This window comes from Paraburkholderia sp. BL18I3N2 (assembly GCF_003001875.1).
Taxonomy (GTDB): domain Bacteria; phylum Pseudomonadota; class Gammaproteobacteria; order Burkholderiales; family Burkholderiaceae; genus Paraburkholderia; species Paraburkholderia phytofirmans.
On the sequence record NZ_PVNC01000014.1, the window covers coordinates 1 to 193,037 of the forward strand.

At 63.3% G+C, this 193,037-nt stretch carries 169 protein-coding genes, 6 tRNA genes and 3 pseudogenes; 55 read left to right on the forward strand and 123 right to left on the reverse strand.

The window, feature by feature from the left end; translation table 11 throughout:
- Window positions 1-533, forward strand: a 533-nt coding sequence (locus tag B0G75_RS28105) for an NAD-dependent epimerase/dehydratase family protein (protein WP_146142543.1), incomplete at its 5' end; no start/stop codon positions are given.
- A 49-nt stretch (window positions 534-582) separates the two neighbouring features.
- Here the strand turns inward: B0G75_RS28105 and B0G75_RS41490 are convergent.
- The 3 genes and pseudogenes from B0G75_RS41490 to B0G75_RS28120 form a co-directional block, all read right to left on the reverse strand.
- Window positions 583-690, reverse strand: a pseudogene (locus B0G75_RS41490) (NADP-dependent oxidoreductase); the annotation flags it as partial.
- Window positions 691-702: 12 nt separating this feature from the next.
- Window positions 703-984 carry a DUF6723 family protein gene (locus B0G75_RS41495; RefSeq protein WP_106313352.1) on the reverse strand — a complete coding sequence of 94 codons (282 nt, stop codon included), beginning with the start codon at window positions 982-984 and terminating at the stop codon, window positions 703-705.
- 445 nt (window positions 985-1,429) lie between these two features.
- Window positions 1,430-1,675 carry a hypothetical protein gene (locus B0G75_RS28120; RefSeq protein WP_106313472.1) on the reverse strand — a complete coding sequence of 82 codons (246 nt, stop codon included), beginning with the start codon at window positions 1,673-1,675 and terminating at the stop codon, window positions 1,430-1,432.
- 414 nt (window positions 1,676-2,089) lie between these two features.
- On the opposite strand from B0G75_RS28120, the gene B0G75_RS28130 reads away from it, so the two are divergent.
- On the forward strand, window positions 2,090-2,620 hold the full coding sequence (locus B0G75_RS28130; protein ID WP_106313473.1) for a CinA family protein: 531 nt from the start codon (window positions 2,090-2,092) through the stop codon (window positions 2,618-2,620).
- 248 nt (window positions 2,621-2,868) lie between these two features.
- Here B0G75_RS28130 and B0G75_RS28135 read toward each other — a convergent pair whose 3' ends face one another.
- Window positions 2,869-3,411, reverse strand: a complete 543-nt coding sequence (locus B0G75_RS28135) for a DUF4142 domain-containing protein (protein ID WP_106313354.1) — start codon at window positions 3,409-3,411, stop codon at window positions 2,869-2,871.
- Window positions 3,412-3,441: 30 nt separating this feature from the next.
- Here B0G75_RS28135 and B0G75_RS40285 point away from each other — a divergent pair, with 30 nt between their 5' ends.
- On the forward strand, window positions 3,442-3,639 hold the full coding sequence (locus B0G75_RS40285) for a hypothetical protein (RefSeq protein WP_146142544.1): 198 nt from the start codon (window positions 3,442-3,444) through the stop codon (window positions 3,637-3,639).
- A 114-nt stretch (window positions 3,640-3,753) separates the two neighbouring features.
- Here B0G75_RS40285 and B0G75_RS28140 read toward each other — a convergent pair whose 3' ends face one another.
- The 5 genes and pseudogenes from B0G75_RS28140 to guaB form a co-directional block, all read right to left on the reverse strand.
- Complete coding sequence (locus B0G75_RS28140; RefSeq protein ID WP_146142545.1) at window positions 3,754-4,323, reverse strand: ferritin-like domain-containing protein; 570 nt, start codon at window positions 4,321-4,323, stop codon at window positions 3,754-3,756.
- 75 nt (window positions 4,324-4,398) lie between these two features.
- Window positions 4,399-4,497, reverse strand: a pseudogene (locus tag B0G75_RS42060) (cbb3-type cytochrome c oxidase subunit I); the annotation flags it as partial.
- A 461-nt stretch (window positions 4,498-4,958) separates the two neighbouring features.
- Entirely contained in the window at window positions 4,959-6,542 is a 1,584-nt protein-coding gene (gene guaA, locus B0G75_RS28150; protein ID WP_106313356.1) for a glutamine-hydrolyzing GMP synthase, read from the reverse strand.
- A gap of 203 nt (window positions 6,543-6,745) precedes the next feature.
- Entirely contained in the window at window positions 6,746-7,483 is a 738-nt protein-coding gene (locus B0G75_RS28160) for a hypothetical protein (RefSeq protein ID WP_106313358.1), read from the reverse strand.
- A gap of 6 nt (window positions 7,484-7,489) precedes the next feature.
- On the reverse strand, window positions 7,490-8,950 hold the full coding sequence (guaB, locus tag B0G75_RS28165) for an IMP dehydrogenase (RefSeq protein WP_012433424.1): 1,461 nt from the start codon (window positions 8,948-8,950) through the stop codon (window positions 7,490-7,492).
- Between the two features lie 272 nt (window positions 8,951-9,222).
- On the opposite strand from guaB, the gene B0G75_RS28170 reads away from it, so the two are divergent.
- Window positions 9,223-10,200, forward strand: a complete 978-nt coding sequence (locus tag B0G75_RS28170) for a DMT family transporter (protein WP_106313359.1) — start codon at window positions 9,223-9,225, stop codon at window positions 10,198-10,200.
- Between the two features lie 43 nt (window positions 10,201-10,243).
- On the opposite strand, the gene B0G75_RS28175 is transcribed toward B0G75_RS28170, so the two are convergent.
- Window positions 10,244-10,576: an RnfH family protein gene (locus B0G75_RS28175; RefSeq protein WP_106313360.1), complete on the reverse strand. Its 333-nt coding sequence runs from the start codon at window positions 10,574-10,576 to the stop codon at window positions 10,244-10,246.
- Complete coding sequence (locus B0G75_RS28180) at window positions 10,573-11,010, reverse strand: type II toxin-antitoxin system RatA family toxin (protein ID WP_106313361.1); 438 nt, start codon at window positions 11,008-11,010, stop codon at window positions 10,573-10,575. Before B0G75_RS28180 ends, B0G75_RS28175 begins: the two co-directional genes overlap by 4 nt.
- Window positions 11,011-11,110: 100 nt before the next feature.
- On the opposite strand from B0G75_RS28180, the gene smpB reads away from it, so the two are divergent.
- Window positions 11,111-11,557, forward strand: coding sequence for an SsrA-binding protein SmpB (smpB, locus tag B0G75_RS28190; RefSeq protein ID WP_012433428.1), 447 nt, complete (start codon window positions 11,111-11,113; stop codon window positions 11,555-11,557).
- A 385-nt stretch (window positions 11,558-11,942) separates the two neighbouring features.
- Here smpB and B0G75_RS28195 read toward each other — a convergent pair whose 3' ends face one another.
- From B0G75_RS28195 to ppsA, 3 genes are all read right to left on the reverse strand, one after another.
- Window positions 11,943-12,875 (reverse strand): SPFH domain-containing protein, encoded by a 933-nt coding sequence (locus tag B0G75_RS28195; RefSeq protein ID WP_106279656.1) that lies wholly within the window; start codon window positions 12,873-12,875, stop codon window positions 11,943-11,945.
- Window positions 12,876-12,936: 61 nt separating this feature from the next.
- Window positions 12,937-13,392, reverse strand: a complete 456-nt coding sequence (locus B0G75_RS28200) for an NfeD family protein (protein WP_106313362.1) — start codon at window positions 13,390-13,392, stop codon at window positions 12,937-12,939.
- Window positions 13,393-13,558: 166 nt separating this feature from the next.
- A complete protein-coding gene (gene ppsA, locus B0G75_RS28205; protein WP_106313363.1) occupies window positions 13,559-15,964 on the reverse strand; it encodes a phosphoenolpyruvate synthase in 2,406 nt (801 codons plus the stop codon).
- A gap of 513 nt (window positions 15,965-16,477) precedes the next feature.
- Here ppsA and B0G75_RS28210 point away from each other — a divergent pair.
- Complete coding sequence (locus B0G75_RS28210; RefSeq protein WP_012433432.1) at window positions 16,478-17,293, forward strand: pyruvate, water dikinase regulatory protein; 816 nt, start codon at window positions 16,478-16,480, stop codon at window positions 17,291-17,293.
- A 155-nt stretch (window positions 17,294-17,448) separates the two neighbouring features.
- On the opposite strand, the gene B0G75_RS28215 is transcribed toward B0G75_RS28210, so the two are convergent.
- The 16 genes from B0G75_RS28215 to rpsB form a co-directional block, all read right to left on the reverse strand.
- Window positions 17,449-18,234 carry an RNA methyltransferase gene (locus B0G75_RS28215; RefSeq protein WP_106313364.1) on the reverse strand — a complete coding sequence of 262 codons (786 nt, stop codon included), beginning with the start codon at window positions 18,232-18,234 and terminating at the stop codon, window positions 17,449-17,451.
- A 74-nt stretch (window positions 18,235-18,308) separates the two neighbouring features.
- On the reverse strand, window positions 18,309-19,055 hold the full coding sequence (gene rnhB / locus B0G75_RS28220) for a ribonuclease HII (protein ID WP_106313365.1): 747 nt from the start codon (window positions 19,053-19,055) through the stop codon (window positions 18,309-18,311).
- Window positions 19,052-20,221 (reverse strand): lipid-A-disaccharide synthase, encoded by a 1,170-nt coding sequence (lpxB, locus tag B0G75_RS28225; RefSeq protein ID WP_106313366.1) that lies wholly within the window; start codon window positions 20,219-20,221, stop codon window positions 19,052-19,054. Before lpxB ends, rnhB begins: the two co-directional genes overlap by 4 nt.
- A 3-nt stretch (window positions 20,222-20,224) precedes the next feature.
- Window positions 20,225-21,013, reverse strand: coding sequence for an acyl-ACP--UDP-N-acetylglucosamine O-acyltransferase (gene lpxA, locus B0G75_RS28230; protein ID WP_012433436.1), 789 nt, complete (start codon window positions 21,011-21,013; stop codon window positions 20,225-20,227).
- A gap of 118 nt (window positions 21,014-21,131) precedes the next feature.
- Window positions 21,132-21,596: a 3-hydroxyacyl-ACP dehydratase FabZ gene (gene fabZ, locus B0G75_RS28235; RefSeq protein WP_012433437.1), complete on the reverse strand. Its 465-nt coding sequence runs from the start codon at window positions 21,594-21,596 to the stop codon at window positions 21,132-21,134.
- A gap of 228 nt (window positions 21,597-21,824) precedes the next feature.
- On the reverse strand, window positions 21,825-22,925 hold the full coding sequence (gene lpxD, locus B0G75_RS28240) for a UDP-3-O-(3-hydroxymyristoyl)glucosamine N-acyltransferase (protein WP_106313367.1): 1,101 nt from the start codon (window positions 22,923-22,925) through the stop codon (window positions 21,825-21,827).
- A gap of 87 nt (window positions 22,926-23,012) precedes the next feature.
- Window positions 23,013-23,540 carry an OmpH family outer membrane protein gene (locus B0G75_RS28245; RefSeq protein ID WP_181309371.1) on the reverse strand — a complete coding sequence of 176 codons (528 nt, stop codon included), beginning with the start codon at window positions 23,538-23,540 and terminating at the stop codon, window positions 23,013-23,015.
- A gap of 55 nt (window positions 23,541-23,595) precedes the next feature.
- Window positions 23,596-25,899, reverse strand: a complete 2,304-nt coding sequence (gene bamA, locus B0G75_RS28250) for an outer membrane protein assembly factor BamA (RefSeq protein WP_106313369.1) — start codon at window positions 25,897-25,899, stop codon at window positions 23,596-23,598.
- 67 nt (window positions 25,900-25,966) lie between these two features.
- Window positions 25,967-27,352 carry an RIP metalloprotease RseP gene (gene rseP / locus B0G75_RS28255; RefSeq protein ID WP_106313474.1) on the reverse strand — a complete coding sequence of 462 codons (1,386 nt, stop codon included), beginning with the start codon at window positions 27,350-27,352 and terminating at the stop codon, window positions 25,967-25,969.
- A gap of 7 nt (window positions 27,353-27,359) precedes the next feature.
- Window positions 27,360-28,565, reverse strand: coding sequence for a 1-deoxy-D-xylulose-5-phosphate reductoisomerase (locus B0G75_RS28260; protein ID WP_106313370.1), 1,206 nt, complete (start codon window positions 28,563-28,565; stop codon window positions 27,360-27,362).
- A gap of 10 nt (window positions 28,566-28,575) precedes the next feature.
- Window positions 28,576-29,397: a CDP-archaeol synthase gene (locus B0G75_RS28265; RefSeq protein ID WP_106313371.1), complete on the reverse strand. Its 822-nt coding sequence runs from the start codon at window positions 29,395-29,397 to the stop codon at window positions 28,576-28,578.
- Window positions 29,391-30,173 carry a polyprenyl diphosphate synthase gene (gene uppS / locus B0G75_RS28270; protein WP_106279635.1) on the reverse strand — a complete coding sequence of 261 codons (783 nt, stop codon included), beginning with the start codon at window positions 30,171-30,173 and terminating at the stop codon, window positions 29,391-29,393. The genes B0G75_RS28265 and uppS overlap by 7 nt, the downstream gene beginning before the upstream one ends.
- Window positions 30,174-30,237: 64 nt before the next feature.
- The gene (gene frr, locus B0G75_RS28275) at window positions 30,238-30,798 is read right to left on the reverse strand and encodes a ribosome recycling factor (protein WP_012433445.1); all 561 of its coding nucleotides are present in this window, start codon (window positions 30,796-30,798) and stop codon (window positions 30,238-30,240) included.
- 100 nt (window positions 30,799-30,898) lie between these two features.
- A complete protein-coding gene (gene pyrH / locus B0G75_RS28280) occupies window positions 30,899-31,612 on the reverse strand; it encodes a UMP kinase (protein ID WP_012433446.1) in 714 nt (237 codons plus the stop codon).
- Window positions 31,613-31,831: 219 nt separating this feature from the next.
- Window positions 31,832-32,713, reverse strand: coding sequence for a translation elongation factor Ts (tsf, locus tag B0G75_RS28285; RefSeq protein ID WP_106313372.1), 882 nt, complete (start codon window positions 32,711-32,713; stop codon window positions 31,832-31,834).
- A gap of 204 nt (window positions 32,714-32,917) precedes the next feature.
- Window positions 32,918-33,670, reverse strand: coding sequence for a 30S ribosomal protein S2 (rpsB, locus tag B0G75_RS28290; protein WP_012433448.1), 753 nt, complete (start codon window positions 33,668-33,670; stop codon window positions 32,918-32,920).
- 470 nt (window positions 33,671-34,140) lie between these two features.
- Between rpsB and map the strand changes: the two genes are divergently transcribed.
- The 3 genes from map to B0G75_RS28305 are packed head-to-tail and all read left to right on the forward strand — an operon-like array spanning window position 34,141 to window position 39,693.
- A complete protein-coding gene (map, locus tag B0G75_RS28295) occupies window positions 34,141-34,950 on the forward strand; it encodes a type I methionyl aminopeptidase (RefSeq protein ID WP_106313373.1) in 810 nt (269 codons plus the stop codon).
- A 30-nt stretch (window positions 34,951-34,980) separates the two neighbouring features.
- Complete coding sequence (locus B0G75_RS28300; RefSeq protein WP_106313374.1) at window positions 34,981-37,560, forward strand: [protein-PII] uridylyltransferase; 2,580 nt, start codon at window positions 34,981-34,983, stop codon at window positions 37,558-37,560.
- Between the two features lie 6 nt (window positions 37,561-37,566).
- Window positions 37,567-39,693 carry a pseudouridine synthase gene (locus B0G75_RS28305; RefSeq protein ID WP_106313375.1) on the forward strand — a complete coding sequence of 709 codons (2,127 nt, stop codon included), beginning with the start codon at window positions 37,567-37,569 and terminating at the stop codon, window positions 39,691-39,693.
- Window positions 39,694-39,818: 125 nt separating this feature from the next.
- On the opposite strand, the gene def is transcribed toward B0G75_RS28305, so the two are convergent.
- From def to B0G75_RS28330, 5 genes are all read right to left on the reverse strand, one after another.
- Complete coding sequence (gene def, locus B0G75_RS28310; protein WP_012433453.1) at window positions 39,819-40,352, reverse strand: peptide deformylase; 534 nt, start codon at window positions 40,350-40,352, stop codon at window positions 39,819-39,821.
- A complete protein-coding gene (gene ligA, locus B0G75_RS28315; protein ID WP_106313376.1) occupies window positions 40,349-42,415 on the reverse strand; it encodes an NAD-dependent DNA ligase LigA in 2,067 nt (688 codons plus the stop codon). The genes def and ligA overlap by 4 nt, the downstream gene beginning before the upstream one ends.
- Window positions 42,416-42,605: 190 nt before the next feature.
- Window positions 42,606-43,886 carry a cell division protein ZipA C-terminal FtsZ-binding domain-containing protein gene (locus B0G75_RS28320; RefSeq protein ID WP_106313377.1) on the reverse strand — a complete coding sequence of 427 codons (1,281 nt, stop codon included), beginning with the start codon at window positions 43,884-43,886 and terminating at the stop codon, window positions 42,606-42,608.
- A gap of 116 nt (window positions 43,887-44,002) precedes the next feature.
- Window positions 44,003-47,521: a chromosome segregation protein SMC gene (smc, locus tag B0G75_RS28325; protein ID WP_106313475.1), complete on the reverse strand. Its 3,519-nt coding sequence runs from the start codon at window positions 47,519-47,521 to the stop codon at window positions 44,003-44,005.
- A gap of 148 nt (window positions 47,522-47,669) precedes the next feature.
- A complete protein-coding gene (locus B0G75_RS28330) occupies window positions 47,670-48,665 on the reverse strand; it encodes a DMT family transporter (protein WP_106313378.1) in 996 nt (331 codons plus the stop codon).
- 751 nt (window positions 48,666-49,416) lie between these two features.
- On the opposite strand from B0G75_RS28330, the gene dapC reads away from it, so the two are divergent.
- The 6 genes from dapC (at window position 49,417) to cls (ending at window position 56,024) form a co-directional block, all read left to right on the forward strand.
- Entirely contained in the window at window positions 49,417-50,634 is a 1,218-nt protein-coding gene (gene dapC / locus B0G75_RS28340) for a succinyldiaminopimelate transaminase (protein WP_106313380.1), read from the forward strand.
- 70 nt (window positions 50,635-50,704) lie between these two features.
- On the forward strand, window positions 50,705-51,532 hold the full coding sequence (dapD, locus tag B0G75_RS28345; protein ID WP_012433460.1) for a 2,3,4,5-tetrahydropyridine-2,6-dicarboxylate N-succinyltransferase: 828 nt from the start codon (window positions 50,705-50,707) through the stop codon (window positions 51,530-51,532).
- Window positions 51,532-51,897: an ArsC family reductase gene (locus tag B0G75_RS28350; protein WP_106313381.1), complete on the forward strand. Its 366-nt coding sequence runs from the start codon at window positions 51,532-51,534 to the stop codon at window positions 51,895-51,897. Before dapD ends, B0G75_RS28350 begins: the two co-directional genes overlap by 1 nt.
- 244 nt (window positions 51,898-52,141) lie before the next feature.
- The gene (dapE, locus tag B0G75_RS28355) at window positions 52,142-53,281 is read left to right on the forward strand and encodes a succinyl-diaminopimelate desuccinylase (protein WP_106313382.1); all 1,140 of its coding nucleotides are present in this window, start codon (window positions 52,142-52,144) and stop codon (window positions 53,279-53,281) included.
- 16 nt (window positions 53,282-53,297) lie between these two features.
- Entirely contained in the window at window positions 53,298-54,182 is an 885-nt protein-coding gene (gene prmB, locus B0G75_RS28360; RefSeq protein ID WP_106313383.1) for a 50S ribosomal protein L3 N(5)-glutamine methyltransferase, read from the forward strand.
- 390 nt (window positions 54,183-54,572) lie between these two features.
- Window positions 54,573-56,024, forward strand: a complete 1,452-nt coding sequence (gene cls, locus B0G75_RS28370) for a cardiolipin synthase (protein WP_106313385.1) — start codon at window positions 54,573-54,575, stop codon at window positions 56,022-56,024.
- An 11-nt stretch (window positions 56,025-56,035) separates the two neighbouring features.
- On the opposite strand, the gene B0G75_RS28375 is transcribed toward cls, so the two are convergent.
- Entirely contained in the window at window positions 56,036-56,515 is a 480-nt protein-coding gene (locus B0G75_RS28375; RefSeq protein ID WP_106313386.1) for a glutathione peroxidase, read from the reverse strand.
- A 134-nt stretch (window positions 56,516-56,649) separates the two neighbouring features.
- Between B0G75_RS28375 and B0G75_RS28380 the strand changes: the two genes are divergently transcribed.
- Both B0G75_RS28380 and B0G75_RS28385 read left to right on the forward strand, forming a co-directional pair.
- Window positions 56,650-58,602 (forward strand): ATP-binding cassette domain-containing protein, encoded by a 1,953-nt coding sequence (locus B0G75_RS28380; protein ID WP_106313387.1) that lies wholly within the window; start codon window positions 56,650-56,652, stop codon window positions 58,600-58,602.
- 310 nt (window positions 58,603-58,912) lie between these two features.
- A complete protein-coding gene (locus B0G75_RS28385; RefSeq protein WP_258194739.1) occupies window positions 58,913-59,962 on the forward strand; it encodes a CaiB/BaiF CoA-transferase family protein in 1,050 nt (349 codons plus the stop codon).
- A 231-nt stretch (window positions 59,963-60,193) separates the two neighbouring features.
- Here the strand turns inward: B0G75_RS28385 and B0G75_RS28390 are convergent, their stop codons facing one another.
- The 3 genes from B0G75_RS28390 to alr form a co-directional block, all read right to left on the reverse strand.
- Complete coding sequence (locus tag B0G75_RS28390) at window positions 60,194-60,472, reverse strand: DUF2866 domain-containing protein (protein ID WP_106313388.1); 279 nt, start codon at window positions 60,470-60,472, stop codon at window positions 60,194-60,196.
- Between the two features lie 143 nt (window positions 60,473-60,615).
- Complete coding sequence (gene radA / locus B0G75_RS28395; RefSeq protein WP_106313389.1) at window positions 60,616-61,992, reverse strand: DNA repair protein RadA; 1,377 nt, start codon at window positions 61,990-61,992, stop codon at window positions 60,616-60,618.
- A gap of 88 nt (window positions 61,993-62,080) precedes the next feature.
- On the reverse strand, window positions 62,081-63,151 hold the full coding sequence (gene alr, locus B0G75_RS28400; RefSeq protein WP_106313390.1) for an alanine racemase: 1,071 nt from the start codon (window positions 63,149-63,151) through the stop codon (window positions 62,081-62,083).
- Window positions 63,152-63,372: 221 nt separating this feature from the next.
- Between alr and lplT (B0G75_RS28405) the strand changes: the two genes are divergently transcribed.
- Together lplT (B0G75_RS28405) and thiD are read left to right on the forward strand one after the other, a co-directional pair.
- On the forward strand, window positions 63,373-64,680 hold the full coding sequence (gene lplT / locus B0G75_RS28405) for a lysophospholipid transporter LplT (RefSeq protein WP_106313391.1): 1,308 nt from the start codon (window positions 63,373-63,375) through the stop codon (window positions 64,678-64,680).
- A 59-nt stretch (window positions 64,681-64,739) separates the two neighbouring features.
- Window positions 64,740-65,546, forward strand: coding sequence for a bifunctional hydroxymethylpyrimidine kinase/phosphomethylpyrimidine kinase (gene thiD / locus B0G75_RS28410; RefSeq protein WP_106313392.1), 807 nt, complete (start codon window positions 64,740-64,742; stop codon window positions 65,544-65,546).
- Window positions 65,547-65,799: 253 nt separating this feature from the next.
- Here thiD and B0G75_RS28415 read toward each other — a convergent pair whose 3' ends face one another.
- From B0G75_RS28415 to tsaB, 4 genes are read right to left on the reverse strand one after another with little or no spacing between them, the layout of a single operon-like run.
- Window positions 65,800-66,813, reverse strand: coding sequence for a DUF1853 family protein (locus tag B0G75_RS28415; protein ID WP_106313477.1), 1,014 nt, complete (start codon window positions 66,811-66,813; stop codon window positions 65,800-65,802).
- Window positions 66,810-68,060: a uracil-DNA glycosylase family protein gene (locus B0G75_RS28420; protein WP_106313393.1), complete on the reverse strand. Its 1,251-nt coding sequence runs from the start codon at window positions 68,058-68,060 to the stop codon at window positions 66,810-66,812. The genes B0G75_RS28415 and B0G75_RS28420 overlap by 4 nt, the downstream gene beginning before the upstream one ends.
- Window positions 68,047-68,541, reverse strand: coding sequence for a ribosomal protein S18-alanine N-acetyltransferase (gene rimI, locus B0G75_RS28425; protein ID WP_012433475.1), 495 nt, complete (start codon window positions 68,539-68,541; stop codon window positions 68,047-68,049). Before rimI ends, B0G75_RS28420 begins: the two co-directional genes overlap by 14 nt.
- Window positions 68,538-69,350, reverse strand: a complete 813-nt coding sequence (tsaB, locus tag B0G75_RS28430; RefSeq protein WP_106313394.1) for a tRNA (adenosine(37)-N6)-threonylcarbamoyltransferase complex dimerization subunit type 1 TsaB — start codon at window positions 69,348-69,350, stop codon at window positions 68,538-68,540. The genes rimI and tsaB overlap by 4 nt, the downstream gene beginning before the upstream one ends.
- A gap of 598 nt (window positions 69,351-69,948) precedes the next feature.
- Between tsaB and B0G75_RS28435 the strand changes: the two genes are divergently transcribed.
- The 3 genes from B0G75_RS28435 to aceA all read left to right on the forward strand — a co-directional run bounded on the left by B0G75_RS28435 (window position 69,949) and on the right by aceA (window position 74,143).
- Window positions 69,949-70,218: an acyl-CoA-binding protein gene (locus B0G75_RS28435; protein WP_012433477.1), complete on the forward strand. Its 270-nt coding sequence runs from the start codon at window positions 69,949-69,951 to the stop codon at window positions 70,216-70,218.
- A gap of 527 nt (window positions 70,219-70,745) precedes the next feature.
- The gene (locus tag B0G75_RS28440; protein WP_106313395.1) at window positions 70,746-72,377 is read left to right on the forward strand and encodes a DEAD/DEAH box helicase; all 1,632 of its coding nucleotides are present in this window, start codon (window positions 70,746-70,748) and stop codon (window positions 72,375-72,377) included.
- Window positions 72,378-72,838: 461 nt separating this feature from the next.
- Window positions 72,839-74,143, forward strand: a complete 1,305-nt coding sequence (aceA, locus tag B0G75_RS28450) for an isocitrate lyase (protein ID WP_106313397.1) — start codon at window positions 72,839-72,841, stop codon at window positions 74,141-74,143.
- Window positions 74,144-74,392: 249 nt separating this feature from the next.
- Here the strand turns inward: aceA and B0G75_RS28455 are convergent, their stop codons facing one another.
- Both B0G75_RS28455 and B0G75_RS28460 read right to left on the reverse strand, forming a co-directional pair.
- A complete protein-coding gene (locus B0G75_RS28455; protein WP_012433480.1) occupies window positions 74,393-74,827 on the reverse strand; it encodes a universal stress protein in 435 nt (144 codons plus the stop codon).
- A 182-nt stretch (window positions 74,828-75,009) separates the two neighbouring features.
- A complete protein-coding gene (locus B0G75_RS28460) occupies window positions 75,010-75,912 on the reverse strand; it encodes a LysR family transcriptional regulator (RefSeq protein WP_106279585.1) in 903 nt (300 codons plus the stop codon).
- Window positions 75,913-76,063: 151 nt separating this feature from the next.
- On the opposite strand from B0G75_RS28460, the gene B0G75_RS28465 reads away from it, so the two are divergent.
- Both B0G75_RS28465 and aceB read left to right on the forward strand, forming a co-directional pair.
- A complete protein-coding gene (locus tag B0G75_RS28465; protein WP_106313398.1) occupies window positions 76,064-76,879 on the forward strand; it encodes a haloacid dehalogenase type II in 816 nt (271 codons plus the stop codon).
- 83 nt (window positions 76,880-76,962) lie between these two features.
- Entirely contained in the window at window positions 76,963-78,573 is a 1,611-nt protein-coding gene (aceB, locus tag B0G75_RS28470; RefSeq protein ID WP_106313399.1) for a malate synthase A, read from the forward strand.
- Window positions 78,574-78,794: 221 nt separating this feature from the next.
- Here the strand turns inward: aceB and B0G75_RS28475 are convergent, their stop codons facing one another.
- Window positions 78,795-79,196: a gamma-glutamylcyclotransferase gene (locus tag B0G75_RS28475; RefSeq protein WP_106313400.1), complete on the reverse strand. Its 402-nt coding sequence runs from the start codon at window positions 79,194-79,196 to the stop codon at window positions 78,795-78,797.
- An 83-nt stretch (window positions 79,197-79,279) separates the two neighbouring features.
- A complete protein-coding gene (rraA, locus tag B0G75_RS28480) occupies window positions 79,280-79,774 on the reverse strand; it encodes a ribonuclease E activity regulator RraA (protein WP_106313401.1) in 495 nt (164 codons plus the stop codon).
- A 169-nt stretch (window positions 79,775-79,943) separates the two neighbouring features.
- Here rraA and B0G75_RS28485 point away from each other — a divergent pair, with 169 nt between their 5' ends.
- Window positions 79,944-80,843 (forward strand): helix-turn-helix domain-containing protein, encoded by a 900-nt coding sequence (locus B0G75_RS28485; protein WP_106313402.1) that lies wholly within the window; start codon window positions 79,944-79,946, stop codon window positions 80,841-80,843.
- Window positions 80,844-81,019: 176 nt separating this feature from the next.
- On the opposite strand, the gene B0G75_RS28490 is transcribed toward B0G75_RS28485, so the two are convergent.
- The 7 genes from B0G75_RS28490 to gltX form a co-directional block, all read right to left on the reverse strand.
- Window positions 81,020-81,484, reverse strand: coding sequence for a GNAT family N-acetyltransferase (locus B0G75_RS28490; protein ID WP_012433487.1), 465 nt, complete (start codon window positions 81,482-81,484; stop codon window positions 81,020-81,022).
- 142 nt (window positions 81,485-81,626) lie between these two features.
- Window positions 81,627-81,703, reverse strand: a tRNA-Asp gene (locus B0G75_RS28495).
- Window positions 81,704-81,797: 94 nt separating this feature from the next.
- Window positions 81,798-81,873, reverse strand: a tRNA-Glu gene (locus B0G75_RS28500).
- A 61-nt stretch (window positions 81,874-81,934) separates the two neighbouring features.
- Window positions 81,935-82,011 (reverse strand) — tRNA-Asp (locus tag B0G75_RS28505).
- 97 nt (window positions 82,012-82,108) lie between these two features.
- Window positions 82,109-82,184, reverse strand: a tRNA-Glu gene (locus B0G75_RS28510).
- Window positions 82,185-82,339: 155 nt separating this feature from the next.
- Window positions 82,340-82,415, reverse strand: a tRNA-Ala gene (locus B0G75_RS28515).
- Between the two features lie 122 nt (window positions 82,416-82,537).
- A complete protein-coding gene (gene gltX, locus B0G75_RS28520; RefSeq protein WP_012433488.1) occupies window positions 82,538-83,947 on the reverse strand; it encodes a glutamate--tRNA ligase in 1,410 nt (469 codons plus the stop codon).
- Between the two features lie 406 nt (window positions 83,948-84,353).
- Here gltX and B0G75_RS28525 point away from each other — a divergent pair, with 406 nt between their 5' ends.
- Window positions 84,354-85,310, forward strand: a complete 957-nt coding sequence (locus B0G75_RS28525; protein ID WP_106313478.1) for a patatin-like phospholipase family protein — start codon at window positions 84,354-84,356, stop codon at window positions 85,308-85,310.
- Window positions 85,311-85,427: 117 nt separating this feature from the next.
- Here B0G75_RS28525 and B0G75_RS28530 read toward each other — a convergent pair whose 3' ends face one another.
- The 5 genes from B0G75_RS28530 to B0G75_RS28550 form a co-directional block, all read right to left on the reverse strand.
- Window positions 85,428-86,093 (reverse strand): C40 family peptidase, encoded by a 666-nt coding sequence (locus tag B0G75_RS28530; protein ID WP_106313403.1) that lies wholly within the window; start codon window positions 86,091-86,093, stop codon window positions 85,428-85,430.
- Between the two features lie 136 nt (window positions 86,094-86,229).
- Window positions 86,230-87,864: an ABC transporter ATP-binding protein gene (locus B0G75_RS28535; protein WP_106313404.1), complete on the reverse strand. Its 1,635-nt coding sequence runs from the start codon at window positions 87,862-87,864 to the stop codon at window positions 86,230-86,232.
- A complete protein-coding gene (locus B0G75_RS28540) occupies window positions 87,861-88,967 on the reverse strand; it encodes an ABC transporter permease (protein WP_106313405.1) in 1,107 nt (368 codons plus the stop codon). Before B0G75_RS28540 ends, B0G75_RS28535 begins: the two co-directional genes overlap by 4 nt.
- The gene (locus B0G75_RS28545; protein ID WP_106313406.1) at window positions 88,967-90,004 is read right to left on the reverse strand and encodes a microcin C ABC transporter permease YejB; all 1,038 of its coding nucleotides are present in this window, start codon (window positions 90,002-90,004) and stop codon (window positions 88,967-88,969) included. Before B0G75_RS28545 ends, B0G75_RS28540 begins: the two co-directional genes overlap by 1 nt.
- A 49-nt stretch (window positions 90,005-90,053) precedes the next feature.
- Window positions 90,054-92,015: an extracellular solute-binding protein gene (locus B0G75_RS28550; RefSeq protein ID WP_374956925.1), complete on the reverse strand. Its 1,962-nt coding sequence runs from the start codon at window positions 92,013-92,015 to the stop codon at window positions 90,054-90,056.
- 126 nt (window positions 92,016-92,141) lie between these two features.
- Here B0G75_RS28550 and fabI point away from each other — a divergent pair, with 126 nt between their 5' ends.
- Complete coding sequence (gene fabI, locus B0G75_RS28555; protein WP_106313408.1) at window positions 92,142-92,933, forward strand: enoyl-ACP reductase FabI; 792 nt, start codon at window positions 92,142-92,144, stop codon at window positions 92,931-92,933.
- Between the two features lie 141 nt (window positions 92,934-93,074).
- On the opposite strand, the gene B0G75_RS28560 is transcribed toward fabI, so the two are convergent.
- The gene (locus B0G75_RS28560; protein ID WP_012433496.1) at window positions 93,075-93,422 is read right to left on the reverse strand and encodes a hypothetical protein; all 348 of its coding nucleotides are present in this window, start codon (window positions 93,420-93,422) and stop codon (window positions 93,075-93,077) included.
- A gap of 185 nt (window positions 93,423-93,607) precedes the next feature.
- On the opposite strand from B0G75_RS28560, the pseudogene B0G75_RS41505 reads away from it, so the two are divergent.
- Window positions 93,608-94,117, forward strand: a pseudogene (locus tag B0G75_RS41505) (porin); the annotation flags it as partial.
- A 241-nt stretch (window positions 94,118-94,358) separates the two neighbouring features.
- Entirely contained in the window at window positions 94,359-95,270 is a 912-nt protein-coding gene (locus B0G75_RS28570) for an amidohydrolase (protein ID WP_106313409.1), read from the forward strand.
- A 145-nt stretch (window positions 95,271-95,415) separates the two neighbouring features.
- Here B0G75_RS28570 and B0G75_RS28575 read toward each other — a convergent pair.
- From B0G75_RS28575 to cysS, 6 genes are all read right to left on the reverse strand, one after another.
- Window positions 95,416-95,509 (reverse strand) — tRNA-Ser (locus B0G75_RS28575).
- A gap of 182 nt (window positions 95,510-95,691) precedes the next feature.
- Window positions 95,692-96,942: an aspartate kinase gene (locus tag B0G75_RS28580; RefSeq protein WP_012433498.1), complete on the reverse strand. Its 1,251-nt coding sequence runs from the start codon at window positions 96,940-96,942 to the stop codon at window positions 95,692-95,694.
- Window positions 96,943-97,327: 385 nt separating this feature from the next.
- Complete coding sequence (gene tilS / locus B0G75_RS28585) at window positions 97,328-98,764, reverse strand: tRNA lysidine(34) synthetase TilS (RefSeq protein ID WP_106313410.1); 1,437 nt, start codon at window positions 98,762-98,764, stop codon at window positions 97,328-97,330.
- A 48-nt stretch (window positions 98,765-98,812) separates the two neighbouring features.
- Window positions 98,813-99,784, reverse strand: coding sequence for an acetyl-CoA carboxylase carboxyltransferase subunit alpha (locus B0G75_RS28590; protein ID WP_106313411.1), 972 nt, complete (start codon window positions 99,782-99,784; stop codon window positions 98,813-98,815).
- A 123-nt stretch (window positions 99,785-99,907) separates the two neighbouring features.
- Window positions 99,908-100,957: a DNA-3-methyladenine glycosylase gene (locus tag B0G75_RS28595; RefSeq protein WP_106313412.1), complete on the reverse strand. Its 1,050-nt coding sequence runs from the start codon at window positions 100,955-100,957 to the stop codon at window positions 99,908-99,910.
- A gap of 47 nt (window positions 100,958-101,004) precedes the next feature.
- Window positions 101,005-102,402: a cysteine--tRNA ligase gene (gene cysS, locus B0G75_RS28600; RefSeq protein WP_106313413.1), complete on the reverse strand. Its 1,398-nt coding sequence runs from the start codon at window positions 102,400-102,402 to the stop codon at window positions 101,005-101,007.
- Between the two features lie 239 nt (window positions 102,403-102,641).
- Here cysS and B0G75_RS28605 point away from each other — a divergent pair, with 239 nt between their 5' ends.
- The 4 genes from B0G75_RS28605 (at window position 102,642) to B0G75_RS28620 (ending at window position 105,528) form a co-directional block, all read left to right on the forward strand.
- Entirely contained in the window at window positions 102,642-103,406 is a 765-nt protein-coding gene (locus B0G75_RS28605; RefSeq protein ID WP_106313414.1) for a tetratricopeptide repeat protein, read from the forward strand.
- A 48-nt stretch (window positions 103,407-103,454) separates the two neighbouring features.
- Window positions 103,455-104,036 (forward strand): peptidylprolyl isomerase, encoded by a 582-nt coding sequence (locus B0G75_RS28610; protein ID WP_012433503.1) that lies wholly within the window; start codon window positions 103,455-103,457, stop codon window positions 104,034-104,036.
- Between the two features lie 151 nt (window positions 104,037-104,187).
- Window positions 104,188-104,682, forward strand: coding sequence for a peptidylprolyl isomerase (locus B0G75_RS28615; protein WP_012433504.1), 495 nt, complete (start codon window positions 104,188-104,190; stop codon window positions 104,680-104,682).
- Window positions 104,683-104,730: 48 nt separating this feature from the next.
- Window positions 104,731-105,528 (forward strand): UDP-2,3-diacylglucosamine diphosphatase, encoded by a 798-nt coding sequence (locus tag B0G75_RS28620; RefSeq protein WP_106313415.1) that lies wholly within the window; start codon window positions 104,731-104,733, stop codon window positions 105,526-105,528.
- 170 nt (window positions 105,529-105,698) lie between these two features.
- On the opposite strand, the gene cysE is transcribed toward B0G75_RS28620, so the two are convergent.
- Together cysE and B0G75_RS28630 are read right to left on the reverse strand one after the other, a co-directional pair.
- A complete protein-coding gene (gene cysE, locus B0G75_RS28625) occupies window positions 105,699-106,535 on the reverse strand; it encodes a serine O-acetyltransferase (RefSeq protein WP_106313416.1) in 837 nt (278 codons plus the stop codon).
- 208 nt (window positions 106,536-106,743) lie between these two features.
- Window positions 106,744-107,577 carry an RNA methyltransferase gene (locus B0G75_RS28630; RefSeq protein ID WP_106313479.1) on the reverse strand — a complete coding sequence of 278 codons (834 nt, stop codon included), beginning with the start codon at window positions 107,575-107,577 and terminating at the stop codon, window positions 106,744-106,746.
- 398 nt (window positions 107,578-107,975) lie between these two features.
- Between B0G75_RS28630 and B0G75_RS28635 the strand changes: the two genes are divergently transcribed.
- The 4 genes from B0G75_RS28635 to B0G75_RS28650 all read left to right on the forward strand — a co-directional run bounded on the left by B0G75_RS28635 (window position 107,976) and on the right by B0G75_RS28650 (window position 114,475).
- A complete protein-coding gene (locus B0G75_RS28635; RefSeq protein ID WP_106313417.1) occupies window positions 107,976-108,779 on the forward strand; it encodes an inositol monophosphatase family protein in 804 nt (267 codons plus the stop codon).
- 200 nt (window positions 108,780-108,979) lie between these two features.
- On the forward strand, window positions 108,980-110,278 hold the full coding sequence (lplT, locus tag B0G75_RS28640; RefSeq protein WP_106313418.1) for a lysophospholipid transporter LplT: 1,299 nt from the start codon (window positions 108,980-108,982) through the stop codon (window positions 110,276-110,278).
- A gap of 167 nt (window positions 110,279-110,445) precedes the next feature.
- Window positions 110,446-113,130 carry a DNA mismatch repair protein MutS gene (mutS, locus tag B0G75_RS28645; RefSeq protein WP_106313419.1) on the forward strand — a complete coding sequence of 895 codons (2,685 nt, stop codon included), beginning with the start codon at window positions 110,446-110,448 and terminating at the stop codon, window positions 113,128-113,130.
- Complete coding sequence (locus B0G75_RS28650; protein ID WP_106313420.1) at window positions 113,117-114,475, forward strand: hypothetical protein; 1,359 nt, start codon at window positions 113,117-113,119, stop codon at window positions 114,473-114,475. The genes mutS and B0G75_RS28650 overlap by 14 nt, the downstream gene beginning before the upstream one ends.
- Here B0G75_RS28650 and B0G75_RS28655 read toward each other — a convergent pair.
- Complete coding sequence (locus tag B0G75_RS28655; RefSeq protein WP_012433513.1) at window positions 114,455-114,997, reverse strand: peptidylprolyl isomerase; 543 nt, start codon at window positions 114,995-114,997, stop codon at window positions 114,455-114,457. The genes B0G75_RS28650 and B0G75_RS28655 overlap by 21 nt on opposite strands.
- A gap of 32 nt (window positions 114,998-115,029) precedes the next feature.
- Between B0G75_RS28655 and B0G75_RS28660 the strand changes: the two genes are divergently transcribed.
- Together B0G75_RS28660 and B0G75_RS41510 are read left to right on the forward strand one after the other, a co-directional pair.
- Window positions 115,030-116,280: a cupin domain-containing protein gene (locus tag B0G75_RS28660; protein ID WP_106313421.1), complete on the forward strand. Its 1,251-nt coding sequence runs from the start codon at window positions 115,030-115,032 to the stop codon at window positions 116,278-116,280.
- Window positions 116,281-116,512: 232 nt separating this feature from the next.
- On the forward strand, window positions 116,513-116,788 hold the full coding sequence (locus B0G75_RS41510; protein ID WP_091792954.1) for a hypothetical protein: 276 nt from the start codon (window positions 116,513-116,515) through the stop codon (window positions 116,786-116,788).
- 144 nt (window positions 116,789-116,932) lie between these two features.
- Here B0G75_RS41510 and B0G75_RS28675 read toward each other — a convergent pair whose 3' ends face one another.
- The 3 genes from B0G75_RS28675 to B0G75_RS28685 form a co-directional block, all read right to left on the reverse strand.
- Window positions 116,933-119,203: an ATP-dependent DNA helicase gene (locus B0G75_RS28675; protein WP_106313480.1), complete on the reverse strand. Its 2,271-nt coding sequence runs from the start codon at window positions 119,201-119,203 to the stop codon at window positions 116,933-116,935.
- 64 nt (window positions 119,204-119,267) lie between these two features.
- Complete coding sequence (locus B0G75_RS28680; protein WP_007181361.1) at window positions 119,268-119,486, reverse strand: DUF465 domain-containing protein; 219 nt, start codon at window positions 119,484-119,486, stop codon at window positions 119,268-119,270.
- A gap of 126 nt (window positions 119,487-119,612) precedes the next feature.
- The gene (locus B0G75_RS28685; protein WP_258194744.1) at window positions 119,613-120,560 is read right to left on the reverse strand and encodes a hypothetical protein; all 948 of its coding nucleotides are present in this window, start codon (window positions 120,558-120,560) and stop codon (window positions 119,613-119,615) included.
- A gap of 339 nt (window positions 120,561-120,899) precedes the next feature.
- On the opposite strand from B0G75_RS28685, the gene B0G75_RS28690 reads away from it, so the two are divergent.
- A complete protein-coding gene (locus tag B0G75_RS28690; RefSeq protein ID WP_106313423.1) occupies window positions 120,900-123,248 on the forward strand; it encodes a Tex family protein in 2,349 nt (782 codons plus the stop codon).
- A 197-nt stretch (window positions 123,249-123,445) separates the two neighbouring features.
- Here B0G75_RS28690 and B0G75_RS28695 read toward each other — a convergent pair whose 3' ends face one another.
- The 17 genes from B0G75_RS28695 to ndk all read right to left on the reverse strand — a co-directional run bounded on the left by B0G75_RS28695 (window position 123,446) and on the right by ndk (window position 142,968).
- Window positions 123,446-125,332, reverse strand: a complete 1,887-nt coding sequence (locus B0G75_RS28695; RefSeq protein WP_012433518.1) for a potassium transporter Kup — start codon at window positions 125,330-125,332, stop codon at window positions 123,446-123,448.
- Between the two features lie 292 nt (window positions 125,333-125,624).
- Window positions 125,625-126,215 (reverse strand): phosphoribosyltransferase, encoded by a 591-nt coding sequence (locus B0G75_RS28700; protein ID WP_012433519.1) that lies wholly within the window; start codon window positions 126,213-126,215, stop codon window positions 125,625-125,627.
- Window positions 126,216-126,218: 3 nt separating this feature from the next.
- A complete protein-coding gene (locus tag B0G75_RS28705; RefSeq protein WP_106313424.1) occupies window positions 126,219-127,565 on the reverse strand; it encodes an adenylosuccinate synthase in 1,347 nt (448 codons plus the stop codon).
- Between the two features lie 204 nt (window positions 127,566-127,769).
- Entirely contained in the window at window positions 127,770-128,921 is a 1,152-nt protein-coding gene (locus B0G75_RS28710) for an ATP phosphoribosyltransferase regulatory subunit (protein ID WP_106313425.1), read from the reverse strand.
- A gap of 268 nt (window positions 128,922-129,189) precedes the next feature.
- Window positions 129,190-129,381 (reverse strand): DUF2065 domain-containing protein, encoded by a 192-nt coding sequence (locus B0G75_RS28715; RefSeq protein WP_106313426.1) that lies wholly within the window; start codon window positions 129,379-129,381, stop codon window positions 129,190-129,192.
- 44 nt (window positions 129,382-129,425) lie between these two features.
- Entirely contained in the window at window positions 129,426-130,328 is a 903-nt protein-coding gene (hflC, locus tag B0G75_RS28720; RefSeq protein ID WP_106313427.1) for a protease modulator HflC, read from the reverse strand.
- A 12-nt stretch (window positions 130,329-130,340) separates the two neighbouring features.
- On the reverse strand, window positions 130,341-131,741 hold the full coding sequence (hflK, locus tag B0G75_RS28725) for an FtsH protease activity modulator HflK (RefSeq protein WP_106313428.1): 1,401 nt from the start codon (window positions 131,739-131,741) through the stop codon (window positions 130,341-130,343).
- A gap of 49 nt (window positions 131,742-131,790) precedes the next feature.
- The gene (gene hflX / locus B0G75_RS28730) at window positions 131,791-133,005 is read right to left on the reverse strand and encodes a GTPase HflX (RefSeq protein ID WP_181309372.1); all 1,215 of its coding nucleotides are present in this window, start codon (window positions 133,003-133,005) and stop codon (window positions 131,791-131,793) included.
- Window positions 133,006-133,035: 30 nt separating this feature from the next.
- Entirely contained in the window at window positions 133,036-133,272 is a 237-nt protein-coding gene (gene hfq / locus B0G75_RS28735) for an RNA chaperone Hfq (RefSeq protein ID WP_006051315.1), read from the reverse strand.
- A 153-nt stretch (window positions 133,273-133,425) separates the two neighbouring features.
- Window positions 133,426-134,763 (reverse strand): ribosome biogenesis GTPase Der, encoded by a 1,338-nt coding sequence (gene der / locus B0G75_RS28740; RefSeq protein ID WP_106313429.1) that lies wholly within the window; start codon window positions 134,761-134,763, stop codon window positions 133,426-133,428.
- A gap of 455 nt (window positions 134,764-135,218) precedes the next feature.
- On the reverse strand, window positions 135,219-136,364 hold the full coding sequence (gene bamB / locus B0G75_RS28745) for an outer membrane protein assembly factor BamB (RefSeq protein ID WP_106313430.1): 1,146 nt from the start codon (window positions 136,362-136,364) through the stop codon (window positions 135,219-135,221).
- Between the two features lie 86 nt (window positions 136,365-136,450).
- Window positions 136,451-137,080 (reverse strand): tetratricopeptide repeat protein, encoded by a 630-nt coding sequence (locus B0G75_RS28750; protein WP_106313431.1) that lies wholly within the window; start codon window positions 137,078-137,080, stop codon window positions 136,451-136,453.
- A 78-nt stretch (window positions 137,081-137,158) separates the two neighbouring features.
- Window positions 137,159-138,499: a histidine--tRNA ligase gene (gene hisS, locus B0G75_RS28755; RefSeq protein ID WP_106313432.1), complete on the reverse strand. Its 1,341-nt coding sequence runs from the start codon at window positions 138,497-138,499 to the stop codon at window positions 137,159-137,161.
- 21 nt (window positions 138,500-138,520) lie between these two features.
- Window positions 138,521-139,837 carry a flavodoxin-dependent (E)-4-hydroxy-3-methylbut-2-enyl-diphosphate synthase gene (gene ispG / locus B0G75_RS28760; RefSeq protein WP_106313433.1) on the reverse strand — a complete coding sequence of 439 codons (1,317 nt, stop codon included), beginning with the start codon at window positions 139,835-139,837 and terminating at the stop codon, window positions 138,521-138,523.
- Window positions 139,838-139,923: 86 nt separating this feature from the next.
- Entirely contained in the window at window positions 139,924-141,012 is a 1,089-nt protein-coding gene (locus B0G75_RS28765; protein WP_106313434.1) for a RodZ domain-containing protein, read from the reverse strand.
- A gap of 217 nt (window positions 141,013-141,229) precedes the next feature.
- Window positions 141,230-142,381 (reverse strand): 23S rRNA (adenine(2503)-C(2))-methyltransferase RlmN, encoded by a 1,152-nt coding sequence (rlmN, locus tag B0G75_RS28770; protein ID WP_106313481.1) that lies wholly within the window; start codon window positions 142,379-142,381, stop codon window positions 141,230-141,232.
- A 161-nt stretch (window positions 142,382-142,542) separates the two neighbouring features.
- Window positions 142,543-142,968: a nucleoside-diphosphate kinase gene (ndk, locus tag B0G75_RS28775; protein ID WP_012433533.1), complete on the reverse strand. Its 426-nt coding sequence runs from the start codon at window positions 142,966-142,968 to the stop codon at window positions 142,543-142,545.
- Between the two features lie 305 nt (window positions 142,969-143,273).
- Here ndk and B0G75_RS28780 point away from each other — a divergent pair, with 305 nt between their 5' ends.
- Window positions 143,274-143,972: a Bax inhibitor-1/YccA family protein gene (locus B0G75_RS28780; protein WP_012433534.1), complete on the forward strand. Its 699-nt coding sequence runs from the start codon at window positions 143,274-143,276 to the stop codon at window positions 143,970-143,972.
- Window positions 143,973-144,101: 129 nt separating this feature from the next.
- Here the strand turns inward: B0G75_RS28780 and B0G75_RS28785 are convergent, their stop codons facing one another.
- From B0G75_RS28785 to B0G75_RS28830, 10 genes are all read right to left on the reverse strand, one after another.
- The gene (locus B0G75_RS28785; protein ID WP_106313435.1) at window positions 144,102-144,875 is read right to left on the reverse strand and encodes an MBL fold metallo-hydrolase; all 774 of its coding nucleotides are present in this window, start codon (window positions 144,873-144,875) and stop codon (window positions 144,102-144,104) included.
- Between the two features lie 7 nt (window positions 144,876-144,882).
- Entirely contained in the window at window positions 144,883-146,022 is a 1,140-nt protein-coding gene (gene bamC / locus B0G75_RS28790; protein ID WP_106313436.1) for an outer membrane protein assembly factor BamC, read from the reverse strand.
- Window positions 146,023-146,154: 132 nt separating this feature from the next.
- On the reverse strand, window positions 146,155-147,081 hold the full coding sequence (dapA, locus tag B0G75_RS28795; RefSeq protein ID WP_106313437.1) for a 4-hydroxy-tetrahydrodipicolinate synthase: 927 nt from the start codon (window positions 147,079-147,081) through the stop codon (window positions 146,155-146,157).
- Window positions 147,082-147,124: 43 nt separating this feature from the next.
- Complete coding sequence (locus tag B0G75_RS28800; RefSeq protein ID WP_106313438.1) at window positions 147,125-147,727, reverse strand: bifunctional 2-polyprenyl-6-hydroxyphenol methylase/3-demethylubiquinol 3-O-methyltransferase UbiG; 603 nt, start codon at window positions 147,725-147,727, stop codon at window positions 147,125-147,127.
- Between the two features lie 26 nt (window positions 147,728-147,753).
- Window positions 147,754-148,956 (reverse strand): tryptophan--tRNA ligase, encoded by a 1,203-nt coding sequence (locus B0G75_RS28805; RefSeq protein ID WP_012433539.1) that lies wholly within the window; start codon window positions 148,954-148,956, stop codon window positions 147,754-147,756.
- A 6-nt stretch (window positions 148,957-148,962) separates the two neighbouring features.
- The gene (locus B0G75_RS28810; RefSeq protein WP_012433540.1) at window positions 148,963-149,625 is read right to left on the reverse strand and encodes a site-2 protease family protein; all 663 of its coding nucleotides are present in this window, start codon (window positions 149,623-149,625) and stop codon (window positions 148,963-148,965) included.
- 47 nt (window positions 149,626-149,672) lie between these two features.
- Complete coding sequence (locus B0G75_RS28815) at window positions 149,673-150,308, reverse strand: L-threonylcarbamoyladenylate synthase (RefSeq protein WP_012433541.1); 636 nt, start codon at window positions 150,306-150,308, stop codon at window positions 149,673-149,675.
- Window positions 150,309-150,438: 130 nt separating this feature from the next.
- A complete protein-coding gene (locus tag B0G75_RS28820) occupies window positions 150,439-151,269 on the reverse strand; it encodes a 3',5'-nucleoside bisphosphate phosphatase (RefSeq protein WP_106313439.1) in 831 nt (276 codons plus the stop codon).
- Between the two features lie 119 nt (window positions 151,270-151,388).
- A complete protein-coding gene (locus B0G75_RS28825) occupies window positions 151,389-152,273 on the reverse strand; it encodes an alpha/beta fold hydrolase (RefSeq protein WP_106313482.1) in 885 nt (294 codons plus the stop codon).
- An 83-nt stretch (window positions 152,274-152,356) separates the two neighbouring features.
- The gene (locus tag B0G75_RS28830; protein WP_374956926.1) at window positions 152,357-153,256 is read right to left on the reverse strand and encodes a ferritin-like domain-containing protein; all 900 of its coding nucleotides are present in this window, start codon (window positions 153,254-153,256) and stop codon (window positions 152,357-152,359) included.
- Between the two features lie 732 nt (window positions 153,257-153,988).
- On the opposite strand from B0G75_RS28830, the gene B0G75_RS28840 reads away from it, so the two are divergent.
- The 3 genes from B0G75_RS28840 to B0G75_RS28850 all read left to right on the forward strand — a co-directional run bounded on the left by B0G75_RS28840 (window position 153,989) and on the right by B0G75_RS28850 (window position 156,115).
- On the forward strand, window positions 153,989-154,513 hold the full coding sequence (locus B0G75_RS28840) for a gamma carbonic anhydrase family protein (protein ID WP_106313442.1): 525 nt from the start codon (window positions 153,989-153,991) through the stop codon (window positions 154,511-154,513).
- A 64-nt stretch (window positions 154,514-154,577) separates the two neighbouring features.
- Window positions 154,578-155,528, forward strand: a complete 951-nt coding sequence (gene hslO / locus B0G75_RS28845) for an Hsp33 family molecular chaperone HslO (protein ID WP_106313443.1) — start codon at window positions 154,578-154,580, stop codon at window positions 155,526-155,528.
- 197 nt (window positions 155,529-155,725) lie between these two features.
- The gene (locus B0G75_RS28850) at window positions 155,726-156,115 is read left to right on the forward strand and encodes a hypothetical protein (RefSeq protein WP_106313444.1); all 390 of its coding nucleotides are present in this window, start codon (window positions 155,726-155,728) and stop codon (window positions 156,113-156,115) included.
- Window positions 156,116-156,229: 114 nt separating this feature from the next.
- Here the strand turns inward: B0G75_RS28850 and ftsB are convergent, their stop codons facing one another.
- The 10 genes from ftsB to B0G75_RS28905 form a co-directional block, all read right to left on the reverse strand.
- The gene (gene ftsB / locus B0G75_RS28855; RefSeq protein WP_106313445.1) at window positions 156,230-156,667 is read right to left on the reverse strand and encodes a cell division protein FtsB; all 438 of its coding nucleotides are present in this window, start codon (window positions 156,665-156,667) and stop codon (window positions 156,230-156,232) included.
- A 107-nt stretch (window positions 156,668-156,774) separates the two neighbouring features.
- Window positions 156,775-158,058, reverse strand: coding sequence for a phosphopyruvate hydratase (eno, locus tag B0G75_RS28860; RefSeq protein ID WP_106313446.1), 1,284 nt, complete (start codon window positions 158,056-158,058; stop codon window positions 156,775-156,777).
- A 216-nt stretch (window positions 158,059-158,274) separates the two neighbouring features.
- Window positions 158,275-159,129, reverse strand: coding sequence for a 3-deoxy-8-phosphooctulonate synthase (gene kdsA / locus B0G75_RS28865; protein ID WP_106313447.1), 855 nt, complete (start codon window positions 159,127-159,129; stop codon window positions 158,275-158,277).
- Window positions 159,126-160,799, reverse strand: coding sequence for a CTP synthase (locus B0G75_RS28870; RefSeq protein WP_106313448.1), 1,674 nt, complete (start codon window positions 160,797-160,799; stop codon window positions 159,126-159,128). Before B0G75_RS28870 ends, kdsA begins: the two co-directional genes overlap by 4 nt.
- Window positions 160,800-161,043: 244 nt before the next feature.
- Window positions 161,044-161,847, reverse strand: a complete 804-nt coding sequence (locus B0G75_RS28875) for an alpha/beta fold hydrolase (protein ID WP_106313449.1) — start codon at window positions 161,845-161,847, stop codon at window positions 161,044-161,046.
- A gap of 117 nt (window positions 161,848-161,964) precedes the next feature.
- Complete coding sequence (locus tag B0G75_RS28880; protein ID WP_106313450.1) at window positions 161,965-164,745, reverse strand: DNA internalization-related competence protein ComEC/Rec2; 2,781 nt, start codon at window positions 164,743-164,745, stop codon at window positions 161,965-161,967.
- A gap of 111 nt (window positions 164,746-164,856) precedes the next feature.
- On the reverse strand, window positions 164,857-165,645 hold the full coding sequence (locus B0G75_RS28885; protein WP_106313451.1) for a TatD family hydrolase: 789 nt from the start codon (window positions 165,643-165,645) through the stop codon (window positions 164,857-164,859).
- A gap of 47 nt (window positions 165,646-165,692) precedes the next feature.
- Window positions 165,693-166,436 carry a lipoprotein-releasing ABC transporter ATP-binding protein LolD gene (gene lolD / locus B0G75_RS28890; protein ID WP_012433555.1) on the reverse strand — a complete coding sequence of 248 codons (744 nt, stop codon included), beginning with the start codon at window positions 166,434-166,436 and terminating at the stop codon, window positions 165,693-165,695.
- Entirely contained in the window at window positions 166,429-167,682 is a 1,254-nt protein-coding gene (locus B0G75_RS28895) for a lipoprotein-releasing ABC transporter permease subunit (protein WP_106313452.1), read from the reverse strand. The genes lolD and B0G75_RS28895 overlap by 8 nt, the downstream gene beginning before the upstream one ends.
- Before the next feature lie 376 nt (window positions 167,683-168,058).
- The gene (locus tag B0G75_RS28905) at window positions 168,059-168,304 is read right to left on the reverse strand and encodes a hypothetical protein (protein ID WP_106313454.1); all 246 of its coding nucleotides are present in this window, start codon (window positions 168,302-168,304) and stop codon (window positions 168,059-168,061) included.
- 220 nt (window positions 168,305-168,524) lie between these two features.
- Between B0G75_RS28905 and B0G75_RS28910 the strand changes: the two genes are divergently transcribed.
- The 8 genes from B0G75_RS28910 to B0G75_RS28945 all read left to right on the forward strand — a co-directional run bounded on the left by B0G75_RS28910 (window position 168,525) and on the right by B0G75_RS28945 (window position 178,286).
- Window positions 168,525-168,755: a hypothetical protein gene (locus B0G75_RS28910; protein ID WP_106313455.1), complete on the forward strand. Its 231-nt coding sequence runs from the start codon at window positions 168,525-168,527 to the stop codon at window positions 168,753-168,755.
- 12 nt (window positions 168,756-168,767) lie between these two features.
- Entirely contained in the window at window positions 168,768-169,175 is a 408-nt protein-coding gene (locus tag B0G75_RS28915; protein WP_106313456.1) for a GtrA family protein, read from the forward strand.
- Between the two features lie 19 nt (window positions 169,176-169,194).
- On the forward strand, window positions 169,195-170,811 hold the full coding sequence (locus tag B0G75_RS28920; RefSeq protein WP_106313457.1) for a hypothetical protein: 1,617 nt from the start codon (window positions 169,195-169,197) through the stop codon (window positions 170,809-170,811).
- 370 nt (window positions 170,812-171,181) lie between these two features.
- Complete coding sequence (locus B0G75_RS28925) at window positions 171,182-172,348, forward strand: regulator (protein ID WP_106313458.1); 1,167 nt, start codon at window positions 171,182-171,184, stop codon at window positions 172,346-172,348.
- A gap of 63 nt (window positions 172,349-172,411) precedes the next feature.
- Window positions 172,412-174,118, forward strand: coding sequence for a single-stranded-DNA-specific exonuclease RecJ (recJ, locus tag B0G75_RS28930; RefSeq protein WP_106313459.1), 1,707 nt, complete (start codon window positions 172,412-172,414; stop codon window positions 174,116-174,118).
- 259 nt (window positions 174,119-174,377) lie between these two features.
- Window positions 174,378-175,482 (forward strand): peptide chain release factor 2 gene (gene prfB / locus B0G75_RS28935; RefSeq protein WP_106313460.1). Its coding sequence is split into 2 segments (ribosomal slippage): window positions 174,378-174,458 and window positions 174,460-175,482, totalling 1,104 coding nucleotides; the frame shifts between segments, so codons are not numbered across the junction.
- Between the two features lie 170 nt (window positions 175,483-175,652).
- Entirely contained in the window at window positions 175,653-177,209 is a 1,557-nt protein-coding gene (lysS, locus tag B0G75_RS28940; protein WP_374956927.1) for a lysine--tRNA ligase, read from the forward strand.
- 327 nt (window positions 177,210-177,536) lie between these two features.
- Window positions 177,537-178,286, forward strand: a complete 750-nt coding sequence (locus tag B0G75_RS28945) for a glycine zipper 2TM domain-containing protein (RefSeq protein ID WP_106313462.1) — start codon at window positions 177,537-177,539, stop codon at window positions 178,284-178,286.
- Window positions 178,287-178,409: 123 nt separating this feature from the next.
- On the opposite strand, the gene iscX is transcribed toward B0G75_RS28945, so the two are convergent.
- The 10 genes from iscX to B0G75_RS28995 form a co-directional block, all read right to left on the reverse strand.
- Window positions 178,410-178,607 (reverse strand): Fe-S cluster assembly protein IscX, encoded by a 198-nt coding sequence (iscX, locus tag B0G75_RS28950; RefSeq protein ID WP_007181290.1) that lies wholly within the window; start codon window positions 178,605-178,607, stop codon window positions 178,410-178,412.
- Between the two features lie 15 nt (window positions 178,608-178,622).
- Window positions 178,623-178,964: an ISC system 2Fe-2S type ferredoxin gene (fdx, locus tag B0G75_RS28955; RefSeq protein ID WP_012433562.1), complete on the reverse strand. Its 342-nt coding sequence runs from the start codon at window positions 178,962-178,964 to the stop codon at window positions 178,623-178,625.
- A gap of 152 nt (window positions 178,965-179,116) precedes the next feature.
- Entirely contained in the window at window positions 179,117-180,988 is a 1,872-nt protein-coding gene (hscA, locus tag B0G75_RS28960; protein WP_106313463.1) for a Fe-S protein assembly chaperone HscA, read from the reverse strand.
- A 109-nt stretch (window positions 180,989-181,097) separates the two neighbouring features.
- Window positions 181,098-181,625, reverse strand: a complete 528-nt coding sequence (gene hscB / locus B0G75_RS28965; protein ID WP_106313464.1) for a Fe-S protein assembly co-chaperone HscB — start codon at window positions 181,623-181,625, stop codon at window positions 181,098-181,100.
- A gap of 164 nt (window positions 181,626-181,789) precedes the next feature.
- Window positions 181,790-182,113 (reverse strand): iron-sulfur cluster assembly protein IscA, encoded by a 324-nt coding sequence (gene iscA / locus B0G75_RS28970; protein WP_012433565.1) that lies wholly within the window; start codon window positions 182,111-182,113, stop codon window positions 181,790-181,792.
- A 157-nt stretch (window positions 182,114-182,270) separates the two neighbouring features.
- A complete protein-coding gene (iscU, locus tag B0G75_RS28975) occupies window positions 182,271-182,684 on the reverse strand; it encodes a Fe-S cluster assembly scaffold IscU (protein ID WP_007181285.1) in 414 nt (137 codons plus the stop codon).
- Window positions 182,685-182,755: 71 nt separating this feature from the next.
- Window positions 182,756-183,979 carry an IscS subfamily cysteine desulfurase gene (locus B0G75_RS28980; protein WP_106313465.1) on the reverse strand — a complete coding sequence of 408 codons (1,224 nt, stop codon included), beginning with the start codon at window positions 183,977-183,979 and terminating at the stop codon, window positions 182,756-182,758.
- A 75-nt stretch (window positions 183,980-184,054) separates the two neighbouring features.
- Entirely contained in the window at window positions 184,055-184,585 is a 531-nt protein-coding gene (iscR, locus tag B0G75_RS28985) for a Fe-S cluster assembly transcriptional regulator IscR (RefSeq protein ID WP_012433568.1), read from the reverse strand.
- Between the two features lie 134 nt (window positions 184,586-184,719).
- Entirely contained in the window at window positions 184,720-185,217 is a 498-nt protein-coding gene (locus tag B0G75_RS28990; RefSeq protein WP_106313466.1) for a low molecular weight protein-tyrosine-phosphatase, read from the reverse strand.
- A gap of 148 nt (window positions 185,218-185,365) precedes the next feature.
- Entirely contained in the window at window positions 185,366-185,605 is a 240-nt protein-coding gene (locus B0G75_RS28995) for a hypothetical protein (protein ID WP_106313467.1), read from the reverse strand.
- Window positions 185,606-185,871: 266 nt separating this feature from the next.
- Here B0G75_RS28995 and B0G75_RS29000 point away from each other — a divergent pair, with 266 nt between their 5' ends.
- Entirely contained in the window at window positions 185,872-186,435 is a 564-nt protein-coding gene (locus tag B0G75_RS29000) for a hypothetical protein (protein ID WP_106313468.1), read from the forward strand.
- A 225-nt stretch (window positions 186,436-186,660) separates the two neighbouring features.
- On the opposite strand, the gene B0G75_RS29005 is transcribed toward B0G75_RS29000, so the two are convergent.
- Window positions 186,661-188,076: a lactate utilization protein B gene (locus B0G75_RS29005; protein WP_106313469.1), complete on the reverse strand. Its 1,416-nt coding sequence runs from the start codon at window positions 188,074-188,076 to the stop codon at window positions 186,661-186,663.
- Window positions 188,077-188,176: 100 nt separating this feature from the next.
- Entirely contained in the window at window positions 188,177-188,899 is a 723-nt protein-coding gene (locus tag B0G75_RS29010; RefSeq protein WP_106313470.1) for a (Fe-S)-binding protein, read from the reverse strand.
- 178 nt (window positions 188,900-189,077) lie between these two features.
- Here B0G75_RS29010 and B0G75_RS29015 point away from each other — a divergent pair, with 178 nt between their 5' ends.
- Complete coding sequence (locus B0G75_RS29015; protein ID WP_012433574.1) at window positions 189,078-189,884, forward strand: IclR family transcriptional regulator; 807 nt, start codon at window positions 189,078-189,080, stop codon at window positions 189,882-189,884.
- 104 nt (window positions 189,885-189,988) lie between these two features.
- Here the strand turns inward: B0G75_RS29015 and pbpG are convergent, their stop codons facing one another.
- Window positions 189,989-191,176: a D-alanyl-D-alanine endopeptidase gene (gene pbpG, locus B0G75_RS29020; protein WP_106313471.1), complete on the reverse strand. Its 1,188-nt coding sequence runs from the start codon at window positions 191,174-191,176 to the stop codon at window positions 189,989-189,991.
- Window positions 191,177-191,953: 777 nt separating this feature from the next.
- Here pbpG and B0G75_RS29025 point away from each other — a divergent pair.
- Window positions 191,954-192,526 (forward strand): phasin family protein, encoded by a 573-nt coding sequence (locus B0G75_RS29025; RefSeq protein WP_012433576.1) that lies wholly within the window; start codon window positions 191,954-191,956, stop codon window positions 192,524-192,526.
- Between the two features lie 355 nt (window positions 192,527-192,881).
- Here the strand turns inward: B0G75_RS29025 and B0G75_RS40300 are convergent.
- Window positions 192,882-193,037 (reverse strand): hypothetical protein (locus B0G75_RS40300; protein WP_133254501.1); only part of this gene is annotated, 156 nt, incomplete at its 5' end.

Here is a 193,037-nt window from a genome sequence, read left to right on the forward strand (position 1 = left end):
GTGCGGAGACGCTGTTCATGGACTACCGGCGACAGCATGGCCTGTCGGTCCGCATTGCGCGCATTTTCAACACGTACGGACCACGCATGCATCCGTCCGACGGCCGCGTGGTCTCCAATTTCATGATGCAAGCCTTGCGCGGCGAACCGATCACGCTATACGGCGATGGCTCGCAGACGCGCTCTTTCTGTTACGTGGACGACATGATCGACGCGTTTATCCGCTTGATGAACACGGAAGAGGATCTGGACGCCCCCGTGAATCTCGGTAACCCGCATGAAGTCAGCATGCGCGAGATCGCGCAGCGCATTGTGGCGATCACCGCTTCGAATTCGCCGCTCGAAATGCGGCCTCTTCCCGCCGACGACCCGTCGCATCGACAGCCCGATATCACGCGTGCCCGCGAGTTGCTTGGCTGGCAGCCGCGCACGTCGCTGGACGACGGACTCGCTGCGACCGCACGCTATTTCCGTGCGCGTATTGAAGCGGGCGCCGCGCGCTCGCCCGACACATTAGTAAGCGCCACGCCTTAGCGTCGGACCACTGAGCGCAAGAGCCGCATCGACGAGCGCAAGGTAGAGCGGCGCCGCGCGAACGCACGAAATCGATCCCGTCGCCCGACGCGGTGACGAACACTCCCGCGCCCATATGCTTTGCAAACTGCACGGCTAAATGTCCGACGCCGCCCGCGGTCACCCTATCCTACTCAGGACACACGAGGTCAAGTGCCACCATTTGCTCACCCTTCAATCGCGCGGCCTCGCGCGCTTCCGACGCTGTCTCGAATGGGCCTATGGTCGGCGCGCCGTCGAATGGAAACAGAACTTTGTTATCCGTGGTTCTAACTACCTTGAGGTCGCCGATAAACGCCCCACTGCCGGTACGCCGGTAGGTTGCGTAGATCCGATAATCTGCTTCGTGCACGCTTCCGGCGTTAGGTGACCGTCGTGCCGCTCTTGAGAAGACCATCTTTGGCCGGCTCATGTAAGCCCTCTCTTTTTCCTGATTTAATGCATTAGGTATTCCGCTCCCCCTCTACTGCATCTTCGCGATGTGGTGGACACAAGCGGACACATAAGAGAAGAAGCAAGCGGTGACGTCCACCGCTTAAAACCACACACGGCTTAGGAGGCCGGTTGTCACGACGGAACCCGCATATGCAGGGGAGCCGTTGAGGCAGTGACGGTCCACGGATTGAAGCCGGGAGGCACGCCCACACATGCTGTCCAGCTTAGCCAGGGAACTACTCGATACTGCGTGCTACACCTGTACGTAATAGCCCTTTAACGGACAGCAGCCGACCCACAGTGCTTCTCCACATTGTTGTCCGGAGAAGGATCGTCTTCCCACGGGTGATAGGCTCGCGTGCGAATGCGCGCTTCGAAATCTGTGTCCATGTTTGCGATTCCTTTTCGAGGTGCGTTAATACCTATTCGGGCAGGCGGCGGGCGGAAGGAGCCGGCGGCGGCTCCACGTCCGGATCGACATGGTCGTGTTCGGGAATGTACGGGCCTTGTTCCGGATGTTCCGGCTTCGGTGGCACCATCGTCTCATCCATACTGCCGTGAGGTTTCTGCTTTACCGATCCGTCGGATTCGACGGACACGTCACCACTCCCGGAAGACTGCCGACGTTGATCGGCACGCTCGACGGGATCCGATGGCTCCTTATTCATATTCATCTCCATACTGTGATGCATTGATCGTGATTCAAACAGGCGGCCCTGCGGTCAAGCGGGCGGTTTCAGCTCGACCTTGATCCAACGAGGCTGTCTTTCGTCGAATGCCTTGAAAGTTTCGATTGCGTTCGCCATCGATTCACGCTGCGTGAGATTTTTCGAGGGATCGATTTTGCCGGTACGTACCATTTCGACCAGTCGTGGGACGCACTTGCGGCGCTTGCAATTCCCCATACGTATCGCCAGTTCCGTCTGGTCTGCGAACGTTGTGTCGAACGTCGATGCGCATGCGCTGTGCCCGGCAGGCGCAGAATCAAAAACAGAATCAAAAGAACCGCTTTAGCTCCGCTTCGAAACGTGGCCCGCAGATTGCGCTAAACCGCGTGTGAAGACGAATGCTCCGGGGGCATGATGAAAATTCCAGAATCAGCGGTATGGTTCCTGTCGTCGCGTGGCCTCAAACTCGCCACTGCGGAATCGTGCACGGCAGGTCAAATTGCCTCGTATCTCGCAAGCGTGCCCAGGAGCGGCTCATGTCTGGATGTGGGGTTCATTAGCTATTCCCCATCGGGCAAGGTCGGATTCCTCGGTGTGAAAGCGACTACGATCCGTGACTACGGGCTGACCAGCGAGGAAGTTGCAAAAGAAATGGCAGAAGGTGCGCTTGGTCAGGAAGGTTGCTGCGCAAACGTCGCGGTATCGAACACAGGGGTGGCCGACGAGGTTCCTGAAGGCGATCCGCCTGCGGGCACGCAATGTTTTGCGTGGTCGTTCCGCACGCGCGACGAAGCTATCGTGACCTTTTCAGAAACCCGCCGCTTTAAAGGGGAGCGCAACGATGTTCGCTCAGCCGCCGCACTCTATGCATTGTCGCGCATCGAACATTACTTCAACCTGGTTCCGCTCGCGAGCCGAAGTCGGACTCCAGGGCGATCGTGTTGATAAGCAGCCATTTGCCGGAGGCATTCGCGCTTGTCGCTGGCGATAAGCGGGACTTACTCCGTAATGCACTCTAACCTTTATCCGGAACACCGCCGCCACTTTTCCATTAGTGACGCTCGGCATGGACGCATTGCTGATCTTGATCGGATCGCGCTGTTTGCGCGGCAGCGCGCGATCGATCCGATACACACATCGTGGGGCGCGCGTTGCTCGCGCCCCTCCGGATGGCTCACTGCAGAAGCGTGCAATTACTCGGTTACGCCTTTCTTCGCGGCGAGGTCCTGCGCCATTTTGTAATGCTCCTTGACGGTCGGAAATGCTTTTTGAGCAGCTGCCTTGAGGTCCGCGTTCTGCCCTTGTTCAGCTTCCTTCTCGAACGCCGCAATCGCCGCCTTGTGCCCCTCGAGACCTATCTTCTGGATGTACGCCTGATCGAAAGCTTTGCCTTTCAGGGGCTTTAGCGAGTCCAGCACGGCGGTATCGGAATTGTCCTTGGGAACTTCAACACCATGCGGCGCCGCCATCTTCAACTGAACAGTCAGTTTGGCATGGTCCATCATCATGTGATGAGCAAACGATTTCACGTCTTTATCGCTCGAGGCGCTGGTCGCAAGCTTTGCGGCATCGATCTCCGTTGATGAAGACATTGTCGCGGCCTGCACAAAATCCTTGTCCGCCTGCGGCAGCTGATTCGCGGCGGTGGTCGATGCGGCCTGTGTCTGGGCGAATGCGGCAGGACCGGCGAGACAGAGAAGACTGGATGCGAGTGTGACAACAAAAGCTTTTTTCATGGAATCCTCTTGATGTGGCCGGGATAACGGATGACTCGATATCGTCGCAGCAAGCGTCATACCCTGAACAAGGGCGCCTGGATCACTGGAATCTTTGCAACGGATTTCGGCAAGAATACACGTCTGCGCCTGTTGTTCATCTGGCAGATGCAAAGCCGGGTTCCCTCTGCACGTCCACAAGTCTTGCAACTTGTACGCGTGCTTTTTAAAGCTTCTGCCGAGCGATAATGAGCGCCGCCTTGAGGCAGCCGCGGGTCGCTCTGCGGCAAATGCCATCAACACGTTGCCGACAGACCGCGGAGCACGGGCGCGCTCCGCAGTCCGAAGTTGCTCTACGCTCGCTCAAGCCTGTTCAGCCTTCGCGTGGCCAGCCTTCGATTTACTGCCGCTCTTCTGAGTATTTTCATCTTCGCCATCCTGCTGTGAGGCCTTCGCGTTACCCGCCCTTTCGGCGAACTCACTCAACTTGACATCAGTTGCCTTTTCTTCCTTGAGCGTCGCCTCGAGCAATTTCACGCCCTCGGCGAAACCGAGTTGCTTACCGATAGCGCAAAGACTGCCATATGCAGCGATTTCGTAGTGCTCGACCTTCTGCGCCGCGGCCACGAGCCCAGCGTCGAGGACCGGCCCTTTTTCGATTTCGTCGATCAGTTCCTGACCTTCTTCGATCAGTCCTTCCATTGCCACACACTTCATTCGCTTCAATCGGATGTTGCACGTTTCGACAACCTGATCGATCCGTTCAACCTGCCCTTGTGTTTCTTCAAGGTGAAGCTTGAATGCTTCGCTCAGCTGCGGATCGGAAGCGGCGCGTGACAGCTTCGCCAGAGCCTTGGTCAACTGCTTTTCCGCGCTATAGATATCGGAAAGCATGTGGATAAACAGATCGTCGATGGTCTTGCGCTGTGCCATGATGGACTCCTCAAACGGTGAGTGGAGTCTGCAGTCGCGCAACGGGTGTGCCCGCTGGCCGCAAGGTAAGTCCCTACGCGATGGCATGCCGTGCAGGCCGAGCAGATGCATCGGGAAAAACGTCACGTTGAAGCCGATGAAGAACAGCCAGAATTGCCAGCGCGCGAGCCGCTCCCGGGAGGCTAATAGCCATTTCGAATCCAGGTTCGTCTGGCTTGCGCGGCTTTCCTGCGGAAAGTGACGGATGGTACCGGCCGATAACCAGGGTCTCCCGGCGACCGTTCACCCGCTAGTCGTACCGGAAGCTCACCGCGCCTGACGGCGTCACTGCCGCATAGAGCCCTCGCTGATCGGCAACTTTGTAGATTTTCTTGGCCGGTTTCAGCGCTCGCAACTGCATGTCTGTGAGCATAGGGACTTCTCGAACGCATACCGTCAACCGATACCGTCAGACTGATTTGACGGTATCGGACACGGCCATCCGGGGGGAAATCTCCCTACCGTCAGCGATACCGACATTTCCTTAAGGTACTGCCCGGATCACTGCGGATGGCACCGGACAATAACCTCATGTTTTTTTAAACGGAAAAACATGGAAAACCGGACCTCCCGGAACGACTTGGGAGCAGTCTGAATTACTCCCACTCGATCGTCGCCGGCGGCTTCCCCGAGATGTCGTACACCACCCGGTTAATCCCGCGCACTTCATTGATGATCCGGTTCGACACATGCCCCAGCAGTTCATGCGGCAGATGCGCCCAATGCGCGGTCATGAAGTCCAACGTCTGCACGGCACGCAGCGCAACGACGTACTCGTAAGTCCGCCCGTCGCCCATCACCCCGACGCTCTTCACCGGCAGAAACACCGCGAACGCCTGGCTCGTCAGGTCGTACCAGGACTTGCCGGTTTCCTTATCGATGAAAGTGCGCAGCGTCTCGATGAAAATCGCGTCCGCGCGGCGCAGCAGGTCCGCGAAATCGCGCTTCACTTCGCCGAGAATCCGCACGCCCAGACCCGGGCCCGGGAACGGGTGGCGGTACACCATGGCCGGCGGCAAGCCGAGCTTGACGCCGAGTTCGCGCACTTCGTCCTTGAACAGTTCGCGCAGCGGTTCGAGCAACTTTAGATTCAGTGTCTCAGGCAGGCCGCCCACGTTGTGGTGGCTCTTGATAGTCTGCGCGCCCTTCTTGCCCTTGCCGGCCGATTCGATCACGTCCGGATAGATCGTGCCCTGAGCCAGCCACTTTGCATCGGTCAGCCGTCCGGCTTCAGCCTGGAAGACTTCAACGAATTCCGCGCCGATGATTTTGCGCTTCGCTTCCGGATCGGTCACACCGGCCAGCTTGCGCAGGAACACGTCGCTCGCGTCCACATGAATCACCTTCACGCCCAGGTGATCGGCGAAGGTCGCCATGACCTGCTCGGCTTCATTCAAACGCAACAGACCGTGATCGACGAACACGCAGGTCAACTGATCGCCGATCGCGCGATGCAACAGCGCCGCGGCCACCGACGAATCCACGCCGCCCGACAGCCCCAGAATCACGTGCTCGTTACCGACCTGCTCGCGAATTTTCGCGACGGCTTCGTCGATATAGTTGCCCATTTCCCAGTCGGCCCGCGCGCCGCAAATCTGCAGCACGAAGCGTTCGAGCATGGCGCGGCCCTGCACCGTGTGCGTGACTTCCGGGTGCCATTGCAGGCCGTAAAAACGCCGCTTTTCGTCGGCCATGGCCGCAATCGGACACGATTCCGTCGACGCCATCAGCGCGAAGCCCGGCGGCATTTCCAGCACCTTGTCGCCATGGCTCATCCACACCTTCAGCATGCCGTGACCTTCCGGCGTGGTGAAGTCGCTAATGCCTTCGAGCAGGCTCGTGTGATTGCGCGCGCGCACTTCGGCATAACCGAACTCACGCAGATGGCCGATATCGACCTTGCCGCCGAGCTGCTCGGCCATGGCCTGCATGCCGTAGCAAATACCGAGCACCGGCACGCCGAGTTCGAACACGGCTTGCGGCACGCGCGGCGTATCGGTTTCGGTGACCGAGCTCGGGCCGCCGGAGAGGATCACGCCCTTCGGCGCGAAGTCGCGAATGAACGACGCATCGACGTCGTACGGATGAATTTCCGAATACACGTTGGCTTCGCGAACGCGACGTGCAATCAGTTGGGTGACTTGCGAACCGAAGTCGAGGATCAGGATCTTGTCATGCATGGCAGCGGACGGAGTCAAAAGTGAGCGGATACGGAATGCCGCGCGCGATGCGCGGCGTTGAATTCAAAGCGGTCCACGTGGGGACGATCGAGCATGAAACGTAACGATGCAGCGGGTTGGCGCGGGCCGCGCCGCAGGCGTTTGCCCACGGCGCACGCAAACGGAATCCGGGTGCTTCAGCGGACGGTGTGGCGCGCGGCGCATCAACCATGAAACGGCGGCCGGGGCGCGCCGGGCGCGTCGGCCGCGCCGTTGCGGGCTTCATCCCGCGCGGCGGCGGCTTCTGCCCGCGCTGCGCGTTCGGACGGCGTCAGACTGGCTTCGTCGACCACCGGATGAAGCGGCGCCCCTGCCACAGGACTCACGGAACTGACAGGTCGCGTAACCGGCACGACGGGCTCGACGACCGGCTCAGCGTGATAAACAGGAAAACCCGCTGTGACACGGCCTGGCTCGCGCCGGTTGGCCGCGTCTTTCGCGGCGTCTTTGGCAGCCTGCTTTTCGGCGCGCTCGGCAGCGGCGGCTTCAGCGAGCCGCCCTCTTTCACGACGCCGCACGGCTCCCGCCAAACGCACGCCGCCCAGACCGATTACCAGCAGCACCACGCCCGTCAGCACCGCGACGATCTGCCCGAACCCGGTCAGCGCCGGCGTATGCAGACCGAGCAGCCAGATCAGCATCAGCACGCCGGTCAGCCAGTTCACGTGGCCGACCACCTTGGCGACGGTGGTGGTAAGCGCGCCGTCGATCGACGCGTGGAAGGCCAGCCATGCCAGCCCGATCAGCGCCACGCCAAACCCCTGGCCGACCAGAGCCGGCTGGGTTTGCACCAGAAGCAGCGCGTTGTACAACGAAGTCCACGGCGTCAGCAGAAACAGCAGGCCGAACGCAAGCAACAGCAAGGCATCGAGGATGAGTACAGCGCGCAGCAATGGCTTCATTGGCGTTTAGTCCACGTGGTAGTTGGGCGCTTCCTTGGTGATTTGCACGTCGTGCACGTGCGACTCGCGCAAGCCCGCGCCCGTGATCTGCACGAACTCGGCCTTGTCGTTCATCTCGGCGATGGTGCGGCAGCCGCAATACCCCATGCTGGCGCGCACGCCGCCGATCAGCTGGAACAGGATCGCATTGACCGAGCCCTTGTAGGCGACGCGGCCTTCGATACCTTCCGGCACCAGCTTGTCGATGTTCGCGGAGTTGTCCTGGAAGTAGCGGTCCGCCGCGCCGTCCTTCATCGCGCCGACCGAGCCCATGCCACGGTAAGACTTGTACTGGCGGCCCTGATACAGGAACACGTCGCCCGGCGCTTCTTCGGTGCCGGCGAACATGCTGCCCATCATCACGGCATTGGCGCCCGCTGCCAGCGCCTTGCTGACGTCGCCCGAGAAGCGCACGCCGCCGTCGGCGATGACCGGCACGCCCGTGCCCTTCAGCGCTTCGGACACGTTGGAGATCGCGGTGACTTGCGGCACGCCCACGCCGGCGACGATCCGCGTCGTGCAGATCGAGCCCGGGCCGATACCGACCTTCACGCCGTCCGCGCCGTATTCGACGAGCGCCTTGGCGGCCGCCGCGGTGGCGATGTTGCCGCCGATCACCTCGACGTGCGGGAAGTTCTGCTTGACCCACTTGACGCGTTCGAGCACGCCCTGGCTGTGGCCGTGCGCGGTATCCACGACGATCACGTCGACGCCCGCCTGCACCAGCAGTTCGACGCGCTCTTCATTGTCCGCGCCCACACCGACCGCCGCGCCCGCGCGCAGCTTGCCGTGTTCGTCTTTACAGGCGTCCGGGTGTTCGGTCTGCTTGGTAATGTCCTTGACGGTCATCAAGCCGCGCAGTTCGAATGCGTCGTTGATGACCAGCACGCGTTCAAGCCGGTGGCTGTGCATCAGCGCCTTGGCTTCGGCGAGCGGCGTGCCTTCCTTGACGGTGACGAGACGCTCGCGCGGCGTCATGATGTTGCGCACCGGCTCGTCCAGACGCTCTTCGAAGCGCAGGTCGCGGTTCGTGACGATACCGATCAGTTGGGCGCCTTCGACGACCGGGAAGCCCGAAATGCCATGCTGCTGCGACAGTGCGATCACGTCGCGCACTTTCATTTGCGGTGGCACCGTGATCGGATCACGCACGACGCCCGACTCGAAGCGCTTGACCTTGGCCACTTCACGCGCCTGTTCGGCCGCGGTGAGATTCTTGTGGATGATGCCCACGCCACCCATTTGCGCCATCGCGATGGCGAGGCGTGCTTCGGTGACCGTGTCCATGGCGGCGGACACGAGCGGCATATTCAGGGAAATGTTGCGGGTCAGCCGGGTCTTGAGGCTGGTGTCGCGCGGCAGAACATCGGAGAAAGCCGGGACGAGGAGCACGTCATCGAACGTGAGTGCTGTTTGGATCAGACGCATGGCAAATCCTATAGGCGCAAAAGCGAATTATACGCGATACCTCCCTGGTTTTCACTGCACTAACAGCAGCTTAGCGAATTTCGGGCGGTTTTTTTCGTGGCATCGGGCCCCTGGATTTCGCTTGGCTGTTCGCCTCGGGTTCGATCGGGTTTCGTTTGCGCGTTCGGGCGCAACCGGGCGCCGGCGGACTCGAATTGCAGAATCGAACAAGACGCCCGGCCCGCCAACCGGCTATTCTGCCGACCATTCCAGGTTTTTTGCAGGGGCAGTCGATGCAGCGCGGTGTGGCATATGGAGTAATGGCCGGGGCCTTATGGGGCATGGTTTTTCTGGTGCCGCGCGTGCTGCCGGACTTTTCGCCGCTGCTTCTGAGCGCGGGCCGCTACACGATGTACGGTATCGTCTCGCTGGCCGCCGCGCTGCCCATGGCGCGCTCGCTCGTCAAACGGCTGACCCGCGAGGATCTCGGCGCGCTGGTGAAGCTGGCTTTGGCCGGCAACCTCCTCTACTACCTGCTGCTGACGGCCGCCGTGCACCTGATCGGCATCGCGCCGGCGTCGCTGATCGTCGGCGTGCTGCCCGTCACGGTGACGCTGCTGGGCCGGCGCGATCACGGCGCGGTGCCGCTCGCCCGCCTCGCCTGGCCGCTCGCGATGGTGATGGCGGGCATCGCCTGTATCAACATCGATGTCTTTACAGTGGCGGGCAGTACGCCGGTCAGCGTCGTCACCAAGCTGGTCGGGCTCGCCTGCGCGGTGGGCGCCTTGGGATGCTGGACGTGGTTCGCGGTCGAAAACGCCCGCTATCTGCAGCGCCAGACGCATTTCAGCGGCAATGAGTGGTCAGTCTTGTGGGGCGTGGTGACGGGCGCGCTCGGCGCTGCGCTGTGGCTCGTGATCGCCGTGCTGCCGGCGGGCGGCCCGCAAGGCGAACTGGCCGACGGGCGCTGGCACACCTTCTGGATGCTTAATCTGGGGCTCGCGATCGGTGCATCGTGGCTCGGCAACGGGCTGTGGAATGCCGCATCGAAACGGCTGCCGCTGACGCTCTCCGGCCAGATGATCGTGTTCGAAACGCTTTTCGCGCTGCTTTACGCGTTCATTTACGACCAGCGACTGCCGCGCCCGCTCGAGCTGGCGGCGATTCTGCTGCTGGTGGCCGGCGTGTGCTGGTCGGTGCGCCAGCATGCGGACGACGATACGTCTGCGGCCGCACGGATCAAGGACAAGCCGCAGGTGTCGGCGCCTTGAGGCGCAGGGCGCCCGCACCGTTTTCTGCCCGCGCAAAATCCGCTTAGCGCGAATCCTTATTCTGCCAGCGACGCCCTTCGATCGAGCCCGCCTTGCGGGTCTTCTCGACGCGCCGCTGACGCGACACCTTGGGATCGACCAGCAGCGGCCGGTAAATCTCGACCCGGTCATGGTCGGCCAGCACCGCGTCGAGCGGCTTCAGCTTGCCGAATACGCCCACTTTCTGCGTGGCCAGATCGATCTGCGGAAACCGCCGCAAGATGCCGCTGGCGTCCAGCGCCTGCTGCAACGTGGCGCCTGCGGGCAATTCCAGCGCGATCAGCGCCTGCTCGCCGGCCGACGCATAACAGACTTCGATCGACAGGCGCGCGCTCATGCCTTACCGTAGCGCTGGTCGGCGCGCTTCACGAACGATTCGACGAAGGTATTGGCAATGTGGTTGAACACCGGGCCAATGAGCTTTTCGAGAATGATGTTGGTGAATTCGTAGTGCAGCGCGAATTCGATCTTGCAGGCATCGGCGCGCAATGGCGTAAAACGCCAGAAGCCCGTGAACTTGCGAAACGGGCCGTCCGCGAACTCCATATCGATGCGCGTGGGCCGCTCCATGCTGTTATGCGTGGCGAAGTGCTGCTTGATGCCCTTGAAGTTGATATCGATCTTCGCCTCCATGCCGGTTTCGTCCTGGCGGCGGATTTCGACTCCCCCGCACCACGGCAGGAAGTTGGGGTAATCGGCGACGTCGGTAACGAGGTCGAACATCTGTTCCGCCGAATGGCGGATCAACACGGTTTTCTGGACATCTGCCATAAATTGAACAGCGCGTGGCAAGGGTGGACGAGCGCAGCGGGCTTTCCTTGCCCCGCTTTGCTAAAATCGTGATTTTAAACGAGTTGGGCACTTTCCATTCATGAGCATTATCGACAACAGAAAAGCCTTCTACGACTACTCGGTCGAAGAACGCTATGAAGCAGGGCTCGTGCTCGAAGGATGGGAGGTCAAGGCGCTGCGCGCCGGGCGCGGCCAGATCAAGGAAGGGTACGTCGTTATCAAGAATAACGAACTGTTCCTGATCGGCACGCACATCAGCCCGCTGCCCGAAGCCTCGACCCATATCAATCCCGATCCGGTGCGCACGCGCAAGCTGCTGTTGCACAGCGAAGAGATCAGCAAACTGATCGGCAAGGTCGAGCAGCGCGGCTACACGCTCGTGCCGCTGAATTTTCACTACAAGGGCGGCCGCGTCAAATGCGAGATTGGTCTCGCCAAGGGTAAGAAGCAGCACGACAAGCGCGAGACCGAGAAGAAGCGCGACTGGGAACGTGAAAAGGCGCGGTTGATGCGCTCGCCGACTTGATGGGCGGCCTGGTTTGATCGACGGTTGATGGCGGGCGGTGTGCTGTTATGCCGCGTCTCGTCTGCCAATCATTCGCTGCGATCGGCTCGCGTGTGGCAAGGACGCGCGCTTCACAAGCGCTGAAAGGTAAATGGCCCGCATAGTCCGCGGGCCATTTTCTTTTTGCAAGCCGGCAAAAGCGGCGGGCAAGCATCGTGGCGGGCTGTCCGCCTGCGGAGAACCTGACTATATGCCTTGCCGCGACGACCGCCTCGTGCCGATCGTGCCAACGCTTTCGTTCGGTGCTTTCGGTGCTTTCGATACGGTCAACGCACTCACGCGCTCACCGCAAACGGCACGGTCAGTACGCTGCGCGCGGCCCGTCCATTTCGCGCAGCCGGCCCGTTCAACGCACCTCAGTCACGCCCTTCCCCTTATTCACAATCGTCAGCGCCGACGCGATCATCGAACTCATGTCCGCGAGATTGCCCGGCACGATCAACGTGGTGCCCTGCTTCGCCAGATTGCCGAACGCGTTCACGTATTGTTCGGCCACCTTGAGGTTCACCGCTTCCATCCCGCCGTTCGATTGAATCGCCGCCGCGATCTTCTGAATCGCCTGCGAGTTGGCCTCGGCCACGGCCAGAATCGCCGACGCCTGGCCTTGCGCCTGATTGATCGCCGCCTGCCGCTCGCCTTCGGACTTCTGGATCGCCGCCTCACGGCCGCCGGACGCGATGTTGATCTGCTCCTGCTTGCGCCCTTCCGAAGCGGCGATCAGCGCGCGCTTCTCGCGCTCGGCGGTGATCTGCGCCTGCATCGCGTGGAGAATTTCCTTGGGCGGCGTCAGGTCCTTGATCTCGTAGCGCAGCACCTTCACACCCCAGTTCGTCGCGGCTTGATCGAGCGACGACACGATGCTGTGGTTGATGAAGTCGCGTTCTTCAAAGGTCTTGTCGAGCTCGAGCTTGCCGATCACCGAGCGCAGCGTGGTTTGCGACAACTGCGTGATCGCGAACACGAAGTTGCTCGACCCGTACGACGCCTTCATGGGATCGGTGACCTGAAAGTACAGCACGCCGTCCACCTGCAACTGCGTGTTGTCGCGCGTGATACAGACCTGACTCGGCACTTCGAGCGGAATTTCCTTGAGGATGTGCTTATAGGCAATCCGGTCGACGAACGGAAACGCGAAGCTCAAACCGGGTGTCAACGTGCGGTGATAGCGGCCGAGCCGCTCCAGAACCCACGCATGCTGCTGCGGCACGATCTTGATGGTCTGCGCCGCCAGTACGATCACGATGATCAGAAGCACCGCCCCGACGATGGTCGAATCCATTACTGCCCTCCGGTCCGTAGTTCGAATAGTTGTGTGTGACGCACGTGTGCCGCGTTGGTGCTCAGGCCGTGGTGGCCCGGGTGTTTGAACGACGCGCCGCCACCACGACGAGGCAACTGCCACGCAACTCCGTAATTTCGTAGAGCTGTGCGTCTTCCGGCTCGCCCGCGGCCAGTTCGACGTCCCATGCCGCACCGCGATAATCCGCGCGTGCTCGTCGCTCGTGCCACGCCGGCACGGCAAGCGTTTGACCGATATCGAGATTGACGTCCGGGTTGCGCGACGCCTCCTTGCGCGTTCTGCGGCCGAACCGCGAACGCCTGAGCAGCAGCACCGCCGCGAGCGCCACCACGGCCGCGACCGCGAATTGCAAGTCGGCTGGGGCGCCCGCGAGATGCGCGAGCGCGGCCGCTACGCAGCCCAACGCGATCATCAGCAGATAGAACGTGCCGCTGAGCAACTCCAGCACGACCAGCACACCCGCCCCGATCCACCAGAACAATCCACCTGGCGCCACGTCGACCTCCACAAAGCAAAACACCCCGGATCTACCGGGGTGTTTATAGCACGAAGCAAGCGCGTTTAACGGGCGACACGGCAAGGTTTCACGCGCATTCGACGCGCGCTTGACCTACCGCATCGCACGTTATGCATGCCGCTTAGGAAGCGGCATGCCATTCGCCTTACTGCTTCGCCGACTTCGCCAGTTGCTGCCACGTCTCGACGATCGTGTCAGGGTTCAGCGAGATCGACTTGATGCCTTCATCGGTCAGCCATTGCGCGAAGTCCGGATGATCCGACGGGCCCTGGCCGCAAATACCGACGTACTTGTCCAGTCGCAGACACGTGTCGATCGCGCGCTTCAACAGGAACTTGATCGCCGGATCGCGTTCGTCGAAATCCACCGCCAGCAGTTCCATGCCGGAGTCGCGGTCGAGGCCGAGCGTGAGCTGCGTCAGATCGTTCGAGCCGATGGAGAAACCGTCGAAGAATTGCAGGAACTCTTCAGCGAGAATCGCGTTCGACGGCACTTCGCACATCATGATCAGACGCAGGCCATTCTCGCCGCGCTTCAGGCCGTACTTGGCCAGCAGCCCGACCACGCGTTCCGCCTGCTTCAGCGTACGCACGAACGGCACCATGATCTCGACGTTGTCGAGGCCCATCTCTTCGCGCACCTTCTTCAGCGCGATGCATTCCATCTGGAACGCTTCGGCGAAATCGTCGGCGATGTAGCGCGACGCGCCACGGAAACCCAGCATCGGGTTTTCTTCGTCCGGCTCGTAGCGCGAACCGCCGATCAGCTTCTTGTACTCGTTCGACTTGAAGTCCGACAGACGCACGATCACGGGCTTCGGATAGAACGCCGCCGCGATCGTAGCGATACCTTCGGTCAGCTTGTCGACGTAGAACGCGCGCGGCGAGGCGTGCCCGCGAGCAACGCTTTCCACGGCCTTCTTCAGGTCCTGATCGATGTTCGGGTACTCGAGAATCGCCTTCGGGTGAACGCCGATGTTGTTGTTGATGATGAATTCGAGCCGCGCGAGACCCACGCCTGCGTTCGGCAGTTGCGAGAAGTCGAAGGCCAGTTGCGGATTGCCCACGTTCATCATGATCTTCACCGGAATCGGCGGCAGTTCGCCGCGCTGCACTTCGGTGATTTCGGTTTCGAGCAGGCCGTCGTAGATCCTGCCTTCGTCGCCTTCCGCGCACGATACCGTGACCAGCGCGCCTTCCTTCAGCACGTCGGTCGCGTCGCCGCAGCCGACCACCGCCGGCACGCCCAGCTCACGCGCGATGATCGCCGCGTGGCAGGTACGGCCGCCGCGATTCGTGACGATTGCCGACGCGCGCTTCATGACCGGTTCCCAGTTCGGGTCGGTCATGTCGGCGACCAGTACGTCGCCCGGCTGCACACGGTCCATTTCCGACGGATCGTGAATCACGCGCACCGGACCCGCGCCGATCTTCTGACCGATCGCGCGGCCGGTGGCCAGCACGTTCGATTGGCCCTTCAGCTTGAAACGCTGTTCGGCCTTGCCCGCAGCCTGGCTCTTCACCGTTTCCGGACGCGCCTGCAGAATGAAGATCTTGCCGTCGCGGCCGTCCTTGCCCCACTCGATGTCCATCGGACGCTCGTAGTGCTTTTCGATGATGACGGCGTATTTGGCCAGTTCGACCACGTCTTCGTCCGTGATCGAGAAGCGGTTGCGCTGCTCGTGCGCCACGTCGACGGTCTTCACGCGGCCTTCTTCGCCCGCCTTGGTGAATTCCATCTTGATCAGCTTCGAGCCGATCGAGCGGCGGATGATCGGGTACTTGCCCTGCGCGAGCGTGGTCTTGTAGACGTAGAACTCGTCCGGATTCACCGCGCCTTGCACCACGGTTTCGCCGAGACCATAGCTCGAGGTGATGAAGACAGCGTCCTTGAAGCCCGACTCGGTGTCCAGCGTGAACATCACGCCGGCCGCGCCGACGTCCGAGCGCACCATGCGCTGCACACCCGCCGACAACGCGACTTCAGCGTGCGTGAAGCCCTTGTGGACGCGATAGGAGATAGCGCGGTCGTTGTACAGCGACGCGAACACGTGCTTCATGCGATCGAGCACGTCTTCCACGCCGACCACGTTGAGGTAGCTTTCCTGCTGACCCGCGAACGATGCGTCCGGCAAGTCTTCCGCCGTTGCCGACGAACGCACGGCGAACGACAGCTCTTCAGGCGAGCTGTTTTGCAGGGTGTCGAAGCCCGCGCGAATATCCGCCTCGAGCTGCGGCTGGAACGGCGCGTCGACGATCCATTGACGGATCTCCTTGCCCGCTTCGGCGAGCGACTTCACGTCGTCGACGTCGAGCGTTTCGAGACGTTTGGCGATGCGTTCGGTCAGGTTGTTGTGATGCAGGAAGTCGCGGAAAGCCAGCGCCGTGGTGGCGAAACCGGTCGGCACGCGCACGCCGGCTTCGGCGAGCTGACTGATCATCTCGCCAAGCGACGCGTTCTTGCCACCGACGATTTCCACGTCGGTCATCCGCAACTGCTCAAACGGAACTACATACGCCTTATCCTTTGCGACGGTAACTGCGTTAGTCATACAAGCCCCTAAGTGTGAAAGAAATTCACGGCTGTGCAAGTGGGCTCGAACGCGAGACGCCCATTGGGAGCGTGACCTCGCGTCTTGCACAACCTGTTGGAGAAGCAATCGCTCCAAGCGCGACGAAGAAGGCCGATGGACGAATTTACCGATCGATCCCCCACGTTCCCGGCAACTTAACGACTAAAATACCGGCAAAAAGCGAGGCGTTGAACGACCGTTCGCGGTGAGTTAGACGCCAATCGCCTGCAATTGCTTATCCAACAGGTTGCCGCTATTCTACCGTGCCGACTTTGAAAATGTGACAGTCGGACGAGAATTGCGCCTCGAATCGCGCCCCGGACCGGCCAGCGGGCTTTTGCGAGGCCCCGCCGCCATCCGGGCGCAGTTGCGGTGCCCACGGCGCGCTGGTCGGACGCCGCTGCAGTTTCCGGTCAGCCACCGGGCAGCGTCGTCCAAACAGCGATGTTTCATTCGAGCGCTTTTGTTCGCTCACGTTCCCCAGCCCCACTGATGCCGCCCACCGTATTCATCGTCTCCGACGGTACCGGGATCACTGCCGAAACTTTCGCGCATTCGATCCTCTCCCAGTTCGACCAGAAGTTCCGCCTGGTTCGCGTGCCCTTTGTCGACTCGACCGAGAAGGCGTACGCCACGCTCGAAAAGATCAACGAAGCGATCGTGCAGGACGGCCGCCGTCCGATCGTCTTCACCACGCTGGTGGACAGCGCGTCGAATCAGATCGTCAAAGGCTCGAATGCGCTCGTGCTGGACATGTTTCAGACCTTCGTCGAGCCGCTCGAGCAGGAACTGGAACTGAAGTCTAGCCACGCGATGGGCCGCGGCCACCAGAACGCCGACACCGAGGAGTACAAGAACCGGATCGAGGCGATCAACTTCTCGCTCGCTCACGACGACGGCCAATCGAACCGCAACCTGGCCGACGCCGACGTGATTCTGGTCGGCGTGTCGCGCAGCGGCAAGACGCCGACGAGCCTCTACCTGGCTATGCAATACGGGGTGAAAGCGGCCAACTATCCGCTGATTCCGGAAGATTTCGAACGCGGCAAATTGCCCACGCCGTTGCTGGCGCATCGGCAGAAGATGTTCGGTTTGTCGATCGATCCGCAGCGGCTTTCGGAGATTCGCAACGAGCGCCGGCCCGGCAGCAAGTACGCCGCGCCGGAGAATTGCCGTTATGAGATCAACGAAGCCGAAGCGATGATGCGGCGTGAAGGGATCAAGTGGTTGTCGTCGACGCACAAGTCGATCGAAGAGATCGCGACGACGATCCTGCAGGAAATCAAGCTGGATAGGCCTTCTTATTGAGCCTGTGCGCATGGCTCGCGCAAGCCCGGCTGCCTTGGACACGGGCACGCGCGAGGACATGCGTGTGGTCGAGTCGCGGCCTAAGCGAGATCTGAGCCCCGCGGTCTGAAACAGGCTCGAACGCAGACGAAGCCGGAGCGAGCACGTCTCCTGCGTCAACTACGGCCGCGCTGCTGCCGGCACTGCTCGAATACGCATACGGCCGCCGCGGCCGCCACATTCAGCGACTCCATGCCGCCCGGCTGGGGGATCGTCACCCGCAACGAAACCTTGTCGCGCCAGATCTGTGAGACGCCCGCGCCTTCGTTGCCGAACACCCACGCAAGCGGTCCGCTCAGGTCGCAATCGTAGATCGCCTCGGCGCCGTGCGAGTCCGTGATCACGATCGGCACCGCGAGGCGCTCGATCAACGCCTGCGCCTCCACGTCCTCGTGAATCTGCAGCAGGAAGTGCGCGCCCATGCCCGAACGCAAGACCTTCGACGACCACGCGTACGCCGTACCCGGCGCGCAGAACACCTGCTGAATGCCGGCGGCGGCCGCGCTGCGCAGAATCGAACCGACGTTGCCCGCGTCCTGTACGCCGTCGAGCACGAGGCAGGTTTGCGCGACCGTGTTGGGCAACGGCGTATCGAGCTTTTCAACCAGCAGCAGAATGCCCACACCGTGCACGACATTCGACAACTGCCCGAACAACGCATCCGGCAGCGTCACGACACGATGCTCCTCGATGCGCGCAACGATCGCCTGCGCTTCGTCGTGGCGCAGCGCGCCGTCGGTGACGATGCACATTTCCGGCTGCCCGGCGACGTCGAGATAGGCGCTCGCGAGATGAAACCCTTCGAGCAGCGCGTGGCCGCTTTTACGCTGTTGGTGCGTCGAGCCGGCCAATGCCTTCAGGCGCTTGTAGAGCGGATTGTCCCGCGAGGTGATGGCTTTCACAGGCAGCGAAGAAGACAGTGAGGATGAGGAAAAGGTGGGTCACACGCGGCGCTTATGAGGCGCTCGTGCGAAGCTCAGGCGGCGCTGCCGCGTTCGCCGAAGGCGTCGTCGTCGAACATCACTTCGGATACGACGATCACTTCACCCGCCGGCAGCGGCACGCCCGTGCCCAGGCGCAGATGCGCCTCACGCACCGGCGCGAACGAACGCCGATGATGCTCGCAAGGTCCGTGTTCGCGCAGCGCCTTCAGATGCTGCGGCGTGCCGTAACCGGCATGCGCGTTGAAGCCGTAGACGGGATACGTCTGATGCAATTCGAGCAGCATCCGGTCGCGCGTGACCTTGGCGAGAATCGACGCCGCCGAAATGCTTTTGACGAGCGCGTCGCCGCCGATCACCGCTTCGCTGCGCACGCTCAGCGTCGGACAGCGATTGCCGTCGATCTTGACGAGCGTCGGCACGACGGACAGGCCTTCGACGGCACGCTTCATGGCCAGCATGGCGGCGTGCAGAATATTCAGAGAATCGATTTCTTCGACGGTTGCCGAAGCGATGCAGTAAGCGAGCGCCCTGTCGACGATCTTGTCGTACAGTTCGTCGCGCTTTTTCGCGGTCAACACTTTGGAATCGTCGAGGCCGCGAATCATCGGTTTGGACGGGTCGAAAATCACCGCTGCGGCCACGACCGGGCCGGCCAACGGGCCGCGCCCTGCTTCGTCGACGCCGCAGACGATGTCGTCCGGCGTCTCGAAGTTCAGGCCGACCTGTTGCGCCGACGCTCCTGCGACGGTTTTACGGCGCGGCGCGCGTGACAGGGTCACGGCCGCCCCTTCCGCTTTTCGATGACGCTCGCCACGACTTCCGCCGCACGCTGCGCGGTGTTCTGCTTCAGCACGTGATGCATCTCCGTAAAGATTTCCGTCAGCGTGCGCCGGTTGGTCTCGTCGCGCAACTGTTTCAGCGTGGCTTCGGCCAACGCCTGCGGGGTGGCGAAGTGCTGCAGGATCTCCGGCACCACGAAGCGCCCTGCCAGAATATTCGGCAGCCCGACATACGGCAGATAGCCCTGGCGGCGCATGATCTGGCCGGTCAGCCAGGGCACCTTGTACGAGATCACCATCGGTTTTTTCAGCAGCGCGGCTTCGAGCGTCACGGTGCCGCTCTTCACGAGGATCGCGTCGGCCGCGGTCATGGCGAGTTGCGCCTGACCGTCGGTAATCGTCAACGCGAGGCCGGGGTGCGAATCGACCAGCGGCCGCAGCATTTCGCGCAGCGCCGGCGTGGCCGCCGGCATCACGAAGCGCAGATTCGGCTCCTGGTGCTGCATCATTTCCATCGCGGCGAAGAACGTGGGGCCGATCAGATCGATCTCCGAGCGCCGGCTGCCCGGCAGCACCGCGATGATCGGACCGTCTTGTGCGAGACCGAGTGCCCGGCGCGCGCCGAGCGTGTCCGGCACGAGCGGAATTTCGTCAGCGAGCGGATGGCCCACGTACGATGCCGCGACGCCCGCTTTTTCCAGCAGCGCCGTTTCGAACGGAAACACGCACAGCATGTGGTCGACCGCCTTGGCGATCTTCTTGATGCGGCCGCCGCGCCACGCCCAGATGGACGGGCACACGAAGTGAACGGTTGGAATCCCGGCCTCGCGCAACGGATGCTCCAGCCCGAAATTGAAATCGGGCGCGTCCACGCCGACGAACACCGACGGCGGCTCTGCCAGCAACTGCCGCTTCAGTTCGTTGCGAATGCCGAGAATGCCGGGAATATGCTTCAGCGCCTCGACATAGCCGCGCACCGAGAGCTTTTCCATCGGAAAGTGGGCGTCGAAGCCCGTCGCGATCATGCGTGGGCCGCCGATCCCGTAGTACCGGGTGCCGGCGGGCAGACGGCTCGTGAGGCCGTCGAGCAGCGAGGCCGCCAGCAGGTCGCCGGACGGCTCGCCGGCCACCATCGCGACGCGCAAGGGACTGGGTTGCAATGCCATCGCTTAGCGGATGATGCCGCGTTGCGACGCTTCGACGAACGCGAGCAGCGTCTGCACCGGCGCATCGCCATCGCCGCCCGCGGTCGCGAGTTCGCGCAACTGCACCTTCGCTTCTTCAAGCGACAGGCCGTTCTTGTACAGCACGCGATACGCCGCGCGCAGCGCCGAAATCGCGTCCGGCGAGAAACCGCGGCGGCGCAAACCTTCCACATTGATACCGTGCGGCTCGGCCTTGTTACCGGCGGCAATCACGAACGGCGGAATGTCCTGCACCAGCGCCGAAGCGCCGCCCAGCATGGAATGCGCGCCGATGCGCACGAACTGATGCACGCCCGACATGCCGCCGACGATCGCGTGGTCGCCGATCGTCACGTGACCGGCCATCTGCGCGTTGCTCGACAGAATGACGTTGCTGCCGACGTGGCAATCGTGCCCGATGTGCACGTACGCCATGATCCAGTTGTCGTCGCCGAGCGTGGTGACGCCCGCGTCCTGCATCGTGCCGGTGTGGATCGTGGTGAATTCGCGGATCGTGTTGCGGTTGCCGATCACGAGCCGGGTCGGCTCGTCCTTGTACTTCATGTCCTGCGGACGGCCGCCGACCGATGCGTAGTGGCCGATCCGGTTGTCTTCGCCGAGCGTGGTGTGACCTTCGATCACGCTGTGCGAACCGACCGTGGTCCGTGCGCCAATCGTCACATGTGCGCCAATGACGGCATACGGTCCGACTTCGACGGATTCGTCGAGTTGTGCGCCCGGTTCGACGATCGCAGTGGGATGAATCCTGCTCATGCGTCCTCGCTTCTGATTCTGTTGCGTTGTCTGGATGGGCATCTGGCGGGAGGCCGGCGCACGCATGACGCCGCCGACCGCCCGGACGCTGGCTTAAGCGCCTCGCGCTTAAGTGCGTTTAAGCGTCCTTGTCCGTGTGCCGCACCGCGCACATCAGGTCGGCTTCCGCCGCGACCACGCCATCCACTTCGGCGCGCGCCTTGAACTTCCAGATGCCGCGCATGTGACGTTCGAACGTGCAGTTCAGGATCAGCTGATCGCCCGGTTCCACCACGCGCTTGAAGCGCGCGTTGTCGATGCCGACGAACAGATACAGCGTGTTCGACGGATCGCTCGGCTCTTCCGAAAACGTCAGCAGGGCCGCCGTTTGCGCGAGTGCTTCGAGAATCAGCACGCCCGGCATCACCGGACGCGTCGGAAAGTGACCCTGGAAATACGGTTCGTTGATCGACACGTTCTTCAACGCTTTGATGCACTTGTGCGGCTCGAGTTCGAGCACCCGGTCGACCAGCAGGATCGGGTAACGATGTGGCAACAGCGTGAGAATCTTATGAATGTCGAGATTGATTTTTTCGGTGCTCATGGTGTTTCTGCTCACGCATTGACTGCGCGGTGATGACTGCGGATGCTGGTGCAGGTGGATTGGTAAAGCGTGCTGCCGGCGCTCGCCGTGACCCGGCGGCCGCGCCACCCGGTCACGGCAACCGACTTTGCTTCCTGATGCTTGCCCGCCATTTTACGCGGTGCCGGCAGGTTGCCCGGCGAAATGCTGAGTCTGCTGAGTCAATTGCCCTGCGAGTTACCCTGATGTTCAGCCTTTGCCGCCCGCGGAATGGCTTGCCGGGCCGTCCTGCTTCTCAGCCGCGGCGTTTTCAAGCGCCTTGATACGATCGCGGAGTTTGTCGATATTGCGCAGCAACGCCGCGCTCTTGTTCCAGTCTGCATGGTTCACGGCCGGGAAGGCACTGGTGTACATACCAGGCTTGAGCAGCGACTTCGAGACGCCCGACTTGGCCGTAACGATCACATAGTCGGCCAGCGTGACGTGCCCGGCGATCCCGACCGCGCCGCCGATCATGCAATGACGGCCAATGGTCGTGCTGCCCGCGATGCCCGCGCAACCGGCAATCACCGTATAAGCGCCGACTTTGCAGTTGTGGCCGATCTGCACGAGGTTGTCGATCTTCACGCACTCTTCGATGATCGTGTCCGCCATGGCGCCACGGTCGATGGTGGTGTTCGCGCCGATTTCGACGTCTGCCGCGATCGACACACCGCCGACCTGCGGAATCTTCACCCAGCTGCCGGTACGCGCCTCACCTTCGCCGACGAAATCCGGCGCGAAGCCGAAACCGTCCGAGCCGATCACCGCGCCGGCGTGCACGATGACGCGCTCGGCGAGCTTGCAACCGTGGTACACCGCGACATTGGGATAAAGATGCGAACCCGCGCCGACGCGCGTGCCACGGCCGATCACGACATTGGCGTCGAGCCGCACGTTGTCGCCGATCACCGCGCCCGCTTCCACCGTGACGTGCGGGCCGATCACCGCGCTCGCGGCGATCTGCGCCGACGGGTCGATGGTCGCGCTCGGATGCACGCCGGACGCCGCCTTGGGCGCAGCGAAGTCGATGAAGGTTTGCGCGACGCGCGCGAAGTAAGCGTACGGATTCGGCGTGACGATGAAGTTACGATTCTCGCGGGAAGCGAGCCTGGCGAGGTCGTCGGCATTGATCAACACCGCGCCCGCACGGGTCGTTTCGACCTGAGCCAGGTACTTCGGATTGGCGAGGAACGCCAGCTGGTCCGGACCTGCCTGGTCGAGCGGCGCGAGACTTCCGACGCGCTGCGAACCGTCTCCGACTACTTCACCGCCGAACCGCTGGACGATGTCCTCGAGCGTAAATGCCATGCCTATCCTGTCTCCTGTGTCGATGGTTACTGCGTTCAGTCCACCGCGCCTGATCGACTATCGGGCCCTTCGGCCCGGCGCCCGCATTCAGTTACCCGATGCCGCCAAAGCCTTGAGCACCTGATCGGTAATATCGATGCGCGGGCTCACGTACACCGCTTCCTGGACGATCAGATCGTAGTGCTGCGCCTCGGCGATCTGCTTGATCACCTTGTTGGCGCGGTCGAGCACCGCCGCCAGTTCTTCGTTGCGGCGCTGATTCAGATCCTCACGAAACTCGCGTTGCTTGCGCTGGAAGTCCGTGTCCAGTTGCGACAGATCGCGCTGCTTCTGCGCGCGGTCGGCGGGCGACATGGACGCACCGTTCTTGTCGAGCGAATCGGACATCGACTTCAGCTTCTGCGCCATGTCGGCAAGGTCCTTGTCACGCTTGGCGAACTCGGCCTCGAGCTTGACCTGCGCGGCCTTCGCGGCAGCGGATTCGCGCAGGATGCGGTCGGAATTCACCGCCGCAATCCTCGCCTCCTGCCCTTGCGCGACCCCGACACCCAAGGTCATTGCCAGCGCCAGCGCGCACGCCACACGTTTCGAAAACATACCGGTTAGCAAAGTCATCCTCTCGATACTGTAGTTTGGCCAGGCCGGCCGCCGGGCGCCTTCCGCCGCCCGATCAGAACGCCGTCCCGATCTGGAACTGGAATTTCTGGTACTGGTCGCCGGTGTGCTTCGTGAGCGGGAAGCCCAGGCTGAGCTTGAGCGGGCCGATCGGCGAGATCCACGCCAGACCGACACCGTAGCCGTAACGCAGGCCGTTGGCGCCGATACTGTTGCCTTCCGTACCCCACACGTTACCGGCGTCGAGGAACGTGAAGACACGCAACGTGCGGTCGTAGCCCGTGCCCGGCAGCGGGAACGTCAATTCCACGTTACCCACCAGCAGCTTCGAGCCGCCGATCGGATCGTTCGTCTTGGCGTCGCGCGGACCCAGCGAGCTCGGCTCGTAGCCCCGCACCGAACCAATACCGCCCGCGTAGTAGTTCTTGAAAATCGGATAAGGCTTGCCGCCGAGACCGTTACCGTAACCGCCCTGGAAGTTGAAGCCCAGCACGAACCCACGCGCAAACGAGTAATAGTACTGCGCGTTGATGTCGGCCTTGTAGTACTGCGTGCCGCCGATCGGCGTACCGTATTCGGCGTTCGCCTGCGTGAAGTAGCCACGGCTCGGCACCAGCGCGCTGTCACGCGCGTCGCGCGACCAGCCCACCGTGATCGGCACGTTGTTCGACACGCGGCCGAATTCATGCACGTAGTCGATGTAGCTCTGCGGCGTGTTTGAGTCGATATCCAGCTGGTTCTGCTCGAGGCCGGCACCGAAGTACACCGTGTCCACTTCCGAAAACGGAATACCGAATTTCAGATCGCCACCGATCGTAACGATCTTGAAGCTCGAATCCGTTGAGTAGTACAGCGGCTGGTAAGTACGGTAGTAGACGTCGGTAATACGCTTGATGCCGTCGACCGTGAAGTACGGGTCGACCTGCGTGACCGTCAACGTACGGTACGTCTTGGCGGTATTCACGTTCACCGAGAGACTGGTGCCGGAGCCGAACACGTTGTCTTGCGACACGCCGGCCGAGAGCACCACCTTGTCCGTCGACGAGAAGCCCGCACCCAGCGTGATCGCGCCGGTCGGTTTTTCGGCCACCTTGACGTCCACATCGACCTGGTCCGGCGTGCCTTCCACGGGCACCGTGGTCACGTCGACATCAGTAAAGTAACCGAGACGGTTGATCCGGTCTTTCGACAGCGCGAGGCGGTTCGAATCGAACCACGAGCTTTCGAGCTGGCGCATTTCGCGGCGCACCACTTCGTCACGCGTACGCGTGTTGCCGACCACGTTGATGCGGCGCACGTAGACGCGGCGGCTCGGGTCCACCTGCAGCGTCAGGTCGACCTTATGGTTGGCCTGATCGATCTGCGGCTGCGCGTTGACCGTGGCGAACGCATAGCCGTATTCGCCGAGCTTGTCGACGATAGCCTTGGTGGTGGCCTGCAGCTTTTCAGCCGAGAAGCGGTCGCCCGGTTTGATCTTGATGAGCTTGGCCAGCTCCGGCTCGCGGTCGAGCAGATTGCCCGCCAGCTTGATATTCGAAATCGTGTACGGCTCGCCTTCGTGCAGCGTGACCGTCAGATACATGTCCTTCTTGTCCGGCGTGATCGACACCTGGGTCGACTCGATGTTGAACTCGAGATAGCCGCGATTCAGGTAGTAAGAGCGAACGTTCTCGAGGTCGCCGGTGAGCTTGTCTTTCGCGTACAGGTCGTTCTTCGTGTACCACGAGAACCAGTTCGGCGTGGACAACTGCATTTCGTCGCGCAGCGTACCCGTGCTGAACGCCTTGTTGCCGATGAAGTTGATCTGGCGGATTTTCGCGCTCGGACCTTCGGCCACCGCGAACAGCACCGACACGCGATTGCGGTCGATCGGCGTGATCGTGGTGGTGACTTCAGCGGCGTAGTAGCCGCGCGTAAGGTACTGACGCTTCAGTTCCTGCTCGGCCTTGTCGACCAGCGCCTTGTCGTAATAACGGCCTTGCGACAAACCCACGGCGCGCAGCGCCTTGGTCAGGTTTTCCTTGTCGAACTCATGAATGCCGGCGAAGTCGATCGTGCCAATGGCCGGACGTTCCAGCACCTGCACGATGACGACGTTGCCTTCGGTCGCGATCTTGACGTCGTTGAAGAAGCCCGTGGCATACAGGGCGCGAATGGCCTCCGATGCCTTGTCGTCGCTGAAGGTGTCGCCTTGCTTGATGGGCAGATAGGCGAACACGGTACCAGGTTCGACGCGTTGCAATCCCTCGATCCGGATGTCTTGCACCACGAAGGGCGTCGTTGCGTGAGCAACCAGCCCATGCGCGGCGAATGCCGCGGCTATAACCGTCTTTGGAACAAAGCGATGAGGTTTAAACAACGTGCTTCCCCAGTGTGTATAGCTGCATCAGGTCGGGCGGTCGCCATCGTGAACGCCGCCGAACACTTTAAAAATGGATTAAACGAGCCAGATCGTTGAACAGCGCGATCGCCGACAATGCGACGATGCAGGCGAGACCCGCCCTCTGAAAAACGAGTTGCCAGCGATCGGAGACAACTTTACCGGTCACAGCTTCAACCAAATAATATAACAGATGACCCCCGTCCAATACCGGAATTGGTAACAGGTTCAGTACACCAAGGCTAATACTGACAAGGGCCAGGAACGACAGGAATGCAGAAGGACCTAGACGTGCGCTCTTTCCTGCGTAATCGGCGATCGTGACCGGGCCGGAAAGATTTTTCAGCGATGCCTCGCCCACGATCATCCTGCCGAACATGCGCACCGAGTAAACCGCGAGATTCCACGTGCGGCGCGCACCCAACTGGAGGCTTTCAATCGGTCCGTAACGCACGTCGATCGACGGCACCTGCGTGGCCAGTTCCGCGCCGATGCGGCCGATCTGCTGCCCGGTCGTTTCATCGCGCTGTGCCTGCGGCACGATGTTCACGTCTTCGAGCTTGCCCGCCGCCTTACCGCCGCGCTCGACCTGCAGCGTCACCGCTTTGCCGGCGTGCGATTTTACATAAGCGATGAAGGCCGTGGCGTTATCGGTGGGGACACCGTCGACGGCACGCAAACGATCGCCCGCGGCGAGACCCGCCTTTTGCGCCGCGCTACCCGGCTGCACACCCGCGACCGTCAGCTTGCCACCACCCGGCTCGAAACCGAGATGCGACATGAAGTCGTCGTCGACATCTTTTTCGGTGAGGCCGCGCAGATCGAGTTGGAAATCCGAGGTACCGTGTGCATCTTTTGCACTCAGCACGACGCGCTTGTGATCGAATGCCGCACCGAGCAGCTTCCAGCGCAGGTCCGACCACGAACGCACCGGCTCGGATTCGCCGGCGTTCTCGGCACGCACGGCAACGATCGTTTCACCGCCGTCGAAACCGGCAACAGCCGCGGGCGTATTCGGCGCGGGCGCCGCGACCACCGCCGCCGGCTCCGTCACGCCGGTGGCGAAGACGAGTGCAAACAGCACGATGGCCAGCAGGAAGTTCGCGACCGGACCGGCCGCGACAATCGCAAAACGGCGCCACACGGACTGCCGGTTGAACGCGTGCGGCAATGCTTCGGCGGGAATAGGTTCGGCGCCCGTTTCGCGCTCGTCGAGCATCTTCACGTAGCCGCCGAGCGGCAGCGCGGCAATGGTCCATTCGGTGCCCGTCTTCGGACTCACCCACTGAAACAGCGGCTTGCCGAAGCCGATCGAAAAGCGCAGCACCTTGACGCCGCACAGGCGTGCCACGCTGTAGTGCCCATATTCGTGGACGACCACGAGTACGCCAATCGCGACCGCGAAGGCGAGCAGTTCGATCAGCAGGTTCATGAGCGCCTCACTGGACGGCGCGTTCCGTGCGACGGGCGCCGTCGGGCAGACGCGCGATGAATTCGGCAGCGGCGCGACGCGCGGCAGCATCGGCTTCGATCACGTCTTCGAGCGCGTGCGCGCTGCGGTTCGGCAACGCGTTGAGCACCGCGTCGACCACCTGGGCAATCGCCATGAAACCGATCTGGCGCGCGAGGAACGCCTCAACCGCGATCTCGTTCGCGGCGTTCAGTGCCGCGCTTGCCAGGCCACCCTCGGCCAGCGCCTTCACTGCCAGGGCGAGACACGGAAAGCGTGTGTAATCCGGCTTTTCAAACGAGAGGGACGCTACCTGCAGCAGATCGAGTTGCGCCACGCCCGAATCGACGCGATCCGGAAACGCCAGCGCATGCGCGATCGGCGTGCGCATATCGGGATTGCCGAGTTGGGCGAGCACCGAGCCGTCGGCGTAGGACACCATCGAATGGATCACGCTTTGCGGGTGAATCAGCACCTCGATGCGCTCGCCCGGCAGACCGAACAGCCAGTGCGCCTCGATCACTTCGAGGCCCTTGTTCATCATGGTGGCCGAGTCGACCGAAATCTTGCGGCCCATGACCCAGTTCGGATGCTTACAGGCTTCGTCCGGCGTGACGTCGACGAGCGTGGCCGGTTCGCGCGTGCGGAACGGGCCGCCCGACGCCGTCAGAATGATCTTGGAGACGCCGCCGTGCAGCGCGGCTTCGCGCGGCAGGCATTGAAAAATCGCGTTGTGTTCGCTGTCGACCGGCAGCAGCACGGCGCCGTTGTCGCGCACCGCGTCCATGAAGATCGCGCCGGACATGACCAGCGCTTCCTTGTTGGCGAGCAGGATGCGCTTGCCGGCGCGCGCGGCGGCAAGGCTCGGCGCAAGGCCGGCCGCACCGACGATCGCCGCTACCACCGTATCGCAGCCGTCGCTCTTCGACACGTCGACGAGCGCCTGCGGTCCATACGTGATCTCGGTCTTGCAACCCGCCTCGCGCAGTTTCGCGGCGACGCTCGCGGCCGTGTCGGCGTCGCCGACCACCGCGACTTCAGGCTGAAAGCGCAGGCATTGCTCGACGAGCTTGTCGCCGTTGCGATGCGCGGTGAGCGCATAAACCGAAAAACGCTCGGGATGACGCGCGACGACGTCGAGCGTGCTGTCTCCAATCGAGCCCGTGGAACCGAGCAATGTCAGACGTTTTTGCATATCTCTTTCTCTAGCCGAGCAGCAGCATGGCAAGCGGCAGCACCGGCAACAAGGCATCGATGCGGTCGAGCACGCCGCCGTGCCCCGGCAACAGGCCGCTTGAATCTTTCACACCGGCCTGGCGTTTCATCATCGATTCGAACAGGTCGCCCACCACGCTGAATGCCACCAGCAAGGTCAGCGCGAGCAGCGTGCGCACGGCGCCCCAATGCGCCAGCAGCGCAGAATACAGGGTCGGCTCGAACGCATGCAAAAACACCGCCGCCGCCGCGACGATCATCACCACCAGCCAGCCGCCGATCGCGCCCTCCCAAGTCTTACCCGGACTGATGGCAGGCGCCAGCTTGTGTTTTCCGAACGCTTTTCCGGAGAAGTATGCGCCGATATCGGCCAGCCATACCAATAGCAGCAGCGACAGCACGAACGGCACGCCCTGCATGCGCGCGGCGACGAGAGCATGCCAGCACGCGACGAATACCACAATGCCGGCAAGAAACAGGAAGGGACGCCAGACGCCCTGCGCGAGCGTCGGCTTGCGCAGCAGCACGAACGGACCGGCGATCACCCAGAAAATAGCGGCCGCTTCAAAGAGCGGTCTGGCTTGTTCGATGCCGGTACCGAGACGCGTGCTGGCCACCAGCGCCACTGCGGCGATCAGCGCGTAAATGACCGGGCCCGCGCCGCCCAGCTTGAGCAGGCGCGCCCACTCCCACGCGGCGAACACGACGACAAAAGCGATCAGCGCGCCGAACGCGCCCACCGGCGCGAACAACGTGACCGGCAGGAACACTGCCAGCAGGATGATCGCCGTGATGACACGGGTTTTTAGCATGGAAGCGAATCGACGTTTTGCGATTGCGGCTCGAGTTGAGCACTGGTGCGGCCGAAGCGGCGTTCGCGCTCCGCGTACGAAGCGATGGCGTGGCCGAGCGCGTCGGCGTCGAAATCCGGCCAGAACGTGTCGGTGAAGTAGAACTCGGTGTAGGCGAGCTGCCACAGCAGGAAGTTGCTGACGCGGCGCTCACCGCCGGTGCGAATGAAGAGGTCAGGCTCCGGCGCATAAGCCATGGAGAGGTGTTCGGCGAACGAGTCTTCGGTCACCTCGACCGCCTTGCCCGCCAGCGCCGACTGTTCGGCGAGCTTGCGGGTGGCCTGCATGATGTCCCAGCGGCCGCCGTAGTTCGCGGCGATCGTGAGCGTGAGGCGGGTATTGCGCGCGGTCTTGGTCTCCGCGCGCTTGATCAGGTCGCGGATACGCGTATCGAAGCGGGCCAGATCGCCCACCACGCGCAAGCGGATGCCGTTCGCATGCAGCTTGCCGATCTCGCGCTCCAGCGCCGTCACGAACAGGCGCATCAGGAACGAGACTTCCTCGTTCGGACGGCGCCAGTTTTCCGAGCTGAAGGCGAACAGCGTCAGATATTCGACACCCTGACGGGCGCACGCCTCGACGGCCGCGCGCACCGCGTCGACGCCGCGCGTATGGCCCGCCACGCGCGGCAAGCGCCGCTGGGTGGCCCAACGGCCGTTGCCGTCCATGATGATCGCGATATGTCGCGGCACCGCGGCGACATCAGGCACGCGCACGGTTGAGCTGGTATAGGTCATGGCCGTCGGGACAGTGACTGCAAATAAAAGAAGTGGAGAACGTGAGCAGCTGAGCCGGCCGGCCTCAGACCGTCATGATCTCGGCTTCTTTCGTCACGACGAGCTTGTCGATTTCGGCGACGAACTTGTCCGTCAGCTTCTGAACGTCGTCACCGGCACGACGCTCGTCGTCTTCCGAAATTTCTTTATCTTTCACGAGCTTCTTCAGTTGCTCGTTGGCGTCACGACGCAGGTTGCGCACCGCTACCTTGGCCGTTTCCGCTTCGCTCTTGACCACCTTGGTCAGTTCGCGGCGGCGTTCTTCGGTCAGCGCGGGCATCGGCACGCGGATCACGTCGCCTTGCGTGGCCGGGTTCAGACCCAGGTCCGATTCGCGGATCGCCTTTTCGACGACCTGCACCATCTTCTTTTCCCACGGCTGCACGCCGATCGTGCGCGCGTCGATCAGCGTCAGATTCGCGACTTGCGAAATCGGCACCGGCGAACCGTAGTAATCGCACTGGATGTGATCGAGCAGGCCCGTGTGGGCACGGCCCGTGCGGATCTTCGACAGGTCGTTCTTGAACGCGTCGATGGAGCGCTGCATCTTTTGTTCAGCGCCCTTCCTGATATCAGCCACAGACATTTTTAAACCTCCGAACCTTCAAAACGGTGCGAGCCGGCCAGCGCGCGCAAGATGCGGCGGCCCGGGCTCGCGCTAAAGCCCACGTTATGTGAACGAGAGTTTACACGTGGACGAGGGTACCCTCGTCATCACCTTGTACGATGCGCTTGAGCGCGCCCGGTTTGACGATCGAAAACACGCGGATCGGCAGTTTCTGGTCGCGGCACAGCGCGAATGCCGTGGCGTCCATCACCTGCAGATTGCGGCCGATCGCCTCGTCGAAGCTGATCGTGGTGTAACGCGTCGCGCTCGGGTCTTTCTTCGGGTCGGCGGAATAAACGCCGTCTACCTTGGTTGCTTTCAGCACGACTTCCGCGCCGATTTCCGATCCGCGCAGGGCGGCGGCCGTGTCGGTCGTGAAGAACGGGTTGCCGGTGCCGGCCGCGAAAATCACGACTTTGCCTTCTTCGAGCTGGCGAATCGCGCGGGGCCGGATGTACGGTTCGACCACCTGATCCATGCGCAGCGCCGATTGCACGCGCGCCTCGATGCCAGCGTGGCGCATGGCATCCTGCAGCGCCAGCGCGTTCATCATGGTGGCCAGCATGCCCATGTAGTCGGCCGTGGCGCGATCCATACCCGCCGCACCGCCCGCGACACCGCGGAAAATATTGCCGCCGCCGATCACCACGGCCAACTGCGTTCCGAGACGGACCACTTCGGCCACGTCCGCCACCATTCGTTCGATGGTCGCGCGATTGATGCCAAAGGCATCGTCGCCCATCAGAGCTTCACCGGAGAGTTTGAGCAGGACGCGTTTATAGGCAGTGGGCATAGAGGTATCCAGATCGCGCAGAACAGGGCAACAACAAGGGACTAATGTAGGGGTGAAATGCTGATTCGGGCAAGCGTCGCCAAATTGACGAACCCTGAAGTTCGCTGGCGGCGTGCGTCACGAGGGTCAACCCGCGCGCAGCCTTGCGACGCTGCCGACCGCGGCAAAGTCTTGCTCCGCCGCGGGTCCAACGATATTGCAGTGAAGCTTACGTGATACTTATTGTTGCTTTGCAGCAGCGACTTGCGCGGCCACTTCAGCTGCGAAGTCGTCCTGCTTCTTCTCGATGCCTTCGCCGACCACGAACAGCGCGAACTTCTGCACGCTCGAATTGCCAGCCTTGAGCATCTGTTCGATCGTCTGCTTGTCGTTCTTAACGAACGTCTGGTTCAGCAGCGACACTTCCTTCAGGTACTTCTGCACGCTGCCGTCGACCATCTTGGCGACGATTTCAGCCGGCTTGCCCGATTCGGCAGCCTTCTGTTCAGCAATGCTGCGTTCCTTGGCGATCAGATCCGCCGGCACGTCGTCCGACGACAGCGAAACCGGCTTCATCGCGGCGATGTGCATTGCCACGTCCTTGCCGACCTGCTCGTCCGCGCCGGTGTACTCGACCAGCACGCCGATACGCGTGCCATGCAGGTACGCTGCCAGCTTGTTCGACGTTTCGAAGCGCACGAAACGGCGGATCGACAGGTTTTCACCGATCTTGCCGACCAGTGCCAGACGCACTGCGTCGACCGTCGAGCCGTCCAGCGGCAGTGCCGCCAGCGCTGCGACGTCAGCCGGATTTTGCGTAGCGACCAGTTCGGCGACCTTCTTCGAGAAGCCCAGGAAGTCGTCGTTCTTCGAAACGAAGTCGGTTTCGCAGTTCAGCTCGACCAGCGAACCCGCGTTGCCGCCGATGAACGAGGCGACCACGCCTTCAGCCGTCACGCGCGACGCTGCCTTGCTGGCCTTGTTGCCCAGCTTCACGCGCAGCAGCTCTTCAGCGCGCGCCATGTCGCCGTCGGCTTCCGTCAGTGCCTTCTTGCATTCCATCATCGGCGCGTCGGTCTTTGCGCGCAGTTCTGCAACCATGCTTGCGGTAATTGCCGCCATCATTTGCTCCTTGAGTTCCGTCTGTCACACGCCGCCCGGACTTCGATGCCGGCGGCAAGAATTCGTTTCAGCATTCCGCGTATTTTTTACGGAGAAGCCTCGAGCGCTACTTCGGACACTGCCGGCAGCGCCCCACTACAATGTCGCGGCTTAAAAAAAGGGGGCCTGTAGAAAGCCCCCTTTTTTGCCGGACACGGGGCAGCTTTACGCTTCCGAGTTGACCTCGACGAACTCGTCGCCGTCGCCACCACGTGCAGCTTGCACCACTTCGTTGACCGCGTTCGCACGGCCTTCGACGATCGCGTCAGCCACGCCAGCCGTGTACAGAGCGACAGCCTTCGAAGCGTCGTCGTTACCCGGGATCACGTAGTCGATGCCTTCCGGCGAGTGGTTCGTGTCGACCACGGCGATAACCGGAATGCCGAGCTTGTTCGCTTCGGTCACGGCAATCTTGTGGTAGCCGACGTCGACCACGAAAATCGCGTCCGGAATGCCGCCCATATCTTTCACGCCGCCGATCGACTTGACCAGCTTGGCCATTTCGCGTTCGAACAGAAGCGCTTCCTTCTTGCTCATGCGTTCGGTTTCGCCTGCTTCCAGCGCTGCTTCCATGTCCTTCAGGCGCTTGATCGAGACCTTCAGCGTCTTGAAGTTGGTCAGCATGCCGCCGAGCCAGCGCGCGTTGACGAACGGCATGCCAGCGCGTTGTGCTTCTTCAGCGATCGTGTCGCGCGATTGACGCTTCGTGCCGACGAACAGAATCGTGCCGCGATTGGCTGCCAGTTGACGCGCGTACTTCAGCGCGTCGTTGTACATCGGCAGCGTCTTTTCGAGGTTGATAATGTGAATCTTGTTGCGATGACCGAAAATGAAGGGGGCCATCTTCGGGTTCCAGAAGCGCGTTTGGTGACCAAAGTGGACACCGGCTTCCAGCATTTGACGCATGGTAACTGCCATGAAAATCTCCGCGAGGGTTGGGTCTTAAGCCGGCTGCCGTATCGGCCGCGCTGCCATCTCTCTGGCTTAACGCGACGGACACCCTGGGTGCGCCGGCTTGCGAGTCTGCTGCTTTGTGTTGCCTTTCGTTGCCCTTATGCTTCCGCTTTCGCTTCTGCGCTTTCCGCATTACCTCATAGCGCAGGCAACCGACGCCATGAGAAGCCATTTCTGCCGCCTTTTTGCCCGCACGGACAAATAATGCAAGACAGAGATCGACTTAGCCAAAGATTATAGCACGCGACTATTGCACGACTCAACCTGCCCGGTAGTCCTGTTTATGGCCGGTGGGTTGCACCCTCGGGAACACCGGCCGCCTTGAACAAGCCCGCACGCGACTCAGTGAAAGCCGCCAGCCCGGTCGCAAAAGCCTGCGGTGGCGGGAATATGGTGCGATAATCCTGCAATAAATCGCATTTCAGGCCCGACTCATGGCTATTACGCTCAAAAACGAACACGATATCGCGCAGATGCGCGTCGCCTGCAAACTGGCAAGCGAAGTGCTCGACTACATTACTCCGTTCGTCACCGCCGGCATCACGACCGGCGAACTCGACCGTCTGTGTCACGAATACATGCTGAAAGAACAGGGCACGGTGCCGGCGCCGCTGAACTATCAGCCGCCCGGCTACCCGCCCTACCCGAAGGCCACCTGCATTTCCGTCAACGACGTGATCTGCCACGGCATTCCCGGCGACAAGACGCTGAAGAACGGCGACGCGCTCAATATCGACGTCACCGTCATCAAGGAAGGCTATTTCGGCGACACCAGCCGCATGTTCATTGTCGGCGAAGGCTCGATCATGGCGAAGCGGCTCGTGCAGACCACCTTCGAATGCATGTGGCTCGGCATCGACCAGGTGCGCCCGGGCGCGCATCTCGGCGACATCGGCTACGCGATCCAGAAACACGCGGAAGGCCAGGGCTACAGCGTGGTGCGCGAATACTGCGGTCACGGCATCGGCACGGTATTCCACGAAGACCCGCAAATCCTGCACTATGGCCGTCCCGGCACCGGGCTCGAACTGCAAACCGGCATGATCTTCACGATCGAACCGATGATCAACGCCGGCCGCCGCGACATTCGCACCATGCCGGACCAGTGGACCGTCAAGACCAAAGACCGGAGCCTGTCGGCGCAGTGGGAACATACCGTCCTCGTCACCGAAACCGGCTACGACGTGCTGACCGTGTCCGCCGGCACGCCCGCGCGCCCGCCGATCGTTGCGGCTACAGCCTGACCGACTTCCCACCTCTGCGCCTCCCTGCCAATGAGTAGTGTTCCAGCCGTCGCCCAATCCCCTGCCACGTCGCTCAAGGCGGAGTACAAAGTGGCCAAAGCCCAACTGCTGGAACGCTTCAGGACGGCCACCAACGTCGACGCGTTGATGGCCTCGTTGGCGCGCGCCACCGACGACTCCCTGCGCGCGGCCTGGAACACCTGCGAACTGCCGCCCGAGCTGGCGCTAGTGGCCGTGGGCGGTTACGGACGCGGCGAACTGGCGCCGCATTCCGACATCGACATTCTGGTTCTGCTGCCCGACGCGCCGATCGAGCATCTCGAAGCGCGCATCGAACGCTTTATCAGCCTCGCCTGGGATTTGGGGCTGGAGCTCGGCAGCAGCGTGCGCAGCGTGTCGCAATGTCTCGAAGAAGCCGCCAACGACGTCACGGTGCGCACCTCGCTGCTCGAGGCACGGCGCATTACCGGCAGCGCCGAGCTGTTCGACGACTTCGCGAAGCGTTACCGCGAAGCGCTCGACCCGAAAGCCTTCTTCCAGGCCAAAGTCCTGGAAATGCGCCAGCGCCACGCCAAGTTCCAGGACACGCCCTATTCGCTCGAACCGAATATCAAGGAAAGTCCCGGCGGCCTGCGCGATCTGCAACTCATCCTGTGGATCACCCAGGCGGCCGGTTTCGGCAGCAGCTGGCGTGAACTCGAAGCACGCGGCCTGATCACCGAGCGCGAGGCGCGCGAGCTGCGCCGCAACGAGAGTTTCCTGAAGGCGTTGCGCGCCCGGCTGCATGTAATTGCCGGGCGTCGTCAGGACATCATGGTGTTCGATCTGCAAACGGCGGTGGCCGAGAGCTTCGGCTACAAGCCGACCGCGACCAAGCGCGCGAGCGAACAGCTCATGCGTCGCTATTACTGGTCCGCCAAGGCGGTCACGCAGCTCGCCACGATCCTGATCCAGAACATCGAAGCGCAGCTCTTCCCCAGCACGAGCGGCATTACGCGTGTGCTGTCGGACCGCTTCGTGGAAAAGCAGGGCATGCTGGAAATCGCCAGCGACGACGTGTTCCAGCGCGAGCCGAACGCCATCCTCGAGGCCTTCCTGCTGTACGAGCAGACGCCCGGCGTGAAGGGGCTGTCGGCGCGCACGCTGCGCGCGATCTACAACGCCCGCGACGTGATGGACCAGCACTGGCGGCGCGATCCGGAAAACGGACGTCTCTTCATGGCCATCCTGAAGCAGCCGGCCGGCATCACCCACGCGCTGCGTCTCATGAACCAGACGAGCGTGCTGGGGCGTTACCTGCTGAACTTCCGGCGCATCGTCGGACAGATGCAGCACGACCTTTATCACGTCTACACCGTCGACCAGCACATTCTGATGGTGCTGCGCAATCTGCGACGCTTCGCCGTGGCCGAACACGCGCACGAATATCCGTTCTGCAGCCAGTTGATCGCCAACTTCGACCGGCCGTGGGTGCTGTACGTCGCGGCGCTGTTTCACGACATCGCCAAAGGCCGCGGCGGCGACCATTCCACGCTCGGCATGGCCGACGCGCGGCGCTTCTGCCGCAATCACGGCATCGAGGGCGAGGACGGCGAACTGGTGGTGTGGCTGGTTCAGCAACATCTGACCATGAGCCAGGTCGCGCAAAAGCAGGACACGAGCGACCCGGAAGTCATCAAGCGGTTCGCCGAACTGGTCGGCACCGAGCGACGCCTCACGGCGCTCTATCTGCTGACCGTGGCCGACATTCGCGGCACCAGCCCGAAAGTCTGGAACACGTGGAAAGGCAAGCTGCTGGAAGACCTGTACCGCGCCACGCTCGCCGTGCTCGGCGGCGCGCGGCCGGATGCGCATTCGGAGCTGAAGTCGCGTCAGGAAGAAGCGCTCGCGCTGCTGCGCCTCGAAACTGTGCCGGAAGGCGCGCAAAAGGCGCTGTGGGACAAACTCGACATCGGCTATTTCCTGCGTCACGACGCGGCGGATATCGCGTGGCAAACACGTGTGCTGTACCGCCACGTGGAAACGCCGACGCCGATCGTGCGGGCCCGTCCGTCGCCGATCGGCGAGGCGCTTCAGGTGCTGGTGTACGTCAAGGACCAGCCCGATCTGTTCGCCGGCATTTGCGCGTATTTCGACCGCAACGGCCTGTCGGTGCTCGATGCGCGGGTCAGCACGACCCGCCACGGGTACGCGCTCGATAATTTCCTCGTCGCGCATACCGAAGAAGACGTGCATTATCGCGATATCGCCAATCTGGTCGAACAGGAACTGACCGCCCGCCTCACCGGTGACGGCACCCTGCTTCCGGGACCGTCGAAAGGCCGTTTGTCGCGGCTGTCGCGGACCTTCCCTGTGACCCCGCGCGTCGATCTTCGGGCCGACGAGCGCGGCCAATATTACATCCTGTCCGTGTCGGCGAACGACCGGCCAGGCCTTCTTTATTCGATCGCGCGTGTGCTGGCCGAGCATCGGGTCGGCGTCGCTTCGGCGCGGATCAATACGCTCGGCGAACGCGTCGAAGACGTCTTCCTGCTGGATGGACACGGTCTGTCGGACAACCGCCTGCAAATTCAGGTCGAGACCGAACTGCTGCGCGCGATCGCAGTGTGAGATTTCATGCGAGTCAAATTAACAGCCAAGCACCCGCGGCCGGCTTCGTCCGAACGCGCCCCTGTCCGTACCGGTAGCACGTCGGCGCGTAAGCCGACGCGCCCGGCGGGACCCAGGCCGGCGACGCCGGCTCCTGGCGGGGCGCGGGATGAACGCGCCGGCGCGGCCGGCGGCGGCAAGCGGCCGGCCGGTGCTGGCAAGCCGGCCGGTGCCGGCGCGCGTCCCGCAAGGACTGAAGGGTCGTTTTCGCGCGAGCGGAACGCTGGTGGCGCACCGCGCGCGGCGTCGGATCGACCGCCGCGTCGCGAGGGCGCGGGCGGTGCGCCGCGTCGGTTCGAAGGCGGCGGCGATCGTAGCGAACGCGCGCCGCGCAGTGCTGACAGTGAACGGGCTCCACGCCGGTTTGAAGGTGGCGGCGACCGCGCACCGCGCCGGGACGATTCGGAACGCGCGCCGCGCCGATTTGAAGGTGGCGCGGACCGTAGCGAACGTGCGCCGCGCAGGGCGGATGGCGAGCGCGGCCAAGGCGCTCCGCGCCGGTTTGAAGGTGGTGGTGACCGCACCGTTAGTGCGCCGCGCCGGTTTGAAGGTGGCGGTGACCGCACCGGCAGCGCGCCGCGCCGGTTTGAAGGTGGCGGCGACCGCACCGGCAGCGCGCCGCGCCGTTTCGAAGGTGCAGGCGATCGCGGTGAACGGGCCCCACGCCGTTTTGAAGCCGCAGGCGATCGGGCCGAACGCGCGCCGCGTCGCTTCGAAGGCAGCACGGATCGCAGCGAACGCGCGCCGCGCAGCTTCGGCGAACGCGCCCCGCGCCGCGACGACGGCGAACGCCGTCCGTTCAGTGGAACGCGTCCAGGCGCCGGCCGTCCGTCGGAAGGCGCTCCGCGTGGCGAGCGGCCGGAACGCCGTGAACGCGACGCATCCGACCGTCCGCGTTTCAGCAGCGACCGTGGCGCTCCGCAAGACCGCCGCGGCGGCGAACGCGGGCCGCGCAGCGATAGCGCGCCGCGCCGTTTCGAAGGCGAGCGCGGTTCATCCGAACGCGGCGAACGCAGCTTCGCCAAGCCCGTCAAAGCCGGCTTCAGCGACCGCGCGGACCGCCCGGCACGTGCTCCGCGCGATGAGCGTGGCGAACGCGCCCCGGCCAAACGCGAATTCGGCGACCGTCCGGCGCGCAGCGCTGAACGCAATGAACGCACCGAGCGTGGCGAGCGCCCGGCCCGCAGCTTCGACAAGACGCTGCCGGCCGCCGGCCGCCGCTTCGGCGACGACCGTCCCGCGCGCGCCGACAAGCCGCGTGGCGCGGCCCGAGCCGAGCGCGACAGCGAAATCGACGCCGCTCCGCGCATCCCGCGTCGCGACTACGAAGACGCGCCAGGCATGCTGCGCCTGTCCAAGCTGATGTCCGAACTCGGCATGTGCTCACGCCGCGAAGCCGACGAGTGGATCGAAAAAGGCTGGGTGCTGGTGGACGGCGAGCGCATCGACACGCTCGGCACCAAAGTCCGTCCGGACCAGCGCATCGAAATCGACCCTGCCGCCGAGGCCGCGCAGATGAGCCAGGTGACAGTGCTGATTCACAAGCCGGTGGGCCTGGTCTCAGGTCAGGCGGAAGACGGTTATCAACCGGCCATCACGCTGGTCACGCCGGAGAATCGCTGGGAAGGCGATCACTCGGACATCCGCTTCTCCGTCGCGCATTTGCGCCAGCTCGCGCCGGCCGGCCGCCTGGACATCGATTCCACGGGCCTGCTGGTGCTGACGCAAGACGGCCGGATCGCCAAGCAACTGATCGGCGGTCATTCCGAGATCGACAAGGAGTATCTGGTGCGCGTGGCATTTGGCGAGCACACCACCGACGTCGAAAGCCACTTCCCGCCCGAAAGTCTCGAGCTGCTATGCCACGGCCTGTCGCTCGACGACGTGCCGCTGAAGCCCGCGCAAGTGAACTGGCAGAACGGCGAGCAGTTGCGTTTCGTGCTGCGCGAAGGCAAGAAGCGCCAGATTCGCCGCATGTGCGAGCTGGTCGGCCTCGAAGTGATCGGCCTGAAGCGCGTGCGCATGGGCCGTGTGATGCTGGGCGCGCTGCCGCCGGGCCAATGGCGTTATCTGTCGCCGGACGAGTCGTTCTGAACCCGCTTGGGGCTGACCGACGCTTCGAACAAAAAACCCACGCATTCCGCGTGGGTTTTTTTATCCCTGCGCTGCGCCAAGCCGAAGATGCCAGCGCCGCAGTGCACGAAGCAGCACAAGCCGCCTCAATCGTCGCTATTCGGATCCATATCCGGAAACAGCACTTCCGTGAAGCCGAACTTCGCGAAGTCGTTGATCCGCATCGGATACAGCTTGCCGATCAGGTGATCGCACTCGTGCTGCACGACGCGCGCGTGAAAGCCCTCGGCGACACGGTCGATCGGTTTGCCGTATTGATCGAAGCCGTGATACTTGATCATCGAAAAGCGGCTCACCGCGCCGCGCAGGCCCGGCACCGACAGACAGCCCTCCCAGCCCTCTTCCATATCCAGCGAGACCGGCGTGATGGTCGGGTTGATCAGTACCGTTTCCGGCACCGGCGGCGCGTCCGGATAGCGCTCGTTGTGCCCGAAGCCGAAGATCACCACCTGCAGATTCACGCCGATCTGCGGCGCGGCAAGGCCCGCGCCGTTCGCATCGTGCATGGTCTCAAACATGTCTTTGACGAGCTCATGCAGCTCGGGCGTGTCGAAGTGATCGACCGGATCGGCAATGCGCAAAAGGCGCGGATCGCCCATCTTGAGAATTTCGCGGATCATAACTGCCCCTCCAGGAGCTTACGCATACCATCTTCGTCGAGTACGGGAACGCCGAGTTCCTCAGCCTTCGCCAACTTGCTGCCCGCGTCGGCGCCCGCCACCACATAGTCCGTTTTCTTCGACACGGAGCCGGCCACTTTCGCGCCGGCCGCTTCCAGCATTTCCTTCGCCTCTTCGCGGGCAAGGCTCGGCAAGGTGCCGGTCAGTACGACCGTCTTGCCGGCCAGCACGCCTTGCGGCGCCTTCGGCGCGGGCGGGCCTTCGGGCCACGTGACTTTGCCCGGCGCGCGCAACTGCTCGATCACCGTGCGGTTGTGCTCCTCGGCGAAGAACTGATGGATCGATTCCGCGACCACCGGCCCTACGTCGTTGACCTCCAGCAAGGCTTCGACCGAGGCGTCCATGATCGGATCGAGCGAGCCGAAGTGCTTGGCGAGATCTTTCGCCGTGGATTCGCCCACATGCCGGATGCCGAGCGCGTAGATGAAGCGCGCCAACGTGGTGTGCTTGGCCTTTTCGAGCGAGTCGAGCAGATTTTGCGCGGACTTCTCGGCAAAGCGGTCAAGTTCGGCAAGCGTGGCAAAACCGACGTTGAATAGATCGGCCGGCGTGCGCACGAGGTTCTGCTCGACCAGCTGGTCGATAATCTTTTCACCGAGGCCATCGATATCCAGCGCGCGCCGCTGTGCGAAATGCCAGAGCGCCTGCTTGCGCTGCGCGGGACAGAACAGGCCGCCAGTACAGCGCGCGATCGCCTCGTCCGGCAGGCGCTCGATGCTCGAACCGCACACCGGACACTGCGTGGGCATCACGAATTCGCGGGCGTCGGAGGGACGCCGGTCGAGCAGCGCGCTCACGACTTCGGGAATCACGTCGCCGGCGCGCCGAACGATCACCGTGTCGCCGATGCGGATATCCTTGCGGCGCACTTCGTCTTCGTTGTGCAACGTGGCATTCGTGACCGTCGCGCCGCCGACGAACACCGGCTCCAGCCGCGCTACCGGCGTAATCGCGCCGGTCCGGCCGACTTGCACGTCGATCGCGACGAGTTTGGTCAGCGCCTCCTGCGCGGGGAATTTGTGCGCCAACGCGAAGCGCGGCGCGCGCGACACGAAGCCGAGCGCATCCTGCTCATCGCGCCGGTTGACCTTGTAGACCACGCCGTCGATGTCGTACGGCAGCTTCTCGCGCTTCTCGCCGACGCCGTGGAAAAAGCCCAGCAAGCCCTCGGCGCCCTGCACCACTGCCCGCTCGCCATTCACCGGCAAGCCGAGTTCCTTGTACCAGTCGAGCAGTTCGCTGTGCGTGGCCGGCATCTCCATGCCTTCTAGCACGCCAATGCCATAAGCGAAAAACGACAGCGGCCGCTGCGCGGTGATCTTCGAATCGAGCTGCCGCAAACTGCCCGCCGCTGCGTTGCGCGGATTCGCGAATTCCTTCTGTTCCGCAGCCCGTTGACGTTCGTTCAGGCGCTCGAAATCGCGCTTGAACATCAGCACTTCGCCGCGCACGTCGAGCACGTGCGGCACGCGTTTGCCCTTGAGCTTGAGCGGAATGGAGCGAATCGTGCGGACGTTTTCGGTGACGTTCTCGCCGGTCGTGCCGTCGCCGCGCGTGGAGGCTTGCACAAACGCGCCGTCGACGTAACGCAGCGAGATGGCGAGGCCGTCGAATTTCAGCTCGGCCGCGTAGTCGACCGGCACCGGCGGCTCGCTCGCGTTCTTACCGAGCGCGTCGCCGACGCGCTTGTCGAACGCGACGATGTCTTCGTCGGCGAAACCGTTGTTCAGCGACAACATGGGCTGGTCGTGCACGACCGGCTCGAAGCCGCTCGCCGCCTCGCCGCCCACGCGCTGGGTGGGCGAATCCGGCACGATCAGGTCCGGATGCTCCGCCTCGATGCTCTCCAGCTCCTTGAACAGCTTGTCGTATTCCGCGTCGGGCAGGTCCGGCTGGTCGAGCACGTAGTACGCGTAGTTGGCGCGTTCGAGTTCCGCGCGCAGCCACGCGGCACGGTCTGCCGGGGCGATGGTTGCGGGATGTGAGGCGGAGGTTCGGGCCATGCTGTCGGAAGGTTTCTTCAGTGAAGTTCAGACATTGGATTATCGCAGGAAGCGTGCCCCTTTACATCGGCCGAATGGCCAGTTTAGGCGCGTTGCGCGTCGGGTTGGAAGCCAGGCACGAAGCCACGGCTGAAACGACAACGGCCGCACATCGTGCGGCCGCCGGAGACAACGATAAAACGTAGAAAATTTACTGGCTGAACAATCGCCGCGTGGCTGGCGAGCCTGCCGGAATGCCCGCCTGTTCGAGCTTCGCGTAAAGGGTCATCAACTGCTTTTCGATGGCGAGCAGCGCGGTTTCCGGCAACGGACGGCGGCCGTCGTCAACCACCCGCCCACCGATGCGCTCGGCCAACGATTTCGCGTAGTCGCACATCAGACGGAACGGCAGAATGTCTTCGTCGGCCACCGGCACGTCGAGCACCAGCGTGATCATCTGGCCGCCCTTGTAGGTGAGGTCGTCGCGCAAAAAGTTGGTGTCGCCGAATTGCAGCATGAACACCGGGCTTTGCTTCGAGTCGAGCTTGACGAAACGCGTGCCGTCGCGCGAGAGCAGCAAGCCGTCTTGCGACGCGACCGCCTGCACGTAGTTGGCCGACCACGGCGCGCCGTCGGAGAGCACGTTGATCGACAACTGCGCGTCGCATTGCGCGGCAAAGCCGTCGAGCTCGCGCGCCATCGCGACCGTTTCGAGCATGTCCGGGAATTCCGGCGCCGCATCCAGCGCGTCGGCGAACTGCTGCACGCCGGTCACGAACTCGGAAAACTCCAGTTCGTTGAGAGCGCCGCTGCGATTGGCCAGTTGCGCGGCCGCGCGCAGTTCTTCGTAACGCGCGCCGTTTTGCAGCAGCTCCCACGCGCCGCCTTCGAGCTTGCCCTCGATATGCACCGGCTTGCTGCCCGCGCGGCGCAGACGCTGTGCGAGCGGAATCACCTTGTCGCCCGCGACCGGACCGTTCAAACGGATCGGCACGATGCAGTCGATGCGCCGATCGACGATAGCCGGCGGCGCCGACGAGATCGTCGTAGCGGCGGGCAGAATCGGTTCGACGGGTTCTCCGGACTGGCGGGCTTGCGCGGTCTCGGCGCTCGCGTCGCGTTCGGCTTCGGCCACGCCCTCGGCTTCCGGATAGCCGTTCGGCGTGGTCGTCTCGGCCTGAATATCGGCCGCCGTGTCGAGCGGCGCCGTGCCGGCCGCCTGGCCGCCGAACGTTGGCTCGACGCGCGCCGCCGTGGTTTGCTCCGCGGCTTCGGCGCCCACTACCGGCTCACGGCGCGTGGTCGGCCGGGCCGGTTCGATGAACGGGCTCTGTTCCTCCTGATCGTCCCGCGCGAGATTCTCGGCGGTGTCGGCCGGCATCGGCCGCGGCATCTTGCGGCGCACCTTCGCGCTCTGCCACGCGTTGTACACGACCACGCCCCCGACCACCACGGCACCCGCGCCGATCAAACCGAGTGTCAACTCGTCCATGCATGCTCCATCAGCAATTCTTTTATCTGCGCGGCTCTGCGCCCGCTCCACGTGTCGCGCGACCACCGGCCGCTGCGCTGAACGCGGACACCCGCGAGGCTCAATTCAAATCAAACTCAAACGATATTCTGGGCGAAACCAGCGGCCGATTCCATGTCGACGGCGACGATCCGCGACACGCCCTGCTCCTGCATGGTCACGCCGATCAACTGCTGCGCCATTTCCATCGCGATCTTGTTGTGCGAGATGAACAGGAACTGGGTTTTGTCCGACATCGCCCGCACGAGGTTCGCGAAACGTTCCGTGTTGGCGTCGTCGAGCGGCGCGTCCACTTCGTCCAGCAGACAGAACGGCGCGGGATTCAACTGGAACATCGCGAACACCAGCGCGGTCGCCGTCAGCGCTTTTTCGCCGCCCGACAGCAGGTGAATCGTCGAATTCTTCTTGCCCGGCGGCTGCGCCATCACCTGCACGCCGGCGTCGAGAATTTCGTCCCCGGTCATGATCAGCTTCGCCTGCCCGCCGCCGAACAAACGCGGGAACAGTTCGCCGAAATGGTGGTTCACCTGGTCGAAGGTGCCTTGCAGGAGCGTGCGCGTTTCGGCGTCGATCTTGCGGATGGCGTCTTCGAGCGTTTCGATCGCGCTGTTCAGGTCGGTGGATTGCGCGTCGAGGAACGTCTTGCGCTCGGTCGCCGCCTTCAGTTCGTCGAGCGCGGCCATGTTGACCGGACCGAGCGCGGTGATGGCGTTGTTGATGCGCGTGACTTCGCCTTGCAGATACGACGGCTTCATGTCCGGCGTAAGCTTGGCCTGCAATTGCGCCTCGTCGACACCGGCCGCAGCGAGTTGTTCGATGAACTGCTCGCCGTTCAGGCGCGCCGCCTGTTCCTTCAATTGCAATTCGTTGATGCGGTCGCGCAGCGGCTGCAGCGCGCGCTCGGCGGTCAGACGTGTTTCGTCGGCGGCACGCAGCTTGGCGGTGAGATCGTCCAGTTCGAGGCGCGCGGCGTGCAGCGCTTCTTCCTTGACGGCGCGAATATCGAGCGCGTCCTGCAAGCCAGTGTGCGCGGTCTGCTCGTTGATGGTTTCCAGTTCGGCGCGCGCATCTTCCAGCGACGCCGCGACACGCTCGCTCTGCTCGTGAGCGACTTGAATACTGCGCTTCAGTTCGTCGATGCGGTTGGCCATGTTGCGCGCGGCAAAGCGCGCGTCGGTGGCGGCGCGGTCGAGATCGCGGGCCTCGCCGCGAGCGGCGGTGAGTTGTTCGTCGAGCGCCTCGAAGGCCAGTTGATGATCTTCGAAACGCGCCTGCAATTCGGCGAGTTCCCCATCGTGACGCTCGAAGTTCGCTTCCGACTCCGCGCGCATGGCGCGCTGCTCTTCGATCTGCGCGGTGATCTCCGCGAGTTCCTCGCGAATCTGCGTGCTGCGCTGGGTGTAACGCTCGTGCGCCTGCGTGAGCTTGAGCACGTCCATCTGCAGCGCGTGCACGCGCTGCGTAGCGCGCTCGGCCTGCTGACGCGCATCGGTCAGCACCTGGGTAGCTTGCGTGTGAGCGGCTTCGGCGCGAATCGCGGCGGCCTTCGCTTCGTCGGCGAGCAAGGCTTGCGCGCGAACCTGGCGGGCCAGATTTTCGATTTCCTGCTGACGGGCCAGCATGCCGGCCTGCTCGGAATCGGCGGCGTACAGTTGCACGCCGACGCGCGTCACCACGTGCCCCGCCTTGACGACGAACGAGCCGCCTTCCGGCAACTGCGAGCGCATGGCGAGCGCCTGCTGCAGATCGTCGGCGACGAACGAGAGGCCGAGCCAGTCGTTCAGCACCGCGCGGATGCCCGCGTCGTCGATCCGCACCAGCGACAGCAGCGGCCGCAATGCGGGCGGCGTGGCGGCGGGCTGACCGGCGACGGGCGGCGCATAGAACGCGAGCTTGGCGGGCGGCGCGTCGGTGGCGAAGGCCTTGACCCAGTCGAGGTTCGACACTTCCAGCGCGGCGAGCCGCTCGCGCAGCACGGCCTCGAGCGCGGCTTCCCAACCGGCTTCGACATGCAGCTTTTTCCACAGACGCGGCAGGCTGCCCAACTCGTGCTTTTCGAGCCACGGCTGGATCTTGCCTTCGGTCTGGACGTTTTCCTGCAGTTGCTTGAGGGCGGCCAGGCGCGCGTCGAGCTGATGAATCTGGGCGCTTTCCGCCTGCACGCGTTCCTGCGCGGTGCGGCGTTCGCCGTCGAGACGCGGCAGCGTTTCCTGCGCGTCGGACAAACGCGTTTGCGCGTCGTGCAGGATTTCCTCATGCTCGGCGAGCTGCATGCGCAGGTCTTCGAGCTGCGCTTCGTCGGGGGCGTCGAGACCGCCCGCTTCCGACTTCAGGCGCTCATGACGCGCCTGCAATTGCTGCAATTGCTGATCGGCATTGCGCTGATGCGCGGCTTCGAGCTTGAGCGCCTGTTCGGTCTGCGCGATACCGCCGCGCTCGGCGTTCAACTCCGTTTGCGCGTCCCGCCAGCGCGCTTCGAGCGCGGGCATCGCGTCGTGCTTGGCGGCCGCTTCGTCTTCGGCGAGCGCGGCTTTTTCTTCGGCGACGGCCAGTTGTTCCTCGGCGTCTGCGAGATCGTCCTGAGCTTTTTGCGCCTGCGATTGCCACTGCTCACGCTGCGCGTTCAGCGCGGCGATCTGCGCCTGCACGCGATTGCGCGATTCGACGATGAATTTGATCTCTGCTTCGAGCCGGCTGACTTCCGAATTCGCCTCGTAGAGCGCGCCTTGCGCGCCTTGCATCGCGTCGCTGGCGGAGTAGTGCGCGACGCGCAGCGTTTCGAGTTGCGCTTCGACTTCGCGCAGCCTGGCGGTGTGCGCTTCGAGATCGATCTGGGCCTGTTCGATCGCGCGTTTCTGGCGTTCCTGCTCGCTGCCGGCTTCGTTCTTGCGCAACAGCCACAGGAGGCGCTGCTTCTCCTCCCCATCGGTCTGCAGTTCCTTGTAACGCGTGGCGACCACGGCCTGCGCTTCCAGTTTCTCCAGATTCGAACTGAGTTCCCGAACGATATCTTCGACCCGCGTCAGATTTTCCCGCGTGTCGTGCAGACGGTTCTCAGTTTCGCGGCGGCGTTCCTTGTACTTCGACACGCCGGCGGCTTCTTCGAGAAACACGCGCAGCTCTTCCGGCTTCGCCTCGATCAGGCGCGCGATCATGCCCTGCCCGATGATCGCGTACGCGCGCGGCCCGAGACCGGTGCCGAGGAAGATGTCCTGAATGTCGCGACGGCGCGCCGGCAAATTGTTGATGTAGTAGCTCGAGGTGCCGTCGCGCGTGAGCACGCGCTTCACGGCGATTTCGGCATACTGTCCCCACTGGCCGGCGGCACGGCCGTCGGCGTTGTCGAACACCAGTTCGACGCTGGCGCGGCTGCCGGGCTTGCGCGCGGTCGAGCCATTGAAGATCACGTCCTGCATCGACTCGCCGCGCAGCTCGGAGGCGCGCGATTCGCCGAGCACCCAGCGCACGGCGTCGATGATGTTGGACTTGCCGCACCCGTTTGGTCCCACCACGCCGACTAGCTGGCCCGGAACCTGGAAATGCGTGGGATCGACGAATGACTTGAAGCCAGCGAGTTTGATCGAGGTCAGACGCACGGCGATTTCGCTGTTTGAAAAGGGAAAAAATAGGTGGCTCGTGAAGGCCGCGCCAGCCGTTCGCCGACAGAGCGACACGGCCCGCGAACCCTCGCGCCTCGGATGCCGGCTTCATGCGGTGAGGCATGCGCCGGCTAATGAGGGGCAATCATACCATCGCGCGTGGGCGGTTTTTGCCGTCCTTACGGTCGTCGAGTCCGGTATCGCGCTGGTCGGCGAGACTGGCCTCCTGAATGGCCGGATCGGGCGGCATGGCCTTGGTCCGATGCACCCAGCTGGACAGCGCCGAAGCCAGCACGATGCACACGCCGCCCGCCCATTCGCGCGGACCGGGCGTCTCGCCGGCGAACAGCCACGCGGACAGCGCCGTGACCACGATCTCGAACAGCATGATGATCGATGCGCGATTGGCCGGCACGCGCGCGAGCCCGTACTGCACCAGCATATTGTTCGACGCCAGCAGAAAGCCGAGGCCGAGCACCAGCCAGACGGCCGTGCCGAGATGCGCGCCGGTGGGCGGCGCGGGCATCGCCTCGAACAGGGAAGCGCAGGCGCTGAACAGCGCCGCGCCGCCGAAGATCGTCGCGGTGCGCATTTCCGGCTTCATGTCCGGCAGCACGCGGCTCGTCTTGAGAATCAGCACGTTGCTCATGGCGAAGCCCATGCCGCCCGCGAGGCCCGCCCATTCGGCGAGATTGCCGGGCACCGGAATGCCCAGTTGCGGCGACCACAGCATGGTCATCGCACCGGCCAGCGAGAGCGCGGCGAGTGCCGCACCGGCCCAGGTCAAGCGTTCATGCAGGATGAAGTGCGCGAAAAGCGCGGTCCACGCGGGGGTGAGATAGAACAGCAGCAGCACGCGCATCACCTGGCCGTGAATCGAGCCCCACACAAAGCCGAGATTGGTGATGCCCGCTGCCAGCGCAAGAGCGGGCAGCAGCCAGTGCCAGCGCACGGTCTTGAGCGCGCGATAGCGCACCAGCAGCACGAACAGGCAGCCGGCGCCGCTCGTCAGCGCGCTGGCCGCCGTGCCGGTCACGCCAAGCGCGTTCAGCATGCGCAAGGGGTACCAGATCATCCCCCATACCGACGCCCCGAGCATGATCGCGAGCGTCGGCCAACCATTGCGAAGCCAGTTGGTCATGGTGCGGGGCTCCTTGCGGAGGTGTTCGGGGTGTGTCTGTCGCGGACCGCGATGCTTGTTGCGTGGGCGCTAAGGAAGCTTCGGCCGGGAACTGCGGCGTTTCTGGCCAAGGTGCTGGGGGCGTTCAGGTTGAGGGCCGCGGCGTTTATCGCACAGGCGCTGGAGGCGTTGCGACCGAGGACCGCAGCGTGTCCCTCTAAGGCGCTAGTGACGTTCCGGCCAAGGACCGCAGCGTTTCTCGCCAAGGTGCTGGTGGCGTTCCGGCCGAGAACCGTGGCGTTTCTGGCAAGGGCGCCGCTGGCGTTCACGCCGTGGACCGCGGCGCTCCTGCGCCTGTTGTGTCCGGATGTCTCCAAGACTGCTGCGTACATTGCTGCTCCTGCTTCTTTCTTGCGCGAACCGTCGGCGGCTCGCGTCGTTCCCGCTGCAGCGCATTGCCTGCGCCGCCTGGCGGGTTGCGCCGTCGCTTGGCGGCGCGATGCCCTTCATCTGCTCAACTCTTAACCTTGCCTTCACCGCCCAGCCGAGGATCGCCTGCGCGACGCCGCCGTGCCATGCTTACCCGCAAACCGCCACTCCACCGTCTGCCCGCCATGCCAGGCTCGCCACGCTATAATCATCCGCTCGCCGCTGCTGCCGGCCGTTCAGCGTGTTTTGCGCGTTTTACCGCCGCCGGCGCGTGCCCCGCTTTTCGCTGCATCCTTTTCCGCATCCGTCTCTCGCCCATCTTCGATCAGGCTCGATCCGCCCAGTGAATCCGCTCCTCGACTCCCTTCAGCCCTACCCGTTCGAAAAGCTGCGCGCGCTTTTCGCGGACGTCACGCCGAGCGCCGGCCTCGCGCATATCAGCTTCGGCATCGGCGAGCCGAAACATCCCACGCCCGCCTTGATCCGTGACGCCGTGGTGGCCTCGCTCGGCGGGTTGTCGTCGTATCCGGCCACGATCGGGTCGCCGGCGCTGCGCGAGTCGATCGCGAATTGGGTCACGCGGCGCTACAACCTGCCGCCGGTCGATCCGGCCACTCAGGTGCTGCCGGTGTCGGGTTCGCGCGAGGCGTTGTTCGCGCTAGCCCAGACCGTGCTCGACCCGAAAAAGAATGCTGACGGCGAGCCTGCGATCGTACTCTGTCCGAACCCGTTCTACCAAATCTACGAGGGCGCGGCGATCCTGGCCGGCGCGCAGCCGTACTTCGTGAATAGCGACCCGGCGCGCAACTTCGCCTGCGACTACTCTGCGGTGCCGGCGGACATCTGGGCGCGCACGCAACTGCTCTATGTCTGCTCACCGGGCAATCCGACCGGCGCGGTGCTCACACTCGACGACTGGTGCGAACTGTTCGCGCTGTCGGACCGCTACGGCTTCGTGATCGCCTCGGACGAGTGCTACTCCGAAATCTATTTCGACGAAGCCAACCCGCCGCTCGGCGGCCTGGAAGCGGCGCACAGGCTCGGCCGCGGTTTCGAGCGGCTCGTCATGCTGTCGAGCCTGTCCAAGCGCTCGAACGTGCCGGGCATGCGCTCGGGCTTCGTCGCGGGCGACGCGGCGATTCTCAAGGACTTCCTGCTATACCGGACATACCACGGCGCGGCCTTGTCGACGGTGTTCCAGAGTGCCAGCATCGTGGCCTGGAGCGACGAGACGCACGTGCGCGAGAACCGCGCGAAGTACGTGCAGAAGTTTTCCACCGTCACGCCGATGCTCGCCGAGGTGCTCGACGTGCGCCTGCCGGACGCCGCGTTCTACCTGTGGGCGAACGTCTCGCGCACGGGCCTCACGGACACCGAGTTCGCCCAGCGCCTCTACGCCGACTATAATGTGACGGTTCTGCCGGGCTCGTTTCTCGCGCGCACTGCGCACGGCGTGAACCCCGGCCGCAATTTCGTGCGTATGGCGCTCGTCGCCGGCGTCGACGAATGCACGCAGGGCGCGCAGCGAATCATCGATTTTTGCCGCGCGCTGGCGGGTTGAGTTTTCGTCGATCGCAACCCCGCGCACCGCATCCCTTCTTCCGATTTCAACTCTTCGATAAAGCACGCATATGTCGCAACAACTTCAGCAGATCATTGACACCGCCTGGGAAAATCGCGCCGAACTGTCGCCGAAAGCCGCTCCGGCCGACGTGCGCGAAGCCGTCGCCCACGCCATCGAGCAACTGGACAAGGGCCTGCTCCGCGTCGCGGAAAAGAAGGATGGCGACTGGGTCGTCAATCAGTGGCTGAAGAAAGCCGTGCTGCTGTCGTTCCGCCTGGAAGACAACGCGCCGATGCCGGCTGGCGGTTACAGCCAGTTCTACGACAAGGTGCCCTCGAAGTTCGCCAACTACACCGCTGAAGACTTCGCCGCCGGCGGCTTCCGCGTGGTGCCGCCCGCCATCGCGCGCCGCGGCTCGTTCATCGCGAAGAACGTCGTGCTGATGCCGTCGTACACCAACATCGGCGCTTACGTGGACGAAGGCTCGATGGTCGACACGTGGGCCACCGTCGGTTCGTGCGCGCAGATCGGCAAGAACGTGCACCTGTCGGGTGGCGTCGGCATCGGCGGCGTGCTGGAGCCGCTGCAGGCGAACCCGGTCATCATCGAAGACAACTGCTTTATCGGCGCGCGTTCGGAAGTGGTGGAAGGCGTGATCGTCGAAGAAAACTCGGTGATCTCGATGGGCGTGTACCTCGGCCAGAGCACCAAGATTTACGACCGCGAAACCGGCGAAGTGACGTACGGCCGCATTCCGGCGGGCTCGGTGGTGGTGGCGGGCAATCTGCCGTCGAAAGACGGCACGCATAGCCTCTACTGCGCCGTGATCGTCAAGAAGGTCGACGCCAAGACGCGCGCGAAGGTCGGCCTGAACGAGCTGCTGCGAGGCGACTGATGGCGCGCGGCACCAAAACCGTCGTCTACGGCATCCCGAACTGCGACACCGTGAAGAAGGCCCGCGTGTGGCTGGAAGAGCACGGCGTCGAGTTCGAGTTCCACGACTTCAAGAAACACGGCGTGACCGAACCGCTCGTGCAGGACTGGCTCAAAGACGTGAAGCTCGACGCGTTGCTGAACCGGCGCGGCACCACATGGCGCGCGCTGTCCGACGACATGAAAGCGGCCGCGGACACGCAACCGGGCGCGATCGCGTTGATGATTCACAAGCCGTCGGTGATCAAGCGGCCGGTGCTGGTGGTCAACGGGCGCGTCAAGTCGCTCGGTTTTTCCGCGGACGAGTACACCGCGCTGTTCGCCTGAGAAAAGTATTGTTGTTTGAGCGCGGCGCTGTTTGTTCAGGCAAAGCGCGACTCGCCTGGTTTGGCGTGCGGTGCTGGATACCTGGGCTCGCGGCCAGTTCGGCGCGAGTCTCAGTGCATGCGCCGAACGCATCGCGCCATGTAGTAGAACGCGGCCCGGCCGCGTGACTCAAAAAGCTGTTGCCGGCTGCGGTGTTCAACCGCCAGCCGGCATTTTTTCATTTCAAAGTGGCTGCATCGAATCCATGTCCGGCACCCTCGCCCTTACCGAACAACTGATCGCGCGCGCGTCCGTTACGCCCGACGACCAGCATTGCCAGCGCCTCCTGATCGAGCGCCTGTCCGCGCTCGGCTTCGAGCACGAGACCATCGAATCGAACGGCGTGACCAACCTGTGGGCCGTCAAACGCGGCGTCGACGGCACCGCGGGCAAGCTGCTCGCGTTCGCCGGCCATACCGACGTGGTGCCGACCGGCCCGCTCGAACAATGGCGCTCGGCGCCGTTCGAGCCGACCCATCGCGACGGCAAGCTGTACGGCCGCGGCGCGGCGGACATGAAAGCGTCGATCGCGGGCTTCGTGGTGGCGAGCGAGGAATTCGTCGCAGCGCACCCGGCGCACCGCGGCACGATCGCCTTCCTGATCACGAGCGACGAAGAAGGCCCCGCCACCGACGGCACCGTGAAGGTCGTCGAAGCCTTGCAGGCGCGCGGCGAACGCATGGACTACTGCATCGTCGGCGAGCCGACTTCGAGCGCGCAGTTCGGCGACATGGTGAAGAACGGCCGGCGCGGCTCGATGTCGGGCAAGCTGATCGTCAAGGGCGTGCAAGGCCATATCGCCTATCCGCATCTGGCGAAGAATCCGGTGCATCTGCTCGCGCCCGCGCTGGCCGAACTGGTGGCCGAACGCTGGGACGACGGCAACGAATATTTCCCGCCCACCACGTGGCAGGTGTCGAACATTCACAGCGGGACCGGCGCGACCAACGTGATTCCGGGCCATGCGGACGTGATGTTCAACTTCCGCTTCTCGACGGCGAGCACGGTGGAAGGTCTGCAAGCCCGCGTGCATGCAATCCTCGACAAGCACGATCTCGACTACGATCTGCAATGGACCGTGAGCGGCCTGCCGTTCCTCACGCCGCGCGGCGATCTGTCCAACGCGCTCGCCAAGGCGATCAAGGACGAAACCGGCGTCGCCACGGAACTGTCGACCACCGGCGGCACCTCGGACGGCCGCTTCATCGCGCGCATCTGCAAGCAGGTGATCGAGTTCGGCCCGCTGAACGCCAGCATCCACAAGATCGACGAACATATCGAAGTCGCACACATCGAGCCGCTGAAGAACGTGTATCGCCGCGTGCTCGAACAACTGATCGCCTGAACCAAGGACTATTGCGATGACGCTCCCGTTTTCCACCGTTCGCGACCTGCTGCGTTTCGCGGTCTCGCGCTTCAACCAGGCCGAACTGTCGTTCGGCCACGGCTCGGCCAATGCCTACGACGAAGCCGTCTATCTGGTCCTGCACACGCTGCATCTGCCGCTCGATCTGCTGGACCCGTTTCTCGACGCGCGCTTGACCGCGGCTGAAATCGACGCCGTGCTGAACGTGATCGAGCGCCGCGCCACCGAACGCGTGCCGGCTGCCTACATCACGCAGGAAGCCTGGATGCACGGCTTCCGTTTCCACGTGGACGAGCGCGTGATCGTGCCGCGTTCGTTCATCGGCGAATTGCTGCAGGACGGTTTGCAGCCCTATGTGGAAGATCCCGAGCAGGTGAGCGCCGTGCTGGAGTTGTGCACGGGTTCCGGCTGCCTCGCGATTCTCGCCGCGCACGCGTTCCCGAATGCGGATATCGACGCCGTGGATCTGTCAGCGCCCGCGCTGGAAGTCGCCGCGCGCAATGTCGCGGACTACAAGCTCGATGACCGCGTCGCCCTGTTCGAAGGCGATCTGTACGCGCCGCTCGCCGAGCGCCGCTACGACGTGATCATCAGCAACCCGCCGTACGTGAACGCGGCGTCGATGCAGGATCTGCCGGCCGAATACAAGCACGAGCCGGACATGGCGCTGGCGGGCGGCGTCGACGGCATGGACATCGTGCGCCGGATCATCGCCGACGCGCGCAACTGGCTGACCGACGAAGGCGTGCTGGTCGTCGAAATCGGCAACGAGCGGCAACACGTGGAAGCGGCATTCGGCGGGCTCGATCTCGTCTGGCTTTCGACCAGTGCCGGCGACGACAACGTGTTCCTGATCCAGGCGGCTGATTTGCCGGTTTGAGGTCTTGTCGCTTCTTCCGGACGCGGTGCGCGCAGCGGGCTGTTATATCCCGCGCACCGCGTCGGAGCGAAGCTGCTTTCCCGGTCATTCGCAATCGCGCCCAATCAAGGCGTCTCGCGCTTCCGAGCAAAGCCGCTTTCACGAGCGCTACATTCGAGCGCACAGCTGACCCGACTAGCCAACGCCAACTCGCGGCCTTTCGACAAGGCAAACGCAAAGATGTTCTGCCACGTCGACCACGCCGCATTCAGGTTCTCGCCCTCCAGGCTTGACCGCAGCTCGACCATTCCCCACCCCCAACGCACGCGCGTTCGGTAAGATGAGCGCGGTCAGCTGCCCGGCACTCATCGAGCCGGCCCAAGCAGCGCTTCGCCAACCCAACGCCTGCCTATGCAATTCGACCTGCTTCACATCGGCACGCTGGTCGCCCTCTGCCATATTCTCGGCGTGGTTGCGGCATGTCACGCGATTCTCAACACGCGCACTTCGCAAGGCGCGATTGCGTGGGCCGTGTCGCTGGTCGCGATGCCTTATCTGACGCTGGTGCCTTATCTTTTCCTCGGCCGCAGCAAGTTTGCCGGCTACGCGGACGCGCGCCGCGTCGAAAACGAACTGCTGCGCACGCGCGCGCATCCGCCGGAATGGGACACGCGCGCGTCGTCGGCGGGACTGCCGACGCTGGAACTCGGCGGCCGGCTCGTGCATTCGCTCACGCACCTTGGCGGCATGCCGTTTCTGCCCGGCAACTCGGTGCGCACGCTGGTGAACGGCGCGGCGACCTTCGAGGCTATCTTCGACGCCATCGAGAACGCGCGCCGCTACGTCATCGTGCAGTTCTTCATCGTGCGCGACGATGCGCTCGGCGAGATGCTCAAAGACGCGCTGATCGCGAAAGCGCAACAAGGCGTGCGCGTGTACTTCCTGTACGACAGCATCGGCAGCTTCGATCTGCCGCACCGCTACGTCGCCGCCCTGCGCGCGGGCGGCGTGGAGACGCATCCATTCGCCACCAATCGCCGCTTCGTCAACCGTCTGCAACTGAACTTCCGCAATCACCGCAAGATCGTCTCGGTGGATGGCGAACGCGCGTTTGTTGGCGGGCACAACGTGGGCGTGGAATATCTCGGCGGCAAGCCGCCGCTCTCGCCGTGGCGCGATACCCATATCGAGGTGCGTGGGCCGGCGGTCGCCAGCATCCAGTTCGTGTTCACGGAAGACTGGCACTGGGCCACGCAGCAGTTGCCCGAGTTCGACGTGCCGCCCGCTCCGGCCGCCGAGTCCGCAGCGGGACGCAACATGCACTGTCTCGTCGTGCCGAGCGGTCCGGCCGACAAGCAGGAGACCTGCTCGCTCTTTTTCGTCGAAGCGATCAACGCGGCGCGCGAACGCGTCTGGATCACCTCGCCCTACCTGATCCCCGACGAGGCGGTGTTCTCGGCCTTGCGGCTCGCGGCGTTGCGCGGCGTGGACGTGCGCATTCTGATTCCGAGCCGGCGCGATCACCACGTGGTGTTCGCCGCCTCGAAACTGTATGCGTACGACTCGCTACGCGCGGGAATCCGGATCTTCCGCTACCAGCCGGGCTTTCTGCATCAGAAGGTCGTGCTGATCGACAGCGCGGCCGCGGCGATCGGCAGCGCGAATCTCGACAACCGCTCGTTCCGGCTGAACTTCGAGATCATGGTGCTGACCGTGGACCGCGGCTTCGCCAAAGAGGTCGAAACGATGCTGCTGGCCGACTTCGCCGAATCGCGCGAAATCGACCGCAATGAATACCGCAAGGCAACCGCCTTGAAACGCGTGCTCATGCATGTGGCGCGTCTCTTCTCGCCGATCCTCTAGCAGGCGCCGCTTTACAGCAGTTTTTCGATGTCCTCGGTGATCGCCTCGGGCTTCGTCAGCGGCGCATAGCGCTTCACCACGTTGCCGTCGCGGCCGATCAGGAACTTGGTGAAGTTCCACTTGATCGCTTCCAGCCCGAGCAGACCGGGCGCCTCGCCCGTCAGATAGCGGAACAGCGGATGCGCGTTCGCACCGTTGACGTCCACCTTGTCGAACATCGGGAACGTCACGCCGTAGTTCTTTTCGCAGAAGCTGCCGATCTGCGCGGCGTCGCCCGGCTCCTGCTTGCCGAACTGGTTGCAGGGAAACCCGAGCACCGTGAGCCCGCGTGCGGCGTAGGTGTCGTACAGCTTCTGCAAGCCCGCGTACTGCGGTGTGAACCCGCATTCGCTCGCCGTGTTGACGATCAGCAGAACCTTGCCTTCATACTGCCCAAGGCTGACTTCCTCGCCGCCCAACGTGTGTGCCGAAAACGAATAAATCGATGTCATTTGCTCCCCCGTGAAAGCCGTCAGTCTATGCCAAAAGCCTCGGCGTTACAGTCGGCCGAATGGCCGATGCCCGTTGAGCGCCCGGTGTCAGTCCCGGCAGTCTAAAATAGCGGTTTTCTTCGGCCGGCCTCTCCGTGATCCGCTTTAACCAGTTCAGTCTCGCGCGCGGCACCAAGCCGCTCTTCGACAACACCACGTTCACCCTCAACCCCGGCGAGAAGGCCGGCCTGGTGGGGGCGAACGGCGCGGGCAAGTCGACGCTGTTCGCCGTGCTGCTCGGCGAATTGCATGCGGACGGCGGGGATTTTTCGATCCCGCCGAACTGGCAGATCGCCCACGTCGCGCAGGAAACACCCGCCGCGGACAAGACCGCCCTCGCCTACACGCTGGACGGCGACGCCGCCTTGCGCGCGATCGAGGCGGCGATCGCCGCCGCCTCCGCCGCGCACGATGGCGCGGCCGAGGGCGAAGCGCACGCCGCGTTCGCCGACGCCGACGGCTACACCGCGCCCGCGCGCGCCGAAGCCCTGCTGCTCGGCCTCGGCTTCACGCTCGACCAGACCCGCGAGCCGGTCAGCAGTTTCTCGGGCGGCTGGCGCATGCGGTTGAATCTGGCGCAGGCGCTGATGTGCCGCTCCGATCTGCTGCTGCTCGACGAACCGACCAACCACCTGGATCTCGACGCGATCGTCTGGCTGGAAGATTGGCTGGCCCGTTATCCAGGCACGCTGATCGTGATCTCGCACGACCGCGAATTTCTCGATTCGGTCTGCAATGTCACGCTGCATCTGGAGCAGCAGCAGATCAAGCGCTACGGCGGCAACTACTCGCAATTCGAAGTGCTGCGCGCGCAGCAGATCGCTCTGCAGCAAAGCGCGTACGAGAAACAGCAGCGCACGGTCGAGCATTTGCAGAGTTACATCAACCGCTTCAAGGCGCAGGCCACCAAGGCGCGCCAGGCGCAGAGCCGCGTCAAGGCGTTGGAAAAGATGGAGCTGATCGCGCCGGCGCACGCGTCCTCGCCATTCACGTTCGAATTCCGCACGCCCGATTCCGCGCCGAACCCGATGATGGTGATGGAAGACGTGCGCTGCGGTTACCGCAGCGAGGGCGAACCTGCTGTCGAGATTCCGATCATCGATCACGTCGTGCTGTCGATCCAGAACGGTCAGCGCATCGGGCTGCTCGGCGCGAACGGCCAAGGTAAGTCCACGCTGATCAAGACGCTTGCCGGCACGCTCGAGGCGCTCGGCGGCCATGTGCGCGAAGGCAAGGGGCTGCGCATCGGCTACTTCGCGCAGCATCAGCTCGAAACACTGCGTCCGGACGACACCCCGTTGCAGCACCTCGCGCGTCTCGCACCGGACACGCGCGAGCAGGAATTGCGCGACTTCCTCGGCAGCTTCAATTTTTCCGGCGAGATGGCGACCTCGAAGATCGCGCCCTTCTCCGGCGGCGAGAAGGCCCGCCTCGCGCTCGCGCTGATCATCTGGCAAAAGCCGAACCTGCTGCTGCTCGACGAACCGACCAACCACCTGGACCTCGAAACGCGTCACGCGCTGACCATGGCGCTCGCGCAGTTCGAGGGCACGCTGATTCTGGTGTCGCACGACCGGCATCTGCTACGCGCCACCACGGATCAATTCATGCTGGTCGCGAAACATCGACTGCAGGAATTCGATGGCGACCTCGACGACTATCGCGACTGGCTGCTCCAGCATGCGGCTGAGCAGCGCGCGGCGCTCAAGGCGAGCGCGGCGTCGAGCGGCGCGAATGGCGGTGATAGCGCGGACAACGGCGTGAACCGCAAGGAACAGCGGCGCCTCGAGGCGGAAACGCGTCAGAAGCTTGCGCATCTGAAAAAACCGCTGCAAAGCCGGATCACGAAGATCGAAAATGAAATGGACGCGCTCAACGCGGAGAAGGCGACGCTGGATGCGTTCGTCGTCGATCCGGCGAGTTATGAGCCCGAGCAGAAAAGCAAGCTGACGGAGGCGATCCGCCGTCAGGCAGATGTGAACGCGCGCCTCGAAGCGCTCGAAGCCGAATGGCTCGAGACTCACGAGGAACTCGAACAAATCGGCTAGCGGCACGCTGTTGCAGGTCCGCGCCGGCATCGACGGGAGCTTGGCTTTGTCATCCGCGACATCATCCGTCTCAACGCCTGGGGCGTCGGCTGGGTCATCGGCGACGGCTTCGGCCAAGTCGTCTGCTAACTCATCGGCTGCGTCTCCGGCTGCTGCTTCGGCCGCATCTTCCGGTACCCCTTCGGCCACATCTTCGAGTACTTCACGGGCAGAACCTTCGACTACTTCACGGGCCAAGTCCTCGGCTACTTCACGTGCAGCGAGTTCGGCCGCTTCGCCGGCCGCCCCCGCGCCGCCCGCGCTACAGGGTTTGCGCGTGCTCGACCTCACGCGCCTGCTGCCGGGCCCGGTCGCCGCCCTGCGGCTCGCCGAACTCGGCGCCGACGTGCTGAAGATCGAAGCCCCCGGCGCGGGCGACCCCACCCGCACGATGATGCAATCGTCGAGCGATCGCGTGGCCGGGCGGCCCGGCGCGTTTTACCGGCTGGTGAATCGCGGCAAGCGCGAAACCCGCCTCGACCTCAAGTCCGAAGCGGGACGCAACGTGCTGTGCGCGCTCGCCGCCGAAGCGGACGTGCTGATCGAGAGTTTCCGGCCCGGCGTGATGGAGCGGCTGGGCCTCGGCTACGAAACGCTGCACGCGCTCAATCCGCGGCTGGTTTACTGCGCAATCAGCGGATACGGCGCGAGCGGTCCGTTCGTCGACCATGCGGGACACGATCTGAACTACATCGGCTACGCGGGCGTGCTCGATCAACTGGCGGGCCGTGACGGCGCGCCGATCCTGCCGAATTTCCAGATTGCCGACCTGCTCGGCGGCGCACTGAGCGCGGTCACGCAGATTCTCGCGGCGCTGTGGCATGTTTCGCGCGGCGGCGAGGGCCGCTTCGTCGATGTCTCCATGACGCATGTGACCTACGCGCACAACGTGGTGGCTCAGGTCTCGCTCGCCAACGATGGCGCCACGCCTGGCGTCGGCGGCGGTCTGCTGAATGGCGGCGTGCCCTGCTACAACCTGTACCGCACGCTCGATAACCGCTGGCTCGCGGTCGGCGCACTCGAACTGAAGTTCTGGGAGACGCTCTGCATGGCGCTCGACCGGCCCGAGTGGGCCACACGCCATTGGAGTCTCGGCCAGGCGATCGGCGGCCCGGACGCCGCCGCGCTCACGCAAGAACTCGCCGATGTGATCGGCAAGCGTCCGCTGGAAGAATGGGTTTTGCTGCTGGAGCCGCTCGACTGCTGCGTCTCGCCGGTGCTGACGGCCGCGGAAGCCGCGCGTCATCCGCTGTTCAATCCACAGCCTTACGAGACGGCGAGCGCAGACGGGGCAGACGAGGAAGACCGGTTGAGCAGCTAGCGCGCGGGTGAATCAGTTCCGCGGGCCAGCCCGGGCTGATCGGCAAACGGCGCTTGATATGAAGCGCATTTGCTCCCGTTAGCCCAATCGGCCTCACTAGCCTCACTAGGCGCATTGGCGGAGTTGGCCACGTCGGACCGTTTGCGGCATTGGCCTCAAGTGACATGACCGGCAACGGGGGCACAAAACCGATCACCAACCCCGCACCCGCAGTCCCGCGCTCCAGAGCCCTCAGCGCCGCGCCACCGTCTGCCGCGGCAACGTCTGACGCGGCGTCTTTTCGTCGTCGTACAGCACATGCTTGCGGCCTTCCACATGACGGTTGATCGTCGCGCGGACTTCGGCGGCCGTGGCGTCTTCGGCCACCACCCGCCGGGAAATCTGCCCTGCCGTGTCGATCCACTCGACAATCCGGCAAGCGCCGCCCCATGGCTGGTGAATAGGCGCGGAGACGCGGCAACCGCGCACCTGTATCGGCCGTTCGGCTACGGTTTCATATGACTGTTTCAAGGCGCGATCCTTTTTCGGGCATCAGAAGGGATGCATACCCTTGCAGCTTAGGAAAAAGGAATGTCGGGTAGGTTACAGCCAATATGGAGATATTTACCGACCATTACGGAACGTCGGGCGCCGCCAGGACGCCCGAACCCCGTCTATTCAAGCGTGCGGACCCGGTCGATGGCCTGTTCGATCCGCTCGACCGCAACGACCTGTAAGCCTTCGATCGGCTGTTTCGGCGCATTGGCCTTGGGAATCACCGCAACCGAAAAGCCCAGCTTGGCGGCTTCCTTCAGGCGCTCCTGACCGCGCGGCGACGGCCGGATCTCGCCGGCGAGGCCCACTTCCCCGAACACCACCAGCCCCTTGGGCAGCGGCTTGTTGCGCATGGACGAATGAATCGCGAGCAGCACGGCCAGGTCGGCGGCGGGCTCGGTGATCTTCACGCCGCCCACGGCGTTCAGGAACACGTCCTGATCGAAACACGCGATGCCCGCATGCCGGTGCAGCACCGCCAGCAGCATCGCGAGCCGGTTCTGCTCCAGGCCGACCGCAAGACGGCGCGGATTGGGCGCGTTGGCCGAGTCCACGAGGGCCTGCACTTCGACCAGCAGCGGCCGCGTGCCCTCCTGCGTCACCAGCACGCAGGAACCCGGCACCGACTGCTCGTGCTGCGACAGAAACAGCGCCGACGGATTGGCCACGCCGCGCAAGCCGCGCTCGGTCATGGCGAACACGCCGAGTTCGTTGACCGCGCCGAAACGGTTCTTGATCGCGCGCACCAGACGATACGAGGAATGCGTGTCGCCCTCGAAGTACAACACCGTGTCGACGATGTGTTCGAGCACGCGCGGCCCGGCCAGCGCGCCTTCCTTGGTCACGTGGCCGACCATGATGATGGTGGTGCCCGACTGCTTGGCAATGCGCGTGAGTTGCGCCGCGCACTCGCGCACCTGGGCGACCGAGCCCGGCGCGGAAGTCAGCGCGTCGGAATAGACCGTCTGGATCGAGTCGATCACCGCGACATCGGGCCGCTGCTCGGAGATCGTCGCCTGGATTTTTTCGAGCTGGATTTCCGCCAGCAATTGCAGCTCGCTGGCCTTCGAGCCCGGCTCCAGCAACGAAAGCCGTTGCGCGCGCAACGCAATTTGCGCAGCCGACTCTTCGCCGCTGATATAAAGCGCGCGTTTGTCGGCGGCGATCTCCGCGAGCGATTGCAGCAACAGCGTCGATTTGCCGATGCCCGGATCGCCGCCGATCAGCACCACGCCGCCCGGCACCAGACCGCCGCCGAGCACGCGGTCGAACTCGCTGACGCCGGTGGAAAAGCGCGGCACATCGGATGCGTCGATATCGGCGAGACGGCGCACCGGCGCGCTCTTCGCGAGCGACTGGAAGCGGTGCGTGGACGGCGCTTCCGCCACCGACTCGACCAGCGTGTTCCACGCATTGCACGAGGGGCACTGGCCGGCCCATTTTGGCGATTGCCCGCCGCATTCACTGCAGATGTACAACGTTTTGGGTTTTGCCACGCGTTATTGCCTGTATTGCTGTTCTTTGGATTGAAACGCTTGCTGCGGGGCCAGACGCGCCCAGGTTGCGCGCCCGAGTTGCGTACCTCTACTCCGCCCGCACCGGCACGCGCGGCGCCACGGCGCACATCAGCTCATAGCCGATGGTGCCGCACGCCTGCGCGACGTCGTCGATCGGCAGCGAGGTGCCCCACAGTTCGACGCGCGAGCCGACGTTGGCGGTCGGCACCGGCGTCAGGTCGACGGTGAGCATGTCCATCGAGACGCGCCCGACGACCCGCGTGCGCACCCCATCGACGATCACCGGCGTGCCTTCCGGCGCGACGCGCGGATAGCCGTCCGCATAGCCGCACGCCACCACGCCGATGCGCATCGAGCCGCGCGCCTTGAACGACGACCCGTAGCCGACCGTATGGCCTTCGGCGAGCGTCTGCACGGCGATCAGTTCCGAGGCGAGCGTCATGGCGGGCTGCAGGCCGGTGCCTTCGATCGCCGCCGTGACGCCGGACGGCGACGCGCCGTACATGATGATGCCCGGGCGCACCCAGTCGAAGTGCGTGGCCGGATGCCACAACGTGGCCGCCGAGTTGGCGAGGCTGCGCGCGCCGGCAATGCCTTGCGCGCCGCGCTCGAACGCCTGCATTTGGTAGTCCACGCCGCGATCGCCGTCGGCGTCCGAGAAATGGGTCATCAACGTGATCTGGCCGACGCCTTGGGCAGCGCGCGCCCGTTCCCACGCGGCGCGGAACTTCTCCGGCGTGTAACCGAGGCGATTCATGCCGGTGTTCATCTTCAACTGGATATTGACCGGTTTGGACAGACGCGCCATTTCCAGCATGCGCAATTGTTCGTCCGAATGCAGCGCGGTGGTCAGGCTGTAGCGGTCGATCACGTCGATATCGGTCGGACGAAAGAAGCCTTCGAGCAAAAGAATCGGGCCGGCCCAGCCCAATTCACGCAACTTCACGGCTTCTTCGAGGTCCAGCAACCCAAAGCCGTCGGTTGCGCGCAGGCCCGGAAAAACGCGCGCAAGCCCGTGCCCGTAGGCGTTGGCCTTGACGACGGCCCAGATTTTCGATTTCGGCGCGTAGCGCCGGGCAACGGCGAGATTATTGGCGAGAGCGGAGGTATGAATCGTGGCTGAGAGCGGGCGCGGCATGGGATATTTTCGTAAAGACGCTTGCGAATCAGCGGCTTACAGGGCGTTTTCAGCGCTCTGTAGCCCGCTGGGCGGTGCGATCAAGGATTCTGCTAGTCCGAATCCATCTATTTTCATGATATAAAGCCGTGCGCACAACCCATTTCGACGAACGGCATAAGCCCGGACGCTCAACCAGCGGCCGGGGCGGACAGACCGCAGCGAGGACAGCATCGCATCAGATGAAAAAAGGTTTTTACACCATCATGGCCGCGCAGTTTTTTTCGTCGCTGGCCGACAATGCGCTTCTGATCGCTGCTATCGCACTGCTGAAAGATCTTCACGCCCCGAACTGGATGACGCCGCTGCTCAAGCTGTTCTTTGTGCTGTCGTACGTCGTTCTCGCCGCCTTCGTGGGCGCCTTCGCCGACTCCCGTCCGAAAGGACGCGTGATGTTCATCACCAACACCATCAAGGTGGTCGGTTGCATCACGATGCTGGTGGGCGCGCATCCGCTGCTCGCGTATGGGATTGTCGGCTTCGGCGCGGCGGCCTACTCGCCCGCCAAATACGGCATTCTCACCGAGCTGCTGCCGCCTGACCGGCTGGTCGCCGCGAACGGCTGGATCGAAGGCACGACCGTCGGCTCGATCATTCTCGGCACTGTGCTCGGCGGGGCGCTCATCAGCCCGCACATTGCCGCGCCGATCCTGCGGCACCACATTCCCTCGGTCAACACGCCCGCCGAAGCCGCGATGCTGGTCATCATGGCCATCTACGTGATCGCCGCGCTGTTCAATCTGCGCATTCCCGACACCGGCGCGCGCTATCCGAAACAGGAACGCGGCCCGATCAAGCTCGTCACCGATTTCGCCGACTGTTTCCTCGTGCTGTGGCGCGACAAGCTCGGCCAGATTTCGCTTGCCGTCACCACGCTGTTCTGGGGCGCGGGCGCGACGCTGCAATTCATCGTGCTGAAGTGGGCCGAGGTGTCGCTGAACATGTCGCTCTCCGAAGCGGCCATTCTGCAGGCTGTGGTGGCCGTGGGCGTGGCAGCCGGCGCGATCTTCGCGGCCTCGCGCGTGCCGCTGAAGAAGTCGCTGTCGGTGTTGCCGGTTGGCATCATGATGGGCATTGCCGTGATGCTGATGGCGTTCTACACGCGCGATCTCTTCCCTGCCCATTGGGGTCTCTATTTCGGCCGCGTGCATGTGCCGGGCTATCTGATCGTCGCGTACATTTTCCTGATGATCGTCGGCGGCCTGTCGGGCTTTTTCGTCGTGCCGATGAACGCGCTGCTGCAGCATCGCGGGCACGTGCTGCTGTCCGCCGGTCACTCTATCGCCGTGCAGAACTTCAACGAGAACCTCTCCGTGCTCGTCATGCTGTGCCTCTATGCCGTGCTGGTGTGGCTCGATGTGCCGGTCACGGCGGTGATCGTGCTGTTCGGCACGTTCGTCTGCGTGATGATGTGGTTTGTGATGCGGCGCCACCAGGCCAACCAGCGGGCGTTCGATTCGGTCGCGCTGATCGGCGAAGTCAAGCACTGATCCGCGGCGGGCCGTCCGCTCATGTCGCGGCCCGCGCCTTCCTCCTTCCTCGCTTTGCCATGACTCAACCAATTCCCAATGCGCTGACGATCGCCGGTTCCGATTCCGGCGGCGGCGCCGGCATTCAGGCCGACCTCAAGGCTTTCTCGGCGCTCGGCGCGTACGGCGCGAGCGTGATCACCGCGCTCACCGCGCAGAACACGCGCGGCGTCACCGCGATTCACGCGCCGGACCCCGGCTTCATTACCGCGCAACTCGACGCGGTGTTCGACGACATCCGCATCGACGCCGTGAAGATCGGCATGCTGGCGAACGCGCCGATCGCGCGCGCGGTCGCTGACGCGCTGCGCCGGCACAAGCCGAAGCACATCGTGCTCGACACAGTGATGATTTCGAAGAGCAACCACGCACTGCTGCTGCCGGACGCGGTCGCGGCGGTGCGCGACGAATTGCTGCCCCTCGCCGATCTGCTGACGCCCAATCTGCCGGAAGCGGCCGCGCTGCTCGGCGTGCAAGCCGCGACCGATGAAGCCGGCATGGTCGAGCAAGGCGAAGCGCTGCGCGCGCTCGGCGCACGCGCGGTGCTGATGAAGGGCGGCCATTTGAGCGCGACGGATAGTCCGGACTGGCTGGTGCAGGACAGCGGCACGCTTCGCTTAGGCGGCCCGCGGGTGCCGGTGAAGAATACGCATGGGACGGGCTGCACGCTGTCGTCGGCGATTGCGGCGCTGATTCCGCAGCGTGGGGAATTGGCGAGCGCGGTCGCCGATGCGAAGCTGTATTTGACCGGCGCGCTGCAGGCGAGCGATCGGCTAGACGTCGGCAGCGGCGTCGGGCCGGTGCATCATTTTTATCGGTGGTGGTGAGCGCGGCTGGGCGTCGTGTTGGTCTGGCTGCGTTCGCCAGGTCCAAAGGGCTTGGCCGATGGTTGCGCGGCGCTTGTGCGTTGTAACGGACCCGCGGCGTTGCCCGGCCCTAGTGCGCACTTTTATCGATGTTGGAGACGAGTCTCGTGCGTCGCAGCCGACAGGCCGCGTTCGTCGAGCCTGCGCGTTGGCCTGGGCCTTGGCCTTTTCATCGCCTCTGGCCCTGTCCTGCTTCTTTCCCGCTCACCCTCCGCTATTGCCGCGCGTAGCTTTGCGCCAACTCCGGCCACTCGTCCGGCACGATAAAGCCGCGCGAACGTTCTACCAGATTACCCACGCGGTCCTCGGTGAACGCGGCGACCATCGACGGTCCGTGCTGATGCGATGTTTGCCCGGCGAGCGTTTCTGCATCGACGAACGCGAGTCCCGCCGTCTGCACTTCGAGAGACGTATGGCGTCGTGGCGCTAGCCACTCCAGTCGCGGCAACGTCCGCCATTTCTCCGCATGCGCCGCCGCGAACGACGGCCAATCACTGCGCGTCACCCACCAGCCGCGACCATGTGCCGGATCGAGCTCGACCGGATCGAGCAGCGTTTCGCCGTGCCGGTAAAACAGCCAGCCTTTGATGAACATCTGCGGCGTCCACGGACCCGCGTAGCCGACCGAAGCAAACTCCTCGCGCGCGCTCAACGGCAACTGATGATTCAGCACATGCGCGAGCTTGAGGTCGAAACGGTCTTTCAGATTTGGGCCGACGTAGTCGGATAATCGAGCGGGCAACTGCGCGTGTCCTTCGCCGGCATGCAGATAGCACTTCACGGCCAGTTCCCAATGCAGCCGCGCGCCCTGCCGCGTCCGCACCAGAAAATCGCACTCGCCGAGCGTGACGCCCGCACGCCGTAACGGCACGCCTGCCGCCACCAACCGCGCCGCCGGACCATGTTGTAGAAACCAGCCGAGCAGCCGTTCGGCATAGCGGCCGAGGCGCGTGATGCGCGTCGCCGCGAGTTCGTGATGCAGGGGTTCGGGCGCGGCGTCCAGCGCGCGCAGCCAGTCAAGGGTCGCCTGCGCTTCCTGTAGCGTGTCGAAGGGATGCGCCAGCGCGCCGACCGGTGGTTGCGGGCGCAACAGATCGGCGCTCAGCAGCAGCCACGCGAGATCGCGCACGGCAGCGTCGTGCAAGGTATCGAGCAGCGCAGCGCGGCTCGCGGCATCGATGCCGGGCGCCGCGGCGGATCCGGCCGCCGGACCCTCCCCCGCCGTCACTTCGGCGCGGTCGACGGCGCACCGCCCGCCGCCCGCCACGTGTCGCGCGCGAGGCACAGGTCGGCCCAGGCCTTCGCCTTGTCGGGCAAGCTGCGCAACAGATACGCCGGGTGATAGGTGACGATCACGGGCACGCCCTCGTATTCGTGGACGCGGCCGCGCAGCGACGAAATGCTCGCCTCGGTCTTCAGCAAACTCTGCGCCGCGAAGCGGCCGAGCGCGACGATCAGCTTCGGCTTGACCAGCGCGACCTGACGTTGCAGATACGGCTCGCAACGCGCGACTTCGTCCGGTTCGGGATTGCGGTTGCCGGGCGGCCGGCACTTGATCACGTTGGCGATATAGACGTTGGTGTCGCGCGCGAGCGTCAGCGAACGCAGCATGTTGTCGAGCAGCTTGCCGGCCTGGCCGACGAACGGCTCGCCGAGACGATCCTCGTTCTCGCCCGGCGCTTCGCCGATCAGCATCCAGTCGGCGCCGCGATCGCCGACGCCGAATACCGTGTTCGTGCGCTTTTCGCACAGACGGCAAAGCTGGCAGGCGGCGACGCGCTCGCTCAGTGCGTCCCAGTCGAGCGTACGGATTGCCGGCGCCGCGGGGGCTTCGTGGCGTGCGTCCGCGGGGGCTTGGGTCGGCAGATCGTCGAACCATGCGAAATCGTCGCCGGGTGGCACGTCGAATGTCGGCGGCTCGGGGCTGCGGGGTTGTTGGGGTCGCGTTGACTGCGGTGTCTGCGGGTGGCTTGCCTCGACGGGGGCTTGCATCCGGCCTTGCGTCGGTGGTTGCGTCGCTGGTTGCGTGGGGCCTTGTGAGGGCTGCCTTTGACGTTCAGCCTGTTCGCCGTTCGGCCCGGAACGCGGCGACTTGTCTGAGCGCGTCTCTGCCGCCAACTGGCGATCAGCGAACCGATCGCGTGCGCCGGCTGCGGACAATGCCTGATCCTGACGTCCAGACGTGCCGCGTTCGCCCTGCGCCGGCGCGGCGTTGGCTTGTGGAACGCCGGCCGCCCGCATGACGGGCTGCGAGTTTTCCTGAGCGCGAGCAGCGGGCGGCATCCCTGATGCCACGCCACGCGCCTCATCACGATGCGCACCCGGCGCGGCCTGCACGCCCGCACCCTGCCCGACCACGGCTGCGGCTTGCGCTTGCGGTTGTTCAGCAACCGGCTCCGGCGCCGCTGCCACCCCGCGACGCACCCACAGCGGTGTGAGTCCGAACTCTTCCAGAACCGATTCATGCAGCGCCATCTGCGCCCTCCGTGGCAAACGAGAAACGCATCACGATGGCGTCCTCCCGGCTGCGATGCCGCGCCGGATAATAGTTTTTGCGCCGGCCGATCGAAGCAAAGCCGAAGCGCTCATAAAGCCGGATCGCCCGATGATTCGACGGCCGCACTTCCAGCAACAGCCCCTCGAGTTTTTCAGCGCGGGTAATGCGCACGGCTTCACGCAGCAGCGCAAGCCCGGCGCCGGCGCCTTGCGCCGCGGGCGTCACGCACAGATTGAGCAGATGCATTTCGTCGACGACCGGCATCAGCACGCAATAGCCGATCAGCGTGCCCGTGACATGGCGCAGACAGACGCCGAAGTAACCGTTGCGCAGCGAGTCGCCGAAATTGCCCCGGCTCCACGGAAACTCATAAGCGATTTTTTCGATGGCGGCGACTTCGTCCAGATCGCCTTCAGTCATCGGCGACATGTAGCGGTCCGCGAGCAACACGCCACTCATTGCCGGCCCTCGCCTTGCGCTGCGTCATGCGCGAGTCGGGCGGCCTGCTCGGCCCTGGCGGCTTTTTCGGCGACCCGCTCGGAAGTGGTCTGGGCGACCTTGTCGCGCACATATTCCGGCGCGGCCTGATCGGCGGGCACCGTGCGGCCCGCGCGCAACGCGCGCAGCGCGGCGTGGGCGAGCGGCACGGCGTGCGGCACCGCTTCGCTGTCGACGCTACGCGCCGCGGCGACCGCGGGTAGCCGCGCGCCGAAGGCCGCGGCGGCATTGCCTGCCAGCGTGAAAGGGACGTCGGGCAAAACGAGCCGGTCCGGCGCATCGAGCGAAGCCGCTTGCAGCGTGCGCCATTCACCTCGGGCGTCGTCCCAGGCGTAGTCGGCCCAATAGATTTCGTCCATGCGGGCGTCGAGCGCGGCGAGCACGCGCGTCGCCGACGGATCGCGCAGACGGGCGCTCTCGGCACAGGCAAGCAGCGTGCTGATCGGCACGACCGGCAGATTGAGGCCGAACGCGAGGCCTTGGGCGACACCGGTCGCGGTGCGCAACCCGGTGAACGAGCCCGGGCCCGAACCGAAGGCGACGGCGTCGCAGTCCGCCAGTGACAGGCCGGCTTCGTCGAAAAGTTCGCGGATGGCGGGGAGCAGGCGCGTGCTGGAAACCGCGCCGGTTGGCTCGTGGCGCACCCACAGACGCGGTTCGGCGCGTACCTCTTCAGGTGTCGCGCCGGCCGCATGGCCGGCGGCCGACAGAAGCGCTACCGAGCAGAATTCGGTCGAGGTATCGAGGGCGAGGAGCACAGTTTGAGTCATGGACCGTATTGTAATCGGCACGGGGCGCGCAAATGTGGTTTGGCATGCGCCATGATGGTCTGGGTCGCGCCGAGGTGGTTTGCCTGGAGCCAAGGCGGTTCAGGTCGCGCGAAGGTGGGTTGTCCCCGCCAACTGGATTGGCATGCGCCAAAATGGCTTGCCTTGAGCCAGGGCGGTTCGGGTCGCGGGAAGGTGGTTTGTCCCGCGCCAACTGGATCGGCATGCGCCAAGATGGCTTGCCTCGAGCCAGGGCGGTTCGGGTCGCGCGAAGGTGGCTTGTCCCGCGCCAACTGGATCGGCATGCGCCAAGATGGTTCGCCTCGAGCCAAAGTGGCATGGGTCGCGCGGAAGCGGTTTGCGCTGCGCCAAGCGATTTGGGTCGCGCGAAAGCGGTTTGCCACGCGCCAGGGCATATGGCTTGCGTCTGCGCTCGGTACGGGTTGCGCCGAACTAATTTGCCACGCGCCCGAGACCGTCCGTCTTTGCGCCGGATCGCCGTCCGGCGTTTGGAATAAGCCCTCGGCCCCCGCGGCGGCATCCAGTTGTTATGATCGTCAGCCGAGTTCAATCCCGATCCCGCCTGGCGGGCACAACGACAATGACCGACATCGACACCCAGTTCACCCAAGCCCATGAAGACGTCCAGCAGTTGCCGGAGCGTCCGGGCAATCTCACGCTGCTGCGCCTCTACGCGCTCTACAAGCAGGCCACTCGCGGCGACGTTCAGGGCGACAAACCCGGCTTCACCGATATCGTCGGCAAGTACAAGTACGACGCGTGGGCCGCACTCAAAGGCACCGCGCAGGACGCCGCGAAGCAGCAATACGTCGAACTCGTCGAATCGCTCAAGAGCGGCGCGTCGGCCTGACTCCCAGATCGACGCCGGGAGGCTGCAGTCGGCCGCTCCCGCCTGGCACCAGGCTACGGAGAAGGGGCCTGAGCCACGCCGCCGCTGCGATGCCCGGCCGGTGCAGCCGTCCATCGAACCGCCCGACCAACACCCGGCACAATTTTTTCCGCCAGGAAAACTCCTAATAGTGGCGCAGTGCAACAAAAGGCTATACAATGCTGCCTGCGCTTCACTGCTTTGCCCGGCTTTCCTCTAGCGGCCTTTGCGGCGCAGCGCCTCGTAGCGTTTAGCTCCAATCCAGTTTAGAACCTGTCCCCTCCTGCCTAGCCCCCTACGGGCGATCATGTCCCAGGCTGGCGGCACGCCGTGTTGGCATGTCGCATCCGATACAGCTTCTAACGAAAAGCTCGCCTTCATTGTCGCGAGCTGCCCCCGTTTTTCGATTTGCTCGCTGCTTCTTTGCTCGCTGAATCCGACGACTTGGGTATGCCGATTGGCGCCGACGTTTTAATTCCGTGTGTACCAAGGATTTACCAAGGATTCTCATGACTTCGAGCAATACCCCCAGCAGCCCGTTGAACGCCATCGCCGATCAAGCCCTCGGTCTCGCCGACGCACCCGTACAAGCCGCAGCCGTTGCTGCCGCTCCGGAAGCCGTCGCCGCGGAAGCCGCAGCGCCGAGCGGCCCGTCGTTCGCGTCGCTCGGTCTCTCCGCGGATGTCGTCTCCGCGCTGACCGCCGCTGGTTATCAAAACCCGACTCCGGTTCAGCAACGCGCAATCCCGGCTGGCATCGCCGGCCGCGATCTGATGGTCTCGAGCCCGACCGGTTCGGGCAAGACCGCCGCGTTCATGCTGCCCGCCATCGAGCGTTTCTCGCAACTGCAAAAAGCACAAGCCAGCCAGCCGCGTGAACCGCGTCCGGCTGACGGCGCCCGCACGCGTCGTCCGCAACCGGTTGCCCGTCCGACCATGCTGGTTCTGACGCCGACCCGCGAACTCGCCATGCAGGTCACCACCGCCGCTGCCACGTACGGCAAGCACCTCAAGCGTCTGCGCACCGTCAGCATTCTGGGCGGCGTCGCTTATGGTCAACAGCTGATGCTGCTGGCCAAGAACCCGGAAATCCTGGTCGCCACGCCGGGCCGTTTGATCGACCACCTGGAACGCGGCCGTATCGATCTGTCGCAACTGCAAATCCTCGTGCTCGACGAAGCCGACCGCATGCTCGACATGGGCTTCATCGAAGACATCGAAACGATCGTCGCCGCTACGCCGGCCACGCGTCAAACCATGCTGTTCTCGGCCACGCTCGACGGCAAGATCACCTCGCTGACCGGCCGCCTGCTGAAGGATCCGGAACGCATCGAGATCGTTCAGCGTCTGGAACAGCGCACGAACATCGCGCAAACCGTCCATTACGTGGATGACCGCGATCACAAGGATCGTCTGCTCGACCATCTGCTGCGCGACGAAGGCCTCGATCAGGCGATCGTCTTCACGGCAACCAAGATGGACGCAGACCAACTGGCAGGCCGTCTGGCCGACGCCGGTTTCGAATCGGCCGCTCTGCACGGCGATCTGCCGCAAGGCGCGCGTAACCGCACGATCCGTGCGCTGCGCGAGCGCCGTGTGCGCGTGCTGGTGGCAACGGACGTCGCCGCTCGCGGTATCGACATTCCTGGCATCACGCATGTGTTCAACTACGACCTGCCGAAGTTCGCTGAAGACTACGTGCACCGCATCGGCCGTACCGGCCGTGCTGGCCGCTCGGGTATCGCGGTGAGCCTCGTGCATCACGCCGAGCAAGGCGCGTTGAAGCGCATCGAGCGTTTCGTGCGTACTCCGCTGCCGGTCAATGTCGTCGAAGGCTTCGAGCCGCGCAAGTCGGCTCCGTCGGGTAACGGCCGTCCTGGCTTTGGCGGCCGCGGCCGTCCGGGCGGCGGCAACGGCGGTGGCCGTCGCTTCGGTAGCGGTTCGGGCAAGCCGGCCGGTAACGGCGGCGGTGCGCGCAGCGGCAGCGGCAACGGCAGCAGCTGGGCCGGCAAGTCGGCTGGCGGCGGCTCGCGTGAAGGCGGCTTCGGCGGCGGTTCGCGTGAAGGCTACGGCGGCTCGCGCGACGGCGGCTACGGCGCACGCCGCAGCGACGGCCCGCGTACGGCGCGTCGCGGCAGCTAAGTACTGAGACGGGCGCATTCTGCTGCTTCAGGGCCGTCGGTCCGTTGCGGCGCCCCGCAGTGCTGTCAGCAGCCAGCTTGAAAAGACCCGGACGGCCTCGCGCCGTTCGTCAGTCGGAAGAAACCGGTGCCCATGCGCCGGTTTTTTTTCGCCCGTTAGTCGGCGCGCCCCAAATTTCACGATGTGGAAAATTTTTTTGCGTCGTAAAAAATCGTGCTGCACGGCACAAGACGGCCTATTGCAAGATGGAAAAAGTCGTTTCTTAATGTGAAACGTACAACGTAATTCATTGATTTTAAATATAAATAAATATTCCGAAAGGCCGGCTAGGCGGCTGTTGCGCGACCATCGATTTGCCTAGACTCTTATACAAGACTTCACGAAACGAAACGCCTCAACCGGCCGGCCGCTTCGACGAAGAAAAGAGTCACCCATCCATATAGGCAACCAAGGAGCACACCATGTCCCGCCAAGAACAAGTCAAGCAACTCCAACAGCAATGGGAAACCGATCCGCGCTGGAAAGGCGTGAAGCGCACTTACACGGCGGAAGACGTGATCCGCCTGCGCGGTTCGGTGCAAGTCGAGCACACGCTCGCCAAGCGCGGTGCGGAAAAGCTCTGGGAAAGCGTGAACAACGAGCCGTTCGTCAACTCGCTCGGCGCGCTGACCGGCAATCAGGCCATGCAGCAGGTCAAGGCCGGCCTCAAGGCGATCTACCTGTCGGGCTGGCAAGTGGCGGGCGACGCGAACGTCGCCGGTGAAATGTACCCGGACCAGTCGCTGTATCCGGCGAACTCGGTGCCGCTGGTCGTCAAGCGCATCAACAACACGCTGACGCGCGCCGACCAGATCCAGTGGTCGGAAGGCAAGAATCCGGGCGACGAAGGCTACGTGGACTACTTCCAGCCGATCGTGGCGGATGCGGAAGCCGGCTTCGGCGGCGTGCTGAACGCGTTCGAACTGATGAAGGCGATGATCGAAGCGGGCGCCGCGGGCGTGCACTTCGAAGATCAACTGGCTTCGGTGAAGAAGTGCGGTCACATGGGCGGCAAGGTGCTCGTGCCGACGCGTGAAAACATCGCCAAGCTGACGGCCGCGCGTCTTGCCGCCGACGTCTCCGGCACGCCGACCGTGCTGCTGGCGCGCACCGATGCGGAAGCCGCCGACCTGATCACGTCGGACATCGACGAAAACGACAAGCCGTTCCTGACCGGCGAGCGCACGGTGGAAGGTTTCTACCGCACCAAGCCGGGTCTCGAGCAGGCGATCTCGCGTGGCCTCGCCTACGCGCCGTACGCCGACATGATCTGGTGCGAAACGGGCAAACCGGACCTCGAGTTCGCGAAGAAATTCGCCGACGCGATCCGCAAGGAGTACCCGGATCAGCTGCTGTCGTACAACTGCTCGCCGTCGTTCAACTGGAAAAAGAACCTGGACGACGCGACCATCGCCAAGTTCCAGCGCGAACTTGGCGCGATGGGCTACAAGTTCCAGTTCATCACGCTGGCCGGCTTCCACGCGCTGAACTATTCGATGTTCAACCTCGCGCATGGCTATGCCCGCAACCAGATGACGGCCTTCGTCGAAATGCAGCAGGCCGAATTCGCCGCGGCCGAAAAGGGCTTCACCGCGGTCAAGCATCAACGCGAAGTCGGCACCGGCTACTTCGACGCCGTGACGCAAACGGTCGAACGCGACGCATCGACGACCGCGCTGCATGGCTCGACGGAAGACGAACAGTTCTTCGACAAGAAGGTCGCGTAAGCAACCGCGCGGTCTGATCGCTGGAACAAGGCAGATAGACGGTCTAAACGGCTCCGTCAAAGAGCCGCCGTCACAGGGAGGAGCAAGGCTGTCGGGGCGGGAATCAAACCGCACTCGACAGCTGAAGTCTCGCAGAGGAACTTGGGAGAGCTCGCAGCAGCAGTGGAGAGAAAGCCAGCACAACGGATTGTGCGGCGAACACAGCGCGCGCCGGCCTCACCGCCGGCGCGTTTTTTTTCGTCCTCGACTTCAGCGATACACGATCACCGGAATCTTTGTATGCGTGAGTACCCGCTGCGTTTCGCTGCCGATCAGCAGGCTGCCCAGACCGCGGCGGCCATGCGACGCCATGAAGATCACATCGCAGCCGCCCTGCTCGGCGGCTTCGATGATGCCGAGATACGGCGCCGGGTGCACGCTGGTCCGGCTGTCGACCGTGACGCCGACGCGGCGCGCCGCCATCTCCACTTCGCGCAGATGCACGCGCGCTTCACGCTCGCTGCGCTGCAGGAATTCCGAGGGCGGTTCGACCACGACGTCGGAGAACGGCGAGTACGGATATTGCGGCAGACACGCGTAGGCGGTCACGTGGGCGTTGACGGCTTGCGCGAGATCGATGGCGCCGTCGATCGCCTTGCGTGACAGGTCAGAACCGTCGGTCGGAACCAGGATGTGCCTGAACATGATGCCCTCCGTCGCCGGCTGCGCAGAGCGCGGCGTCAGCGTCCAACGAGGCTCGGCTTGCAAGCCGCTTGAATCGATTGTAGGTCGCGGAATTGAGCGAATGAATCCGTTGAGGGTCTGTCCGCATATCGGAAACCCCTTGTTCGCGGCGATGCCATCAGCTGCGCGCCTGGCCTCCGCATTCAACCCCAGTAGTCAGGGTGCCCATACGTATGCTTGAGAAAATCCAGAAACAATCGCACCCGCAGCGGCAAATGACGGCGCTGCGGAAACACCGCGTGAATGCCGATGGGCGGCGCGGCGAATTCGTCGAGCACGCTGACGAGCCGTCCGGCCGCGATGTCCGTGCCGACTTCCCACCACGAGCGCCACGCGAGTCCGTAGCCTTCCAGACACCATTCGTGCAGCACCGCGCCGTCCGAGCACTCCATCGTGCCGGACACCTTGATCGACACGACTTTGTCGCCCTGCTGGAACATCCAGCCACGTTGCTGATTAGCGCTCGCGCCGAGCGCGAGACAGTTGTGATGCGCGAGATCGGCGAGGCTGTGCGGCGCGCCGCGCCGGCTCAAATACGACGGCGACGCCACGCAGACACGGCGGTTCTCGCCGAGCTTGAGCGACACCAGCGACGAATCCGGCAACTCGCCGAGACGCACCGCGCAGTCGAAACCCTCGTTGACCAGATCGACGAGGCGATCGGACAGGTCGAGCGTGATCGACACGTCCGGATGCGCGACCGTGAAGGCCGGCACCAGCGGCGCGACGTGCCGCCGCCCGAAACCCGCGGGCGCGGACAGCCGCAAATGGCCGCTCGCCTTGACGCCGCCCGCCGACACACTCGCTTCGGCGTTCTGCATCTCGTGAATGATGCGCTGGCAGTCTTCGAGAAAAGCCGAGCCTTCGAAAGTCAGCGTGATCTTGCGCGTGGTGCGCACCAGCAATTTGACGCCGAGGCGCTCTTCGAGCGCGTCGATGCGGCGGCCGATGATGGCCGGCGCGACGCCTTCGGCCGAAGCCGCTGCGGACAGGCTGCCTTTGGCCGCGACGGTCACGAAAGTCTCGATCTGCTTGAAACGGTCCATGAGCGATGTGCGCCGCGTCTAGGCGGGAAAGTGGTCGGTGCGCGTCAGATTAGGTGGGTGAAAGTAAAAGATCAAGTGATGTTTAGCCTCTTTTTTAGCGCCTGACATCACTAATACAATCCGTCTTGACCTCTGACAGGAGTGCACGGCAATGTCGGCCACAACGACACTCTCCCCTAAAGCAGTGATTTTCGACGCCTACGGCACGCTTTTCGACGTGCATTCGGTGATCGCTGCCGCGGAGCAAATGTTCCCCGGCCACGGCGACGCGCTCTCGCAGTTGTGGCGGCAAAAACAGATCGAATACACGCAACTGCGCACGCTCGCCGATTCCGTGGACGCACCCGGCGCGCACTATCGGCCGTTCTGGGACATCACGCTCGACGCGTTGCGCTTCGCCGCGAAAAAACTTCAGCTCACGCTGGGCCGCACTGCCGAGAAGCGTTTGATGGACGAATACGCGTGCCTCTCCGCTTTTCCCGATGCCGCGCCCGCGCTGCGCCAGTTGCGCGAAGCTTCCCCTGACTCGGCAACGCGCGCGGGTGGCGAATCCGCCCCACGTCCAAGCCTCGCGATTCTCTCGAACGGCAATCCGCAAATGCTCGACATCGCCGTGAAGAGCGCCGGCATGACGCGCCTGTTCGACCGCGTTCTTTCCGTCGACGCTGTGCGCGCCTACAAACCCTCGCCCGCCGCTTACGCGCTCGGCACGCAAGCCTTCGACGCGCAGCCGCGCGAGATCTTCTTCGTGTCGTCGAACGGCTGGGACGTGGCGGGCGCGACGTGGTTCGGCTTCACCACTTTCTGGCTCAACCGGCAAAACGCCCCCGCCGAAGAACTGGGCGTTACGCCGCATGGCGCGGGCGGAGGCATGGCCGATCTGCTCGCTTTTCTGAAGAACCCCGCGTCGTCCGGCCGCAGCACCGGCGCCGGCGGCAGCCGCACGCGCCACAGCCCTGGCGCATGACGGTTACCACCGGATAACGCGACGCATAGCAAACCGCATTTCAACATTTGCATCTTTGCAATCTGACCGACCAAGGAGAAAACATGGCAAGCCCGCAGTCCTCGCATTCATCGTTGCAGTTGCCACAGGGCATGGAAATCACGGCTGAAATCAAGCCGGGCTATGACGCGATTCTCACGCGCGAAGCGCTCGAGCTCGTCGCCGCGCTGCATCGGACGTTCGAGCCGCGCCGCCAGCAGTTGTTGCAGGCGCGCGCGGAACGCACGAAGCGCCTCGATGCCGGCGAGCGTCCCGACTTCCTCGCCGAAACGAAAAGCGTGCGTGAAGGCGACTGGAAAATCGCGCCGCTGCCGCAGGACCTGCAATGCCGCCGCGTGGAAATCACCGGTCCGGTCGAGCGCAAGATGATCATCAACGCGCTGAATTCGGGCGCGGACTCGTACATGACCGACTTCGAAGATTCGAATGCTCCGAGCTGGGATAACCAGATCACCGGCCATATCAATCTGAAGGACGCGGTGCGCCGCACGATTTCGCTGGAACAGAACGGCAAGTCGTACACGCTGAACGACAAGGTCGCCACGCTGATCGTGCGTCCGCGCGGCTGGCATCTGGACGAGAAGCACGTGAAGGTGGACGGCAAGCGCGTGTCGGGCGGCATCTTCGATTTCGCGCTCTTCATGGTGCACAACGCGAACGAGCTGGTCGCGCGCGGTTCGGGCCCGTACTTCTACCTGCCGAAGATGGAAAGCCATCTCGAAGCGCGTCTGTGGAACGACATCTTTGTCGCCGCGCAGGAAGCCGTCGGTGTGCCGCGCGGTACGATTCGCGCAACGGTGCTGATCGAGACGATCGTCGCCGCATTCGAAATGGACGAGATTCTGTACGAGCTGCGCGAACATAGCTCGGGCCTGAACGCCGGCCGCTGGGACTACATCTTCTCGGCGATCAAGAAGTTCAAGGCCGACCGCGACTTCTGTCTCGCCGACCGCTCGCAGATCACGATGACGGCGCCGTTCATGCGCGCCTACGCGCTGCTGTTGCTGAAGACTTGCCATCGCCGCAATGCGCCGGCGATCGGCGGCATGAGCGCGCTGATTCCGATCAAGAACGATCCGGCGGCGAACGAAAAGGCGATGGGCGGCGTGCGCTCGGACAAGGCGCGCGATGCCGGCGACGGCTACGACGGCGGCTGGGTCGCGCATCCGGGCCTCGTGCCGATCGCGATGGAAGAGTTCGTCAAGGTGCTCGGCGACAAGCCGAACCAGATCGGCAAGCAACGCGACGACGTGCTCGTCACGGCCACCGACCTGACGGACTTCCGTCCGGAAGCGCCGATCACCGAAGGCGGTCTGCGCAACAACATCAACGTCGGCATTCACTACCTGGGCGCGTGGCTCGCGGGCAATGGCTGTGTGCCGATTCACAATCTGATGGAAGACGCCGCTACCGCGGAAATTTCGCGCTCGCAGGTGTGGCAGTGGATTCGCTCGCCGAAGGGCAAGCTCGAAGACGGCCGCAAGGTGACGGCGGAACTGGTGCGCGAGTTGGCGGCGCAGGAACTCGAGAAGGTGAAGCAGGCTGTGGGCGGCGATACCAAGCCGTATGAGCGCGCCGCGCAGATCTTCGAAGAGATGTCGACGTCGGAGCAGTTCACAGACTTCCTCACGCTGCCGCTATACGAAGAAATTTGAGGCTGACGTCAGGCCTCGTGGATGCATCGGGCGCATTTGTTCAAATGCATTCCGATGCACTCCGATGCATGGGTTACGGACGACGCAGTAACAAGCCCGTTTTCGCGCGTCTTTAGCACGCGGCGTGAAGTGGCTTGAGTCGCAAGGCTGACCGACCGGACGGCCCGACAGGCGTATGCCTGCCGGGCCGTTTTTTTATGCGCGTGTCACGCGTGTTTTAGTCAGCGCGTGCTGCGGTACTCGACCCAGTCACCCGATTTGATTTCGGGCAAGCCCTTCACCACATTCGGCGCAACCGGATAAAAGCGGCAGTTCACGACGTTGCCGTCGACTTTCACCATCACTTCGCGCGCGAGGAAACGATCCTCGACGCCCGGATAGACCGCCTCGATTTCGTCGAGCACGGCGACCAGTTCGTCGTCGATCTCGTAGACGTCGCCGATCACGTCGACGCCGGCTTCGTCGACCACGAGGCCCGGATACAAGCCGAAGTCGAACAGGTGGCCACGGACCGTAGCCGTGCCGAGCAGATTGGGCGCGGCGATCTCGTTGCGCGCCGCGGCGTGGCGGATGTCGTTCACTTCACCGGCGCGCAATGTGCCGTATACAAAGACGGTCTGCATCGTCGTTTGCTCTCCTTGAATCAGGGTTTGGGTGGGGTCTGTTTCTGGGTCTGTTCGAGTTCGAGTCGCGGCAGCGGTTAAGTTCAGTTGAGCGCCGCGCTTGCCACGAGCACACCGTCGATATCCGCGTAGATCCATTCGCCAGGACGCACCAGCGCACCGGGCAATTGCACCGCCACGTCGCGCTCGCCGGTGCCGAGCTTCTGGCCGCGCCGCGGTGAGGTGGTCAAAGCCGCAATGCCGACGTTCACCTCGTTGAGCTCGAGCGCATCGCGCACGCAGCCGTTCAGGACGATGCCCGCCCAGCCGTTCTGTTCCGCGATCCGCGCGAGATTGCCGCCGACCAGCGCGCATCGCAGGCTGCCGCCGCCGTCGATCACCAGCACACGGCCCACGCCCTTCTCCTCGAGCGTGGCCCGCACGAGCGCGTTGTCCTCGAAGACCTTCAGCGTCACCGCTTCACCGCTGAAACACTCGGCGCGGCTGAACAGGTGGAAGACCGGCTCGAGCACGCGCAACGTGCCGAGCGCCAGTTGATCCTCGTGCGCGTCGCACAAGTCGGCTGTGGCAAAGCTCATGGCGTTCTCCTCGGGTCCGGTAGTCGGGACATTATGCAACGCCCTGTCCCTTGCAACACCTACAATGAGAAGCCCGCGGCGGTTTGCCCGCCCGCACGGGGTTTTGCCTTGCGGCGCTTTCGGCGCACTTTTGCGAGCCCGCGTTCCGTTATCGGGATCGATTTTCACCATGACTTCGTCCGCCGACTCAAACCTGTCGAGCCTCGTGCGCTTCGCCGATATTCCGCCCGAGTTCCAGCCGAACGACACGCATCCGATCCGTGTGCGTTCGCGGCAGATGCCCTCGGGCTGGCGCATCGCGCGTCACACGCATGCGTGGGCGCAGGTGGCTTACGCGTCGCGCGGCGTGCTGCGGGTCGCGACCACCGGCACGACGTGGATGGTGCCGCCCTCGCGGGCAATCTGGGTGCCGCCGCACGTGACGCACGAAGTGGTCGCCGTCGAGGACGCGTTCCTGCGCACGCTCTACATCACCGAAAGCACCGTGCCGGCCGGCCTCGATACGCCACGCGTGGTCGAAGTCTCGGATCTGCTGCGCGAAGTGATTGCCGCCCTCGACACGCCCGGCATCTCGGCTACGCGCGAGCACTTGCTGGGCGCCCTCGCACTCGACGAACTGACTCGCTCGCAGCCGCTGCCGCTCTCGGTGCCGATGCCTAACGAAAAGCGTCTGCGCGCGCTGTGCGAAGCGGTGATCGCGGATCCGACGCACGGCGAGTCGCTCGAACAATGGGCGTCCAGCGTGGGCGCGAGCACGCGCACCATTGCGCGGTTGTTTCGTCAGGAGCTGGGAGTGAGTTTTTCGCAATGGCGCCAACAGGCGATTCTGGCGCGCGCGATTCCGCTATTGAGCCAGGGACGGCCGCTTTCGCATGTCGCCTTGGAACTGGGCTATCAAAGTCAGAGCGCGTTCTCCGCGATGTTCCGGCGTGCCTTCGGCGAAAGTCCGCGCGCGTTCATCGAACGTGGCTCGGAACATCGGCCGGAACATGGCGAGCACGGCGATACGGAACTGGACGACGAGACTGCGCGGGATCGCGCGGATGCGCAGAGCGATGCTGAGCGTTGAGTGAGCGTGGAAAACTGCGGCGTCAAGCGCGCGCTTCAGACGCGGCGCGCCCAGTTCGGCACCGCAAACACTGCGGGTAAATCACCAGCGCCTCAGGCCCCGCCGGTCAAACTCGACGCATCAAAACCAGCGTGCCGAACACCCGCGCGGCAGACCTCGCGTGTGTTCGACACGCCTTAAACCCGTCGCGCCAAATGGCGAATCGCACCAAGTTGCGCAAGACGCGGCCCTGCCAGCTTGTAGCCTTTGCGCTGATAGAGCCGGGCTGCGGGGTTGTCGACGAACACACGCAATTGCAACTCGCGCAGGCCGCGCTCGCGCGCCCACTGATGCGAGACATCGAGCAGATACGTGCCGGCGCCGAGGCGACGATGGCCTTCGGCAATCTGCACGTCGCGGATATGCAGCGAATCGCCCTCTTGCGTGATGCGCAATACGCCGATCGGCGTGCCGTCCATTTCGAGAATGAAATTCTCCGACTCGCGCCAGCTGCCGAGAAACAGATCGCCACGCCAGACCAGATGATGGCGGCGGTAGTAACCGCCCATGTTGTTGCGAGTCAGCGCCTCGGCGAACTCGAAATCGTCCATGCTGGCTTTGCGCAGATGAAACGGTAACGGAGCTTCGGTGGGATCGAACATGGCGGGGCGACAAGGGAGAGTCGGGTCAACGGTAAAACAGGCCGCGCGCGCTGGCAATGGCTGTTTGTCCCGAGCATACCCAGGCGCGCTGGACAGTGGAATAAAAAAAGCCCACTTCTTTCGAAGTGGGCTTTCTCAAATCTGGCGGAGCGGACGGGACTCGAACCCGCGACCCCCGGCGTGACAGGCCGGTATTCTAACCAACTGAACTACCGCTCCAGATTTTTTTGCACCGCGGCTGATGAGACCGGCTCATTCACCACTGCGTTACTGCTGCACCGTTCAAACTTCCAACCGAACGACGCCGATGTGCTGGCGTCCCCTAGGGGATTCGAACCCCTGTACTCACCGTGAAAGGGTGATGTCCTAGGCCTCTAGACGAAGGGGACAACGTACTGCTTACACCTTTAATGAAAAAGCCCGTTCAAGTTCGTATGAACGGGCTTTGTCTGGCGGAGCGGACGGGACTCGAACCCGCGACCCCCGGCGTGACAGGCCGGTATTCTAACCAACTGAACTACCGCTCCAGTTTGCCTATCAATGACTTGCGAGCGTTGGTTTTCTCTCTGCAAGCTGCGCTGCTTACCACTCGAATAAATCGAGCACTAAAGCGACGCTGATGTTTGGCGTCCCCTAGGGGATTCGAACCCCTGTACTCACCGTGAAAGGGTGATGTCCTAGGCCTCTAGACGAAGGGGACATAATCTTTTCAGATTTGTCTTTATCTTGCCGCTAACTCACGCTAACTTCTGTTTCGCCAGCAGCAAAGACCGATATTCTAACTACGTTACCGCTGTTTGTGAAGTCTTTTTTGCTACAACTTCCAGACTTCGGAACAACTTCACTCTGCTCTGATGGTGGAGGTAAGCGGGATCGAACCGCTGACCTCTTGCATGCCATGCAAGCGCTCTCCCAGCTGAGCTATACCCCCCTTGCAGAACAGAAACGAGATTCTAGAGGCCAATTTGCGCTTTGTAAATACCCTTTGAGCAATTGCATGCGACTTTTTTCAGAAGCCGCACGCAATCCCGCTCAAGGCACGCGCGAACGCGCTCAGACCAGCGCTTTTTCGATACGGCCCACGACGACATCACGCCCGAACAGCATGAGCACGCTGTCGATCGACGGCGTATGGGTGGTGCCCGCCACCAGCAGACGCACGGGCATGGCCAGTTGCGGCATCTTGAGCTTGTGCGCGCCGAGCGTCGCCTTCAAGGCGGCGGCGATCGCTTCCTTGGTCCACTCCACGGTCTTGAGGGCGGCGGCCAGATCGGCGAGCGCCGGGCGCACCACGTCGGTCACGTGCTGCGCGAGGGACTCGGCATCCGGCGCCGGTGTGCGGTAGAACATCGCGGCGTTCTCGGCGATTTCCTTCACCGTCGACGCGCGGTCCTTTAGCAAACCCACCACCGCCGCCAGATCGGCGCCTTGGGCGAGTGCGGCTTCGTCGATGCCCAGTTCGGCGAAAAACGGCTTGGCCAGTTCTGCGAGACGTGCGTTATCCGCTTCTTTGATGTAGTGCGCGTTCAGCCAGGCCAGCTTGTCATGGTCATACTGGGCCGGGGACTTGCCCAGATGCTCCAGATCGAACCACTCGACAAACTGTTCGCGCGAGAAGATTTCCGCGTCGCCGTGCGACCAGCCGAGGCGCGCCAGATAGTTGACCACCGCCTCCGGCAGGAAACCGGCGTCGCGATAACCCACCACGCTCATCGCCCCGTGGCGCTTGCTCATCTTCTCGCCCTGCTCGTTCAGCACGGTCGGCAAATGCGCGTAGACCGGCGGCTCGCCGCCGAGCGCGCGCAGAATGTTGATCTGCCGCGGCGTGTTGTTGACGTGATCGTCGCCGCGAATCACGTGCGTGATGCGCATGTCCAGATCGTCCACCACCACGCAGAAGTTGTAGGTCGGCGTGCCGTCCGGACGTGCGATCACGAGGTCGTCGAGCTCTTCGTTCGAGATCTCGATGCGGCCCTTCACGGCGTCGTCCCACGCCACCACACCGGTCAGCGGGTTACGGAAGCGCAGCACCGGCTGCACGCCAGCCGGCGGCTCCGGCAGAACCTTGCCCGGCTCCGGACGCCACGTGCCGTCATAGCGCGGCTTCTCGCCGGCTTCGCGCTGACGCTCGCGCAGCGCGTCGAGTTCTTCCGTCGACATGTAGCACGGGTACACCAGTCCCGCGTCCTGCATCTGTTTGAGCACTTCGCGGTAACGGTCCATGCGCTGCATCTGGTAGAACGGGCCTTCGTCGAAATCGAGGCCGAGCCACGCCATGCCTTCGAGAATGGCGTCGACGGATTCGCTGGTGGAGCGCTCCACGTCGGTGTCCTCGATCCGCAGCACGAAGGTCCCTTTCATCTTGCGCGCGAACGCCCACGGATAAAGCGCGGAGCGAATGTTGCCGAGGTGGATGAAGCCGGTGGGACTCGGTGCGAAACGGGTACGAACGGAGGTGGTCATTAGCGGTTACTCGGAAGACAGGCGCCGGCACCCGGGGCAGACATCGCCCGCAAAGCGCGGCAGCGGAGCGCGCCCATTCGGCAAAACAGCGCCGTGCATGGGCACGAAGGAAATAAATGCGAGACGCGAATTATACCTTCGAGAAGCGTCTTACCTGCCCTCGTCCGAACGGCCAGGTGCGGCGTGCATGCGGCGCCGAACAGCGTCCGAGGGCTTGCTCTGCAACGTTTCATTACCGCGCCGCCGCGCGCGCGGAGCTTTGCTTTATGATGTGCGCGCGCTGCGGCCGGAGATGGGCCCACAGCGCATGGAATCGCCGCCGGCGATCCCGTCCGTCTCACTATCCGCCTGATCGCGGCCACCGGCGACGCCGACTGCGTTGCTCGCGCCGTTGCTGGAGAACTCGTTGAAGCCCTCATCGCCTAGCCTCGCCCGTCGTAACTTTTCACTGGCCGCCGCCTCCGCGGTGCTGGCCGCCTGCACCACGACCGGCGGCAAGACCGACACTACGCCCGTCGCCGGCACGCCCGTTACGCCCACGACCACGCCACCGCTCGACAAGCCGCAGCGGCCGTTGCGCGTCGCGCTGGCGCTCGGCGGCGGCGCCGCGCGCGGCTTCGCGCACATCGGCGTAATCAAGGGACTCGAGGCGCGCAATATCCAGATCGATCTGGTGGCCGGCACCAGCGCTGGTTCGGTGGTGGGGGCGCTGTACGCGTCCGGCATGAACGGCTTTGCGTTGAACAAGCTCGCCCTGACCATGGACGAAGCGTCGATCAGCGACTGGGCCATGCCGTTTCGCACGCGCGGCTTTCTGCAAGGCGTCGCGCTGCAGAACTACCTCAACACGACGCTCAACAACCGCCCGATCGAGAAGATGGCCAAACCGCTGGGCGTGGTCGCCACCGACCTGAAGTCCGGCCAGCCGATCCTGTTCCAGCGTGGCAATACGGGTATCGCGGTGCGTGCGTCGTGCAGCGTGCCGTCGATTTTCGAGCCGGTGAAGATCGGCGGCCACGAGTATGTGGACGGCGGGCTGGTGAGCCCGGTGCCGGCGTCGTTCGCACGCAAGATGGGCGCGGACTTCGTGATCGCCGTGGATATTTCGCAGCGCCCGGAAAGCGGCCTGACGGCCAGTTCGTTCGACGTGCTGATGCAGACCTTCACGATCATGGGCCAGACGATCAAGGCCTATGAACTCGACAAATACGCGGACGTCGTGATCCGCCCGAATCTGGCCGCCATGAGCGGCAGTGATTTCTCGCAGCGCAACGCGGCGATTCTGGCCGGCGAAGAAGCGGTGGCGAAGATGATGCCGGAATTGCAACGCAAGCTGGCTGCGGCGAGCCGGGCCGCGGCCTGAACGGACCTGAGCGCCCCTGCGCGGTCCCTGAAGCGGTTTCTTGCGCCGCTCAAACGCAAAAAAGCCTGCTTCGTTCGAAGCAGGCTTTTTCATGCCGGGAACCGCCGACGCAATGGCTTACTGATTGCCGCCGATTGCCGCGTTCACGCGCTTGCGCAGATCCTGGCCGTCCTGATACGACGCCTCGATCCGACGCGCGCCGGTGAAGCGCTTTTCCCAGTAGCCGTCATCCATGTCGTCGACACGGATCGTGCTGCCCGTGGAGGGCGAGTGCACGAACTTGTTGTCGCCGATATAGATGCCGACGTGCGAGAACGTGCGGCGCATGGTGTTGAAGAACACCAGATCACCTGGCTTCAGGTCGCTCACGCGTACCTTTTCGCCGACGCGGCTCATTTCCTCGGCGCGGCGCGGCAGTGCCATACCGAGCGTGTCCTGAAACACGTAGCGCACGAAGCCGCTGCAATCGAGCCCCGAATCCGGGGTGTTGCCACCCCAGCGGTAACGCACGCCGATCATGTTCAGCGCACCGACGACTACGTCGCCCGCCTTGCCGGCCATGCCGGAGAGGAACGATTTGGCGCCGCTGTCGCTAGCTGGAGCGGCGGTTTGCGAACTGGGAGCGGACAAAGAATCCGACCCGTTGAGGGTCGAATATGAGGCATTCTGATTGAAACTGCTTACTTCGTCGGCGAACGCGCCGGGAGCTGCTGCCATCAAGACGCCAATGAACATCCCGGCGACGACGCGCGTGCAAGCCTGGGTTAGGTTTCTGTGCTGCATTGGTCGGTATTTTTTGCCTAAAAATCAGGGGTCTACGGAAAAAGTTTGGTCGATACTAGCCAGTAAGTATTCACATGTCAAAACAAATAGAAAAATACAATCGAGACACGCACCCAATTGGTGAAAAAGCGGTAAATCAATAGTCCAGCGCTGCTTTCAGCAGCTTTCGAGTGTACGGGTGGGCGGGTGTCGAAAAAATCTCCTCAACCTCGCCGCTTTCGACGATCGAACCGTTTTGCATGACCGCGACACGATGCGCCATTGCCCCGATGACCGCTAAGTCGTGGCTAATAAAAACGAAGCCAAGGTTGTACTTCTGTTGCAACCCGGCGAGCAGTTTCAGCACCTGCTGTTGAATGGAAACATCGAGCGCGCTGGTCGGTTCGTCGAGGATCAGGATGCGTGGTTCGAGCACCAGCGCGCGGGCAATCGCGATTCGTTGACGCTGCCCGCCGGAGAATTCGTGCGGATAGCGTTGCAGCACCGTGCGGTCGAGGCCGACTTCGCGCAACACCGAGATTACCTTGTCGCGGCGTGCTTGCGGCGTCATGGCCGGCCGGTGCAGCGCGAGCCCTTCACCGACGATCCGCTCGATGGTCTGGCGCGGCGAAAGCGAACTGAACGGATCCTGGAAGACCACCTGCATGTTCGACCGTAAGGCGGTCTGTTCGGCGCCGCGATAACTGCCGAGCGCCCTGCCCTGAAACTCGATCTCGCCGTGCACGGTACGTTGCAGCCCGAGCAAGGCCATCGCCAGCGTCGACTTGCCCGAACCCGATTCGCCGACGATTCCGAGCGTCTCGCCTTGGCGCACGGACACGTTGGCGTCCGCCACCGCCCGAAACCGCCCCGAGCGAAACCAGCCACTGAAGCCCGGCAGCTTCGTTTTGAAATCGACTGAGATTTCGCGCGCTTCGAGCAGCACCGGCGAGATCGGCAGCACCGGCACCACCGTGCGTTGCGGGCGGCTCGCCAGCAGACGCTGCGTGTACGGATGCTGCGGCGACTCGAACACCTGCTCGACCGGCCCGCTCTCCACCAGAACACCCTTCTCCATCACGGCGATGCGGTGCGCGAAGTGGCGCACCAGGTTCAGGTCGTGCGTGATCAGCAGCACGGCCATGCCGCGTTTTTCCGCTTCGTCGCGTTGCAGTTCCAGCAGCAGGTCGACAATCTGCGCGCGGATCGTCACGTCGAGCGCCGTGGTCGGCTCGTCGGCGAGCAGCAGACGCGGACGGCACGCCAGCGCCATGGCGATCATCGCGCGCTGGCGCTGGCCGCCTGAGAGTTGATGCGGATAGCTGTTCACGCGCTTGCCCGGCTCGGCGATACCCGTGCGTCCCAGCAGCGCCACGGCACGCCTGCGCGCCTCGTTCGCGCTCACGCCGTCATGCACGACGATGGTTTCCGCAATCTGGTCACCGACCGTGTAGAGCGGATTGAGCGCGGTCATCGGCTCCTGAAAGATCATCGCGATGTCCGAGCCGCGCATACCGCGCATCTCGCGCTCGGTTTTGCCGAGCAGGTCCTCGCCGTCGAAACGGATCGAGCCGCTCACCTGCGCGTCGCTCAGCAGACGCAGGATCGACAGCGCGGTCACGCTCTTGCCCGAACCCGATTCGCCGACCAGCGCCACGCGCTCGCCGCGCCGGATCGCGAGCGTGACATCGCTCACCGCGACGGTGTCGCCGAAACGCACGTGCAGATGGTCCAGTTCGAGCAGCGGCGGTGGCGTGGTCCGTGACGTCGTGTTTTGCAAGTTCTCGCTCATTGATTGCCTCCGGCGCGCATCGCATCGGAGATGCGCGTATCGAGCGCATTGCGCAGCGCGTCGCCCATGAACGTCAGCAGCAACAGCATCGCCACCAGCACGCCGAAGGTGGACAGAGAAATCCACCACGCGTCGAGATTCGCCTTGCCTTGCGCGAGCAGCTCGCCGAGGCTCGGCGTCGGCGACGGCACGCCAAGGCCGAGAAAGTCGAGGCTTGTCAGCGCGAGAATGGCGCCGCTCATGCGAAACGGCAGGAAGGTGATCACCGGCGTGAGGCTATTGGGCAGCACATGCCGCCACATGATCTGCCAGTTCGACAGCCCCATCGCGCGTGCCGCGCGCACATAGTCCTGATGGCGATTGCGCAGGAATTCGGCGCGCACGTAGTCGGACAGGCCGATCCAGCCGAACAGCGAAAGCAGCACGATCAGCAGAATGAAGCCCGGCTCGAAGATCGACGAAAAGATGATCAGCAGGTAAAGCTCGGGCATGGCGCTCCAGATTTCGATCAGACGCTGTCCGACGATATCGGTACGTCCTCCGAAATAACCCTGCACGGCGCCCGCCGCGATGCCGAGTATCGTGCCGATCAGCGTCAGCACGAGTCCGAATTCCACCGACACCCGGAAGCCGTAGAGCAGACGCGCGAACAGGTCGCGGCCGCGGTCGTCGGTGCCGAGCCAGTTGTCGCGTGACGGCGGCGCCGGGTTCGGCGCCTTCGAAAAGTAATTCAGCGTGTCGTAGTAGTAGCGATTCGGCGGATACAGCGCGAAATTACCCGGCGCGTCGAAACGATGCTTGATATACGGATCGAGATAATCGGCCGGCGTCGGAAAGTCGCCGCCGAAGGTGGTCTCGGCGTAGGTCTTGAACATCGGGAAGTACAGGCTACCGTCGTAGCGAACCACGAGCGGTTTGTCGTTCGACCAGAGCGGTCCGGCCAGACTCGCCGCGAATGCCACGACGAATACGATCAGGCTCCAGTAGCCCAAACGCTGCTGCCGGAAACGCTGCCACACACGGCGCGCCGGCGAAGGCGAGACGAACGCGCGCGCCGGTTCGGTGCGCGCCGACGCATCGGCGGAAAGACGGGCTCGATTCATCAGCGCTCCAGTTGTTCGAATTGGATGCGGGGATCGACCCACACATAGCAAAGATCGGAGATCAGCTTGGTCGCGAGTCCGATCAGCGTGAACAGATACAGCGTGCCGAGCACGACCGGGTAGTCGCGCCGCACCACCGATTCGTACGACAGCAGCCCGAGGCCGTCGAGCGAAAACAGTGTTTCGATCAGCAGACTGCCGGTAAAGAACGCACCGATAAACGCGGCCGGAAAACCGACGATCAGCGGCAACAGCGCATTGCGAAACACGTGCTTCCACAGCACGCGCTTTTCGGACAACCCTTTGGCACGCGCGGTGAGCACGTATTGTTTGCGGATCTCATCGAGAAACGCGTTTTTCGTCAGCATGGTGACGACCGCGAAACTGCCCACCACCGAGGCCGTGATCGGCAACGCGATATGCCACAGATAGTCGAGAATCTTGCCGGCCACACTCAGTTGCGCCCAGTTGTCCGAAGTAAGATTGCGCAGCGGAAACAGTTGCAGGAACGTGCCGCCGCCGAACAGCACGAGCAGCAAAACGCCCAGCACGAAACCCGGAATCGCGTAGCCGACCAGCACGACGAGGCTCGTTGCGACATCGAAGCGCGAGCCGTTGCGCACCGCCTTTGCAATGCCGAGGGGCACCGATATCAGATAGGTCAGAAAGAACGTCCATAAACCGATGCTGATCGAGACCGGCAGCTTGGAGACGATCAGCGACCACACGCTTTGATGGCGGAAATAACTCTGGCCGAGATCGAAAGTCGAGAAGCGTTTGAGCATCAGCACATAGCGTTCGAGCGGCGGTTTATCGAACCCGTATAGCGCTTTGAGTTGCGCGATCTGCTGCGCGTCGACGCCGTTATGCGCGCGCAAACCGAACGGCGCGCCGTTTTCCGCGCCTTTGCGCAACTCGTGCTGCATCTGCTCGACCGGGCCACCGGGAACAAACTGGATCACGACGAAGGTCAGCGTCAGCACGCCGAGCAAGGTCGGGATCATCAGCAGCAGGCGTTTGAGGATGTAGCTCCACATGGCGGTGTTTCCGGTGCGAAGGCGGTGAATGAATCAGGCGTCGACGGGGTTAAGGTTGCGCTGGCGGCTGCGCTTGCGATGGTGGCTGAGCGAACCACCACATCGATGTAATCCAGCCTTCCGCTGAATAGTACAGGGGCAGCGTTTTGGGCCACGCAAGACCGCGCTTGAACGCCACCCGATGCGTGGCGCTGTACCAATGCGGCACGACATAGTAGCCATGCATCAGCACACGATCGAGCGCGTGCGTGGCGTCGATCAGTTGCTCGCGTGTTTGCGCATGCACGAGCGCATTCAGGATCGCATCCACGACAGGCGACTTCAGCCCGATCATGTTATCGGAACCCTGCGTATCGGCCGCCTTGCTGCCGAATCGTCCGATCTGCTCGGAGCCGGGCACCTGCACGTCCGGCATACGGATCGTGGTGGTGTCGAAATCGAAGGCATCCAGACGCTTCTGATAGACCGCGAAATCCGACACGCGAAACGTGGCCTGGATGCCCAGCTTCTGCAGATTGCGGATGAAGGTCGCGACGATCGGCTCCATCTGCGCGGACGAACCGGAGTCGTCGAGAATCTCGAAGCGGAACGGCTCGCCCTTGGCGTCGCGCAACGCGCCGTCGCGATAGGTCCAGCCGGCCTGCTGCAACAGCGCGCGCGCCTCCAGCAGATTGGCGCGCAGCGAGCCGGGCGGGTCGGTGTCCGGCTGCTTCGGCGGCGGACCGAACACGGCCGGGTCGAGCTTCGCGCGCCACGGTTCGAGCAAGGCCAATTCGCCCGGCGAAGGTAGACCCTTGGCCTGCAGATCGGTGTTGGCGAAGAAACTGTCGATACGCGTGTACTGATTGAAGAACAACTGGCGATTGAGCCATTGGAAGTCGAGCGCGAGATCGAGTGCCTTGCGCACACGCACGTCCTGAAACAAGGGCCGCCGCGTGTTCAGCATGAAGCCCTGCATGCCGGTGCCGTTATGTTGCGCAAACACCTGCTTGATGAGTTCGCCGCTGTCGAATTTCTTGCCGACGTCACGCCGCACCCAATTGCGCGCGACGTATTCGACCAGTGCGTCGTACTCGCCCGCCTTGAACGCTTCCAGCCGCGCCGTGCTGTCCGAATACAGCTTGTAGACGACGCGATCGAAGTTATTCATGCCGACGCGCACCGGCAGCGCCGCGCCCCAGTAATTCGGGTCGCGCCGGTAGGTGATGGTGCGGCCGTTGTCGTATTGCTCGATCAGATAGGGCCCGCTGCCGATCGGCTTTTCGAACGCGAGCTGGTCGAACGGAATGCGGCTGCCGTCCGGCTTCATCCCCCACTTGCGCGAGAACACCGGTATGCCGCCCGCGAGAAGGGGCAACTCGCGATTGCGCTGGTGAAACTCGAAGCGGATCGTATGCGGATCGACCACCACCGCGCGCGTGATTTCGCCGAAGATCGATGCGAATTGCGGCGCGGCCCGCGGGCTTTTCAGCGTGTCGAGCGAGAACTTGACGTCGTCGGCGGTGACCGGATCGCCGTTCGAAAAGCGTGCGCGCGGATTGATGTGGAACGTCACCGAGAGGCCGTCCGGCGCGATGCTGATGTCGTCGGCGAGCAGCCCGTAGGCGGACGCCACTTCGTCGCTGCTGCCGACGGCGAGGCTTTCGAACATCAGGTCGACACCGGGCGCCGTATTGCCGCGCAGCGTGAACGGATTGAATTTGTCGAAGCTGGTGAGGCGGCTCGGATTGGCCAGCACCAGCGTGCCGCCCTTCGGCGCATCCGGGTTGACGTAGTCGAAGTGCTTGAAATCCGCCGGATACTTCGGCGCGCCGTATTGCGCGATCGCATAGACCGCGTGCGCCCGCGGCGGCACGAGAAGACCCGCCACGGCCAACACGCCACACATCATCGCGGTGCAAGCGGAGCGCCATGCACGCGGCGCAATCGCGAGGCCGGCACGCGAGGGTCTATGAATCACGCTGCACCAGAGTGCATGAGGCGTTGGAACCCGTCGCGAGCCAGTTGTCATAGGGGCCTTGTTGGTCAGTGGGCAAGTGCAGTGTGAGAGAATTCTACCCAATAAACTCGCGCAATCCGCACGTCTGTTGCGCTCGACGTTGCCGGGCGCGGCGCACCGATCCGATCAGGAGATTCCATGGGCTTCCTCGCTGGCAAACGCATCCTGCTGACCGGCTTGCTGTCGAACCGCTCGATTGCCTACGGCATCGCACAAGCCTGCAAGCGCGAAGGCGCCGAACTGGCGTTCACCTATGTCGGCGAGCGCTTCAAGGACCGCATCACCGAGTTTGCCGGCGAGTTCGGCAGCGACCTGGTGTTCGCCTGCGACGTCGCCGACGACGCCCAGATCGACGCCCTCTTCGTCTCGCTCAGGCAGCGCTGGGACGGCCTCGACGGTCTTGTCCATTCGGTCGGCTTTGCGCCGCGCGAAGCGATTGCCGGCGACTTCCTCGACGGCATGACGCGCGAAAATTTCCGCATCGCGCACGACATCTCCGCGTACAGCTTTCCGGCGCTCGCCAAGGCTGCGCAGTCCATGTTCACGCCGGACGCGTCGTTGCTCACGCTGACTTATCTCGGCGCCGAACGCGCGATCCCGAATTACAACACCATGGGTCTTGCCAAGGCTTCGCTCGAAGCCAGCGTGCGTTATCTGGCAGTCTCGCTCGGCGCGAAGGGCGTGCGCGTCAACGGTATTTCGGCGGGCCCGATCAAGACGCTGGCCGCGAGCGGTATCAAGGGCTTCGGCAAGATTCTCGAGTTCGTCGAGCAGAACGCGCCGCTCAAGCGCAACGTGACGATCGAACAGGTCGGCAATACGGCGGCGTTTCTGCTATCGGATCTGGCGGCCGGTGTGACGGCGGAAATCGTGCACGTGGATAGCGGGTTTAACGCGGTGGTGGGCGGCATGGCTGCCGTGGCGGAGTGAACGACGAATCTTGCGCGCGAACGCGTGGCGCTCTGTGCACGCCGCTCTATTTCGCGGGCTCGTTGCTGAGGCCCAATAAAAAACCGCCCTCTCGGGCGGTTTTTTTGACTCTGCGATTCGATCAACCGCGGCCTGGGACGCTTAGTGCCAGCCGCGATGATTGTCGTAATGGTCGCGGCCGTAGTTGTAATGGCCTGGGGGATGATGACGGTACCAGTCATCGCGCGCCCAGTAGCGGCGCCCGTCCCAGTAGCGGTCGCCGTGCCAGCCGATCACGATCGCCGGGCCGCCGTAGTACACGGGTGCCGGTTGATAGACGACCGGCGGCGGAGGCGGCGGAGGCGGTGCGTAGACCGGTGCCGGCGCTACGTAAACCGGCGCCGGAATGCCGATGTTGACACCGATATTAAGGCCGCCGGCCATTGCAGCACCCGACGCGCCCAGCGCGAAAACCCCGATCAGAAGTGGAACAAGACGAGCGGACTTCATCGATCACCCTTTGGAAGAATGTGTTGTGGCCGAAATATAGCGCAAGGCGCCGCACCGCGTATTTCAACTTTGTAATAACTGATGCATAACATCGCGCGCATGGTCGGCCGGTTACGTCTCGTTACATTGGACATGCTTTGGTGAAAAAGCGGTGGCGTCGTAATCAGAGCGCGGTGCAACGCGAGATGGCTCTGCTCGCGGCGCGTTCATGCAGCGAGGCGTTCGGCGTGCTGCGCGTATGCACGGCCAGGCGCATGGTGTTGGCGCACGTCGCGTTGTACGGTGTCGTCGATAGCACGTTCACCTATCTCAGCAATCAGCGCGGTCACGCCAACTTCCACATGAGCCAGGACAACCTGCAGGCGAGCAAGTTCGGCCTGCTCGGCTCGGAAGACATCGGCGGCGGCAGAAGGCGATTTTCCGGCTCGATAGCGGCTTCAAATCGCTGACGGACTTGCAGAGCGGCGCGGGCTTTCTATGCACCCGGCAGGCACATATCGGGCTTAGTAACTACCGGTACGGGAGGTTCACGCTCGGCCGACAAACCACGCCCTACTTCCAGTGGTCGCGCGTTGGGGGCGGCCGGCGTGCACCCACGCGATGTCGACCTGTCCGACAGCACGTTGCGCTTCAACAGTTCGGTTACCTATCTATCTCCGAACGTCGCCGGCGCGCGATTTAGCGCGACGGGGGGTGGTCGGGGATTCGCAGAATACGACCCCGTCGTCGGGGCCTCCGCAATTTGTCAGGAGCGTGGGGTTAAGGCACGCGTTTTTAAGAGTGATCTGGAGGGGGCATTAATCAATGGCGGACCTGCGAACGGAATCGGCTGCGTGAGCACGCCGAGGGACTTCGCGGGATGCAAAAGCGAGTCGTGCTAACCTCGCTGGACAAGCACTGTGCTTCAGTGCTGGCTCTCGTACGGAGACCTGGACGATGGACTGCGCCGCCCTGCCGATCCTTGACTGTCATCAACACTTCTACGACGCCCGACGCTTCCATTACCCCGTGTTCGCGACGCGCAGCGAAGGCTTCGAAGCACTTGTCGGCGACTACGGCGCGCTCCCCCGCATCTATTTGCCCGAAGACTACGCGCGCGATACGAGCGCGTTGAACGTCGTGGGCACAGTCTGGGCGGAATTTATTTCGACCGACCCGGTGGGCGAAGCATGCTGGGCGCAGCAGCTTGCGAACGCCACAGGACGCCCGGACGGCATGATCGCTCTGGTCGATTTTTCGAGTCCTGATCTGCCAGCCACGCTAGAAGCGTATGCGTCAGCGCAACGAATCCGTTGCGTTCGCCAACATCTGGGCTGGCATCCGACGAACCCGCTGCTTCGCTATGCGCCAAAGCAAGGCCTCATGTCGGACTTGGCATGGCGACATGGACTCGCGTCGCTGCGGGGGCGTGGCCTGATCTGCGAACTGGAAATGTTCGCGCCGCAACTGCCCGAACTTGCATCGCTGGCGACTGCGTTTCCCGACATTCAGTTCGTGCTGCCCGTCATGGGTTGGCCACTCGATCTGACCAGCGAAGGCCACGCAGCGTGGAAACGCGAAATGACCGCAGTGGGCGCGTGTCCCAATGTCGCGGTGAAAATATTCGGGCTGGAGTGCATCTTCGGCATCCATTGGACGCTCGCTCAGGTCCGGTCCTGGATACTGGAAACCGTTGAAGTTTTTGGCCCCGACCGATGCATGTTTGCCAGTCATATGCCGATCAGCAAGCTAGCCTGCAGCTTCGAAAGACTGTATTGCGCGTACTTCGAGGTAATAGCGAAGTTCACTGTTGCGGAGCAGCGAAGACTCCTGCATGACACGGCTGCGGCGATTTACAAGCTGAGCTAAATGTTGGTTCCGGTGACCGGACCGCACATACCCTCGTGAACGAGGTTAAAGCGACCCATCTCAGTACTGACCCATTCGGACTGCAACACCCCAAAAAACAAAACCCCGCAGAGCCTAGACTCTGCGGGGTTCTCTCTACCACTTCTGGCGGAGACGGAGGGATTCGAACCCTCGATCCAGGTTTTGGCCCAGATGCTCCCTTAGCAGGGGAGTGCCTTCGACCTCTCGGCCACGTCTCCCAAACTTTCGGTCGCGCAGGGAGTCAGCGCGACGAAGCCAAGATAATAGCGGGCCGAACCGCGAAGGTCAATGTCTGGCGAACAGTTTTTGTGCCAGTTTCGTCATTGGCGACGCAATTTATTCACCTCGGCCACGCAAAACAAACGGGACGCTCTTGTACGCCCCGTTTATTCAAAACCACTTACGCCTGATCCAGTTCGAACGCTTTATGCAGCGCGCGCACGGCGAGCTCCATATACTTCTCGTCGATCAGCACCGAGATCTTGATTTCGGAGGTCGAGATCATCTGAATGTTGATGCCCTCTTCCGACAGCGTGCGGAACATCGTGCTCGCGATACCCACATGCGAGCGCATGCCGACGCCCACCACCGAGACCTTCGACACCTTCGGATCGCCTAGCACCTGCTCGGCCTGCACGTGGCCCTTCACCTGGGTCGTGAGGATGTCCATGGCGCGCTGATAGTCGCCGCGGCCGACCGTGAACGTGAACGCCGTTTTGCCTTCCACGCTCTGGTTCTGGATGATCATGTCGACGTCGATATTCGCGTCCGCCACCGGGCCGAGAATCTGATACGCGATGCCCGGCTTGTCGGGCACACCCATCACGGCGATACGAGCTTCGTCGCGCTGAAACGCGATGCCCGAGATGACTGCTTTTTCCATGGTCTCGTCTTCTTCAAAAGTAATCAGGGTGCCCGACTTCATTTCAGCGTCGAGCGGCATCAGCGGATCGGTCAGGCTCGACAACACGCGTGTCTTTACCTGATATTTGCCGGCGAATTCCACCGAGCGGATCTGCAGCACCTTCGAACCCAGGCTTGCCATTTCCAGCATTTCTTCGAACGTCACGCGATCGAGCCGACGCGCTTCTTCCACCACGCGCGGGTCGGTCGTGTAGACCCCGTCGACGTCCGTGTAAATCAGGCACTCATCGGCTTTCAACGCGGCCGCGACCGCGACCGCCGACGTATCCGAACCGCCACGGCCGAGCGTGGTGATGTGGCCGTCGGGATCAATGCCCTGGAACCCGGTGATCACCACCACCTTGCCCGCGTCGAGATCGCGCAGCACGCGTTCGCCGTCGATTTCGCTGATGCGCGCTTTCGTGAACGCGCTGTCCGTTTTGACCGGCACTTGCCAGCCGGCGTAGCTGACCGCGTCGACGCCGGCTTCCTGCAGCGCGATGGCGAGCAGGCCCGAGCTGACCTGCTCGCCCGTGGCGGCGATCATGTCGAGTTCGCGCGGGCTCGGCTGACCCGTGATTTCTTTCGCGAGACCGAGCAAGCGGTTGGTTTCGCCGGACATCGCCGACGGCACGACGACCATCTTGTGGCCAGCCTTGTGCCATTTCGCGACGCGCTTGGCGACGTTCTTGATGCGCTCGACCGAGCCCATCGAGGTGCCGCCGTATTTGTGTACGATGAGTGCCATTGTCGTTCTGAACTGGAGGAGAAACCGCGCTGGCGCGCTGGAGACGACCGCACAAAAGCACAGAAGCGCAACGTCTTGTGAACGACGGCAGAGTGTGTGGCGGCGTAAATGCAGCACGCGTGCAGCACGCGCGGATTTGCCCGGGAATGATCGCTGATGGCTTACCGGAAACGACGGATCACGATCGAAAACCGACTAATTCAACAAAAGCGAAGGCGAAATCGGGTCGGGCAAACAAGTTAACGTACCCGATCGGGCGCAAAAAGACAAGCCAGAAAGGCCATTGGAATGCGCTGATTACGCGCAGCAAAGAGCTGTTTCGTGTGAGATTTGCGCCCTATTTCCGGATTCGCCGCACGAACAACCGGGGTGTCCGACCGGCCGGTCAGGCGATCAGCAGATCCTCACGCCAGACGATCCTGACACGCGATTCGGCCTCGTCGATCTGCTCCGGCAACGCCGCGCGATTGACCCCGAGCCCGGGCACGAACAGCAGATCGCCGCCTATGTAAAGCAGCGGCACGTCGCGCTTCCACGCGGGAATGCCGCGCTCCTGGAACAGGTTTTTCAACGTGCGGCTCGGTGCGCGAGGCGCGTCGCTCGTGCGCATGCGTTCGCCGCCGCTGCGCGAACGCGCCCTCAACATCGCGCGCCGCAGGACGCGCGCAGGAATCGTGTCGAGGTCATCAGTCGCATCGCCTGCTTCGGCGAATACGAACGTGCCGCGCCATTGCGGCAAACGCCAGATCGACTCGCCTTGCCACGCGAGTTCGCTGACTGCGCGCGCGGCGAGCGCGGTTTCATCGGCGGGTTCGCTGCTGTCTCCCGCTTCCCAATAGACCAGGCCGCGATAGCTGCGCAACGCCTGGCCTGCGTGATCGATCCGCAGACCATGACCCTCGCCCGCCGCGCCAATCTCACGCAACTGACGCAGCGCATCGCCGAGACGCGCGCTCGATGCGGCGACGAGGCCCAACGTACGCATCCAGTAACGCAGAAGATTGAGCGCGCGGTCGTCGTCGAATGCTAGCAATGCATCGTGCGACAGAGCGCGTCCTTCGTCGCGTGACGCTTCTTGCATATCGAGGCGCGCCAGCGCGTCGAGCAAACGCTGCGCCGACGCCGCGTGCGCCGCCGTGCGCGCGAGCGCGTCGCGAAAACCTGGAAAGTGGACGGCCAGCGCCGGCGTCACTTCGTGGCGCAATGCATTGCGAGCATAGCGTGTATCAGCGTTCGACTCATCGTCGATCCAGCGTAACGCACGCTCGCTAGCGTATTGTTCGAGCTGCGCGCGCAGCAGATGAAGCAAAGGCCGCACGCGTGTTGCCGACGCCCCCGGCGGCGAATACTCCGGCGCCATCGCCGCCAGTCCGGCGAGACCGGCGCCGCGCAGCAATTGCAACAACACAGTCTCAGCCTGATCGTCCGCATGTTGCGCGAGCCACAGCGTGGCGACACCCCGCGAAGCGCACATCTCGTCCAGCGCGCGATAACGCGCATCGCGTGCGGCTGCTTCGACGCTCACGCCCGCGTCACGCGACAGCTCGACGCGCTCTGCCGCGAACTCGACGCCACGCTCCCGCGCGAACGCCTCGCAGTGCGCGAGCCACGCATCGGCGTGAGCGCTCAGCCCGTGATGCACGTGCAACACAATACAGCGCGACGCGCCCGCGACACGCACTACGGCATCGAGCAGCACACTCGAATCCACGCCGCCACTGAAGGCAACCGCAATACGCGCGTTAGCGGGAAGCGCAGATAAAGAAAAGCCGACCGCCTCGAGTACGAGGCGGTCGGCTGGCGTTTCGGCGGCGGAAGTCACGTCGCTAGCGCGTCGAGCGCTGAAGGACGAAAGAGAACGCGCGCGGGCTTAAGCACCCGGCGTCGTTTCCTTGAACTTGCCGTACGACATCAGCCGTTCGAAACGGCGCTGACGCAGGTCGTTGATGCTCATGCCCTGGAACTGGCGCAGCGAATCGGCAAGCGCGCGGCGCAACATGGCGGCCATGCCCTTCGGATCGCGATGCGCGCCGCCCAGCGGCTCGTTGACGATCTTGTCGATCAGGCCGAGTGCCTTCAGACGATGCGCGGTCAGACCGAGCGCTTCCGCGGCCTCCGGCGCTTTCGCGGCGCTCTTCCAGAGAATCGACGCGCAGCCTTCCGGCGAGATCACCGAATAGGTCGAGAATTGCAGCATCAGCACGCTGTCGCCGACCGCAATGGCCAACGCGCCGCCCGAACCGCCCTCGCCGATGATCGTCGCGATCAGCGGCGTCTTCAGCTCAGCCATCACGTACAGATTGCGGCCGATCGCTTCCGACTGGCCGCGCTCTTCCGCGCCGATGCCCGGGTAGGCGCCCGGCGTGTCGATGAACGTAAAAATCGGCAAGCCGAATTTTTCGGCGAGACGCATCAGACGCTCGGCCTTGCGATAGCCTTCCGGACGCGGCATGCCGAAGTTGCGCAGCGCGCGCTCCTTGGTATCGCGGCCCTTCTGATGGCCGATCACCATGCACGCCTGGCCGTTGAAACGCGCGAGGCCACCCACGATCGACAGGTCGTCCGCATAGTGGCGGTCGCCATGCAACTCGTGGAAATCGGTGAACAGCTCATTCACGTAGTCGAACGTGTACGGGCGTTGCGGATGACGGGCAATTTGCGAGACCTGCCACGGCGTGAGGTTCGCGTACAGATCTTTGGTGAGCTGTTGACTCTTCTTGGACAGCCGCTCGATCTCTTCCGAAATATCGACGGCCGAATCGTCCTGCACGAAGCGCAATTCTTCGATCTTCGCTTCGAGTTCAGCGATCGGCTGTTCGAAATCCAGAAACGTGGTCTTCATTGTTTGTAATCCTTGGACTTACCGGCAGCGCGTATTCTAACCGCGCGCGCCGATGTCAAAACCATCTCGCAACTATCAATCCTTAACAATTGATAGCTTTTGAAATGGTCCCGTTTCTTTTTTTCAGTAGTCGACCGGCAACGGGTCAAGACTACGCCACATATACCAGGTGGCGACGGTGCGCCACGGCTCCCAGTTGGCGGCGACTTCGCGCGCTTCGCTGCGTGTGACCGGTTCGCCACTGAAGTAGTTGACGCTGATCGCACGAATCAGGCCCAGGTCGTCGAGCGGCAGGACGTCGGGGCGCGACAGGTTGAAGATCAGGAACATCTCCGCCGTCCAGCGGCCGATGCCGCGAATCTGCGTGAGTTCGGCGATCACCGCCTCGTCTTCCATCGACGTCCATTTACCGACGTGCAGCGCGCCCGAAACGAAATGCTGTGCGAGATCGAGCACGTATTCGGCTTTGCGCTTGGACAGTCCGCACGTAGTCAACTTTTCGAGACCAAGCTTGATGAACTGCTGCGGCACCAGCTTCGGACACGCGGCCTCGACCTTCGCCCAGGCGGCTTGCGCGGACGCGACCGAAATCTGCTGCCCGACCACCGACCGCGCGAGCGTGACGAACGGATCGCCGCGACTCAGCAGATGCACCGGCCCGAACTTCGGAATCAGTTTCTTCAGAATGCGATCGCGCTTGACGAGGTCGGCACACGCCTTGTCCCAATAGGCCGGACGCGTGACTTCAGGCGTGAGGCCAGCGATCTGCACCGGCACCGCGACTTCGCTCGCGCTCGCCGCTTCGCCGCCCGCGGTTGCCGACGCGCGCGTCTTGCGCACGACTTCGCCTTCGTGTCCCTCGACGGTGACGCGGGCGAGTTCCTGCACGTCGCCAGCCAGTTCCGCCGGCAACGCGCCATTGCTCTTCGCACGCGGCGCCTTCGCGCGCTTCGCGACAGGCGCATGCGCCGACGCGCCGTTGAGCGCGCGCTGCACGGTGGTCTTTTTCGCTGCGCCCGCTGCGGTCTTGGCCGCCACCCCGGCGACTTTCGCCGATGCTTTCCTTACCACGCCGCTGCCCGTGCGAGCCGACGTGCGTGTCGACTTTGCCGCGGCTGCCGCGTTTGTTTGAGACGCGGCTCGTTTAGCCGGCGTCTTCGTGGCCGTTGCCATCCTGCCTCCTGCCTGGCGAGTCGATCAAAGGGTAAGTCGAGGTGCGCTCACACGCGCCGCCACTCGGTCAACCCGCCGGGTTTGTCTTCAAGTGCAACGCCGGCCTCGAGCAATTCGGCTCGGATCCGGTCTGCTGCCGCATAGTCCTTCGCCTGCTTGGCGGCTACGCGCGCCGCGATCTTCGCTTCGATCGCGGCGGGCTCGAGCGCGCCCTCAGCTGCAGCCCCCGCTGCCTGCTGCAGGTATGCACGCGGATCGCGGCCGAGCAGTCCGATCACTGCGCCCAACGAGCGCAATTGACGGGCCAGCGCGGGGTCGCGCGTGCGATTCACTTCTGTTGCCAACTCGAACAACACCGACACTGCAACCGGCGTGTTGAAGTCGTCGTTCATTGCTGCCTGGAAACGCTGCGCATGCGCTTCGTTCCAGTCGAGTTCGGCGGCGTCCGGCGTGACGTCTTTCAGCGCGGTGTACAAACGCGCGAGAGCGTTGCGGGCGTCGTCGATATGCACGTCGCTATAGTTCAACGGCGAGCGGTAATGCGCGCGTGCGATAAAGAAACGCACGACCTCGGCATCGTACTGCGCCAATACTTCGCGGATCGTAAAGAAGTTGTTCAACGACTTCGACATCTTCTCATTGTCGATCTGTACGTAGCCGTTGTGCATCCAGAAATTGACGAAGGTTTGACCGGTAGCAGCTTCACTTTGCGCTATTTCGTTTTCATGGTGCGGAAACTGCAGGTCCTGGCCGCCGCCGTGAATGTCGAAATGTTCGCCAAGCAATGTACAGCCCATTGCCGAGCATTCGATATGCCAGCCGGGACGGCCGCGCCCATACTTCGAATCCCAGCCTGTATCCGCCGGCTCTTCCGGCTTGGCCTGTTTCCACAACACGAAGTCGAGCGGATCCTGCTTCGCGTCGTTCGCCGCGACGCGTTCGCCCGCGCGCAGATCTTCGAGCGACTTGCCCGACAGCTTGCCGTAGTTCGCGAACTTGCGCACCGCATAGTTCACGTCGCCGTCGCTCGCCTGATACGCGTAGCCGTTCGCTTCGAGCTGCTCGATCATGCCGAGCATATGCGGAATGAAATCCGTGGCGCGCGGTTCGAGGTCGGGCCGCTGGATGCCGAGTGCGTCCGCGTCTTCGTGCAATGCGTTGATGAAGCGATCGGTCAGCGCCTTGATGGTCTCGCCGTTCTCCACTGCGCGCCGGATGATCTTGTCATCGATATCCGTGATATTGCGCACGTAGGTCACGTCGTAGCCGAGCGTGCGCAACCAGCGCTGCACGATGTCGAACACGACCATCACCCGCGCATGACCGACGTGACAATAGTCGTACACGGTCATCCCGCAGACGTACATCCGCACGACGCCTTCTTGCAGCGGCACGAAAGTTTGCTTGTCACGCGCGAGCGTGTTGTAGATGCGCAGTGATTCCATAGAGAACGGTGCGTGGGCCGAAAGAAATCCGCAATGTGTTTCATGCGCGGCGCGCCCCGCCAGTCAGGAACCGGACGGCGGGCGTGTCGCATACAGCAAAACCGGTGCACCTGGTGCGGCGGTCAGGCTGCGATCAAGGCGGAGACGACCACGAGTGGCGAAAAGACAGTTTGCGGTTCGACGGAACGCGCAGACCTTTTGTTAGAATGGGTCGGAGTATAACATCCAGACCTGAGCCTATGAAACCTTCAAGCGGCCGCGCGCGCAGCGCTGCGACCCTCGCCGCGACGGCCTTCGGTAGCGCCACGCGAGCCCTCTCCTTGCGCGTCACCGTGGCGCTCGCCCTAGCGGCCGTGCCGGCTGCGGCCGCCTTTGCGCAGAAAACCGCCACGCTGCCGCAGGGCCCCGCCGTGCGCGACAACACGCCTGAAATCGACGCGTCGATCGCACAGAAAAACTGGGCGGCTTCGCTGACCCAGCTCGACGCGCGCATCGCCTCGAATCCGCGCGACGCGCAAGCCAAATTCAAGCGCGGCACGGTGCTCGCCCACCTGAATCGCGACGACGAAGCCATCGCCGCGTTCACCGAACTCACGCAGACGTACCCCGAGTTGCCCGAGCCCTATAACAACCTCGCCGCGCTTTACGCGAAGCATGGTCAATATGCCGAAGCGCGCGCCGCGCTCGAAACGGCGACCAAGGTCAACCCGGGCTACGGTCTCGCATACGAGAATCTCGGCGACCTGTATCTGCGCATGGCCAACGAGGCCTATCGCCACGCGCAGAGCCTCGGCAAGGTGAGCCCCACCACCACGCAGCGTCTCGCGGACATTCAGAAAGTCATCTCGCCGGTCAGGACCGCGGCCCAGGCGAAACAGGCCGCCAGCACGGAAGACGACTACACCGCCCGCGCCACCTCGAACATGACGCAAACGCCGAGCTTCCAGTACGGCGGCGCGAATGGCTCGCTGGCCATGCCGCCCTACATGGCGCCGTCGAAGTAAAGCCATTACGTTTCGCGCAATACGTTTTTTCCAACCCTGAGGATCTTCATGAAATGGTTGATGTTGGCGCTCGGCAGCGCCGCCCTGATCGCAAACGCTCCCGCATTTGCCCAGTCCGGTTCGCAAGCCGCGCATCCGTCCGTCCTCTTCAAGACATCGGAAGGCGACATCCGCGTCGAGTTGTATCCTGAGAAGGCGCCCAAGACGGTCGCCAACTTCCTCGACTATGTGAAGTCCGGCCAGTACAGCGGCACGATTTTCCATCGCGTGATTCGTGGCTTCATGATTCAGGGCGGCGGCTACACGCAAAGCTTCGCGGAGAAGCCGACGCGCGCGCCGATTCCGCTCGAAAGCCGTAACGGTCTGAAGAACATGACGGGCACGCTCGCCATGGCGCGCACCAGCGACCCGAATTCGGCCACCGCGCAATTCTTCATCAATACGGTGGACAATGCCGGCCTCGACTATCCGAATCCGGACGGCAACGGCTATGCGGTGTTCGGCAAGGTCACGAGCGGCATGGACGTCGTGAAGAAGATCGAAGGCACGCCCACCACCTCGCGCGGCCCGATGGGCGACGTGCCGCAAAAGCCGGTCGTGATCGAGTCGGCTACGGTGGTCGGCAAGTAATTGCAGGACCAGGACGCGCGCCGTAGTCAGGCGCGCACGAGAAAAGCGTCAGCGCTCAATCCACGCCCCGGCGCGGCTGAAAGTCAAATCATGACAAATCGTGACGACTTGCCGCGCCTTTTACCCACCCTGTTCATCAAAGGATTCCATCATGGTTGAACTGCATACGAACCACGGCGTCATCAAACTCGAACTGGACGCTGAAAAGGCGCCGAAGTCGGTTGAGAACTTCCTCAACTACGTGAAGGCCGGCCACTACGACAACACGGTGTTCCACCGCGTGATCGACGGCTTCATGATCCAGGGCGGCGGCTTCGAACCCGGCATGAAACAGAAGCCGACGGGCGAGCCGATCACCAACGAAGCGAACAACGGTCTGAAGAACGTCAACGGCTCGGTCGCCATGGCGCGCACGAACGACCCGCACTCGGCCACGGCGCAATTCTTCATCAACGTGAACGACAACGACTTCCTGAACCACTCGTCGCCGACGCCGCAAGGCTGGGGTTACGCCGTGTTCGGCAAGGTGGTCGAAGGCCTCGACATCGTCGAGAAGATCAAGAAGGTCAAGACGGGTTCGAAGGGCTTCCATCAGGACGTGCCGGCGGACGACGTGGTGATCGAAAAGGCTGTGATCGTCGACTAAGTGTCGTAGCGAGCATCGATTCGTTCGAACTGATATCAGGCACCTTCAATGCTGCAAGAAACGCCGCTGCGAAGCGTCGCCGCGGGCGTGCCTGGCGAGGGCAAACGCCCGCACGCCGCACGCCCGTTTTTTTTCCTCTCCGATATTCATCTGAGCGAGGCGATCCCGCACACGGTCGCCGCGTTCGAGCATTTCATCCGCTTCACGGCCGAGCAGGCCGATTCGGTGTTCATACTCGGCGATCTGTTCGAGTACTGGATCGGCGACGATATGCTCGTCGAGCCGTTCGTCGCGCGCATGGCGGCGCTGCTGCATACGTTGTCGGAGCGCGGCATCGCGCTCTACATCATGCACGGTAACCGCGATTTTCTGCTGGGCAAGCGCTTCATGAAAGCAGCCGGCGCGATCTGGCTGCCCGATCCGTTCGTGATCACCGCATTCGGCACGCGTCTCGTGCTCGCGCACGGCGACGCCTTGTGTACCGCGGATCGTGGCTATCAAATGTTCCGGCGTTTTGCGCGCAACCGTTTCGCGCAGATGCTGTTTCTCGCGTGGCCGTTGCGCTGGCGTCAGAAGCTCGCCGAGAACATGCGCTCGAAAAGCGAGCAAGGCCGCGCGCGGCCCGTTTCGCCGAAGTACGACGTGACGGCGGCAGCCGTGGCTGCGTTATTCAAATCGTCGAAAACGGCGACTCTCATTCATGGGCACACGCACCGGCCGGCGCGGCATCGCGAGCCGGGCGGCACGCGCTGGGTTCTGCCGGACTGGGATCTCGACCACGGCGAGCGCCGTGGTGGATATTTGCGTATCGACGCTGAAGGGATTCGGGCGTTGCCGTTGGGTTGAAGGTGGCGGCCGTTGATTGCACCGGTGCCGACGGGTCATGTACCCCGGTCGTTCGGCACTCTTCCAGGCCACGCGTGCCAGCGTTGTGGCTGCTCTCGCTCTACGCCACGTTTAGCGTTACTGTTAGCGTCGGCCTTTAGCACCGGCCTCGGCGGCGCGCACGAATAACTTCACCGCTCCGCCGCCACCGCTTCCACTTTCCCTGCAATCGCAGCCGACAACCGTCGCAGATCAAGCAACGCCGCATCCGCCCCTTGCAGTCCTTCGAGACTCGTACCCAGTCGCTCCAGCGCATCGACGATTTCGTCGATGCGTTTAGCTTGCGTGGCGGCGTGATCGATCAGCCCATGAATCGCCAGCGACACCGGATCGTCCGCGTTCGGCGTGATGCCGTATGCGCAGAAGCCGCCGCTCGTGGCGGAGCGTTTCCCGTCGCGCGCGGCGCCATTGGAACCGGCGTTGGCCGCCGCTTCCGGAGCCACCGCAGCCGCCGCCGGCACGATGATCCGCGCCGGGTTACCCACCGCGGTGCCACGCGCCGGCACGGGCTTGGTCACCACCGCGTTCGAGCCGATCTTCGCGTCCGCGCCGATCGTGAAACCGCCGAGCACCTTCGCGCCCGCGCCGACGATCACGCCGCGCTCGAGCGTCGGATGCCGCTTCGCGCCGCGCGTGAGCGACGTGCCGCCGAGCGTGACGCCCTGATAGATCGTGCAGTCGTCGCCGATCTGCGCGGTCTCGCCGATCACCACGCCCATGCCGTGATCGATGAACACGCGCCGCCCGAGCGTCGCGCCCGGATGGATTTCGATGCCGGTCATGAAGCGCGCCATCTGCGAGACGAAACGCGCGAACCAGCGGCGTTTGGCTCGCCAGCACGCGTGCGCGAGCCGGTGCAGCACGAGCGCGTGCAGACCCGGATAACACGTGAGGACCTCCCAGGCGCTGCGGGCGGCGGGGTCGCGCTCGCGGATCGTGGCGATGTCTTCGCGAAGTCTCGTGAACATGGCAGCAACTGTGTGGTGGGAGAAAGAGCCGCACGCGCAACCTTGCGCGCACGACGGCGTGGCTCGCCGCATAGCACGGCGGCAGCTTTGCTTAGAACGTCTTGGGGATTGTAGGTGGATTGCGGAAAACCTGCCGGAAGTCCACGCTGCCGGCGGGGTCGTCGCCGGCCAGCGGGGAAGCATTCAGTCCGGGTACCACACGCAGCCTTCAGGACGCGTCGTCCCTGGACTTGCGTTTCAACAGAATGTGTTTGGCGATGCCGCGCACGATATTCACTTCCTCGCGCTCGAGACCCGAGCGCGCAAAGAGACGCCGCAGACGCGACATCAGCTTCTTCGGATTGGCCGGATCGAGAAATTCGAGCGCGACGAGCGCGCTTTCCAGATGCGTGAACATGCTTTCGATTTCGTCGCTCGCGGCGCGCGCACCGACGGGCTCGCCCTCCTCCGCTGCCGCCTGAGGCGCGGCTTGCGCCCCGCCTGTTGCGCTGTCGCTCGACAGATACATCGTGCGCAGTTCATACGCCAACACTTGCACGGCCTGCGCGAGATTGAGCGAGCTATAGGCCGGATTGGCGGGAATATGCGCGAGCGCGCTGCATCGCTCGACGTCCTCGTTCGACAGACCCGTGCGCTCGTTGCCGAACACCAGCGCGATCTCGCCATGCACCGCCTGTTCACGCGCAATGCCGGCCGCGGCGCGCGGCGTCCATTGCGGCGGCCCGTATTCGCGCAGCCGCGCGGTCAGCGCGATCGACCAGTGCACGCCGCTCAGCGCATCGGCGAGGGTCGGCACGACGTGCGCGGACGCCAGCACGTCGTCGGCACCGCTTGCCATGGCGATGGCTTCCGGATCGCTTTGCACGTGAGGCACGCGCGGCGACACGAGTACGAGCCGCGAGAAACCCATGGTTTTCAGTGCGCGCGCCGCGGCGCCGACGTTGCCCGGATGGCTCGGCTCGACCAGCACGAAGCGCGTCGAGGTGAAGCCGCCGCGCAGTTCGGCTACGGCAGGATCGGAGGAATGGTGGGTGTGGTCCACGATGGAATTCTGCAAGCTAAAGACGCGTATGGTAGCGCCAACGCCGCAGGCGGTCCGAAATGGAGGCAGATGCGCATGCAGATGCGTACGGCAATGTGCTTGCGAATGCCGGGCCGAGCCGCGTAAAACTTCGGCAGGTTGGCCGCCGGCCCCCGCAAACGCTGCCGCGGCGTCCGGACTCAGGTAAAATACCGAAATTCGCGTCCTGCTTTGCCGTTCGGCACCGCATAAACGCCTCGTTCTTATCCAATTCGTCTCCGTCGGCGGAATGCGCACCGGTTGTACCGGGCGAGCGTTCCGTGCTGTTTCCGCGCCTCTTAGAGGGCGCCCAATTAGCGCAGGTTAGCGCTCATTTACCGGCCAGCAGCCGTGCTGCCCCGGCACAAGGATCCAGTCTCATGCATCCCATGCTCAATATCGCTGTGAAAGCCGCACGCCGCGCTTCACAGATCATCACCCGCGCTTCACTCGATCTCGATCTGGTGCAGGTCAGCAAGAAACAGCACAACGATTTCGTCACGGAGGTCGACAAAGCGTCTGAAGCGGCGATCATCGACACGCTCAAGACCGCCTACCCCGATCACGCCATCCTCGCCGAAGAATCCGGCAAGTCGGACAACGAATCCGAATACCAGTGGATCATCGATCCGCTCGACGGCACCACCAATTTCATTCACGGTTTTCCGTACTATTGCATCTCGATCGCGCTCGCTCACAAGGGCATCGTGACGCAGGCCGTGGTCTACGATCCGACCCGCAACGACCTGTTCACCGCCTCGCGTGGCCGTGGCGCGTTCCTCAATGATCGCCGCATCCGCGTGGCCAAGCGCGACCGTCTGGCCGACGGCCTGATCGGCACTGGCTTCCCGTTCCGCGAAAAGGACGGCCTCGAAGCGTACGGCCGCCAGTTCGCTGAAATGACCGAAGCATGCGCCGGCCTGCGCCGTCCGGGCGCCGCCGCGCTCGATCTGGCGAACGTTGCCGCCGGCCGCATGGACGGCTTCTTCGAGCAAGGCCTGAATGCGTGGGACGTCGCCGCGGGCAGCCTGCTGATCACGGAAGCCGGCGGCCTGGTCGGCAACTACACGGGCGATTCGGATTTCCTGCACGTCGGCGAAATCGTCGCGGGCAACGCGAAGGTCTACGCGCAGATGATCCCGATCCTGTCGCGCTTCAGCCGCACGCGTCAGCAAGCGGCATAAGCCCCACGAGGGCGGCGCCGGCAAGCGGAACATGAAAAGCGGCTTCGGCCGCTTTTTCGTTGGCGCGCCTGCATGCAGCGGGCGTTCGTGCTACAAAGCGGGATGCCGCGCCGGCGCACGTCATTGCCGGCTGCGTTTCGCGCGTTTCTCGCTGCGCCCTGCTTTGCGCCTGACTTCTCGCGCAGCTTTCAATCCGCTTCATGAAAAAAGGCTTCTACACAATCATCGCGGCGCAGTTTGTTTCGTCGCTGGCGGACAATGCACTGTTGATCGCGGCCATCGCACTGCTTTCCGTGATCCGCTCGGCCGCCTGGGTCACGCCGCTCCTGCAGATTTTCTTCACCGTTTCGTACGTGCTGCTCGCGCCGTTCGTCGGCGCTTTTGCCGACTCGATGCAAAAGCGGCATGTCATGTTCATCTCGAACGCGTTGAAGGCGAGCGGCTGCCTGATGATGATCGCGGGCGTTCATCCGATGATTGCCTACGGCGTGGTCGGCTTCGGCGCGGCTGCGTATTCGCCGGCCAAATACGGCATTCTCACTGAACTGCTGCCTGCGGAAAAACTCGTCAAGGCCAATGCGTGGCTCGAATCGGCCACCGTGCTGTCGACCATCGTCGGCACGATGGTGGGCGGCGCGTTGATCAGCACCTTCGCCGACAAATTCGTCGCGCACGCGCATCTGCCGCTGATCCGCTCCTCCGCCGATCTCGCCATGTTCGCGACGATGGTGACCTATGCGATCGCCGCCGCGATCAACATCTTCATTCCCGACACGGGCGCGCGTTATCAAAATCGCCTGAGCGAACCGAAGAAACTGGTCGGCGATTTCTATCATTGCTTCAACGTGCTGTGGGCCGACAAACTCGCGCAGATCGCGCTGTGGGTGACGACCCTGATGTGGGGCGGCGCGGTCACGCTGCAATTGCTGGTGCTCAAATGGGCCAACGTGAATCTCGGGCTGTCGCTCTCGAAGGCAGCGGTCATGCAAGGCGTCACGGGTCTCGGCATCGCGGTCGGCGCAGCGGCGGCAGCCGCGCTGATTCCGTTGCGCAAATCGCTGCGCGTGTTGCCGGTCGGCATTCTGACCGGCGCGGTGGCGATCGCCATGGCCTTCTATAACAAGGATCTGTTCCCGCCGGGCGCAGGCGTTCGCATCGGCACATACGTGCTGCCGTTTTACATTCTGCTCGCCTATCCGCTGATGATTCTGCTCGGCGCGCTGTCGGGCTTTTTCATCGTGCCGATGAACGCGATTCTTCAGCATCGCGGCGCGACGCTGCTGTCCGCGGGGCATTCGATCGCGGTGCAGAATTTCAACCAGAACCTCGCCGTGCTGCTGATGCTCGGCGTCTACGCGCTGCTGCTTACGGCGAAGATGCCGGCGCAGTGGATCATCGTAGTATTCGGCACGTTCATCACCTTCATGATGTGGCTTGCGAAGCGGCGTAGCGCGGTGAATGAACGCACGGTGGATATGCGGGCCATGGTGGAAGAATGACGCCTTCATGCCGGTGAAGCGGGCACGGCGCGGCTCGCGTCGGCTGCTCGCCGCGGCGTAGGGCTGCAATGCGCTGCAATGCGGATTGGCCATCCGGCCAGGGTCCGCTCGCCGCGCGGGCAGGTTAAACTCACGCCCTGAACAGCTTACGCAAGAAGATATCGAGGATGGGCATTCAAACCGCAGCGGCCAACGACGTCGCACAGCACACGCCAATGATGCAGCAGTATCTGCGCATCAAAGCGGATCATCCGGGCACGCTGGTGTTCTACCGGATGGGCGACTTCTACGAACTCTTTTTCGAAGACGCGGAAAAAGCCGCACGTCTGCTCGATCTGACACTCACGCAGCGTGGCGCGTCGGCGGGCAATCCGATCAAGATGGCCGGCGTGCCGCATCACGCGGTCGAACAGTATCTCGCCAAGCTCGTGAAGCTCGGCGAATCCGTCGCGATCTGCGAGCAGATCGGCGACCCGGCTACGTCGAAGGGCCCGGTCGAGCGCAAGGTGGTGCGCGTGGTCACGCCGGGCACGCTCACGGACGCAGCGCTCCTGTCCGACAAGAGCGATGTCTATCTGCTGGCCATGTGCGTCGCGCATAACCGGCGCGGCGTTGCGACCAGCGTCGGCCTTGCATGGCTGAATCTGGCGAGCGGAGCGTTGCGCCTCGCGGAGGTCGCGCCCGACCAGGTGGCGGCTGCGCTCGAGCGCATTCGTCCCGCGGAAATTCTGGTGGCCGACACGCCCAGCGACTCGGCGAGCTGGACGCCGCCGGTCAATGCGGGCGCCCTCACCCGCGTGCCGGTCTGGCACTTCGACGTCGCCTCGGGCACGCAACGCTTGTGCGATCAGCTGGAAGTGGCGGGCCTCGACGGCTTCGGCGCGCATTCGCTGACCTGCGCATGCGGCGCGGCCGGCGCGCTGCTGCTGTATGCCGCGGCCACGCAAGGTCAGCAGTTGCGTCACGTGCGCAGTCTGAAGGTCGAATACGAGTCCGAATATATCGGCCTCGACCCCGCGACGCGCCGCAACCTCGAACTCACGGAAACGCTGCGCGGTACTGAATCGCCCACGCTGTGTTCGCTGCTCGACACCTGCTGCACGACCATGGGCAGCCGGCTGCTGCGTCACTGGCTGCATCATCCGCCGCGCGAATCGGCGGTGGCGCAGGCACGTCAGCAGGCAATCGGCGCCTTGCTCGACGCGCCGCCGGGCGCGAGCGTCGATTCATTGCGCGGCGCGTTGCGGCAGATCTCGGACATCGAGCGCATCACCGGGCGTCTCGCGCTGCTGTCCGCGCGGCCTCGCGATCTGTCGAGCCTGCGCGATACCTTCATTGCGTTGCCCGAGTTGCGCATGCAACTCGCAGCCGTTGCGCCGAATGCGGATTCGCTGGCCCGCATCGACGCCTCCCTTGAACCGCCGCAAGCCTGCGTCGAACTGCTCAAGCGCGCGGTTGCGCAGGAACCGTCGGCCATGGTGCGCGACGGCGGCGTGATCGCGCGCGGCTACGATGCGGAACTGGACGAACTGCGCGATATTTCGGAGAACTGCGGGCAGTTCCTGATCGACCTCGAGACACGCGAGCGCGCACGCACGGGCATCGGCAATCTGCGCGTCGAATACAACAAGGTCCACGGCTTTTATATCGAAGTCACGCGCGGCCAGACCGACAAGGTGCCCGACGACTATCGCCGCCGCCAGACGCTGAAAAATGCCGAACGCTACATCACGCCGGAACTGAAAACGTTCGAGGACAAAGCCCTGTCCGCGCAGGAACGCGCCCTCGCCCGCGAACGCTCGCTCTACGACGCGCTGCTGCAGGCGCTGCTGCCCTTCATCCCGGATTGTCAGCGGGTCGCCTCGGCGCTCGCCGAACTCGATCTGCTGGCGGCCTTCGGCGAGCGCGCCCGCGCGCTCGATTGGGTCGCGCCGACCTTCTCGGCAAACGCCGGCATTGAAATCGAACAGGGGCGGCATCCGGTTGTCGAGGCGCAGGTCGAGCAGTTCATCGCCAACGACTGCTCGCTCACGCCCGAGCGCAAACTGCTGCTGATCACCGGCCCGAACATGGGCGGTAAATCGACCTTCATGCGCCAGACCGCGCTGATCGCGCTGCTCGCTTATGTGGGCAGCTATGTGCCCGCGCGGCGCGCCGCCTTCGGGCCGATCGACCGCATCTTCACGCGCATCGGCGCAGCGGACGATCTTGCCGGCGGCCGCTCGACTTTCATGGTCGAGATGACTGAAGCCGCCGCGATCCTGAACGACGCCACGCCGCAAAGTCTCGTGCTGATGGACGAGATCGGCCGCGGCACCTCCACGTTCGACGGGCTCGCGCTGGCGTGGGCCATTGCACGGCATCTGCTCGCGCACAACGGTTGCCATACGCTATTTGCCACGCACTACTTCGAGTTGACGCAGTTGCCGGCGGAATTTCCGCAGGCGGCCAACGTGCATTTGTCGGCGGTCGAGCATGGGCACGGCATCGTGTTCCTGCACGCGGTCAGCGAAGGTCCGGCGAATCAGAGCTACGGCCTGCAGGTCGCGCAACTCGCCGGCGTGCCGAACGCGGTGATTCGCGCGGCGCGCAAGCATCTTGCGCATCTGGAACAGCAGTCGGCCGCGCAACCCGCGCCGCAACTCGATCTGTTCGCAACACCGATGCCGATGCTGCTCGAAGACGCGGACGACGAACGCGATGCGAAAGGAGAGCCTGCGGTGCCGCCCGCCATGCAGGCGCTCGTCGAGCGTCTGCGCGGCATCGATCCGAACGATCTGCGGCCGCGCGAAGCACTCGATCTGCTGTACGAATTGCACGAACTGGCCGCCGCGCCGGATGCGGATCATTGACTCACAGAAGCCCCCGCAGCGTCCGCGCAAACTCCGCGCGGCGCTGACCCTCGCCCTGACACTCTCGGGCGGCGGTGTGCCGCTCGCCGGACTGTTCGCGGGGTTGTCAGGTTTCGCGCCGGCGGCGTACGCGGACAGCTCGCGCTACACCTTCGCGGTCATCGCCAACACGATGCAGAGCGTCGCCGACGAAGCGCCCACTCAGCGGTTGATCGAAGCGATCAGCCGCGAGCGCGACATGTCCTTTATCGTGTACGACGGCAATCTCAAGGGCGCGAAAGAGGCTTGCCGCGACGCGCTTTATGAGCGCCGCCACGCGCTGCTCGAAACCTCGCGGCCCGCCCTCTTCTTCATTCCGGGCCAGCACGACTGGGCCGATTGCGGCACGGCCGAAGCCGGCGGCTTCGATCCGACCGAACGGCTCGACCAGTTGCGCCAAACGCTTTTTGCCGACGCCACCTCGATGGGCCAGAACCCGATCGCATTGACGCGTGAAAGCGAAGTCTCGCGCTTTCGCCCATATCGCGAGAACGTGCGCTGGCAAGTGGGCGATACGGTGTTCGTCGGCCTGAATGCGCCGAGTCCGAACAATCACTATCTGACCGCGGGCGGACGCAACGGAGAATTCGAAGACCGCGTGATCGCCAATGCATTCTGGCTGGAACATGCCGGCGAATATGCGAAACGCCGCGACGCGCGTGCGATCGTCGTGTTCATCCAAGGCGATCCGGACCCGGAGCGTTACGAACGGCCCGACCGTTTCGCGTGGTTGCGCTTTGCGCGCAACACACGCCGCGACGGCTTTCTGGAATTCAAACGCAGCCTCGTGAAGCTCGCGCAGATTTTCCGTGGACCAGTGCTCGTGATTCATTGCGACGACGAGCGTGCAAGCGCCGGCTTCGTGATCGATCAGCCGCTACGCAATGACAAAGGAATGCTGGTGACGAATCTCACGCGTGTCGCGCTCGCGCCGCATGATCGTCTCAATCAGTGGATTCAGGTGGATGCGGATCTCGGCAGGAAACCGCCGTTCCGCGTGAGTGTGCGCGATGTGCCGAAGCAAATGCCGATGCCCACCGCGCAACCCGTGCTGCCGCGCGATGAACCGGCTGCTTCGATGCCGGCTGTACCGGCGCTCGGACCCGCGTCGGAATTGCCGCCACTGTTGCAGACGCCCGGAGAGTCGCAACTGGATCAGCAACCGCGCATACCGGCGGATCAGGGTGGCGGTGGTTACGGGCCGGCCACGTCGACGCCGCCCGCCTCGGCCACTCAACCGCGCATGCCGGGCGCTTCTTCAAGCGTGCCCGGCATGCCTGCAAGCTCAGTGCAGCGTGGGCCCTGACTTGCCTTCTTCTTCGTCGTCCTCGTCTTCGTCGAGGACTTCGAGGCCGTCGGCACCATGCGCGTGTTCGTGCTGGATTTCGTCTTCGGTAGCCGGACGCACGTCTTTCACCGTCAGCGCGAAACGCAGCGCCATGCCGGCAAGCGGATGGTTGCCGTCGAGCACGACTTTGTCTTCGGCGACGTCGGTCACCACGTAGACCAGCGAGTCGAGATCCTCGTCGCCTTCTTCCGGCGTGCCTTCGAATTGCATGCCGACTTCGAGCGGTTCCGGGAAGCGATTGCGCGGCTCGATCTTCACGAGATCAGGGTCGTACTCACCGAACGCGTCTTGCGGCTCGAGCTGGATCTGGGTCTCGAAACCGGCCTCATGGCCGTCGAGCTCTTCCTCGATCTTGGGGAACGTGCCATCATAGCCGCCGTGCAGATAGACCATCGGCTCGTCGCTTTCTTCAATCAGATTGCCCTGCGCATCCGACAGCTTGTAAGCGACCGACACGACGGTGTTCTTTGCGATTTTCATTCGATTCTCCAGAATACAACTCACATTATACGATGCCCAAGCGGCCCACTGACCACGCGGCCGACGCAGCTTCGGCACGGAATTCGTCGCCGGCTTCAAAGCCGGCTGTTCCGGTTCTCCCGCCTTCGCCAGACACGCCCACATCGCTGCTCGGCAATCTGACGCCGTCGCAATTCATGCGCCGCTACTGGCAAAAAAAGCCGCTGCTGATTCGCCAGGCCATTCCGAACGTCGAGGCGCCGCTCTCACGCGACGAGTTTTTCGAGCTGGCCGATCAGGACGAAGTCGAAGCGCGCCTGATCACGCATTTCCGCAATAAATGGCAGCTCGAACACGGGCCGTTCGCGCCTGACGAACTGCCTTCGGTTAAACAGCGCGCATGGACGCTGCTCGTGCAAGGGGTCGATCTCCACGACGATCGCGCACGCGCCCTGCTGGACCGTTTCCGCTTCGTGCCGGACGCGCGTCTCGACGACCTGATGATTTCCTACGCAAGCGACGGCGGCGGTGTCGGTCCGCACTTCGATTCCTACGATGTGTTTCTTTTGCAAGTAAAAGGCAAGCGCCGTTGGCGCATTAGCGCGCAGAAAGATCTGACACTGCAACCCGGCTTGCCTTTGAAAGTTTTACAGAATTTCCAGCCCGAAGAGGAGTGGCTGCTCGAACCGGGCGACATGCTTTACCTGCCGCCGCACATCGCGCACGACGGCATCGCCGAAGGCGAGTGCATGACCTGTTCGATCGGTTTTCGCGCCCCTTCGGCGAGCGAACTGACCGGCCAGTTCCTCTACCATCTGGCCGAGCGCGGCGACGCGGCGGATCGGCCGGGCGCGCTTTATCGCGATCCGCAGCAACCTGCCGTGGAGTGCCCGGCCGAGCTGCCGGCGGCGTTGGTCGAAAGGGTTGGCGCAATCCTTGCTCGCATCAAATGGAATGAGCAGGATATTGCGTCGTTCCTTGGCACATATCTCAGCGAACCTAAGCCGAGTGTTGTCTTTGATCCGCCGCAAAGGCCGCTTAATGAAGCCCGTTTCATCAGTCAGGCTTCGAAGTCAGGTATTCGGCTGGACCGCAAGACTAATTTGTTGTACAACCGCCGTTTTTTCTTCGTAAATGGAGAGGAAACGTCATTCGACGGCGCAAAAAAATGGTTGTTTGACCTCGCAAACCACCGCTGCATGAGTGCGAAACGCTTTGTAACACTCTCACACGATTCGTCGGTGACAGCACGGCTACACGAGTGGTATTGTGCGGGCTGGATACAAGTGGGCGAGCTTGCGTAACTCTGCCTGCCTGCTATACCGTACAGTGAAATTTTGTATGAGAAAGACAACGTATTGACCCCGGATTTATGGATTGTCAGTACGAAAGTGCATATAATTTCCGCCCAAGCCGTAGGGAAGATTCGAGCTCGTCAAAAGAGCTTCTCCACCAGCGGCCCAGGTCGGTGTTGGAGCACATTACCGGTTTTATTTTGCGCTGTTGCTTACCTTTAAACCATAAAAGGACGTGATCATGAAGAAATCCCTCCTCGTAGCATCCCTGTTGGCAGCTGTGGCACTGGCTGCATGCAACAAGAGCAACGACCAAGCCGCTGCCCCGGCTAGCGACGCAGCTGCTGCTTCGGCACCGGCTGCTGCTGCTTCGGATTCGGCTGCTGCTGCTTCGGGTGCTGCTGCTGCTGCGAGCGACGCTGCTGCTTCGGCTACGACCGCTGCTTCGGACGCAAGCGCTGCTGCTTCGGACGCTGCTGCTTCGGCTGCTGCTCCGGCTTCGGGCGCAAGCCAGTAAGCTGTCGCATAGGGTTCGCCTCTGGGCGAAAACTGCATCGGGAAATCATCGCGGTTTCCCGGGCAGTAAAGCAAAACGCCACGGATTCAAATCCGTGGCGTTTTGTCATTTAAGCGCTGCTTTTTAAAGCGGCACTGACTAATTCTAATCAGCCTGATCAGCCCGCTGCGCCGGCGTGGCGCTCTCTTCAAAAAACTCGCGCACTACCTCGATCTCACGCGTGCGTTTGAATGGCGGCAAGCTCTGCCATATACGGCGCCCATACGGTTTGTCGACGAGTCGTGTGTCGCAAATCATCAGCACGCCACGATCGGTCTCAGCGCGAATCAGACGGCCTGCGCCCTGCTTCAGGGTGATGACGGCCTGCGGCAACTGATGCACGGCGAACGGGCTCAAGCCTTTCTTGGTGAGCGCTTCGAGTCGAGCGGACAACACCGGATCGTCGGGCGGCGCGAACGGCAGCTTGTCGATCACCACCAGCGACAAAGCGTCGCCACGCACGTCCACGCCTTCCCAGAAGCTCTGGCTGCCCACCAGGATCGCGTTGCCGTATGAGCGGAAGCGATCCAGCAATTCGGTGCGGCTCGCATCGCCCTGCACGAGCAGCGGATAGTCCCAGCCGCGCGCTTCGATCGTGTCGCGCAGCTTGGCCGAGATGCGGTCCACCGCGCGCAGCGTCGTGCACAACATGAAGACGCCGCCACCCGATGCTTCGATCGCAGGCAACGCGGCGTCGAATACGGCGTCGGTGAACATCGGCGAAGATGGCTGCGGCAAATTGCGCGGCACGTAGAGCAGCCCCTGCGTCGGATAGTCGAAGGGACTGGGCAGCGTCATCGAGCGCTTCGCGTTCAGGCCCATCTGCGCGGCATAGTGCGTGAAATCGCCGCGCACCGACAGCGTGGCCGACGTGAAGATCCACGCGCGCGGCACACCGGCGCGCTGTTTCGCGAAGATCGGCGCGACCGACAACGGCGTTTCGTGCAACTGCACCGTATGCGAAAAGACTTCGATCCAGCGCACCTTTTCATTCGGATCGGCGCGCTCGGTTTTGCCATCGGCAGAGGCGCCGTCAGCGGCTGCGCGCTCGGTCTGCGTGGGTGGCGTGGTCCAGCCGGCAAGCACGCCCTGCAGCTCGCGTGCGCGGCGCAGACACGCGCCGATCGATTCGGCTCGCTCCGCCTGACCCGCCAGCGCGGACGCCAATGCATCGAGTTCGGTCTCGAGCGTTTCGAGCGCGGGGAACAACGGATGATCGTCAGGCAACTGGCCGATCGACAGGCGCACCGAGTCTTCCTTGAAGGCGAGCCGCACATCGCGCGCCGCTCGCTCGAGCGTGGCGCCGAGCTTGACCCAGTCGACCGTTTCACGCGCATGGCCCAAGCCTTCGGCCACCGAATCGCGCGCGAGCTCGAGAAACTGCGTAGTCGAAAGCGTCTCGCCGAAAAACAGCGTGGCTGTCTCGGGCAATTGATGCGCTTCGTCGAAGATCACGGTGTTGGCGGTGGGCAGCAACTCGGCCATGCCCGTATCGCGCAACATGATGTCGGCGAAAAACAGATGGTGATTCACCACCACGATATCCGCCTGCTGCGCCTCGCGGCGCGCCTGCATTACAAAGCAGTCCTTGTAATGCGGACACTCCTGGCCGAGACAGTTTTCGCGCGTGGACGTGACCATCGACCACACCGCCGCCGTTTCCGGCACGCTCGCCAGTTCGGCCTTGTCGCCGGTGCGCGTGATCTTGGCGAAGCGCACGATATCCTGCAGATACGAGGTTTCCTGGCGCGACGGCAGACGGCCGTTATCGGCGGTGCGCTGCAGATAATAGTGGCACAGGTAATTCGCGCGCCCCTTGAGCATGGCGACCGACACAGGCACCGCAAGCGCATCGCGCACGGTCGGAATGTCGCGCTGAAAGAGCTGATCCTGCAAATGCTTCGTGCCGGTGGAGACGATAACCTTGCCGCCCCACAGCATGGCCGGCACGAGATACGCGTAGGTCTTGCCGGTTCCGGTCCCGGCTTCGACGATCAGCGTGTTTTCGCTGCCGTCGAGTCCACCCGTTTCGGCGCCCTCAGCGGCCTCGGCGGCGGCATCGGCACTTGCTCCCTGCAGACGCCGCGCCGGACGCTTTTGCGCCTCGAACATGGCGGGTTCGGGCATTGCGCGGCCCGACGCTTCCATCGCGGCGGCCACGGCACGCGACATTTCGATCTGCGACGCGCGCGAGCGGTAACCGTCGATCTGACGGGCCAGCAAACCGTTGGCAGCGAAGATCTCGTCCAGTTCGGCGACGCGGCGTGGATTCAGCGACGCGCTCAGTGCGGACGCGGCAGGACGCGGCGCCGGTGTGACGGCTCCAGATGCGTCGCCCGGCGTGGTACGGGATGAAGTTTCAAGCGGTGAATTCAAGGCAAGCATTTCCTGCAAAGTCCGGCTCGCGCGGCGCGCGCCCGGCGCCTGCCAGGCCGCGAACTCAGGCGCGTGCGTCCGGTTCGAGCTGCAATTGCAGCAAGATGATGGTGTCCTTGACTTTGAGTTTGCGCTTTTTCAGGCGCTGCAACTCGAAGTCGTCGATGCCGGGCTCATCCGACATTCGGTCGATCAAGCGATCGAGCCCACTATGCTCCGATTCCAGTTGCAGAATGCGGTCGCGAAGTGTGTCCGCGTTGATGACGTGATGTTGATCGCGCATGCTCGCCTCCTCTCGTCTACGGCGCGGGCTGCGTGTGCGGCCCGATGCCTGAGGTTGCTGTCCGGCTTAAAACGCGTTACGGCGGCTACGGCCCTGCCACGCTCGCTCAGGGCCCCTTCAGCACGCTTACTGCTGTTGTTGCTGCTGCTTTTGCTGCTCTTCGATTTGCTGCTGTTTCAGCGCATCCTGACGCTTCTGCTCGGCTTTCTCGGCCGCCTGCTTCTGACGCGCCTCGACGTCCGCCTTGTGCTGCGCGGCGTCTGCCTGCTTCTTCTGGAAGCTCTGCTGTTTCTCCACGCGCTCATGGGCCTTCTGCGCGCCTTGCGCCCGCGCCTCGTCGAGCTTGCGCTGGAAGTCGCCCTGCTTCTGATCGTACGCCTGCTGATTAGCCGCGGCCCGCGACGGGCTGATGCCGCGCTGCGCCTGATCCAGCGCGTGCTGACGCAGTTTGTCCTGATAGGCCTGCGCATTCGCGCTGCGCTGCGGCGCCTCGGCGGCGCGCTGCGCCTGATCGATCTGATGCTGCTTCTGCTTGTCTTCGTACGCCTGCGCGTTGCGTGCGTCGTCGGCGGCACGCTGCGGTGCGCTCGCTTCTTCCTGCGCGCGCTTGATCGCCGCCTGTTCGTCACGCACGCGAGCGCGCTGGGTGCGCTGTTCGCCGTCGAGCGCGAGCTGTTCCTTGCGAATGTCGGCCTGCACCGTGCGCATGCTGTCGCGCGCCTTGTTCAGGCAAGAATTGACGAAGAACTTGCTGTAGCAGTCGTGCTCCGCGACGCCGTACCGATAGTTGTTCTCCTCGGTGCGCTGATCGAGGACTTTTTGCCGCGCGTCGAAGTCGCTGTCCCACGCTACCGCGTTGCCGGCGCTGTCCGTGCCCTCGGCGTTCGTGGGGCCCTTGCCCGTCGTGGCCTGTGCGCCCGACGCGGCGGCCGGCGCCAAAGCGCCCGCGGGCCGCGCGCCGCTGTTGCTCGCCGGCGTCACGGACTGCGCCATGGCCGGCGTGGACACCGCCAGCGCCACGGCCAGTACACACGACGCGCACGACGCGAAAAACACTCCACGTGAGAGGAACACGGAGCGCGGCGCCGATACGAGCGAAGAGAGCGAAGAACGTGGCGAACCCGGTGCCAGACCCGGCGACAAAAACGGCGGCAGTTGTGACAAGCGAGAGACCAAGCGGGAGCCCAGGCAGTTGAGGAACAAGGAGATCGGCAACGTCGTAGAGGGTCAGCGGAACATGCCCGAAATTCTATCACCCTGCGGTTGAGCCCTTTTGCATTTATGGCAAAATGCCCCGCTCCAGCAACCTGGTCGCAGCGTGCACGCCCGGCGTGCCCCGACGTGCCTCACGTGGCCCTCACGTAGCGTCAGCGCGCGGCCCCCGAACTGAGTCCGCAGGAACACCAAGACCTTATGACGGAAACCGTAGCACTCAAGATCGTACAGCGCATCGCCGCCGAACTGTCCGTCCAGCCGCGCCAGGTCGCGGCCGCGGTGCAACTTCTCGACGAAGGAGCGACTGTTCCGTTCATCGCCCGCTACCGTAAGGAAGTGACCGACAATCTCGACGACACGCAACTGCGCAACCTCGAGGAACGCCTGCTGTATCTGCGCGAGCTGGAAGACCGGCGCGCCGCGATCATCGCCAGCATCGACGAACAGGGCAAGCTCACCGACGAGCTGCGCACCGCGATCGAAGGCGCCGACAGCAAGCAGGTGCTGGAAGACCTGTATCTCCCGTATAAGCCGAAGCGCCGCACGCGCGCGCAGATCGCCCGCGAAGCCGGCCTGCAGCCGCTCGCCGACGCGTTGCTGGCCAATCCGCTGCTCGACCCGCAAACCGAAGCCGCCGCCTACGTGGACGCCGAGAAAGGCGTCGCCGACGTCAAGGCCGCGCTCGACGGCGCGCGCGACATTCTCTCGGAACAGTTCGGCGAAACCGCCGAATTGCTTGGCAAACTGCGCGACTACCTGTTCAACCAGGGCGTGGTGTCGTCGAAAGTGGTGGAAGGCAAGGAACACGCCGAAGAAGAGAAATTCCGCGACTACTACGACTACGCGGAAACCATCCGCACTGTGCCTTCGCATCGCGCGCTGGCGCTGTTCCGCGGCCGCAATGCGGGCGTGCTGATGGTCAAGCTGGGCTTGGGCGAAGAACTCGACGCGCAAGTGCCGCATCCGGGCGAAGCGCTGATTGCGCGCCATTTCGGCATCGCTAATCAGAATCGTCCGGCTGACAAGTGGCTCTCCGACGTGTGCCGCTGGTGCTGGCGCGTGAAGGTTCAACCGCATATCGAAAACGAACTGCTGACCAATCTGCGCGACGAAGCCGAGCACGAGGCGATTCGCGTATTCGCGCGCAACCTGAAGGACTTGCTGCTGGCGGCGCCCGCTGGGCCGAAGGCCGTGATCGGCCTCGACCCCGGCATGCGCACCGGCGTGAAGGTGGCCGTGGTCGACCGCACCGGCAAGGTGCTCGCCACCGACGTGATCTATCCGCACGAGCCGCGCCGCGACTGGGACGGCTCGATCGCGAAGCTCGCGCGCATCTGCGCGCAGACGCAGGCTGAACTGATCAGCATCGGCAACGGCACGGCGTCGCGTGAAACGGACAAGCTCGCAAGCGAGCTGATTGCGCGTCATCCGGAATTCAAGTTGCAGAAGATCGTCGTGTCGGAAGCGGGCGCGTCGGTGTACTCGGCCTCCGAACTCGCGGCGAAGGAATTCCCCGACATGGACGTGTCGCTGCGCGGCGCGGTGTCGATTGCGCGGCGTCTGCAAGACCCGCTCGCGGAGTTGGTGAAGATCGAGCCGAAAGCGATCGGTGTCGGCCAGTATCAGCACGACGTGAATCAGCGCGAATTGGCACGTTCGCTCGATGCGGTGGTCGAGGACTGCGTGAACGCGGTCGGCGTGGATGCGAATACGGCGTCGGTCGCCTTGCTTGCGCGCGTGTCGGGTCTGAATGCCACGTTGGCGCGCAATATCGTCGACTATCGCGATGCGAACGGTCCGTTCCCATCGCGCGAGCATTTACGCAAGGTGCCGCGTCTGGGCGACAAAACGTTCGAGCAGGCCGCCGGGTTCCTGCGCATCAACAACGGTGAGAATCCGCTCGACCGCTCGTCGGTCCACCCGGAAGCGTATCCGGTCGTCGAGCGCATGCTGGCGAAAATCAGCAAGCACGTCGGCGAAGTGCTGGGCAATCGCGAAGCGTTGCGCGGCCTCTCGCCGGCGGAATTCGTCGACGATCGTTTCGGCCTGCCGACCGTGCGCGACATTCTGCTCGAACTCGAAAAGCCGGGCCGCGATCCGCGTCCCGAATTCAAGACCGCGACGTTCCGTGAAGGCGTCGAAAAGGTCAGCGATCTGACGCCGGGCATGGTGCTCGAAGGCGTCGTGACGAACGTGGCGGCATTCGGCGCGTTTATCGATATCGGCGTGCATCAGGACGGTCTCGTGCACGTGTCGGCTATGTCGACGAAGTTCATCAAGGACCCGCATGAAGTCGTCAAGGCCGGTCAGATCGTCAAGGTGAAGGTGCTGGAAGTGGACGTGAAACGCCAGCGTATCGCTTTGACGATGCGGATGGACGACGAGGTCGGTGTGGCGGCGGCACGCAGCGGTGGCGGCGCCCAGCAGGATCGCGGCGGCGCGGGCCGTTCAGGCGGCGGTGGACGCGGCGGGCAGCAACAGCGCTCGCGTGAGCCGGAAGCGGGCGGCGCGATGGCGGCTGCTTTCGCCAAGCTCAAGCAGAAGTAAGTTCGCTGCGTCAAAGGCGCGTGATTCGCTTGCGCGCTTGTTGAGCTTGTCGAGCTAGTCGAGCTAGTCGAGCTTGTTGAGTACCGCGCGGTGCAGATCAGTCGATCGCTCGCTCCAGCGCCAAACAAAAAGCCCACGCATTGCGTGGGCTTTTTTCACACCTCGGGCGCGAAGCGCTCGAGCATCAACGGCGGCATTCAAATCTCGATCTTGGTCCCCAACTCCACCACCCGATTAGCCGGAATACTAAAGAAGTCCGTCGGCTTGGCGGCATTCTGATGCATCCATGCGAACACACGTTCGCGCCATACCGACATACCAGGCAGTTGCGTCGGCACCACCGTTTCGCGCGCGAGGAAGAACGACGTGTCCATCATCTCGAAGGTCATGTCACGGGTGCGGCCGACTTCGAGCAGCACCGCCTTCACATCCGGCGTTTCGTTGAAGCCGTAGGCCGCCTTGACGAGATACAGGCCGCCGTCGATATCCTTGACCGTCACACGCTCCGAGTCGTTCACGTACGGAATATCGCGCGTCACGAAGGTCAGGAAGATGGTGCGTTCATGCAGCACCTTGTTGTGCTTCAGATTGTGCAGCAGACTCACCGGCACGAGCGAATCGCTGCCTGTCAGATAGATCGCCGTGCCCGACACGCGATGCGGCGGATGCGCAAGCAAGCCCTGCAGGAACGGCATGAGCGGAATACCGTCCGCGGCCGTGCGTTCCTTGACGATCATGCGGCCCTTGAACCAGGTCATCAACAGGAAGAACAGCAGCGCGCCGATGCCGAGCGGCAACCACCCGCCTTCTTCCACCTTCAGCAGGTTCGCGCCGAAAAATCCTAGATCGACCGTCATGAACACGCCGATGATCAGCGCCACCAGCAGCTTGTTCCAGTTCCACACGTTCACCATCACGACGCAGGCGAGGATCGTGGTGATCACCATGGTGGCCGTCACTGCGATGCCGTACGCGGCCGCGAGATTGTCCGAGCTCTTGAAGGCGATCACGATGCACAGAATGATGAACAGCAGCATCCAGTTCACCACCGGCACATAGATCTGACCGATCGCCAGTTCCGACGTGTGCAGAATCTTCATGCGCGGCACGTAGCCGAGCTGGATCGCCTGGCTCGTGAGCGAATAAGCACCGGAAATCACGGCCTGCGAGGCGATCACCGTCGCGACGGTCGAGAGCACGACGAGCGGCAGCAAGGCCCAGTCCGGCGCGAGCAGGAAGAACGGATTTTCGATGGCCTTCGGATCGTGCATCAGCAGCGCGCCCTGGCCGAAGTAGTTCAGCACCAGCGAAGGCATCACGAGGAAATACCACGCCATGCGGATCGGCTTGGCGCCGAAGTGGCCCATGTCGGCGTACAGCGCTTCGGCGCCGGTCAGCACAAGCACGACCGAGCCGAGCACCACGTAGGCCTGCAGCACATGCGCGGCCATAAAGGTGTACGCGTAATACGGGTTCAGTGCGCGGATCACGTTCGGCGACTGCAGGATATGCCACAGGCCGAGCACTGCGAGCACCGCGAACCACACCACCATGATCGGACCGAACAGACGGCCGACCATCGCGGTGCCGTGCCGCTGAATCCAGAACAGCAGCACGAGGATCACCATGGTGAGCGGCAGCACCAGATGCGACAGATGCGGCGCGGCGATTTCCAGACCCTCGACTGCCGAGATCACCGAGATGGCCGGCGTGATCACCGCATCGCCATAGAACATGCAGGCGCCGAAAATGCCGAGCATCACCAGCACGCCGGCCATTTTCGACTTCTCGTCGAGCGAGCGCAGCGCCAGCGCCATCAGCGCGAGCACACCGCCCTCGCCGTTATTGTCCGCGCGCATCACGAACAACACGTACTTGATGCCGACCACGATCACGATCGCCCAGAACAGCAGCGAGATCACACCCAGGATTGATTGATCGGTCAGCGGAATGCCGTGAGAGGGGCTGAAGGCTTCTTTCAGCGAGTACAACGGGCTCGTGCCGATATCGCCGAACACCACTCCGATCGCGGCGAGAGCGAGGGAAGGCAGAGGCTGTTTGTGCACGTGATTGTTATCTGTCATAAACGCGAGGAAATCCGTTCCCTGAGCGGAAAAACGACCGCCATTCTAAACTGCCAGCATGGCGCCGCCCGGCTTGTTGTGGATACACCACGTGATGGTCCGCGCAGTGTAGCACTGCGATATGGGCGCGTCTGCTGCGCGAGCCGCGTTGCCGGCATCGGCCATGCGCGGTTTGCGAAGCGCGCGCGCATGGCCCGCACATAAAAAAACGGAGCCCAATGGGCTCCGTTTTGCGAGACTACGCAGGGTACGGCGCGACGAAGATGCAACACGTTCGGCGCCGAAGTGCGCATCACTTCTCCGACGACTCCTGCGCTTGCTGCATGCCGCGCTTGATCCACGCGCCGAGGTTATGCGGACGCACCGTGTCCCATTCCTCGAACGGCTGATGAATCCACGGATTAGTGGGCAGATACTGCACGTGGTAATCGGGCTTCACCTTCGAGCAGCCCTTGTACCAGAGCACCGCCGAACGCACGGCGGTGATCGCCGGATAACGCTCTTTCAGATGCTGCTGAACACGCGCGAGCGTCACGCCCGAGTCGACCAGGTCGTCGACCAGCAGCACGTTGCCGTGCAGTTCGCCGCGCGTCATGGTGATGTATTGCGCGATGTCGAGTTCGCCCTGCTCCGTGCCGGCCGCTTCACGATACGAACTCGTGGCGAGAATCGCCAACGGCAGATCGTAAATGCGCGAGAGCTGATCGCCGACGCGCAAACCGCCGCGCGCGAGGCACAGGATCTTGTCGAACTTCCAGCCCGACTCGTGGACCTGCAACGCCAGCATTTCGATCAGCCGGTGATACTCGTCCCAGCCGACCCAGAGGTTCTTGTCGTCGTTGCGCGGATCTTTCATCGCAATCATGGGTACACCTTGCACCATGGCTTAAACCTTGAACGGATGACGAAGCAGAATCGTTTCGTCGCGATCCGGACCGGTCGACACCATGTCGATCGGAATGCCAGCGACTTCCTGCACACGCGACAAATAAGCGCGCGCATTCGCGGGCAGCTTGTCCCATTCCTTGATGCCGACGGTGCTTTCCTTCCAGCCCGCGAAGGTTTCGTACACCGGCTCGCAACGCGCGACTTCCGATGAGCCGCGCGGCAGCAGATCGACATGGTTGCCGTCGACCATGTAGCCGACGCACAGCTTCACTTCGTCGAGACCGTCGAGCACGTCGAGCTTGGTCATGCACAGACCCGACACGCCGTTGATCTGGATCGAGCGGCGCAGCGCGGCGACGTCGAGCCAGCCGGTGCGGCGCGGACGGCCGGTGACCGAGCCGAACTCCTTGCCGACGGTAGCGAGTTCGAGACCGATCGCTTCCTGACGGGCGGCGTTGTCCGCGTCGTACAGTTCGCTCGGGAACGGGCCCGAACCGACGCGCGTGCAGTACGCCTTGGTGATGCCGAGAATGTAGTTCAGCTTTTGCGGACCGACGCCCGCGCCCGCCGTGGCCGCACCCGCCACGCAATTGCTCGACGTGACGTACGGATACGTGCCGTGGTCGATGTCGAGCAGCGTGCCTTGCGCGCCTTCGAACAGCAGGTTGCTGCCGGCGGCGTTCGCGTCGTACAGACGGCGCGACACGTCGGTGACCATCGGCTTCAGACGGTCGGCATAGCTGAGCATCGTGTCGAGCGTTTGCTGGAAGTCGACAGCGGCGACGCCCAGGTATTGCGTCAACACGAAGTTGTGATAATCGAGATTTTCACGCAGACGTTCGGCGAAAGTTTCCGGCTCGAACAGGTCCTGTACGCGCAAACCGCGGCGCGCGACCTTGTCTTCGTAAGCCGGGCCGATGCCGCGGCCGGTGGTGCCGATCTTGCCCGCGCCACGGCGCGCTTCGCGGCCCTGGTCGATGGCGATGTGATACGGCAGGATCAGGGTGGTGGCTTCGGAAATGAAGAGGCGATTCTGAACGTCGACCCCGGCGGCTTCGAGCTCGCCGATTTCCTTGAACAGCGCTTCCGGCGACAACACGACGCCATTGCCGATGTAGCACGCGACGCCGGGATGCATGATGCCCGACGGAATCAGACGCAAGATGGTTTTCTTGCCGCCGATGATAAGCGTGTGACCGGCATTGTGACCGCCCTGAAAGCGAACGACGCCTTGAGCGTGGTCCGTCAGCCAGTCGACGATCTTGCCCTTGCCTTCATCACCCCACTGGGTTCCCACGACGACGACGTTACGCCCGGGGTTCACATTCACTGCGCTGGCAGACATGTTGTTTCGTAAGCTGGTTAAAAACGTATTCTACCTATGTTCGCGGAACCTTCCGAATTTTTCCGTTTCCGCTCAACGGTATGCACGTTATGTTGGGTATTGCGAAAGTAGCGCGGCCGGTGGCCGCACCGCGTTTTAACGACACGTTCGATGCTGTCTGAGAGGCGCTTAGGATCACCCTCGGACGGGTCTGCCGGAACGCGCTCAGGCGCGCGCTTCGATGACCCAGTTGCCGTTGCGCTCGACCAACACGCGGTCGAATGCGAATTCGTCCAGATCGTGTTCATGGCCGGGCAGCGCCTGTATCACGACTTCGCCGGCATCGCGCAACGCGGCGACGCTCACGCGCAGTGCTTCGTCGTGCTGCCACGGCGCGAGAATCGCGCTGCTGCGCGCTTCGACCGGCGAAATCCGCGCCACTTCGCGCAGATCGAGCGAAAAGCCGGTTGCCGCGCGCGCACGGCCGTACGCCTGGCCCACGTGGTCGTAACGGCCGCCGCGCGCGACCGCGTTCGGCACGCCGTCCACGTACGCCGAGAACATCACGCCGCTGTGGTAAGCATAGCCGCGCAGATCGGCGAGATCGATCATCACTTCGGCGCCGTCCACCTGGCTTGCGAGGAACGCGAGGTCGTCGAGCGCGCGGGCGATGGCCGGCACGTTCGGCAAGCGTGCACGGGCCTCGTCGAGCACCGACGCGTCGCCGTACAGCGTGGGCAGCGCGCGCAAGGCGTCGCGGATCACCGGTGTCAGGTTCGCCGTCAATTCGACGAGACGCGGCACGTCCTTGCCCGCCAGCGCGTCGTAAAGCGACTGCCCGAGTTCCTCCGCGGCCGGCTCGGCTTCGATCAGCGCCGCGAGCACGCCCGCGTGGCACAGATCGAGGCGCACTTTCGCGAGGCCGGCCAGACGCAGCGCGTCGAGCATCAGTTGCTGGATTTCCAGGTCCGCTTCGAGGCCCGCGTGACCGTAGATTTCCGCGCCGATCTGGATCTGCTCGCGCGTGGCATGCAGGCCGCGCGGACGCGTATGCGCGACGTTGCCCGCATAGCAAAGACGCGTCACGCCCTGGCGATTCAGCAGATGCGCGTCGATGCGCGCGACCTGCGGCGTGATGTCCGCGCGCAGACCGAGCGTGCGCCCGGACAGCTGATCGACCAGTTTGAAGGTCCGCAGATTCAGATCGTGTCCGCCGCCGGTCAGCAGCGACTCGATGTATTCGAGCAACGGCGGCATGACCATCTCGTAGCCGTACGAACGGAAACGGTCCAGCAAATGGCGCCGCAATTCTTCGATCTTGCGGGCTTCCGACGGCAGCACGTCGGCAATATTTTCGGGAAGTAACCAGGTCGACATCGATACAGTCCTACGGCGTTGAACACGGCGGCTGGGTGCGCCGGTAAGTGAGAGTGAATGGCGGGCGGCGGCTCGATTTTGGCGGCCATCGCGGGCGTCCGGATTACTTGCAACCGCCGCATCCGGCTTTTGGCCGCAGGGCGATGCGACGCAGCGTTCAGAGCACCGCGGACAATGGCGGCAGGTCGCATCCGGCCGCGCTGATTGCGGGTAATCGCGGGGATCGCACGTGCCGTCGGACCGCGAGGCCATCGGCAACCAAGCCCCATCAAGTCACGACAAACAGCAGGATCAGCCCGAGCACCATCACGATCAGGCCGCCAACGCGAATCTGGTGCGGCGGCCGTTCCGCTATTTTACGGAAAGTGTCGCGCCAGGCGCTCGGGAAAACGAAGGGAAACATTCCCTCGATAATCAGCATCAACGCGATCGCGAGCAGTAACGAGCCGGCTATATCCATGCGAATTAAAGCGCCGCGATGCGGATGCCGCGGCGTTCCGGTTATCAGGGTTTGCGCGAAGCCGCGGGAGCGTCCGGGGCGGCGCCGCCGGTCGAGCTACGCATGAAGCGGAAGAACTCGTTGCTCGGATCGACGACTATCACGTCGCCCGGCTTGAAGGTGTTCTTGTATGCCTGCATGCTTTGATAGAACTGGTAGAACTGCGGGTCGCTGCCGTAAGCATCGGCGGCGATCTGCGCTGCCTTGGCATCGCCCTCGCCCTTGATGGTCTGCGCCTGACGATAACCGTCCGCGAGAATCGCCTGTTGCTGGCCGATCGCGTCCTGCCTGATCTTGTCGGCTTCGGCGGTGCCCTTCGCGCGTGCGTCGGCCGCGACCTGCTGGCGCGCGGCGATCATGCGCTTGTAGACGGAGTCCGCCATCGACGCGGGGAAATCGACGCGCGTCAACTGCACGTCGACCACCGACACGCCGAGCGATGCCGCCGCCTTGTCCATCGCGGCGCGCGCTTCGTCGGCGACGGCCTGTTGCCTTGCGAGCGCGTCGGACAACGTGACCTTCGCGAACGCCTCGCCGAGCGCGCCGCGCGACAGCAACGCGAGCCGGTCCGGCAGACTCTGCGCGTCACCGCGCGTTTCGGCGAGCAGCTTGAGCGGATCGGTCACGCGATATTTGAGAACCGGATTGGCCAGCAGATCGATTTTGTCGGACGTCACGTAACGGTCTTCGTCCGGTGCGTCGAGCGACTGGATGCGGTTATCGACCAGCGTCACCGTTTGCAACGGCGGCGGCAATTTCACATGCAGACCGGGGCCAAGCAGGCTCGGCGCCTCGTCGCCATGTGAGGACAGCACGGCCATGTGGCGCTGATCGACGACGAACACCATCGACGAAGCGGCGAACAGCACGATGACGACAGCCACGACGAGCGCAATGATCTTGTTCATGATGTGCGCTCCTTATTGAACGTCGTCTTCGCGCATACGGCTGCGGAAGGAGTCGCGTGAACGCAGCGCGTCGCTGCCGGATGCGGCCTGGCTGGCCGACGCGGCAGATGCGGCAGGCGCCGAGGCCACGGCGCCCGTTGCGGAGGCAGACGGTGTAGACAAAGGCGACGCGGCACTGCTCGCCGCTTGCGGCGCTGCAGCGGCCGTGGCGCCTGCAGCCGCACCTGAAGCGGCGGCAGCGTCGGCGACCCTCTGGCGAGTCTGCTCGACGAGCTTGTCAAGCGGCAGATACAGCACGTTGTTGCCGCTCTTGCTGTCTACATACACCTTGGTCGTATTCGAATAGATCTGCTGCATGGTGTCCAGGTACATGCGCTCGCGAATCACAGCGGGCGCTTTCGAGTACTGCGCGTAGACCTGCTTGAAGCGCTCGGCGTCGCCTTGTGCCTGAGCCACTGTCTTGTCGCTGTAGTTTTTCGCTTCATCAATCTGGCGCGCCACATCGGCTTGCGCGCGCGGCAAAAGATCCGCGGCATAGGCTTCGGCATCGCGTTTCGCGCGGTCGTTTTCCTGACGGACTTTCGCGGCGTCGTCGAATGCGGCCTGCACCCGGTCGGGCACTTGCACGCCCTGGATCGTCACACCGGTCACGGCGAGGCCGGACTGATATTCATCCAGGGATTGCTGGATCGCCGCCATGAGTTGCTGGCGAATTGTTTCGCGATCCTGATAGAGGATGTCATTGGTGCTGCGCGCGCCGACGATGCTGCGCACCGCCGCCTGGGCAGCCTGCATCACGCCCTGATCGGGATCGACGCTGCGAAACAGATAATCGGTCGGCTTCTTCACCTGGTATTGCACGGCGAAGCGCACGTCGACAATGTCAGCGTCGTGCGTGAGCATCGACGCGTCTTTCACATTCGCGAGACGCACCACGTTGTTGCGGCCAACTTCCACCTGACGGATCTGGCCTATATTGACGAGCTCATGCGCTTCGAACGGATACGGCAGACGCCAGTGCACACCCTGTCCCGCCGTGTAGCGATATTTGCCGAACTGCATCACGACGCCGGCCTGGCCGTCCTGCACGACGAACACACCGCTGCCGAGATAAATGGCCAGCAGCACGCCGATCACGATGCCCACGCCGATGCGCGCGCTACGACCGTTGTCGGGACGGCCGCCGCCCGCACCGCCGCCCTTGCGGCCAAACACCCGGCTCAAACGACGGTTGAAATCGCGCCACATCTCGTCGAGATCGGGCGGGCCCTCGCCGTCTTTGGTCGGCGGACGCTTCGGCTCGTTGGGACGTTGCCGGTCGCCATTGCCGTCTCCCCGGCCCCAGCGCGGATCGTTCAGTGACAGCATGGCGCGCATGCGCAGCCAGATACTCCGCTCGTTGTAATCGTTCACCTGTGTTCGTTCACCAGAGTAGACAGCGGGTCAGTGCAATTGGAACGGGTCAGTGCCCGAGTTCTGGGACCTTGCGGTCGTCGCGTGGTGCTGCCGACCGGTCTTCTTCCGAGAGATCGACCAGCGTTTCGGGAAGAGGTTCGGCAGTAGCGATTTCAGCGATGGCAGCGCGCAGTGTGTCCAGCCCTTGCCCCGTGCGCGCGCTCAAAAAGACGCGCGAAATATTACCATACTCATCCCTTTCAACCGCGTCCCCACGGGCCGCCAACTCCGGCACCGCGTCGATCTTGTTGAAGACCAGCACCTGGCGGATCGTGTCTGCACCGATTGCGTGCAATACCTCGTTCACCTGATCGATCTGGTCGAGCCGCACCGCGCTCGATGCATCGACCACATGCAGCAGCAGATCGGCGTGAATGGTTTCCTCGAGTGTGGCGCGAAACGCCGCCACCAGTTGGTGAGGCAGTTCGCGGATGAAGCCGACCGTATCCGACACCACCACCTGCCCCGCTTCGTCGCCGAGATAGACGCGCCGCGAGGTGGTATCGAGCGTCGCGAACAACTGGTCGGCGGCGTACGCCTGAGCCTTGGTGAGCGCGTTGAAGAGCGTGGACTTGCCCGCGTTCGTGTAACCGACCAGCGACACCGACATGGTCTGATTGCGGCTGCGCGCGCGCCGCTGCGTGCCGTGCTGACGGCGCAGTTTCTCGAGCCGCGTCTTGAGCGCCTTGATGCGCTCGCCGATCAAACGACGGTCGGTTTCGAGCTGCGTTTCGCCAGGGCCGCGCAAACCGATACCGCCTTTTTGCCGCTCCAGGTGGGTCCATGCGCGGATCAGCCGCGTCGACAGATACTGCAGTTGCGCGAGTTCCACCTGCAGCTTGCCTTCATGGCTGCGGGCGCGTTGCGCAAAAATGTCGAGGATCAGACTGGTGCGATCGATCACGCGCCGATTAAGCGCTTGCTCCAGATTGCGCTGCTGCGCAGGCGCCAGAGCGTGATTGAAAATGACGAGTTCGATGTCGTTCGCCTCACACGCAAGACGCAGTTCTTCGGCCTTGCCGCTGCCGACGAACATCTTGGCATCGGGACTGGACCGGCGCCCGGTGAGGGTGACTAAGGGATTCGCGCCCGCGCTTTGCGCGAGCAGGCTGAGTTCTTCCAGACTGGCTTCGAAATCGATCTTACCGAAGTCGATGCCGACAAGCGCTGCATTGATCAAATTGGAGGGTATCAAAATGAGGCGGCCGGAAATAATCGCCAACGGGCGACGTTATGCCGGCCGCGACGGGGGTTAGGACTGTTCAGAATCCGGGTGGAAATTCACCGGACGGGCTGGCACGACTGTCGAGATTGCGTGCTTGTAGACCATCTGGGTGACCGTATTCCGGAGCAACACGACGTACTGGTCGAACGATTCGATGTTCCCTTGAAGCTTGATGCCGTTGACCAGATAGATCGACACCGGCACATGCTCTTTACGCAGTGCGTTCAAAAACGGGTCTTGTAACAATTGCCCTTTGTTGCTCATAGCAAACTCCGTATTTTTTTGCAGGTTGACTTAATTGACGAGGAAGAAAAAGAGATCCACCGTCAACCGCTACACTATAGCCGATTTTCATTTTTGCGCGGGAGGCCTGGCCAGGCGGCCAAAGCCAGCACACACGCGGGTTTCAGCCTGGAATTAGCCTTTATCCGCGTAAGGGTTCGTCGACGATCTGAACTCTATGCGCAATGGAGTCCCAGTCAGCTTGAAAGTTTCCCGGAAGCGGTTTTCCAGGTAGCGTTTGTACGTTTCGGTGATCGCGTCGAGCGCGTTGCCGTGAATCACGATGATCGGCGGATTCTGTCCGCCCTGGTGCGCGTAACGCAGTTTCGGGCGCACCGGACCGCGTCGGCGCGGCTGCTGGAATTCGACGGCATCGATCAACGCGCGCGTGAGCTTCGGCGTCGGCAACTTGGCCATCGCGGCTGCGTAGGCGTCGTCGACCGAACGCATCAACGGGCCGATCCCCGTTTTTTCCGCGGCGGAAATGAAATGGAATTTGGCGAAGTCGAGAAATTTTAGTTTGCGCTCGAGGTCCGCTTTGGTGCGCTCGCGCACATGCGGATCGAGACCGTCCCACTTGTTCACGCCCACCACCAGCGCACGGCCCTGCTCCACCACGAAGCCGGCAATGTGCGCGTCCTGCTCCGAAATGTCCTGGCGCGCGTCGAGCAGCAGGATCACGACGTTGGCGTCGGAGATCGACTGCAGCGTCTTCACCACCGAGAATTTCTCGATCGCTTCGAATACCTTGCCGCGGCGGCGCAAGCCGGCCGTGTCGATCAGCGTGTACGGCTTGCCGCCGCGTTCGAAATCGACGTAGATCGAATCGCGCGTGGTGCCCGGCATGTCGAACGCGATCACGCGCTCTTCGCCCACCAGCGCATTGATCAACGTCGACTTGCCGACATTCGGACGTCCGACGATCGCGATCTTCACGCCGCGCGTCTGCTTCTCTTCGTCGCTTTCTTCCGGCTGGCCGGCGTATGCGACTTCGAGCGCCTCGTTGATCATTTCGGTGACGCCGTCGCCATGCGCCGCGGAAATCGCGCGCGGGTCGCCGAGGCCGAGTTCGTAGAAGTCGGCGGCGACGTTGCTGTACTTCATGCCCTCCGCCTTGTTGACGACCAGGAAAATCGGCCGGCCGACCTTGCGCAGGTAGTCGGCGATCGACTTGTCCTGCGGCGCGAGCCCATTGCGACCATCGACGATGAACACGACGATGTCCGATTCCTCGACCGCCTGGCGGGTTTGACGCGCCATTTCGTGCAGGATGCCGTCTTTCGCGACCGGTTCGAAACCGCCGGTGTCGACGACCAGATACGGCCGATCGCCGGTGCGCCCTTCGCCGTAATGGCGATCGCGCGTGAGACCAGGCAGGTCGGCAACCAGCGCGTCACGCGAGCGCGTGAGCCGGTTGAACAGCGTGGATTTCCCCACATTGGGGCGCCCGACGAGGGCAATAACGGGTTTCATCAGATGTTGTTCACGGTGAAACGCGGGATCGAAATCGACCGGCCGCGTAGCGACGCCATGCGGCCGCTACACGGCAGCGTTTGACGAAAATTATCACGAATTCGGCCAACCCCGGATGTGCTGTCAATATGCACGTCCGGGCGGACGGGGGTTTGGCTGTATGGGCGACGCCAGCGGGCCGCCAGATTCAGTCTTTACTGCTCGACGGCTCGCACGCCGGTTCGAATACGATTCTCTGCGGTATTGGCGAAGATGCCGCCGAGGGTGGTGCCGCAAGCACTCACCGATGGCCACGTGGGCCGTACGCCATGTCTGATTCGACTCGCCGGACCAGCCAGTCCGGCGTAATTCTTCTGCTCACTCTGCCCTGCAACTTCAACTCAAACTAGCACTTACAAAAACGCGTGCGGCCGGCAAAGCCGGCCTGCACGCCAGACGGCGATTGCCGCGCGCGATTAGCGCGGGCGGTAGCCGTACAGGTCGCCGTCGTGCGTGAGCACCACCAGCGTTTCGCCGGCGAGTACCGGCGCCGCCGTAATCGGGCTGCCGTCGGTCTTCACGCGCGCGACGAGCGTGCCGTCGTCGCGGGACAGGAAGTGCACGTAACCCTGATAGTCGCCCAGCACGGCGGCGTGACCCAGGATGAACGGCACGCTCAGGTCGCGGTTCTTCAGCTTGTCGTTCTTCCACAGCAGCGCGCCGCTGTTGGTGTCGAACGCCGACACCACCGACCAGTCGTCCGCCGCGACCACGGCGCGCTCGTCCTGCGCCAGACCGCTCGTGCTCGAGAACGCCTTCTCCCAAACGGCACGGCCCGAGTTCGCGTCGAAACAGCCAATCTGGCCCTGGAACGTCACTGCGCAGGTTTCCGAACCGACCAGCGTGGGCGGTCCGGTCACGTCGTTGATGCGCTCCACTTCCGTCACGCCCTTCGGATAGGACACCGGCGTTTGCCAGTAGTTGTCGCCCGTCTGCACGTTGATCGCGGCAAACGCGCCGCCAGGGAAACCGGCCAGCACGGCTGCGTCGCCCGCGAACGTCATGCCCGACGACACGCGCAGATTGAGCGGCACCGCGCGATTGCGGTAGTTCCACTTCTGCTCGCCGGTTTGCGCGTTGAACGCGGTGATCTGGCCGTCGACCGTACGCACCACCACGAGACCATTGCCGACGAGCGGCGGCGAAATGATTTCGCCCGGCGCCTTGGCGGTCCAGAGTTGCTTGCCGTCCGCGCCGAGCACGTAGACGTCGCCCTTCAGCCCGCCGACCGCTGTCAACGTGCCGTCGCTGCCGACGCCCGCCGAGAGGTCGTCGTGGAGCTTGACGCGCCACACGTCCTGACCGGTCTGCGCGTCGATCTTCGCAACCGACCCGTTCGCGCCGGCAGCGTACACCGCATTGCCCACCGCGACCGGCGAGAACAGGTAACGTCCTGCCTTACCGACGCTTGCCTTCCAGGCCTGCTGCACGTCGAGCACGGGTTTGAACTCGGTGAGCGGCGTGGGCACGCGGCGCTCGTCTTTCGTGGATGAGCAAGCCGCCATGGTGAGCACGGTCATCGCACAGGCAACGGGCACAGCGTAACGTTTCAGCAGATTCATCGGTGGACGAAGCATTCAGGAAATTAATTAAAGGAGAGCGGTTGGTCGTTGCACGCGGCGCTGATTACGGCGCTCATATGTGGCGATCAGCCGCCCAGCGCGTCCAGCTTGAACTGAATCAACTGGCGTGCGGAGCTATCGTTTTTCGACAGCGAGTCGAGCGCGAGCTTGTAGGCCGCGCGTGCATCGTCTCGCTTGCCTTGAGCGGCGAGCAGATCGCCGCGGCCGTTCGCCACGATGCCCTTGAACGCGTCGGATTGCGGTTCGGCTAGCAATGCGAGGCCCTGATCGTAAGCCTTGTCGTCGAGCAGCAGCGAAGCGAGACGCAGCTTGGCGATCTGCTTGAACTCGTCATCTTTCGCGTGATCGATGGTCCATTGCAGTTGTGCCTTCGCGGCGGCTTCATCGCCCGCGGCGTACAGCGCCTTGGCAGCGCCTAGCGCGGTCATTTGCGCATACGCGGTGCTGCTGAACTTGTCTTCCATATCGGTGGCGACGCGCGTGATCTTCGCCTTGTCGCCCGATGCCACGGCTTGCTGGACCTGGTCATACAGCACAGCGGCTTCAGCCGCCTGGCGCCGTTGCCAGAAATTCCAGCCGTTCCAGCCGGCCGCGGCCACCAGTGCCACCAGCACGATCCATGTGGTTGCATTACCCCACTGCGTCCACCATGCCTTCAGACTTTCAATCGATTCTTGTTCGTCGTGGTAACTCATTGCCCGGCGATTTCCTCTTTCTTGCTACGTGTGCGTGTCGAATCCGATTGGCGCCCAACCGGCTCGACGACATCGCGATCAGTCGTCGCCGTCTTCGGCGGTTGCAACCATCGCATTGATTAGAAATTCGGTCAAGTCTTCGGCCGGCACGTTTTGTTGCTCGTTTTTACCGCCGTTAGCATTTGTATCGCGCAGCGGTTTCACGCCGACCGTGCCGTTGGCGATCTCGTCTTCGCCGAGCACCACAGCGAACGCGGCGCCGCTTGCGTCGGCACGCTTCATCTGCGATTTGAAGCTGGCCGTTTGACCGTCGGCGCTGCAATGCAGGATCACATCGAGGCCGGTGTCGCGCAGACGCTCGGCGATGATGAAGGCCTGCTCGCGCGCCGCGTCGCCCTGATGGACCACGTACACGTCGCAACCTTCGTCTTCCGGCACGAGCTGCTCTTCTTTTAGCAACTCGAGGATCCGCTCGACGCCCATCGCCCAGCCGCATGCCGCCGTGGGCTTACCGCCGAGCTGTTCGATCAGCGGATCATAACGGCCGCCCGCCGCGACGGTGCCTTGCGCGCCGAGCTTGTCGGTCACCCATTCGAACACGGTCAGATTGTAGTAATCTAGACCGCGCACGAGACGCGGATTGATCGTGAACGGGATGTTGTTCGCCTTCAGAATGCGCTGCAAACCTTCGAAGTGCGCGCGCGATTCTTCGCCGAGAAAATCGATCAGCCTGGGCGCGTTCTGCGCGACTTCCTGCATGGCCGGATTCTTCGTGTCCAGCACGCGCAGCGGGTTCGTGTAGAGACGGCGTTTCGCTTCCTCGTCGAGCACGTCCATGTGCTTTTCGAGGTGTGCGATCAATTCCACACGATGCGCCGCGCGTTCTTCCGCGAGGCCCAGCGAGTTGATTTCGAGCTTGATGCCCATCAGCCCGAGGTCGTCCCACAGACGCTGACACATCATGATGATTTCAGCGTCGGCGTCCGGACCGGCAAAGCCGAGCGCTTCCACGCCGACCTGATGAAACTGGCGATAACGGCCGCGCTGCGGACGCTCGTGACGGAACATCGGGCCGATGTACCACAGGCGCTTCGGACCGTCGTAGAGCATGTTGTGTTCAATCGCCGCGCGCACCACCGCTGCCGTGTTTTCCGGGCGCATGGTCAGATTTTCACCGTTCAACGCGTCGGTAAAGCTGTACATCTCTTTCTCGACGATGTCGGTCACTTCGCCGATACCGCGCTTGAACAACTGCGTATGCTCGACGATCGGCGTACGAATATTCTGGTATCCGTACGAACGCAGCATCGACTTGACGGTCGTTTCGAAAAATTCCCACAGCCCGGCTTCCTGCGGAAGGATGTCGTTCATGCCCTTCACGCCGGAGAGCTTTTCGAGCTTTTTCTTCTGTTCAGTCATCTGTATTTCGAGAGCCGATATTTAGTTGGCTACCGTGGCGCGGCCATAGCTGCGCTCGACGTAGTCACTCACGATTTGCTGGAATTCTTGCGCAATGTTATCGCCGCGCAGCGTCTTGACCTTCTCGCCGTCGATGAACACCGGCGCGGCCGGGTTCTCGCCCGAGCCCGGCAAGCTGATGCCGATATTCGCCTGCTTCGACTCGCCCGGACCGTTGACGATACAGCCCATCACCGCGACGTGCATCTTCTCGACGCCAGGATACTGATCGCGCCACACCGGCATCTGCGTGCGCAGATAGGTCTGGATTTGCGATGCGAGCTCCTGGAACAGCGTGCTGGTGGTCCGACCGCAACCCGGGCACGCGATCACCATCGGCGTGAACGAGCGCAGACCCATGGTCTGCAGGATTTCCTGGCCGACGATTACTTCGCCGGTGCGCGAGGCGCCCGGTTCCGGCGTGAGCGAAATGCGGATCGTGTCGCCGATGCCCTGCTGCAGCAACACAGACAACGCCGCGGTCGAGGCAACGATGCCCTTCGAACCCATGCCCGCCTCGGTCAAGCCGAGATGCAGCGCGAAGTCGCAACGACGCGCGAGTTCGCGGTACACAGCGATCAGATCCTGCACGCCGCTGACCTTGCACGACAGAATGATCTGATTGCGCGACAGGCCGAGTTCGACCGCCCGCTCCGCCGAGCCGATCGCCGACTGGATGAGCGCTTCGTACATGACGCTTTGCGCTTCCCACGGCGTGGAACGCGCGGCGTTCTCGTCCATCATCTTCGCAAGCAGGTCCTGATCGAGACTGCCCCAGTTGACGCCGATACGCACCGGCTTGTCGTACTTTGCCGCGGCTTCGATCATCTGTGCGAATTGCGTGTCCCGTTTCGCGCCGTGGCCCACGTTGCCCGGATTGATCCGGTACTTGGACAGCGATTCCGCGCACGCGGGGTAATCGCGCAACAGCAGATGGCCGTTGTAATGGAAGTCGCCGACCAGCGGCACCGACACGCCCATGCGGTCGAGCTGCTCGCGCACGGCCGGCACGGCCGCGGCCGCTTCCGGCGTGTTCACCGTAATACGGACCAGTTCCGAGCCGGCTTGCGCCAGTTCCTTGATCTGGATCGCGGTGCCGATGGCGTCCGCGGTGTCCGTGTTGGTCATCGACTGGATGCGCACGGGTGCGTCGCCGCCGATGGTAACGAGCTGGCCGCCCCAACGGACGTCGACCGCGTGCGACTTGCGCCGCGGTGCGTGGCCGCCGAACACCGGCTCGGTTGAAACGATCTTGCTACTGGATTGGGATTGAGCTTCGGATTGCATCGAAAAACCCATTTACGCCGCATGCGCCACACAAAAGACGTCGCGCCTGAATTGAAAAAGCGCCGCGGACCGGTTGGCCGCGGCGCATACCGTATCTGTCAAGGCAGCGCGAAACGCGCCACGTTGCCTTTGGCCGCCGCATATTTCGACGGATCGACCGGCTGGCCATCGAGCGTCAGCGAGTCGAGGCCGGCCCTGTTGCCGAGCGTGACCTTGAACGGCGCTTCGCCCGTTACCGCCTTGGTATCGCCTGCGTGCACGAGGCCGGAAAACACTTCCTTGCCATCTTTGCCACGCACGCTGAACCAGCTATCCTGCTTCACGCTCAACGCAACGATCGACTGACCTGCAGCCGGCGTCACCGTAGCCGCCGGTGCGCTCGCGCCCGGCGCCGTTGCCACAGCCGGTGCTTGTGAGCCCGTCTTCGGCGCGGCCGTCATTGCCGTGACTGCCGGCGCCGACGAAGGTGCCGCACCCGTGGCAAGTGGCGCGGGCATCGGTGTAGCCGACGCTGCATTCTCCGCCGCCTGCGTGTCCGTCGCTGAAGCAGCCTCTTCCGCAGTCGCTTCCGAACCTGCCGACTGGCCCTGCGCCACCGCGCCCGATGCGCCGGTCGAGCCGCCAGCGGCGCCATTCGCGCTCGCTTTCAAGCGCGCCAGCCAGGCCGACGAATCGCCGCCATTGGTGTGCCACATGCCAAGCGCGATCACCGCGACGATCACCGCCGCCACACCCCACAACCACGAGCGGCTCTTTTGCCCGCTGCCGCCCAGCGAGAGCGACACCTTGCCGCGCGGCAAGTCCCTACCCGACGACGCCGGCATTGACAGATCCGGCGCGGGCACACCCTTTTCGCGGCGCAGCGCCGCCGTGAACGGCGTGGGATCCGCACCGAGCATTTTCGCGTAGCTGCGCACCACGCCGAGCGCGAAGGTCGTATCCGGCAAGTGGCTGATGTCGCCCGATTCGAGTGCGCGCAACTTGATGACCGACACTTTCAAACGCGCCGACACGTCGTCGATCGTCCAACCTTTCGATTCACGCAATTGGGTCAAGCGCGCGCCAACCGCCGCCAACGAATTCATCCCCGGCTGCACAACAGGCTGCACTGCCGCCCGTGCGACTGGCGCCGGATGGCCTTCGTTCGTGTCTGTGTCCTGCGGCTGCGGGTGCTGCGGCTCACTCATCCCAAATCCTTTCGCGTCGATTCTTTTTCACTCGTGCAACCCGGACGGGCTCAAGCCTCACGTCCGAATCGCAGACCGTTTATAACAAAATGTGCGGCCTTGTGCGCCGCTTCCGATCGCTTCTGCAAACTTTCTTTTCAATCGACGCCGGCACAGCAGGTTGTCGCGCGTTCGCGGAGTTTTCTCCGGACGCCGGCGCCCTGCCGTTCCCGCGCGATTACACGGCGCGAACCTCGATCACCTTGGCTGCCTTCCCGGTGCGCTCAGCGAGGCGGGTGCGGTCTTTCACCGCGCCGGCCAACTGACCGCAGGCAGCGTCGATATCATCGCCGCGTGTTTTACGCACCGTGGTGACGACGCCCGCGTCCATCAACACTTGTGCAAACCGCTTGATCTGTTCCGGTTTCGAGCGGATGAGGCCCGATTCGGGGAACGGATTGAACGGAATCAGGTTGAACTTGCACGGCACGTCGCGCGTGAGCGCCAGCAATTCGCGCGCTTGCGCTTCGCTGTCATTGACGCCGTCGAGCATGCAATATTCAAACGTAATGAAGTCGCGCGGCGCGACCTTCAGATAGCGCTGGCAAGCCGCCATCAGTTCGCGCAGCGGATACTTCTTGTTCAGCGGCACCAGCATGTCGCGCAGCGGATCGCTAGGCGCATGCAAGGAGACCGCGAGCGCTACCGGCAGATCGGCGCCGAGCCGGTCCATCATGGGCACGACGCCCGAGGTGGACAGCGTGACACGGCGGCGCGACAGGCCGTAGGCGTTGTCGTCGAGCATCAGGCGCATGGCCGGCACGACTGCGTCGTAATTGAGCAGCGGCTCGCCCATGCCCATCATCACGACGTTCGTGACAACCCGCTCGCCCTTGCCGTCGCCGCCCGTGGCGCGGCCGCCATCAATACCGCGCGACGCGCGCAGCGCGAACTCGGCCATGCGCAACTGGCCGATGATTTCGGCGGTGGTGAGATTGCGGGAGAAACCCTGTTTGCCGGTCGAACAGAAACGGCAGTTGACCGCGCACCCGGCCTGCGACGACACGCACAGCGTGCCACGCGTTTCTTCGGGGATATAGACGGTTTCGACCGCGTTGCTGTTGCCGACGTCGATCAGCCACTTGCGTGTGCCGTCGGTAGAAATATTGTCGCTGACGATGCCCGGCATCGAGATCGTGGCGCGCCCTTTGAGCTTTTCGCGCAAGGACTTCGCGAGATCGGTCATGCCGTCGAAGTCGGCAGCGTTGTACTGGTGAATCCAGCGCTGCAATTGCTTGGCGCGAAACGGCTTCTCGCCCAGGCTGTCGCAGTAGGCGACGAGCCCTTGGGCGTCGAGGTCGAGAAGGTTGACGGTGGGATTGCTCGTCATATCGAATCCTGCCATTTCAGTGCGAGACTGCGTTCATGCAACAAGCTGCATGAACGCAATGCCGTTCGCGCCCATTCCTGCTGCTTTTACCTTACTACTTTGCCGGGCGATTCGTGCGATAAAACCAGTCGGCTGCACGAATCGCGCGAGGCAAGCTCTGCTTAACGCGAGTAGACGTTCACTTGCGGGAAGAAGAACGCGATTTCGACTGCCGCGGTTTCAGCAGCGTCGGAGCCGTGCACTGCGTTCGCGTCGATGCTGTCAGCGAAGTCGGCGCGGATCGTGCCCTTTTCCGCCTTCTTCGGGTCCGTTGCACCCATCAGGTCACGGTGCTTCAGGATGGCGTTTTCACCTTCCAGCGCTTGCACGACCACCGGGCCCGAGATCATGAAATCGACCAGGTCCTTGAAGAACGGACGTGCAGCGTGCACAGCGTAGAACTTCTCCGCGTCGGCGCGCGACAGGTGAACCATGCGCGAAGCCACGATCTTCAGACCAGCGTTTTCGAAACGGCTGTAGATCTGGCCGATCACGTTCTTGGCCACTGCGTCCGGCTTGATAATCGACAGGGTGCGTTCGATCGCCATAAAAACTCCAAAAAATTAAGAGGTTACAGATTCAAATGAATCCGCTATTGTAGCATGTTCCCGTGTATGATTGCGATTGAACCCTTACAGTGTTGAAAGACTCCAAGCAGGAGTTTCCGATTACTGGTAGCGTAGCCGTGTGGGTATTTTCAGGGCATTGAAACTCCCCGCCCGCGCGCCAATCTTAGGGATGAGAGCGCCGCGGCCAGCGGGCAGGAAATCCCACCGGCGCGCACGACTCGCTACAGTCCGCTTTAACCCGCATCACAACCATACGCATCACGCTTCTGAGGTAAGGAGAGACCATGAACGATCATCCGTATAGCTTTGGCCGCAATGGCGCGGTCAGCACGGTCGAAACGCGTAACCGCGTGCTACGGAACACCTACTGGCTGCTCGCGCTGTCCATGATTCCGACAGTGCTGGGCGCGTGGGTGGGCCTTACCACCGGCTTCTCGCTGTTCGCCGCCACGAGTCCCGCCATGAGCATGCTGGCGTTCTTCGCGATCGCCTTCGGCTTCATGTTCGCCATCCAGAAGACCAAAGACAGCGCGGCCGGCGTGTTCGTGCTACTCGGCTTCACGTTCTTCATGGGCCTGATGCTGTCGCGCATCCTGAGCTTCGTGCTCGGCTTTTCGAACGGCCCGTCGCTGATCATGCTCGCCTTCGGTGGCACTGGTGTGATCTTCGCGTCGATGGCAACCATCGCCACGGTCAGCAAGCGCGACTTCTCGGGTCTCGGCAAGTGGCTGTTCATGGGCGTCATCGTGCTGCTGCTCGCATCGGTCGCGAACGTGTTCCTGCATTTGCCGGCGCTGATGCTCACGGTGTCGGTCATGGCCATCGTCATCTTCTCGGCCTACATGCTGTTCGACGTTCAGCGCGTCGTGAACGGCGGTGAAACGAATTACATCACCGCCACGCTCGCGATCTACCTGGATCTGTACAACGTATTCGTCAACCTGCTGGCGCTGCTCGGTATCTTCGGCGGCAATCGCAACTAAGCGTGATTCGGGGCGGGGCGTTCGAACCCCCCGCTTCGAAGGAAAAAAGCCCATAACGAGCAGTCGTTATGGGCTTTTTTCATGGCGCTGCGGCATCTGCCGCGCCGGGGGCCGAACGTCAGACGCGTATCACACGCTCAGCCAGGCAAATCCCTCATCCTGCGAAGCCACCACCACTTCCGTCGGCGCCGCGCCTAGCACACCGGCCATAGCGGCCTGCGCCAATTCAGGCAGATTGTTCTGCTGGCTCAGATGCGCGGCAACCAGATGGCGCAATCGCGAACGGTCGAGCGAAGCGAGAATTTCAGCCGCCGCGTCGTTGTTCAAATGCCCATGATTGCCGCCGATGCGCGCCTTCAACGACTGCGGATAGCGGCTGCCCGCCAGCATCCGCACGTCGTGATTGCATTCGAGCACCAGCGCGTCGCAGCCGCTCAGCACCGAGCTGATATGCGGCGTGGACGTGCCGACATCCGTTAGTACGCCGAGTCGGCTCGCGCCGTTCGAGAGCACGTATTGCAGCGGCTCGCGGGCGTCGTGCGGAACGGTATAAGGAAGAATGCTGAGGTCGCCGATCGCGACCGCTTCGTCGCCCCACAGCACCTGCAGGTCGACATCGGCCTCGTCGGCGCCCACCGCGCGGGCGGTGCCCCAGCTCATATACAACGGAATCGACCACTTGCGCGCCAGCGTCAACGCGCTGCCAATGTGGTCGCTATGCTCATGCGTAATCAGAATCGCGTCGAGACTTTCGACGCTCGCGCCGAGCCGCGTCAGCCGCCGCTCGACTTCCTTGGCTGAAAAACCGCAGTCGAGCAGCACGCGCGTGGTGGTCGCGCCGCTTTGCGCTTCCACCAGCAATGCATTGCCTTCACTGCCGCTACCGAGACTGGCGAACCTCACGGTCCGCTTAGTTCAGTTGCGCATGCAGCAGCGTCACGATGCGCTGCGCGTCCGACGAATTGTCGACCTGCCCGTTCGCCGTCAGCACCGCCACCTGCGTCACCGTGTCGCCCTTCGAGCGCACGTTGACGAGGAATTCCTGGGTCGGCTTCTTCGACGAATTGCCGCTGTAGAACAGCTTGCCGAGCAGACCTTCTTTTTTGAGCTCCTGCATCGAGTCCGCATAGCGCACGTAGTAGATGCCCTTCGCGCGATCGCGGTTGTCGACCGTGAAGTTGGTGCGGTCGAGCGCGAGGCCCACGCGCAGCCATGCGCGGTCGAACGACTCCGGCAGGTCGAGCGTGGATGCACCCGCGCTCTGGTCGATCGTGGCCGGCGCGACCGCGGTACGCGCGTCGGTTAGCAGTTGCTTCGATTGCGCTTCGGTCAGGCCGAACTTCTGCATCAGCTTCGTAAGGAACAGCGCCTCGAGCGCCGGATCGCGCGGGCGCTCTTCCCAACGCGACGACGTCTTGTCCTGCCCCGTCAACACTTCTTCCATCGCGCTATGGGTGATGGAGATGTCGGTCGTGTCGCCCGGCGCACGCGATACGAGCGTGCGGAAGCTGTCGCGCGTGCCCGACGAATACGCGAAATCGATGACCTTGCCGACGGTGCGGCGGAACCAGTCGTCCGGAATGTTGGCGCGGTTTTCAGCCCAGTCGGTCGTCATGATGCCGGTGGCCGGCGCGTCGGTCTTAAGCGCGAAGCCGTTTTCCTGCCAGAACTCCTGCAACTGCGGCCAGAGCTGATCCGGCGAGCGGCCGTCGACGACCAGCCAGCGGCGATCGCCGTCGCGCTCGATATGCATGCCGAGCGGATCCTGCGCGTTCGGCTGGCCTTCGGTCGTATTGCCGGCGGCCGTCACCGCGCGCTTCTGCGCGCCGCCCAAGGCCAGATTGGCCGGCGGTGCGACATACCGCTCGTCGGTCTTGGTGGTGCTCAAATCGTTCGGAACGGCGAGCGGCGGCGCGCTGCCCGCACCCTTGTAGTTGACGCGGTCGGAAGCAAACCAGTCGTTCAGCGTGTCACAGCCGGCGAGCGTCGTGAGGGCAAGCGCCAGCGCCGCCATGCGGGTTGCGTGGAGGGAAAGTGCGGAACGTTTCATGAGGTCCTTCGTGATGCTGGAACGCGGTGCCTTGGTTCTGTGTGCCGGGAACGTGGGCTGGATCGACGTCGGTTAAGGGAGTGCCGGTGACAGGCTTGGGTGGGCGCTGTGGGTGCCGCGGACGCTATCCGCCTACCCCAGCAGACCCGCTTCGCGCAGCGCGCCGCGCACCACTTCGTGGTATTGCGCGTCGAGCGGCGTGAGCGGCAGGCGGATTCCGCCCTGCACACGACCCAGTTGCTGCAGTGCCCATTTGGCTGGAATCGGATTCGATTCGATGAACAGGTTCTTATGCAGCGACAGGAGTTTCAGATGAATTTCACGCGCGGTCTTCGCGTCTGCGGCCAGGGCGGCCTTGCAAAGATCGCTCATCGCGCGCGGCGCGACGTTGGCGGTGACCGAAATATTGCCGTGGCCGCCGAGCAGCATCAGCGCGATCGCGGTGGGATCGTCGCCGCTGTAGATGCCGAAATGCGCGGGCGCGGACTTGATCAGATGCGCGGCGCGATCGATATTGCCGGTCGCTTCCTTCACACCGATGATGCCCGGCACCTGCGCGCAGCGCAGAATGGTTTCGTTGCTCATGTCGGCAACGGTGCGGCCCGGCACGTTGTACAGAATCACCGGCAGATCGACGGTTTCGGCGATCTTCGCGAAGTGGCGGTAGATGCCCTCCTGCGTCGGCTTGTTGTAGTACGGCACGACCTGGAGCGTGGCGTCCGCGCCGACTTCCCTGGCCTGCTGGGTGAGTTCGATGGCTTCCGTCGTGGAGTTGCCGCCCGAGCCCGCGATCACCGGAATCCGGCCCGCTGTGTGCTCGACCGCGGTCTTGACCATCAGCACGTGTTCTTCGACCGACAGCGTGGCCGACTCGCCGCTCGTGCCGACCACGACGAGAGCGTTCGTGCCCTCCGCGATGTGCCAGTCGATCAGTTTGCGAAACGCCGGCAGATCGAGGCCGCCGTCTTCGAGCATCGGGGTGATGATGGCGGGAATGCTGCCGCGAATCTGAACGCTGTCGTTGCTGCCGAGCTTGCTGCTTTGGTTGCCGTTAGTCATGAAACGCCATGAATTTGATCAGGTAAACCGCGATTGTAGCGGATTAGCCAGCCAACTCGTAACAAGGCGGAGATGCCGCCTGCGCGGGGTCGTCTGAGCGCTCCGCCTCCAGAATTGCGCAGATCCGCTGGACGTAGGCCGGGCGCGGCTGCGCGAGAAAACCGTCCTGAAAAGCGACCACTCGGAGCTGGCCGCGCACGCGGTCGAGAAGCTCGCCGGGCGCCAGCAGAAACGCCGGGTTAGAGGGTTTGCCGACACTTTCGTTTCCTTGCGCGAAGGTCTCGTAAACCAGTACGCCGCCGGGCGCGAGCGCGTGCAAGAGCTGCGGAAAGAGCGGCCGGTGCAGATAGTTCGTCACTACGATGGCGGCGAATTTTGCGTCAGCTGGCAGAGGCCACGCGGCGCCTTCGAGGTCGGCGTGGAGCGCAGTGATTAGCGGTTCACCGCGCAGCGCGTCGAGCGCCGCCGCGTCGCGGTCGATGGCGGTGACGGGATGCCCTAGCGATGCGAAGAAACGCGCATGCCTTCCCGCGCCGGACGCGACGTCGAGCACGGCACCGCCCTTCGTGACCAGATGCGCCCATTCGCGCACCCACGGCGACGGTTCGCCCAATCCATGCACGGCACAGGCAGCGGGAGTACTCATGAGATGGACGCGGCTTGTCAGTTGTGTCAGTTGTATGAGAGCCCCATGGCTTCGCGTACGTCGCGCATCGTTTCCGTGGCGAACTTGCGGGCCTTGTCGCAACCGTCGGCGACGATCGCGCGCAACAGCGACGGATCGTCCATGTACTTCTGCGCGCGCTCGAGCATGGGCTGCTGTTCGCGCAGAATGCCTTCGATCACCGGCTGTTTGCACTCGAGGCAGCCAATGCCCGCGGTGCGGCAACCCTTCTGCACCCATTCGTGGGTGGCTTCGTCCGTGTAGACCTGATGCAGCTGCCACACCGGGCACTTGTCGGGGTCGCCCGGATCGGTGCGGCGCACGCGGGCCGGATCGGTCGGCATGGTGCGGACTTTCTTCGTGATGGTCTCCGCGTCTTCACGCAGGCCGATCGTGTTGCCGTACGACTTCGACATTTTCTGGCCGTCGAGACCCGGCATGCGCGACGCTTCGGTCAACATGGCCTGCGGCTCGACCAGAATGATCTTGCGCGAACCTTCGAGGTAGCCGAACAGGCGCTCGCGGTCGTTCATCGACAGGCTCTGCGATTCCTGCAACATGGCACGCGCCTGTTCGAGCGCTTCGTCGTCGCCTTCCTGCTGGTAGGCGTTGCGCAACTCGTGATAGAGCTTGGCGCGCTTGCCGCCGAGCTTCTTCGCGGCGTCGCTGGCCTTCTCTTCGAAACCCGGTTCGCGGCCGTACAGGTAGTTGAAACGGCGCGCGATTTCGCGCGTCATTTCGACGTGCGGCACCTGGTCTTCGCCAACCGGCACGAGCGAGCCGCGATATAGCAAAATGTCCGCCGCCATCAGCACGGGATAACCGAGGAAGCCGTAAGTGGACAGATCCTTATCCTTCAGCTTCTCCTGCTGCTCTTTGTAGGTCGGCACGCGTTCGAGCCAGCCGAGCGGCGTGCTCATGCCGAGCAGCAGCGCCAGTTCGGCGTGCTCGGGCACCTTGCTCTGAATGAACAGCGTGGCCTGCGCCGGATCGATGCCGGAGGCCAGCCAGTCGATCAGCACGTCCCAGACGTTCTTCTCGATCACTTCGGGCGTTTCGTAGTGCGTCGTCAGCGCGTGCCAGTCGACCACGCAAAAGAAACACGGGTATTCGGACTGCAGCCGCACCCAGTTTTTCAGCACGCCGTGATAGTGGCCGAGGTGCAACGACCCGGTGGGCCGCATGCCGGAGAAGATACGGTCTGGGAACATGGTTATCTAGAAAAGCGAAACAAGAGGAGTCAGAATGGCGGTGATCGCGCTGTAGCCGATCGTGACCAGCGGGTTCAGCCAGTATCGCGTGAGCGTGCCCGTCATGACCAGCGCCATCACGATGAAAAACCCGTACGGTTCGAGGCGCGACAGCGTGATGGACTGCCGCGGCGGCAGCAGCGCCATCAGCACACGGCCGCCGTCGAGCGGCGGCAGCGGAAACAGGTTGAGCACGCCGAGCACGAGATTCACGCCGACACCCGCTCCCGCCATGCGCGTGAAGAACGGCTCGTCCACGTTCAGCACCGCGAGCGCGACACCGAACAGCCCCCAGATCACCGCCTGCACGAAGTTGCAGGCCGGACCCGCCGCCGCGACCCACAGGCTGCCCCAGCGCGGATTGCGCAGGTTGCCGAAGGCGACCGGCACCGGCTTGGCGTAGCCGAACATGAACGCGCCGCTAGTGGCGAAGTACAGCAGCAAGGGAATCGCGATCGTGCCGAGCGGATCGATGTGCCGCATCGGATTGACGGAGACGCGGCCAAGCACGTAGGCGGTATTGTCGCCGAGCCAGCGCGCGACGTAGCCATGGGCGGCTTCGTGCAGCGTGATGGCGAAAATCACCGGCAGCGCGTACACCGCAATGGTCTGTATCAGGGAAGAATCCATAGCTCGTTATTGTAACAACGCGATTGCGTGCGTCTGTCCGCTTTCACTCATGCCGTCTCTGCGAGGCCGAACGGTGCGAGAGAACCGCGCCCCGGCCGCACCAGCACCGGTTCCGCGCCGGTCAGATCGATCACCGTGGACGGCTCGCACACGCACGGACCGCTGTCGATTACCAGATCCAGTTGCTTCTCGAGGCGCTCGCGGATTTCCTCCGGGTCGTTCAACGGCTGGGTTTCGCCCGGCATGATCAGCGTCGAGCCGAGTAGCGGCTGGCCGAGTTCTTCGAGAATCGCCAGCGTGATCGCGTGGTCCGGCACGCGCAGGCCGATGGTCTTGCGCGATGGATGCGACAGGCGCCGCGGCACTTCCTTGGTCGCTTGCAGGACGAACACGTACGGGCCCGGCGTCACCGATTTGATCAGCCGGTATTGGCGGTTGTCCACCATCGCGAAATTGGCGAGCTCCGACAGGTCGCGCACCAGCAGCGACAGCAATTGCTTCTCGTCGAGTCCGCGAATGCGCCGCAGACGCTCGACCGCGTCTTTGTCGTCCAGATGGCAGGCGAGCGCGTAGCTCGAGTCCGTCGGTAACGCGACCACGCCGCCATCGTTGATGATCTGCACGGCCTGCTTGACGAGGCGCGGCTGCGGGTTATCAGGATGAAGCCGGAAGTATTGGGACATGGCGGCTAACGTTGGCTCACGGATGGAAAGCGAATAGATGGCAAATCGAGTTGCGGCTGACGTGCGGCCGAAGATATGCGCCGCGCTCGGCCTGCTTTCGTCGATGACGTGCCGCGACGGCACGGCGCGGTCACAGCCAGCGTTCCCAGACGGGTTTCAGATCGGCGGGCAGCGGGGGCAGCGTGCCGAGATCGACGCGGCCTTCGCCGGGTGCGTGGAAGTCGGACCCGCGCGACGCCTCGAAACCGAAACGGCGCGCGACGTCGGCGTATTCGCGGTACTGATCCGGCGTGTGGCTGCCCGTCACCACCTCGATCGCTTTGCCGCCGAGATCGATGAATTCGGCGAAAAATGCGTCGAATTCGACTGGCGAATACGCGTAGCGGCCTGGATGCGCGATGATCGCTTCACCGCCGGCGGCCTGGATCCAGCCGACCGCGTCGGCCAGTTTGGCCCAACGGTGCGCTACGTAGCCCGGTTTACCGTCGCCGAGAAAGCGGGTGAACACGTCCTGCGTGGAACTGGCGTAGCCGCTTTCCACCATGAAGCGCGCGAAATGGGTGCGCGAAATCATGTCCGGATTCGACACGTATTTGAGCGCGCCCTGATAGGCGTCAGGAATGCCGAGCGTGGCGAGTTGCTCGCCGATCGCCTCCGCCCGCGCCGCGCGGCCGTTGCGCGTACGCGCGAGGCCGTCGATCAGGATCGAACTGGTCGGATCGATGCCCAGCCCGACGATGTGCACCGTGCGCGAAGCCCAGGTAACCGAAATCTCGACGCCGCTCAGATAGCCCATGCCGAGTGATTCGGCGGTGCTCCGCGCTTCGTGCTGCCCGCCCAGCTCATCGTGATCGGTCAGCGCCCACAGCGTCACGCCGCCCGCATGCGCGCGGCGCGCGACGTCGGCCGGCGCGAACTGGCCGTCGGAAACGGTGGAGTGACAGTGGAGGTCGGCGTTCATCGTTGTCTGGAAAAGGTTCTGCACTCATTTTACTGCAACGCAGTAAGCGGACGCAGAGCTATCTCAAAACGAACGCCCGGAAGCGACCGCGTCGGAAACCCTCGAACTTTCCGAAAGCGCTACGCGCAGAATCCCTCGATCAACGCGGCCACCTGTTCCGGCTGGTCGTGATGCACCATGTGCCCCGCTCCGTCGATGATCTTCTCGCGCCAGTCCGGGAACGCCTGAAAGCGCGCCTTGAATTCGTCGAGCGGAATTTCTCCGGCAATCTGCGCGAGCGTCGGCGAGTTGGCCGCCTCCACGTGCAACACCTTTGCGCTTACCTTGCGCCAGGTCGCCATCACTTCGTCGAGGCGGTACAGGGCCGGGCCGCGCAGCTTGTGCGCGGGATCGGCGAGCAGCATGAAGCGCCCCTCGCCGTCCGGCTTCGACCAATGCTGCGCGAGAAACCGCGCGCGCTGCGGGTCGAGCCGCGGATTAGTTTTGATCAGGCGTGCGGCGACGTCGTCGAGCGACGCGTAGCGCTTCAATTGCGGCGGATCGCGCAATTCGTCGAGCCAGTTGCGCAGGCGTTTGGGCGCTTGCGCCGAGTGCGACGGCGCAAGACCGAAGCCTTCCAGATCGACTACCCGCCGCACCCGCTCCGGCCGCACGCCCGCGTACACGCAGGCGATGTTTGCCCCCATGCTGTGGCCGACCAGATTCACTTCGCCGGTCGGCGCGTAGTGGTCGAGCAAGGCGTCGAGATCCGCCAGATAGTCCTGAATCCAGTAGTTGCCACCGCCGTGCTCCGCCACCGGCCAGTCCGACAGGCCGAAACCGCGCATGTCCGGCGCCAGCACCTGCCAGTCGCCGCCCAGCGCGTCGACGACGAACTGGAACGAAGCGGCCACGTCCATCCAGCCGTGCAGCATGAAGAGCATCTGCGCGTCCGGATTGCCCCAACGCCGCACATGCAGACGGATGCCGCGCACGGCAACGAATTCAGACTGGGAAGTGTTCATGAACGGCACGTCCAAAAAAGAATGGTCGTTCGATTATAACGAGATAGCCCGCCGATGCGCGGGACCGGATGGCGAAGGTAGTCTCAGTCGCCGGCGGACGGCGGCGCCGCTTCTTGCGCGTCCAGGCCCGCCACGGCGGCCAGCGCGGCCAGTTCGGCTTCGTCGAAACCGGCGTCGCGGCGCGCCTCGAAATTGAACGGACCGCGTAATTTCGGTGCGTGATACTGGTCGGCGAGGCGCGTGTATGTCTCGTGAGGGTCGAGGCCGCCGGCATCGCACAGATGTCGGAACCAGCGGTTGCCGATCAGCACGTGGCCGATTTCGTCGCGCAGGATCACGTCGAGAATCGCCGCCGACGCTTGATCGCCCGCCTGCAGCAGACGCGCGCGGATTGGCGGCGAGGCGTCCAAGCCGCGGGCTTCGAGCGTGCGCGGCACCAGCGCCATGCGCGCCAGCACGTCGCCGCGCGTACGTTCGCACATGTCCCACAGGCCGTCGTGGGCGGGAAAATCGCCGTAGACGTGGCCATACTCCGCGAGGCGCGCGGTCAGCAGGGAGAAGTGGTAGGCCTCTTCGGCGGCGACCTTGAGCCAGTCGGTGTAGAAGGCGGCGGGCATGCCGGCGAAGCGCCAGACTGCGTCGAGCGCGAGGTTGATGGCGTTGAATTCGATGTGCGCGAGTGCGTGCAGCAGAACCGCGCGACCTTGTGGCGCTTGCATGCTGCGTCGCTTCAAACCGCGCGGATCGACCAGGTCGGGTCGCGCGGGACGGCCCGGCAGGCCGGACGGTTCGGCGAGTTCGGCGTGAGCGGCGCATGCCATGCTGCCGTCGAGCACTGCGGCGTAGAGCGCGCGGGCCGACGCGGCCTTGGCGGCCGGATCGGCTTCGCGCAATGCGGCGAGCGCTGCGGTGCGCGCGCAAAGGGCTTGGCGCGCGGCATCAGCGGTCGGTGAATCAGGCGAAACGGACGGTGCGGCGGACATCATGGCAAACGGATCGACGAGGAAACAGCAAAGAAAACCAAAAACGGCATGGCCAGCGGAAACAACAAAATTCTTGGCAGTCGACGCGTCAGCATGCGGAGGTCCAGGCAAGTCCACGGCGCAATTGCGCGAACGGTAGCCGGAGCAGCGAACCTGCCGTCGAGGCACAGCCGCGCCCACGCTGCGTGAGCGGCGGCTTGGGCGGTGAAGCGGCCATCCCGCCAAGCCCACGCAGCAATTGCGCGAACGCGCAGCCTGAACAGCGAACCGGCCATCGACGCACGGCCGCGCAGCCATTGCGTGTACGGCAACCTCAGCGGCGAAACGGCTGTCCAGACACGGCCGCGGTGCCATTGCGTGAACGGCAGCCTGAGCAGCGAAACGGCTATCCAGACACGGCCACGCAGCCATTGCGTGAACGGCAGCCTGAGCAGCGAACTGGCCGTCCAGGCACGGCCGCGCGGCCATTGCGTGAACGTCAACTCGAACAGCAGGGCGGCCAGGCAATCAGGACACGCTCCACGCCGCATCAATACGGACCCCAACCCGAGCCCGAAGCGAGCGCCCTGCGGCCGGACCAAGCGACCGAACCACACAACCGTTTACAATACCCGATTCGACCATCCAACGCGCCCAAGGCGCCGGCGAGGCGGGACAGCCCGGCAAGGCAACACGTTCCGGCCAGTTCGGCGCCTGCCCTGCGCACGTAGCGAGCGATCAAGAGGAGACACCGTGACCATTTACAAGCTTGGCGAAGCCGCCCCGACCATCCATGAAAGCGTCTTTGTCGCGGATTCGGCGAGCATCATCGGCAACGTGACGCTCGGCGAGAACGCCAGCGTCTGGTTCGGCGCGACGATTCGCGGCGACAACGAGCCGATCACCATCGGCGCCGGCAGCAACGTGCAGGAAAATTCCGTGCTGCACACCGACCCCGGTTTTCCGCTCACGATCGAGCCAAACGTGACAGTCGGCCATCAGGTCATGCTGCACGGCTGCACGATCAAGGAAGGTTCGCTGATCGGAATTCAGGCCGTGGTCTTGAATGGAGCGGTAATCGGCCGCAACTGTCTGGTCGGAGCGGGCGCCGTCGTCACCGAAGGCAAGGTCTTTCCCGACAATTCGCTGATTCTCGGCGCGCCCGCCAAGGTGGTGCGCGAACTGACCGAGACGGATATCGCCAACATGCAGCGCGGCGCGGCGACCTATGCCGAGCGCCGCGAATATTACAAGGCGCAGCTCGTGCGCATCGGCTAACCAGCCGGAGCGCGCGGCGCGCACGGCGCGGCATCATGCTGCGTCATTTGACCGAGGAAAAGTTGTGAGCGACCAGTTGCAAAAATTCATGTTCAGCGCCGCGCCGGTGCGCGGCGAGATCGTTTCCCTGCGCAACACCTGGCAGGAAGTGCTGACGCGCCGCGACTATCCGGCGCCGGTGCGCACGGTTCTGGGCGAAATGATGGCGGCGTGCGCGCTGCTGTCGGCGAATCTCAAGTTCGACGGCACGCTCATCATGCAGATTTTCGGCGACGGCCCGGTCAAGATGCTGGTGGTGCAATGCGGCTCCGATCTGTCGATGCGCGCAACCGCCAAGCTGTCCGGCGAAGCGGCCAACGTAATCGGCGAGACCACCAGCATGGTCGACCTGCTGAACGCGAGCGGCCACGGCCGCTGCGTGATCACGCTCGACCCGGCCAGCAAGCAGCCCGGTCAGCAGCCGTATCAAAGTATCGTGCCGTTGTCGGGCGTGGACGGCCCGCTCAACTCGATGGCCGAAGTGCTCGAGCATTACATGCATCACTCGGAGCAGCTCGACACGCGCCTGTGGCTCGCCGCGAACACCGAGCGCGCGGTCGGCATGCTGCTGCAAAAACTGCCGGGCGACGGCGGCATCGTGCCGCATCCGGGCGATCTGGACGCGGACACGTGGGAGCGCGTCTGCACGCTGGGCGGCACGATGTCGCAAGACGAGTTGCTGAAGGAAGAACCGGAAACGATCTTCCGGCGCCTCTTCTGGCAGGAAAACGTCCAGCATTTCGAACCGGCGACGGCGCGCTTCGAGTGCACGTGTTCGCGCGAAAAAGTCGGCGGCATGCTGAAGATGCTGGGCCGCGAGGAAGTCGACGGCGTGCTCGAAGAGCGCGGCCATGTCGAGATTCATTGCGAGTTCTGCAATCAGCGTTACGAATTCGATCCGGTCGACGTGGCGCAACTTTTCGTCGCCGAGGCGCTCTCACAAGGTGTGACGCCCGCGGCTGAACAGCGGCACTGAGCGAGTCGCCGTTCAGCGCGCATTTCACGTGCGCGGAACGGAGGCTCATCACGCCCGTATCACGGCAGTAAAAATACCGCGCCGCCCGCTGCCTTTTCAGGGCTCGGGCGGCGCAGTATCTTTGATCATTGCGTTGAATCATTGGCGGTGCGCGCGGCGCATGATTTGCTTAGGCATCCGGCCGATGGAGATCGAACATGAACCACCCTACTTCGATGATCCCGCTGCTGCGCCCTGCGCGCACGGTCGCTGTGCTGGCTGTTTTGATCGGGAGTGGCGCGCTGGCGGGTTGCATGATGGATCCGCCGGGCCCGTCGCCGATTTATAGCCGGCTGCCCGCCGACCAGTCGGGCATGGCCGCCACCGCCCAACCGCTGACGCCCGAAGAACGCCAGCGCTATGACGCGATCGACCGCCAGGTGATGGCCGAGCAGAATCAGGCGATTGCGGCCGATAACGCGGCGCAGGCGTGGTCGCGTTACTACACGCCGCCTGTCACCGTCTACGGCAGCTATTACGGCGGTGGTTGGGGACACGGCTGGGGTACGGGCGTCGGCGTCGGCTACGGGTCGTATTGGGGCTGGTGAGCGGCGGCAATCGCGACTCCGCGCGCCGCGGGCGAGGTCAAAGAAAAAGGCACGGTTCTCACCGTGCCTTTTTTGCATCCGTCGACCTGAACCGTTGTCGTGCTACGGCGACGCTCAGTGCGCAGGCTTCTTGTCTTTCGCAGCAGCCGCCTTACCACCGTGCTTGCGATCCGGCTTCGCGCGCGACTCCGGATTCGGTACCACATGCAGCGGCGCCGCCGACATCTCGCCTCGCGTGGAGGTCGTGACCGAAGGCGTGTTCGCGGACGGCAACGGCGCGTTCGGCGAAACAAACTGCACGAACACTTCGCCGTCCTTCACCATGCCCATTTCATAACGCGCGCGTTCTTCGACAGCGGCCGTGCCGTTCTGCAAATCCTGCACTTCGCCTTGAATGCGCTCGTTACGCAGTTTCGAATCGGCGTTCTTTTGCACCTGCTGCGCCAGTTGCTGCTGCAACTCGTGCACGCGCAACCAACCGCCGTGCCCCCACCAGAGCGGGTACTGGATCAGCGCCAGTAGAACGATCAGGACAGCAGTGACAAGCCGCATGAAGTAAGCACAATAAATACACGCCGCCCTGCGCTATACGCAGGGCGGCGGGGTCAATCAGAAACGAAGGATAACCGGCTCATCGGTCAGCGCCAGCGAACCAGTCATTAGCGCAGATTGTAGAACGCCGACTTGCCCGGGTAGGTGGCGATATCACCGAGGTCTTCTTCGATGCGCAGCAACTGGTTGTACTTCGAGATGCGGTCCGAACGCGACAGCGAACCCGTCTTGATCTGACCGGCGTTCAGGCCGACCGCGATATCCGCGATCGTCGAATCTTCGGTTTCGCCCGAACGGTGCGAGATCACTGCGGTGTAGCCGGCGCGCTTGGCCATTTCGATCGCCGCGAAGGTTTCAGTGAGCGTACCGATCTGGTTGATCTTGATCAGGATCGAGTTGGCGATGCCCTTCTCGATGCCTTCCTTCAGGATGCGCGTGTTGGTGACGAACAGGTCGTCGCCCACCAGTTGCACCTTCTTGCCGAGCTTGTCGGTCAGAATCTTCCAGCCCGCCCAGTCGCTTTCGTGCATGCCGTCTTCGATCGACACGATCGGGAACTTGTCGGCCAGGTTCGCGAGATAGTCCGCGAATTCCGTCGACGACAGTTGCAGGCCTTCGCCGGCCAGTTGGTACTTGCCGTCGTGGTAGAACTCGCTCGCTGCGCAGTCGAGCGCAAGCAGCACGTCTTCACCGGCGCGGTAGCCGGCTTTCTCGATGGCTTGCAGGATGGTCGACAGGCATTCGTCGTTGCTGCCGAAGTTGGGCGCGAAGCCGCCTTCGTCGCCGACTGCCGTGCTCATGCCGCGATCCGACAGGATCTTCTTCAGCGCGTGGAACACTTCGGCGCCGCAGCGCAGTGCTTCGCGGAAGGTCGGCTGGCTGACCGGCACGATCATGAATTCCTGGATGTCCAGGCTGTTGTTCGCGTGCGCGCCGCCGTTGACGATGTTCATCATCGGCACCGGCAGTTGCATCGCGCCCGAGCCGCCGAAGTAGCGGTACAGCGGCAGGCCGGCTTCTTCAGCGGCGGCCTTCGCGACGGCCATCGAGACAGCCAGCATCGCGTTCGCGCCGAGGCGCGACTTGTTGTCCGTGCCGTCGAGTTCCAGCAGGGTCTTGTCGAGGAAAGCCTGCTCGGAAGCGTCGAGGCCCATGATCGCTTCGGAGATTTCGGTGTTGATGTGCTCGACAGCCTTCAGCACGCCCTTGCCGCCGTAACGGCCGGTTTCGCCGTCGCGCAGTTCGATGGCTTCGCGCGAACCCGTCGACGCGCCCGACGGCACCGCGGCGCGGCCCATCGTGCCCGACTCGAGCAGCACGTCGCATTCGACGGTGGGGTTGCCTCGCGAATCGAGAATCTCTCGACCGATGATATCTACGATAGCACTCATGGTTTCCTCAAGAAATGACGTTGAATTCTTTACTGTGACACTGTATCTGGCGCCTGACGATCCGGAGTCAGCGCTTCATCGCTCACTTCGGTCCCGTGCAGAGCACCGGTCTCCCCGGCAAACTACCTGCGCGCAGATACGTTCGACGACCATTGCGTGCATTCGCCGCGTGCCACGATTGTGCATACCGCTCGTGACACGCCGTGAACGCCTGAATCAGTTGAAATTGCTTTCGAGGAACGGCGCGCGCTTGACCGCCTGATCGAGTGTAACCAACGTCTCGAGCAGGTCGGCCATGCGATGCAGCGGCACGGCGTTCGGACCGTCCGACCTGGCTTCAGCCGGATTCGGGTGAGTCTCCATGAAGAGCCCCGACACGCCCACCGCCACCGCGGCACGCGCCAGCACCGGCACGAATTCGCGCTGACCGCCCGAGCTCGTGCCCTGCCCGCCCGGCAACTGCACCGAGTGAGTGGCGTCAAAAACGACCGGCGCGTTGGTTTCGCGCATGATCGCGAGCGAACGCATGTCCGACACGAGGTTGTTATAACCGAACGACACACCGCGCTCGCACGCCATGAAGCGGTCTTCCGACAAACCTGCTTCACGGGCGGCATCGCGCGCTTTGTCGATCACGTTCTTCATGTCGCCCGGTGCGAGAAACTGGCCTTTCTTGATGTTGACCGGTTTGCCCGAACGCGCGCAAGCGTGAATGAAGTCCGTTTGACGGCACAGGAAAGCCGGCGTTTGCAATACGTCGACCACCGAGGCGACCTGCTCGATCTCGTGCTCGGCGTGAACGTCGGTCAGCACCGGCAGACCGAGCTGACGCTTCACTTCCGACAGAATCCGCAAACCTTCGTCCATGCCCAGACCGCGAAACGACTTGCCGCTGCTGCGGTTAGCCTTGTCGTATGACGATTTGTAGATGAACGGAATGTTCAGCTTCGCGCAGATTTCCTTGAGCCGGCCGGCTGTGTCGATCGTCATCTGTTCGGATTCGACGACACAGGTGCCTGCGATCAGGAAAAACGGCTTGTCGAGCCCGATTTCGAAATCGCCCAGTTTCATGCTTTCTCCCCGACTGCGACCGGCCTGGCCGCCTCGCGATGCGCGAGCGCCGCTTCGACGAACGACTTGAACAGCGGATGGCCGTCACGCGGCGTTGACGTGAATTCCGGGTGGAACTGCACGCCGACGAACCACGGGTGCATGCTGCGCGGCAATTCCATCATTTCCGGCAGATCTTCGCTCGGAGTACGGGCGCTGATGATAAGGCCGCCGGCTTCGAGTTGGGGCACGAAGCGGTTATTGACTTCATAACGGTGGCGATGGCGTTCGTTCACGTCCTTGCCATAAATCTCTTCGGCCATGGTGCCGGGCTTGATCGGGCAACGTTGCGAACCGAGGCGCATCGTGCCGCCCAGATCCGACTCTTCCGTGCGCTTCTCGACGCGGCCTTCGCGGTCGTACCACTCGGTGATCAACGCGACCACGCGGTTCGGCGTTTCCTGATCGAACTCGGTGCTGTTCGCGTCTTTCAGACCGACCACGTCGCGTGCGAATTCGATCACGGCGAGTTGCATGCCGAGGCAGATGCCGAGATACGGCACCTTCGCTTCGCGCGCATAGCGGATCGCGGCGATCTTGCCTTCGGTGCCGCGACGGCCGAAGCCGCCCGGCACGAGCACGGCGTCCAGATGCTTGAGGCTTTCGACGCCTTGCGTCTCGACCTCTTCCGAATCGATGTATTCGATGTTGACCTTGGTCGACGTATGCATCGACGCATGGCGCAGCGCTTCGATCAGCGACTTGTACGACTCGGTCAGATCGACATACTTGCCGACCATGCCGATCGTGACTTCGTGCTTCGGATGCTCCAGCTTCTCGACGAGGTCGGACCACATGGACAGATCCGCGGCCTTCGGCGTGAGCTTGAGTTCTTCGCAGATGATCGCGTCCAGACCTTGATCGTGCAGCATCTGCGGAATCTTGTAGATGCTGTCCGCGTCCCACACGGAAATCACGGCGTCTTCCGGCACGTTCGAGAACATGGAGATCTTGGCGCGCTCGTCGTCCGGAATGCGGCGGTCGGCGCGGCACAGCAGCACGTGTGGCGAAATACCGATTTCGCGCAGCTTCTGCACGCTGTGCTGGGTGGGCTTGGTTTTCAATTCGCCAGCCGTGGCGACCCAGGGCACCAGCGTGAGGTGCACGAAGCACGCGCTGTTGCGGCCCATGCGCAGGCTCATTTGACGGGCTGCCTCGAGGAACGGCAGCGATTCGATGTCGCCCACTGTGCCGCCCACTTCGACGATGGCGACGTCCGGCTCACCGCACGTCGCGGAAGCCGCGCCGCGTTCGATGAACGCCTGGATTTCATTCGTGATGTGCGGGATGACCTGCACCGTCTTGCCGAGATAATCGCCGCGGCGTTCCTTGCGGATCACCGATTCGTAAATCTGGCCCGTGGTGAAGTTATTGGCCTTGCGCATCTTCGTGCTGATGAAGCGCTCATAGTGGCCGAGGTCGAGGTCAGTCTCCGCTCCGTCTTCCGTCACGAACACTTCGCCGTGTTGAAACGGACTCATCGTGCCGGGGTCGACATTGATGTAGGGATCGAGCTTGAGGAGGGTGACTTTAAGACCGCGCGATTCGAGGATCGCGGCGAGGGAAGCGGCGGCAATACCCTTGCCGAGGGAAGATACTACGCCGCCGGTGACGAAAACATATTTGGTCATCGCTGGATGCTCGCGGGAAAAACGGATTATACCGTAAAGCAGGGCCCCAACCCCAGCAAAATCCTGGCGGCATCCACACGTGCGCACACCGCGGCCGCGGCCGTTGCCGCGCGCGGATCATGCACCGTTTGCTGCGACGCGTGCCGGCGCGACGCGCTACGGCCGGCGTCGCGGTGCATGGCCGATGCTGCCGCCGTCGCCGTCCGCGTTCAAGTCCGCGCGAACGTCGGCGCGTGCGTTCGCGTCAGCCGCGCTGCTCCAGTTCATGCAACATGCTTTGCACCGCGCGCGCGGTTTCGACGGGTTTTTCCATCGGAAAGAGATGACTGCCCTCGATCCATTCCACATGGCCGCCGGTCGCGCGGCGGGTGGCGTCGAGACCGGCCTGGCGGATTTCCTTCGAACGCGTGCCGGCGATGAAGCCCACCGGCACCGGCGCGCCCCGGGCGAGCCGCGAGCCGAGCGTGTGCGGCAAGGTCTTATAGATCTGATATTCGGTACGGCGGTCGAAGGCCAGCGACCGCGAGCCGTCGGGCGAAGTCTGCGGAATGCCGAAGTCGATGTAGTCGGACAGCATGCGCTCGTCCCAGCGCGCGAACGCCGGCTTCGAATAGAAATGGCGCCACGCTTCGTCGCGGCTTGCCCACCGGGTGCGACGCGTGCGTGTGGCGGCCGCGGGCGAGAGCCGCTCGTCGAGGCCGGTCCATTGCGACACGCGCAGCATGCTGCTGCGCCAGCCGGCGATCACCGGCGAATCGAGCATCACCACGCCGCGCACCCACTGCGGCTTCTTGAGCGCGGCCATCAGCGACAGATAGCCGCCGAGCGAATGTCCCACCAGCCACACCGGGCACTCGTACGTCTTGCGGATGTCGTCGAGCAACTGTTCGACCAGATGCGGCCAGTCCTGCGTCACCGGAAAGCGCGCGTCGTGGCCGATCCGCTCGATGGAGCGCAGTTCGTAGTCGTCGGCGAGTTCGGCGAAGATCGTGCGATAGGTCGATGCCGGAAAGCCGTTCGCGTGCGAGAAGTGAATGATGTTTTTCAACTGCGGCTGTCTCCGTTCTGTTCTTGCGTGCGGGTCGTGGCACGCACATGCGTGCAGTCAACACGCCCGGCGCGTGTTTCTTCTATCTGTGCGGCCGGCGATTCGCCGATTAACCGGTCAGCGATCCATCCAGTAGCGGCGCTGCGTGTCGCGATAGCGCTCGAGCGTGACGGTGGCGCTGCCGCTGCCATGATTTTTTTCGTCGCCCGGGCTCACCTCGACCCGCACCGCGCCGTCCGCATCGCTGCGCCCGAGCTCGATCCGCCGCGCCTTGTAGCGCTCGAACACACCCGCGTTCGGATGTTGAAAACGGTTGCGATAGCCTACCTGAAATAGCGCGATGAGCGGATCGATAGAGTCGAGGAACGGCTCGGTCGACGAAGTCTTGCTGCCGTGATGCGGCACGACCAGCACCTGCGCGCGCAACGCCCCGCGATCGCGCGCGAGCAGAACGCGTTCGACGGGCGCCTCGATGTCCGCCGTCAGCAAGGCCGTCATGCGCGGCGGTTCTGTTTGAGTACGGCTGATCGACGGGCTTGGGGCGGTGGGCAGAGTGCTGACCCGCAGCACGCAGCAATGCGCATTCGGCTTGCCTTGCAGCGGACCGGCGTCCGGCCAGAGCATCGCGAACTCCACGCCGTCCCACTGCCAGCGCTGGCCCGCCGCGCACGGCAGCGTGTCGGCGCCGCGTTGCCTCGCGTTCGACCACAGCGCATTCGACGGCGCCAACGCCGCCACCATTTGATGCACCTCGATCGCGTCCAGCACGGCGGGCGCGCCGCCCGAATGATCGGAGTCGGCGTGGCTCACGATCAACGTATCGAGCGCCGTCACGCCGCGCGCCTGCAAAAACGGCACAACCACCCGCTCGCCCGCGTGAGTCGACTCCGGCCCCGGTCCGGTATCGAACAGCAAAGTGTGATGCGCCGTTTCGACCAGCACCGAGGTGCCTTGACCGACGTCCAGCGCGGTCAAACGGAAACTGCCGTGCGGCGGTCCGGACGGCGCGGGTATCAGCAGCGGCAGCCAGGTCAGTGGCGCGGCCCAGCGCAGCGGCCAGCCGCGCGGCGCAAGACACCAGAGCACGCCGACTGCCGCCGCGGCCAGCGTCCATGCATCCGGTTGCGGCAGACGCCAAAGCGCCCAGGCGGGGCCGGATAGTGCTTGCAAGCCCACGGCCAGCAGGTCCAGCAAAGCGTGTGCGCCATGCCATGCGTAGGCGTCGAACGGCGCGGGCAACGCGACGCCGGCCAGTACCGCCGGTGTGACCAGCAGGCTTACCCACGGAATCGCGAAAGCATTGGCGAGCGGACCGATCAGCGGAATCTGCGCGAACCAGTAGACGGTCAACGGCGCGAGCGCGATCGTCACGGCGAACTGAACCTGCGCGGCGCTGCGCAACCTTGCGCCAGCATCGCGCAAGCGGCGGCGCAAAACGATAACCAGTCTCGACCAGCGGGTCGCCGCAGCGCCATCCTCCGCTGTTTCGTCGCGGCGCTGCTCGTGATCCTGCACATGCGGCCGCCCCGACATGGCGTACAGAATTGCCGCCACCGCGCAGAACGACAACCAGAATCCCGCCGACACGACCGCCCACGGATCGACCACCAGTACGAGCCCCAAGGCCCACGCGAGCACCACCGAGCGCGGCACGTTGCGCCCGCTGATAAACGCGAGCGCCACGACCCCTGCCATCCACAGCGCGCGCTGCGCGGGCACATTGAAGCCGGCCAACGCAGCATGCAGCGCGGCGAACAGTGCGCCGCCCGTCATCGCGACGACCTGTGCCGGCAGCCGCAACGGCCAGTTGCGGCCAATCCATCCGGAGCGCCGCCACACCGCGCCCGCCAGCCAACCCGCAAGGCCCGCGACGAAACCGATATGCAGCCCCGAAATCGCCACCAGATGACTCGTGCCCGTGCCGCGCATGAGCAGCCAGTCGGCGGCGCTGACTTCGTCCTGCGCGCCGATGGCGAGCGCCACGACGATCCCGCGATGCGGAGCGTCGGCGAGCACTGCATCGATCCGCTCGCGTAACGCGGCGCGCCAGCGGTCCACCGTCACGCCGACGCCGCGCGCCCTGCCAGGCAATCGCACAGCATGAACCGGCGCGCTCACATAACCGGTGGCGCGCACGTTGCGCGCGAGCAGAGTCGCTTCAGCATCGCGCACGCCGAAATTGGCATTGCCATGCGGACGCTTGAGGCGCACGGCCAGCCGCCAGCGCGACCCCGGCTCGAGTAAAGGCGGCGGCGCATCTTCGGCGATCCACGAGAGCTGGATCACGCGAGGGAAGACGTCGATTGGCGCTACGGCCGACTCGACGTCGAATAGAAAACGCGCGCCATTTTCATCGCTTGACGGCAAGCCTTTGATACTGCCGACGACCTCGATATCGCGCCCTTCCCACGCGTTCGGCAAGCTCACCGCAAGGCGCATGTCCGCGCGTATGGCTGCGTACCCGAAGCCCGCGCATATTGCCACGCACCACACGGCGCTCCAGCCCACGAAGGAACGCACGCGCCGGCTGAAACGGATGCGATGTACGAGCGAAGCGAGGGTCGTCGCACACGCATGCTGCCAATCCCTGGGCGCCACCGTTGATCTTGTCGAGGCCCCAACTCCCCGCACGGTTCCAGCCTCTGCGTCACGCTCTGCCATAGCCGCAGTTCCGCCTGCATTCGTAGCTCCGGCCTCAGCCGAAACGCTAGCTACGCGGGTCATCGCGTGATCCGCACCGGCCACCGCGCGGCTATCCTCGCCCAAACCCCATACCGCCGCCACGACCGCGGCGCAAGCAAGCATCACCAACCCGCACAACGCCATCCAATCCGGCAACACCGCCTGCCGTTGCAGCCCGATCACGCCCAACGCAAATCCACACCACCATGCCCGCATCCGTCCTCCACCAGCAATCGCCGAACGACGGAACACTCGACGCGCAGGCGTCAGCGACCCCGCCAGGCGTGGGTATCGCCCGGCGCGAACCACTCAGACCATCGAGTTCAATTATGCAGAGGAAAGTGCCAGCCGCGGCAACGCGGCGAGCGCGTTAGCCGTTGTGCCTAGGGCGGCTTCGTCGGCGGCCATGCCGCGCAGTTGCGCGAGGCCCGCGCCGATTGCGGGAATCTGCTCCGGCGTGTTGCGCTGCTTGTAGATCCACGACGGCGCGATGTCCGGCGCGTCGGTTTCGACCACCAGCGCGTCGAACGGCAACTGCTCGGCGAGACGGCGAATTTGCCGCGCGCGTTCGAAAGTCAGATTGCCGCCGAAACCGAGATGCATGCCCTGATCGATATACGCCTGAGCCTGCTGAAAACTGCCGTTGAACGCATGCGCGATGCCGCGATGAATCTGATGCCGCCGCAGTCCTTTGATGACCTGATCCTGCGACTTGCGCACATGGCAGATCACCGGCAGATCGAATTCGCGTGCGATCTGCAACTGGCCGTTGTAGAAGAATTGCTGGCGCGCGTCGTCGAGACCTTCGACGAAATAATCGAGTCCGATCTCGCCGATGCCGACAAACAGCGGATCATCGAGACTCGCCTCGATTTCCATGCGCAACAGATCCAGATCGCTTTCCTGCGCGCGAGGCGTGAACAACGGATGAATGCCAAGCGCGTACGCACCGCCCTCAACCTGGTGCGCCAACTCACGCACCGCCGCGAAATTCTGCCGGCCGATCGCCGGAATCACGATTCGCCCCACGCCCGCGCGGCGCGCCGCCGCCGCGACTTCCGCGCGGTCGGCGTCGAATTCCGATGCGTCGAGATGACAGTGCGTATCGATCCACATCACAGACCTCACGAGCGGCGCGGCATCCACGCCGAATGGACGGCCATTTAAACCGGCACCGGCGGCTCTTCGTGCAGCACGCCGTCGCGCAGCCGCATGATGCGGTCGCAACGTCCCGCGAGTTCGGGATCGTGTGTGACGATCACGAAGCTCGTGTCGAGCGTTTGCGACAGTTCGAGCATCAGATTGAACACGGTGTCGGCGGTGCCGCCGTCGAGATTGCCAGTCGGTTCGTCGGCCAGCACGCAGGCGGGCTTCGTCACCAGCGCGCGGGCAATCGCCACGCGCTGGCGCTCGCCGCCCGACAGCTCGCCCGGACGATGCTTGGCGCGATGCCCCATGCCGACGCGCTCCAGCACCGCGAGCGCTTCGCGGCGCGACGCTTCGGTCGTCATGCGGCGGATCCGCAGCGGCATCGCGACGTTATCGAGCGCGGTGAACTCCGGCAGCAGATGGTGGAACTGATACACGAAACCCAGCGCGCGATTGCGCAGGTCATTGCGTTCGCGCTCGGAGAGCCTGGTGAAGGGCTTGCCCATCACCGAGACATGGCCGGCGCTCGGATCGTCGAGGCCGCCGAGCACGTGCAGCAGCGTGCTCTTGCCGGACCCCGACGCGCCGACGATCGCGAGCTTCTCGCCGCGCCGCACGCTCAGCTCCGTGTTGTTGAGCACAGTCACGTTCAGACCGCCCTGCACGAACGACTTGGAAATGCCGGTTGCTTCCAGCACGTAGGGATGCGGCACAGTGTCGGAAGAAGCCATGGACAGGTTAGCGGAACGGTCATTCATAGCGCAGCGCCTCCGCCGGACGGACTTTGGCACCACGCCAGCTCGGGTACAACGTGGCCAGCGCGGACATCACGAAAGCGATGACGCCGATTCGCGCGACGTCGGCCGGCACCAGTTCGGACGGCAGTTCGCTGATGAAATACACCGACGGCGGCAGGAACTGCACGCCGATCAGGTGCTCGATCATCGGCACGAGCCACGGAATGCTCCACGCGATCAGGCAGCCGAGAGCGACGCCGGTGGCCGTGCCGATGAAACCGATCGTCACGCCCTGCACCACGAAAATCTTCATGATCGAACCGGGCTGCGCGCCGAGCGTGCGCAGAATCGCGATGTCGGCCTGCTTGTTGGTCACCGTCATCACGAGCGACGACACCAGATTGAACGCCGCCACCGCGATGATCAGCGTGAGGATGATGAACATCATGCGTTTTTCGATCTGCACCGCGGAGAACCAGGTCTTGTTTTGCTGCGTCCAGTCGCGAATGTACAAATCGCCGGACAGCGTGCGGGCAAGCTGATGCGCGACTTCCGGCGCGCGCTGCATGTCGGTCAGGCGCAGCCGCACGCCGGTCGGCGCGGGCAGCCGGAACAGCGCCTGCGCGTCCTTGATGTTGATCAGCGCGAGCGTGCTGTCGTATTCGTAGTGACCCGACTCGAAGATGCCCACCACCGTGAACTGTTTTAGCCGCGGCAGCATGCCGGCGGGCGTGATGGTGCCTTCCGGCGCGACCAGCGTGATCTTGTCGTTGACCGTCACGCCGAGATTGGTGGCGAGGTCGGCGCCCAGCACGATGCCGAAGTCGCCCGGCACCAGCGCGTTCAGACTGCCGCCTTTCATCTCCTTACCGATATCGGACACCTGCGGCTCCAGCGACGGCTCGACGCCGCGCAGCGCCACGCCGCTCACCGCGTCCTGGCGCGTGAGCAGCGCCTGGGCTTCGACATACGGCGCCGCGCCGATCACTTCCTTGTTCTGACGGGCTTCTTTGGCGGTGAGCTGCCAGTCGGGCATCGAGCCGGTCGGCGAAAAAATTTCGACGTGCGCGAGCACCGACAGCATGCGGTCGCGCACCTCTTTCTGAAAACCGTTCATCACGGACAACACGACGATCAGCGCCGCGACGCCGAGCGCGATGCCCGACATCGACACGAGCGCGATGAAGGAAATGAAGCCGTTACCGGTCGTGCGTTTGCCGGCGCGGGTGTAGCGCCAGCCAATCTGCCATTCGTAGGGAAATTTCAAGCGAATCCTTTTCTGCGTTCTTCGGCTTTGTGCCGCGCACGAAGGCGTGAAGCGCCGTTCGTGCGGCCCGAGCGTCGTGATTGTTGGTGTCGCTGCGGCGCGGATGGTTCCGGTGCGGCGCGCCGTTGCATAGCAATGCGCGCGCCATCGCGGTCCGCGGCCGACTGGAAGACGGCGGCTGTCGTCGCCGCCATTGCCGCCACCACTAATCAAGCGCGAAGTTTGCCATACAATGCGGCCCGCTCGCGCAAAGGGAGTGCGGACGGGACCTCGAACAGAAACGCCGGCCGCCTGCGGCCAGGTCGGCTCGGCGGCGGCTTTCTCGGATCGGCGCCGCGTCGCCGTGCGCCGGGTCCGGGCGGTGTGCCGGTTTCGTCTAACGGAGGTTGTACCGCCCGCGCAGCTCGTTGATGATGCCCGCGGCGGCGCTGTTGGCCATCTCGGCCACGTCGGCATCCTTGCGGTCGCGGTGCAGATGACTGATGTCCCAGTTGCAGCCTGTCTCGTCGTCCACGGTCTCGTGGAAGCCGGTCGGGATCCAGCCGGCAGTGGCCGGGTTCGCATCGAGCGCTCTGACGACCAGCGCTAGCAATTCCTGCTCGGTTTTGAGTTCACGCGACATGCCGGTCTCCTCGTCATGTGCGCGGTGCCGCCGCGCGCGGCTGTTGCTCCGGCGGCCGGCCGGCGGCGAACCCGGAGGTCCGCTGCTGCCGGACGACCGGCAAGGACGGAAGCGCGTACATGGCCGCAACCGCGTGGGAGTGTCTCGAGAGGGAGCCGGATACAGAACCGTCCCTGACGGATCCGCGTACACAAGGTCCCGAAAAGAGGACGGATGAGAGATGCGCCGCCTTGAAGCGTACCGCAAGAACGGCCAGGGACTGGCCTGCTGCTATGCGGTCTGCGAAATCCTCAGACGTCTATCAGATCTTGATGTAAACTGCGCGCATTCCGGGGAAAAAATAATGTTTGATCAAATAAAAGAATGGCCGCCGCTTAAGCGCGCCTTCTTCGTGGCGGCAATGGCAGCCTGGGTCAAGGCTATGTTGATTGTCTTCACGACCCGTGGTTGATTCGGAGCCAAGATGAAGCTTTGGATCACCTACGCGCTGTTGGCCGCCTTGGCCATGGCAGCAAACATCTGCGGGCAAGACTTAATGCTAATGGCGTACGCCGGGCCATTTGCGCTCCCCGTATCGGTCGCGGCCGGAACTGGCGTAGGCCTCATTCTCAAGTACGTGCTTGACAAGAAATTCATATTTCGCTTCCGAGCCAGCAGCGCAGCTCATGACGGCGCCACATTCGTTCTTTACACGATGATGGGCCTTGCTACCACCGTCATTTTCTGGGCCACGGAAGCCGCATTTCAGGCCGTGTTTCACACCGATTTCATGCGATACCTAGGCGCCGCGCTCGGACTGACGGTCGGATACCTCGTTAAATACAATCTCGACAAAAACTATGTATTCAGGAATGCGCTTAACGCTTCCTGATCATCTCCTTATTGCTCCAATGATGAAAGAATCGAACGGCGGCCACGCCGACGCGGCCCTGGATATTGCCGTTTTTTTGCTCACATATATCATCGGCACCGCGACGCTATTTGCCTTATTGCAGGGTATCCATGCCCCGGCCGGTCTTGCGGGGTGGGCTCCGATTTTGGGCGCGGCAGTCAGTACGGCAACAGCATTTTCCGGCAGTAAAGCGCGCGCAGTGTGGGTCACAGTCGCGGCCTTGCTAACGGTCGTTGCGTCAATGGCTGCCGCCAATATCTACTTCGATTTCTCATCGGATGGCCTCGGCTATCACGCAAACGCAATCCATGAACTCGCCGACCATTTCGATTTTCTGAAGTCATCTTTAGAGGGGCGTTATGCGATATACATTAATAACTACCCGAAGATTTCGTGGTTCTATACTGCGTCGTTATTGAAGCTGACCGGCAATTTCGAAATTGGCAAAAGCATCAACTTCATTCTGATGCTGGCGTCTGGCCTCGTTACTTTCTCGGCTCTAAGAGGCCACGGCGTAGTGCCGCGATCTCTCGCAGCGATCTGCGTAGCACTGAATCCGATCGCAATCCTTCAGCTATTCACGCACTACGTGGACGGTTGCATGGCCGCTTTCCTCTCGATTCAGATACTGTGCATCTACGGCCTGTTGTGGAACAACGGCTCGCGGCGCTTGACCATACCGTTGTTGCTGGCATCGATCGGTGCGGCGACATTGAAGGACACGGGCCTGGTATTTTCGGCCGTGCTTCTCGCCGGTGCATTCTGCATTTCGCGGATCCGGAAAGTCCCCATCGGCGTTGGCTCAAGCGCCACAGCTACGCTCCTGCTGACGTTTGCCGTTCTTGCTGTGAACCCGTACGTTAAAAATCTCGTCGAGGGGCACCACGTCTTCTACCCCGTAATGGGCGCCGGACGCGTGGAAAACCTCATTTCCGGGCAGATCACGCCGCAGTTTCATTCCCTTAATCGCTTTACGCAACTCGGATTGAGCGTCATGGGGAAGACCAGAAACGAAAATCCGTTCGACCTCGCGACACCACGTTTCCCGCAACTCAAGGTGCCTTTCACTGTCGACGCCGTCGAGTTCACCACAGCTGGCGGTGTCGATGTGAGATGGGGTGGGTGGGGGCCACTCTTTGGCGGTGCGCTCCTGTTAGCGATCGCGGCGGCGGTCTGGTCCTGGCGATCAACCTGGCGCGCTGCACCGCTGCTCGCCGTCGTCGTTGTGCTATGCGTAATTAGTCCTGAGTCATGGTGGGCACGCCTGAATCCGCAGCTCTACGTGCTTGTGTGTCTGTTGACAATCCTCGCACTCCAGGAAAAGCGGATCATCGGTTACGTGCTTGTGGCCGTACTGATGATTAATTCCGGGATCGGCGCGTATGAGTCGTCGATCATGATCCGAAACGCAGCCGGCTATCTAAAACAGGCGACCAACGAGCTATCCGACGATCACCGCAAAGTCCTTTACTGGAGTGAGCGGTACGAGAATCTGCAACCCATGTTCGACCACCTCAACGTCAACGTCAAATACATCGGACCGAACGGCGCGAGCCAGCTCGACATGTGGCCATGCAAGCAACTGCTCGGCGAGTGGGTGTGCGCGAGACCATGATGATTTATCGCGAGCGGTGGGCTATGCCAGCGAATCTGCGTTTGTAGAGGCGGCCTTGAGCGCGGCGTTCGTTGCCGAATAGCTATCGTAATAGACCGCTGGCATATGGCTGTGGCAATATTTCCTGGACATGCCCACGATCGTTGCGCCATCTTCGTATCGAGCTCGACATGCGCCGCCTCCTTGGCCGCGAGCATCAAATCGATGATCCGCGTTGCCAGCGTGCGCAAACGGAGCACGTGAAGCCACTCCAATAGCTACGCAAAGGCATAGCGGCCGTTCAAAGGTACAGAGCGAGGGAAACGAATTGCGCATCGGCCATCCCAGGTAAAGCGGCTTTAGACGGAAAAGCCAGATTGTTTGCCCTACAATGCGCAGCATCATGCTCGCCAACCGTCTCCATCTTCTCCTGCCCTTCGCGCTGCCCGCCGCAGCGGACGCCTCCACCGCCCTCCACGACATCCGCAGTCCCGCCCTCGACCGGCTGATCGCGCGCGCGACGCTGGTGGAGCGCGTGGTCGGCGAAGACTTTCAGCGCACGCTGCCGCACGAGCGCTGGGTGGCGCGCCAGTTCGGCGCGCTGCCGAGCGGCGCGGCCGCCGCCGACGAAGCGCCGCTCGCGCCCTACATGCTGCGCGCCGACGGCGGCGAACCCGGCACCGCCACATGGGCCTGCGTGCAACCGGTGCACGTGCGGATCGCGCACGATCATCTGGTGTTGATCGACCCGGCCTCGCTCGACTTGTCCGACGAGGAAGCCGGCGCGCTGCTCGCGGTCGCCCGGCCGTTGATCGAGGAACTCGGCGTGCGTATCGAAGCGCCGCAGCCCGCGCGCTGGTATCTGTCGGGCGACGGCTTCGGCACGCTCGCCGGCGCGTCGCCGTTGCGCGCGAGCGGGCGCAACATCGAAATCTGGCTGCCGCACGAGGCGCATTCTGGCGAGCGTTCGCGCGCCTGGATGAAGCTGCAGAACGAAGTGCAGATGGCCTGGTTCGAGCACCCGGTCAACGAAGCGCGCGAGGCGCGCGGCCTGCCTGCGGTCAATTCGATCTGGTTTCACGCGCAGGGTGCGGCGCAGCCAGTACGCAGTCCGTTCGCACGCGTGTTCTCCGACGCAGCCGCAACGCGCGGTCTCGCGATGACCGCGGGCGTCGCGGCGGCTGCGCCGCCGGCGTCGTTTGCGGCACTGCGGGCGGCTGGCGCCGCGCGCGGCGCTTCGGACAATGCTCTGCGTGGCGCGTCCGAGCTCAACGCCGACGCCAATGCAAACACGAACACGACCGGGCCCACGCTGGTCGAACTCGATCCGTTCTCCGCGCCCTACATCGAACAGGATTGGGCGCGCTGGAACGACGCCTTCGCCGCATTGCAAACGGACTGGTTCGAACCGGCGCTCGCGGCGCTGCAATCCGGCGAGCTCGCCGAACTCGGCCTGACCTTGTGCGGCGACACCGGCTCGGTGACGTTGTCGGTCACGCGCAACGATCTGCGCAAATTCTGGCGGCGGCGTGTGCTCGCCTCGCTCTTCATCGAATGATTGATTGAATGACTCAACGATGACTCGACGAATGACTCAACGAATGACTCACGGCCTCTCCGAATGACTCGAATCGTTACGCGCGCCTGCTCTCCCGTCGACGCCGAAATACTCACCCGCCATGGCCTGCATCCGGTACTCGCACGCCTCTACGCGTCGCGCGGCGTGTGCATGCCCGACGAAATCGAAACCGGCCTCGCGCGGCTCGTGCCGCCGGCCGCGCTCAAGGGCTGTGAAGACGCCGCCGCTTTGCTCGCCGACGCGATCCAGCAGAAGCGCCGCATGCTGGTGGTCGCCGATTACGATTGCGACGGCGCCACCGCCTGCGCAGTCGCCGTGCGCGGCCTGCGTATGTTCGGCGGCCGCATCGAGTATCTGGTGCCGAACCGCTTCGAGTATGGCTACGGCCTGACGCCCGAGATCGTCGCGCTGGCCGCGCGCAACGCGTCGGGCAGACCGGATCTGCTGATCACGGTGGATAACGGCATCGCCAGCGTCGATGGCGTGGAAGCGGCCAACGCGCTCGGCATCGACGTGCTGGTCACCGACCACCACCTGCCCGGCGACGAACTGCCGGCCGCCCGCGCGATCGTCAACCCGAACCAGCCGGGCTGTACGTTTCCGAGCAAGTGCATCGCGGGTGTCGGCGTGATGTTTTATGTACTGCTCGCATTGCGCGCGGAATTGCGTCGCCGTGGCGCCTTCAACGACGCGTTTCCCGAACCGCGCCTCGACGGCCTGCTCGATCTGGTCGCGCTCGGCACGGTCGCGGACGTGGTCAAACTCGACGGCAATAACCGCGTGCTGGTCGCGCAAGGTTTGCAGCGTATCCGCAAGGGCAAGATGCAGCCGGGCATCGCCGCGTTGTTTCGCGCCGCCGCGCGCGACGCCCGCAGCGCGTCGGGCTTCGACCTCGGCTTTGCGCTCGGGCCGCGCCTGAACGCGGCGGGCCGCCTGTCGGACATGTCGCTCGGAATCGAATGCCTGACCACGGACGACATCGGCCGCGCATGGGATCTCGCGCAGCAACTCGACACGATGAATCGCGAACGCCGTGAGATCGAAGCCGGCATGCAACAGCAGGCGCTCGAAGACCTCTCGGCAATCGACCCGGACGGCGCGACCACCATCACGCTGTTCAATCCGAGCTGGCACCAGGGCGTGATCGGCATCGTCGCTGGGCGGTTGAAAGAGAAATTCCACCGGCCGTCGTTCACCTTCGCGCTCGCCGACGACAGCGGCCAGACCGTCAAAGGCTCGGGCCGCTCCATCTCGGGCTTCCATCTGCGCGACGCGCTCGATCTGATCTCGAAGCGCGAGCCGGGCCTGATCGTCAAATTCGGCGGCCACGCGATGGCCGCGGGCCTCACGCTCGCCGCCGCCGACGTGCCGCGCTTCACGGCCGCGTTCGAAGCGGTCGGCCGCGAATGGCTGTCCGAGGACGCGCTCTCGCGCACCGTGGAAACCGACGGCGAACTGGAAGACGCGTACTTCACGCCGCAATTCGTCGAAATGCTCGACGCCGCCGTGTGGGGCCAAGGCTTTCCGGCGCCGGTGTTTTCGGGCGAATTCGACATCGCTTCGCAAGCGCTCGTGAAGGACAAGCACCTGAAACTGCAACTCGTGCGCGGACGCCAGCGCTTCAATGCGATCTGGTTCAATCACACCGACACCCTGCCCGCGCGCACCACCGTCGCCTATCGCCTCGCGAGCGACACGTGGAACGGCGTATCGCGCGTGCAGCTGATCGTCGAGCATGCGGCGAGCTAAGATGGCCATCTGAAAAGCCCAGCCGGACCGGGCGAGTTGCAATCGCGAGCTGAAGCGCAGACCTGACGCGACTCATGCGGGCGATGAGTCGACGCTGGCGCCTCAAATGCCCTGCCCGCCGTCTCGGCCCCGTCGACCAAAAACCCCGAAAATCTCCGCAAAATCAACCGCAAACACGCGCCGGATCGCTCAACAGCCGCCGGCGCGGCGTGCCGATCGGCTATAATTTCCCCTTTTTACGAAGCTATAAAAGATCGACATGGAAGCGGAACGTCTCAACGCGATCGAAGCCTCACTGGCGGACCTGCGCACTCGCGCGGACTCGCTACGGGGGTATCTTTGACTACGACGACAAAGCACTGCGTCTAATCGAAGTCAACCGGGAACTCGAAGACCCGGACGTCTGGAACGACTCGAAGCACGCCCAGGCCCTCGGCCGGGAAAAGAAGCTGCTCGACGACACCGTCGGCAAACTCACGTCGCTCGACAACGACCTGCGCGACGCGCAGGACCTGTTCGACATGGCCCGCGAGGAAGACGACGAGGAAACGCTCCTCGCCTGCGAATCCGACGCACAAGGCATTGAACAGCGTGTCGCCGACATGGAATTCCGCCGCATGTTCGCAAACCCGGCCGATCCGAACAATGCCTTTCTGGACATCCAGGCCGGCGCCGGCGGCACCGAGGCGTGCGACTGGGCGTCCATGCTGCTGCGCCAGTATCTGCGCTACTGCGAGCGCAAAGGCTTCAAGACCGAAGTGCTGGAACAGACCGACGGCGACGTCGCGGGCATCAAGAACGCCACGATCAAGATCGAAGGCGAATACGCGTACGGCTTTCTGCGCACCGAAACCGGCGTGCACCGCCTCGTGCGCAAGTCGCCGTTCGATTCGTCGGGCGGCCGTCATACGTCGTTCTCGTCGGTGTTCGTGTACCCGGAAATCGACGACTCGATCGAAGTCGACATCAACCCGGCCGATCTGCGTATCGACACGTACCGCGCGTCCGGCGCGGGCGGTCAGCACATCAACAAGACCGACTCCGCGGTGCGTATTACGCACATGCCGTCGGGCATCGTCGTGCAGTGCCAGAACGACCGGTCGCAACACCGCAACCGCGCCGAAGCCATGGCCATGCTGAAATCGCGCCTGTACGAAGCGGAAATCCGCAAGCGTCAGGAAGAGCAGGACAAGCTCGAAGCCGGCAAGACCGATGTGGGTTGGGGTCATCAGATCCGCTCGTACGTGCTGGACAACAGCCGCATCAAGGATCTGCGCACCAACGTCGAAATCAGCAATACCAAGAGCGTGCTCGACGGCGACCTCGATCCGTTCATCAGCGCCAGCCTGAAACAGGGCGTCTAAGCGCACCCGGCGCGGCTTGCAACGCCGCGCCGCAGTTTCGACGTTTGTTCGTCGCTGCTTCGCTGTTTGTTCGTCGCTGTCTCGCTGTTTCCTAACACCGCCTGAGGTTTTTACTGACTGGCCACCCGCATGCGAGCCACTCCGTGCGGGCCACCGAATATCAGATCATCATGACCGAACCGACCCAGCTTAATGCGGCCCAGCCTGACGCGGCCCGACCTAACGTCGTGCCCGAGATGGACGACAACAAGATCATGACCGAGCGCCGCGAAAAGCTGCGCGAGCTGCGTGAGCAAGGCGTGGCCTATCCGAACGATTTCCGCCCCACGCATCACGCCGAAGATCTGCAATCGCAATACGAGCACGCCGACAAGGAAGCGCTCGAAGCGAATCCGCTCGAAGTCGCGATTGCCGGCCGCATGATGCTCAAGCGCGTGATGGGCAAGGCGAGCTTCGCGACCGTGCGCGACGGTTCGGGTCAGATCCAGTTCTTCATCACACCCGCCGACGTCGGCCAGGAAACGTACGACGCCTTCAAGAAGTGGGACATGGGCGACATCGTCGCGGCGCGCGGCGCGCTGTTTCGCACCAACAAGGGCGAACTCTCGGTGCGTTGCACGGAACTGCGTCTGCTGTCGAAGTCGCTGCGTCCGCTGCCGGATAAATTCCACGGCCTCGCCGACCAGGAAATGAAGTATCGCCAGCGCTATGTCGATCTGATCGTTACGCCGGAAACGCGCAAGACGTTCGTCGCGCGCACCAAGGCGATTTCGTCGATCCGCAACTTCATGGCAAACGCCGACTTCATGGAAGTCGAAACGCCCATGCTGCACCCGATTCCGGGCGGCGCGGCGGCCAAGCCGTTCACCACGCACCACAACGCGCTCGATATGCAGATGTTCCTGCGTATCGCGCCGGAGCTGTATCTGAAGCGCCTCGTGGTCGGCGGCTTCGAGCGTGTGTTCGAGATCAACCGTAACTTCCGCAACGAGGGCGTGTCCGTGCGCCACAATCCGGAATTCACGATGATCGAGTTCTATGCCGCGTACACCGATTACAAATGGCTGATGGACTTCACCGAGCAGTTGATCCGCCAGGCCGCGATCGATGCTTTGGGCACCGCCACGATCACGTATCAGGGCCGCGAACTCGATCTGGCGAAGCCGTTCCATCGCCTCACGATCACGCAAGCCATCCAGAAGTACGCACCGCAATATACGAACGAGCAACTCGCCGACAGCGCCTTCCTGCGCACCGAGTTGAAGAAGTTCGGCGTGGATGCGTCGCAGCCGCAGTTCCTGAACGCGGGCGTGGGTTCGCTGCAGCTGGCGTTGTTCGAAGAAACCGCCGAGTCGCAGTTGTGGGAGCCGACGTACATCATCGACTACCCGATCGAGGTTTCGCCGCTGGCGCGCGCGTCGGACAAGGTCGAAGGCATCACCGAGCGTTTCGAGCTGTTCATCACGGGCCGTGAGATCGCCAACGGCTTCTCGGAGCTGAACGATCCGGAAGACCAGGCAGCGCGCTTCAAGAAGCAGGTCGACCAGAAAGAAGCCGGCGACGAAGAAGCGATGTTCTATGACGCCGACTACATTCGCGCGCTCGAATACGGCATGCCGCCGGCCGGCGGTTGCGGTATCGGCATCGACCGTCTGGTCATGATGCTGACCGACAGCCCGAGCATCCGCGACGTGATTCTGTTCCCGCATCTGCGCCGCGAAGACTGAACGCTGCGTGGTTCAAGGCATGTGCAAACGCCCGGCTCGATGCCGGGCGTTTTTCTAGCTGCATCCCGTGTGTGGCGCCCGCCTGACGGTTTGTAACCATCGGTAAAAGCTGCATGTTGTGCGATGATTCGACCGCGGACGTTCATTGCACGAGCGCTTGCCCGAAGCGGCGCCCGGCTGCATTGCGCCGCTTATATACGCACGCGCGCGACGCTTGACCGGAAATCGTTACAAATTGAAACCCTCGCAGAATCGATTTGTCCGACACTCAGTCTTACCAAAAGTCGTCTTACCAAAAGTCGACTCCCGTTGAAAACGGAGGCCAAAATGGACAATCCAAACACGCAACCCACCACGCAGTCCGCTCAGCCTGCGCAACCACGCCGGATTCACCCGCTCGTCGCGACCGCTGCCGGTGCGGTGATCATCGCCAGCCTTGCCGCGACGGCGGCTGTAACCGGCCTGTTCACCAAGGCGTCCAGTAGCGGCGCGCAAAACGATCAGACGCAAGCTGCGCAGGTGGCGACACAAGCTACGCCGCCGGGTGTGGTCGATTCGGCGGCGCCCGCCCACCTGACGGCGCAACAGGCCGCGCAGCAGCAGGCAGCCCAGCAGCAGGCCGCGCAACAGCCGCGACCCGCACCCGCTCCGGCACCTGCACCCACACAGCAACAATACGCTCAGCAGCAACAGGCGCAGCCGGCACCTAACTACGCACAGCAACCGCCGCCGCAACCCGCTTACTGCTCGAGTTGCGGGACAGTCGAGGCCATCTCGGCGGTGCGTCAGGAAGGTCATGGCACCGGAATCGGCGCGGTCGGCGGCGCAGTGGCTGGCGGCGTGGTCGGCAATCAGTTCGGCAGCGGCAACGGCCGCACCGCGATGACCGTTCTCGGCGCGCTCGGCGGCGGCCTTGCCGGCAACTCGGTCGAAAAACATATCCGCAGCACCACGTCGTATTCGGTGCGCGTGCGGATGGAAAACGGCAAGACGCGTTACTTCACTTACCATGAAGCGCCGCCGTTCCAGCAAGGTCAGCGCGTCCGGGTTCAGAACGGCACGCTCGTGGCTAGCTAACCGCACGCAGATAGACCTTCCGCCAGACGCAAAAAAGGCGATTCCAAATGGAATCGCCTTTTTCTTTACCGCAACCGCAAGCGCAACCAAATCGCTGACCGGCGCCGGAAAACTCAGTGAAGCTCAGTAATCCGCGTCTTCAATCCATGCAGCCTGAATCGCCTCGAGGATCTTTTCGTTCGACCGGTTAGGATCGTCGTCGAATCCTTCCAGCTCGGTGACCCAACGGTGCAAGTCGGTGAAGCGCACCTGTTGCGGATCGATGTCCTGGTGCTTGTCAGTCAGGGCCATCGCGATGTCTTGCGTATCGGTCCACTTCATGGCTGCATCCTCCTGTTAGTGATTTTCCTTCGCGTGGTTGATCGAGTAGCGAGGGATTTCGACAACCAGATCCTGCTCAGCCGGCACCATGGCCTGGCACGACAGACGCGAGGCCGGTTCGAGCCCCCACGCCTTGTCCAACAGATCGTCCTCGTCTTCCTCCGACGGCGTCAAGGCGGCGAAACCCTCACGCACGATCACGTGACAGGTCGTGCAGGCGCACGACTTCTCGCACGCGTGCTCGATTTCAATGCCGTGTTCGAGCAGGTTGTCGCAGATGCTCTTGCCGGGCACGGCATCGATCACCGCGCCTTCCGGGCACAGTTCGACGTGAGGCAGCACAACGATTTGAGGCATACATTTTCCGTTTGGGTCTGCGGCACGGCGGCCGCAAACAGGCTCCGTACCATTTTACTGGCGCCGCGCGGACTTTTTAAGTCCACGCGGCGCGATTCGGTTTTTTGCGGCGGCCTCTCGCAAGTCAAGGCCGCCCGCCGTTAGCGCAAGGCTCAGATCTCGTCGAGCTTGCGGCCGGCGAGCGCGCGGCGAATGCCCTTGTTCATGCGGCGGGCGGCGAATTCGTCGGTGCCTTCGGCGAGCGTTTTGGTGGCGGCTTCGATCACGTCTACATCGTCGCTTTGCACGACGTTGCGCAATGCATCGAGGAGCGCGTCGAGCTCGGCGCGCTCGCTGTCGTCGAGCAGTTCCGCGTCGGCGGCGAGCGCGGCGTCGGTGGCTTCCACGAGACGGCGCGCTTCGACTTGCGCTTCGCGCAACGCACGCGCGCGCATGTCGACTTCAGCGGTCGAGAAACTGTCTTCGAGCATGCGGGCGATGTCGTCATCGGCGAGACCGTAGGACGGCTTGACCACGACGGATGCTTCCACGCCCGAGCCCTGCTCGCGCGCGAACACTGACAGCAGGCCATCGGCGTCCACCTGGTAAGTCACGCGGATGCGCGCCGCGCCCGCGGCCATCGGCGGGATGCCGCGCAGCTCGAAACGCGCGAGCGAGCGGCAGTCGCTGACGAGCTCGCGCTCGCCTTGCACGACGTGAATCGCCATGGCCGTCTGGCCGTCCTTGAAGGTCGTGAAATCCTGCGCCCGCGCGACCGGAATCGTCGAATTACGCGGGATGATCTTCTCGGTCAAGCCGCCCATCGTCTCGACGCCGAGCGATAGGGGAATCACGTCGAGCAGGAGCCATTCGTCGCCGTCCGCGCCGCGGTTGCCCGCGAGCAGATCGGCCTGGATCGCGGCGCCGAGCGCGACCACCTGATCCGGGTCGAGGTTGATCAGCGGCGGCTGGCCGAAGAACGATTCGACCGCGCGGCGAATCACCGGCATGCGCGTCGCGCCGCCGACCAGCACCACGCCCTTGATTTCCTTCGTCGTGACTTTGGCGTCGCGCAGCGCCTTTTTCGTCGGGCCGAGCGTGCGCTGCACGAGCGCTTGTGTGATCGCTTCGAAAGTGGCTTCGTCGATCGTCAGATCGAGCCTGGCGCCGTTCGAGAGCTCGGCTTGCAGCTTTGCATTCGGTGCGTCGGACAGGGCCTCCTTGGCCTCGCGTACGCTGTCCAGCAGCAAGCGCACATCTTCCGGCGCGAGCGTTTGCGGCGCGATGCCGGCCTGCTCCAGCACATGGCGATACAGCGCGTGGTCGAAATCGTCGCCGCCGAGCGCGGAGTCGCCGCCGGCCGCGAGCACTTCGAATACACCCTTGGTGAGCTTGAGAATCGACAGGTCGAAGGTGCCGCCGCCGAGGTCGTACACGGCGTACAGACCTTCGGAACCGTTGTCGAGGCCGTAGGCAATCGCTGCCGCGGTCGGTTCGTTCAGGAGGCGCAGCACGTTCAGGCCGGCCAGACGCGCTGCGTCTTTGGTCGCCTGGCGCTGGGCTTCGTCGAAGTAAGCCGGCACTGTGATCACGGCGCCGACCAGTTCGTCGCCGAGCGTGTCTTCGGCGCGCTGGCGCAGCGTCGCCAGAATTTCGGCCGACACTTCGACCGGGCTCTTCACGCCGTCGATGGTACGGATCTGCACCATGCCGGGGGCATCGATAAAATCGTACGGCGCGTTTTCGGCGCCCTCCACTTCCGCCTTGCCACGGCCCATGAAGCGTTTGACCGAGACGATCGTGTTGCGTGGATCGCTCGCCGCCTCGGCTTTGGCCGTGCGGCCGATACGCCGGCCGCCTTTTTCGAGGTAGCGCACCACCGACGGCAGCAGCGCATGGCCGTCCGCGTCGGGCAGCACGTCGGGCACGCCGCTGCGCACGGCGGCGACGAGGGAATTGGTGGTGCCGAGATCGATACCGACCGCCAGACGCCGCTGGTGGGGCGCCGGCGCCATGCCGGGTTCAGAGATTTGCAGTAGGGCCATCTGGATCTTCTCGGGGCCGCTCGGCCCCGTCCTGAATTTTCGCGTTGCTGGATGTAATGCTACGGCTCTTCTGGCGGCGATTGCCGCACTCGCGGCGCGCTCGGGCTCGCTAGTTCTCGAGCCGCTCGATCTGCGTGCCGATTTCCGACGCCACCCGTTCGATGAACATCAACTGCCGCACGGCCTCGCCCGCGGCCTGATTCGCGCCGCTGTCGAGCAACGCGCCGAGCTTGTCCAAACGCATGCGCTCTTCGTCGCGCAGTTCGGTGAGCAAGGCGTCGAGCGCGTCGACGTTCTTCGCCGCGGCCGCGTCCTCGATGCCTTCGCGCCATTCCATCTGCTGCATCAGGAACGCCGGCTCCATCGCCGTATTGTCGTGCGCGCCGACGTCGATGCCGCGCAAATGCAGCAGATAGGTGGCGCGCTTCAACGGATCGCGCAACGTCTGATACGCCTCGTTGGTGCGCGTCGCCCATTGCATCGCAATGCGCTTTTGCGCGTCGCCGGCCGCCGCGAAGCGGTCCGGATGCACTTGCGCCTGGACCGTGCGGTAGGCGTGATCGAGCGCGGATGCGTCGAGCGCGAATTGCGCCGGCAGATCGAACAGGTCGAAGTGGCTGTCGTTCAGCGAGGCCATCGGATAAAAGAAGTCCGTTCAGGAAAGCGCACCGGAGTGCAGTCAAAAAACGCGGCTCGTCGAAGCGGAGCCCGGCGGCACACGCGAATTCGCGCGAATTCGCGGATCAAACTAAAAAGGCGGCACGCGCCGCCTTTGATCCGCTGCACGCGGAATGTTCCGATTTACACGCGGAACGATTCGCCGCAACCGCATTCGTCCTTCACGTTCGGGTTGTTGAACTTGAAGCCTTCGTTCAGCCCTTCACGTGCGAAGTCGAGTTCGGTGCCGTCGATATAGGCGAGGCTCTTCGGGTCGACAATGAGCTTCACGCCGTTGCACTCGAACACTTCGTCTTCGGGCGCGAGTTCATCCACGTACTCGAGCTTGTAAGCCAAGCCGGAGCAACCGGTGGTGCGCACGCCGACGCGCAAGCCGACGCCTTTACCGCGACGGTTCAGATACTTCTGGACGTGCTGTGCTGCCTTTTCGGTCAACGTAATTGCCATAGCGTTTCTCATTGCGCAGAGTGTGCCGGCCATGCCTCTACCCGCTCACGCGCTGCTACCCTGCCTGCACCAAATATCGTTCGTGCCGGACGGCTGGCGTGAACTCACGCCGTCGTCCGTTTCGATTTACCTGAACCGCGCCGCAACCGCCGCTTGATCAAGCGTGCTGCTTTTCGTCTGCGACGACTGCTTCGCCGTGACGTTGCTTGTAGTCGGCGACCGCTGCCTTGATCGCGTCTTCCGCGAGGATCGAGCAGTGGATCTTCACCGGCGGCAGCGCCAGTTCTTCGGCGATCTGCGTGTTCTTGATCGACATGGCTTGATCGAGCGTCTTGCCCTTCACCCATTCGGTGACGAGCGAGCTCGACGCAATCGCCGACCCGCAGCCATACGTCTTGAACTTCGCGTCTTCGATGATGCCGTCCGCGCCCACGCGGATCTGCAGCTTCATCACGTCGCCGCATGCCGGCGCGCCGACCATCCCGGTACCGACTGCATCGTCGTCCTTCGCAAAGGAACCGACGTTGCGCGGGTTTTCGTAGTGGTCCAGAACCTTGTCGCTATAAGCCATGATGACACTCCTTGATTCGTTTCAACCTGCAATTCGCAATTCGATGAATTCGACGTCGTCCAAACGGCGCGTCAGTGCGCTGCCCACTGGATGGTCGAAATATCGATCCCGTCCTTGTGCATTTCCCACAGCGGCGACAAATCGCGCAGCTTCGAAATCTTGGTCTTCAGCAGGTTGATCACGTAATCGACATCCTGCTCGGTCGTGAAACGGCCCACCGTGAAGCGGATCGAGCTGTGCGCCAGCTCGTCGTTACGGCCCAGCGCGCGCAACACATACGACGGTTCCAGCGAAGCCGACGTACAAGCCGATCCCGACGACACCGCCACATCCTTCACCGCCATGATCAGCGACTCGCCTTCGACGAAATTGAAGCTGATGTTCAGGTTGTGCGGCACACGCTTTTCCATGTCGCCGTTCACATACACTTCTTCCATTTGCGACAGGCCGCGCAGCAGACGGTCGCGCAGCATGCGGATACGTTCGTTTTCCGTCGCCATTTCTTCACGCGCGATACGGAACGCTTCGCCCATGCCGACAATCTGGTGCGTGGCCAGCGTGCCCGAACGCATGCCGCGCTCATGACCGCCGCCGTGCATCTGCGCTTCGATACGGATACGCGGCTTGCGGCGCACGTACAGCGCGCCAATGCCCTTCGGGCCGTACGTCTTGTGCGCCGAGAACGACATCAGGTCGACCTTCAGCTTTTGCAGATCGATGGCGATCTTGCCGGTGGCTTGCGCCGCGTCGACGTGAAAAATGATGCCCTTTTCACGAGTGATCTCGCCGATCGCCTCGATGTCCTGGATCACGCCGATCTCGTTGTTCACCGACATGACCGACACCAGAATCGTGTCCGGACGCAACGCGGCCTTGAACTTTTCGAGGTCGATCAGGCCGTCGTCCTTAACGTCCAGATACGTGACTTCGAAGCCTTCGCGTTCGAGTTCGCGGCAGGTGTCGAGCACGGCCTTGTGCTCGGTCTTCACCGTGATGATGTGCTTGCCTTTGCTCTTGTAGAAGTGCGCGGCACCCTTGATCGCCAGGTTGTCCGACTCCGTGGCACCCGAGGTCCAGATGATTTCACGCGGATCGGCGTTCACCAGCGCGGCGACATTCTCACGCGCTTCCTCGACTGCGCGTTCCGCCGCCCAGCCATACGAGTGGCTACGCGATGCGGGGTTGCCGAACTGCTCGCGCAGATACGGAATCATCTTGTCCACCACGCGCGGATCGATCGGCGTCGTCGCGCTGTAGTCCATGTAGATGGGCAGATGGAGAGTGTCGTTGTTCATCAATTGCTCCGGGGACGTCGTGTGCTCTGGCTTCTGGGTTTCTTATCAGGCTGCGGTGACTGCTCGATACCGCTCCTAGGAACCGGCCATGTTGAAAACTGAATTCGGCCCTTTGGGCGCTACGCGGACGGGTTCGACCGCCGGCGCTTCGTTGCGTCTGTCGCGTATCACGGCCGGCGCGCCTTCCCGCGAGCGCTGCTGATCGACTAGGTCCTTTAGCGACACCGAGTCGAGGTACTCGACCATTTTCTGGTTCAGCGTGGACCACAGTTCGTGCGTCATGCAGTGGCCGTCGTGCTGTTTGGTGCCCTCGCACGAGCCCTTGCCGCCGCATTGGGTGGCGTCGAGCGGCTCGTCGACCGCGATGATGATGTCGGCCACGGTCACGTCTTCAGCGCGGCGGGCCAGATTGTAGCCGCCGCCCGGTCCGCGCACGGACTCGACGATTTCATGACGACGCAGCTTGCCAAACAGCTGCTCGAGGTACGACAGGGAGATGTGTTGGCGCTGGCTGATACCCGCAAGCGTCACCGGGCCCTGCTCCTGGCGCAGTGCCAGGTCAATCATCGCCGTGACGGCGAAACGGCCTTTCGTGGTGAGTCTCATATGGTGTGGGAACCGCAATTCTCGACAAGTTTTGTCAAGTATAAATACATGAGCGATTTAGTCAAGTATCCCTACCGCGATTTGGGTCATTTGCTTAATTGCTGGATAAGTTCGGCGCGCTTTCCCGCCGGATTCTATGCAAGCAACTGGGGACGGAGCGCCGCGATGAGCCCGCGGCAGGCAACTTCACACTGATCCAGCACCTGCTCGAAGCCTTCCACTCCACCGAAATACGGATCGACGACTTCGCGGGCGCCGCTCCAGCGGGCGTCCGCTTCGGGGACGAATTCCATCAGCAGACGGATCTTGTCGCGTTGCTGCGGCGGGCACATCTGACGCAACGCGACGATATTCTTGTCGTCCATGGCGATCAGCAGGTCGAAGCGGTCGAAATCTGCCGCGGCGATCTGGCGGCCGCGCAAGTCGGCAAGCTTATACCCGCGCCGGCCCGCTGCCAGTTGCGCGCGCTCGTCCGGCGGCTCGCCGATGTGCCAGTCACCCGTTCCGGCGGAGTCGATCACAATGCGTTCCGCGAGCTTCGCCTCGCCGACCAGATGACGCATCACACCTTCCGCGGTCGGCGAACGACAGATGTTCCCGAGGCAGACAAAGCAGATGGACACGGTTTTCATCGAGGGCTTTTTAGGCGCGTGACGCGCGCAGGCTGACTGCAAATAAATGTTGCCGCGATTATACGAAGCTGGCCGGAATCTCGCCGGCGGCTGGCGCGAGCATGGCGTTCGGTAAGGCGGCCGCTCCCAATCCCGCTCAACCTCGTGCTTACGACGCTTCCGCGGCCGGCATCGCCGTAACGGCGCGCATCGGTTTCGCCCGCAACGGCGAGACGTCGTCGATCATGCCGTACGAAACGGCACGTGCAAGTTCAGCCGTCAACTGGTCGGCGGCGAGCGGAGTTTGTGGGACGCGCGACGCGGCATCGCCACAAATATGGAGATAAGCAGCCGCAGCGAGCGGCACAACGATGGCAAGGGGCCAGTACACCGATATTGTCTTTTTCATGATGTCGATTCTTTCGATTGGGGGCAGATGAGTTTGTTACCCACTATGCCCAGTCGAAATCTTATAGAAATTCACAATCGCGAAAAACCTCCTGGCGCGAGATAGACCGTTGCGCTGAATGGAACAGTGAATTCACATTTCGCGACGGACGACGCCGGTGCGCGTCATGGCACAAAAAAGAAATCCTTACAAACACATACAAAGCTCTTGCGACGGATAGCGATAATAGCGGTCTTATAGAAATAGAACTCGCATCGGTCGATCACATGAAACGCTTTGTTTTTGCACCACTCGGCTGCCTCGCTGTCGCTGCCCTGCTCGGCGGCTGCGCTGTCTATCCGGACGGCACGCCGATGTACAGCAACGGCTACGGCGGCGGTTATAGCGGCTACGACGGTTACGATGGCTACGCCACCGGTGTGCCGGTCGTGCCGCAATCCAATGTCTACATGGGCTATGGCAACTATCCGGGGCCTGGCTACTACGACGGCCCGGGCCGTTATTACGGCCCGGGCCCCGGCTACGGCGGCTATCGCGATCGGGACCGGAACAACGGCAATTATGGAAACAACGGCAACCACGGCGACAACGGTGGCTGGCACGGCCAGCCGAACGGCGGATCGCGCGGCGGGCCGCCGCCGCAAGGTGCGGTGGGCGGCCCGCGCGGGCCGAGCGGATCGAACGCGCCTCGACCGGGGGCTGGAAGCCCGCCGCCGCCCCCGCCGCCGCAGCAGCAGGCCGGCGGCGGAGGCGGTCGCGGCAACGGGAATAACGGCGCGCCCGTGCGAGGGGTGCCGGGTCGCCAGTCGGGCCAGATGACGGATCACTGACCTGGACTAGCCGCATGGTGGTTGCGCGGTACGCATGCGCTGATGCGCAGGCGTGCCGCGCTCTAATTTCTGCGGCCGCAACGTGCGGGTCGCTTCGGCGATATCAGGCAGACTGCCCTGCGGTTCGACGCAAGACCAGACAGCGCAATACTGGAATCACCGGCTCACGCTAAATGCCGAGTGAATAGCAAAAGACGAGAGCAATGTCGGCCCACCGACGCCCGCTCAGCCAATATGGCTGCGCTGCGCCGCGTACAACTCCCTGAACGTCCGACCGACAGGAGCGGGCATATCCCGCGTATTGGTCCAGCCCGCGCCGCCCAGCGGCAGCTTGGCGATTGACCGGTTTTTCCCGCCCATGCGTTCCAGCACACGAACAGCCAGTTTAGTGAGAAGCGCATAAGCATCCGGGTGCAGCGCCAGGAAACCCCATGCGGCGAGGCCAGCGCGCTCTTTCCACGGCCGCAGACGCCGCTCCACCTGCCTCTCGCGCAGCTTGCGCAACAGATCGGATAGCGGAATCCCCACGGGGCACACGCTGTTGCACTCGCCGCACAAGGTCGCGGCCTGCGGCAGATCCAGCGCCTTGTCGATGCCCACGTAGCTCGGCGTCAATACCGAACCCATCGGGCCGGGATAGACCCAGCCGTATGCATGGCCGCCCACCTTCTGATACACCGGGCAATGGTTCATGCACGCGCCGCAGCGGATGCATCTCAGCATTTCCTGGAAGTCGCCGCCGATCAGTCCCGTGCGCCCGCCGTCGACCAGCACCACGTACATATGCTCGGGGCCGTCCTGGTCACCTTCGCCGCGCGGCCCCGTCAACACGGAAAAATAGTTCGAGGTGGCCTGCCCGGTCGCCGAGCGCGGCAAGAGACGCATCGCCGTGGCCAGGTCTTCGAGTGTGGGCAGCACTTTCTCGATGCCCGTCACCGCCACGTGCACGCGTGGCATCACGGTGCACATGCCCTCGTTGCCCTCGTTCGTGACCAGCACGACCGAGCCCGTTTCCGCCACCACAAAATTGCCGCCGGTCACGCCCATGTCCGCGGTCATGAAATGCGGACGCAGCATCTCGCGCGCTTCGCGCGTCATGTCGGTGATTTCGGTCAGGCGTGGGCGATGGTGAGTCTTCGCAAACAGGTCGGCGATCTCGTCCTTATCTTTATGGACGACCGGCGCGATGATGTGGCTCGGCGGCTCGTTGTCGTTGATCTGCAGAATGTACTCACCCAGATCGGTTTCGATGGATTGCACGCCCATCTGCCCGAGCACTTCATTCAGGCGCATTTCTTCGGTGACCATCGACTTGGTCTTGATCACCTTTTTTACCTCGTGCCGGCGCGCAATGTCGCCGACGAGCCGCGCGGCCTCTTGTGTCGTCTCGGCGAACAGCACCGTCACGCCGCGCCGGGCCGCTTCGCGCTCGAAGGTTTTCAGCCACACGTCGAGATCTTCCAGCGCGCGATTGCGGCGCTCCTTCAGGGCGGCGCGCGTGGCGGGAAAATCGATCGCGGTCATGGCCGTGGCGCGGGCCGACACGAACTTGGTCGACAGCTTGGTGAGATTCTGCTGCAGACGCTGGTCGGCAAGTTTCTGACCGGCACGTGCTTTGAATTGCATCGATTGGACTTGCATGGCGGCCTTATGCGTAATCAGGCAAAGCGGGCGAACCGCGAGTTAGGACGAGTCAAGCGCGCATATCTGGATAAGGACGGGGCACGTGTAGCCACCCGCGTTATACGTCGCCAGCCAGCACCTGCGCGATGTGCAGCACGCGCGTGGTCGCGTCGCCGGTCCGCCGCAAACGGCCCTCGATGTTGAGCATGCAGCCGAGATCGCCAAGCACGACCGCGCCGGTGCCGCTGGCCCGAATATTCGCGCATTTTTCGTCGACGATCGCGGTCGAGATATCGCCGTACTTGACCGCGAAGGTGCCGCCGAAGCCGCAGCAATGCTCGCAATCCTTCATCTCGTTCACCGTCACGCCGACCTGCGCCAGCAAGGCGCGCGGCTGCGCCTTCACGCCGAGCTCACGCAGCCCGGAGCAGGAATCGTGGTACGTGACCTGACCCGCGAACTCGCCCGGCCGCAACTGCACTTTGGCCACGTTCACGAGGAAATCGGTCAGCTCGAACACCTTGGCGCGCAGCCGGCCGAAGCGGTTCATCAGTTCGGGATCGTCGGCGAAGAGGTCGCCGTAATGCGCTCGGATCATGCCGCCGCACGAACCGGACGGGACCACGACGTAATCGAACTGCTCGAACTCGCGCAAGGTCTTCTCGGCCAGATCGCGCGCGATGCGCCGCTCCCCGGAGTTGTACGCCGGTTGCCCGCAACAGGTTTGCGCTGGCGGGACCATCACCTCGAATCCGGCGCCGTCGATCAGCTTGATGACCGAAAAACCGATCTCGGGACGCATCAGGTCGATCAGGCAGGTAACGAACAATCCGACTCGCATGAGCCCTCCTTCGGGAAAACGTCCCTGATTATCCGCTGTTTGCCGCACAATACCAACGGCCGGAAGGCATAGGACGAAAGCGACTTAATTTGGAATACACGTTCCAACTGCTTTCCATCTTTTCACAATACGGGATACAATCAATTTCCGCTGTTTGACGCGTCAACCGATTCCTCCCATGAGCGATACGAACCCGGATCCCAAAACTTCGATCCAGGTGATCGAACGCATGATGCGCTTGCTCGACGCACTCGCTGCGCATAGCGACCCGGTCAGCCTGAAAGAACTCGCCATCCGCACGGAGCTGCATCCGTCCACCGCGCACCGCATCCTGAACGATATGGTGATGTGCCGGCTGGTCGACCGGTCGGATCCCGGCACTTACCGTCTCGGCATGCGCCTGCTCGAACTGGGCAATCTGGTGAAGGCGCGCCTGTCGGTGCGCGACGCGGCGCTCACGCCGATGCGCGAACTGCATCGTCAGACTGGCCAGACCGTGAATCTGTCGGTGCGTCAGGGCGACGAGATCGTCTATATCGAGCGCGCTTATTCGGAGCGTTCCGGCATGCAGGTGGTGCGCGCCATCGGCGGACGGGCGCCGTTGCATCTGACCTCGGTAGGCAAGCTGTTCCTCGCCGCCGACGAATCCACCCGCGTGCGAGCCTACGCCACGCGCACCGGTTTGTCGGGCCACACGCAGAACAGCATCACCGACCTGACCAAACTGGAGCGTGAGTTGTCGCATGTGCGCCAGCAGGCGTGCGCGCGCGACAACGAAGAACTGGAACTCGGCGTGCGCTGCATCGCCGCCGGTATCTACGACGACACCGGCAAGCTGGTTGCCGGTCTGTCGCTGTCGGCGCCGGCGGATCGCCTGCAAGACTCCTGGATTGGCCAGCTGAGCCAGACCGCGTTGATGATCTCGGCGTCGCTCGGCTATCGGCCGCAACCCGCGCAGGACCATTCGCACAGCCATCACGCGTAAGCCGGCACTTCACATCCTCCGTGCAAAACAAAAAGCCTCGCATTTTTTGCGAGGCTTTTTGTTTTCATGCGGCCGGTCCAACAACCGGCCGCTGAGGCAACGCTTCAGGTACCCGGGCCGCCGGCGTCCGCGCTGGTAATGCGCGCCTGGTCGCCGCCGTTATCCAGCCACGTGCGCAGACGCGTGGCGTCCGCGAATCGCGAATACTTGCCCGACGAGTCGAGCAGCACCATGATCATCGGACGGCCGTGAATGGTCGCCTGCATCACGAGGCACTCGCCCGCTTCGTTGATGAAGCCGGTCTTTTGCAGACCGATGTCCCACGTCGGGTTACGCACCAGCGCATTGGTGCTGTTGTACGCCAGCGAGCGCTTGCCGGTGTACACCTCGTAGCTGTGGTCGGTCGAGAACCTGCGGATCACCGGATATTGATACGCCGCGTTGACCATCTTCACGAGATCGCGCGCGCTCGACACGTTCTGGCTCGTCAAACCCGTGGGGTTTTCAAAGTGCGTGTCGGTCATGCCGAGCTGCTTGGCCTTCGCATTCATGGCCGCGAGGAACGCCGGACGGCCGCCCGGGAAATAACGCGACAGCGCCGCGGCCGCGCGATTTTCCGACGCCATCAGCGCAATGTGCAGCATGTCTTCACGCGAAAGCACCGAGCCCACCGACAAACGCGAGCCGGTGTTCTTTTCGTAATCGCGGTCTTCGTCCGTGACTTCGATCTGGTCGGTCATCGGCTCTTTCGAGTCGAGCACCACCATCGCGGTCATCAGCTTGGTGATCGACGCAATCGGCACCACGGCGCGCGAGTTCTTGTCGAACAGCGATTCGCCCGAGTTCTGATCGATCACATACGCGACGCTCGAGCGCAGCATGAGCGCGTCCGGCGTTTCGTGCAGACCGAAAGCCTGGCCAACGCTCGGCTGACGCGGCTCGTACGCGACACGGCGCACCACCGAATGGTGACGGCCGTTCGACGTGTACGTTACGCGCTTGCGCTTGACGCCCGCGCGCGGTGCGTCGTCGTCAGCGGCTACGGTCTTTGCAGCCGCGCCCCTGGTCGCTTTTGAGGCTTTGCTCGACACCTTGGTGTCGGGCGCGGCAGCAGGCTTTTTGGCCGCTTTGGTGTGTTTGGAAGTTTTTGCAGGTGCAGCAGGTGTGGCGGCAAAAGCGCTCACGGGCGTAGCAAACGCCGCTGCGATGACCATGGAGGCGGCCACCGACAGAGCGGTGCTGCGGGCCGCGCCGTGGATCACTTTTAGCGACGAAAACATGTCGGTTTTCATGGGTGTTCGGTAGGGAGCGGCGAGTGGGTTCCGCAAGTGTAGTAAAACAACGAAAAATTAGCAATTTGAAGCACTTATGAGCGCTCCTTAAACCGGCTTGTAAGCTCCGATCGCAAAAACACGAATAAGTGCCACGCATCGATCGAAAAAAACGATCGCCGGCGCGCTACGCCTCGCCGCTGCCGCCATACGCCGGAATCGAGGTGATTCTTCCAGCATAACGGCAATTTCGAGACAACCTTGATCAGGGGAAATACGGTCAGAGCCACGGGCGGTCAAGACCGGCAGAGCAACAGCACGTGGGCCAGCGTCGCGCAGCGAGCTTGTTAAATGCTTGCTGCAAACCGCCAACGCGCATTCGACCAGCATCCAGCATTAACGTTCCGTGACACTTTCTGGTTTACACCGAAACGGCCTTCGAATGCTTTTTTAACAATCGCCGGATGTTACCGTCCCCGCGGTAGCACCTGCTGGCCGGTAAAATTGACCTTACTATTCTGTAATAAATGCGGCATGATTGAGCACCAGTGCGGTGCGGCGGTTAAATTGACCTACGTCACGAGGATGTCATGCCGATCGCATAACACTCTGTTTTATCAGCAGTTTCTTAACATTGTGCGACGCACAAAAAGCGCTTGACATTCTTTGTAGCCATCCTAAAATGGGAACCATTGCTGCGATGCACAATTCATCGCGGTCCGGCGGGACACACCAATGTGTCTCACCATTCACCCAATGCGGTCCGCACAGACAGACCGCGATCCAGGAGCGTAGACCATGACTTTGCTGACCCCTGAGCAATTCGCCGCAGCCCAGAAAGCCAACTTTGAAACGTTGTTCGGCCTGACGACCAAAGCATTCGAAGGCGTCGAAAAGCTGGTTGAGCTGAACCTGCAGGTCGTGAAATCGACGCTCGCGGAAAGCCAGGAAAATGCCCAACGCGCGCTGTCGGTCAAGGACGCGCAGGAATTGCTGGCACTGCAAGCAAGCCTTGCACAGCCGGTGGCTGAAAAGGCGCTGTCGTACGGCCGTCACGTGTACGAAATCGTTTCGGCAACGCAAGGTGAATTCACCCGCGTCGCAGAAGCGCAATTCGAAGAGCAAAACCGCAAGGTGCAATCGCTGGTCGAAAACGTCGCCAAGAATGCACCGGCTGGTTCGGAAACGGCTGTCGCCGTCCTGAAGTCGGCTATCACGGCTGCCAACACCACGTACGACACGGTTCACAAGGCAACGAAGCAAGCTGTCGAAATCGCTGAAAGCAACTTCAATGCAGCTGCAACGGCCGCATCGAAGGCAGCTTCGCAAGCCGCCGCACAAGCATCGCGCTCGGCCAAGAAGGCAGTCTAAGCTTCGGTCGCAAGCATCACGCTTCAAGCATTACCTCACGCCGGCACAGCTCACGAGTTGTGCCGGCGTTACCGCAAGCAACAGCGTCGTGCAGTTGCCGCTCACACGGTGCTAACTGGGCGAACGCTCCGATACGTTGAATAGCGTATCGTTTGCCCGGCGAAAGGCCGGGATTTTTTTATCCCGCACTTTTTCGCCGTCGTCTGAGTCGTTCAGCATCTATTGACGACGCCGTCGTCGTGACGGCAACCGCCCTACTCTGCTGCCCAAAGAAAAAGCGGCGCGCCCTTTACGGGGCGCGCCGCTTTTTTCTTCTTCGAACCCGCCTGCACGAATGCAGACGGACCGAATCGCGTTACTTCTTTTTCTGCGGCGGCAGGTCGGTACAGACGCCTTCATACAACTCGGCGGCCATACCGATCGATTCGCCCAGCGTCGGATGCGGGTGAATCGTCTTGCCGATGTCCGTTGCATCGGCACCCATCTCGACCGCGAGACACACTTCGCTGAT

Bases quoted from the DNA above. Each gene is read 5' to 3' on its own strand.
- B0G75_RS41495 (WP_106313352.1), bottom strand. From the start codon at position 984: ATGAGCCGGCCAAAGATGGTCTTCTCAAGAGCGGCACGACGGTCACCT.
- B0G75_RS28120 (WP_106313472.1), bottom strand. From the start codon at position 1,675: ATGAATAAGGAGCCATCGGATCCCGTCGAGCGTGCCGATCAACGTCGG.
- B0G75_RS28130 (WP_106313473.1), top strand. From the start codon at position 2,090: ATGAAAATTCCAGAATCAGCGGTATGGTTCCTGTCGTCGCGTGGCCTC.
- B0G75_RS28135 (WP_106313354.1), bottom strand. From the start codon at position 3,411: ATGAAAAAAGCTTTTGTTGTCACACTCGCATCCAGTCTTCTCTGTCTC.
- B0G75_RS40285 (WP_146142544.1), top strand. From the start codon at position 3,442: ATGACTCGATATCGTCGCAGCAAGCGTCATACCCTGAACAAGGGCGCC.
- B0G75_RS28140 (WP_146142545.1), bottom strand. From the start codon at position 4,323: ATGGCACAGCGCAAGACCATCGACGATCTGTTTATCCACATGCTTTCC.
- guaA (WP_106313356.1), bottom strand. From the start codon at position 6,542: ATGCATGACAAGATCCTGATCCTCGACTTCGGTTCGCAAGTCACCCAA.
- B0G75_RS28160 (WP_106313358.1), bottom strand. From the start codon at position 7,483: ATGAAGCCATTGCTGCGCGCTGTACTCATCCTCGATGCCTTGCTGTTG.
- guaB (WP_012433424.1), bottom strand. From the start codon at position 8,950: ATGCGTCTGATCCAAACAGCACTCACGTTCGATGACGTGCTCCTCGTC.
- B0G75_RS28170 (WP_106313359.1), top strand. From the start codon at position 9,223: ATGCAGCGCGGTGTGGCATATGGAGTAATGGCCGGGGCCTTATGGGGC.
- B0G75_RS28175 (WP_106313360.1), bottom strand. From the start codon at position 10,576: ATGAGCGCGCGCCTGTCGATCGAAGTCTGTTATGCGTCGGCCGGCGAG.
- B0G75_RS28180 (WP_106313361.1), bottom strand. From the start codon at position 11,010: ATGGCAGATGTCCAGAAAACCGTGTTGATCCGCCATTCGGCGGAACAG.
- smpB (WP_012433428.1), top strand. From the start codon at position 11,111: ATGAGCATTATCGACAACAGAAAAGCCTTCTACGACTACTCGGTCGAA.
- B0G75_RS28195 (WP_106279656.1), bottom strand. From the start codon at position 12,875: ATGGATTCGACCATCGTCGGGGCGGTGCTTCTGATCATCGTGATCGTA.
- ppsA (WP_106313363.1), bottom strand. From the start codon at position 15,964: ATGACTAACGCAGTTACCGTCGCAAAGGATAAGGCGTATGTAGTTCCG.
- B0G75_RS28210 (WP_012433432.1), top strand. From the start codon at position 16,478: ATGCCGCCCACCGTATTCATCGTCTCCGACGGTACCGGGATCACTGCC.
- lpxB (WP_106313366.1), bottom strand. From the start codon at position 20,221: ATGGCATTGCAACCCAGTCCCTTGCGCGTCGCGATGGTGGCCGGCGAG.
- lpxA (WP_012433436.1), bottom strand. From the start codon at position 21,013: ATGAGCAGGATTCATCCCACTGCGATCGTCGAACCGGGCGCACAACTC.
- fabZ (WP_012433437.1), bottom strand. From the start codon at position 21,596: ATGAGCACCGAAAAAATCAATCTCGACATTCATAAGATTCTCACGCTG.
- lpxD (WP_106313367.1), bottom strand. From the start codon at position 22,925: ATGGCATTTACGCTCGAGGACATCGTCCAGCGGTTCGGCGGTGAAGTA.
- B0G75_RS28245 (WP_181309371.1), bottom strand. From the start codon at position 23,540: ATGACTTTGCTAACCGGTATGTTTTCGAAACGTGTGGCGTGCGCGCTG.
- rseP (WP_106313474.1), bottom strand. From the start codon at position 27,352: ATGAACCTGCTGATCGAACTGCTCGCCTTCGCGGTCGCGATTGGCGTA.
- B0G75_RS28260 (WP_106313370.1), bottom strand. From the start codon at position 28,565: ATGCAAAAACGTCTGACATTGCTCGGTTCCACGGGCTCGATTGGAGAC.
- B0G75_RS28265 (WP_106313371.1), bottom strand. From the start codon at position 29,397: ATGCTAAAAACCCGTGTCATCACGGCGATCATCCTGCTGGCAGTGTTC.
- uppS (WP_106279635.1), bottom strand. From the start codon at position 30,173: ATGACCTATACCAGCTCAACCGTGCGCGTGCCTGATGTCGCCGCGGTG.
- frr (WP_012433445.1), bottom strand. From the start codon at position 30,798: ATGTCTGTGGCTGATATCAGGAAGGGCGCTGAACAAAAGATGCAGCGC.
- pyrH (WP_012433446.1), bottom strand. From the start codon at position 31,612: ATGCCCACTGCCTATAAACGCGTCCTGCTCAAACTCTCCGGTGAAGCT.
- tsf (WP_106313372.1), bottom strand. From the start codon at position 32,713: ATGGCGGCAATTACCGCAAGCATGGTTGCAGAACTGCGCGCAAAGACC.
- rpsB (WP_012433448.1), bottom strand. From the start codon at position 33,670: ATGGCAGTTACCATGCGTCAAATGCTGGAAGCCGGTGTCCACTTTGGT.
- map (WP_106313373.1), top strand. From the start codon at position 34,141: ATGGCTATTACGCTCAAAAACGAACACGATATCGCGCAGATGCGCGTC.
- B0G75_RS28300 (WP_106313374.1), top strand. From the start codon at position 34,981: ATGAGTAGTGTTCCAGCCGTCGCCCAATCCCCTGCCACGTCGCTCAAG.
- B0G75_RS28305 (WP_106313375.1), top strand. From the start codon at position 37,567: ATGCGAGTCAAATTAACAGCCAAGCACCCGCGGCCGGCTTCGTCCGAA.
- def (WP_012433453.1), bottom strand. From the start codon at position 40,352: ATGATCCGCGAAATTCTCAAGATGGGCGATCCGCGCCTTTTGCGCATT.
- ligA (WP_106313376.1), bottom strand. From the start codon at position 42,415: ATGGCCCGAACCTCCGCCTCACATCCCGCAACCATCGCCCCGGCAGAC.
- B0G75_RS28320 (WP_106313377.1), bottom strand. From the start codon at position 43,886: ATGGACGAGTTGACACTCGGTTTGATCGGCGCGGGTGCCGTGGTGGTC.
- B0G75_RS28330 (WP_106313378.1), bottom strand. From the start codon at position 48,665: ATGACCAACTGGCTTCGCAATGGTTGGCCGACGCTCGCGATCATGCTC.
- dapD (WP_012433460.1), top strand. From the start codon at position 50,705: ATGTCGCAACAACTTCAGCAGATCATTGACACCGCCTGGGAAAATCGC.
- B0G75_RS28350 (WP_106313381.1), top strand. From the start codon at position 51,532: ATGGCGCGCGGCACCAAAACCGTCGTCTACGGCATCCCGAACTGCGAC.
- dapE (WP_106313382.1), top strand. From the start codon at position 52,142: ATGTCCGGCACCCTCGCCCTTACCGAACAACTGATCGCGCGCGCGTCC.
- prmB (WP_106313383.1), top strand. From the start codon at position 53,298: ATGACGCTCCCGTTTTCCACCGTTCGCGACCTGCTGCGTTTCGCGGTC.
- cls (WP_106313385.1), top strand. From the start codon at position 54,573: ATGCAATTCGACCTGCTTCACATCGGCACGCTGGTCGCCCTCTGCCAT.
- B0G75_RS28375 (WP_106313386.1), bottom strand. From the start codon at position 56,515: ATGACATCGATTTATTCGTTTTCGGCACACACGTTGGGCGGCGAGGAA.
- alr (WP_106313390.1), bottom strand. From the start codon at position 63,151: ATGCCGCGCCCGCTCTCAGCCACGATTCATACCTCCGCTCTCGCCAAT.
- lplT (WP_106313391.1), top strand. From the start codon at position 63,373: ATGAAAAAAGGTTTTTACACCATCATGGCCGCGCAGTTTTTTTCGTCG.
- thiD (WP_106313392.1), top strand. From the start codon at position 64,740: ATGACTCAACCAATTCCCAATGCGCTGACGATCGCCGGTTCCGATTCC.
- B0G75_RS28420 (WP_106313393.1), bottom strand. From the start codon at position 68,060: ATGGCGCTGCATGAATCGGTTCTGGAAGAGTTCGGACTCACACCGCTG.
- rimI (WP_012433475.1), bottom strand. From the start codon at position 68,541: ATGAGTGGCGTGTTGCTCGCGGACCGCTACATGTCGCCGATGACTGAA.
- tsaB (WP_106313394.1), bottom strand. From the start codon at position 69,350: ATGACTCAAACTGTGCTCCTCGCCCTCGATACCTCGACCGAATTCTGC.
- B0G75_RS28435 (WP_012433477.1), top strand. From the start codon at position 69,949: ATGACCGACATCGACACCCAGTTCACCCAAGCCCATGAAGACGTCCAG.
- B0G75_RS28440 (WP_106313395.1), top strand. From the start codon at position 70,746: ATGACTTCGAGCAATACCCCCAGCAGCCCGTTGAACGCCATCGCCGAT.
- aceA (WP_106313397.1), top strand. From the start codon at position 72,839: ATGTCCCGCCAAGAACAAGTCAAGCAACTCCAACAGCAATGGGAAACC.
- B0G75_RS28455 (WP_012433480.1), bottom strand. From the start codon at position 74,827: ATGTTCAGGCACATCCTGGTTCCGACCGACGGTTCTGACCTGTCACGC.
- B0G75_RS28460 (WP_106279585.1), bottom strand. From the start codon at position 75,912: ATGGACCGTTTCAAGCAGATCGAGACTTTCGTGACCGTCGCGGCCAAA.
- B0G75_RS28465 (WP_106313398.1), top strand. From the start codon at position 76,064: ATGTCGGCCACAACGACACTCTCCCCTAAAGCAGTGATTTTCGACGCC.
- aceB (WP_106313399.1), top strand. From the start codon at position 76,963: ATGGCAAGCCCGCAGTCCTCGCATTCATCGTTGCAGTTGCCACAGGGC.
- B0G75_RS28475 (WP_106313400.1), bottom strand. From the start codon at position 79,196: ATGCAGACCGTCTTTGTATACGGCACATTGCGCGCCGGTGAAGTGAAC.
- rraA (WP_106313401.1), bottom strand. From the start codon at position 79,774: ATGAGCTTTGCCACAGCCGACTTGTGCGACGCGCACGAGGATCAACTG.
- B0G75_RS28485 (WP_106313402.1), top strand. From the start codon at position 79,944: ATGACTTCGTCCGCCGACTCAAACCTGTCGAGCCTCGTGCGCTTCGCC.
- B0G75_RS28490 (WP_012433487.1), bottom strand. From the start codon at position 81,484: ATGTTCGATCCCACCGAAGCTCCGTTACCGTTTCATCTGCGCAAAGCC.
- gltX (WP_012433488.1), bottom strand. From the start codon at position 83,947: ATGACCACCTCCGTTCGTACCCGTTTCGCACCGAGTCCCACCGGCTTC.
- B0G75_RS28530 (WP_106313403.1), bottom strand. From the start codon at position 86,093: ATGCAGCACAGAAACCTAACCCAGGCTTGCACGCGCGTCGTCGCCGGG.
- B0G75_RS28535 (WP_106313404.1), bottom strand. From the start codon at position 87,864: ATGAGCGAGAACTTGCAAAACACGACGTCACGGACCACGCCACCGCCG.
- B0G75_RS28540 (WP_106313405.1), bottom strand. From the start codon at position 88,967: ATGAATCGAGCCCGTCTTTCCGCCGATGCGTCGGCGCGCACCGAACCG.
- B0G75_RS28545 (WP_106313406.1), bottom strand. From the start codon at position 90,004: ATGTGGAGCTACATCCTCAAACGCCTGCTGCTGATGATCCCGACCTTG.
- B0G75_RS28550 (WP_374956925.1), bottom strand. From the start codon at position 92,015: ATGACAACTGGCTCGCGACGGGTTCCAACGCCTCATGCACTCTGGTGC.
- fabI (WP_106313408.1), top strand. From the start codon at position 92,142: ATGGGCTTCCTCGCTGGCAAACGCATCCTGCTGACCGGCTTGCTGTCG.
- B0G75_RS28560 (WP_012433496.1), bottom strand. From the start codon at position 93,422: ATGAAGTCCGCTCGTCTTGTTCCACTTCTGATCGGGGTTTTCGCGCTG.
- B0G75_RS28570 (WP_106313409.1), top strand. From the start codon at position 94,359: ATGGACTGCGCCGCCCTGCCGATCCTTGACTGTCATCAACACTTCTAC.
- B0G75_RS28580 (WP_012433498.1), bottom strand. From the start codon at position 96,942: ATGGCACTCATCGTACACAAATACGGCGGCACCTCGATGGGCTCGGTC.
- B0G75_RS28590 (WP_106313411.1), bottom strand. From the start codon at position 99,784: ATGAAGACCACGTTTCTGGATTTCGAACAGCCGATCGCTGAACTCGAA.
- B0G75_RS28595 (WP_106313412.1), bottom strand. From the start codon at position 100,957: ATGGCAACGGCCACGAAGACGCCGGCTAAACGAGCCGCGTCTCAAACA.
- cysS (WP_106313413.1), bottom strand. From the start codon at position 102,402: ATGGAATCACTGCGCATCTACAACACGCTCGCGCGTGACAAGCAAACT.
- B0G75_RS28605 (WP_106313414.1), top strand. From the start codon at position 102,642: ATGAAACCTTCAAGCGGCCGCGCGCGCAGCGCTGCGACCCTCGCCGCG.
- B0G75_RS28610 (WP_012433503.1), top strand. From the start codon at position 103,455: ATGAAATGGTTGATGTTGGCGCTCGGCAGCGCCGCCCTGATCGCAAAC.
- B0G75_RS28615 (WP_012433504.1), top strand. From the start codon at position 104,188: ATGGTTGAACTGCATACGAACCACGGCGTCATCAAACTCGAACTGGAC.
- B0G75_RS28620 (WP_106313415.1), top strand. From the start codon at position 104,731: ATGCTGCAAGAAACGCCGCTGCGAAGCGTCGCCGCGGGCGTGCCTGGC.
- cysE (WP_106313416.1), bottom strand. From the start codon at position 106,535: ATGTTCACGAGACTTCGCGAAGACATCGCCACGATCCGCGAGCGCGAC.
- B0G75_RS28635 (WP_106313417.1), top strand. From the start codon at position 107,976: ATGCATCCCATGCTCAATATCGCTGTGAAAGCCGCACGCCGCGCTTCA.
- lplT (WP_106313418.1), top strand. From the start codon at position 108,980: ATGAAAAAAGGCTTCTACACAATCATCGCGGCGCAGTTTGTTTCGTCG.
- mutS (WP_106313419.1), top strand. From the start codon at position 110,446: ATGGGCATTCAAACCGCAGCGGCCAACGACGTCGCACAGCACACGCCA.
- B0G75_RS28650 (WP_106313420.1), top strand. From the start codon at position 113,117: ATGCGGATCATTGACTCACAGAAGCCCCCGCAGCGTCCGCGCAAACTC.
- B0G75_RS28655 (WP_012433513.1), bottom strand. From the start codon at position 114,997: ATGAAAATCGCAAAGAACACCGTCGTGTCGGTCGCTTACAAGCTGTCG.
- B0G75_RS28660 (WP_106313421.1), top strand. From the start codon at position 115,030: ATGCCCAAGCGGCCCACTGACCACGCGGCCGACGCAGCTTCGGCACGG.
- B0G75_RS41510 (WP_091792954.1), top strand. From the start codon at position 116,513: ATGAAGAAATCCCTCCTCGTAGCATCCCTGTTGGCAGCTGTGGCACTG.
- B0G75_RS28680 (WP_007181361.1), bottom strand. From the start codon at position 119,486: ATGCGCGATCAACATCACGTCATCAACGCGGACACACTTCGCGACCGC.
- B0G75_RS28690 (WP_106313423.1), top strand. From the start codon at position 120,900: ATGACGGAAACCGTAGCACTCAAGATCGTACAGCGCATCGCCGCCGAA.
- B0G75_RS28695 (WP_012433518.1), bottom strand. From the start codon at position 125,332: ATGACAGATAACAATCACGTGCACAAACAGCCTCTGCCTTCCCTCGCT.
- B0G75_RS28700 (WP_012433519.1), bottom strand. From the start codon at position 126,215: ATGGTGCAAGGTGTACCCATGATTGCGATGAAAGATCCGCGCAACGAC.
- B0G75_RS28705 (WP_106313424.1), bottom strand. From the start codon at position 127,565: ATGTCTGCCAGCGCAGTGAATGTGAACCCCGGGCGTAACGTCGTCGTC.
- B0G75_RS28710 (WP_106313425.1), bottom strand. From the start codon at position 128,921: ATGTCGACCTGGTTACTTCCCGAAAATATTGCCGACGTGCTGCCGTCG.
- B0G75_RS28715 (WP_106313426.1), bottom strand. From the start codon at position 129,381: ATGGATATAGCCGGCTCGTTACTGCTCGCGATCGCGTTGATGCTGATT.
- hflC (WP_106313427.1), bottom strand. From the start codon at position 130,328: ATGAACAAGATCATTGCGCTCGTCGTGGCTGTCGTCATCGTGCTGTTC.
- hfq (WP_006051315.1), bottom strand. From the start codon at position 133,272: ATGAGCAACAAAGGGCAATTGTTACAAGACCCGTTTTTGAACGCACTG.
- der (WP_106313429.1), bottom strand. From the start codon at position 134,763: ATGAAACCCGTTATTGCCCTCGTCGGGCGCCCCAATGTGGGGAAATCC.
- bamB (WP_106313430.1), bottom strand. From the start codon at position 136,364: ATGAATCTGCTGAAACGTTACGCTGTGCCCGTTGCCTGTGCGATGACC.
- B0G75_RS28750 (WP_106313431.1), bottom strand. From the start codon at position 137,080: ATGAGTTACCACGACGAACAAGAATCGATTGAAAGTCTGAAGGCATGG.
- hisS (WP_106313432.1), bottom strand. From the start codon at position 138,499: ATGACTGAACAGAAGAAAAAGCTCGAAAAGCTCTCCGGCGTGAAGGGC.
- ispG (WP_106313433.1), bottom strand. From the start codon at position 139,837: ATGGGTTTTTCGATGCAATCCGAAGCTCAATCCCAATCCAGTAGCAAG.
- B0G75_RS28765 (WP_106313434.1), bottom strand. From the start codon at position 141,012: ATGAGTGAGCCGCAGCACCCGCAGCCGCAGGACACAGACACGAACGAA.
- rlmN (WP_106313481.1), bottom strand. From the start codon at position 142,381: ATGACGAGCAATCCCACCGTCAACCTTCTCGACCTCGACGCCCAAGGG.
- ndk (WP_012433533.1), bottom strand. From the start codon at position 142,968: ATGGCGATCGAACGCACCCTGTCGATTATCAAGCCGGACGCAGTGGCC.
- B0G75_RS28780 (WP_012433534.1), top strand. From the start codon at position 143,274: ATGAACGATCATCCGTATAGCTTTGGCCGCAATGGCGCGGTCAGCACG.
- bamC (WP_106313436.1), bottom strand. From the start codon at position 146,022: ATGAAACGTTCCGCACTTTCCCTCCACGCAACCCGCATGGCGGCGCTG.
- dapA (WP_106313437.1), bottom strand. From the start codon at position 147,081: ATGACTAACGGCAACCAAAGCAGCAAGCTCGGCAGCAACGACAGCGTT.
- B0G75_RS28800 (WP_106313438.1), bottom strand. From the start codon at position 147,727: ATGAGTACTCCCGCTGCCTGTGCCGTGCATGGATTGGGCGAACCGTCG.
- B0G75_RS28805 (WP_012433539.1), bottom strand. From the start codon at position 148,956: ATGTTCCCAGACCGTATCTTCTCCGGCATGCGGCCCACCGGGTCGTTG.
- B0G75_RS28810 (WP_012433540.1), bottom strand. From the start codon at position 149,625: ATGGATTCTTCCCTGATACAGACCATTGCGGTGTACGCGCTGCCGGTG.
- B0G75_RS28815 (WP_012433541.1), bottom strand. From the start codon at position 150,308: ATGTCCCAATACTTCCGGCTTCATCCTGATAACCCGCAGCCGCGCCTC.
- B0G75_RS28820 (WP_106313439.1), bottom strand. From the start codon at position 151,269: ATGAACGCCGACCTCCACTGTCACTCCACCGTTTCCGACGGCCAGTTC.
- B0G75_RS28825 (WP_106313482.1), bottom strand. From the start codon at position 152,273: ATGAACACTTCCCAGTCTGAATTCGTTGCCGTGCGCGGCATCCGTCTG.
- B0G75_RS28830 (WP_374956926.1), bottom strand. From the start codon at position 153,256: ATGTCCGCCGCACCGTCCGTTTCGCCTGATTCACCGACCGCTGATGCC.
- B0G75_RS28850 (WP_106313444.1), top strand. From the start codon at position 155,726: ATGAACCACCCTACTTCGATGATCCCGCTGCTGCGCCCTGCGCGCACG.
- ftsB (WP_106313445.1), bottom strand. From the start codon at position 156,667: ATGCGGCTTGTCACTGCTGTCCTGATCGTTCTACTGGCGCTGATCCAG.
- eno (WP_106313446.1), bottom strand. From the start codon at position 158,058: ATGAGTGCTATCGTAGATATCATCGGTCGAGAGATTCTCGATTCGCGA.
- kdsA (WP_106313447.1), bottom strand. From the start codon at position 159,129: ATGAAACTGGGCGATTTCGAAATCGGGCTCGACAAGCCGTTTTTCCTG.
- B0G75_RS28870 (WP_106313448.1), bottom strand. From the start codon at position 160,799: ATGACCAAATATGTTTTCGTCACCGGCGGCGTAGTATCTTCCCTCGGC.
- B0G75_RS28880 (WP_106313450.1), bottom strand. From the start codon at position 164,745: ATGCGGGCATGGTGGTGTGGATTTGCGTTGGGCGTGATCGGGCTGCAA.
- B0G75_RS28885 (WP_106313451.1), bottom strand. From the start codon at position 165,645: ATGTGGATCGATACGCACTGTCATCTCGACGCATCGGAATTCGACGCC.
- lolD (WP_012433555.1), bottom strand. From the start codon at position 166,436: ATGAATGACCGTTCCGCTAACCTGTCCATGGCTTCTTCCGACACTGTG.
- B0G75_RS28905 (WP_106313454.1), bottom strand. From the start codon at position 168,304: ATGTCGCGTGAACTCAAAACCGAGCAGGAATTGCTAGCGCTGGTCGTC.
- B0G75_RS28910 (WP_106313455.1), top strand. From the start codon at position 168,525: ATGCGCCGCCTTGAAGCGTACCGCAAGAACGGCCAGGGACTGGCCTGC.
- B0G75_RS28915 (WP_106313456.1), top strand. From the start codon at position 168,768: ATGAAGCTTTGGATCACCTACGCGCTGTTGGCCGCCTTGGCCATGGCA.
- B0G75_RS28920 (WP_106313457.1), top strand. From the start codon at position 169,195: ATGATGAAAGAATCGAACGGCGGCCACGCCGACGCGGCCCTGGATATT.
- B0G75_RS28925 (WP_106313458.1), top strand. From the start codon at position 171,182: ATGCGCAGCATCATGCTCGCCAACCGTCTCCATCTTCTCCTGCCCTTC.
- recJ (WP_106313459.1), top strand. From the start codon at position 172,412: ATGACTCGAATCGTTACGCGCGCCTGCTCTCCCGTCGACGCCGAAATA.
- lysS (WP_374956927.1), top strand. From the start codon at position 175,653: ATGACCGAACCGACCCAGCTTAATGCGGCCCAGCCTGACGCGGCCCGA.
- B0G75_RS28945 (WP_106313462.1), top strand. From the start codon at position 177,537: ATGGACAATCCAAACACGCAACCCACCACGCAGTCCGCTCAGCCTGCG.
- iscX (WP_007181290.1), bottom strand. From the start codon at position 178,607: ATGAAGTGGACCGATACGCAAGACATCGCGATGGCCCTGACTGACAAG.
- fdx (WP_012433562.1), bottom strand. From the start codon at position 178,964: ATGCCTCAAATCGTTGTGCTGCCTCACGTCGAACTGTGCCCGGAAGGC.
- hscA (WP_106313463.1), bottom strand. From the start codon at position 180,988: ATGGCCCTACTGCAAATCTCTGAACCCGGCATGGCGCCGGCGCCCCAC.
- hscB (WP_106313464.1), bottom strand. From the start codon at position 181,625: ATGGCCTCGCTGAACGACAGCCACTTCGACCTGTTCGATCTGCCGGCG.
- iscA (WP_012433565.1), bottom strand. From the start codon at position 182,113: ATGGCAATTACGTTGACCGAAAAGGCAGCACAGCACGTCCAGAAGTAT.
- iscU (WP_007181285.1), bottom strand. From the start codon at position 182,684: ATGGCTTATAGCGACAAGGTTCTGGACCACTACGAAAACCCGCGCAAC.
- B0G75_RS28980 (WP_106313465.1), bottom strand. From the start codon at position 183,979: ATGAACAACGACACTCTCCATCTGCCCATCTACATGGACTACAGCGCG.
- iscR (WP_012433568.1), bottom strand. From the start codon at position 184,585: ATGAGACTCACCACGAAAGGCCGTTTCGCCGTCACGGCGATGATTGAC.
- B0G75_RS28990 (WP_106313466.1), bottom strand. From the start codon at position 185,217: ATGAAAACCGTGTCCATCTGCTTTGTCTGCCTCGGGAACATCTGTCGT.
- B0G75_RS28995 (WP_106313467.1), bottom strand. From the start codon at position 185,605: ATGAAAAAGACAATATCGGTGTACTGGCCCCTTGCCATCGTTGTGCCG.
- B0G75_RS29000 (WP_106313468.1), top strand. From the start codon at position 185,872: ATGAAACGCTTTGTTTTTGCACCACTCGGCTGCCTCGCTGTCGCTGCC.
- B0G75_RS29005 (WP_106313469.1), bottom strand. From the start codon at position 188,076: ATGCAAGTCCAATCGATGCAATTCAAAGCACGTGCCGGTCAGAAACTT.
- B0G75_RS29010 (WP_106313470.1), bottom strand. From the start codon at position 188,899: ATGCGAGTCGGATTGTTCGTTACCTGCCTGATCGACCTGATGCGTCCC.
- B0G75_RS29015 (WP_012433574.1), top strand. From the start codon at position 189,078: ATGAGCGATACGAACCCGGATCCCAAAACTTCGATCCAGGTGATCGAA.
- pbpG (WP_106313471.1), bottom strand. From the start codon at position 191,176: ATGAAAACCGACATGTTTTCGTCGCTAAAAGTGATCCACGGCGCGGCC.
- B0G75_RS29025 (WP_012433576.1), top strand. From the start codon at position 191,954: ATGACTTTGCTGACCCCTGAGCAATTCGCCGCAGCCCAGAAAGCCAAC.